The sequence below is a fragment of the Pseudomonas sp. ARP3 genome (genome assembly GCF_001029595.1).
In the GTDB taxonomy this organism is placed as follows: domain Bacteria; phylum Pseudomonadota; class Gammaproteobacteria; order Pseudomonadales; family Pseudomonadaceae; genus Aquipseudomonas; species Aquipseudomonas rhodesiae.
This window is the reverse complement of the sequence record NZ_LEKF01000018.1, coordinates 1-194,655: the sequence shown is the minus strand read 5'-3', so window position 1 is coordinate 194,655 and position 194,655 is coordinate 1. Positions and strand designations below refer to the sequence as shown.

The 194,655-nt window shown below is 60.6% G+C and carries 175 protein-coding genes, 1 tRNA gene and 1 pseudogene; 100 read left to right on the top strand and 77 right to left on the bottom strand.

Features of this window, described 5'->3' with window-relative positions:
- Positions 1-438: 438 nt before the first annotated feature.
- Positions 439-1,638 (bottom strand): tyrosine--tRNA ligase, encoded by a 1,200-nt coding sequence (gene tyrS / locus ABX75_RS20065; protein ID WP_034101026.1) that lies wholly within the window; start codon positions 1,636-1,638, stop codon positions 439-441.
- Between the two features lie 211 nt (positions 1,639-1,849).
- Here tyrS and ABX75_RS20060 point away from each other — a divergent pair, with 211 nt between their 5' ends.
- Both ABX75_RS20060 and ABX75_RS20055 read left to right on the top strand, forming a co-directional pair.
- Entirely contained in the window at positions 1,850-3,268 is a 1,419-nt protein-coding gene (locus ABX75_RS20060; protein ID WP_034101027.1) for a peptidoglycan DD-metalloendopeptidase family protein, read from the top strand.
- 3 nt (positions 3,269-3,271) lie between these two features.
- The gene (locus ABX75_RS20055; RefSeq protein ID WP_047882519.1) at positions 3,272-4,363 is read left to right on the top strand and encodes an anhydro-N-acetylmuramic acid kinase; all 1,092 of its coding nucleotides are present in this window, start codon (positions 3,272-3,274) and stop codon (positions 4,361-4,363) included.
- A gap of 65 nt (positions 4,364-4,428) precedes the next feature.
- Here the strand turns inward: ABX75_RS20055 and erpA are convergent, their stop codons facing one another.
- Together erpA and argC are read right to left on the bottom strand one after the other, a co-directional pair.
- The gene (gene erpA, locus ABX75_RS20050; RefSeq protein ID WP_007906865.1) at positions 4,429-4,779 is read right to left on the bottom strand and encodes an iron-sulfur cluster insertion protein ErpA; all 351 of its coding nucleotides are present in this window, start codon (positions 4,777-4,779) and stop codon (positions 4,429-4,431) included.
- Positions 4,780-4,943: 164 nt separating this feature from the next.
- On the bottom strand, positions 4,944-5,978 hold the full coding sequence (gene argC / locus ABX75_RS20045) for an N-acetyl-gamma-glutamyl-phosphate reductase (protein WP_034115262.1): 1,035 nt from the start codon (positions 5,976-5,978) through the stop codon (positions 4,944-4,946).
- Positions 5,979-6,113: 135 nt separating this feature from the next.
- On the opposite strand from argC, the gene hemJ reads away from it, so the two are divergent.
- The 6 genes from hemJ (at position 6,114) to coq7 (ending at position 10,564) form a co-directional block, all read left to right on the top strand.
- Positions 6,114-6,542: a protoporphyrinogen oxidase HemJ gene (hemJ, locus tag ABX75_RS20040; RefSeq protein WP_034101032.1), complete on the top strand. Its 429-nt coding sequence runs from the start codon at positions 6,114-6,116 to the stop codon at positions 6,540-6,542.
- 24 nt (positions 6,543-6,566) lie between these two features.
- Positions 6,567-7,529, top strand: a complete 963-nt coding sequence (locus tag ABX75_RS20035) for a nitronate monooxygenase family protein (RefSeq protein ID WP_047882518.1) — start codon at positions 6,567-6,569, stop codon at positions 7,527-7,529.
- Positions 7,530-7,600: 71 nt separating this feature from the next.
- Entirely contained in the window at positions 7,601-8,563 is a 963-nt protein-coding gene (locus ABX75_RS20030) for a DUF805 domain-containing protein (protein WP_047882517.1), read from the top strand.
- Positions 8,564-8,625: 62 nt separating this feature from the next.
- Positions 8,626-9,414, top strand: coding sequence for an SDR family oxidoreductase (locus ABX75_RS20025; protein ID WP_047882516.1), 789 nt, complete (start codon positions 8,626-8,628; stop codon positions 9,412-9,414).
- Positions 9,415-9,460: 46 nt separating this feature from the next.
- Entirely contained in the window at positions 9,461-9,799 is a 339-nt protein-coding gene (locus tag ABX75_RS20020; RefSeq protein WP_034101037.1) for a histidine triad nucleotide-binding protein, read from the top strand.
- 117 nt (positions 9,800-9,916) lie between these two features.
- A complete protein-coding gene (gene coq7, locus ABX75_RS20015; protein WP_034115264.1) occupies positions 9,917-10,564 on the top strand; it encodes a 2-polyprenyl-3-methyl-6-methoxy-1,4-benzoquinone monooxygenase in 648 nt (215 codons plus the stop codon).
- A gap of 62 nt (positions 10,565-10,626) precedes the next feature.
- Here the strand turns inward: coq7 and ABX75_RS20010 are convergent, their stop codons facing one another.
- Positions 10,627-11,049, bottom strand: coding sequence for an OsmC family protein (locus tag ABX75_RS20010; RefSeq protein WP_034101039.1), 423 nt, complete (start codon positions 11,047-11,049; stop codon positions 10,627-10,629).
- A gap of 246 nt (positions 11,050-11,295) precedes the next feature.
- On the opposite strand from ABX75_RS20010, the gene crp reads away from it, so the two are divergent.
- Entirely contained in the window at positions 11,296-11,940 is a 645-nt protein-coding gene (gene crp, locus ABX75_RS20005) for a cAMP-activated global transcriptional regulator CRP (protein WP_034101041.1), read from the top strand.
- Here the strand turns inward: crp and ABX75_RS20000 are convergent.
- From ABX75_RS20000 to ABX75_RS19935, 14 genes are all read right to left on the bottom strand, one after another.
- Complete coding sequence (locus ABX75_RS20000; protein WP_047882515.1) at positions 11,937-12,632, bottom strand: lipoate--protein ligase family protein; 696 nt, start codon at positions 12,630-12,632, stop codon at positions 11,937-11,939. The genes crp and ABX75_RS20000 overlap by 4 nt on opposite strands.
- A gap of 144 nt (positions 12,633-12,776) precedes the next feature.
- Positions 12,777-13,613 (bottom strand): indole-3-glycerol phosphate synthase TrpC, encoded by an 837-nt coding sequence (trpC, locus tag ABX75_RS19995; protein WP_034115266.1) that lies wholly within the window; start codon positions 13,611-13,613, stop codon positions 12,777-12,779.
- Positions 13,610-14,659 carry an anthranilate phosphoribosyltransferase gene (gene trpD, locus ABX75_RS19990; RefSeq protein WP_034101045.1) on the bottom strand — a complete coding sequence of 350 codons (1,050 nt, stop codon included), beginning with the start codon at positions 14,657-14,659 and terminating at the stop codon, positions 13,610-13,612. The genes trpC and trpD overlap by 4 nt, the downstream gene beginning before the upstream one ends.
- A gap of 9 nt (positions 14,660-14,668) precedes the next feature.
- Complete coding sequence (locus tag ABX75_RS19985) at positions 14,669-15,262, bottom strand: aminodeoxychorismate/anthranilate synthase component II (RefSeq protein ID WP_034101046.1); 594 nt, start codon at positions 15,260-15,262, stop codon at positions 14,669-14,671.
- Between the two features lie 9 nt (positions 15,263-15,271).
- A complete protein-coding gene (trpE, locus tag ABX75_RS19980) occupies positions 15,272-16,753 on the bottom strand; it encodes an anthranilate synthase component I (protein ID WP_034101048.1) in 1,482 nt (493 codons plus the stop codon).
- A 71-nt stretch (positions 16,754-16,824) separates the two neighbouring features.
- Positions 16,825-17,643, bottom strand: coding sequence for a phosphoglycolate phosphatase (locus tag ABX75_RS19975; RefSeq protein WP_034101049.1), 819 nt, complete (start codon positions 17,641-17,643; stop codon positions 16,825-16,827).
- Positions 17,640-18,314, bottom strand: coding sequence for a ribulose-phosphate 3-epimerase (gene rpe, locus ABX75_RS19970; RefSeq protein ID WP_034101050.1), 675 nt, complete (start codon positions 18,312-18,314; stop codon positions 17,640-17,642). Before rpe ends, ABX75_RS19975 begins: the two co-directional genes overlap by 4 nt.
- Before the next feature lie 84 nt (positions 18,315-18,398).
- Positions 18,399-19,547 (bottom strand): iron-containing alcohol dehydrogenase, encoded by a 1,149-nt coding sequence (locus ABX75_RS19965; RefSeq protein WP_034101051.1) that lies wholly within the window; start codon positions 19,545-19,547, stop codon positions 18,399-18,401.
- Between the two features lie 140 nt (positions 19,548-19,687).
- A complete protein-coding gene (locus ABX75_RS19960) occupies positions 19,688-20,512 on the bottom strand; it encodes an ABC transporter permease (protein ID WP_034115270.1) in 825 nt (274 codons plus the stop codon).
- 12 nt (positions 20,513-20,524) lie between these two features.
- Positions 20,525-21,772 (bottom strand): ABC transporter permease, encoded by a 1,248-nt coding sequence (locus ABX75_RS19955; protein ID WP_034101053.1) that lies wholly within the window; start codon positions 21,770-21,772, stop codon positions 20,525-20,527.
- 94 nt (positions 21,773-21,866) lie between these two features.
- Positions 21,867-22,907: an ABC transporter substrate-binding protein gene (locus ABX75_RS19950; RefSeq protein WP_034101055.1), complete on the bottom strand. Its 1,041-nt coding sequence runs from the start codon at positions 22,905-22,907 to the stop codon at positions 21,867-21,869.
- A gap of 44 nt (positions 22,908-22,951) precedes the next feature.
- Entirely contained in the window at positions 22,952-24,064 is a 1,113-nt protein-coding gene (locus ABX75_RS19945) for an ABC transporter ATP-binding protein (RefSeq protein WP_040267156.1), read from the bottom strand.
- Between the two features lie 225 nt (positions 24,065-24,289).
- A complete protein-coding gene (locus tag ABX75_RS19940) occupies positions 24,290-24,919 on the bottom strand; it encodes a response regulator transcription factor (protein ID WP_034101058.1) in 630 nt (209 codons plus the stop codon).
- An 18-nt stretch (positions 24,920-24,937) separates the two neighbouring features.
- On the bottom strand, positions 24,938-26,932 hold the full coding sequence (locus ABX75_RS19935) for a histidine kinase (RefSeq protein ID WP_047882514.1): 1,995 nt from the start codon (positions 26,930-26,932) through the stop codon (positions 24,938-24,940).
- A gap of 77 nt (positions 26,933-27,009) precedes the next feature.
- On the opposite strand from ABX75_RS19935, the gene ABX75_RS19930 reads away from it, so the two are divergent.
- Positions 27,010-27,984, top strand: a complete 975-nt coding sequence (locus tag ABX75_RS19930) for an alpha/beta hydrolase family protein (protein WP_047882513.1) — start codon at positions 27,010-27,012, stop codon at positions 27,982-27,984.
- A 61-nt stretch (positions 27,985-28,045) separates the two neighbouring features.
- On the opposite strand, the gene ABX75_RS19925 is transcribed toward ABX75_RS19930, so the two are convergent.
- The 3 genes from ABX75_RS19925 to ABX75_RS19915 are packed head-to-tail and all read right to left on the bottom strand — an operon-like array spanning position 28,046 to position 30,511.
- Positions 28,046-28,813: a TerB family tellurite resistance protein gene (locus tag ABX75_RS19925; protein WP_047882512.1), complete on the bottom strand. Its 768-nt coding sequence runs from the start codon at positions 28,811-28,813 to the stop codon at positions 28,046-28,048.
- A 1-nt stretch (position 28,814) separates the two neighbouring features.
- A complete protein-coding gene (murU, locus tag ABX75_RS19920; RefSeq protein WP_034101063.1) occupies positions 28,815-29,489 on the bottom strand; it encodes an N-acetylmuramate alpha-1-phosphate uridylyltransferase MurU in 675 nt (224 codons plus the stop codon).
- Positions 29,486-30,511, bottom strand: a complete 1,026-nt coding sequence (locus tag ABX75_RS19915; protein WP_034101064.1) for an aminoglycoside phosphotransferase family protein — start codon at positions 30,509-30,511, stop codon at positions 29,486-29,488. Before ABX75_RS19915 ends, murU begins: the two co-directional genes overlap by 4 nt.
- Before the next feature lie 130 nt (positions 30,512-30,641).
- Between ABX75_RS19915 and ABX75_RS19910 the strand changes: the two genes are divergently transcribed.
- The 11 genes from ABX75_RS19910 (at position 30,642) to ABX75_RS19860 (ending at position 44,712) form a co-directional block, all read left to right on the top strand.
- The gene (locus tag ABX75_RS19910; protein ID WP_047882511.1) at positions 30,642-33,452 is read left to right on the top strand and encodes an LPS-assembly protein LptD; all 2,811 of its coding nucleotides are present in this window, start codon (positions 30,642-30,644) and stop codon (positions 33,450-33,452) included.
- On the top strand, positions 33,427-34,767 hold the full coding sequence (locus tag ABX75_RS19905) for a peptidylprolyl isomerase (protein ID WP_034115275.1): 1,341 nt from the start codon (positions 33,427-33,429) through the stop codon (positions 34,765-34,767). Before ABX75_RS19910 ends, ABX75_RS19905 begins: the two co-directional genes overlap by 26 nt.
- Entirely contained in the window at positions 34,764-35,753 is a 990-nt protein-coding gene (gene pdxA / locus ABX75_RS19900; protein ID WP_047882509.1) for a 4-hydroxythreonine-4-phosphate dehydrogenase PdxA, read from the top strand. Before ABX75_RS19905 ends, pdxA begins: the two co-directional genes overlap by 4 nt.
- On the top strand, positions 35,750-36,562 hold the full coding sequence (rsmA, locus tag ABX75_RS19895; protein WP_034101068.1) for a 16S rRNA (adenine(1518)-N(6)/adenine(1519)-N(6))-dimethyltransferase RsmA: 813 nt from the start codon (positions 35,750-35,752) through the stop codon (positions 36,560-36,562). The genes pdxA and rsmA overlap by 4 nt, the downstream gene beginning before the upstream one ends.
- A gap of 106 nt (positions 36,563-36,668) precedes the next feature.
- Positions 36,669-37,049: a Co2+/Mg2+ efflux protein ApaG gene (gene apaG, locus ABX75_RS19890; protein WP_034101069.1), complete on the top strand. Its 381-nt coding sequence runs from the start codon at positions 36,669-36,671 to the stop codon at positions 37,047-37,049.
- The gene (locus ABX75_RS19885) at positions 37,049-37,900 is read left to right on the top strand and encodes a symmetrical bis(5'-nucleosyl)-tetraphosphatase (RefSeq protein WP_034101071.1); all 852 of its coding nucleotides are present in this window, start codon (positions 37,049-37,051) and stop codon (positions 37,898-37,900) included. The genes apaG and ABX75_RS19885 overlap by 1 nt, the downstream gene beginning before the upstream one ends.
- A 32-nt stretch (positions 37,901-37,932) precedes the next feature.
- Positions 37,933-38,262: a thiosulfate sulfurtransferase GlpE gene (glpE, locus tag ABX75_RS19880; protein ID WP_034101073.1), complete on the top strand. Its 330-nt coding sequence runs from the start codon at positions 37,933-37,935 to the stop codon at positions 38,260-38,262.
- A gap of 285 nt (positions 38,263-38,547) precedes the next feature.
- Entirely contained in the window at positions 38,548-40,470 is a 1,923-nt protein-coding gene (locus tag ABX75_RS19875; protein ID WP_034101074.1) for a PrkA family serine protein kinase, read from the top strand.
- A 115-nt stretch (positions 40,471-40,585) separates the two neighbouring features.
- Positions 40,586-41,857 (top strand): YeaH/YhbH family protein, encoded by a 1,272-nt coding sequence (locus ABX75_RS19870; RefSeq protein WP_034101075.1) that lies wholly within the window; start codon positions 40,586-40,588, stop codon positions 41,855-41,857.
- Positions 41,854-43,419, top strand: coding sequence for a SpoVR family protein (locus ABX75_RS19865; RefSeq protein WP_034101076.1), 1,566 nt, complete (start codon positions 41,854-41,856; stop codon positions 43,417-43,419). Before ABX75_RS19870 ends, ABX75_RS19865 begins: the two co-directional genes overlap by 4 nt.
- 63 nt (positions 43,420-43,482) lie before the next feature.
- On the top strand, positions 43,483-44,712 hold the full coding sequence (locus ABX75_RS19860; RefSeq protein WP_034115278.1) for a multifunctional CCA addition/repair protein: 1,230 nt from the start codon (positions 43,483-43,485) through the stop codon (positions 44,710-44,712).
- Here ABX75_RS19860 and folK read toward each other — a convergent pair.
- Together folK and folB are read right to left on the bottom strand one after the other, a co-directional pair.
- Positions 44,707-45,225: a 2-amino-4-hydroxy-6-hydroxymethyldihydropteridine diphosphokinase gene (gene folK / locus ABX75_RS19855; RefSeq protein WP_047882508.1), complete on the bottom strand. Its 519-nt coding sequence runs from the start codon at positions 45,223-45,225 to the stop codon at positions 44,707-44,709. The two genes, ABX75_RS19860 and folK, sit on opposite strands and share 6 nt — an antisense overlap.
- Positions 45,216-45,569 carry a dihydroneopterin aldolase gene (gene folB / locus ABX75_RS19850; RefSeq protein ID WP_034101080.1) on the bottom strand — a complete coding sequence of 118 codons (354 nt, stop codon included), beginning with the start codon at positions 45,567-45,569 and terminating at the stop codon, positions 45,216-45,218. The genes folK and folB overlap by 10 nt, the downstream gene beginning before the upstream one ends.
- A 74-nt stretch (positions 45,570-45,643) precedes the next feature.
- Between folB and plsY the strand changes: the two genes are divergently transcribed.
- Positions 45,644-46,213, top strand: coding sequence for a glycerol-3-phosphate 1-O-acyltransferase PlsY (plsY, locus tag ABX75_RS19845; RefSeq protein ID WP_034101082.1), 570 nt, complete (start codon positions 45,644-45,646; stop codon positions 46,211-46,213).
- Positions 46,214-46,232: 19 nt separating this feature from the next.
- Here plsY and tsaD read toward each other — a convergent pair whose 3' ends face one another.
- Positions 46,233-47,258 (bottom strand): tRNA (adenosine(37)-N6)-threonylcarbamoyltransferase complex transferase subunit TsaD, encoded by a 1,026-nt coding sequence (tsaD, locus tag ABX75_RS19840; RefSeq protein ID WP_034115280.1) that lies wholly within the window; start codon positions 47,256-47,258, stop codon positions 46,233-46,235.
- A 202-nt stretch (positions 47,259-47,460) separates the two neighbouring features.
- Between tsaD and rpsU the strand changes: the two genes are divergently transcribed.
- From rpsU to ABX75_RS19815, 5 genes are all read left to right on the top strand, one after another.
- Positions 47,461-47,676 carry a 30S ribosomal protein S21 gene (gene rpsU / locus ABX75_RS28630; RefSeq protein WP_002551877.1) on the top strand — a complete coding sequence of 72 codons (216 nt, stop codon included), beginning with the start codon at positions 47,461-47,463 and terminating at the stop codon, positions 47,674-47,676.
- Between the two features lie 442 nt (positions 47,677-48,118).
- Complete coding sequence (gene dnaG / locus ABX75_RS19830; protein WP_034101086.1) at positions 48,119-50,092, top strand: DNA primase; 1,974 nt, start codon at positions 48,119-48,121, stop codon at positions 50,090-50,092.
- Between the two features lie 67 nt (positions 50,093-50,159).
- Positions 50,160-52,010: an RNA polymerase sigma factor RpoD gene (gene rpoD / locus ABX75_RS19825; protein ID WP_034101087.1), complete on the top strand. Its 1,851-nt coding sequence runs from the start codon at positions 50,160-50,162 to the stop codon at positions 52,008-52,010.
- A gap of 121 nt (positions 52,011-52,131) precedes the next feature.
- Complete coding sequence (locus ABX75_RS19820; RefSeq protein ID WP_047882507.1) at positions 52,132-55,875, top strand: bifunctional diguanylate cyclase/phosphodiesterase; 3,744 nt, start codon at positions 52,132-52,134, stop codon at positions 55,873-55,875.
- 15 nt (positions 55,876-55,890) lie between these two features.
- Positions 55,891-55,967 (top strand) — tRNA-Ile (locus ABX75_RS19815).
- A 102-nt stretch (positions 55,968-56,069) separates the two neighbouring features.
- On the opposite strand, the gene ABX75_RS19810 is transcribed toward ABX75_RS19815, so the two are convergent.
- A complete protein-coding gene (locus tag ABX75_RS19810; protein WP_047882506.1) occupies positions 56,070-56,495 on the bottom strand; it encodes a VOC family protein in 426 nt (141 codons plus the stop codon).
- 243 nt (positions 56,496-56,738) lie between these two features.
- Here ABX75_RS19810 and ABX75_RS19805 point away from each other — a divergent pair, with 243 nt between their 5' ends.
- The 9 genes from ABX75_RS19805 to pqqE all read left to right on the top strand — a co-directional run bounded on the left by ABX75_RS19805 (position 56,739) and on the right by pqqE (position 65,638).
- Positions 56,739-57,185 (top strand): Lrp/AsnC family transcriptional regulator, encoded by a 447-nt coding sequence (locus tag ABX75_RS19805; protein ID WP_034115283.1) that lies wholly within the window; start codon positions 56,739-56,741, stop codon positions 57,183-57,185.
- 167 nt (positions 57,186-57,352) lie between these two features.
- Complete coding sequence (locus ABX75_RS19800; RefSeq protein ID WP_034101758.1) at positions 57,353-59,035, top strand: NAD(P)/FAD-dependent oxidoreductase; 1,683 nt, start codon at positions 57,353-57,355, stop codon at positions 59,033-59,035.
- 11 nt (positions 59,036-59,046) lie between these two features.
- Positions 59,047-59,844: a carbon-nitrogen hydrolase family protein gene (locus ABX75_RS19795; RefSeq protein WP_034101091.1), complete on the top strand. Its 798-nt coding sequence runs from the start codon at positions 59,047-59,049 to the stop codon at positions 59,842-59,844.
- Positions 59,845-59,892: 48 nt separating this feature from the next.
- Positions 59,893-62,247, top strand: a complete 2,355-nt coding sequence (pqqF, locus tag ABX75_RS19790) for a pyrroloquinoline quinone biosynthesis protein PqqF (protein ID WP_047882505.1) — start codon at positions 59,893-59,895, stop codon at positions 62,245-62,247.
- A 174-nt stretch (positions 62,248-62,421) separates the two neighbouring features.
- On the top strand, positions 62,422-62,496 hold the full coding sequence (gene pqqA / locus ABX75_RS19785) for a pyrroloquinoline quinone precursor peptide PqqA (RefSeq protein ID WP_003194766.1): 75 nt from the start codon (positions 62,422-62,424) through the stop codon (positions 62,494-62,496).
- Positions 62,497-62,567: 71 nt separating this feature from the next.
- Positions 62,568-63,479 (top strand): pyrroloquinoline quinone biosynthesis protein PqqB, encoded by a 912-nt coding sequence (gene pqqB, locus ABX75_RS19780; protein ID WP_047882504.1) that lies wholly within the window; start codon positions 62,568-62,570, stop codon positions 63,477-63,479.
- Between the two features lie 11 nt (positions 63,480-63,490).
- Positions 63,491-64,243, top strand: coding sequence for a pyrroloquinoline-quinone synthase PqqC (pqqC, locus tag ABX75_RS19775; RefSeq protein WP_034115287.1), 753 nt, complete (start codon positions 63,491-63,493; stop codon positions 64,241-64,243).
- Positions 64,240-64,515 carry a pyrroloquinoline quinone biosynthesis peptide chaperone PqqD gene (gene pqqD / locus ABX75_RS19770; RefSeq protein ID WP_034101097.1) on the top strand — a complete coding sequence of 92 codons (276 nt, stop codon included), beginning with the start codon at positions 64,240-64,242 and terminating at the stop codon, positions 64,513-64,515. Before pqqC ends, pqqD begins: the two co-directional genes overlap by 4 nt.
- Positions 64,508-65,638, top strand: a complete 1,131-nt coding sequence (gene pqqE, locus ABX75_RS19765) for a pyrroloquinoline quinone biosynthesis protein PqqE (protein WP_047882503.1) — start codon at positions 64,508-64,510, stop codon at positions 65,636-65,638. Before pqqD ends, pqqE begins: the two co-directional genes overlap by 8 nt.
- Positions 65,639-65,642: 4 nt before the next feature.
- Here pqqE and ABX75_RS28625 read toward each other — a convergent pair whose 3' ends face one another.
- The gene (locus ABX75_RS28625; RefSeq protein WP_003228885.1) at positions 65,643-65,801 is read right to left on the bottom strand and encodes a YqaE/Pmp3 family membrane protein; all 159 of its coding nucleotides are present in this window, start codon (positions 65,799-65,801) and stop codon (positions 65,643-65,645) included.
- Between the two features lie 181 nt (positions 65,802-65,982).
- Positions 65,983-67,248: an aspartate aminotransferase family protein gene (locus ABX75_RS19755; RefSeq protein ID WP_034101100.1), complete on the bottom strand. Its 1,266-nt coding sequence runs from the start codon at positions 67,246-67,248 to the stop codon at positions 65,983-65,985.
- A 197-nt stretch (positions 67,249-67,445) separates the two neighbouring features.
- Between ABX75_RS19755 and ABX75_RS19750 the strand changes: the two genes are divergently transcribed.
- Positions 67,446-68,345 carry a LysR family transcriptional regulator gene (locus ABX75_RS19750; protein WP_034101101.1) on the top strand — a complete coding sequence of 300 codons (900 nt, stop codon included), beginning with the start codon at positions 67,446-67,448 and terminating at the stop codon, positions 68,343-68,345.
- A 226-nt stretch (positions 68,346-68,571) separates the two neighbouring features.
- On the opposite strand, the gene ABX75_RS19745 is transcribed toward ABX75_RS19750, so the two are convergent.
- The 4 genes from ABX75_RS19745 to ABX75_RS19730 form a co-directional block, all read right to left on the bottom strand.
- Positions 68,572-70,350 (bottom strand): acyl-CoA dehydrogenase C-terminal domain-containing protein, encoded by a 1,779-nt coding sequence (locus ABX75_RS19745; protein WP_047882502.1) that lies wholly within the window; start codon positions 70,348-70,350, stop codon positions 68,572-68,574.
- Between the two features lie 119 nt (positions 70,351-70,469).
- Positions 70,470-72,242 (bottom strand): acyl-CoA dehydrogenase C-terminal domain-containing protein, encoded by a 1,773-nt coding sequence (locus ABX75_RS19740; protein WP_040267139.1) that lies wholly within the window; start codon positions 72,240-72,242, stop codon positions 70,470-70,472.
- A gap of 90 nt (positions 72,243-72,332) precedes the next feature.
- Positions 72,333-73,622, bottom strand: a complete 1,290-nt coding sequence (locus ABX75_RS19735; protein ID WP_034115292.1) for a diguanylate cyclase — start codon at positions 73,620-73,622, stop codon at positions 72,333-72,335.
- A 204-nt stretch (positions 73,623-73,826) separates the two neighbouring features.
- Positions 73,827-75,632: a phenylacyl-CoA dehydrogenase gene (locus ABX75_RS19730; RefSeq protein ID WP_034101105.1), complete on the bottom strand. Its 1,806-nt coding sequence runs from the start codon at positions 75,630-75,632 to the stop codon at positions 73,827-73,829.
- A 52-nt stretch (positions 75,633-75,684) separates the two neighbouring features.
- Here ABX75_RS19730 and ABX75_RS19725 point away from each other — a divergent pair, with 52 nt between their 5' ends.
- Positions 75,685-75,975: a hypothetical protein gene (locus ABX75_RS19725; RefSeq protein ID WP_047882501.1), complete on the top strand. Its 291-nt coding sequence runs from the start codon at positions 75,685-75,687 to the stop codon at positions 75,973-75,975.
- On the opposite strand, the gene ABX75_RS19720 is transcribed toward ABX75_RS19725, so the two are convergent.
- From ABX75_RS19720 to bioB, 6 genes are all read right to left on the bottom strand, one after another.
- A complete protein-coding gene (locus ABX75_RS19720; protein ID WP_034101107.1) occupies positions 75,972-76,253 on the bottom strand; it encodes a hypothetical protein in 282 nt (93 codons plus the stop codon). The genes ABX75_RS19725 and ABX75_RS19720 overlap by 4 nt on opposite strands.
- Before the next feature lie 106 nt (positions 76,254-76,359).
- Positions 76,360-77,040, bottom strand: a complete 681-nt coding sequence (gene bioD / locus ABX75_RS19715) for a dethiobiotin synthase (protein ID WP_047882500.1) — start codon at positions 77,038-77,040, stop codon at positions 76,360-76,362.
- Positions 77,037-77,849, bottom strand: coding sequence for a malonyl-ACP O-methyltransferase BioC (bioC, locus tag ABX75_RS19710; RefSeq protein ID WP_034115295.1), 813 nt, complete (start codon positions 77,847-77,849; stop codon positions 77,037-77,039). The genes bioD and bioC overlap by 4 nt, the downstream gene beginning before the upstream one ends.
- Positions 77,842-78,573: an alpha/beta fold hydrolase gene (locus ABX75_RS19705; protein WP_034101110.1), complete on the bottom strand. Its 732-nt coding sequence runs from the start codon at positions 78,571-78,573 to the stop codon at positions 77,842-77,844. The genes bioC and ABX75_RS19705 overlap by 8 nt, the downstream gene beginning before the upstream one ends.
- On the bottom strand, positions 78,566-79,732 hold the full coding sequence (bioF, locus tag ABX75_RS19700) for an 8-amino-7-oxononanoate synthase (protein WP_047882499.1): 1,167 nt from the start codon (positions 79,730-79,732) through the stop codon (positions 78,566-78,568). The genes ABX75_RS19705 and bioF overlap by 8 nt, the downstream gene beginning before the upstream one ends.
- A gap of 143 nt (positions 79,733-79,875) precedes the next feature.
- Positions 79,876-80,931 carry a biotin synthase BioB gene (bioB, locus tag ABX75_RS19695; protein WP_034101112.1) on the bottom strand — a complete coding sequence of 352 codons (1,056 nt, stop codon included), beginning with the start codon at positions 80,929-80,931 and terminating at the stop codon, positions 79,876-79,878.
- A 91-nt stretch (positions 80,932-81,022) separates the two neighbouring features.
- Here bioB and ABX75_RS19690 point away from each other — a divergent pair, with 91 nt between their 5' ends.
- The 5 genes from ABX75_RS19690 (at position 81,023) to rarD (ending at position 86,717) form a co-directional block, all read left to right on the top strand.
- Positions 81,023-81,760: a ComF family protein gene (locus ABX75_RS19690; protein WP_034101113.1), complete on the top strand. Its 738-nt coding sequence runs from the start codon at positions 81,023-81,025 to the stop codon at positions 81,758-81,760.
- Positions 81,761-81,818: 58 nt separating this feature from the next.
- Positions 81,819-82,583 (top strand): TOBE domain-containing protein, encoded by a 765-nt coding sequence (locus ABX75_RS19685; RefSeq protein WP_047882498.1) that lies wholly within the window; start codon positions 81,819-81,821, stop codon positions 82,581-82,583.
- 81 nt (positions 82,584-82,664) lie between these two features.
- Positions 82,665-84,563, top strand: a complete 1,899-nt coding sequence (locus ABX75_RS19680; protein WP_047882497.1) for a PhoX family phosphatase — start codon at positions 82,665-82,667, stop codon at positions 84,561-84,563.
- A gap of 167 nt (positions 84,564-84,730) precedes the next feature.
- On the top strand, positions 84,731-85,705 hold the full coding sequence (locus ABX75_RS19675) for a serine/threonine protein kinase (protein WP_034101116.1): 975 nt from the start codon (positions 84,731-84,733) through the stop codon (positions 85,703-85,705).
- Positions 85,706-85,832: 127 nt separating this feature from the next.
- Positions 85,833-86,717 (top strand): EamA family transporter RarD, encoded by an 885-nt coding sequence (rarD, locus tag ABX75_RS19670; RefSeq protein ID WP_034101117.1) that lies wholly within the window; start codon positions 85,833-85,835, stop codon positions 86,715-86,717.
- 221 nt (positions 86,718-86,938) lie between these two features.
- Here rarD and ABX75_RS19665 read toward each other — a convergent pair whose 3' ends face one another.
- Positions 86,939-87,451, bottom strand: coding sequence for a glycine cleavage system protein R (locus ABX75_RS19665; protein ID WP_034101118.1), 513 nt, complete (start codon positions 87,449-87,451; stop codon positions 86,939-86,941).
- A 267-nt stretch (positions 87,452-87,718) separates the two neighbouring features.
- Between ABX75_RS19665 and ABX75_RS19660 the strand changes: the two genes are divergently transcribed.
- Positions 87,719-89,896, top strand: coding sequence for a malate synthase G (locus tag ABX75_RS19660; RefSeq protein WP_034115297.1), 2,178 nt, complete (start codon positions 87,719-87,721; stop codon positions 89,894-89,896).
- Positions 89,897-90,007: 111 nt separating this feature from the next.
- On the opposite strand, the gene ABX75_RS19655 is transcribed toward ABX75_RS19660, so the two are convergent.
- The gene (locus ABX75_RS19655) at positions 90,008-90,454 is read right to left on the bottom strand and encodes a response regulator (RefSeq protein ID WP_047882496.1); all 447 of its coding nucleotides are present in this window, start codon (positions 90,452-90,454) and stop codon (positions 90,008-90,010) included.
- 244 nt (positions 90,455-90,698) lie between these two features.
- On the opposite strand from ABX75_RS19655, the gene ABX75_RS19650 reads away from it, so the two are divergent.
- The 8 genes from ABX75_RS19650 (at position 90,699) to ABX75_RS19615 (ending at position 99,635) form a co-directional block, all read left to right on the top strand.
- Entirely contained in the window at positions 90,699-92,621 is a 1,923-nt protein-coding gene (locus tag ABX75_RS19650; protein WP_177329699.1) for a putative nucleotidyltransferase substrate binding domain-containing protein, read from the top strand.
- Positions 92,618-93,325, top strand: a complete 708-nt coding sequence (locus tag ABX75_RS19645) for a PolC-type DNA polymerase III (RefSeq protein WP_047882494.1) — start codon at positions 92,618-92,620, stop codon at positions 93,323-93,325. Before ABX75_RS19650 ends, ABX75_RS19645 begins: the two co-directional genes overlap by 4 nt.
- Positions 93,326-93,425: 100 nt before the next feature.
- Positions 93,426-93,944: an RNA polymerase sigma factor gene (locus ABX75_RS19640; RefSeq protein ID WP_034101123.1), complete on the top strand. Its 519-nt coding sequence runs from the start codon at positions 93,426-93,428 to the stop codon at positions 93,942-93,944.
- Positions 93,941-94,909, top strand: a complete 969-nt coding sequence (locus ABX75_RS19635) for a FecR domain-containing protein (protein WP_040267120.1) — start codon at positions 93,941-93,943, stop codon at positions 94,907-94,909. Before ABX75_RS19640 ends, ABX75_RS19635 begins: the two co-directional genes overlap by 4 nt.
- Positions 94,910-95,127: 218 nt before the next feature.
- A complete protein-coding gene (locus tag ABX75_RS19630) occupies positions 95,128-97,557 on the top strand; it encodes a TonB-dependent siderophore receptor (protein ID WP_047882493.1) in 2,430 nt (809 codons plus the stop codon).
- Between the two features lie 26 nt (positions 97,558-97,583).
- Positions 97,584-98,687 carry a PepSY domain-containing protein gene (locus ABX75_RS19625; protein ID WP_034115301.1) on the top strand — a complete coding sequence of 368 codons (1,104 nt, stop codon included), beginning with the start codon at positions 97,584-97,586 and terminating at the stop codon, positions 98,685-98,687.
- Positions 98,684-98,866: a hypothetical protein gene (locus ABX75_RS19620; protein ID WP_034101129.1), complete on the top strand. Its 183-nt coding sequence runs from the start codon at positions 98,684-98,686 to the stop codon at positions 98,864-98,866. The genes ABX75_RS19625 and ABX75_RS19620 overlap by 4 nt, the downstream gene beginning before the upstream one ends.
- A gap of 139 nt (positions 98,867-99,005) precedes the next feature.
- Positions 99,006-99,635, top strand: a complete 630-nt coding sequence (locus tag ABX75_RS19615; protein WP_034101130.1) for a glutathione S-transferase N-terminal domain-containing protein — start codon at positions 99,006-99,008, stop codon at positions 99,633-99,635.
- Between the two features lie 186 nt (positions 99,636-99,821).
- Here the strand turns inward: ABX75_RS19615 and creD are convergent, their stop codons facing one another.
- From creD to ABX75_RS19595, 4 genes are read right to left on the bottom strand one after another with little or no spacing between them, the layout of a single operon-like run.
- Entirely contained in the window at positions 99,822-101,195 is a 1,374-nt protein-coding gene (gene creD / locus ABX75_RS19610) for a cell envelope integrity protein CreD (RefSeq protein ID WP_034101132.1), read from the bottom strand.
- Positions 101,196-101,246: 51 nt separating this feature from the next.
- Positions 101,247-102,686: a two-component system sensor histidine kinase CreC gene (gene creC, locus ABX75_RS19605; RefSeq protein WP_034101134.1), complete on the bottom strand. Its 1,440-nt coding sequence runs from the start codon at positions 102,684-102,686 to the stop codon at positions 101,247-101,249.
- Entirely contained in the window at positions 102,686-103,354 is a 669-nt protein-coding gene (gene creB, locus ABX75_RS19600) for a two-component system response regulator CreB (RefSeq protein WP_034101136.1), read from the bottom strand. The genes creC and creB overlap by 1 nt, the downstream gene beginning before the upstream one ends.
- 9 nt (positions 103,355-103,363) lie before the next feature.
- A complete protein-coding gene (locus tag ABX75_RS19595; protein WP_034101138.1) occupies positions 103,364-103,864 on the bottom strand; it encodes an ATP-dependent zinc protease in 501 nt (166 codons plus the stop codon).
- Positions 103,865-104,004: 140 nt separating this feature from the next.
- Here ABX75_RS19595 and ABX75_RS19590 point away from each other — a divergent pair, with 140 nt between their 5' ends.
- Positions 104,005-104,889, top strand: a complete 885-nt coding sequence (locus ABX75_RS19590) for an acyltransferase (protein ID WP_034101141.1) — start codon at positions 104,005-104,007, stop codon at positions 104,887-104,889.
- On the opposite strand, the gene ABX75_RS19585 is transcribed toward ABX75_RS19590, so the two are convergent.
- Positions 104,890-105,462, bottom strand: coding sequence for a DUF2780 domain-containing protein (locus ABX75_RS19585; RefSeq protein WP_034101142.1), 573 nt, complete (start codon positions 105,460-105,462; stop codon positions 104,890-104,892). It abuts the gene before it with no gap.
- A gap of 135 nt (positions 105,463-105,597) precedes the next feature.
- On the opposite strand from ABX75_RS19585, the gene ABX75_RS19580 reads away from it, so the two are divergent.
- Positions 105,598-106,056, top strand: coding sequence for an anti-sigma factor domain-containing protein (locus tag ABX75_RS19580; protein ID WP_034115305.1), 459 nt, complete (start codon positions 105,598-105,600; stop codon positions 106,054-106,056).
- A gap of 133 nt (positions 106,057-106,189) precedes the next feature.
- Here the strand turns inward: ABX75_RS19580 and fdhA are convergent, their stop codons facing one another.
- The 8 genes from fdhA to ABX75_RS19540 form a co-directional block, all read right to left on the bottom strand.
- Positions 106,190-107,389 carry a formaldehyde dehydrogenase, glutathione-independent gene (fdhA, locus tag ABX75_RS19575; protein ID WP_017530750.1) on the bottom strand — a complete coding sequence of 400 codons (1,200 nt, stop codon included), beginning with the start codon at positions 107,387-107,389 and terminating at the stop codon, positions 106,190-106,192.
- Between the two features lie 186 nt (positions 107,390-107,575).
- Positions 107,576-108,433 carry a formyltetrahydrofolate deformylase gene (purU, locus tag ABX75_RS19570; protein ID WP_034101145.1) on the bottom strand — a complete coding sequence of 286 codons (858 nt, stop codon included), beginning with the start codon at positions 108,431-108,433 and terminating at the stop codon, positions 107,576-107,578.
- A gap of 10 nt (positions 108,434-108,443) precedes the next feature.
- On the bottom strand, positions 108,444-109,076 hold the full coding sequence (locus ABX75_RS19565; protein WP_024077781.1) for a sarcosine oxidase subunit gamma: 633 nt from the start codon (positions 109,074-109,076) through the stop codon (positions 108,444-108,446).
- A 123-nt stretch (positions 109,077-109,199) separates the two neighbouring features.
- A complete protein-coding gene (locus tag ABX75_RS19560; RefSeq protein WP_034101146.1) occupies positions 109,200-112,217 on the bottom strand; it encodes a sarcosine oxidase subunit alpha in 3,018 nt (1,005 codons plus the stop codon).
- Positions 112,214-112,516, bottom strand: a complete 303-nt coding sequence (locus ABX75_RS19555; RefSeq protein WP_003194855.1) for a sarcosine oxidase subunit delta — start codon at positions 112,514-112,516, stop codon at positions 112,214-112,216. The genes ABX75_RS19560 and ABX75_RS19555 overlap by 4 nt, the downstream gene beginning before the upstream one ends.
- Positions 112,517-112,531: 15 nt before the next feature.
- Complete coding sequence (locus tag ABX75_RS19550) at positions 112,532-113,782, bottom strand: sarcosine oxidase subunit beta (protein WP_047882492.1); 1,251 nt, start codon at positions 113,780-113,782, stop codon at positions 112,532-112,534.
- Between the two features lie 22 nt (positions 113,783-113,804).
- Positions 113,805-115,058 carry a serine hydroxymethyltransferase gene (gene glyA / locus ABX75_RS19545; protein WP_034101149.1) on the bottom strand — a complete coding sequence of 418 codons (1,254 nt, stop codon included), beginning with the start codon at positions 115,056-115,058 and terminating at the stop codon, positions 113,805-113,807.
- A gap of 153 nt (positions 115,059-115,211) precedes the next feature.
- Positions 115,212-115,940 carry a TraX family protein gene (locus ABX75_RS19540; protein ID WP_034101151.1) on the bottom strand — a complete coding sequence of 243 codons (729 nt, stop codon included), beginning with the start codon at positions 115,938-115,940 and terminating at the stop codon, positions 115,212-115,214.
- 90 nt (positions 115,941-116,030) lie between these two features.
- Here ABX75_RS19540 and ABX75_RS19535 point away from each other — a divergent pair, with 90 nt between their 5' ends.
- On the top strand, positions 116,031-117,071 hold the full coding sequence (locus ABX75_RS19535; protein ID WP_034101152.1) for a low specificity L-threonine aldolase: 1,041 nt from the start codon (positions 116,031-116,033) through the stop codon (positions 117,069-117,071).
- 185 nt (positions 117,072-117,256) lie between these two features.
- Positions 117,257-117,457 (top strand): hypothetical protein, encoded by a 201-nt coding sequence (locus tag ABX75_RS19530; RefSeq protein WP_034101153.1) that lies wholly within the window; start codon positions 117,257-117,259, stop codon positions 117,455-117,457.
- A gap of 83 nt (positions 117,458-117,540) precedes the next feature.
- Here the strand turns inward: ABX75_RS19530 and gbcB are convergent, their stop codons facing one another.
- Complete coding sequence (gene gbcB, locus ABX75_RS19525; RefSeq protein ID WP_034115310.1) at positions 117,541-118,641, bottom strand: glycine-betaine demethylase subunit GbcB; 1,101 nt, start codon at positions 118,639-118,641, stop codon at positions 117,541-117,543.
- Positions 118,642-118,922: 281 nt separating this feature from the next.
- Between gbcB and gbcA the strand changes: the two genes are divergently transcribed.
- The 14 genes from gbcA (at position 118,923) to ABX75_RS19455 (ending at position 132,093) form a co-directional block, all read left to right on the top strand.
- Complete coding sequence (gene gbcA, locus ABX75_RS19520; RefSeq protein ID WP_047882491.1) at positions 118,923-120,218, top strand: glycine-betaine demethylase subunit GbcA; 1,296 nt, start codon at positions 118,923-118,925, stop codon at positions 120,216-120,218.
- A gap of 803 nt (positions 120,219-121,021) precedes the next feature.
- Positions 121,022-121,516: a type II secretion system protein gene (locus ABX75_RS19515; protein ID WP_034101157.1), complete on the top strand. Its 495-nt coding sequence runs from the start codon at positions 121,022-121,024 to the stop codon at positions 121,514-121,516.
- The gene (locus tag ABX75_RS19510; RefSeq protein ID WP_047882490.1) at positions 121,491-121,871 is read left to right on the top strand and encodes a type II secretion system protein; all 381 of its coding nucleotides are present in this window, start codon (positions 121,491-121,493) and stop codon (positions 121,869-121,871) included. Before ABX75_RS19515 ends, ABX75_RS19510 begins: the two co-directional genes overlap by 26 nt.
- Positions 121,858-122,364, top strand: coding sequence for a hypothetical protein (locus ABX75_RS19505; RefSeq protein ID WP_047882489.1), 507 nt, complete (start codon positions 121,858-121,860; stop codon positions 122,362-122,364). Before ABX75_RS19510 ends, ABX75_RS19505 begins: the two co-directional genes overlap by 14 nt.
- Positions 122,365-122,438: 74 nt before the next feature.
- On the top strand, positions 122,439-123,965 hold the full coding sequence (locus ABX75_RS28100) for a lytic polysaccharide monooxygenase (RefSeq protein WP_080758798.1): 1,527 nt from the start codon (positions 122,439-122,441) through the stop codon (positions 123,963-123,965).
- Between the two features lie 179 nt (positions 123,966-124,144).
- A complete protein-coding gene (gene gspG / locus ABX75_RS19495; RefSeq protein WP_047882488.1) occupies positions 124,145-124,576 on the top strand; it encodes a type II secretion system major pseudopilin GspG in 432 nt (143 codons plus the stop codon).
- 6 nt (positions 124,577-124,582) lie between these two features.
- Positions 124,583-125,047, top strand: coding sequence for a transglycosylase SLT domain-containing protein (locus ABX75_RS19490; protein ID WP_034101162.1), 465 nt, complete (start codon positions 124,583-124,585; stop codon positions 125,045-125,047).
- A complete protein-coding gene (locus ABX75_RS19485; RefSeq protein ID WP_047882487.1) occupies positions 125,044-126,228 on the top strand; it encodes a type II secretion system F family protein in 1,185 nt (394 codons plus the stop codon). Before ABX75_RS19490 ends, ABX75_RS19485 begins: the two co-directional genes overlap by 4 nt.
- 4 nt (positions 126,229-126,232) lie before the next feature.
- Positions 126,233-127,870: a GspE/PulE family protein gene (locus ABX75_RS19480; protein ID WP_034115312.1), complete on the top strand. Its 1,638-nt coding sequence runs from the start codon at positions 126,233-126,235 to the stop codon at positions 127,868-127,870.
- The gene (locus tag ABX75_RS19475) at positions 127,851-128,576 is read left to right on the top strand and encodes a hypothetical protein (RefSeq protein WP_236238679.1); all 726 of its coding nucleotides are present in this window, start codon (positions 127,851-127,853) and stop codon (positions 128,574-128,576) included. Before ABX75_RS19480 ends, ABX75_RS19475 begins: the two co-directional genes overlap by 20 nt.
- Positions 128,573-129,127, top strand: a complete 555-nt coding sequence (locus ABX75_RS19470; protein WP_034115314.1) for a hypothetical protein — start codon at positions 128,573-128,575, stop codon at positions 129,125-129,127. The genes ABX75_RS19475 and ABX75_RS19470 overlap by 4 nt, the downstream gene beginning before the upstream one ends.
- Before the next feature lie 6 nt (positions 129,128-129,133).
- The gene (locus ABX75_RS19465) at positions 129,134-129,670 is read left to right on the top strand and encodes a hypothetical protein (protein ID WP_034115315.1); all 537 of its coding nucleotides are present in this window, start codon (positions 129,134-129,136) and stop codon (positions 129,668-129,670) included.
- Positions 129,667-130,158: a hypothetical protein gene (locus ABX75_RS19460; RefSeq protein WP_047882486.1), complete on the top strand. Its 492-nt coding sequence runs from the start codon at positions 129,667-129,669 to the stop codon at positions 130,156-130,158. The genes ABX75_RS19465 and ABX75_RS19460 overlap by 4 nt, the downstream gene beginning before the upstream one ends.
- 18 nt (positions 130,159-130,176) lie before the next feature.
- Positions 130,177-132,093, top strand: a complete 1,917-nt coding sequence (locus ABX75_RS19455; RefSeq protein WP_034101172.1) for a secretin N-terminal domain-containing protein — start codon at positions 130,177-130,179, stop codon at positions 132,091-132,093.
- A gap of 751 nt (positions 132,094-132,844) precedes the next feature.
- Here ABX75_RS19455 and ABX75_RS19450 read toward each other — a convergent pair.
- The 6 genes from ABX75_RS19450 to ABX75_RS19425 form a co-directional block, all read right to left on the bottom strand.
- Positions 132,845-133,615, bottom strand: a complete 771-nt coding sequence (locus ABX75_RS19450; protein ID WP_034139613.1) for an electron transfer flavoprotein subunit beta — start codon at positions 133,613-133,615, stop codon at positions 132,845-132,847.
- Positions 133,616-133,625: 10 nt separating this feature from the next.
- Entirely contained in the window at positions 133,626-134,846 is a 1,221-nt protein-coding gene (locus tag ABX75_RS19445) for an electron transfer flavoprotein subunit alpha/FixB family protein (RefSeq protein WP_034101174.1), read from the bottom strand.
- Positions 134,846-136,789, bottom strand: coding sequence for a dimethylglycine demethylation protein DgcB (gene dgcB / locus ABX75_RS19440; protein ID WP_034115319.1), 1,944 nt, complete (start codon positions 136,787-136,789; stop codon positions 134,846-134,848). Before dgcB ends, ABX75_RS19445 begins: the two co-directional genes overlap by 1 nt.
- A gap of 156 nt (positions 136,790-136,945) precedes the next feature.
- The gene (gene dgcA, locus ABX75_RS19435; protein ID WP_034101177.1) at positions 136,946-139,006 is read right to left on the bottom strand and encodes a dimethylglycine demethylation protein DgcA; all 2,061 of its coding nucleotides are present in this window, start codon (positions 139,004-139,006) and stop codon (positions 136,946-136,948) included.
- Between the two features lie 16 nt (positions 139,007-139,022).
- A complete protein-coding gene (locus ABX75_RS19430) occupies positions 139,023-139,553 on the bottom strand; it encodes a 4-vinyl reductase (protein WP_034101179.1) in 531 nt (176 codons plus the stop codon).
- A gap of 78 nt (positions 139,554-139,631) precedes the next feature.
- The gene (locus ABX75_RS19425; RefSeq protein ID WP_015373138.1) at positions 139,632-140,609 is read right to left on the bottom strand and encodes a dipeptidase; all 978 of its coding nucleotides are present in this window, start codon (positions 140,607-140,609) and stop codon (positions 139,632-139,634) included.
- Positions 140,610-140,828: 219 nt separating this feature from the next.
- Here ABX75_RS19425 and ABX75_RS19420 point away from each other — a divergent pair, with 219 nt between their 5' ends.
- The gene (locus ABX75_RS19420; protein ID WP_034101181.1) at positions 140,829-141,230 is read left to right on the top strand and encodes a lysozyme inhibitor LprI family protein; all 402 of its coding nucleotides are present in this window, start codon (positions 140,829-140,831) and stop codon (positions 141,228-141,230) included.
- Between the two features lie 41 nt (positions 141,231-141,271).
- Entirely contained in the window at positions 141,272-141,688 is a 417-nt protein-coding gene (locus ABX75_RS19415) for a DUF3010 family protein (protein WP_047882485.1), read from the top strand.
- Positions 141,689-141,813: 125 nt separating this feature from the next.
- On the opposite strand, the gene ABX75_RS19410 is transcribed toward ABX75_RS19415, so the two are convergent.
- Entirely contained in the window at positions 141,814-142,992 is a 1,179-nt protein-coding gene (locus ABX75_RS19410; protein ID WP_034101183.1) for an AAA family ATPase, read from the bottom strand.
- A 67-nt stretch (positions 142,993-143,059) separates the two neighbouring features.
- Positions 143,060-144,004, bottom strand: coding sequence for a GlxA family transcriptional regulator (locus ABX75_RS19405; RefSeq protein ID WP_047882484.1), 945 nt, complete (start codon positions 144,002-144,004; stop codon positions 143,060-143,062).
- A 193-nt stretch (positions 144,005-144,197) separates the two neighbouring features.
- On the opposite strand from ABX75_RS19405, the gene ABX75_RS19400 reads away from it, so the two are divergent.
- The 5 genes from ABX75_RS19400 (at position 144,198) to ABX75_RS19380 (ending at position 148,234) form a co-directional block, all read left to right on the top strand.
- Positions 144,198-145,142, top strand: a complete 945-nt coding sequence (locus ABX75_RS19400) for a choline ABC transporter substrate-binding protein (protein ID WP_034101185.1) — start codon at positions 144,198-144,200, stop codon at positions 145,140-145,142.
- 74 nt (positions 145,143-145,216) lie between these two features.
- A complete protein-coding gene (locus tag ABX75_RS19395) occupies positions 145,217-146,104 on the top strand; it encodes a 3-keto-5-aminohexanoate cleavage protein (protein ID WP_047882483.1) in 888 nt (295 codons plus the stop codon).
- 157 nt (positions 146,105-146,261) lie between these two features.
- Positions 146,262-147,227 (top strand): L-carnitine dehydrogenase, encoded by a 966-nt coding sequence (locus ABX75_RS19390; protein ID WP_034101188.1) that lies wholly within the window; start codon positions 146,262-146,264, stop codon positions 147,225-147,227.
- A 13-nt stretch (positions 147,228-147,240) separates the two neighbouring features.
- Complete coding sequence (locus ABX75_RS19385; protein WP_034101189.1) at positions 147,241-147,717, top strand: thioesterase family protein; 477 nt, start codon at positions 147,241-147,243, stop codon at positions 147,715-147,717.
- Positions 147,718-147,970: 253 nt separating this feature from the next.
- The gene (locus tag ABX75_RS19380; protein ID WP_034101191.1) at positions 147,971-148,234 is read left to right on the top strand and encodes a hypothetical protein; all 264 of its coding nucleotides are present in this window, start codon (positions 147,971-147,973) and stop codon (positions 148,232-148,234) included.
- A gap of 95 nt (positions 148,235-148,329) precedes the next feature.
- Here ABX75_RS19380 and ABX75_RS19375 read toward each other — a convergent pair whose 3' ends face one another.
- Positions 148,330-149,433: a GlxA family transcriptional regulator gene (locus ABX75_RS19375; RefSeq protein WP_047882482.1), complete on the bottom strand. Its 1,104-nt coding sequence runs from the start codon at positions 149,431-149,433 to the stop codon at positions 148,330-148,332.
- 774 nt (positions 149,434-150,207) lie between these two features.
- Positions 150,208-151,584: an L-serine ammonia-lyase gene (locus ABX75_RS19370; RefSeq protein WP_034101194.1), complete on the bottom strand. Its 1,377-nt coding sequence runs from the start codon at positions 151,582-151,584 to the stop codon at positions 150,208-150,210.
- 417 nt (positions 151,585-152,001) lie between these two features.
- Here ABX75_RS19370 and ABX75_RS19365 point away from each other — a divergent pair, with 417 nt between their 5' ends.
- The 3 genes from ABX75_RS19365 to choV all read left to right on the top strand — a co-directional run bounded on the left by ABX75_RS19365 (position 152,002) and on the right by choV (position 155,039).
- A complete protein-coding gene (locus ABX75_RS19365) occupies positions 152,002-152,949 on the top strand; it encodes a choline ABC transporter substrate-binding protein (RefSeq protein WP_034101195.1) in 948 nt (315 codons plus the stop codon).
- 69 nt (positions 152,950-153,018) lie between these two features.
- Positions 153,019-153,864 carry a choline ABC transporter permease subunit gene (gene choW / locus ABX75_RS19360; protein WP_016972877.1) on the top strand — a complete coding sequence of 282 codons (846 nt, stop codon included), beginning with the start codon at positions 153,019-153,021 and terminating at the stop codon, positions 153,862-153,864.
- A complete protein-coding gene (gene choV / locus ABX75_RS19355) occupies positions 153,861-155,039 on the top strand; it encodes a choline ABC transporter ATP-binding protein (RefSeq protein ID WP_034101196.1) in 1,179 nt (392 codons plus the stop codon). The genes choW and choV overlap by 4 nt, the downstream gene beginning before the upstream one ends.
- Positions 155,040-155,192: 153 nt before the next feature.
- Here the strand turns inward: choV and ABX75_RS19350 are convergent, their stop codons facing one another.
- Positions 155,193-157,127 carry a BCCT family transporter gene (locus ABX75_RS19350; protein WP_236238682.1) on the bottom strand — a complete coding sequence of 645 codons (1,935 nt, stop codon included), beginning with the start codon at positions 157,125-157,127 and terminating at the stop codon, positions 155,193-155,195.
- 387 nt (positions 157,128-157,514) lie between these two features.
- On the opposite strand from ABX75_RS19350, the gene betI reads away from it, so the two are divergent.
- From betI to yccS, 10 genes are all read left to right on the top strand, one after another.
- Positions 157,515-158,108 (top strand): transcriptional regulator BetI, encoded by a 594-nt coding sequence (gene betI / locus ABX75_RS19345; protein ID WP_034101198.1) that lies wholly within the window; start codon positions 157,515-157,517, stop codon positions 158,106-158,108.
- A gap of 109 nt (positions 158,109-158,217) precedes the next feature.
- On the top strand, positions 158,218-159,690 hold the full coding sequence (gene betB / locus ABX75_RS19340) for a betaine-aldehyde dehydrogenase (protein WP_034115325.1): 1,473 nt from the start codon (positions 158,218-158,220) through the stop codon (positions 159,688-159,690).
- A gap of 139 nt (positions 159,691-159,829) precedes the next feature.
- Complete coding sequence (betA, locus tag ABX75_RS19335) at positions 159,830-161,533, top strand: choline dehydrogenase (protein WP_034101201.1); 1,704 nt, start codon at positions 159,830-159,832, stop codon at positions 161,531-161,533.
- Between the two features lie 165 nt (positions 161,534-161,698).
- Positions 161,699-163,141: a TldD/PmbA family protein gene (locus ABX75_RS19330; protein WP_047882481.1), complete on the top strand. Its 1,443-nt coding sequence runs from the start codon at positions 161,699-161,701 to the stop codon at positions 163,139-163,141.
- Entirely contained in the window at positions 163,141-164,457 is a 1,317-nt protein-coding gene (locus tag ABX75_RS19325) for a TldD/PmbA family protein (RefSeq protein WP_034115327.1), read from the top strand. The genes ABX75_RS19330 and ABX75_RS19325 overlap by 1 nt, the downstream gene beginning before the upstream one ends.
- A gap of 294 nt (positions 164,458-164,751) precedes the next feature.
- Positions 164,752-165,642 (top strand): alpha/beta fold hydrolase, encoded by an 891-nt coding sequence (locus ABX75_RS19320; RefSeq protein WP_034101204.1) that lies wholly within the window; start codon positions 164,752-164,754, stop codon positions 165,640-165,642.
- Positions 165,643-165,678: 36 nt separating this feature from the next.
- Positions 165,679-167,106 (top strand): multidrug transporter subunit MdtD, encoded by a 1,428-nt coding sequence (mdtD, locus tag ABX75_RS19315; RefSeq protein WP_034101205.1) that lies wholly within the window; start codon positions 165,679-165,681, stop codon positions 167,104-167,106.
- Between the two features lie 131 nt (positions 167,107-167,237).
- The gene (gene dbpA, locus ABX75_RS19310; RefSeq protein ID WP_231980942.1) at positions 167,238-168,575 is read left to right on the top strand and encodes an ATP-dependent RNA helicase DbpA; all 1,338 of its coding nucleotides are present in this window, start codon (positions 167,238-167,240) and stop codon (positions 168,573-168,575) included.
- 100 nt (positions 168,576-168,675) lie between these two features.
- On the top strand, positions 168,676-169,854 hold the full coding sequence (locus tag ABX75_RS19305; protein WP_034101207.1) for an NAD(P)/FAD-dependent oxidoreductase: 1,179 nt from the start codon (positions 168,676-168,678) through the stop codon (positions 169,852-169,854).
- Positions 169,855-169,986: 132 nt separating this feature from the next.
- Positions 169,987-172,170: a YccS family putative transporter gene (gene yccS / locus ABX75_RS19300; RefSeq protein ID WP_034101208.1), complete on the top strand. Its 2,184-nt coding sequence runs from the start codon at positions 169,987-169,989 to the stop codon at positions 172,168-172,170.
- A 94-nt stretch (positions 172,171-172,264) separates the two neighbouring features.
- Here the strand turns inward: yccS and ABX75_RS19295 are convergent, their stop codons facing one another.
- Complete coding sequence (locus ABX75_RS19295; RefSeq protein ID WP_034101210.1) at positions 172,265-173,002, bottom strand: ABC transporter substrate-binding protein; 738 nt, start codon at positions 173,000-173,002, stop codon at positions 172,265-172,267.
- A gap of 190 nt (positions 173,003-173,192) precedes the next feature.
- On the opposite strand from ABX75_RS19295, the gene ABX75_RS19290 reads away from it, so the two are divergent.
- Complete coding sequence (locus tag ABX75_RS19290) at positions 173,193-173,645, top strand: GNAT family N-acetyltransferase (protein ID WP_047882520.1); 453 nt, start codon at positions 173,193-173,195, stop codon at positions 173,643-173,645.
- A 76-nt stretch (positions 173,646-173,721) separates the two neighbouring features.
- Here ABX75_RS19290 and ABX75_RS19285 read toward each other — a convergent pair whose 3' ends face one another.
- The 3 genes from ABX75_RS19285 to ABX75_RS19275 are packed head-to-tail and all read right to left on the bottom strand — an operon-like array spanning position 173,722 to position 176,685.
- Positions 173,722-174,018 carry a helix-turn-helix domain-containing protein gene (locus ABX75_RS19285; protein ID WP_034101211.1) on the bottom strand — a complete coding sequence of 99 codons (297 nt, stop codon included), beginning with the start codon at positions 174,016-174,018 and terminating at the stop codon, positions 173,722-173,724.
- A gap of 19 nt (positions 174,019-174,037) precedes the next feature.
- Positions 174,038-174,538 carry a M48 family metallopeptidase gene (locus tag ABX75_RS19280; RefSeq protein ID WP_034115331.1) on the bottom strand — a complete coding sequence of 167 codons (501 nt, stop codon included), beginning with the start codon at positions 174,536-174,538 and terminating at the stop codon, positions 174,038-174,040.
- 41 nt (positions 174,539-174,579) lie between these two features.
- Entirely contained in the window at positions 174,580-176,685 is a 2,106-nt protein-coding gene (locus ABX75_RS19275) for a bifunctional diguanylate cyclase/phosphodiesterase (protein WP_034101213.1), read from the bottom strand.
- A 308-nt stretch (positions 176,686-176,993) separates the two neighbouring features.
- Between ABX75_RS19275 and ABX75_RS19270 the strand changes: the two genes are divergently transcribed.
- Positions 176,994-177,659, top strand: a complete 666-nt coding sequence (locus tag ABX75_RS19270; protein WP_034101214.1) for a polysaccharide lyase family 7 protein — start codon at positions 176,994-176,996, stop codon at positions 177,657-177,659.
- Between the two features lie 60 nt (positions 177,660-177,719).
- Here ABX75_RS19270 and ABX75_RS19265 read toward each other — a convergent pair whose 3' ends face one another.
- Positions 177,720-178,166, bottom strand: a complete 447-nt coding sequence (locus ABX75_RS19265) for a DUF3757 domain-containing protein (protein WP_047882480.1) — start codon at positions 178,164-178,166, stop codon at positions 177,720-177,722.
- An 802-nt stretch (positions 178,167-178,968) separates the two neighbouring features.
- Here ABX75_RS19265 and ABX75_RS28610 point away from each other — a divergent pair.
- Together ABX75_RS28610 and ABX75_RS28605 are read left to right on the top strand one after the other, a co-directional pair.
- A pseudogene (locus ABX75_RS28610) lies at positions 178,969-179,367 on the top strand (carbamoyltransferase C-terminal domain-containing protein); the annotation flags it as partial.
- Positions 179,351-180,568, top strand: a complete 1,218-nt coding sequence (locus ABX75_RS28605) for an MFS transporter (RefSeq protein ID WP_236238680.1) — start codon at positions 179,351-179,353, stop codon at positions 180,566-180,568. The pseudogene ABX75_RS28610 and the gene ABX75_RS28605, both read left to right, overlap by 17 nt.
- A gap of 112 nt (positions 180,569-180,680) precedes the next feature.
- Here the strand turns inward: ABX75_RS28605 and fba are convergent, their stop codons facing one another.
- The 6 genes from fba to tkt form a co-directional block, all read right to left on the bottom strand.
- A complete protein-coding gene (gene fba, locus ABX75_RS19260) occupies positions 180,681-181,745 on the bottom strand; it encodes a class II fructose-bisphosphate aldolase (RefSeq protein ID WP_003177554.1) in 1,065 nt (354 codons plus the stop codon).
- 233 nt (positions 181,746-181,978) lie between these two features.
- Positions 181,979-182,311 carry an MliC family protein gene (locus ABX75_RS19255; protein WP_047882479.1) on the bottom strand — a complete coding sequence of 111 codons (333 nt, stop codon included), beginning with the start codon at positions 182,309-182,311 and terminating at the stop codon, positions 181,979-181,981.
- A 61-nt stretch (positions 182,312-182,372) separates the two neighbouring features.
- A complete protein-coding gene (locus ABX75_RS19250; protein ID WP_047882478.1) occupies positions 182,373-182,600 on the bottom strand; it encodes a lipoprotein in 228 nt (75 codons plus the stop codon).
- A gap of 29 nt (positions 182,601-182,629) precedes the next feature.
- Positions 182,630-183,793: a phosphoglycerate kinase gene (locus ABX75_RS19245; RefSeq protein WP_034101219.1), complete on the bottom strand. Its 1,164-nt coding sequence runs from the start codon at positions 183,791-183,793 to the stop codon at positions 182,630-182,632.
- A 17-nt stretch (positions 183,794-183,810) separates the two neighbouring features.
- Positions 183,811-184,866: an erythrose-4-phosphate dehydrogenase gene (gene epd, locus ABX75_RS19240; RefSeq protein ID WP_040267040.1), complete on the bottom strand. Its 1,056-nt coding sequence runs from the start codon at positions 184,864-184,866 to the stop codon at positions 183,811-183,813.
- 139 nt (positions 184,867-185,005) lie between these two features.
- Positions 185,006-187,003 (bottom strand): transketolase, encoded by a 1,998-nt coding sequence (gene tkt / locus ABX75_RS19235; RefSeq protein WP_034139639.1) that lies wholly within the window; start codon positions 187,001-187,003, stop codon positions 185,006-185,008.
- Positions 187,004-187,260: 257 nt separating this feature from the next.
- Here tkt and ABX75_RS19230 point away from each other — a divergent pair, with 257 nt between their 5' ends.
- The 5 genes from ABX75_RS19230 to ABX75_RS19210 all read left to right on the top strand — a co-directional run bounded on the left by ABX75_RS19230 (position 187,261) and on the right by ABX75_RS19210 (position 192,255).
- Positions 187,261-188,256 carry a metalloregulator ArsR/SmtB family transcription factor gene (locus tag ABX75_RS19230; protein WP_034115337.1) on the top strand — a complete coding sequence of 332 codons (996 nt, stop codon included), beginning with the start codon at positions 187,261-187,263 and terminating at the stop codon, positions 188,254-188,256.
- A 19-nt stretch (positions 188,257-188,275) separates the two neighbouring features.
- Complete coding sequence (gene metK, locus ABX75_RS19225) at positions 188,276-189,466, top strand: methionine adenosyltransferase (protein ID WP_034115338.1); 1,191 nt, start codon at positions 188,276-188,278, stop codon at positions 189,464-189,466.
- Between the two features lie 216 nt (positions 189,467-189,682).
- Positions 189,683-190,033 carry a DUF1090 family protein gene (locus ABX75_RS19220; RefSeq protein WP_034101224.1) on the top strand — a complete coding sequence of 117 codons (351 nt, stop codon included), beginning with the start codon at positions 189,683-189,685 and terminating at the stop codon, positions 190,031-190,033.
- 98 nt (positions 190,034-190,131) lie between these two features.
- Positions 190,132-191,793: an NAD-dependent DNA ligase LigB gene (gene ligB, locus ABX75_RS19215; protein WP_034115339.1), complete on the top strand. Its 1,662-nt coding sequence runs from the start codon at positions 190,132-190,134 to the stop codon at positions 191,791-191,793.
- 66 nt (positions 191,794-191,859) lie between these two features.
- Positions 191,860-192,255, top strand: coding sequence for a DUF1090 domain-containing protein (locus tag ABX75_RS19210; protein WP_034101226.1), 396 nt, complete (start codon positions 191,860-191,862; stop codon positions 192,253-192,255).
- Positions 192,256-192,261: 6 nt separating this feature from the next.
- On the opposite strand, the gene ABX75_RS19205 is transcribed toward ABX75_RS19210, so the two are convergent.
- A complete protein-coding gene (locus tag ABX75_RS19205; protein ID WP_034101227.1) occupies positions 192,262-192,711 on the bottom strand; it encodes a cytochrome c in 450 nt (149 codons plus the stop codon).
- 128 nt (positions 192,712-192,839) lie between these two features.
- On the opposite strand from ABX75_RS19205, the gene ABX75_RS19200 reads away from it, so the two are divergent.
- Positions 192,840-194,036 (top strand): murein transglycosylase A, encoded by a 1,197-nt coding sequence (locus ABX75_RS19200; RefSeq protein WP_047882477.1) that lies wholly within the window; start codon positions 192,840-192,842, stop codon positions 194,034-194,036.
- A 65-nt stretch (positions 194,037-194,101) separates the two neighbouring features.
- On the opposite strand, the gene ABX75_RS19195 is transcribed toward ABX75_RS19200, so the two are convergent.
- The gene (locus ABX75_RS19195) at positions 194,102-194,488 is read right to left on the bottom strand and encodes an MAPEG family protein (RefSeq protein WP_034101230.1); all 387 of its coding nucleotides are present in this window, start codon (positions 194,486-194,488) and stop codon (positions 194,102-194,104) included.
- Between the last annotated feature and the right edge of the window lie 167 nt (positions 194,489-194,655).

Sequence of the window (194,655 nt, the reverse complement as noted above, 5' to 3'; positions counted from 1 at the left end):
CTCCACAAGCACCCACACGAATTGCTTGATTCAGTTGTTAAAGAGCGGTTGGTTAAGATCTTTCGTCTCAACCGAGGCGCGCATTCTACAGCAGCCTCATTTGCTGTCAAGTGATTATTTTCAGAAGTTTTCGAAGATTTCTTCAACAACTTCAACCACTTGCGCCTCCGATCTCTCGTTAGCGGGAGGCGAATTCTACAGCGTTACACGCTGCTGTCAACACCTCTTTTTCTCCGCTTTCGATCGAGAAGATCGAAACGTTAATAGAGCCAAACAACACCACCCTACCAACTCCTTCTGGGCTTCGATGAACTGAAGCGATCCGCTGTCGAATCTTGCGTAACTCTTTGTTTACCAAGGAGTTTTCCGTTTCGACTGCGCCGGAAGTGGGGCGAATTATAGACAGATATAATTCGCCGTCAACACTTAATTTCAGGATTAGTCCGATTTGAGCGTAATACGCGCAAATGCCTTCTTGCCAGCCTGGCAAACATGGGTCGCACCCAGCTGATATATAAAGGAGCGATCCACAACCTCACCATCAACTCGCACACCACCCGACCCCAAAAGATCACGCGCAACCGCCGAGTTCTTCACCAAGCCTGCCTTATTAAGGACAGCCGCGATTGGCATTGCCTCAGTCGCAGTCAGCTCGACCTCCGGCAGGTCGTCAGGCAACTCGCCCTCCTTCATACGATTGCCCGCAGCACGATGAGCACTGGCAGCAGCCTCCTCACCATGAAAGCGCGCAACGATCTCTTCGGCCAGCTTGATTTTCACGTCACGAGGGTTGGCCCCTGCTTCAACCTCAGCACGCAGTGCATTAATCTCATCCATCGAGCGGAAGCTCAACAGTTCGAAGTAGCGCCACATCAACGCATCAGGAATCGACACAAGCTTTCCGTACATCACACCCGGTGCTTCCTGGATGCCCACGTAATTGCCCAAGGACTTGGACATCTTCTTAACACCATCCAATCCCTCCAATAGAGGCATGGTCAGAATGCACTGAGCCTCCTGCCCATAAGCGCGCTGCAGCTCGCGCCCCATCAGGAGATTGAACTTCTGATCCGTACCACCCAGCTCAACGTCCGCGCGCAACGCTACCGAGTCGTACCCCTGAACCAGCGGATAGAGGAACTCGTGGATCGCGATCGGCTGATTGGTGGAGTAGCGCTTGTCGAAATCATCGCGCTCCAGCATGCGTGCCACGGTGTACTGGGAGGTCAGACGGATAAAGTCTGCCGGCCCCATCTGATCCATCCAAGTGGAGTTGAAGGCCACTTCGGTCTTGGCTGGGTCGAGAATCTTGAACACTTGGGTTTTGTAGGTCTCGGCATTGTCGAGAACCTGCTCGCGCGTCAACGGAGGGCGCGTCGCGCTCTTGCCACTGGGATCACCAATCATCCCGGTAAAATCACCTATAAGGAAGATCACCTGGTGCCCCAGCTCTTGGAACTGACGTAGCTTATTAATAAGCACGGTGTGCCCTAGGTGCAGATCAGGCGCCGTCGGATCAAAGCCGGCCTTGATACGCAGGGGCTGGCCGCGCTTGAGCTTTTCAATCAGCTCAGCTTCGACCAACAGTTCTTCCGCACCACGTTTTATCAGCGCTAGCTGCTCTTCAACCGACTTCATAACAGACCCGCAAGGCTCAGATTCAAAAGGGAACCAACCATACAAGATCAGGGACTAATTACAAGTTTTGCCCTGCGAACGGACACCGTTCAGCAAGCCCAGCGTTCGCGAGCTTGCGCCACAGATGATTTGGTTATATTTTATACAGTTATTTCATCTTCATCATGTCATTCATCTTTTCCATTTCATCTTTTCAAAGTCAAAATTACTTATGACCACTGAACCGTCTAAAGCGCCGCCGCTTTACCCGAAGACCCACCTGCTCGCCGCAAGTGGTATCGCCGCTCTTCTCAGCCTGGCACTCCTGGTATTCCCTTCCAGTGACGTGGAAGCCAAACGGACGTCTCTGAGCCTTGACTTGGAGACTCCGGCTGAACAACTGACACAAGATCAAGACGCTTCTGACGTTCAACAAGCCACAAATGCTCCCGTCGAATCACCCTTCGCTCAGATAGAAAGCTCTCCCGAGGACACTCAGCAAGCCGCTCAGAGCCAGCCCACGCCGGCTGCAACCCCTGCGAAAAACCCGCAACACCGCGAAGTGATCGTGTCTAAAGGTGACACGCTGTCTACCTTGTTCGAAAAGGTTGGCCTCCCGGCCGCATCCGTAACCGAAGTGCTTGCCAGCGATAAGCAAGCCAAGCAATTCACCCAGCTCAAACGTGGCCAGAAGCTTGAATTCGAACTGACCCCAGATGGCCAACTGAGCAACCTGCACACCAATCTCAGCGACCTGGAAAGCATTACGCTGACCAAGGGCGCCAAAGGCTATGCCTTCAATCGCATCACCACCAAGCCAGTGATGCGCTCCGCCTATGTTCACGGCGTGATCAACAGCTCGCTTTCGCAATCCGCCGCCCGCGCCGGCTTGTCACACAACATGACCATGGATATGGCCAACGTGTTTGGCTACGACATCGACTTCGCCCAGGACATCCGCCAGGGTGATGAATTCGACGTGATCTACGAGCAGAAAGTCGCCAACGGCAAAGTGGTCGGCACCGGCAACATTCTTTCCGCGCGCTTCACCAATCGCGGCAAAACCTACACCGCTGTGCGCTACACCAACAAACAAGGCAACACCAGCTACTACACCGCTGATGGCAACAGCATGCGCAAGGCCTTCATCCGTACCCCGGTAGACTTCGCGCGCATCAGCTCGCGCTTCTCCATGGGTCGTAAACATCCGATCCTGAACAAGATCCGCGCCCACAAAGGTGTCGACTATGCTGCCCCGCGCGGCACGCCGATCAAGGCTGCCGGCGATGGCAAGGTCTTGCTGGCCGGCCGTCGAGGCGGTTATGGCAACACCGTGATCATCCAGCACGGCAACACTTACCGCACGCTATATGGCCACATGCAAGGGTTCGCCAAAGGCGTGACGACTGGCGGCACCGTGAAGCAAGGCCAGGTGATCGGCTATATCGGCACCACCGGCCTATCCACTGGTCCGCACTTGCATTATGAATTCCAGGTCAACGGCGTTCACGTCGACCCACTGGGCCAGAAGCTGCCGATGGCCGACCCCATCGCCAAGGCCGAGCGCGCACGCTTCATGCAACAGAGCCAACCGCTGATGGCGCGTATGGATCAGGAGCGCTCTACCTTGCTGGCATCGGCGAAGCGCTAAGCGATGCCGCGCTATATTGGAGTGATGTCCGGAACCAGCCTGGATGGCCTGGACATCGCGCTGATCGAACAAGACTCGGCGATCAAGTTGATCGCCACTCACTACATCCCCATGCCAGATACGCTGCGCACTGAATTATTGAGTCTGTGCGCCAGCGGGCCGGACGAAATTGCCCGCTCGGCCATCGCCCAACAACACTGGGTAGCGCTCGCTGCCCAAGGCATTCATGCCTTGCTGGAGCAGCAGGCGCTCAAACCGACGGACATTCGCGCGATCGGCAGCCACGGCCAGACAATTCGCCACGAGCCTTCCCGCGGCTTTACGGTCCAGATCGGCAACCCAGCACTGCTCACTGAATTGACCGGAATCACCGTCGTCAGCGACTTCCGCAGCCGCGATGTGGCAGCGGGTGGCCAAGGCGCGCCGCTGGTACCGGCCTTCCATGAGGCACTGTTTGGCGAGCGCACTGGCAATCGCGCGGTGTTGAATGTGGGCGGGTTCAGCAACCTCAGCCTGATCGAGACCGACAAGCCCGTCGCGGGCTTCGACTGCGGACCAGGCAACGTACTGCTGGATGCGTGGATTCATTGGCAACGGGGCGAACACTTTGACCGTGATGGTCAGTGGGCCGCCAGCGGGAACGTTCAGCAGCAGTTGCTCAGCACACTGCTCAGCGATCCATTCTTCTTGACCAAGGGTCCGAAAAGCACCGGCCGTGAAGTATTCAATCTGGATTGGCTGCAACAACACCTTGCCCGCCTACCGACGTTCGCTCCCCAAGATGTCCAGGCAACCTTGCTGGAATTGACGTCGCTGACCATCGTCGAGTCTCTGCGAGCAGCACAAAGCCACACTGAAACCCTACTGGTCTGTGGCGGTGGCGCCCATAACACCACACTGATGAACCGCCTGGCCGATCTACTGCCCTCCACTCACGTCAGCACAACCGCTCCATACGGCGTTGACCCGGATTGGGTAGAAGCCATGGCATTTGCGTGGCTGGCACACTGCTGCCTGGAAGGTATCCCCGCTAACCGCCCAAGCGTCACCGGCGCGCGCGGGCTGAGAATACTCGGCGCGATCTATCCCGCCTGAACCCCAGACAGCAAAACGCCGCTTGGCCGATCAAAGCCAAGCGGCGTTTTTGTATGCGCTATCGATTAGATCGAGAACGAAGACCCGCAACCACAGGTGGTGGTGGCATTAGGGTTTTTGATCACAAAACGCGAGCCTTCCAGACCTTCCTGATAGTCCACCTCAGCGCCAGCCAGGTACTGGAAGCTCATCGGATCGACGACCAGGCTTACACCCTCGCGCTCAACGATGGTGTCGTCATCGGCCACTTCTTCATCGAAGGTAAAACCATATTGAAACCCTGAACAACCGCCGCCCGTAACGAATACGCGCAGCTTCAAGCGATCATTACCCTCTTCATCGACCAGGCTCTTCACCTTGTGCGCAGCACCGTGGGTGAATTGCAAAGCCGTGGGGGTGAAGGATTCAACGCTCATGCTGATAATCTCCCGGCGTCGCGCCGCCATATGCGTAATGGCGGGCATTATCCGCTTCTCCTAGAAAAGCGGTCAACTATTGTTACGGTATATCAATCTGCTCGGCAGGGCTTAAAAACACAAAAGGCCCGATCAACGGGCCTTTTGCAAAGCAACAGACGTCCTTACGGCAACATGCCCGCATGGGACAAGCCCAGCTTCTCATCTAGGCCAAACAGGATGTTCATGTTCTGTACTGCCTGGCCTGACGCGCCTTTGACCAAGTTATCAATCACCGACAGCACCACGACCAAGTCACCGTCCTGCGGGCGATGCACGGCGATCCGGCACACATTGGCACCACGTACGCTGCGGGTTTCCGGATGGCTGCCGGCTGGCATTACGTCGACGAACGGCTCATTGGCATAGCGTTTTTCAAACAGTGCCTGCAGGTCTACCGAACGATCGGTCACGGTCGCGTAGAGCGTGGAGTGGATACCACGGATCATGGGGGTCAAGTGCGGCACGAAGGTCAGCCCAACGTCCTTACCGGCAGCGCGACGCAGACCCTGACGGATTTCCGGCAAGTGACGATGCCCTTTTACCGCGTAGGCCTTCATGCTTTCCGACGTCTCGGAGTACAAAGACCCCACCGCGGCGCCGCGCCCCGCGCCACTGACACCTGATTTGCAATCAGCGATCAGGCGCGACGCATCCGCTAGGCCGGCTTCGAGCAACGGCAGGAACCCCAACTGAGTTGCGGTTGGATAGCAACCCGGCACGGCGATCAGGCGCGCCTGCTTGATCTGCTCACGATTGACTTCCGGCAGACCGTACACCGCTTCTTCCAACAACTGCGGTGCGCCGTGAGGCTGACCGTACCACTTGGCCCATTCGTCGGCGTCCTGCAGACGGAAGTCCGCCGACAGATCGATGACCTTGGTCCCGGCAGCCAGCAACTCGCCGGCCAGTGCATGGGCGACGCCATGGGGTGTGGCGAAGAAAACCACATCGCAGGCGCCTAAGGTTTGGGTGTCCGGGACGCTGAACGCCAGGCCGTCGTAATGGCCGCGCAGGTTCGGGTACATATCCGCCACAGCCAGGCCCGCCTCGGATCGGGAGGTGATGACCACCACCTCAGCTTGCGGATGCTGAGCCAACAGACGCAGCAATTCGACACCGGTGTAACCCGTGCCGCCGACGATACCGACCTTGACCATAAACCTGCCCTCAACGAACCCACTGGAAAGCCGTCGATAATAGGGGCCGCATCGATCTGCGACAACCGCCAACGTGACGTATGGACGCATCTGCCACTACTATCCTCGCTACCGTGAACCTGGGAATAACTAAAAATGCTCTATCTATGGGTCAAAGCCTTCCACATCGTCAGCATCGTCTGCTGGTTTGCAGCGCTGTTCTACCTGCCACGCCTGTTCGTCTACCACGCTCAAAGCGAGGACACCATCAGCAAGGAACGCTTCAGCATCATGGAGCGCAAGCTGTACCGCGGCATCATGAATCCGGCGATGCTTGCCAGCCTTGTCTTCGGCATCTGGCTGATCGCGCTGAACCCCGGCATCTTCAGCACGGGCGGCTGGATTCACGCCAAGCTGACCCTGGTCGTGCTGCTGATCGGTTACCACCATATGTGCGGCGCTCAGGTAAAACGTTTTGCCCGTGGCGAAAACACCCGCAGCCATGTCTTTTATCGCTGGTTCAATGAAGTTCCAGTTCTGATATTGCTGGCTGTCGTAATTTTGGTGGTGGTCAAACCGTTCTAACGTCAATCAATCGGGGTACATCCAATGTCGCTGCCCGCTCTGCTCGAACAACGTCTGCGCCTACCCGTGGTGGCTGCGCCGATGTTTCTGATTTCCAACCCACAGCTGGTCCTGGCGTGTTGCCGCAACGGGATCGTCGGCAGCTTTCCGGCGCTCAACCAGCGTGAAAGCAGCGGTTTCAAAGCCTGGCTGGAAGAAATCGAAGCGGGTCTGGCGCAGTTGGATAGCCCCGCGCCCTATGCCGTCAACCTGATCGTGCATGGCAGCAACCCACGCCTTGAGGCCGACTTGGCGATCTGCGTCGAGCACAAAGTGCCGATCGTCATCACCAGCCTCGGCGCGGTCAAAGAGGTGGTGGACGCGGTGCACAGCTACGGCGGCCTGGTGTTTCATGACGTCACTACCCGGCGGCACGCCGAAAAAGCCGCCGAAGCCGGCGTGGATGGCCTGATCGCCGTGGCCGCCGGCGCCGGTGGTCATGCCGGGACCTGGAGCCCGTTCGCGCTGATCGCCGAGATCCGTCAATTCTTCGATAAAACCGTACTGCTGGCAGGTTGCCTCAACCATGGGCATGAGATTCTCGCTGCTCAAATCATGGGCGCAGACCTGGCCTATCTGGGCACCCGTTTTATCGGCACCACCGAAAGCCACGCTCCGGATGCGTATAAAGAGATGCTGCTCACATCGCGCGCCGCGGACATCGTGCACACTCCCGCTGTCTCCGGCGTGCCTGCAAGCTTTATGCGCCAGAGCCTGGAAAACGCCGGTTTCGGCTTAAATGCGTTGCAAGGCAAAGGTGAAGTCAACTTTGGCTCCAAGCTCAAACCGTTGAACGACGAAGCCAAGGCCTGGAAGACTGTTTGGTCCGCCGGCCAAGGTGTCGGTGAGATTGATGATTTACCCAGCGTCGATGAACTCGTTGCCCGCCTGAATGCCGAATACCGCGAGGCGCAAACACAGGCGACACAGTTACACTGGCCACGCTGAACAACCCTGCAAGGCCCGCGAATTGGCACGGGCCTGCACTCCCCTAATGTTTGAATGACAAGGATGCCCGCATGAGCGACAACCGTTTCAAGATTGTGTTTGATGGAGCCTTGCTCCCGGGTGTCGAAAGCACCACGGCCAAGCTGAACTTGGCCGAACTGTTCAAAAGTGACGTCGAGGCCATCGAAAAACTCTTCACCGGCCGCACCGTCGCGCTCAAACGCGACCTGTCCCGGCCAGACGCCGAAACCTACCTGACCGCGCTGAAAAACGCCGGGGTCGATGCACGCATCGAAGCCGAGCAGCCGGTGGCCTTCAGTCTCGCCGAAACCCACGAAACGGATTCCGGCTCCACCGATTTCTCCAGCCCCGCCGGATCACCGTACGCGCCGCCACGGGCTGCCGTGGGTGACAACCTGCCGGAATATGCCACCCTCAAAGTGTTCACCATCAATGGGCGCATCGGTCGCCTGCGGTACCTGGCATGGACGCTGGTACTTACCGTCGCAATGCTTGTGGCAGCCGGCATCCTGAGCACCGTGGGTTTTGCCGTGGCGACTGCCTCGCCGACCATCGCCATCATCCTCGGCTCGCTGCTGGGTTTCGCACTGTTCGTGGCGCTGGTCGTCGTGAGCGTGCAGATCGGCGTGCAGCGCTTGCACGACCTGGGCTGGTCCGGCTGGTTGTATTTGCTTAACCTCGTTCCGCTGGTCAACAGCATTTTCCCGTTGCTACTGCTGGTATTGCCGGGTAACACAGGCGCCAACCAGTACGGCGCGCCTCCGCCGCGCAACTCCACCGCGGTCAAAGTCCTGGCTTCGCTGTGGCTGGCGTTTATCCCTTTGATGTTGATCATCGTGGTCGGCCTGGGGATGAACGGCTATCTCGATCAACTCGAAAGCAACGTGGACAGCAGCTACGAAAGCAGCTCCATGACGTACGACGAGGACGCCGACCAGAGCGGTACCGTCGAGGAAGAAGACACGCAAAGTGCTGACGAAGCGGCCGACCCTGTAGACTCTCCAGATCAGTAAAGAAACGCCCCGTGTCGGTGATGCCCCAATCACCGGCACGGGACGTTGCGATGGAGAAACGCATGACCCGTTACGCTCTGATCACCGGTGCCTCCAGTGGCATTGGCCTGGCTTTGGCCGAAGCATTGGCCCGTCGCGGTCGCAGCTTGATTCTGGTGGCCCGCCAGCGTGATCAGTTGGAAAGCATTGCAATCGAATTGACTCAACGCTTTGGCGTAGAGGTGCTGTTTCGCGCCTGTGACCTGGGCGAGCCGCTACGTTTATCCGGGTTTCTGCTGGAGCTTGAAGAAGGCGAGCGGCAGATCGATCTGCTGGTGAACTGCGCCGGCATCGGTACCAGCGGGCCGTTTCTGGCTCAGGACTGGATGACCGAGCAGGATCTGATCGAAGTCAACATCCTCGCCCTGACCCGCATGTGTCATGCCTTGGGGAATGCCATGGCGTTACAGGGCGGCGGGCAGATTCTCAACGTCGCCTCGATTGCGGCTTTTCAGCCAGGCCCGTGGATGAGCAGTTATTACGCCAGCAAGGCGTATGTGCTGCATTTTTCCGAGGGCCTGCGCGAAGAGCTGAAAAGCTGCGGCATCAAGGTCTCGGTGCTGTGCCCGGGGCCGACGCGCACCGCGTTTTTCGGCACGGCAAACATGGACGCCGCCAAGCTCGAACGCAGTGACCAGTTGATGAGCCCGGAGCAAGTGGCGCTCTACACCGTACGCGCGCTGGAAAAGAACAAAGCCATCATTATTCCCGGGCGACGCAACCGCTGGCTGGCATTCAGCCCTCGATTCAGCCCGCGCTGGCTGGCCCGCAAGATCGCCGGCGCAATCAATAAGGCCTATTGCCCCCGCTGAGCGCCTGAGTACACTCAACCTGCCTTTTCATCATGGAGAAACCGCTGTGGATACTCTGTTCACCAAGATCATCAACAGAGAAATACCCGCGAAGATCATCTACGAAGATGATCAAGTCCTCGCTTTCCACGACATCGCCCCGCAGGCACCGGTGCATTTTCTGGTGATTCCGAAAAAGCCTATCCGTACGTTGAACGACCTCACCGAGGCCGATAAAGGTCTGGCCGGCCATATCCTGTTCACTGCCCAGCGCCTGGCCCTGGAGCTGGGTTGCGAAGAAGGTTTCCGCGTGGTCATGAATTGCAATGAGATGGGCGGACAAACCGTTTATCACATCCATATGCACGTCCTGGGTCAGCGCCAGATGAACTGGCCGCCGGGCTGATCGCCCGATAAGCCGGGGTCAGGTCTCAAGGCTGCGACCCCATGCCCTTGACGCAGCGCAAACGCGCCCCTCTCTCTTGCGGTAAACTGGCCGCCGAGATTCTTCCCGGAGGTCAGCATGACTACCCAACGTCACTACTCGCCGATTGACCGTCTGTTGCTGCAAGCCGATACGGCCATGCGCACGCTGCTGCCCTTCAGCGGCCAACCTTACCGCCCATCGCCCGCCCTGCTGCAGCCCGATGTGCAGATGAACGAGGCCGACACCCGTCACGTCGCCGGTTTGATGCGCATCAACCATACCGGCGAAGTGTGTGCCCAGGCGCTGTATCAGGGCCAGGCCCTGACCGCCAAGCTGCCGCAAGTGCGCGCGGCCATGGAGCATGCGGCAGAGGAAGAAATCGACCACCTGGCGTGGTGCGAACAGCGCATCCGTCAATTGGGCAGCCACCCGAGCGTGCTGAACCCGCTGTTCTACGGCTTATCGTTTGGCATTGGCGCCGTGGCGGGCCTGGTCAGCGACAAGGTCAGCCTCGGTTTCGTCGCGGCCACGGAACATCAGGTGTGCAAGCACCTGGACGAGCATCTGGAACAACTGCCCAGTGAAGACGAAAAGTCCCGCGCCATTCTTGAACAGATGCGCGTCGACGAAGAACACCACGCCGAAAGCGCACTGGACGCGGGCGGCTTCCGCTTCCCGGCACCGGTACGCTTCGGCATGAGCCTGCTGGCCAAGGTCATGACCAAAAGCACGTACCGCATCTGACCCAAACGGCAGACGCAAAAAAGGGCGCTTTCAAAGCGCCCTTTTCTTTGGTCGACGGGTTATCAACCCAACTCGACGATTTCGTAATCATGGGTAATGGCCACACCGGCCGCGCCCAACATGATCGACGCCGAGCAGTATTTCTCCGCCGACAATTCGATGGCACGTTTGACCTGAGCCTCTTTCAACCCCCGGCCTTTCACCACGAAGTGCATATGGATCTTGGTGAAGACCTTCGGATCTTCGCTGGCGCGCTCGGCGTCCAGGAAGGCTTCGCAGCTTTCCACGGCCTGACGGGATTTTTTCAGGATGCTGACCACATCGAAATTGCTGCAACCACCTACACCCAGCAGGAGCATTTCCATCGGGCGTACACCCAGGTTACGGCCACCGGCTTCCGGCGGGCCATCCATGACCACCACATGGCCACTGCCCGACTCACCGAGGAACATGGCTTCGCCCGCCCATTGGATGCGTGCCTTCATCGCCCAGACTCCACTGCTTAAAAAGGGCCGCCAGCTTAGCACAGGGGCCGATCACGGCAGCGCATCCCATGAAAGTGAATCGATAACAGGGTTTGCTCGGTAAATTCCCTAATCGAGTCAGAATGTGTCTGTTAAGCTGGCGTCAAATCGATGGCTCATTGCCACACTTTATCCAGCTTGTCTCTGTGCCGATACGCTGCATACAACAACGCCAACCCCTTTGCGACGCCTTTTCGGGATACAACCATGGTTGCCCTTACTCCCATACCCAAGATCAAGAACATCGACAAGTTGCTGATGCACTGCCAACGCCGACGTTATCCGGCCAAGCACAACATCATCTGTGCCGGCGAGCGTTCCGAAACGCTGTTCTTTATCGTCAAGGGTTCCGTCACCATCCTGATCGAGGATGAAGATGGCCGGGAAATGATCATTGCCTACCTCAACACCGGGGACTTTTTCGGCGAACTGGGCCTGTTCGAACAAGCCGGCAAGGAACAGGAACGCAGCGCCTGGGTGCGCGCGAAGGTGGAATGCGACGTGGCGGAGATCAGTTACGCCAAATTCCGCGAACTGGCGCAACACGATCCCGATATTCTTTACGCCCTCAGCGGCCAGATTGCCCAACGCCTGCGCGACACCACGCGCAAGGTCGGCGACTTGGCGTTCTTCGACGTCACCGGGCGCGTGGCCCGTTGCCTGCTGGAGTTGTGCAAGCAGCCGGATGCCATGACCCACCCCGATGGCATGCAGATTAAAGTCACGCGCCAGGAAATCGGGCGCATTGTCGGTTGTTCAAGGGAAATGGTCGGTCGCGTACTCAAGGACTTGGAAGAACGCAACCTGGTGCACGTTAAAGGCAAGACGATGGTGGTGTTCGGCACTCGCTAGACAGGCATAAAGCTGGCCAGCATCTGACGGTACAGCGTATCCAATCGACTAATGGCATCCGGCGCAGGGAACGCCTCATGCAAGGCGATGTGACGGTCGGCACGAACTCGCTGCTCCAGACCACAGGCTTGGTTGAAGCGATTGACCGCCGCGATCAGTTCTTCGCGATCGTTTTCCAGTAACAACGCCCCATGCACCAACCCTACCGGGCGGCCGCCGCTCTGACGCCACCGTTGGGCGGTGCCGACCATTTTGCGGCCATTGAGGTTGACGTTGTAACGACCGTCGCAGAAGGCACCTTCGATTTCCCCGACGGAGGCGTCGCCGCCCAACTCCATCAACAGATCGCAGATCGGCTGGCACAAACGCTGGTAACCGGTCTCGATGCGATTCTGATCGCCTTCGCTACGTGGCGGTGCATAGACCAGCGCAATGTTGACCGTAGCGCTGGACTGCGGCACCGGTTCGCCGCCAGTTTCGCGCAAGAGCACCGGCCAACCGGCATCCGCAGACACGCGACTGGCGACATCGAAAGCAGGCAATCTGCTCAAGCGGCGTGGCATCACCAATGCCTGATCGCTGGGCTGCCAGAACAACAACCCAAACGGCTGCTCACCCGCGCAAACGGCGGCCAATAAGGCTTGCTCCGCAGCAAGACCTGCTTCAACACGCATCGACACTGGCTGGATCAACGAGCACCTACCTATCTGAACAAACACAAACCCAAATGTGAGAGGGGGCTTGCCCCCGATAGCGGGATGTCAGTCAAGGATGCTCCCACTGAATCGCCGCCATCGGGGGCAAGCCCCCTCTCCCCACTTTGATCGCGTTTCAAATCAATCGAGAGTGGAACCGCTGACCGGTACACCGCGCTCCGGGAAGAACAAGCGCTGCAACTCCGCCCCTGGATTCTCAGCGCGCATGAACGCCTCGCCGACCAGGAACGAGTACACATTGCTGATTTCCATCAGTTCCACATCAGCGCGGTTGAGGATGCCGCTTTCGGTCACCACCAAACGGTCGCGCGGAATACGCGGCAGCAGGTCGAGGGTGGTTTCCAGGCTGACGTCAAAGGTATGCAGGTTACGGTTGTTGACCCCCACCAGCGGTGTGTCGAGGGTTTTCAACGCACGTTCCAGCTCATCGCCATCGTGCACTTCCACCAGCACATCCAGGCCGACGCTTTTGGCCACGGCAGCCAGTTCGGCCATCTTCACGTCATCCAGCGCGGAAACGATCAACAGCACACAGTCGGCGCCCAAGGCACGGGCCTCGACGATCTGGTACGGGTCGACCATGAAATCCTTGCGGATCACTGGCAACTTGCATGCGGCACGAGCCTGTTGCAGGAACAGGTCGGCGCCTTGGAAGTAGTCGATATCGGTGAGCACGGACAGGCATGTCGCCCCGCCCTTTTCGTAGCTGACGGCGATCTCGGCAGGCACGAAGTGCTCACGGATCACGCCTTTGCTCGGCGAGGCTTTTTTGATCTCGGCGATCACCGCCGGCTGCTTCTTTTTGGCCTGATCGATCAAAGCCTTGGCGAACCCGCGCGGCGCATCCGCAGCTTTCGCTTGGGTCTCCAGTTCAGCCAGGCTGACACGAGCGCGGCGCTCGGCGACTTCTTCTGCCTTGCGGGCCAGGATCTTTTCCAGAACGGTCGGCACGCTCATCCTTCATTCTCCATCTTGAATACGGCAGTGAATGCTCCCAGCTCTTCGAGCTTCTCGCGAGCCAGACCGGTGTGCAGTGCATCGTGGGCCAATTCGACACCTTCCTTAAGACTATAGGCATGGTCTGCTGCGTAAAGTGCCGCGCCAGCATTCAGAACAATCATCTCCGCAGCCTTTTGGCCGTTTTCGGTCTTACGACGCCCCAAAGCATCACGAATCAGTTCCAACGATGCCGCCGGGCTTTCCACCGCCAGGCCGTGCAGGCTCTGGCTCTTCATGCCCAAGTCTTCAGGCTCGACCCAATATTCGGTGACTTGATCATTCTTGAGCTCGGCGACAAAGGTCGGCGCCGCCAGGCTGAACTCGTCCAGGCCATCCTTGGAATGCACCACCAGCACATGCTTGCTGCCCAAGCGCTGCAGCACTTCGGCCAATGGCCGGCACAACGCTTGGCTGAACACCCCAACAACCTGATGCTTTACACCGGCCGGATTCGTAAGCGGGCCGAGCATATTGAAGAGCGTGCGCAGGCCCAGGTCTTTACGTGGGCCTGCGGCGTGCTTCATCGCACCGTGGTGGGACTGAGCAAACATAAAGCCGATGCCGACATTGTCGATGCAGCGCGCCACTTGTACCGGGGTCAGGTTCAGGTAGATCCCGGCCGCTTCGAGCAAGTCGGCGCTGCCGCTCTTGCCGGACACCGCACGGTTGCCGTGCTTGGCCACAGTGCAACCCGCCGCCGCCACGACAAAAGACGAAGCCGTCGATACGTTGAAAATATTCGCGCCGTCACCACCGGTGCCGACCACATCCACCACGCCGTCGAGGGTCTTGAGTTCGACCTTGTCCGCCAGCTCGCGCATCACCGACACGGCACCGACGATCTCGTCGATGCTCTCGCTCTTCATGCGCATGGCCATCATAAAGGCGCCGATCTGCGCGTCGGTGCATTGACCGGTCATGATCTCGCGCATCACATCGCTCATTTCAGCGGTGCTCAGGTCCAGATGGCCGACGATACGGCTCAGGGCAGTCTTGATATCCATGGAAAGTCCTTAGCGCGTGCCGCCGCTTTGCTTGAGAAAGTTAGCGAACAGCTCGTAGCCCTGCTCGGTGAGGATCGACTCGGGATGGAATTGCACCCCTTCGACATTCAGTGTTTTGTGGCGCAGCCCCATGATCTCGTCGACGGAGCCGTCTTCCAGCTGGGTCCAGGCGGTCAGTTCCAGGCACTCCGGCAAAGTCTCGCGTTTGACTACCAGTGAATGGTAGCGGGTGACCGTCACCGGCAGGTTCAGGCCCTGAAAAACCCCCACATTGTTATGAAACACCGGGCTGGTCTTGCCGTGCATTACCTGGCGCGCGCGCACCACATCACCGCCAAAGGCCTGGCCGATGGACTGGTGCCCCAGGCACACGCCCAGGATCGGCAGCTTGCCGGCGAAATACTTAATCGCTTCGAGGGAAATACCCGCCTCGGTCGGCGTGCAAGGGCCTGGCGAAACCACGATGCGTTCGGGGTTCAGCGCGGCGATTTCAGCCACGGTCAGTTCGTCGTTGCGCACCACCTTGACCTCGGCACCCAGCTCGCCCAGGTACTGCACCACGTTGTAGGTAAAGGAGTCGTAGTTATCAATCATCAGCAACATGGGGAAACCTCAGGAATTGGGGGTCTGTTCGGCCAGCGCCACAGCGCGGAACATTGCGCGGCGCTTGTTCAGGGTTTCTTCCCATTCGAGGGCCGGCACCGAGTCGGCGACGATTCCGCCACCGGCCTGTACATGCAGCTCCCCGTCCTTGATCACTGCGGTGCGGATCGCAATCGCGGTGTCCATGTTGCCGTTCCAGGCGAAATAGCCGACCGCGCCGCCGTACACGCCGCGTTTGACCGGTTCCAACTCGTCGATGATTTCCATCGCACGGATCTTCGGCGCCCCCGATAACGTACCTGCCGGCAGAATCGCCCGCAGTGCGTCCATCGCGGTCAGCCCGGCTTTCAACTCGCCGGTAACGTTGGACACGATGTGCATCACGTTGGAATAGCGCTCGATCACCATCTTCTCGGTGAGTTTGACCGAACCGATTTCCGAGACGCGCCCGGTGTCGTTGCGGCCCAGGTCGATCAGCATCAGGTGCTCGGCGATTTCCTTGTCGTCGCTCAGCAGGTCTTCTTCCAGGGCCAGATCCGCTTCTTCGGTCGCGCCGCGCGGGCGCGTGCCGGCAATCGGGCGCACGGTGATCAGGTTGTCTTCGACGCGCACCAGCACCTCCGGCGAACTGCCCACCACGTGGAAGTCACCGAAGTTGAAGAAGTACATGTACGGCGTCGGGTTGAAGCAGCGCAGCGCACGATACAGGTCAATCGGCGCCGCCTTGAAGTCGATGGACATGCGCTGCGACGGCACCACCTGCATGCAGTCACCGGCGAGGATGTATTCCTTGATGGTATCGACCGCACGCTCGTAGTCATCCTGAGTGAAACTGGAGCGGAACACCGGGTCGGCCGCCGGTGGACGGCTGAGGTCCAGGCCGCGACGCGGAGTGATCGGCTGCCGCAGCTTTTCCAGCAGGGCTTCGAGGCTGGCCAGGCCTTGCTCGAACGCGTCCGCCTGGGCCGGGTCGGCGAGGACAATGGCGTGCATCTTGCCGGCGAGGTTATCGAACACCACCACTGCGTCGGAGACCATCAGCAGAATGTCCGGCACGCCCAAAGGATCGGGGTTTGGGCACTTGCCCAGGCGTTGCTCCACATAGCGCACGCAGTCGTAGCCGAAATACCCCACCAGGCCACCGTTGAAACGCGGCAGGCCGGCGATGGTCGGCACGTTATAGCGCGCCTTGAACGCTTCGACGAAGGCCAACGGGTCTTCTACGTCGTGACTTTCGACCTCGACGCCATCGTGGGTAATGCTGATGTGATGGTCGTAAACCCGCAGCACAGTGCGGCACGGCAGGCCGATGATCGAGTAACGGCCCCATTTCTCGCCGCCCTGCACCGACTCCAACAGATAGGAGTTGGGGGCGTCGGCCAGTTTCAGGTAGATCGACAGCGGCGTATCGAAGTCGGCCAGGGTTTCGCAGGCCAGGGGGATGCGGTTATAGCCGGCAGCGGCCAAACGCAGGAATTCTTCACGGATCATGAGGTGCCTCGTGGTGTGAGGGTCTAACAGTCAGGTAGGCAAACGTGCCGCACAGGTGCGGCCAGGATCAGTCAGGCGCGCCAACGCCAGCGGGCCAGGGCCTTGATGACTTTCATCCAGAGTTTGCGAGTGACCACCACGATGGAATTTCCAGAAGGGGACGGATCGGTGTCGGGCAACGTTATCTCAGCGCCCGCTCCCAAGCAACCGGGGATTAGCAGTCGCAGGTCATCGATCACCAATGTCGGCGATTCTTCGGCAATCGGCCGACCATGGTTATAGCCGTAACTGAGTGCCACACACTGCACGCCGGCCGCCTTGGCCGCCAGCACGTCATTGCGCGAATCGCCGACGAACAATGACTGGGAGGCCGGGATATTGGCCATTTTCATCACGAAAAACAGCGCCGCTGGGTCGGGTTTTTTCTGTGGCAAGGTATCGCCGCCGATGATCCAGCGGAAATAACGACCGATTTTCATCTGGTCCAACAATGGCGCAACAAAGCGCTCCGGCTTGTTGGTGATCAGGGCCATTTCCACGCCCTGTTTGCTCAACCATTTGAGGGTGTCTCGCACGCCGGGGTAGACCACCGTAAGTTCGTGGCTGCCTTCATAGGCTTCGTTGAACAATTCCAGTGCCCGCTCGGCCTCGACCTCATCGACACCTTCGGCATCGATGTGATTGGCCAGGGCGCGGCGCACGAGCATCTGCGCGCCGTTGCCGACCCATTCGCGCACAGCCTCAATGCCCACCGGCTTGCGCCCCAGTTTGAGCAGCATGTGGTCCACCGCCGCTGCCAGGTCGGGCACCGAATCGATCAACGTACCGTCCAGATCGAACATCACCAGCCGTGGCAATTTGCCGGGAAACAACTGCTCAAAGCCGCTCATGGACGCGCCAGCGCCAGTTCAGCGCGCATCTTGGCGATAACTTCCTGATAGTCCGGGGCATTGAAGATCGCCGAGCCGGCCACAAAGGTGTCAGCGCCGGCAGCGGCGATTTCGCGAATGTTATTGACGTTCACCCCACCGTCGATTTCCAGGCGGATATCACGGCCGGAGGCGTCGATCAGTGCACGGGCTTCGCGCAGCTTGTCGAGGGTGCCAGGGATGAACTTCTGCCCGCCGAAGCCTGGGTTGACGCTCATCAGCAACACCATATCGACCTTGTCCATCACGTACTTGAGCACGTCCAGCGGCGTCGCCGGGTTGAACACCAGGCCAGCCTTGCAGCCGCCTTCGCGGATCAGTTGCAAGGTGCGGTCGACGTGCAGCGAGGCTTCCGGGTGGAAGGTGATGTAAGTGGCGCCGGCTTCAACGAAGTCGCCGATGATGCGATCCACCGGGCTGACCATCAGGTGCGCGTCGATAGGCGCGGTGATGCCGTACTTGCGCAGCGCCGCGCAGACCATCGGGCCGATGGTCAGGTTGGGCACATAGTGGTTGTCCATAACATCGAAATGGACGAAGTCGGCGCCGGCGGCCAGTACCTTGTCCACTTCTTCGCCCAGGCGGGCGAAGTCGGCGGAGAGAATCGATGGAGCAATGACGAAGGGCTGCATGACGCACCTTTTCTGAGCTAAATCACGATGGCGCGCATTGTATACCTCATGCTTTGTCCCGCGCACCGTGACCTGGCTCAATGGCTAGTAGGCGGCCCGGTAGATTTTCTCGATGTCAGCCGCGCTGAGCTTGCGCGGGTTGTTGCGCATCAAGCGCTCAATACCTGCCGCCTCCGCAGCCATGGCAGGGATGGCATCTTCGGTTACCCCGAAACTGCGCAGCCCAGAGGGGATCTCCACATCGGCGCACAGGCGCGTCATCGCCTCGACGGCCTGATCGGCGGCAGCGTTGACACTCAAGCCGGCCACATTCACGCCCATGGCCTCGGCGATGTCGCGCATGCGTTCGACACACGCCAATTTATTCCACTGCATCACGTAGGGCAGCAGCAACGAATTACTCACGCCGTGACCGACGTTGTAGCGCCCACCCAGCGGGTACGCCAAGGCATGCACCGCGCCCACGCCGGCGTTACCAAAGGCCATGCCGGCCATCAGGCTGGCGGTGGCCATGTCGTCACGAGCCTTCAGGTCAACCGGATTGGCGTAGGCCTTGGGCAACGCATTGACGATCAGCTTGATCGCGCCAATGGCCAGGGCATCGGTGATCGGCGAGGCATTGAGCGACAAGTAGGATTCGATCGCGTGCACCAGCGCGTCCACGCCACTGGCGGCGGTGACGCTGCGCGGGCAGGTCAGGGTCATTTGCGGGCTGATCAGTGCGACATCCGGCAATAGGTAATCGCTGACGATGCCTTTTTTCAACTGGGCAGCCTTGTCGGAGAGGATCGCCACATTGGTCACCTCCGAGCCGGTGCCGGCGGTGGTGGGAATCGCGATCAGCGGCGGGCCTTTGCGCGGCACTTGGTCAACACCGAACAAATCCTCCAGCGCGCCGTGGTAACCGGCATAAGCGGCCACGCTCTTGGCAATGTCGATGGCGCTGCCACCGCCCACGCCGATCAAACCGTCGTGCCCGCCGTCGCGGTACGCCTGCATGCAGTCTTCGACAATGGCGATTTCCGGGTCGGGTTTTACGCGGTCGAAAATCTCATAGCTGCGCCCGCCCAAATGCTCCAGAGCCAGGGCCACCGTGCCGGACTGAACCAGTGCGGCATCGGTGACAATCAGTGGGTTATCCACATCCAGGCGCGTCAGCTCGGCGGCCAGTTGCTCGATGGCACCGGCGCCGGTCAGCAGTTTGTGGGCGATCTTGAATGAGGAAGTACTCATGTGCGCGGCCTCTTTTTGATGGATGGGCTGGCACAAGAGTAGCTGACTGAAACAGGTTGTCTTTCATTCAGCGGCTGAATGGTCACAGAACCTATGTGGGAGGAGGCGTGTCCCTTCCCACATAGGTTCTGCGCTGGACTTTACACCTGAGCAGTACGCAGTTTTTCACTGCGCCCGCGCAGCCATTCCAGGGTCAGCAGCAACAATACCGAGAACGCAATCAACAACGTCGCCGCCGCGGCAATGGTGGGGCTGAGGTTTTCGCGGATGCCGCTGAACATCTGGCGCGGCAAGGTCGCTTGCTCGGGGCCGGCGAGGAACAGCGTCACCACCACCTCATCGAACGAAGTGGCGAACGCGAACAGCGCTCCGGAAATTACCCCCGGCGCAATCAGCGGCAACGTCACCCGACGGAATGCGGTCAACGGCGACGCCCCCAGGCTGGCCGCCGCCCGCACCAGGTTATGGTTGAAGCCCTGCAAAGTGGCCGACACGGTGATGATCACGAACGGCACACCCAACACCGCATGCACCACGATCAGCGAGAAGAAGCTATTGCCCAGGCCCAGCGGCGCGAAGAACAGGTAGCTGGCCACGCCGATGATCACCACCGGCACGACCATCGGCGAAATCACCAAAGCCATCACCAGCGCCTTACCGGGGAAGTCGCCGCGGGTCAGGCCGATGGCCGCCAAGGTGCCGAAGACCATGGCCAGCACCGTGGCCGCCGGGGCGACGATGATGCTGTTTTTCAGGGCGCGCATCCACTCCGCCGAGGCGAAGAAATCTTGGTACCAGTGCAGAGAGAAGCCTTGCAGCGGGTACACCAGAAAGCTGCCGCTGTTGAACGACAGGGGGATGATCACCAGCACTGGCAGTATCAGAAACAGCAGGATCAGGCCGCAGAGAATCCGCAAGCTGTAAAACCACACCCGTTCCACCGGTGACATATAAGGGCTCAGCATCGCAAGGTCTCCTTAGCTCAGGCGCAGGCGGCTGGCGCCGACCAGCCGGTTGTAGATCAGGTACAGCAATACGGTCGCCAGCAGCAGCAAGCCGCCCAGTGCCGTGGCCATGCCCCAGTTGATGCTGGTGTTGGTGTAGAAGGCCACGAAGTAGCTGACCATCTGGTCGTTCGGGCTGCCCAGCAGCGCCGGGGTGATGTAGTAACCAATCGCCAGAATGAACACCAGCAGGCAACCGGCGCCGACGCCGGCGTAGGTCTGCGGGAAGTACACGCGCCAGAAACTGGTGAACGGGTGGCAGCCCAGGGAAATCGCCGCGCGCATGTAGGTTGGCGAGATACCCTTCATCACGCTGTAGATCGGCAGGATCATGAACGGCAGCAGAATGTGCACCATGGAGATATAGACCCCGGTGCGGTTGAACACCAACTCCAGGGGTTTATCGATCAGGCCCATGCTCAGCAGCGCGCTGTTGATCAGCCCGCCGGATTGCAGCAGCACGATCCACGCCGCCACCCGCACTAGGATCGAGGTCCAGAACGGCAACAGCACCAGGATCATCAATAAGTTACTTTTGCGTGCCGGCAGATTGGCCAGCAGGTACGCCAGCGGGTACGCCAGCAGTAAGCAGATGGCGGTGATCACCAGGCCCATCCAGAACGTACGGGCGAAGATATCCAGGTAGATCGCCTGATCCGGGGTGGCCGGCGCCACTTCGCCGAGGTCATCGATGCGGTGATCCACCGCCGCCAGCAGATAGAACGGCGTAAAGCTGTTGGTGTTGCGCCGGATCGCCTGCCAGTACGCCGGGTCGCCCCAGCGCTCGTCGAGGTTTTCCAACGCCTCTTTATAAGACCCGGGCACTTCGGTAAACGGCAGCGCCCGTGCGGTTTTGGTCAGCAGGCTGCGATAGCCGGCCAGTTCCATGTTCAAGCGTTTGGACAGATCGCCCAGGGTCTGATTTTTGCGCGCTTCGCCCAAATCTTCGCTGAGTGCCTGATACACCGGTTCGCCCGGCAGACCACGCCCATCCCAGGTTTTCACCGCCACCACGGTCCGCGGCAAACCGCCTACCACTTCTGGGTTACCGACGCTTTTGTAGAGCAATGCGACGATTGGCACCAGAAACACCAACAGCAGGAACAGCACCAGCGGCGCAATCAACGCTTGGGCTTTCCAGCGATTGAGCCGCTCGGCACGCGCCAGGCGCTGCTTGAGGGTGGGGCTGTTGACCTCGTTCGAGGGAACGGCGATGGCCATGGCTGACTCCGAATCTTGAAAATGAATGCAATCTTTCACACACAAGAAATCCCTTGTGGGAGGGGCTTGCCCCCTCCCACAGGGTTATGCGGTGTTACTTCGCAGCCCAGGAGTTGAAACGCTGTTCGAGCTGCTCACCGTTATCAGCCCAGAAGCTCACGTCGATCTGCACCTGATTGGCGATGTTCTCCGGGGTGGTCGGCATGTCCTTGAGGATGTCCTTGGCCAGCAGCGGTACGGCTTGGGTGTTGGCCGGGCCGTAGGCAATGTTTTCCGAGTAGGTCTTCTGCTGCTGCGGCGCGACCGAGAAGGCGATGAACTTCTTCGCCGCTTCGGCGCGGTCCTTGGCCAGGCCTTTTGGAATAGCCCAGGCGTCGAAGTCGTAGATACCGCCGTTCCACACCACTTTCAGGTTGCTTTCTTTCTGCACGGCGGCGATACGACCGTTGTAGGCCGAGCTCATCACTACGTCACCAGAGGCCAGGTACTGCGGCGGTTGCGCGCCGGCTTCCCACCACTGGATCGACGGTTTGAGTTCATCGAGCTTTTTGAACGCACGGTCCTGGCCATCTTTGCCGGCCAGCACTTTGTAGACGTCTTTGGGTGCGACGCCGTCGGCCATCAATGCAAATTCCAAGGTGTACTTGGCGCCTTTGCGCAGGCCGCGCTTGCCCGGGAATTTCTTGGTGTCCCAGAAATCCGCCCAGCTGGTTGGCGCGGAGGCCAGTTTGTCAGCGTTGTAGGCCAACACCGTCGACCAAACGAAGAAGCCCACGCCGCACGGCTGGATCGCGCCCTTCACGTAGTTCGCGCTGTCGCCGAACAGTTTCGGGTCCAGGGGCTCGAACATGTCTTCGTCGCAACCGCGGGACAGTTCCGGCGACTCCACTTCCACCAGGTCCCAGGACACGCTCTTGGTGTCGACCATGGCTTTGACCTTGGCCATCTCACCGTTGTACTCACCGGCGACGATCTTGCCGTTGCCCGCGCTTTCCCACGGTGCATAGAAGGCCTTGACCTGTGCCGCCTTGTTCGCGCCGCCAAATGACACGACGGTCAGGTCCGGGCCGGCCATGGCGTGCGTTGCGCCCATCAAGCCAATTGCCAGGGCCGAATACTTCAGGGATCTCAACATTGTTGTTCTCTCCACGTGCAGGGTTGGTGAAGCCATGGGGGCGATCAATTCGCCTCTAGAAGTGGGTCGAGTGCGCGAACGTGCTCGACTTGCCAGCCAATCGGTACCACGTCGCCGACTGCCAGGGCTGGGTCCAGCTCGGCGATCGGTTGTTTCACAAAAAAATCGGTCTTGCCGCAGACTTCCAGGCGCACCCGCACGTGGTCGCCCAGGTAGATAAATTCCGCCACACGCCCCGAGAAGCGGTTGACGCAGCTTTCGCTGGAGCCATTGAGGCTGACGCGCTCCGGGCGCACCGACAACGTCACCGGGCCGCCGACCTGGCCGACGTTCACCGCCAGCGCCTCAACCTTCTCGCCCCGCGCCAGCTCCACTACGCAGCGTTCGCCGCTGCGGCTGTGCAGGCGACCGTTGAGACGGTTGTTTTCGCCAATGAAGTTAGCCACGAAGGTGTTCTTCGGCTCTTCATACAGGGTGCGCGGCGCGGCTATCTGCTGGATCTCGCCCTGGTGGAACACCGCAACGCGGTCGGACATGGTCAAGGCTTCGCCCTGGTCGTGGGTCACATACACCACGGTCACGCCGAGGCGCTGGTGTAGGTGCTTGATCTCCATCTGCATGTGTTCGCGCAGTTGTTTGTCGAGGGCGCCGAGGGGTTCGTCCATCAGCACCAACTGCGGTTCGAACACCAGCGCTCGGGCCAAGGCCACGCGCTGTTGCTGACCGCCGGAGAGCTGCGCCGGGTAGCGCTGGGCGAAGGCGTCGAGCTGGACCATGCTGAGCACGCGTTTGACGCGCTCGCTGATGTCGGTCTTGCTCAAACCGCGCACCGACAACGGGAACGCCAGGTTCTCGGCGACAGTCATGTGCGGGAACAACGCGTAGTTTTGGAACACCATGCCGATATCGCGCTTATGCGGCGGCACGTTGTTGATAGAGCGCCCGGCCAGCTGGATCTCACCGGCGGTCGGGGTTTCGAAGCCGGCGAGCATCATCAGGCTGGTGGTCTTGCCCGACCCTGAGGGCCCGAGCAAGGTGAGGAACTCGCCCTTGCGGATCTCCAGGTTGAGGTCTTTGACGATCAGGTTCTCGCCGTCGTAGCTCTTCTGCACGCCACGAAAGCTGACCAGCACATCATTTGAATCCACCTCGCTCATACCCGCACCTTTTATTTTGGACTGCTGTGGCACAAGCGTAGTCCAGGGGCGAGGCCCCGGAAATCGGGGGCCAGGAGAGAATATCATCAGCCGGTTGGAAGGTTGGGGGTAGGGATCGCCCTACACCGATGGCGGGTACTGGACAGTGCAGCGGCAAGAACCCCGCTGCAAGCGGCAAGAATGGGTGCGGCGCGGTTTTGCGGGGTGTCGCAAATAGATATGCCGCTACAGAAGCTTGTGTTCCATGGCGTACCGCACCAGCTCGGCCAGGGAGGTGATATTAAGCTTCTGCATCAGGCGCGCCTTGTGGGTGCTGATGGTCTTGCTGCTGAGGGCCAGTTGCTGGGCGATGTCATTGACATTGGCGCCCTGCGCCAGGCGTTCGAACACCGAGAACTCGCGCTCCGAAAGCAATGAATGCAGTGGGCGGGCATCGGTGAGGCCGACTTCGAAGACCATCCGGTCGGCCAGGTCCGGGTCGATATAGCGCCCACCGGCCGCTACCTTGCGAATCGCCGTCAGCAGCAACGCCGGATCACTGTCCTTGGTGGCGTAGCCGGCGGCGCCGACCTTCAAGGCCCGCGCGGCCATCTGCGCTTCGTCATGCATCGACAGCACCAGTATCGCCGGCGGGTTGTTCAATGCCCGAATCCGCGCAATCGCTTCCAGGCCATTGACGCCCGGCATGGAGATGTCCAGCAGCACCACCTCACAGGCGACGTGGCGCAACGTCTCCAATAACTGCTCGCCATTGCTCGCCTCTCCCACCACCTGCAGGTCTTTGGCCAGGCCGATCAATTGCTTGATGCCTTCACGGACGATGGTGTGGTCTTCGGCTACCAGTACACGGATCACAAGGCTTTCCTCTTATTGTCAGGCATCCAATGGCACCGTCACGCTCAGGGTGGTGCCCTCCCCCAGCTCGCTGTGCAGGCTCAGTTGCCCGCCCATGATCAACACCCGCTCGCGCATGCCCACCAGGCCGAACGAGGTCGCACGGCCTTGTGCCTGAACGAAGCCGACGCCGTCGTCGCTGATGGTCAGGCGCAGGTCGGTGCCTTCAATCGCCAGGCTAAGTTCCACAGTATGCGCCTGGGCATGGCGCATCACATTGGTCAGCGCCTCTTGCAAGATACGAAACAGGCCGACGGCCTTTGCGTCGCTCAGGGCCGGCAGGTTATCCGGCACCTGCACCAGGCAAGGAATGTGCGTGCGCGCTTCAAAGCGCCGGGCCTGCCACTCGATGGCCGAGGCAATGCCCGCGTCGAGAATCGGCGGGCGCAGCGCGGTGGCCACGTCGCGCACCAATTGGAAAAGCTGGGCGATCAGGCGCTTCATGCTGTTCAGGCGCTCATGCAGGCCGGGGTCCAGCTGCGCGTAGGCCAGCTCGCACATGGAGGTTTCCAGCTTGAGCACGGTGAGCATCTGCCCGAGTTCATCGTGCACTTCACGGGCAATGCGGGCCTTTTCTTCTTCGCGCACGGTTTCCAGGTGGGCCGACAGCTCGCGCAATTGCGCCTCGCTTTGCAGCAAGGCGGCCAGGGTGCGGCGCAGTTCGGTGACGTCGTTGAGGTACACCACCAGGTACTCGGCATCGGCAAAGCGCACAAAACTCAAGGAAACGTTGGCCGGCAGGATGCTGCCATCGGCGCGCAAACAATCGGTGGCGAAATTCTGCGGCCCTTCTTCGCTGGCCCGTGCGCGTTTCCACAGATTGAGCCAGCGATCCATGTCCAGCGTGGGGTCGAGGTCAACCAGCGGCCGCTCGATCAAAGCGCCGGGGCCATAACCGAGCATGTTTTCGGCCGCACGGTTGGCGTAGCGCACATGACTGTCCCAGTTCACCCAGAGAATGCCAACGGTGCTTTGATCGATGGAGAACTGCGTCAACCGCAACGCCTGGGCACCGGCCGCACGGGCGGCGCTTTCTTCGCGGGCGGCAAGCAGGTCGTGTTCCAGTTGGCGTTGGTGGCGACGCTGCCAGAACACCACCGCCAGGCTGGCGAGCAGCAGCAGGCACAGCAACAGGCTCAGGTTCTGCCATAGCCCCGGGGACTGCGTTAGCCGGGGATATTGGGGTTGCAGCCAGCGGTTGTGCAGTTGGTCCAGGTCACGGGCGGGAATGGCACGCAGCGCGCTTTCCATGATGCCGGCCAGTTCCGGCCATTCGCGGCGGGTGGCTACACGCAAGAGTTGCGGTAGGCCGATATCACCCACCACCGCCAGCCCGGCGAATTCCGCTTCGGCGGACAGACGACTCAGTTGCGCTTCATCCACTACGGCATAGCGGGCCTGTTGGCTGACCAGCAATTGCAGGGCCTGGCGCTCCATGGGCACGCCTTGCAGATTGAGATTGGGGTATGTGCTGCTGAGGTAATCGGCCACGGCACTGGGCATGCGCACCGCGACGCGGGATTGATCATTGAGCTTTTCCAGCTCCACGGCAGCGCCGCCCTCACGGATGCCCACCACACGCTGAGGCACGCGCATATAGGGGTCGGTGAACAACCACAGGCGCAGACCGGCCGGGGTTTGCTGCAGGCCGGGAGCCATGTCTACCTCGCCCTCGCGTACGGCCTCTTCCAACTGCTCCTGAGTGGGAAAGTTGCGCCACGTCAGTTCGATATTCAGCGCCTTGGCCAGCCACTGCATCAATTCGACATTGGCCCCCGACAAACGCTGTAGGCGCCGATCGTACTGCGCGTAAGGCGCTTGCAGCACTACGCCGACCCGCAGCTCCGGATGCTCAGTCAGCCATTGGCGCTGCTGCGCAGTGAGTTGCGCCTGCGGTATGCCAGGCGCGGGGGCGGCGTTTCCCATCAAGGCAACGCACAAACAGCCGATAAGCAGCAGACAGCGAAAACCCATGATCCACGTCTCACATCACTGACAAATACTGACCAACCCATTAGGCTGCTGGAATCACTTCTGGCCGGGAATTAACGATGCCCTTTCACCACCGTTCGGCACTGCCAGCATTGTGCCTGTCGCTGCTCTTTACCAGTGCCTTTTCTGTACAGGCCGCTGACGCTCCCGCGCCAGAAGCCGAAAAACCCGTAGCGCGCCAGCCCCTGCCGGAACGCAGCCAGGCTGAAGCCAGCGCCCTGGAACGCACAATCCCACAGCAGGAGCAGCAGCAATTGCAGGCTGGTAGCGATTCCTTCCTGGCCCTGTGGAAACCCGCCAACAGCGCCGAGCCCGAGGGCGTGGTGATTATCGTACCGGGCGCCGGGGAAAATGCTGACTGGCCGCAAGCAATCGGCCCTTTACGCCGCAAATTGCCGGATGCCGACTGGGGCAGCCTGAGCCTGTCGTTGCCGGATGTGAGCGTAGACACCCTGCCGCCGCGCGTTATGGAAGCGCCCAAAGCCACGGTCGACACCAGCAGCAAAGAAGCCAGCACCGCGGATAAACCCATCGAACAAGCCGCCAGCGCCGAAGCCGAGGGCACCGACCCGTCGGTGGTTCCGGGCGCCGACGAGCAGGATAAGACCGATGCCTCGCGCATTTTTGATCGCATCGACGCCGCCGTGGCCTTCGCCCAAACCCAGAGTGCGCGCAGTGTAGTGCTGCTCGGCCATGGCACCGGAGCTTGGTGGGCGGCGCGCTACTTGACCGAGAAGCAACCGTCCCAGGTGCAGAAGTTCGTCATGGTCGACGCCAAGACACCCAATGGCCGTCAGCCGGACGTGCAGCAACTGGCCCCCGGCCTGAAAATGCCGACTGCCGACGTTTTCTATCAAGACAACACGCAGTCCAGCAAAAACGCCATGGCTCGCCTGCAGGCGGCCAAGCGGTTGAAGAATGACGGCTATAAACAGGTGTCGCTCAAGACCCTGCCCGGCAACAGCGCCGCTGAGCATGAACAGCTTTATCGCAGGATCAGAGGCTGGTTGAGCCCCCAAACAACACAAAACTGAAGTGGGAGGGGCAAGCCCCCTCCCACATTTTTGATTGCAGCTATACCTAGAACGGTGGCGACTAGCGAAAATCCCGGCGTTCGCGAATCAACGCATAGGCGTTGTGCAACTCGCGGGTGCGCTCGGTGGCCTCGCGTACCTGCGCTGGGCTGGCGCCGGTGCCGGCGATTTTGTCCGGATGGTGACGGCTGAGCAGGCGACGGTAGGCGCGCTTAATCGTTGACGGGTCCGCGGTGGCCGTCACCCCCAGCAACCGCAGGGCGTCCTGATACGTTGCGCTGCGATTGACCAACGGCTTGCGCTCGGGCGCGTAGTCAGCGGCCAGCGCCTTGAGTTGTTGCGGCGTCCAGCCGAGCCAGCGCCCCCACTGCTCGATCAGGTCGCGCTCGGCGTCATCCGCACGGCCGTCCGCCCAGACCATCCGCCAGCAGGCGCGCAGCACGCCTTCGGCCGCATGGGGCTGAGCCTTGAGCACGCGCAGGTATCTACGCACCCGGTCGGACCCGGATTTGCCCCGATTGAATGCCGCAATCGCACGCCGCTGAGCTGATTCGGTCATGTCCAGGGCGCGCATTTCTTGCCGCGCCTGCTGAATATGCCCATCCACCACGCGGCCATTGCTCTTGGCCAGCCGCCCCAGCAACACAAACAGCAATTCGTCATTGCGTAACGCCGGGCGACCGCCCAGGCGCTCGCGCAACTGCGCCCAACTGCGCAGTTGCAGGCGACGATCCAGCGCCTGCCCCAGCAGTGCCCCCAACAAAGCCCCCGGAATACTGGCAATGGCATAGCCAGCCCCGGCGCCGATCAGCGTCCCTGGCCACAACATGTTACTGCCCCGCTATGAGCAGGGATTCGACTTGCGCCAGGCGCTCCAGCGTACCGACATCAATCCAGCGTCCTGCCATGTGCTCCCCCGTTACCTGACCTTTCGCCATGGCCGCGCGCAACAGCGGCGCCAACTTGAAGGCACCCGCGCTGCAACCTTCAAACAACTTGGGGTCGAGCACGGAAATGCCACTGAAGGTCAGGTTATCGGCACCGGGCGCCGCATCATGAAGCAGACCGTGATCCAGGTAGAAATCACCGCCCGAAGGGTGATGCGCCGGGTTATCCACCATCACCAGATGCGCCAGCCCCTTGAGCGGTTGCTTGAGCTGGGCGAAATCGTAGTCAGTCCAGATATCGCCATTGACCACCAGAAAAGGTTGATCCCCCAGCAATGGCAGTGCCTGGAAAATTCCGCCGCCGGTCTCCAGCGGCTCACCCTCCGGGGAGTAACGGATGCGCAGCCCGAATTGCGCGCCGTCGCCCAGATAGCTTTCGATCTGCTGACCGAGCCAGGCGTGGTTGATCACGATGTCGGTGAAGCCGGCCTTGGCCAGCGCCTCCAGGTGATACTCGATCAGGCGCTTGCCACCGGCCTGCACCAATGGCTTGGGGGTATGCAAAGTGAGCGGACGCATCCGCTCGCCTTTGCCCGCGGCCAGGATCATGGCCTTCATACAACGGCCTCGGCCGGCTGGCGCAGGCTGACCAACAGCTCGGATAGTTCACTCAACTGCGGACGCTCAGCCACTACCGCTTCTATATAAGCGAAGAAGCGCGGCACGTCGGCCAAGTAGCGAGGCTTGCCATCGCGATGGCAGATGCGCGCAAAAATGCCGATGACCTTGAGATGGCGCTGCACGCCCATCAAGTCGCTGGCACGCAGGAATTCATCGAAGTCCGCCTGCACCGGGATGCCAAGTTTCATGGCCTGCGCCCAATAACCACGCTGCCATTCCCGCACACGGGCCTGGGGCCAACTAAGAAAGGCGTCTTTGAACAGACAAGTGATGTCGTAGGTGACCGGACCATAAACCGCATCCTGGAAATCCAGCACGCCCGGGTTCGGCTCGCTGATCATCAAGTTGCGTGGCATATAGTCGCGGTGCACCAGCACTTTGGGCTGCGCCAGGGCGCTGTCGATCAACCGATCGCTGACGCACTGCCAGAGGGCTTGTTGGTGGGTATCCAATTCGATACCCAGGTGTCGGCGCACGTACCACTCGGGAAACAGTTCCAGCTCGCGCCGCAGCAAGGCGACGTCATAACTGGGCAGCGGCGCATCCATCGGCAATTGCTGAAAAGCCAGCAAGGCATCGATGGCCTCGGCGAATAATTGATCGGCGTTGTGCTCGTCGATCACGTCCAGGTAGGTTTTTGTGCCCAGGTCATTGAGCAAAAGAAAGCCTCGCGGCAGATCTTCTGCATAAATTTTCGGAACATTTATCCCAGACCTCGCAAGTAAATGCGCGATATCGACGAAAGGTTTGCAGTTTTCCTGGGGGGGTGGCGCATCCATGACCACGAAAGTTCGGCCACCTCCCTCCCAACGGAAATAGCGCCTGAAACTCGCGTCGCTGCTGGCCGCGGTCAATGTGGCCGGGGGTACGGCACCCCAGCCGTGAGCGTTGAAAAGGATCGGCAACTGCTCATCCAGCCAGACTTCCAGCTGTTGTAAACGTAGATCTTGCTCGGGCATTACAAGGGTCTCCGACGGCGCTAGCCGTCAAGCGGGTCATGCTTTATTATCACGCATCTTTTTCAGACCATCGAGAGGCGTGCGGCCCACACCGCGGGCAGATGGCACGCAGGAAGCCCGGACTAATAAGATGGCATTGAAATCCCCCGCGTTTCGTAGAAAATTTCCGTTGCTGGTAACCGGCAGTCTGCTGGCCATGCAACCTTTCGCCACCTCATTCGTGGTCGCCGCGGAACAGTATGACTGCTCAGTCTCTGCTTCGGGTGCCTGGGATTGCGCGCCGAAAACCGCCGCTGCCCCGCTACCACCGCGCCCGGTGCATGACGGTGCAGCCGTCAGTTCGGCCAACAGCACGGCGCAAGCCGATGCCGGTGGTAGCACTGAGGCCGAGCCCAAGACCGCACTGGTCACCGAAGCCAAGGGCCGCGGCCTGCGCTCGCGCAGCGCCGACTATAGCCACTTGGACTGGGTGCCTCGCGAAAAGTTGACCGCGGCCCAACTGGCCGAAACCGGTCCTTACTGCGCCGGTGCGTACGTCGAACCGACACGTCCTGGCATGAACGACAAGACCAACAAGAGCGACGCGCCGACCTTCATCGGCGCCAAGGCCTCTCGTTACGAGCAGGAATCGCAAGTTGCGACCCTGGCCGGTGATGTCGTCATGCGCCAGGGCAGCATGCAGCTCGAATCCCAGGAAGCCAGCCTGTACCAGGCCGAGAACCGTGGCGAGCTGAACGGCAACGTGCGTCTGCGTGACAACGGTGCGCTGATCGTCGGCGACCACGCCCAGGTTCAGTTGGACACCGGCGCCGCCCAGATCGATAACGCCGAATACGTGATGCACAAGTCGCGCATCCGCGGCAGCGCGCTGTACGCCAAGCGTGCCGAAAACGCGATCATCCGCCTCAAGGACGGTACGTACACCACCTGTGAGCCGGACAGCAACGCCTGGCAGCTCAAAGGCAACAACATCACGTTGAACCCGGCCACCGGTTTCGGTACGGCGACCAACGCGACGTTGCGGGTCAAGAACATCCCGATCCTGTATACGCCTTATATTTATTTCCCAATCGACGATCGTCGTCAGTCCGGCTTCCTGCCGCCGAGCTTCGCCACTGGTGGCGAAACGGGCTTTGCGCTGACCACGCCGTACTACTTCAACCTGGCGCCTAACTACGACGCCACGTTGTACCCGCAATACATGACCAAACGCGGCCTGTTGATGGAAGGCGAGTTCCGCTACCTCACCAAGTCCAGCGAAGGCCAGTTCGGCGGCGCGTACCTGAACGACGACAACGACGAGCGCAGCAAACAGACCGATTACGAAAAAACCCGCTATATGCTCAATTGGCAGCATAAGGGTGGGTTGGATTCGCGGTTGTCGACTCAGGTCGATTACACCCGAATCAGCGATCCTTATTACTTCCAGGATCTGAAAAGCAACCAGATCGGTGTGGAATCCCAGGACGCACTCAACCAACAGGGTTCGGTGACCTACCGCGGCGATTCCTACCAGGCTCGGTTGAATCTTCAGGCTTACCAGCTAGCGACGATTTCCCAGATCACTCCGTATGATCGGTTGCCGCAGATCACCTTTAATGGTCAATTGCCGTATCACCCTGGCGGGTTGAACTTCAGTTATGAGACCGAAGCTGTCCGCTTTGAACGCAGCCTCGAAAACGGCACGTTTACCGATGAAAACGGCCTCGTTTCTGCTCGCTTGGATACATTCGTCACGGGCCTTACTCGTGCCAACGGTACCCGTTTGAACGTAGCACCAGCCGTCGACTATCCGATGAATTGGACTTACGGTTTCATTACGCCGAAGCTGAAGTATGTCTACACCAAGTACGATCTTGACCTAGACAGCACAGGCAAAAACCAGATCATTGCCGCGCAAAATGCGGCAACGGCAACTAATCCTTATGCTGGCGGCAGCTTCAAAAGCTCGCAAGACCGTGCGATTCCAGTCGCGAGTATTGATAGCGGCCTGTATTTCGACCGCAACACCAATTGGTTTGGCAAAGACTATCGTCAGACCCTTGAACCGCGTGCGTTCTACTTGTATGTCCCGAACAAGGACCAGAGCGATATTCCGGTCTTCGACACCAGCGAGTACTCGTTCAGCTACGGCTCGCTGTTCCGCGACAACCGCTTCAGCGGTGCTGACCGGATCGGTGATGAGAACAAGCTGTCTTTGGGCGTCACCAGCCGTTGGATCGAAGAAAACGGTTTCGAGCGTCAGCGCGTCAGCGTCGGCCAGGCTATCTACTTCAAAGATCGCGAGGTCCAACTGCCAGGCATCCTGGCAGCCGACCGTGCCGATGCACAATCCGACGTATCCCCTGTCGCCCTGGAATACGAATTCCGCTTCAACCGCGACTGGCGTGCCACTGCCGATTACAACTGGGACACCGAGGAACACAGCGCTCGCTCCGGCAGCGCAATGTTCCACTACCAGCCGGAAGACAACCCCAACAAGGTGGTCAACCTCGGTTATCGCTATCGTAACGACCAAGTGGTCTACAACCAGCTGACCGGCAAATGGCAGTTCGGTGGGGACTACGGCACCGAAGGTCAACCGAACTTCGTGAAGGATTACTACAAAATCCAACAACACGACTTCTCGATGATGTGGCCGATCATTCCGCAGTGGAACCTGATCACCCGCTGGCAGTATGACTATGCCCGCAACCGCACCCTGGAAGCGTTTGGTGGTTTCGAGTACGACAACTGCTGCTGGAAACTGCGCGTCATCAACCGTTACTGGGTATCCAACGACGAATACACCCAGATCGCCCCCCTTAACGAAAAGGGTGACCACGGGCTCTTCTTCCAGATCGTCCTCAAAGGACTCGGCGGCCTGACCGGCGCCAAGGTAGAGAGCTTCCTCGACAAAGGCATTCAAGGTTATCGTGAACGTGAAGATCAAGCTTTCTGATTGTCTGCGCCCGCTCCTGCTGGGCGCGCTATTCCTTGGGACCGCATCGGCGCATGCCGCGGTCCAGCAGTTGGACAAGGTTGTGGCCATCGTCGATAACGACGTGATCATGCAGAGCCAACTGGACCAGCGGGTCAAGGAAGTTCAGCAAACCATCGCCAAGCGTGGCGGTGGCGTGCCACCTACCAGCGTCCTGGATCAACAGGTACTGGAACGCTTGATCGTCGAGAACCTGCAATTGCAGATCGGCGAACGTTCCGGCATTCGCATCTCGGACGAAGAGTTGAACCAGGCGGTAGGCACAATTGCTCAGCGCAACAACATGAGCATCGACCAGTTCCGCGCCGCCCTGGCGCGTGACGGCCTGTCCTATGAAGATGCCCGTGATCAGATCCGCCGTGAAATGATCATCAGCCGTGTACGTCAGCGCCGTGTGGCCGAGCGGGTTCAGGTGTCCGAGCAGGAAGTGAAGAACTTCCTCGCCTCGGACCTGGGCAAAATGCAGCTTTCCGAAGAACTGCACCTGGCCAATATCCTGATTCCGACACCGGACAGCGCCAACTCCGAACAGCTCAACGCAGCCGCCGCCAAAACCAAAGCGATCTACGATCGCCTCAAGGCCGGTGCCGATTTCGCGCAAATGGCCATCGCCCAGTCCGGCAGTGACAACGCCCTTGAAGGCGGTGATATGGGCTGGCGTAAAGCCGCTCAATTGCCACCGCCGTTCGACCGTGAACTGAGTTCGATGGAGGTCGGTGGCATTACCCAACCAGCACGCACGCCGGGTGGTTTCATCATCCTGAAGCTGCTGGAGCGCCGTGGTGGCCAGACCTCACTGAAAGACGAAGTACATGTTCGTCACATCCTGGTCAAACCGAGCGAAATCCGTAGCGAAGCGCAAACCAAGGAGCTGGCCGAGAAGATCTACGACCGCATCCAGAACGGTGAAGACTTCGCCACCCTGGCCAAGAGCTTCTCGGAAGACCCGGGTTCGGCCCTTAACGGCGGCGACCTGAACTGGATCGACCCGAAAGCACTGGTGCCAGAGTTCCAACAAGTCATGGCCGATACCCCGCAAGGTGTGTTGTCCAAGCCGTTCAAGACTCAATATGGCTGGCATGTGCTGGAAGTCCTCGGCCGTCGCGCCACCGACAACACCAGTCAGGCCCGCGAACAGCAAGCGCTGAACGTACTGCGCAACCGCAAGTACGATGAGGAGCTGCAAACTTGGCTGCGTCAGATCCGTGACGAGGCCTATGTGGAAATCAAGCTGCCAGGCGCCGAGCAAACAGGCACCGACCAGGCAGTTCAGTGAAACCTCAGCGTTTCGCGGTGACACCCGGCGAGCCCGCCGGCATCGGTCCAGACCTGTGCCTGCTGCTCGCCTCGCAACCTCAGCCACACCCCCTGATTGCCATTACCAGCCGCGACCTGCTCCTTGAGCGGGCCGCGCAGCTGGGTGTGGCTGTGGATTTGCTGGACGTGGCACCGGGCAACTGGCCCAACGTGCCGGCACCGGCAGATAGCTTGTATGTGTGGGACACCCCACTGCACGCCAAGGTCGTGGCCGGGCAGCTGGATACGGCCAATGCGGCGTTTGTGTTGCAAACCCTGACTCGCGCCGGGCAAGGCTGCCTCGATGGCGACTTCGCGGGCATGATTACCGCGCCGGTGCACAAGGGCGTGATCAATGAGTCCGGCATCGCGTTTTCCGGTCACACCGAGTTCCTTGCCGAGCTGACCCACACCACACAAGTCGTGATGATGCTTGCCACCCGTGGCTTGCGTGTGGCCCTGGTGACCACGCACCTGCCGCTGCGTGAAGTTGCCGACGCCATTACCTCCGAGCGTTTGGAGCGCGTGACGCGCATCTTGCATGCCGACTTGCGCCAAAAATTCGGCATCGCCCAACCGCGCATCCTGGTCTGCGGGCTTAACCCCCACGCCGGTGAAGGCGGTCACCTGGGGCATGAAGAAATCGACATCATCGAACCCACCCTGGAGCGTCTGCGCCAAGAAGGCATGGACCTGCGCGGCCCACTGCCCGCGGACACTCTGTTTACCCCCAAATATCTGGAGCACTGCGACGCAGTGCTGGCGATGTACCATGACCAAGGGCTGCCGGTGCTGAAATACAAAGGCTTCGGCGCCGCCGTAAACGTGACTCTGGGCCTGCCGATCATCCGCACCTCCGTCGACCATGGCACTGCCCTGGACTTGGCGGGCAGCGGCAAGATCGATACCGGCAGCCTGCACGTGGCCCTGGAAACCGCCTATCAGATGGCCGAGACCCGTATATGACCGAGCATTACCAACACCGGGCGCGCAAGCGCTTCGGGCAGAATTTCCTGCACGACGCAGGCGTGATCGACCGCATCCTGCGCTCCATTCACGCCAAGCCCGAAGACCGCCTGCTGGAAATCGGCCCAGGCCAGGGCGCACTGACCCAAGGCTTGCTGGCCAGTGGCGGACAGTTGGACGTGGTGGAGTTGGACAAGGACCTGATCCCGATCCTCAATCAGCAATTCGCCGGAAAGTCCAACTTCAACCTGCATCAGGGCGATGCGCTGAAGTTCGACTTCAATAGCCTCAACGCCGCGCCTAATAGCCTGCGCGTGGTCGGCAACCTGCCTTACAACATCTCCACACCGCTGATCTTCCACCTGCTGAACAACGCAGGGATCATCCGCGATATGCACTTCATGCTGCAAAAAGAAGTGGTGGAGCGCCTGGCCGCTGGCCCTGGAGGCGGCGATTGGGGTCGACTGTCGATCATGGTTCAGTACCACTGCCGCGTCGAACACCTGTTCAACGTTGGGCCGGGCGCCTTCAACCCGCCGCCGAAAGTTGATTCGGCCATCGTACGCCTGGTCCCCCATGCCGTGCTGCCACACCCGGCCAAGGATCATCGCTTACTGGAGCGCGTGGTACGCGAGGCGTTCAACCAGCGTCGCAAAACCTTGCGCAACACGCTCAAGGCGCTGCTGAGTAACGCGGAAATCGAAGCCGCTGGCGTGGACGGCAGCCTACGTCCCGAACAACTGGACCTGGCCGCATTCGTGCGCCTGGCCGACCAGTTGGCCATCCAGCCTGCGCCAGCCGCAGACTGAAGCCTGCCGTGCATGGGCCAGACGGCATGTCTGGCCTAGTGCCCACCTCTTGGCCTAGACTGATCCGCATCTGCTGTCTTCCGCTTTTGCTTTTAAGGCCTCTTGCATGTCCGATCCTCGCTACCAGATCGACGTCAGCGTCGTCACCCGCTTCCTGGCGGAACAATCGCAACCTGAACAGAACCGCTACGCCTTTGCCTACACCATCACGGTGAAAAACAACGGGCTGGTGCCGGCTAAACTCCTCTCTCGCCACTGGGTGATTACCGACGGTGACGGCCAGGTCGAAGAAGTCCGCGGCGCCGGCGTTGTCGGCCAGCAGCCATTGATCGACAGCGGCGCCAGCCACACTTACAGCAGCGGCACGGTGATGACCTCCAAGGTCGGAACCATGCAGGGCTCCTATCAAATGAAAGCCACCGACGGTCATTTATTCGACGCCATGATCAAACCATTCCGTCTCGCCGTGCCCGGAGCCCTGCACTGATGGCGACGTATGCGGTCGGTGACCTGCAAGGTTGCCTGGAGCCCCTCAAATGCCTGCTGGAACGGGTCGCCTTCGACCCGGCGCAGGATCGCCTGTGGCTGGTGGGTGATTTGGTCAACCGTGGCCCCGAGTCGCTGGAAACCCTGCGCTACCTGTATAACCTGCGACATTCGTTGGTTTGCGTGTTGGGCAATCACGACCTGCACCTGCTGGCAGCGGCGAATAACATCGAACGTCTGAAAAAAGGCGATACGCTGCGGGAAATTCTCGAAGCACCTGACCGCGACGAACTGCTCGACTGGCTGCGTCGGCAAAAGATCATGCATTACGACGAAGGCCGCCGCATGGCGCTGGTGCATGCCGGCATCGCGCCGCAATGGACGCTGAAAAAAGCCCTCAAATGTGCAGCCGAAGTCGAACACGCTCTGGCCGACGATAGCCTGTACACCGCCTACCTCGACGGCATGTACGGCAACGAGCCGGTTAAATGGGATAACGACCTCACCGGCGTCGCTCGCTTGCGGGTCATCACCAACTACTTCACGCGCATGCGTTTCTGCACCGCCGAGGGAAAACTGGACCTCAAAAGCAAGGAAGGCGCGGACACCGCATTGCCCGGCTATAAGCCCTGGTTTGCCCATAAAGAACGCAAAACCCGTGACACCAAGATCATCTTCGGCCACTGGGCGGCCCTGGAAGGCCAGTGCGATGAGCCCGGCGTGTTTGCCCTCGACACCGGTTGCGTGTGGGGCGGCGCCATGACCTTGATGAACATCGACACCGGCGAGCGTCACCGCTGCCAATGCCAACCCCCTCTTCCCGTTACACAGCCGGCCGCCGCCAAGCGCTAGACGCCGCTTGCCGCCCGCCCAAGGAGCCCGCCATGAGCGAATTCAAACGTATCCCTCCCGAACAAGCCCAGGCCCTGCGCGAGCAAGGCGCGGTAGTAGTCGATATCCGTGACCAGCCGACCTACGCCGCTGCGCACATTGCTGGCGCCAAGCACTTGGACAACGTCAACATCGCTGACTTTATCCGCGACGCCGACCTCGACGCACCGGTGATCGTGGCGTGCTACCACGGTAACTCCAGCCAGAGCGCAGCCGCGTATCTGGTCAATCAAGGCTTCTCCGACGTCTATAGCCTGGATGGCGGGTTTGAGCTGTGGCGTGCGACCTTTCCTGCAGACATCGCATCAGTCGATTCGCAATAATTTTTTTCACACCCCGCTACCCCGCGTGACGCTTGGGCTCGCGCCGTTTCTGACGAACGGCGCGGTCAAACTAATTACGTATCGCGCCTTGACCTCTCCGATTCCGAACTATCCTTAAGCGCAGGCCATCCGAATCAGGGGAGAGCCGGTACACCGGCGTGCGGGTCATCGGTAACGTTTCAGGGTGTTCTGGGGGGAAAACAACCATTGGCGATCGTCGATGGTTGCCAGCATCGACTGATTGATCCGGCGTCGGCTCCACGTATCGAGCGAGGTGACGACGTCATGAGTATTTTTAGCCACTTCCAACAACGCTTCGCATCCACACAGCAGGAGGAACTCACGCTTCAAGAGTATCTCGAGCTGTGCAAGCAGGACCGCAGTGCCTACGCATCCGCCGCCGAGCGCCTGCTGTTGGCCATCGGTGAGCCGGAGCTGGTAGACACCTCGAACAATTCGCGTCTGTCGCGAATATTTTCCAACAAGGTGATCCGCCGTTACCCGGCCTTTGAAGACTTCCATGGCATGGAAGAGTGCATCGATCAGATCGTCTCCTACTTCCGCCACGCCGCCCAAGGCCTGGAAGAGAAGAAACAGATCCTCTACCTGCTCGGCCCCGTCGGCGGCGGCAAGTCGTCCCTGGCAGAAAAGCTAAAACAACTGATCGAGAAAGTGCCCTTCTACGCCATCAAGGGTTCGCCGGTGTTCGAATCGCCTCTTGGCTTGTTCAACGCTACGGAAGATGGCGCAATCCTCGAAGAAGACTTCGGCATACCACGGCGCTATCTCAATACCATCATGTCGCCCTGGGCCACCAAACGCCTGGCCGAGTTCGGCGGCGATATCAGCCAGTTCCGCGTGGTGAAGCTTTATCCATCGATCCTCAATCAGATCGGCGTGGCCAAGACTGAACCGGGGGACGAGAACAACCAGGATATTTCCGCATTGGTGGGCAAGGTCGATATCCGCAAACTGGAAGAATTCCCGCAGAACGACGCCGACGCTTACAGCTACTCAGGCGCATTGTGCCGGGCCAACCAGGGCCTGATGGAGTTCGTGGAAATGTTCAAGGCACCGATCAAGGTGCTGCACCCACTGCTTACCGCGACCCAGGAAGGCAACTACAACAGTACCGAAGGCCTGGGCGCCATTCCATTTACAGGCATCCTGCTGGCCCACTCCAACGAATCGGAATGGCACACCTTCCGCAATAACAAGAACAACGAGGCGTTCATCGATCGGATCTACATCGTCAAGGTGCCGTACTGCCTGCGGGTCAGTGATGAGATCAAGATCTACGACAAGCTGCTGTTCAACAGCTCCTTGTCCAAGGCTCATTGCGCGCCCGACACCCTGAAGATGCTGGCCCAGTTCACCGTGCTGTCACGGCTAAAAGAGCCGGAAAACTCCAACATCTACTCAAAAATGCGGGTGTACGACGGCGAAAACCTCAAGGACACCGACCCCAAGGCCAAGTCTATTCAGGAATATCGCGACTCCGCTGGAGTAGACGAGGGCATGAATGGCCTGTCGACCCGCTTCGCGTTCAAGATCCTGTCCAAAGTGTTCAACTTCGATCCCCACGAGATTGCCGCCAACCCGGTACATCTGCTGTATGTGCTGGAACAGCAGATCGAACAGGAGCAGTTCCAGGCCGAAACCCGCGAACGTTACCTGCGATTCCTCAAGGAATACCTGGCACCGCGCTATATCGAGTTTATCGGCAAGGAAATCCAGACTGCGTACTTGGAGTCCTACAGCGAATACGGCCAGAACATCTTCGACCGCTACGTGTTGTATGCGGACTTCTGGATCCAGGATCAGGAGTACCGCGACCCCGAAACCGGCGAAATTCTCAACCGCGTAGCGCTCAACGAGGAATTGGAAAAAATCGAAAAACCGGCCGGCATCAGCAATCCGAAGGATTTCCGCAACGAAATCGTCAATTTCGTACTGCGCGCCCGTGCCAACAACAACGGCAAGAACCCTACCTGGCTCAGCTACGAGAAGCTGCGGGTGGTTATCGAGAAGAAAATGTTCTCCAACACCGAGGATCTGCTGCCGGTCATCAGTTTCAATGCCAAGGCCAGCAAGGAGGATCAGCAAAAACACAACGACTTCGTTACTCGAATGGTCGAGCGTGGCTATACCGACAAACAGGTACGCCTTCTTTCGGAATGGTACCTGCGGGTCCGGAAATCGCAGTGAGAGAAGCAGCTGTAAGCTTCTAGCGACAAGCGGCAAGGGAAAAGCGACAGAGCCCGTCAGTGGGCTCTGCCTTGCGGCTTGAAGCTCACGACTTGAAGCTCCCCGGAGGGGCCCCATGAGCTATGTGATCGACCGACGCCTCAATGGCAAGAACAAGAGCACGGTAAACCGCCAGCGTTTTCTGCGGCGTTACCGTGACCACATTAAAAAGGCGGTTGAAGAAGCCGTCAGCCGCCGTTCCATCACGGACATGGAGCACGGCGAACAAATCAGCATCCCAGGACGTGACATCGACGAACCCGTCCTGCACCACGGCAGAGGCGGCAAACAGACCGTCGTGCATCCTGGCAATAAGGAGTTCACCACGGGTGAGCATATCCAGCGTCCCCCAGGCGGTGGCGGCGGCAAGGGCCCGGGCAAAGCCGGCAACTCCGGTGAGGGCATGGATGAGTTCGTGTTCCAGATCACTCAGGAGGAGTTTCTCGAATTCATGTTCGAGGATTTGGAACTGCCTAACCTGGTAAAACGCAACCTGACCGGCACCGACACCTTCAAGACCGTACGCGCCGGCATCAGCAACGAAGGCAACCCCTCACGGATCAATATCATCCGCACCCTGCGCTCAGCTCACGCGCGGCGGATCGCCTTGTCAGGCAGTAGCCGCGCCAAGCTGAAGCAGGCCAAAGAGGAACTGGCGCGCTTGAAGCGGGATGAGCCGGACAACTTCGGTGATATCCAGGAGATAGAGGCAGAAATCGAAAAACTCAGTGCACGCATTCACCGCGTGCCGTTTCTCGATACGTTCGATTTGAAATACAACTTGCTGGTCAAACAACCCAATCCCAGCTCCAAGGCCGTGATGTTCTGCCTGATGGACGTGTCCGGCTCCATGACCCAGGCCACCAAGGACATCGCCAAACGTTTCTTTATCCTGCTGTACCTGTTTCTCAAGCGGAACTACGACAAGATCGACGTTGTGTTTATCCGCCATCACACCAGCGCGCGGGAAGTCGACGAAGAGGAGTTTTTCTACTCGCGTGAAACCGGCGGCACCATTGTGTCCAGTGCCTTGAAGCTGATGCAGGAGATCATGGCCGAGCGCTACCCGGCCAACGAATGGAATATCTACGCCGCCCAGGCCTCGGACGGTGATAACTGGAACGACGATTCACCGATCTGCCGTGACATTCTGATCAACCAGATCATGCCGTTCGTGCAGTACTACACTTACGTCGAAATTACCCCCCGTGAGCACCAGGCCCTGTGGTTCGAATACGAGCGTATCGGCGAAGCGTTTGCCGACACGTTCGCCCAGCAGCAATTGGTCTCGGCCGGCGATATCTACCCGGTCTTCCGTGAACTCTTCCAGCGCAGGTTAGTGACATGACCGCCAAAAAAGAGACTAAGCGCCAACCCCTCTCCACCGGGTCCGAATGGACCTTTGAACTGATCCAGGCCTATGACCGGGAAATCAGCCGTATTGCGGCGGGTTATGCCCTGGACACTTACCCCAACCAGATCGAGGTGATCACCGCCGAACAAATGATGGACGCCTATGCCTCGGTCGGCATGCCCCTGGGCTACCACCATTGGTCATACGGCAAACACTTCCTCAGCACCGAAAAGTCCTACAGTCGTGGCCAGATGGGCCTGGCGTACGAAATCGTCATCAACTCCGACCCCTGCATCGCTTATCTGATGGAAGAAAACACCATCTGCATGCAGGCGCTGGTCGTGGCCCACGCCTGCTATGGGCATAACAGTTTTTTCAAGGGCAATTACCTGTTCCGCACCTGGACCGATGCCAGTTCAATCATTGATTACCTGGTGTTCGCCAAGCAGTACATCATGCAATGCGAGGAGCGGCACGGCATCGATGCGGTGGAGGATCTGCTCGACTCCTGCCATGCCCTGATGAACTACGGGGTCGACCGCTACAAACGGCCTTATCCGATTTCCGCCGAGGAAGAGCGCCTGCGCCAGAAAGAGCGCGAAGAGCATTTGCAGAAACAGATCAATGATCTATGGCGCACGATTCCAAAACGCGCCGGCAAAAATAACGATAAGGATAATGCGCGCTTCCCCGCCGAACCCCAGGAAAACATCCTGTATTTCCTCGAAAAACACGCGCCGCTGCTGGAGCCCTGGCAAAGAGAAATCGTGCGTATCGTGCGCAAGATCGCCCAGTACTTCTACCCTCAACGCCAGACCCAGGTAATGAACGAGGGCTGGGCAACCTTCTGGCACTACACGCTGATGAACGACCTTTATGATGAAGGCCTGGTTACCGACGGCTTTATGATGGAGTTCCTCACTTCCCACACCAGCGTGGTGTTCCAGCCGGGTTTCGACAGTCCCTATTACAGCGGCATCAACCCCTATGCGCTGGGCTTTGCCATGTACCGCGATATCCGGCGCATGTGCGAAAACCCCACCGAGGAGGACCGTCGTTGGTTCCCGGAAATCGCGGGCAGTGACTGGCTGTCCACGATCAAGTTCGCCATGAGCAGCTTCAAGGATGAGAGTTTTATCCTGCAGTACCTGTCACCCAAGGTGATCCGCGACCTCAAGCTGTTCAGCATTCTGGATGACGATCTCAAGGACGATCTGGTGGTACCGGCCATCCATGACGAACCGGGCTACCGCATCATCCGCGAAACCCTGGCCGCGCAATACAACCTGGGCAATCGCGAACCCAATGTGCAGATCTACAGCATTGATGTACGCGGCGACCGTTCGCTGACGTTGCGTCATCAACAGCACGATCGCAAACCGTTGGGCGACTCCACCGATGAAGTCCTCAAGCACCTGCATCGGCTATGGGGTTTCGACATCCATCTGGAAACCTTACAAGGCGATCAGGTCATGAAAACCCACCATGTCCCGCCGCGCAGCGATCACAATGACAACGACTATGGCCGCCTGGACATGGCCGTCGTGCATCTCTGAAGCAGCAAAGCCTCCATCGGTCAGGCACAGACGGTATCCTGTGCAGCTAATGGAGGCTTTTTCATGAAGATCTACAAAGTTGGCGGCGCAGTGCGCGACCGCTTGCTGGGCATCGACGTCACTGACATTGACCGCGTCGTTGTCGGCGCGACCACCGAAGAGATGCTGGCCAAGGGGTTCAAGCCTGTCGGCGCTGATTTTCCGGTATTTCTGGACCCAAAGAACGGCGACGAATACGCCCTCGCCCGCACCGAACGCAAGAGTGGCCGGGGTTATGGCGGCTTTGTGTTCCATGCAAGCCCAGAAGTTACGCTGGAAGAAGACCTGATTCGCCGCGACCTGACCATCAATGCCATGGCGGAGGACGATGACGGCAACCTGATCGACCCTTACAACGGCCAGCAAGACCTGAAAGCCCGCGTCCTGCGCCATGTTTCCCCGGCGTTCGCCGAAGATCCCCTGCGAGTGCTCCGCGTAGCAAGGTTCGCCGCGCGTTATGCACATCTGGGTTTCAAAGTCGCACCGCAAACCCTCGCGCTAATGCGCCAACTCAGCGAGTCCGGAGAACTGGAAGCTCTGACCCCTGAACGCAGTTGGAAGGAAATCTCCCGCGCATTAATGGAAGATCAGCCTCAGGTGTTTATTCAGGTACTGCGCGACTGCAACGCGCTGAAAACCCTGATGCCTGAAGTCGACGCCCTGTTCGGCGTACCGCAGCCCGAGGCACACCATCCTGAAATCGACACCGGCGTGCATACCCTCAGCGTGCTGGAACAGGCCGCTCTGCATCGGCAACCGTTGACCGTTCGCTGGGCCTGCTTGCTCCACGATCTGGGTAAAGGTCTGACACCTGTGGATAAGTTGCCGCAGCACATTGCCCACGAGCATAGGGGGCTGAAGCTAATCAAGGCGGTCAATGAACGCTTCAAAGTGCCGCGGGACTGCCAGGAGCTGGCGCTGCTGGTCGGCCAATATCACACCCACGGCCATCGCGCCCTGGAGCTGAAAGCCTCAACACTGCTGGAGTTGTTGCAGAGTTTTGACGTGTATCGCCGGCCGCAGCGTTTCGAAGAGTTCGTGGTCGCCTGCGAAATGGACGCCCGTGGTCGCAAAGGCCTTGAGCAACGCAGTTATCCACAGGCGGATTATCTGCGCGGTGCGGCGCAAGCGGCACGTAGCGTTGCGGTGGCGCCGCTGCTGGAGAAAGGTTTCAAGGGCCCTGAACTGGGTGAAGCGCTCAAGCGGGAAAGACTCAAGACACTCAAGGCTTACAAGGAACAGCGCGCTTTATAACAGCGCGCTCGGCGTCAATGGCTGGCCCCGCCATTCAAATGCAACCGGCGCCAGCACCTGATCGATATGCGAATCGCGCCATAAGTGCGCCATCGTCTTGCCCGCTTCGGGGTGTAGGCGATCCGGCGCCATCAATGACAGCGGCCATAACACAAAGGCGTTTTTCAGGATTTCCGCTCGCGGCAGCACCAAACCGTCAAAGTTGCCCACCAGTTCGCCGTACAACAGCACATCGATATCCAGGGGCAACCCTTTGCGATCCGGCGCATAGCGACCGTTATCCGCTTCAATCAACTTCAGTCGGCGATCCAGCTCCTTCAACGGCAGGTCGGTATACGCCGACACCACCAGGTTGAAGAACGGCCCGCTCTTGATACCGACCGGCTGGCTCTCGAACACTGCCGAACAGCGTACATCCACCAGAAAGCCCGCCAGCGCATCCAGCCCCGCGCGCAAGTGGCGTTCGCGCTCGATATTGCTGCCAAGGCCAAGGTAAATCTGAGTTAGCGACATCCGCGCTCGATCTCCACGCCGACACCCTTGGCGGCCGGGACGGCTCCGGGCTTGGTCAATTTGAGGTGCAGCCAGGGAATCTGGAATTCGCCCATCAAGACTTCGGCCAGACGCTCGGCAAAGGTTTCCACCAACTGGAACTGGGATTGCTCGGCGAACGCCTGGATCCGTGCGGATACGCTCGCGTAGTCCAGCGCCAGGGTCAGGTCGTCACCGGCCGCGGCCGGGCGATTGTCCCAGGCGAAGCTCAGGTCCAGACGCAGGCATTGTCGGATGCCGCGCTCCCAGTCGTAGGCCCCGATCACGGTGTCGACTTCCAGGCCTTCGATAAACACTCTGTCCAAGCACTCTTCTCCGCAGCACGACAAGGGCGCGATGCCCCGTTAGAATCAGGGCGTCCTCGCCCGGAATAGTTAGCATGTTTTGGTCACTGGCGATTCTCGCCTACCTGCTCGGCTCGCTGTCCTTCGCCATTTTGCTCAGCCGCCTGACGGGAAATCCCGATCCGCGAATGGGTGGCTCCGGCAATGCCGGCGCTACCAATATGCTGCGTCTGGCCGGCAAAAAACTTGCGGTCCTGACATTACTAGGCGATGTGTGCAAAGGCCTGTTGCCCGTGCTGATCGCCAGCCTTGCCGGCCTGACCCTGCAACAACAGGCCTGGGTGGGCGTATGTGCCGTACTCGGCCATCTGTTTCCCTTGTACTTTCGCTTTCGCGGCGGCAAAGGTGTCGCTACGGCGGCCGGCATGCTGCTGGGGATCTACCCGCCGGCGGCGCTACTGGCCGTACTGGCCTGGCTGCTGACGTTCTACCTGACCCGCACCAGCTCGCTGGCAGCGCTGATCGCCACGCCCCTGACCTTGCCGTTGCTGGCCTGGCAGGAACCGGCGGCGCTATTACCGATGAGCGTGTTGACGCTGCTGATCGTCTGGCGCCATCGCGGCAATTTACGCGACCTGTTTGCTGGGCGCGAACGGCATTTTTAAATACCGGTTCACACCCCCGTTACAAAGGCGACAACTGCTCCATCGGCCAGCGCGCCTGCACGCTGATCGCCAGGCTTTCATGCTGCCCCGCCTGCAAACGCTGGCAACCGGCATAGGCAATCATCGCGCCATTATCGGTGCAGAATTCAGGGCGGGCGTAGAACACATCGCCCTTCATATCGCCGAGCATTTTTTCCAGAGAACTGCGCAACGCCTTGTTGGCGCTGACGCCGCCGGCGATCACCAGACGTTTCATGCCCGCTTGCTTGAGGGCGCGCTTGCACTTGATGGTCAAAGTCTCCACCACGGCCTGCTGGAACGCCAGCGCGATGTCGCAACGGACTTGTTCGCTGTCGTCCCCGGCGCTGATGCTTTGCTGCCAGGTATTGAGCGCGGAGGTTTTCAAGCCGCTGAAGCTGAACATCAGGCCCGGGCGATCGCACATGGGCCGCGGGAACGTGTAGCGACCGGCGACGCCCTTTTCGGCGAGGCGGGCGATTTCCGGTCCACCGGGATAATTGAGGCCCATCATCTTGGCGGTCTTGTCGAAAGCTTCGCCGGCCGCATCATCCAAGGACTCGCCGAGGAGGGTGTATTGGCCGATGCCGTCCACCTGAACCAGCTGCGTATGACCGCCGGATACCAACAAAGCGACGAACGGGAACTGTGGCGGTGCTTTTTCCAGCATCGGGGCCAATAAATGGCCTTCCATATGGTGCACTCCGAGGGCCGGAATGCCCCAGGCGAAAGCCAATGCCTGGGCGCAAGAGGCCCCAACCAGCAGGGCTCCGACCAATCCAGGGCCGGCGGTGTAGGCAATCGCGTCAATCTCGGTCGGCACACAACCGGCCTCGGCCAACACCTGGCGAATCAGCGGCAGCATGCGCTTGACGTGATCACGACTGGCAAGTTCCGGCACCACGCCGCCATAGGCGCGATGCAAGTCGATCTGACTGAACAGTGCGTCGGCCAAAAGCCCGCGTTCACTGTCGTAAAGTGCGACACCGGTTTCGTCGCAGGAGGTTTCAAGTCCCAGTACTAGCATGGGTTTGCGCCTTGTAGAGGCTGAATTCGAAGGCGCGCATAATAGTCGCCGCTCCACTTCCCGACTAGCGGTTTTCGATCAGAGGCTTTGCATTCCGGGCAATGAGGGGTTAACATCCGCAACCCTTAAAAACCGACGACCTCAGCCGTGAATTGTTTGCGACGAGAACGTTGATCCCGGTAATGAAAGAAGGTAGCTCTGGATGCCAGCCGTCAAAGTTAAAGAGAACGAACCCTTCGACGTAGCTCTGCGTCGTTTCAAGCGCTCCTGCGAAAAAGCCGGTGTACTGGCTGAAGTTCGTAGCCGCGAATTTTACGAGAAGCCAACTTCTGAGCGTAAGCGTAAAGCAGCAGCCGCTGTTAAGCGTCACGCCAAGAAAGTTCAGCGCGAACAGCGCCGCGCCGTTCGTCTGTACTAATACACAGACGATCGTAGCAAGCTTCTGCCAAGCCCGGCCCTCAGCCGGGCTAATGGCATTTGCGGATAACGCTTGATGCTTCATCGTCGACGCCGCACATGCGACCGAGACACTGCTTCACACGTCAGGACTGGCTCTTCTGCCAGCGGTGCACGTCTCTTCTGACGAGCCTAACAAGGCTACTGACGAGCACACTTATTTTTATAAACAGGCGATCGACCGTGTCGGCTGTGCCCATCACCGAGCTTCCGAGGCCACCATTGGCCAAGACCGGATGCCTGGGCGACATTTCCAAGCCGAAGACTGATAGACACTAACGTCAGCGAATGTTCGGCAGATACACTTCCTGACAGTCCAAGCAGAGAATTGATGATCAAGCCACCTGACGTGCGCTTGAATACTTCATGGGCCCTCATTTACACGCAGTGATGACGAGAACGCCATGGCCGGGCTAATTCCCCAGAGCTTTATTGACGACCTTCTGAACCGCACCGACATCGTCGATGTTGTCAGCTCGCGCCTGCAAATGAAGAAAGCCGGCAAGAACTACACCGCCTGCTGCCCATTTCACAAAGAAAAGACCCCATCCTTCAGCGTCAGCCCCGACAAGCAGTTCTACTACTGCTTCGGCTGTGGCGCAGGCGGCAATGCCCTCGGCTTTATCATGGACCACGACAACCTGGACTTCCCCCAGGCCGTCGAGGAACTGGCCAAAGCCGCCGGCATGGAAATCCCCCGCGAAGAAAGTGGCCGCCCGCACAAACCGCGACAGCCCACCGATTCGCCGCTGTACCCGCTGCTGACGGCCGCTGCCGACTTTTATCGTCAGGCGCTTAAAAGCCACCCACAGCGTAAAGCGGCCGTTGACTACCTCAAGGGGCGCGGCCTCACCGGTGAAATCGCCCGCGACTTCGGGCTTGGCTTCGCCCCACCGGGGTGGGACAACCTGTACAAACACCTGAGCAGCGACACCCTGCAACAGAAAGCCATGATTGACGCCGGCCTACTGGTGGAAAACGCCGAGACCGGCAAGCGCTATGACCGTTTTCGCGATCGAGTGATGTTCCCGATCCGCGACAGCCGCGGACGGATCATCGCTTTCGGTGGCCGCGTACTCGGCGACGATAAACCCAAGTACCTGAACTCCCCGGAAACGCCGGTCTTCCACAAAGGCCAGGAGTTGTACGGGCTGTTCGAGGCGCGCAAAAACAACCGCAACCTTGACGAAATCATCGTGGTTGAAGGTTACATGGACGTAATCGCCCTCGCCCAACAAGGCCTGCGCAACGCCGTCGCCACCTTGGGTACCGCCACCAGCGAAGAGCACATGAAACGCCTGTTTCGCGTGGTGCCCAGCGTATTGTTCTGCTTCGATGGCGATCAGGCTGGCCGCAATGCGGCTTGGCGCGCACTCGAAGCCACACTGTCGAGCCTGCAAGATGGCCGACGCGCACGCTTCCTGTTCTTGCCCGAAGGCGAAGACCCGGACACCCTGGTGCGTTCCGAAGGCACCGACGCCTTCCGCGCACGCATCAATCAACACGCGCAGCCGCTGGCGGACTATTTCTTCCAACAACTGACTGAAGAAGCCGACCCGCGCTCCCTCGAAGGCAAGGCCCACATGGCCACCCTCGCAGCGCCGCTGATCGACAAAGTGCCCGGCGCTAACCTGCGCACCTTGATGCGCCAGCGCCTTTTGGAAATCACCGGACTCAGCGGCGAAGCCGTGAGCCAACTGGTCCATAACGCACCGCAGGATACCCCGCCCGCCTACGACCCCGGCATGGACTATGACGCCATGCCTGACTATGCCGACTTCCATCCACAGCAGGAGGCATATGCCCCGCAGCAGGAATGGATACCAAAAAAACCCGGCGCCGGCGGCAAGAAGTGGGACAACAAGAAACCCTGGAACAAGAACGGTAAACGCGGTGATCGCGATGAGGCATATGCCCCGCGCACCCCGGTCGCTGTAGAAGCGCCAACGCTGATTGCCCTGCGCACACTAATTCACCACCCGCAATTGGCGGGCAAGGTTGAAAGTGCGGATCATTTTGCCAACGAGAGCAACACTTACGCCCAGGTACTGATCGCACTGATCGAGGCGATGCAGAAAAATCCTAAGCTAAACTCCATTCAGCTGATGGCTCGTTGGCATGGCACCGAACAAGGCCGACTGTTGAAAGCGCTCGCGGAAAAGGAGTGGCTAATTGACGGCGATAACCTTGAACAACAGTTTTTAGACACCATTACTAGGTTATCCGCGGGTCAGCATACGCAGACCCTCGATGAACTTATCAAGAGAGCAAGGCAGCCTGGATTATCGGCTGAAGAGCAAATTCAGATAGCAAAACAGATGCGCGACCTCTTAAAACAGAATGTTTCCGCATCAAACCCGACCTCAGCTGGCGTGTGAGGTCATAGCTCGGGTATAATCCTCGGCTTGTTTTTTGCCCGCCAAGACCTTCAGTGGATAGGGTGTTATGTCCGGAAAAGCGCAACAGCAGTCTCGTATCAAAGAGTTGATCACACTGGGTCGTGAGCAGGGTTACCTGACTTACGCGGAGGTCAACGACCACCTGCCTGAGGATATTTCAGATCCAGAGCAGGTGGAAGACATCATCCGCATGATTAACGACATGGGGATCAACGTATTCGAAACTGCGCCAGATAAGGATTCCCTTATGCTGGCCGACGCCGATACCGACGAAGCCGCCGCTGAAGAAGCTGCCGCCGCGTTGGCTGCGGTGGAGACCGATATCGGTCGCACGACGGACCCTGTGCGCATGTATATGCGTGAAATGGGTACGGTCGAGCTGCTGACACGTGAAGGCGAAATTGAAATCGCCAAACGTATCGAAGAGGGCATCCGTGAAGTGATGGGCGCAATCGCGCACTTCCCAGGCACGGTTGACCACATTCTCTCCGAGTACACCCGTGTGACCACCGAAGGTGGCCGCCTCTCCGACGTCCTGAGCGGTTACATCGACCCGGATGACGGCATTGCGCCGCCTGCCGCCGAAGTGCCACCGCCTGTCGATGCGAAAGCCGCGAAAGCCGACGACGATTCCGATGACGACGATGCTGAAGCCAGCAGCGACGATGAAGAAGAAGTCGAAAGCGGTCCGGACCCGATCATCGCTGCCCAGCGCTTCGGTGCGGTTTCCGATCAAATGGAAATCACCCGCAAGGCCCTGAAAAAGCACGGTCGCGCCAACAAGCAGGCCATTGCCGAGCTGCTGGCACTGGCTGAGCTGTTCATGCCGATCAAGCTGGTACCGAAGCAATTCGAAGGCTTGGTTGAACGCGTTCGCAGCGCTCTTGAGCGCCTGCGTGCACAAGAGCGTGCAATTATGCAGCTCTGTGTTCGTGATGCACGCATGCCGCGTACAGACTTCCTGCGCCAGTTCCCGGGCAACGAAGTGGACGAAAGCTGGACCGACGCACTGGCCAAAGGCAAAGCGAAGTACGCTGAAGCCATCGGTCGCCTGCAACCGGACATCATTCGTTGCCAGCAGAAGCTGAGCGCGCTTGAGGCCGAAACCGGTCTGACGATTGCCGAGATCAAGGACATCAACCGTCGCATGTCGATCGGTGAGGCCAAGGCCCGCCGCGCGAAGAAAGAGATGGTTGAAGCCAACTTGCGTCTGGTGATCTCCATCGCCAAGAAGTACACCAACCGTGGCCTGCAATTCCTCGACCTGATCCAGGAAGGCAACATCGGCTTGATGAAGGCTGTGGACAAGTTCGAATACCGTCGCGGCTACAAGTTCTCGACTTATGCTACCTGGTGGATCCGTCAGGCGATCACTCGCTCGATCGCCGACCAGGCCCGCACCATCCGTATTCCGGTGCACATGATCGAGACCATCAACAAGCTCAACCGTATTTCCCGGCAGATGCTGCAGGAAATGGGTCGCGAACCGACCCCGGAAGAGCTGGGCGAACGCATGGAAATGCCTGAGGATAAAATCCGCAAGGTATTGAAGATCGCTAAAGAGCCGATCTCCATGGAAACCCCGATTGGTGATGACGAAGACTCCCACCTGGGTGACTTCATCGAAGACTCGACCATGCAGTCGCCAATCGATGTCGCCACCGTTGAGAGCCTTAAAGAAGCGACTCGCGATGTACTGTCCGGCCTCACTGCCCGTGAAGCCAAGGTACTGCGCATGCGTTTCGGCATCGACATGAATACCGACCACACCCTTGAGGAAGTCGGTAAGCAGTTTGACGTGACCCGCGAGCGGATCCGTCAAATCGAAGCCAAGGCGTTGCGCAAGTTGCGCCACCCGACGCGAAGCGAGCATCTACGCTCCTTCCTCGACGAGTGATACCAGAACCCCCGGCCCAGGCCGGGGGTTTTGTTTTGCCCAGATAAAAATCCCCGCTTCACCCCTCCTGAGAAATGCCCGTCTACACTCGAAACATTCCCCGTGCCATAACGAGACCGTTATGCCCAGTTTGCCGACCGTGATACTGCTGTCGCTGCTGACCTGGACCGCAACGGCTGGCGCGTTGACTCTCACTGAAGATGAGCGTGGCTGGTTGGCGGACCATCAGGAGCTGCGCTTGGGGGTGGACACTTCGTGGCCTCCCTTCGAATATCGTGACGAGAATGGCCACTACCAGGGCCTGGCTGCGGACTATGTGCGCCTGATTCAGGATCGCCTGGGCATCAAGATTAAACTGATCGAGCCGGCGAGCTGGGGCCAGGTGTTGGAGCAGGCTCGAAACAGTCAACTCGATCTCATACCGGGCGTCATGTCCACACCGGAGCGCCAGAACTTCCTGGCCTTCACTCGACCTTACATCGACTTTCCAATGGTCATCCTTGCTCACGAAGGTGGGACGCGCCCGCGCACGCTCAAGGAGCTCTATGGGTTAAAAATTGCCGTAGTGGAAAACTACGCCCCCCATGAATTACTGCGTACCCATCATCCCGATCTCAATCTGGTCGCCTTGCCCAATGTCAGCTCCACGCTCCAGGCGCTGGCCACCGGAAAGGTGGACGCCGTAGTCAGCGACCTGGCCTCCAGCGTCTGGAGTCTGCGCGAACTCAAACTTGAAGGCTTATATGTCAGTGGTGAAACGCCCTACCGCTACCAACTGGCGATGGGGGTACCACGGAACGACAAGATACTGGTGAGCATCCTCGACAAAGTACTGGCGGACCTCAGCCCTGACGAAACCAGCGCGATCCAGCAACACTGGGTGGGTAATTTCTCGGATAACCGCACTTTCTGGAACGATCTGCTGCTATACGGCCTGCCCGCACTGCCGTTGATGAGCGCCGTATTGATCATCGCGATTCGGATCAATCGCCGGCTCAGTTCGGAGATTTCCCGCCGCGTCGCGCTTGAACAAGAACTGCGCAGTAGCGAATACCACTACCGCAGCCTGGTGGAGAGTTTGTCGGCCATTGCCTGGGAAGCCAGCATCGCTGATTTTACCTACAGCTATGTGTCCCCCCACGCCGAGGAACTGCTGGGCTATCCCCGCGCCCATTGGCTGATTCCAGGGTTCTGGCGCAACATCATCCACCCCGCCGATCTGACCCGCACCGAAGCCTATTGCCACCGTGAAACCCGCGCCAAGCGCGATCACAGCGTTGACTACCGCGTAATCACTGCCGACGGCCGCTGCCTGTGGGTACGCGACATCGTTAGCCTGATCGAACACGGCCATGAGCCCGTCCTGCGCGGCTTGATGATTGATATCAGCGAAGCCAAGCGCACCGAAGAGGCGCTGCAGCTGTCCGAGCAGAAGTTCGCTTCGGTGTTCCAACAATGCCCGGACATATTAGTAATCGCCCGTTTCAGCGATGGTTGCCTGCTAGAGGTCAATAAAGCGTTTGAAGACCAGATCGGCTTAAGCGCTGCTCAAGTACTGGGTAAAACCGCCACTGAATTGAACATTTGGGGCATCGACGACGCAGGGCCCGACTTGCTGCATCGGGTGCAGACCACCAGCATTCGCAATCTGGAAATGTCCTTTCGACGCAGCAACGGCCAAGCCTTCACCGGGCTGATTTCCGCGGAGCCATTCCAGCTCGACATGGTGGAAGCCATCGTCGTGGTGGTGCGCGACATCACCCAGCTCAAGGAAACCCAGCAACAGCTGCAAACCTCCGAGGAGAAATTCGCCAAGGCCTTTCATGCCTCGCCCGATGGCTTGCTGCTCAGCCGCCAGCGCGACGGGCTGCTGATTGAGTTCAACGAAGGTTTCAGTCGCCTCACCGGTTTCACCGCCGCCACGTCCATCGATCAGACCGCCTTGGAGCTGGGCATCTGGGTCGACCTCAATGAACGCAAACACCTGTTGGAACTGATGCGCCGCGACGGGTTTGTGCGCGATTTCATCTGTCATATCCGCCGTGCCGACGGCCTGATACGTCTGTGCGAATTGTCCAGCCGCCCGCTACCCATTGGCGACGAGGACTGCATGCTCACCATTGCCCGGGACATCACTGAACGCCAGCTGATGCAAGAAAAGCTGCAGCAGGCCGCCACTGTGTTCGAGAGCACCGCTGAAGGCGTACTGATTACCGACACTCGGCAGAACATCATCGCCGTCAACCGCGCCTTCAGCGAGATCACCGGCTACAGCGAGGCCGAAGCACTTGGCCAAACACCACGCTTGCTGGCCTCCGGTCTGCATGACAGTGCCTTCTATGCGGCGATGTGGCATCAGTTGACCTCTCACGGCCATTGGCAGGGCGAGATTTCCAACCGGCGCAAGAGCAGCGAGCTGTACCCCAGTTGGTTGACCATCAGCGCCGTGCGTAACCGCGAGAATGTCGTCACTCACTTCGTGGCGGTGTTCGCCGATATCTCCAGCCTCAAACTGGCCCAGGCCCGACTCGACTACCAAGCTCATCATGACCCCCTTACCGGCCTGCCGAATCGCACGCTGTTTGAAAACCGGCTACAAGCCGCGCTCAACGGCCATCAGCAAACCGGCAAACAAGGCGCTGTGCTGTTCCTCGACCTCGACCGCTTCAAGCACATCAATGACAGTCTCGGCCACCCTGTCGGCGACCTGCTGCTTAAAGGCATCGCGCTGCGCCTCAAGGAGCAACTGCGCGACATCGACACCGTCGCGCGTCTGGGCGGCGACGAATTCATCATCCTGTTACCCGGCCTGCAACATGAAGGCGATGCCGAGCACTTGGCCAATAAACTGCTGGCATGCTTCACGCCGCCGTTTCAGGCCGGCGAGCATGAGTTCTTTATCAGCGCCAGCATCGGCACCAGCCTCTATCCCCAGGACGGCACCGACGTCGCCACTCTGGTCAAGAACGCCGATGCCGCGATGTACCGCTCCAAGGCCAAGGGGCGTAATCGTGTCGAATGCTATACCCGCGACCTCACGGTTCAAGCCAAGGAGCGCGTAGCCTTGGAACATGAGCTGCGCCGCGCCATCGAACGCAATGAGTGCAGCCTCTATTACCAACCCAAACTCTGCCTGAAGACCCACGCCCTGATCGGCGCCGAAGCCTTGATCCGCTGGCACCACCCAACCTTTGGCGACGTGCCGCCCGAACACTTCATCCCGCTCGCTGAAGAGAACGGCATGATCCTGCAAATCGGCGACTGGGTGCTGGAACAAGCCTGCCGCCAACTTCACGCCTGGCAAGGCACGTTCGATGATTTCGGCCCGCTGTCGGTCAACCTCGCCGGCGCACAGTTGCGTCATCCCAACCTGCTGCCGCGCATCGAACAACTGCTGCACGACTACCGCCTGGAGCCCGGCTGCCTGCAACTGGAGATCACCGAAAACTTCATCATGAGCCAGGCCGAAGAAGCCCTCGATGTGCTGCACGAACTCAAACGTTTGGGCGTCCAACTGGCGATCGACGACTTCGGCACTGGGTATTCCTCCCTCAGCTACCTCAAACGCTTGCCGCTGGACTTCCTTAAGATCGACCAATCCTTCGTCCGCGGCCTGCCCGATGACCCCCACGACGTTGCCATCGTGCGCGCCATCATCGCCCTGGGCCACAGCATGCAATTCACCATCATTGCCGAAGGCGTGGAAAACCCCGCACAACAAGCCTTCCTTGCCGACGAAGGCTGCGAACAGATGCAAGGCTACATCGTCAGCCTGCCTTTGCCGCCGGAGCTTTTTGCCGCCACGTTCCTTCGTATGACAGTTGAGGACTTTTCGGATAGCACAGCGAGGAAACCATCGCTATAATCCGCGACCTGTTAAGGGCCTATAGCTCAGTTGGTCAGAGCAGAGGACTCATAATCCTTTGGTCCACGGTTCAAGTCCGTGTGGGCCCACCAACTCCAAAGCCGCGCATTGCGCGGCTTTCGCGTATCTGGCGTTTGATAAATAGCAGCCAATAATCTCAAAAAGCCTGACACCGTCCACAAAACGTCCATAGCTCACTTGGCAAACAACTGCCCAATATCTTTGAACGCCTTGAATTCCAGTGCATTCCCGCACGGATCAAACAGGAACAACGTGGCCTGCTCCCCCACCTGCCCCTTGAAGCGAATATGCGGTTCCAGCACGAACTTCGTCTGCCTGGCTTGCAGGCGCTCGGCCAGGGCATGCCAGTCTTCCCACCCCAACACCACACCAAAATGCGGCACGGGCACGTTGTGGCCATCGACTGCGTTAGTGTGCGCCGCTTGCTGGGACGCGGTCTGCGGGTGTTCGTGGATCACCAGTTGATGGCCGAAGAAGTTGAAGTCGACCCAGTGTTCGCTGGAACGCCCTTCCTCCAGGCCGAAGACCTCACGGTAGAAGTACCGCGCGGCCGCCAGATCGAATACAGGAATTGCCAGGTGAAAAGGAGCGAGTGCCATCAGGTCAACCCTCTTTTGGATTTTTGAATGCCTGGGAGTTTAGCCTTGCTCCCGCCGATGAAAAGACGATAGTTTTCGCGCCGAGCTCAAATAATTTCGATGATTTAAGGGGCCGAAGCTGCGCGAGTCGCAGCCCTCGTCTCGGTCTCTCGCCATGGCACCTTTGCGGCCACCAGGCTACTTGCTGGCCGGCGCAAGCCTGTAACATGCCCGCCCATCGCCGCCTTCACTGGAGTTCTGCCCTTGTCTGTCCTGGATGAAATCGATCGCCAACTGATCGCCGCGCTGCAGATCAATGCCCGCGAAAGCGTGGCCATGCTGGCCCGCCAACTGGGCATCGCGCGCACCACGGTCACCTCGCGCCTGGCGCGCCTGGAGAAAACCCAAGTGATCACCGGTTATGGCGTGCGCCTGGGCCAGCGCGTGGTGGATGGCGGCCTGCAGGCCTATGTTGGCATCACCGTACAGCCGCGCTCCGGTAAAGAAGTACTGCGCAGGCTCAGCGCCATGGCTCAGGTGCAACAGCTGTGCGCGGTGAGCGGCGAGTTCGATTATGTGGCGTGGTTGCGCACCGATTCGCCGGAACAGTTGGACCAACTGCTGGACCAGATCGGCAGCGTCGACGGTGTGGAGAAAACCACCACGTCGATCATCCTCAGTAACAAATTGGATCGCGGCCAGCCAATTTGACTAATCATCTCGTCATATTGACTAAAATCAATCCAATCCGACGACACATTGCGTCTTATTAACGATCACAACCGTCCCTAAACTGGCTGCCATCTTTTCCTATACTCAGCGGGTCGCGTCCCGCCAAGCCGTCAGTAAGGTCAGCCATGAGCATTCCGTCCAGCACCATCAGCAAGACCAATCGCCACCCTGCCGACGGCAAAAAACCCATCACCATCTTTGGCCCGGACTTTCCGTTTGCATTCGATGACTGGATTGAACATCCGGCCGGCCTGGGCAGCATTCCCGCCGAACACCATGGCGCCGAGGTGGCGATCGTCGGCGCCGGCATCGCCGGGCTGGTTGCGGCTTACGAGCTGATGAAGCTGGGCCTCAAACCGGTGGTGTATGAAGCCTCGAAAATGGGCGGCCGCTTGCGTTCCCAGGCGTTTGAAGGGGCCGAAGGCATCATTGCCGAACTCGGCGGCATGCGCTTCCCGGTGTCGTCCACCGCGTTCTACCACTATGTAGACAAACTGGGTCTGGACACCAAACCGTTCCCCAACCCACTGACACCCGCCTCCGGCAGTACCGTGATCGACCTTGAAGGTCAGACCCACTACGCACAAAAATTGTCGGATCTGCCGGCCCTGTTCCAGGAAGTGGCTGACGCCTGGGCCGATGCGCTGGAGGCCGGTTCGCAGTTCGGCGATATCCAGCAGGCCATCCGCGACCGCGACGTACCGCGCCTCAAGGCCCTGTGGAACAAGCTGGTGCCGTTGTGGGACGACCGCACGTTTTATGATTTTGTCGCCACTTCCAAAGCCTTCGCCAAACTGTCGTTTCACCACCGCGAAGTGTTCGGCCAGGTCGGTTTCGGCACCGGAGGCTGGGACTCGGACTTCCCCAACTCGATGTTGGAGATATTCCGCGTGGTGATGACCAACTGCGACGACCACCAGCACCTGGTGGTCGGCGGCGTGGCCCAGGTGCCCATGGGCATCTGGCGCCATGTGCCGGAACGTTGCGCCCACTGGCCGGCCGGCACCAGCCTCAGCACACTGCACCGTGGCGCGCCACGGGCTGGGGTCAAGCGTATCGCCCACGCCGCCAATGGCCGCTTTGCCGTCACCGACACCTACGGCGACACCCGCGAATACGCTGCCGTGCTGACCACCTGCCAGAGCTGGCTGCTGACCACCCAGATCGAGTGCGATGAAACCCTGTTCTCGCAAAAGATGTGGATGGCACTGGACCGCACTCGCTACATGCAGTCCTCGAAAACCTTCGTGATGGTCGACCGCCCGTTCTGGAAGGACAAAGATCCGGAAACCGGCCGTGACCTGATGAGCATGACCCTCACCGACCGTCTGACCCGGGGCACTTACCTGTTCGACAATGGCGACGACAAGCCTGGGGTGATCTGCCTGTCCTACTCGTGGATGAGCGATGCGCTGAAGATGCTGCCGCAGCCCATCGATAAACGGGTGAAACTGGCCCTGGACGCGTTGAGCAAGATCTACCCGAAAGTCGACATCAAGGCGCGCATCATCGGCGACCCGATCACCGTGTCCTGGGAGGCCGACCCGCATTTCCTCGGTGCCTTCAAAGGCGCGCTGCCTGGGCACTATCGTTATAACCAGCGCATGTATGCGCATTTTATGCAAAAGGACATGCCTGCCGAACAACGCGGGATCTTCATCGCCGGGGACGACGTGTCCTGGACACCCGCGTGGGTGGAAGGCGCGGTACAAACCTCACTGAATGCCGTATGGGGCATCATGAATCACTTTGGCGGTCGCACTCACCCCGAAAACCCGGGGCCAGGTGATGTGTTCGACGAGATCGGACCAATCGCCCTCGCCGATTAAGGAGCCAGGCCATGCGTGTCGCGATCTACCAATGCCCACCGCTGCCGCTGGATGTGGCCGCGAACCTCAAACGCTTGCACACCGTGGCGCACGAGGCGTCCGGCAGCGCCGATGTGCTGGTGCTGCCGGAGATGTTTCTGACCGGCTATAACATCGGGGCCAAAGCCGCCGGGGCGCTGGCCGAAGCGCCGGACGGGGACTCGGCGCAAGCGATTGCCAAGCTGGCGCAAAACGCCGGCCTGGCCATCCTGTATGGCTACCCGGAACGGGCCAATGACGGGCAGATCTACAACGCCGTGCAACTGATCGACGCCAACGGTCAGCGCCTGTGCAATTACCGCAAGACTCATTTGTTCGGCGATCTGGACCACTCGATGTTCAGTGCCGGGGACGATGATTTCCCGCTGGTGGAACTCAACGGCTGGAGGCTCGGGATGCTGATCTGTTACGACTTGGAGTTCCCGGAAAACACCCGGCGCCTGGCCCTGGCCGGCGCCGAACTGATTCTGGTGCCCACCGCGAATATGGTGCCGTTCGATTTCGTCGCCGACGTAACCGTGCGAGCGCGGGCCTTCGAGAACCAGTGCTACGTGGCTTACGCCAACTACTGCGGGAACGAAGAGGACATTCACTATTGCGGGCAGAGCAGCCTGGCAGCACCGAATGGCGAGCGCATCGCCCTCGCAGGTCTGGATGAGGCCTTGATTGTCGGCACCCTGGATCACCAGGCAATCCTCAACGCGCGCATGGCCAATGACTATTTGCAGGACCGTCGCCCCGAGCTGTACGGCACGCTGCACAAGCCCTGATCCCGCAGGTTTGCTAGCATGAGCGCTTCCCACGCTTTGGAAGTGCCCATGCCCGCCCCGGCCTACCCTCACCCTGCCACCCTGACTCTGGCCAACGGCCTGCGTGTCACCCTGCACGCTGCACCCCATTTAAAGCGCTGCGCCGCTGTGGTGCGGGTGGCCGCCGGTAGCCATGATGCGCCCTTGGCGTGGCCGGGGTTGGCGCACTTTCTGGAACACCTGTTGTTCCTGGGGACTGAGCGCTTTCCGACAGGCGAAGGGCTGATGACCTACGTGCAGCAGCATGGCGGACAGGTCAACGCCAGCACCCGTGAACGCACCACCGAATTTTTCTTCGAACTGCCGGTGTCGAACGTTGCACAAGGGCTGGAGCGGTTGGCGGATATGCTGGCGCGCCCACGCCTGGCACTGGACGATCAGCTACGGGAGCGCGAAGTGCTGCAAGCGGAGTTCGTGGCCTGGTCCCAAGACGCCAAGGCCCAGCAGCAAGTGGCCTTGCTCGAAGGTGTGGCGAACGGTCATCCGCTGCGCGACTTCCATGCCGGCAACCGGGACAGCCTGCCGTTGGAAACCGAGGCCTTTCAGCAAGGCTTGAGGACATTTCACGCGCAGTTCTATCAGAGCGGGCAGATGACACTGAGCCTGGCCGGTCCCCAACCGCTGGATCAACTCCAAGCCCTGGCGCACCGCTTCGGCGAAATCATCGTCCCCGGTTCCGGACAATCACAGGTGGCACCACCAGCCCTGATGCAAAGCCAGCCCCAGGGTTATCGCCATGTCGCCGGACAGCATCTGCACCACGTCATCGCCTGCAACGCACCACGCGAAGCCCTGGAGTTCCTGTGCACCTGGCTCAACAACCCAGCGCCCGGCGGCCTATTGGCCGAACTGCAAGCCCAAGGCCTGGCCACCGCGTTGCACGCCAGCGTGCTCTATCACTTCGCCGGGCAGGCGCTGTTGGACATCGACGTTACGCTCAGCCAGCCAGGCGAGCCGGCAGCTCAGGTTGAAGCGTTGCTGCACGACTGGCTGGGCTTTTTCGCACACAGTGATTGGACGTCACTGCGCGAAGAGTTCGCCCGATTGACCGCGCGCCAGCGGCAGGTCCAGGGCGCATTGGCCCTGGCCCGCAACGACCGCGAAGCCCTGTCGGATCAGGACATCACCGCGCTGCGCACGCTGCTGGATTCACTGCACCTGCCATGCGCTCGGCACTTATGGCAACTGCCCCCCCACAACCCCTTCCTGCGCCCACCGGTCAAAGACCAACGCGCCGGCTTGATTCGTGGCCAGACCAGCGCCCATCGCGGCTTGCGCACCTTTGCCCAGGACCGCTCGCGGGGCCGTAGGGATGCAGCCGCGCTGACCTTCAGCCAGGCCCTACCCATAGACAGCCAGGAAGGTGCGCTGTACTTGAACTGGCGATTTGACTCGCGCGCGCCGTCCGGGCTGGAAGGTGCGCTGCATGCTTTGAGCGAAAACGCTCGCCAAGCGGGGCTTGAGTTGACCGTTGAAACGATCGGCCATGATTGGCGGGTCAGTCTGGTCGGGCTTCACGCGCTCATGCCGACGGTACTTGAAGCGTTAGCGCAAAATCTGACGCAAGCACAGGAAACACCCGACACCACGCCGCCGCTGCTCGCCATTCGTACGCTGCTTAAAGCGCTGCCCGCCTGCTGCGCAGAGACCACGGCCGCAGATGCACATGACACCGTGTCCTGGAACACCGCGCGTTGGCATGGGCTGGGAGTAGGTTTGCCGCCGGCGTGCGAGGCGCTGATAAAGACAGCGGCCGCGCGACTGCCGGGGCAACCGACGAGCATTGAACGCCACACCCGAGACCTCAAAGGCCAACGCGTATGGCATGAGGTCAACACTGACGCCAGCGAAGCAGCCCTGCTGCTGTTCTGTCCGACACCCAGCCCTTCCCTGGCGGATGAAGCCGCGTGGCGCCTGCTCGCTCATCGGGTCCAGGGGCCGTTTTACCAACGCCTGCGGGTGGAACAGCAGATCGGCTACGCCGTGTTCAGTGGTATCCGACAGATCAGCGGGCAGACCGGCCTGTTGTTTGGCGTGCAATCGCCCCATCTGTCGCTGGATGAAATTGTGCAGCAGCTGCACAGTTTCCTGGAGCAGCTGCCTGAGCTGATCGAAGACGACACCGACTTGGGCAACGCGGCCCTGGCGCAGCAGTTCGCTGTCGATACCCTCCCCACCGCACAGGCGTCGCAACTGATTTGGCACTCGCACCTGGCGGGCCATCCGTCGGATTATCTCGCGCTGCTTCAACGACATATCCGTGACTGCACGCACGCAGACCTGCAGCGCGCCGCTCAGCAGCTGAACCACGCCGCTGGTGGCTGGCACTGCGTGGCCAACGGCCCACACACAGCGAACGCTTGACCTCTCAATAACTGATCATTGCCGCCCCTGTAACAGCCTTTTTCCACCAAGACAGCGCTAACTTGAAAAGAATTAAGTAACATTCCCACGCACGCATCTGAACATCTCCGACAGGAGGTGGACTATATGTATTACTTGGTAGTAAACGTCCCATCCCTTCGTAGGAGTAAGAATATGACCTGGTCCAAACCTGCTTACACTGATCTGCGCATCGGTTTCGAAGTCACCATGTACTTCGCCAGCCGTTAATCCGCTGGGTATTACAACGCCTCGGTTCGCCCGGGGCGTTTTTGTTTTGAGCTTTGCTTGATGGAGCGACCATGTTTGTCCAGATCCTAGGTTCCGCCGCCGGCGGCGGTTTCCCGCAGTGGAACTGCAATTGCGTGAACTGCGCAGGCTTTCGTGACGGCAGCCTGCGGGCCCAAGCGCGCACCCAGTCGTCCATCGCGATTTCCGATGACGGCGTCAATTGGGTGCTGTGCAATGCCTCGCCGGATATTCGTGCGCAACTGCAAGGCTTCGCGCCCATGCAACCGGGCCGCGCCCTGCGTGACACCGGCATCAGCGCGATCATCCTGATGGACAGCCAGATCGACCACACCACCGGCCTGCTGAGCCTGCGCGAGGGCTGCCCGCATCAAGTGTGGTGCACCGACATGGTCCACGAGGACCTGAGCAGCGGCTTCCCGTTGTTCACCATGCTGACCCATTGGAACGGCGGCCTGGCCTGGAACCGTATCGAGCTGGATGCAAGCTTCACCATCCCGGCTTGCCCCAACCTGCGTTTCACTCCGCTGCCGTTGCGCAGCGCGGCGCCGCCCTACTCGCCGCACCGATTCGACCCACACCCGGGCGACAATATCGGTCTGATCGTCGAAGACCTGCGCACCGGCGGCAAACTCTTCTATGCCCCGGGCCTGGGCAAAGTCGACGCGCCATTGCTCGACATCATGGCAAGCAGCGATTGCCTGCTGGTGGACGGCACGATGTGGGACGACGATGAAATGCAGCGCCGTGGCGTCGGCACCCGTACCGGCCGCGAGATGGGCCACCTGGCACAGAGCGGCCCCGGCGGCATGCTGGAAGTGCTTGAGCAGTTGCCACAGCAGCGCAAGGTGCTTATCCACATCAACAACACCAACCCAATCCTCGACGAAGATTCCCCCGAGCGGGCCGAGCTGGCGCGGCGCAATGTGGAAGTGGCTTACGACGGCATGAGCATTGAATTGTAGGAGCAAGCGAAATGACTGATACACCGCTGACGCGCGACGCATTCGAACAGGCCCTGCGGGCCAAGGGCGCCTTCTATCATATTCATCACCCCTACCATGTGGCGATGTACGAAGGCCGCGCCACCCGCGAGCAGATCCAAGGCTGGGTTGCCAACCGCTTCTACTACCAGGTGAACATTCCGCTGAAGGACGCCGCAATCCTGGCCAACTGCCCGGACCGTGAAATCCGTCGCGAGTGGATCCAGCGCCTGCTCGACCACGACGGCGCGCCCGGCGAAGACGGCGGCATCGAAGCCTGGCTGCGCCTGGGCCAGGCCGTGGGTCTGGACCCCGACCAACTGCGTTCCCAGGAACTGGTACTGCCCGGCGTGCGCTTTGCGGTGGACGCTTACGTCAATTTCGCCCGCCGCGCCAGCTGGCAGGAAGCGGCCAGCAGCTCGCTGACCGAACTGTTCGCGCCGCAGATCCACCAGTCGCGCCTCGACAGCTGGCCACAGCATTACCCATGGATAGACCCGGCCGGCTACGAATACTTCCGTACCCGTCTGGGCCAGGCTCGCCGCGATGTGGAACACGGTCTGGCGATTACGCTGCAGCACTACACCACCCGTGAGGGCCAGGAGCGCATGCTGGAAATTCTCCAGTTCAAACTGGACATTCTGTGGAGCATGCTGGACGCCATGAGCATGGCCTATGAACTGAACCGCCCGCCGTATCATAGCGTGACCGACCAGCGGGTGTGGCATAAAGGGATCACCCTATGAGCTTTGATCGCAGCAAGACACCCACCTGGCGTCCGGGTTATCGATTCCAATACGAGCCGGCGCAAAAGGGTCACGTGCTGCTCTATCCCGAGGGCATGATCAAGCTCAACGACAGCGCGGCGTTGATCGGGGGGTTGATCGACGGAGAGCGCGACGTCGCGGCGATCATCGCCGAGCTGGATAAACAGTTCCCCGGCGTGCCAGAGCTGGGTGACGACATCGAGCAATTCATGGAGGTCGCCCGTGCAGAGCACTGGATTACCCTTGCCTGAGAAACCGCCGATTGGTCTGCCGCTTTGGCTGTTGGCTGAGCTGACCTATCGTTGCCCGCTGCAATGTCCGTACTGCTCCAACCCCCTGGACTTCGCCGAGCAGGGCAAGGAGCTGAGCACTGAGCAATGGTTCAAGGTGTTTCGCGAAGCCCGCGAGATGGGCGCCGCGCAACTGGGATTTTCCGGGGGCGAACCGCTGGTGCGCCAAGACCTTGCGGAGCTGATCGGCGAAGCGCGCAGGCTGGGGTTCTATACCAACCTGATCACCTCCGGCATCGGCCTGACCGAGCAGAAGATCAGCGACTTCAAGAACGCCGGTCTGGATCATATCCAGATCAGCTTCCAGGCCAGCGACGAACAGGTGAACAACCTGCTGGCCGGCTCGAAAAAAGCATTTGCGCAAAAGCTGGAAATGGCCCGCGCGGTAAAGGCGCATGGCTATCCGATGGTGCTGAACTTCGTCACCCATCGGCACAACATCGACAAGATCGACCGCATTATCGAGCTGTGCATCGCCTTGGAAGCGGATTTCGTCGAACTCGCCACCTGCCAGTTCTATGGCTGGGCGCAGCTCAATCGTGTGGGTCTGTTGCCGACTCAGGAGCAACTGGTACGCGCCGAGCGCATTACCAATGAATACCGCGCCAAGCTCGAAGCCGAAGGCCATCCGTGCAAATTGATCTTCGTAACGCCGGACTACTATGAGGAGCGCCCGAAAGCCTGCATGAACGGCTGGGGCAGTATCTTTCTGACGGTGACGCCGGACGGCACTGCGCTGCCTTGTCACGGCGCCCGACAAATGCCGGTGCAATTTCCCAATGTGCGCGACCATAGCATGCAGCACATCTGGTACGACTCTTTCGGTTTCAATCGCTTTCGCGGCTACGACTGGATGCCCGAGCCGTGTCGTTCATGCGATGAGAAGGAAAAAGACTTCGGTGGCTGCCGCTGCCAGGCGTTCATGCTCACGGGCGATGCCAGCAATGCCGATCCGGTGTGCAGCAAGTCCGAGCATCACGGCATCATCCTCGACGCACGGGAAGAAGCCGAACACGCCACCCAGACCATCGAGCAACTGGCCTTCCGCAACGAGCGCAACTCACGGCTCATCGCGAAAGGCTGAAGCCTCAACGCTTGGCGATGATATACACCGCATGGACGATGCCTGGGATGTAACCGCACAGGGTCAGCAGAATATTCAGCCAGAACGCGCCGCCGAAACCTACCTGCAGGAACACACCCAATGGCGGCAACAGAATGGCGATGATGATACGAATGAAATCCATGGGTCAGCTCCAATCAATCGGCTCGTGCGAGCCGTGTAGCTAATCGACCTTGGGTGTTCGTGAGGGTTCAGTGGATCTGGCACGAAGCCATGCGTTAACGATCAGGCAAAAAAAACACCCCCAGCCAAAAGAATCAGGCTGGGGGCGTTGCGTATACCGCGAGACGGTTCAGGAATTGGGGTTAAACGGCAATGCCTTTGCGGCACTGCAATTGCGCGGTGCGCACGCGGGAGAAGGCGCGGGCCAGGCGCAGGAGCATTTCGTCGATGTTGCCTTTGCTCACGGTCAGCGCGGGGGTGAAGCGCAGGCAGTCGGGCTGTGGCGCGGTGAGGATCAGTCCTTCATGTAATGCCGCGTTGACCACTGCATCCGCGGAGTCTTCCGACAACGTCAGCCCCCATAGCAGGCCGTGGCCGCGCACGGCGCCATGGTTATAGCGGTAAGCCAGGCGAGCCAGGCCTTCGCTCAGATAGAGGCCGGTCTCACGCACCTGCTCAAGAAAACCGTGTTCCAGCACGCTGTTGAGAACGGCGACACCGGCCGCCGCCATCAGCGCATTGCCATGATGGGTGCCTTCCAGCTCGCCGACATCGAAGCAGCACGCGTTGCCACGCGCCAGCAGCGCCGCCAATGGCACGCCGCCGCCTAGGCCCTTGCCCAGGGTGATGATGTCGGCGCGCACGCCATAGTGCTGCTCGGCCAGTAGTGTTCCGCAACGGCCGATGCCGGTTTGCACTTCGTCGAGGATCAGCAAAATCCCCAACTCCCGGCACAGCCGTTCGACGCCCTTGAGGTAGTGCTCGCTGGCGGGCACCACGCCGGCGCCCTGGATCGGCTCAAGCATGATCGCCACCGTCTGAGCGTCCACCGCCGCGTGCAATGCCGGCAAGTCGTTGAATGGCACATGACTGAAGCCTGGCAATTGCGGCTCAAAGCGGTTTTCCTGGGCGCCCGACGAGGCGGCGAGTGCCGCGAAGCTGCGGCCATGTCGAGCGTTGCTCGCACTGATAATGCGATAGGCCCCGCCGCGGTGCAGTTGGCCCCACTTACGCGCCAGTTTGATGGCCGCTTCACACGCCTCCGCGCCGCTGTTAAGCAGGTAGGCCTGGTCGCTGCCCGTGCGATGGCACAAGCGTTCGACCAAGTTGAGTTGCGCACGGTTGTGCAGGGCCATGCCGGGATTGATCAATGCCTGGGTCTGGTCGGCCAGGGCGTTGATCAACACCTGCGGGCTGTGACCAAGGCTGTTGGCAGCATTGCCCTGACTGAAATCCAGATAGGCGCGGTCGTCGCTGTCCCACAACCAAGAGCCCTGGCCGCGTACGAACACTTGCGGGGGCTTAGCGACGGTGGGCATCAGCGCATCACTGGACGGTTCATCGGGCGTCGAATCCAGTACCAAGTCATCCAGGCTAGGCGCGGGCCGGCGTAAGGTAAACAGATTCACACTTCACCCCCGACAGCAAGCGGACATTGTCCACTCACGACTTGGATATTTTTTGAGTTGCCTATGTAAACGCTATTAAAAAGAACGCTGCTCATTGCACGATCCGGCCCTGTAAGCCCTGCGAATAGGCGCTAGACTAGGCGCCTCGGCGGCCTTCGGCCATTTCGTTTTTCCAGCTTTTTCGATAAGCAAACCTTATGGATTTTAAGCAACTGCGTTATTTCGTCGCGGTGTATGAAGAAGGCCATGTGGGGCGGGCCGCAGAACGTCTCTCGATCTCCCAGCCGGCGCTGTCGCAGCAGATCCGCCATCTGGAACAGCACTTGGACGTCAGCCTATTCGAACGCAGCAGCAAACGCCTGCTGCCGACGCTGGCGGCGCACACGCTGTATAACCATGCACTGCCGCTGATTGATGGCATGCAACACGCCGTCGAAGCGTTGCGCAACTTCAAAGGCCAGGCATTGCGCACGTTGGCCATCGGCGTGCTGCAGACCGTGCATACCAGCCTGGTGCCACAGATGCTCGAACGGGTGCGCAAGGCCCAACCGCATCTGGTGGTGCAGATCTACGAATTGACCGGGCTGGAGATTGAACGGCGACTGCTCAACGGCTCGCTGGACATCGGCATCAGCTACCTGCCGCCGCGTCAGCCGGGGTTGCAAGGCGTGTTGCTGTACGAAGATGAGCTGAAGGTGGTGATCCCTGAGGATCATCCTTTGCGGGAATTCAAGAAAGTGTCGCTGAAACAGGCGGCTGAGTTGCCGATGTTGCTGCTGGGGGAAGAGTTTCAGATCCGACAAATCTGGCAAGGCCAACTTGCTAACCTCGGGCGGCGCCCGCAGGTACAGGCCGAACTCAATACCATGGTGGGGATTCTCGACAGCTTGCCGCACACCCGGTTGGCCACCGTGCTGCCGGGACGCTCCCAGGACGAACACAACAGTCAGTCACTGCTGTGGAAACCATTGAGCGAACCACGGGTGCCCTTGAAAGTCGGCCTGGTGTGTCGCGATGTGCAGCGCCAACAGGCAACGATGGCCTTGTTGCGCACCTTGCTCGAAGACGTGATGAATGCCCCGCAGACGCCCGCCTGACTTTTTCGCGGGCAAAAGAAAACCCCGCCGAAGCGGGGCTTTGCAGACTGTTTCCCTGACATCCATTTCACTCCGCCGTCCTGGCAGAATCCTACGTGTCCGTGTTGTTGCTTTGCGCTTCCTGCGCGACGTCCATGTGAAGTAGATTATCGATGGATCCAATGTGGCGATAGAGGACGATTAGCAGCACGTCATGTAAGAGATTGCTTACACGCCCTCCAAGCCTTTAGAACTGGGCTTCATCCAGCAAAAATAGCGATTCGCTACCGGCTTTTACCGACGCACACAACGAGTGGATACGCGGCAGCAGGCGCGCAAAGTAGAAGCGTGCAGTGCCCAGTTTGCTGGCGTAGAAGTCGTCCTCGGTTTCCTTGCCCCATGCGGCCTTGGCCATGCGTGCCCACATATAGGCATAGGCCATGTAACCAAACGCATGCAAATACTCCACCGACGCCGCGCCGATTTCGTTCGGGTTGGTTTTGGCGCGATCAAGCACCCAGGCCGTCAGCTCATCCAGGTTATCCACCGCCGTATTCAGCGGACGGATGAACTCGCCCAGCTCAGCCCCGGCTGTCGCGGTGAACTGGCGAACCTCGTCGGCGAACAAACGATAGAACGCGCCGCCGCTGCCAACGATCTTGCGCCCCATCAAGTCCAGGGCCTGGATGCCATTGGTGCCTTCGTAGATTTGGGTGATGCGCACATCGCGCACCAATTGTTCCTGGCCCCATTCGCGAATGTAGCCATGGCCGCCAAACACTTGCTGACCCAGCACGGTGGTTTCCAGGCCCAAGTCGCTGAGGAACGCCTTGGCCACCGGCGTGAGCAAGGCCACCAGGTTGTCGGCGCGCTCGCGGGCGAGGGCATCGTCGCTGAACTTGGCGATATCCAATTGGGTGGCTACGTAGGTAGAGAACGCACGGCCACCTTCGTTCGACGCTTTCATGGTCAGCAGCATGCGACGCACGTCGGGATGGACGATGATCGGGTCGGCCACTTTGTCCTTGGCCTGGGCGCCGGTCGGCGCACGGCTTTGCAAGCGGTCACGCGCGTACTCGATGGCGTTCTGGTAGGAACGCTCACCGGACGCCAACCCCTGAATGCCTACGCCCAGACGCTCGTAGTTCATCATGGTGAACATCGCCGCCAGACCACGGTTAGGCTCGCCCACCAAATAACCCACGGCTTCGTCGAAGTTCATCACGCAGGTAGCGGACGCCTGGATGCCCATCTTGTGTTCGATGGAGCCGCAGCTCACTGGGTTACGCGCGCCCAGGCTGCCATCGGCATTGACCATAAACTTAGGCACCAGGAACAGCGAGATGCCCTTGGGACCGGCCGGCGCATCGGGCAACTTGGCCAACACCAGGTGGATGATGTTTTCGGTCAGGTCGTGCTCGCCGCCGGTGATAAAGATTTTGGTCCCGCTGACCTTGTAGGAACCGTCCGCCTGCGGCTCGGCCTTGGTGCGGATAATCCCCAGGTCGGTACCGGCATGGGCTTCGGTGAGGCACATGGAACCGGCCCACTCGCCGGAATACATCTTCGGCAGGTAGGTGGCTTTCAAGTCTTCGTTGGCGTGGGTCGCGATCGACACGCAGGCGCCGGAGGTCAGCATTGGGTACAGGCCGAACGCCAGGCTCGACGAGTTGATCATCTCTTCAACCTGGGCCGACACCGCCTTGGGCATGCCCATGCCGCCAAACGCGGGGTCGCCACCCACGCCCACCCAGCCGCCTTCGGCGTAGGTTTTATAGGCCTGTGGGAATCCATCCGGCGTCGATACCACCGTGTCCGCCCAGCGGCAACCTTGCTCATCGCCGCCGCGGCTGAGCGGGGCGATGCATTTGGCGGTGACTTTGCCGGCTTCTTCGAGGATCGCCTCAACGGTTTCGGCATCTACGCTGTCTGCCAACGCCGGCAACTGAGCCCAGGTGTTGGCGACGTCGAACACTTCGTTGAGGACGAAGCGCATATCCCGCAGCGGCGCTTTGTAATCAGCCATGGCAAACCTCGTTAGAACGTAAAAAGTGATTCGGTAGGATCGGTTTTACAGGCCCCGAGTGTAACCGAACAACTTTTGAGACACATAGGGTCTGCTTGTGACTGACAAGTATTTTTAAGTCACCCCAGCATAAATGCCTCCGCAGGCAGACTCATCAGGCACTCACTGCCCGCCTCCACCGCCGCGCGATGGGTGATGGTGCGCGGCAACAGGCGTTTGAAGTAGAACTCGCAGGTGGCCAGCTTGGCCTTGGCGAACTCGCCGTCGCTGTGGGACTGCGCGGCAATGGCCATGCGTAGCCACAAGTAGGCGAGGATGATGTACCCGCTGTACATCAAGTAATCCACAGCCGCCGCCCCCACTTCGTCCGGGTTCTTCATCGCGGCCATGCCCACCTTGGTGGTTAACTCGCCCCATTCCTGGTTCAACTGATTGAGCTGCGCCACATACCCCTTGAGCTGCGGGTGCTCGGCATTCGCAGCGCAGAACTTATGCACGATCTTGGTAAACCCACGCAACAACTTACCTTGGCTGCCCAGCACCTTACGGCCCAGCAGGTCGAGGGCCTGGATGCCGTTGGTGCCTTCGTAGATCGGCGCGATTCGCGCATCCCGCGCCAGTTGCTCCATGCCCCATTCGCGGATGTAGCCGTGGCCGCCGAAGATCTGCATGCCGAGGTTGGTCACCTCCAGGCCGGTATCGGTCATGAAGGCTTTGCAGATCGGTGTGAGGAAGGCCAACAGGTCTTCGGCCTCCTGGCGCTGGGCGGCGTCGTCGCCCAGGTGGGCGGTGTCCAGCAGTTGCGCGGTGAAATAGGCCAGCGCCCGATTACCTTCGTTGAAGGCCTTCATGGTCAACAGCATGCGTCGCACGTCGGCGTGCACGATGATCGGGTCGGCAGGCTTGTCCGGGGCCTTGGGGCCGGTCAGAGAACGCATTTGCAGGCGGTCATTGGCGTACTTGATCGCGCCCTGGAAACTCGCCTCGCCATTGCACAGCCCCTGCATGCCGGTGCCCAGGCGCGCGTGGTTCATCATGGTGAACATGCAGTTGAGGCCTTTATTGGCCTCGCCGATCAGAAAGCCTTTGGCGCCGTCGAAGTTCAGCACGCACGTAGCCGAGGCCTTGATGCCCATCTTGTGTTCGATGGAGCCGCAGTGCACCGCATTACGCTCGCCGGAATCGGCGTGGAACTTGGGCACGATAAACAACGAAATACCTTTGGTACCCGCCGGTGCGTCCGGCAGTTTGGCCAGCACCAGGTGGATGATATTGGCGCTCAGATCGTGCTCGCCGGCCGAAATGAAAATCTTGCTACCGGTGACGGCGTAGCTGCCGTCCGCCTGGGGCACGGCGCGGGTCTTGATCAGGCCCAGGTCGGTGCCGCAGTGGGCTTCGGTCAGGCACATGGTGCCGGTCCATTCGCCGGCGGTGAGTTTGCTCAGGTAGGTGTCTTTCTGTTCGGCGGTGCCATGGGCGTGGATCGCCGACATGGCGCCGTGAGTCAAGCCGGGGTACATGCCCCACGACGTATTGCTGGAGCCGATCATCTCGCTGAGCACCAGGCCCAGTGATTGCGGCAAGCCTTGACCGCCGTAGGCCGGGTCGGCCGCGACGCCGTGCCAGCCACCTTCCACGTACTGGGCGAACGCTTCTTTGAAGCCCTTGGGTGTGGTCACAACACCATTGTCGAAATGGCAGCCCTCTTCATCACCGCTACGGTTGAGCGGCGAGAGCACGTTCTCGCAGAATTTCGCACCTTCTTCGAGGATGGCACTGACCATGTCCGGGCTGGCGTCCGTCGCGCCCAATGCCGCGTAGTGACCGTGGAAATCAAACACGTTGTCGATCAAAAAGCGCATGTCGCGCAGGGGAGCTTTGTACTCAGGCATGGCGATGTCTCCAGCGGCAGATCGCTCCAACCTACCGCCGGCCTGCACGCCGTTCAATCACTGTAGGGCCGCTGAATACACCGCCATTACTCAACCGGCAGCGCTCTGCATGCGTACCGCGCCACGGCGGTTCTGGCCGGCCGCGATTACGCAGTTACGTCCCGCGCCCTTGGCCGCGTACAGCGCCTGGTCGGCGGATTTGAGCACTTCTTCCGGCGTGCGTTGCTCCACCTGGCGCTCGGCCACACCGATGCTGACCGTCACTGAGACACTCGACGCCCCGCTACCCGCCCGACGTTGACGGCCCTGTTGGTCATCCTGAGGACGGTCCGCGTTGCGCAGCTTGATATCGTAGTTGGCGACGATCTCGCGGATCTCCTCCAAGTGCGGCAGGCACTCATCCAGGGTCTTGCCGGCGAATACCACGGCAAACTCTTCCCCGCCGTAACGGTACGCGCGCCCGCCGCCGTTGACCTTGGACAGCTTGCTCGCCACCAGGCGCAACACCTGATCGCCCACATCATGGCCGTGGGTGTCGTTGAAGCGCTTGAAGTGATCGACGTCGGTCATCGCCAGCACATAGTTGCGCCCCAGGCGCTGCATGCGCTCGTTGAGGGCCCGCCGCCCGGGCAGGCCGGTCAACTCGTCACGGAATGCCATTTGATATGCCTCATGGGCCACGCCGGCGGCGATCATCAACATGACCTGGCTGCACATGATGTTCAGGGTGAACGGCAGGATGAACGTTTGCGGCAGCATCCAGAACAACCCCATCACGCCCACCAATTGCGCCGCATGCAGCGGACGCGGCTGGTACCAGTACTGCGCGGCAAGGGTGACGAAACCAATCAGAAACATCGGGTATGACAGTTGAATCAGGCTCATCCAGCTGCCATGCAGCGCCGGCCAGCGAATTTCCGCCAGCCAGTTCAGCAGCGCCTGGGGATAACTTTGCTCCAAGGCCAGCGCGACACTGCCGACGGCCAGCAGCACGGCGCAGCGTGCGACAAAGTCGCGGAACAGATGGGTTTTTTCCTGCCACAGCGCATAAATGCTGAACAGCAACGGCAACAACAGGCAGCACAGATGAAACACCACCGCCGCGTCTTCGCGCACGCGGCCGTTATCGCGGTAGTAATCGGTCTGGGTATCGAGCAGGAAGTAAGCGACGTACACCGTGATCATCAGAAACAGTTCGCGCTGACGGCGGTACACCGCGCAATACGAGCCGCCGAGCAACAGCACCAGGGTAGGCAACACGTTGAACAGCGACGTGAAGAAGACGTTGAGGTCCTTGACGTACGCAGCCGAGAGCCCGGCCAGTAAAAGCAGCAACGAAGGAAGGAAATGGCTGAAACGTACAGCGGACACGCGTGACAAGGGTAAAGCTCCGACCCGCAAAAAGTAATGGCACTTTGCCGTAGCGCAAACAGTTAAGCACACCTTGCGCGGGATGCGTCACATTGCCATCACTGTAACGGCAGCCAGGCTCAATCCCTGAGCGCTGAGCTGCGTTTTTTAACCGTCGAAAAAAAACCGCCGCAGCCTTTGGGCTGCGGCGGTTTCCAAGAAACCCGGTAAGGCTTAGTAAGCCAGGCCGAAGTTTTCTTCTTTCATGTCCATCAGGTTGCTGGCGCCCGACAGCATGGTCGCCACGTGGGTACGAGTACGCGGCAGGATGCGCTGGAAGTAGAAGCGCGCGGTCTGCAACTTGGCGGTATAGAACGCCTCGTCGGTAGTCCCGGCGGCCAGCTTTTCAGCGGCAACCCGTGCCATATCGGCCCAGAAGTAAGCCAGGCAGGCGTAGCCGGAGTACATCAGGTAGTCCACCGACGCGGCCCCGACTTCTTCACGGTCTTTCATCGCCGCCATGCCGACCTTCATGGTCAGTTCGCCCCACTCTTTGTTCAATGCCGCCAGCGGTGCGACAAACTCGCTGACCGCTTCGTTGCCTTCGTTGGCCTGGCAGAACTTGTGCACGATCTTGGTAAAGCCCTTGAGCGCTTCGCCTTGAGTCATCAGCACTTTACGGCCCAGCAGGTCCAGGGCCTGGATGCCGGTGGTACCTTCGTACAGCATCGAAATGCGGCTGTCGCGAACGTTCTGCTCCATGCCCCACTCGGCGATGAAGCCATGGCCGCCGTAGATCTGCACACCGTGGTTGGCGGATTCAAAACCGACTTCGGTCATGAACGCCTTGGCGATCGGGGTCATAAAGGCCAGCAGGCCATCGGCCTGTTTCTTGGCTTCGTCGTCGGTGCCGTACTTGACGATGTCCACTTGCTTGGCGGTGAAGTACACCATCGCACGGTTGCCTTCGGCGAAGGCTTTCATGGTCAGCAGCATGCGACGCACGTCAGGGTGCACGATGATCGGGTCGGCGGCCTTGTCCGGCGCTTTCGGGCCCGTCAGGGAACGCATTTGCAGGCGATCGCGAGCGTATTTCAGGCCGCCCTGGAAGCCGATCTCGGCGTGGGCCAGGCCTTGCAGCGCGGTGCCCAGGCGAGCGGTGTTCATAAAGGTGAACATGCAGTTCAGGCCTTTGTTCGCCGGGCCGATCAGGAAACCGGTGGCCGCGTCGAAGTTCATCACGCAAGTGGCGTTACCGTGGATGCCCATCTTGTGTTCCAGGGAACCACAGCTCACCGCGTTGCGCTGGCCGATGGTGCCATCGGCATTCGGCAGGAACTTGGGCACGATAAACAGCGAGATGCCTTTGGTGCCGGCCGGCGCGTCCGGCAGGCGGGCCAGCACGATGTGCACGATGTTATCGGCCATGTCGTGTTCACCGGCCGAGATGAAGATCTTGGTGCCGGAGACTTTGTAGGAGCCGTCGGCCTGTGGCTCGGCCTTGGTGCGCAGCATGCCCAGGTCGGTGCCGCAGTGCGGCTCGGTCAGGCACATGGTGCCGGTCCATTCGCCCGACACCAGCTTGGTCAGGTACGCCTCTTGTTGCTCGGGCGTGCCGTGCTCGGAAATGGTGTTCATGGCGCCATGCGACAGGCCTGGGTACATGCCCCACGACCAGTTGGCTTCGCCGACCATCTCGCTGACTGCCAGGCCCAGGGATTCCGGCAGGCCTTGGCCGCCGTGCTCCACGTCGTGGGCCAGGCTTGGCCAGCCGCCTTCGACGAACTGTTTGTAGGCTTCTTTGAAACCGGTTGGGGTTTTAACGCCCGACTCACTCCAGGTGCACCCTTCCAGGTCGCCCACGCGGTTCAGCGGTGCCAGTACTTGCTCACAAAACTTGGCGCCTTCTTCAAGGATGGCGTCGACCATGTCCGGGGTAGCGTCCTGGCAAGCCGGCAGGCTCTGATAGTGCGCTTCATAGCCAAGCAGTTCGTCACGAACGAAGCGAATATCACGCAAGGGGGCCTTGTAGTCAGGCATAGCGATAAACCTCTGCTGATGTATCTGGAATGAACAACCGCGTGGATGAACTGTGGCGGTCAAACAGGTGTTTGAAACATACGTTTACGACCTGGGGATGTCAAGCACCGCTCGGATGCCGTTTGTCATGACGGGCATCAATGCCACGCACGGCAATGCCTGCGGCGCGACGCCACAGGGAGTGAGTGTAGGAAATCATTACGCAAGACTCGCGGTGAGCGAACTGGTGCGCGTCGAACTGAGGGCAGCCACGATTGTGACCGCCCCACTAGATCGGGAGGGATTAGGTATTCAGATGTCGAGCTGCTACGCAGGCCCGCTCAACAGAAAAAGTGCGGGCTAAGCGTAGGTGTCGATCAACGTACCGAGCATTTCATCCGAAGCCTTGGCGACTTTGACACCCAGCTCCACCTGAAACTTACCCTCGGCCATTTCGACCATATTGCTCGCCGAGTTGGACGGCTGGGCCCGGTCGTTGGCGCGCAGCCGGTCAACCTGTGCATCCGAAGGCTGAGTCGTTGCGGCGCTGGCGATTTTACCGGCGGCCTGGTCGACGCGGTTCTGCCCCGTCTGAATGGTGCTCAGGCCCGAATAAAACGCACTGCTTCCTGAGATTTCCATGGCGTTAACCTGCCTTTAGAGAATCGTGAGCCCCGATTGAACCAGAGATCGTGGCAAAACACCCGTCAATAACACTAATGGCACAATGCCTTGCTGATAGCCAAAATCAGTCAAGCAGGTCCAATTGCAGGTAGTCGGCTACTGCCTCAGCCGTGGGCTGCTTGAGCTTGGGCACGCGCCCCAGGCATGGCGCGGGCAAGCGTTCGGCGAGGGTGGCAAGGTTTTCTTCCAGACGGGAGGTCTTGGGGTCGATGATATTGGCCACCCATCCCGCCAGCGGCAAACCGTCCCGCGCAATGGCTTCGGCGGTCAGCAAGGCATGGCTGATACAGCCCAGGCGCACGCCGACCACCAGGATCACCGGCAGCTTGAGCGCAATGGCCAGATCAGAAAGGTTGGCCTGGTCGGTCAATGGCACGCGCCAGCCGCCAGCCCCTTCGATCAAGGTGAAATCGGCCTGCCGCGCCAAAACCTGTTGCATGGGTTTGAGCAGCGATTGCACCGTCAGCGCAACGCCCGCCTCCCGCGCGGCCAGATGCGGAGCGATGGCCGGTTCGAACGCCAGTGGGTTGACCTCGGCGTAACTCAGCGGCACCGAGCACTCGGCCAATAGCGCCAACGCATCGGCATTGCGCAGACCCTTGCTCGTCACGCTACACCCGGACGCCACCGGCTTGCCCGCCGCCGTGCTCTTGCCGGCCTGCCGGGCCGCGTGTAGCAGGCCGGCGGCGACGGTGGTCTTGCCGACATCGGTATCGGTGCCGGTAATGAAATAAGCGGCGCTCATAGAGGCTTCTCCAGTACGGCATACACCACTTGGTAAGTCGCCGGCAGGCCCTGGGCCTGACGGAACTGCTCATACGCCTGGATCAGTGCAGCAACGCGCGCGCGGCCCGTCAAGCCGCCAGGCCGACCGGGGTTCAGATTGTGCGCACCGAGCGCCTTGAGTTCATGGGTCAGGCTGCGCACGTCCGGGTAGTGCAGCACGTGAGGCTGGCGTTCCAGGCACCGCACACGCAAACCGCTGGCGTCGCACAGTTGCCGATACGCGTCGAAGGTGCGGAATCGATTGACGTGCACCAGACCATCGGCGGCGCGCCAGCTTTCGCGCAGTTCCTCCAAGGTCCCCACGCACAGACTGGCGAACGCCAGCACCCCGCCCGGCTGCAACACGCGGTGGGCCTCGCTGAGCACCGCATCGAAATGAGCACACCATTGCACCGCCAGGCTGGAAAAAATCAGCCCGCAGCTTTCATTCTTCAGCGGCAGCCGTTCAGCATCTCCGGCGATGAAATGCGCCGCGCCGCCCAATGGCCGCGCGTGATTGAGCATACCTTCTGCGATATCCAACGCCACGCCGTGGCTGTCGGGCAACCGCTCACCCAACGCTCGACTGAAATAACCGGTGCCGCAGCCCATATCCAGCCAGCGCGCTGGTGCGATACCGGCCGGCAAACGCGCCAGTAATTCGCCGCCCACCGCCCGTTGCAACTCGGCAACGCTGTCGTAGCTGGCCGCCGCGCGAGAGAAAGACGCCGCTACCTGGCGTTTGTCCGGCAAAGCGCCGGGCAGCGGGGGAAGGGATAAATCAGTCATCTACGCACTCATGCAAAAAAGCCTGGATGGCCGCCGCAACACCGTGGGGGTCTTCCAGAAGAAAAGCGTGGCCGGCCTGTTCAATCAGGCCGATTTCGACATCGGGCAGCAGGGCCAGCAGTTCGCTGGCGGCTTCGGCGGGCACCAACTCGTCCAGGCCGCCAAACAGGTGCAATTGCGGCCCGCGATAGGCCAGCAACGCATCGCGGGTGTCCAATTGCGCGAGCACTTCAAGGCCGGTCATCAATACGGTGGAAGGCGTAATCGGCGCACCACTGACCAACAAGCGCGCCAGACCGCGCGGGTCGTCGGCGCCCTTGGCACACAACAGGCCGAAGCGTTTGAGGGTGACCTGGGAGTCGGCGTGGCAACCGGCGAGGAAGGCATCGAACGTTTCGGCGGGCATCGCGCTGGGCCAGTGGTCATGGGCGACAAAACAAGGGTTGCTCGCCAGCGTCAGGAGCCCGCAGCAACGCGTGCCGCGCCGGGCGGCCAGCTCAGCGGCGAGCATTCCACCGAGGGACCAACCGCCCAGCCAGGCGTTGTCCGGCAGCGTGGCGTCGAGTTCGTCGAGCCACTCATTCAGGTCGCTGGAGTCCAGCGCAGGCAGCGGTTCGATATGCACCTGCAAGTGCTCATCCAAGCCACGCAAGGCAGCGGCCAACGGCTCCAGCGGTGAAACGCCTAGGCCCCAGCCCGGCAGCAAGATCAATCGATCACGCATGCTCGGGCTCCCGCAAACACGCTTCCAACGCCTCTAGCAATTGCTGCACCTGCGCCGCAGTGTGGGCGGCGGTTAGCGTCACACGCAAACGCGCGCTGCCGGCGGGCACGGTGGGCGGGCGGATCGCGGTGACCATCAGGCCGCGCTCGCGCAGCATCCGGGACAAGCGCATCGCCTTGGCGCTGTCGCCGATCAGGATCGGCTGGATCGGCGTAAAGCTGGGCATCAAGTCCAAACCTAGCTGCTCGGCCCCCGCACGGAATTGACGGATCAGCGCGTCAAGGTACTCGCGGCGCCAGTGTTCGGTGCGCAGCAGCTCCAGGCTTTTCAACGTGGCGCAGGCCAGCGCGGGCGGTTGGCTGGTGGTGTAGATGTACGGCCGGGCGAACTGGATCAGGCTCTCGATCAGGTCATCACTGCCCGCCACAAACGCACCGGCGGTGCCGAACGCTTTGCCCAGGGTGCCGACCAGTACCGGCACATCGTCCTGGCTCAGGCCGAAATGCTCGACAATCCCGCCGCCGTTGGCGCCCAGTGGGCCGAAGCCGTGGGCGTCATCCACCATCAGCCAGGCGCCTTTGGCTTTGGCGGCGCGGGCCAGTGCGGGCAGGTCCGCGAGATCGCCGTCCATGCTGAACACCCCGTCGGTCACTACCAGGGTGTTGCCGGTGGCTTTTTCCAGGCGCGTGGCCAGGCTGGAGGCGTCGTTATGCAGGTAACGATTGAACCGCGCCCCGGACAACAGCCCCGCATCCAGCAACGACGCATGGTTGAGGCGGTCTTCAAGCACGGTATCGCCCTGCCCCACCAGCGCCGTAACCGCGCCGAGGTTGGCCATGTAGCCGGTGGTAAACAGCAGTGCCCGTGGGCGACCGGTCAGGTCGGCCAGGGCCTCTTCCAGTTCATGGTGCGGCGTGGCATGGCCGACCACCAAGTGCGAAGCGCCACCGCCTACGCCCCAGCGTGCTGCACCAGCGCGCCAGGCTTCGATCACCTGCGGGTGATTGGCCAGGCCCAGGTAATCGTTGTTACAGAACGCAAGCAAGGGTTGGCCGTCGACCACCACCTGCGGGCCCTGAGGGCTGTCGAGCAGAGGCCGTCGGCGATAAAGGTGTTGGGCACGGCGGGCAGCGAGGCGCGCGGCGAGATCGAAAGACATGCTGGCCTCGGTTTGGCAGGTTTAACTCGGTCAAAATGTGAGAGGGCGCTTGCTCCCGATGAGGGTGTGCCAGCCAGTGCATGTAATGACTGACCCACCGCTATCGGGGGCAAGCCCCCTTCCACATTTGGATCGCACTTCAATTAAACGACGGCGTTGTAGAACTGCTCGCTGCTTTTCTGCTCCACCAATGCCTGTTCGATCGCCGCCTGATGCACCTCGTCGGCGTGCTCTTCGCGAGCCTCCGGCTGGATGCCCAGGCGCGCGAACAGTTGCATGTCCTTGTCGGCCTGCGGGTTGGCGGTGGTCAGCAGTTTGTCGCCGTAGAAGATCGAGTTGGCGCCGGCAAAAAACGCCAGGGCCTGCATCTGCTCGTTCATGGCTTCGCGGCCGGCCGACAAGCGCACATGGGATGTAGGCATCAGGATGCGCGCCACCGCCAGCATGCGAATAAAGTCGAACGGGTCGATGTCATCGGCGTTTTCCAGCGGCGTACCGGCCACCTTCACCAGCATGTTGATCGGCACCGACTCGGGATGCTCCGGCAGGTTGGCCAGTTGGATCAGCAGGTTGGCGCGGTCGTCGAGGGACTCGCCCATGCCGAGGATGCCGCCGGAACAGATCTTCATCCCCGACTCGCGCACGTAGGCCAGGGTCTGCAGACGCTCGCTGTAGGTGCGGGTGGTGATGATCGAGCCGTAGAACTCTGGCGAGGTGTCGAGGTTGTGGTTGTAATAGTCGAGGCCCGCCTCGGCCAAAGCGGCGGTCTGGTCCTGATCGAGACGACCGAGGGTCATGCAGGTCTCCAGGCCCATGGCCTTGACGCCTTTGACCATCTGCAGCACGTAGGGCATGTCTTTGGCCGACGGGTGCTTCCACGCGGCGCCCATGCAGAACCGGGTCGAGCCGATGGCCTTGGCGCGCGCGGCCTCTTCGAGGACCTTCTGCACTTCCATCAGCTTTTCTTTTTCCAGGCCGGTGTTGTAGTGGCCCGACTGCGGACAATATTTGCAATCTTCCGGGCAGGCGCCGGTTTTGATCGACAGCAGGGTCGACACTTGCACGCGGTTGGCGTCGAAATGCGCGCGGTGCACGGTCTGCGCCTGGAACAACAGGTCATTGAAGGGCTGCACGAATAGCGCTTTGACTTCGGCTAACGACCAGTCGTGACGCAAGTGGGCAGTGGTGCTGGCGCTCATGGGCGGTTCCTTGATTATGCTTTGGCAAACGCTGTGGGCAGGCAATACCCACAGGCACGACACGGATGCTCGGCATATTTAAGGAAGATTCATGCACTGTCAACTTGGATACAAACACCAGGTTTACAACTGGTTAAAAAACGAACACAGCTGTTTAATCTGCGATGAAACCACCGAATCAGCGCTTTGTGTGTGCAACGTCTGCGAAACCGAATTGCCGTGGCTGCTGGACCAGTGCGATGTCTGCGCCCTGCCCTTGCCGATGGAAGGGCTGACCTGCGGTCAATGCCAGAAAAAGCCGCCTGCGTTTAAACAGGTGATCGCGCCCTGGTCCTACAGCTTTCCGGTCGACAGCCTGATCAGCCGCTTCAAGCACCAGGCACGCTGGCCGTTGGGGCACATGCTCGCACGACTGCTCGCGCAGCATGTGCAGCACCGCTTCGACAACACTGACCTGGCGCGCCCCGACTGCCTGCTGCCGGTGCCCCTGGCCCGCAAGCGCCTGCGCGAACGGGGCTACAACCAGGCATTGATGCTTGCGCGCTGGCTCAGCCAAGACCTGGGCATCGCCCACGATGAACAGCTGTTGCTACGCCCCCATGAAACCCTTGCGCAACAGGCCCTCGACGCCAAAACCCGCCAGCGCAATCTGCGCGGCGCCTTCGCCCTTTGCGCCAATGCCCAGGTGCAGGGCCGCCATTTTGCCCTGGTGGACGACGTGCTCACCACCGGCGCGACGGCCCATAGCCTGAGCCGCCTGTTGATCAGTGCCGGCGCCCGCCAGGTCGATGTGTATTGCCTGGCCCGCACGCCCAAGCCCGGCGGCTGACTTGACGGCGCTCGGTCTTGCCCGCAACGTTCGGTCGATCCCACTCAAGCGTATTGCCATGCCTTTGCCGACGCCCCTCAGCCAGCACATCATCCGCCGCCCCCAACGCATCGCGTTGCTGGCCCATATTGCCGAACAAGGCTCGATCACCCGCGCCGCCAAAAGCGCCGGCCTGAGCTACAAGGCCGCGTGGGACGCCATCGATGAACTGAACAACCTCGCGCAAAAGCCCTTGGTTGAACGCAATGTCGGCGGCAAAGGCGGTGGCGGCGCCAAGCTGACCATGGAGGGCGAGCGGGTGTTGCGCCTATATCAGCGCCTGCAAGCGCTACAGGCCCAAGTGCTGGCCTCGGACGAAGCCGCCAGTGACTTCAACCTGCTCGGCCGCCTGATGCTGCGCACCAGCGCGCGCAACCAGTTGCATGGCCGCGTGGACGCCATTGAGGCCCAGGGGCGCAATGACCTGATCCACCTGCGTCTGGCCGGCGGTGTGACAGTGAAAGCGCAAATCACCCACGAAAGCACGCAACGGCTGGAACTGGAACCGGGCGTGGAAACCGTCGCCTTGATCAAGGCCGGCTGGCTGGAACTGCTTGCGGTCGATCAACCCGCAACACCTGGAAACAATTGCCTGAGTGGCTTGATCGACACCGTTCTCGACGCCGACGACGGCCCCAGCGAAGTGCGCATCAGCCTGCCCAATGGCCTGGTGCTCTGCGCTTTAGCGCAGACCAACGCACTTGCCGCATTGGGCGCGACGGTCGGCCAACCGATCCAGGTGCAATTCGCGCCGAGCCAGGTGTTGCTGGGGACGCCGGTGTAAGCGGCAGCTTTCTTCAAACTGCAACAATTTCGTCACGGCGGCTGCTTAAGGTGTTGGCAAAAAGCACTCAAGGAGCCCGAGATGAGCCTGTTAGAAGAGAACCAAGCCACCGACCTCGAACAGATGGTCGGCCTGACCCGCCGCCGCTTTATCGGGGCCGGCGCCCTGTGCGGCGCCGCGATGTTCCTGGGCGGCAACCTGCTCAGCCGCAGCGCGCTGGCGGTCAATGCTGCCAACGCCAGCCCACTGCTGGGGTTCGACAGCATCGCCGCCGCCACCAGCGACACCATCAGCCTGCCGCCAGGCTACAGCGCCTCGGTGCTGATCAGTTGGGGCCAGCCGCTGCACAAGAATGCGCCGGCCTTCGACCCGTCCGGCAATGGCACAGCGGAGGCGCAGGAGCAGCAGTTCGGCGACCACAACGACGGCATGAGCCTGTTCCCGTTCCCCGGCGACAACAACCGCGCGCTGATGGCGATCAATAACGAATACACCAACTATCGCTACCTCTACGCCCACGGCGGCGCGCCGCAATCGGCCGAAGAGGTGCGCAAGGCCCAGGCCAGCGAAGGCGTGTCGGTGATCGAAATTCGGCGCAAGGGCGACACCTGGCAGTTCGTTCAGGACTCACGCTACAACCGCCGCATCCACGGCAACACGCCGATCCGCCTGAGCGGCCCCGCCGCCGGCCATGACTGGTTGAAGACCAGCGCCGACAAGTCCGGCAAGAAAGCCCTCGGCACCTTCCAGAACTGCGCCAACGGCATGACCCCCTGGGGTACCTACCTGACCTGTGAAGAAAACTTCACCGATTGCTTCGGTAGCAGCAACCCGCAGCAAGCCTTCGACGCCGGGCAGAAGCGCTACGGCGTGGTGGCGGCCAGCAAGGACATCAACTGGCACCTGCACGACCCGCGCTTCGACATGGCCAAGAACCCCAACGAACTCAATCGCCATGGGTGGGTGGTGGAAATCGACCCCTTCGACCCGCAATCCACCCCGGCCAAACGCACCGCCCTCGGCCGCTTCAAGCACGAGAACGCGGCGCTGGCGCAGACCCGCGACGGTCGTGCTGTGGTGTACATGGGCGACGACGAGCGCGGTGAATTCATCTACAAGTTCATCAGCCGCGACAAGATCAATCACAAGAACCCCAAGGCCAACAAGGACTTGCTCGACCACGGCACGCTGTACGTGGCGATCTTCGACGCGGGCGACGGCAACGCCGATCATCCTCGCGGCAAGGGCCAGTGGGTCGAGTTGACCCACGGCAAAAACGGCATCGACGCCAGCAGCGGTTTTGCCAGCCAGGCCGAAGTGCTGATCCACGCGCGCCTGGCCGCCAGCGTGGTCAAAGCTACGCGTATGGACCGTCCGGAATGGATCGTGGTCAGCCCCACCGACGGCCAGGTCTATTGCACCCTGACCAACAACGCCAAACGCGGTGAGGACGGCCAGCCGGTGGGCGGGCCTAACCCGCGCGAGAAAAACGTCTACGGCCAGATCCTGCGCTGGAAGGCCAATGCCGACGACCACGGCGCCGACGACTTCAGTTGGGACCTGTTCGTGGTGGCCGGTAACCCAGCGGTACACGCCGGCGCACCCAAGGGCGGCTCGTCGAATATCAACCCGCAGAACATGTTCAACAGCCCCGACGGCCTGGGCTTCGATAAAGCTGGACGTCTGTGGATTCTCACCGACGGCGACTACAGCAACAGCGGCGACTTCGCCGGCATGGGCAACAACCAGATGCTCTGTGCCGATCCAAACACTGGGGAAATTCGTCGTTTCATGGTGGGGCCGGTGGCGTGTGAAGTGACCGGCATCAGCTTCGCGCCGGACCAGAAAACCCTGTTCGTGGGCATTCAGCATCCGGGCGAAACCGGTGGCTCGACCTGGCCGGAGCACTTGCCCAACGGTAAGCCGCGTTCGTCGGTGCTGGCCATTCGGCGCGATGACGGCGGCATCGTCGGCGCCTGACACGGCCTTATCGGGGGCAAGCCCCCTCCCACATTTTGACAGGTGACTGCCTTCAAAGATGGGAGGGGCGTGCGCCCGATGACAATGGCACAGTCGCCCCCTATCTCCAGCCGCGTGCGTTACCATACCCGGCCGGACGCGGCGCCCTGCTGCGCGCAGGAGTTCGCATGGCCCACCCGTTTGAAACACTCACCCCCGATCTGGTGCTCGACGCCGTCGAAAGCATCGGTTTCCTCAGCGACGCCCGCGTGCTGGCACTCAACAGCTACGAAAACCGCGTCTATCAAGTGGGCATCGAAGACTCCGAGCCACTGATCGCCAAGTTCTACCGGCCCCAGCGCTGGACCAACGAAGCGATTCTTGAAGAACACCGTTTCACCTTTGAATTGGCCGAGTGCGACGTGCCGGTGGTGGCGCCGCTGATCCATAACGGCGAGAGCCTGTTCGAACACGCGGGGTTCCGCTTTACCTTGTTCCCCCGTCGTGGCGGCCGTGCGCCGGAGCCGGGCAATCTGGATCAACTCTATCGGCTGGGGCAGTTGCTGGGGCGTTTGCATGCCGTGGGCTCCACGCGACCGTTCGAACACCGCGAAGCGCTGGGAGTGAAGAACTTCGGGCACGATTCGCTGACCACGCTGCTTGAGGGCAACTTCATTCCCAAGAGCCTGTTGCCGGCCTACGAGTCAGTAGCGCGCGACCTGCTCAAACGGGTGGAAGAGGTATACAAGGCCACCCCGCACAAGAACATCCGCATGCACGGCGATTGCCACCCCGGCAACATGATGTGCCGCGACGAGATGTTCCACATCGTCGACCTGGACGATTGCCGCATGGGCCCAGCGGTGCAGGACCTATGGATGATGCTCGCTGGCGATCGTCAGGAATGCCTGGGGCAACTGTCGGAATTGATGGACGGCTATCAGGAATTCCACGACTTCGACCCGCGCGAACTGGCTCTGATCGAACCCCTGCGCGCCTTGCGCCTGATGCACTACAGCGCCTGGCTGGCACGGCGCTGGGACGACCCGGCGTTCCCCCACAGTTTTCCGTGGTTCGGCACCGAGCGGTATTGGGGCGATCAGGTCCTGGCCCTGCGTGAGCAACTCTCGGCCCTCAACGAAGAGCCGCTGAAACTCTTCTGAGTGCTTTTAATGTGGGAGAGGGCCTGCCCCCTCCCACACAAAGCAAACCTCATGACCAAGCCAGTCCCATTGGTTGACAAATATCCTTACAATCGCGCTTTGTTAGCTGCCTAAGCAAGGATTTCGCATGCACGCCGCCAACCCCCGCAAAGGGTACATTCTGGGCCTGAGCGCCTATGTCATCTGGGGCCTGTTCCCGCTCTACTTCAAAGCCATCGCCAGCGTGCCTGCCGCCGAGATCATCGTGCACCGGGTGCTGTGGTCGGCGCTGTTCGGGGGCTTGCTGCTGATGGTGTGGAAGCACCCCGGCTGGTTCCGCGAGCTGCGCGACAACCCCAAGCGCCTGGCGATTCTGGCACTGAGCGGTTCGCTGATTGCGGCCAATTGGCTGACCTATGTGTGGTCGGTCAACAGCGGGCGCATGCTCGAAGCGAGCTTGGGTTACTACATCAACCCGCTGGTGAACGTGCTGCTGGGTATGCTGTTGCTGGGCGAACGTCTGCGCCGCTTACAGTGGGTCGCCGTGATATTGGCCGCCGTGGGCGTGGCGCAACAGGTGTGGCAGGTGGGCAGCTTGCCGTGGGTCTCGTTGGCGCTGGCGTTGACCTTCGGTTTCTACGGGCTGATCCGCAAACAGGCGCCGGTCAAAGCATTGCCGGGGCTGGTGGTGGAAACCTGGATGCTGGTGCCAATCGCGGTGGCGTGGCTGCTGTTCAACCCCAGCGCACATAGCGCGCAACTGGCATTCTGGAGCACGTCCGAAGCCTGGTGGCTGGTGGCCGCAGGCCCGGTGACGCTGATCCCGCTGGTGTGTTTCAACGCCGCCGCGCGGCATTTGCCTTACACCGCATTGGGCTTTTTGCAGTACGTGGCACCCACATTGGTGTTGCTGGAAGCGGTGCTGCTGTTCGGCGAACACTTGGCGCCGAGCACGCTGCTGGCGTTCGCTTTTATCTGGGCCGGCCTGGTGGTGTACAGCGTGGATGCCTGGCTGAGCGTGCGCAAACGCTGATCAAATAACGTACAAAACTCTGCAAGCCACAGCCTGTGTGGCTTGCAGCCATTCACCCCAAGGTTATCCACAACCTGGTCCCCGCCATTTGTGCACAAGCCATTGAAACTGCTCGTTTTTTGCTCAGCTGAGCAAGAGCCACGGCGGGCGTGGCCTGGCGAGGGGTCTCTACAGGTTATCCACAGGCCCATGCAAGATTTCCATGGATAACCCTGTGGCGATTACTCCTCGTGATGCAGCTCGACCATCAGGTCGTCGGCCAAGGTTTCCAGGGAGGCTTGCAACGTCTCAAGGGGCAAGCTCGAAGGCACCTGCAACAACGCTTCGGCGTTGAATAACAGGTCTCCGCTCATCGGTGCTGGAGTTACGCCGGTACTCAGGCTTTCCAGGTTGACCCCCTGGCGGCTCAACAACGCCGTGATCTCACGCACGATCCCTGCGCGATCATTGCCCACCAACGTCATCACGATGGGTTTGGACGCCGGCGCTGGCGCGGTGCTGCCCTCGCCCACCAGCACGCGGATGCCGTGTGTGGATAAGTCCTCCAACGCCCCCACCAACGCCTGACGATTGTCTGCCGGCACACTTACCCGCAGGATCCCGGCGAACTGCCCGGCCATATGGGCCATGCGGCTGTCCAGCCAGTTGCCGCCCTGGGCGGCGATGGTCTGCGCGATACGTTCAACCAGGCCGGGTTTGTCGGCGGCGATAATTGTGAGTACAAGATGGTCCATGGCGAAGCCCTCTGGAAGTCAGCCTACAAGGTGGACCCAGGGTGCCGCGAAAACAAATCGTGTACCATTTTTATATTTATCTGGAACAATCCTGTAACTTTTTGAGAACATACCGTTCTCCGCTGTGACCGTACGACCAAAGTGGGTCGCTAAACGACGTATTTAGTCTAATTTTCACAACCGCAAGTCATCATGTAGTATGCCCAACCGAGCACTACATAATGAAAATCCGAAACAGCGCATAAGCTCCGCAGAGTGAGGCAAGCAATGACTGAACACGTTCAAGTCGGTGGCCTGCAGGTCGCCAAAGTCCTGTTCGACTTCGTGAACAACGAAGCCATTCCCGGCACCGGCATCACTGCCGATCAGTTCTGGGCCGGTGCCGATAAGGTCATCCACGACCTGGCGCCGAAGAACAAAGCCCTACTCGCCAAACGCGATGATTTCCAAGCACGGATCGATACCTGGCACCAGACCCATGCCGGCCAGGCCCACGACCCGGTGGCCTACAAAGCCTTCCTGCAAGACATCGGATACCTGCTGCCAGAAGCCGCAGACTTCCAAGCCTCGACCCAAAACGTCGATGACGAAATCGCGCGCATGGCCGGCCCACAGTTGGTGGTGCCGGTAATGAATGCCCGCTTCGCCCTCAACGCATCCAACGCCCGTTGGGGTTCGCTGTACGACGCGCTGTACGGCACCGACGCCATCAGCGAAGCCGACGGCGCCGAGAAGGGCAAAGGCTACAACAAGGTGCGCGGCGACAAGGTCATCGCCTTCGCCCGCGCCTTCCTCGACGAAGCCGCGCCGCTCAGCGCCGGCAGCCATGTCGAGTCCACCGGCTACAAGATTGTCGACGGCAAGCTGATCGTCAGCCTTAAAGGTGGCAGCAACAGCGGCCTGCGCGACGACAGCCAATTGATCGGCTTCCAGGGCGACAGCGCCCAACCGATTGCGATCCTGCTCAAGCACAACGGCCTGCACTTCGAAATTCAGATCGACGCCAGCACCCCGGTCGGCCAGACCGATGCCGCCGGTGTCAAAGACGTGCTGATGGAAGCCGCGCTGACCACCATCATGGACTGCGAAGACTCCGTCGCTGCCGTGGATGCCGACGACAAAGTGGTGATCTACCGCAACTGGCTCGGCCTGATGAAGGGCGACCTGGCCGAAGAAGTGGCCAAGGGCGGCAAGACCTTCACCCGCACCATGAACCCCGATCGCGTTTACACCGGCGTGAATGGCCAGGACGTGACCCTGCACGGTCGTTCGCTGCTGTTCGTGCGTAATGTTGGCCACTTGATGACCATCGACGCGATCCTGGATAAAGACGGCAACGAAGTACCGGAAGGTATTCTCGACGGCCTGATCACCAGCCTGGCGGCAATCCACAGCCTCAACGGCAATACAAGCCGCAAGAACAGCCGCACCGGTTCGGTGTACATCGTTAAACCGAAAATGCACGGTCCGGAAGAAGCGGCATTCACCAACGAGCTGTTCGGCCGCGTCGAAGACGTGCTGAACCTGCCGCGCAATACCCTCAAAGTCGGGATCATGGACGAGGAGCGCCGCACCACGGTCAACCTCAAAGCCTGCATCAAGGCCGCCAGTGAGCGCGTGGTGTTTATCAACACCGGTTTCCTCGACCGCACTGGCGACGAAATCCACACCTCCATGGAAGCCGGCGCGATGGTGCGCAAGGCGGCGATGAAGTCGGAAAAGTGGATTGCAGCGTATGAAAACTGGAACGTCGATATCGGCTTGAGCACCGGCCTGCAAGGTCGTGCGCAGATCGGTAAAGGCATGTGGGCGATGCCCGACCTGATGGCGGCGATGTTGGAACAGAAAATCGCTCACCCGCTGGCCGGCGCCAACACCGCGTGGGTACCTTCGCCAACGGCCGCCGCGTTGCACGCACTGCACTACCACAAGGTCGACGTGTTCGCGCGTCAGGCCGAACTGGCCAAGCGCGAACGCGCCTCGGTGGACGATATCCTGACCATTCCCCTGGCCAGCAATACCGACTGGTCCGAAGAGGAAATCCGCAACGAGCTGGACAACAACGCCCAGGGCATCCTCGGCTATGTAGTGCGCTGGATCGACCAGGGCGTCGGCTGCTCGAAGGTGCCGGACATCAACGACGTCGGCCTGATGGAAGACCGCGCGACCCTGCGCATCTCCAGCCAGCACATCGCCAACTGGCTGCGCCACGGCATCGTTAATCAAGCGCAAGTGATGGAAAGCCTCAAGCGCATGGCGCCGGTGGTGGACCGTCAAAATGCCGGGGATGCGTTGTATCGCCCGCTGGCACCGGACTTCGACAGCAACATCGCCTTCCAGGCGGCGGTGGAACTGGTGATTGAAGGGACCAAACAGCCTAACGGGTATACCGAGCCGGTGTTGCATCGCCGGCGTCGGGAATTCAAGGCTAAGAACGGCCTGTAAATAGAAAAGCCCTGATCGAGAGATCAGGGCTTTTTGTTTGAGGCTTGGGCTGACCGCAATGGCGCCATCGGAAGCAAGCGCCCTCCCAGCGTGGGCGGATGTAAGGAGGAATCAGGAAGCCATCCCCAACTCCCGCTTCACCAACCTCGCCAGTTTCACGCTATCAATCGGCTTGAGCAAAAAATCCACCACGCTCAAATGCATCGCATCAATGACATCCGGCGCTTCGGCGTCCCCGGACATGATGATGATCGGCAGCGCCGCGCGTGTGGATTCGCGCACTTGCTTGATCAGTTCCAGCCCGTTGCTGGGTTGCATGCGCAGGTCGGTAATCAACAAGCCGATGGAACTGCTGGAGTTCAATAAATCCCACGCCCGCTCACCACTGTCGGCGGTCATGCAGCGAATACCGTCCAGGCCCAGGATTTCCGCCAGCAACTCGCGCGCGTCCTTGTCGTCGTCGACAATCAACACGCGTTGTGGCGGCAGATCGGGCTCCAGCATCACGGCGCTGAGCGCCTCGCGCTCGGCATCACTCAAAATATCGTGGTCGGACATACGGTTCTCAGCGGTTCTAATCAATCTCCCAGCACTCGTCAGACATCTGCGGAAGGGCGAACAATGTGCACTTCGTCGGAAAGTTTGCCTAGTGGGCGTTCTACGGGGTTCGGACGATAAACATGTAGGGTTTTTCCCTAGCTCAGCGTCTTTTACACCGACCTAGACTTACGTCCAATGGGCACCCGCCGCGCAGGAGTCGACCATGCAGCTCGATAACGACAAAAAAACTGCGGTCACTGTTATGAGTAAAGCTGATGCCTTCGCCCAGGCGGGGAAAACTGCCGTGCTGCAAAATATCCAAGGCACGCTGCAGTTTCTACAACGCTTCCCGCCCTTCAACCAGATGGAAAACGCGCACCTGGCGTTTCTGGTGGAACAATGCCAATTACGTTTTTATGCCCCCGGTGACAGCATCCTCAAACCGTCGGGCGGGCCGGTCGAGCATTTCTACATCGTCAAACAAGGCCGCGTGATCGGCGAACGACCGGACACCACCGAGACCACCTTCGAAATCACCACCGGCGAATGCTTCCCCCTGGCCGCGCTACTGGGCGAACGCGCCACGCGCACCGAGCACAAGGCCGCCGAAGACACGTTCTGCCTGCAACTGAACAAACCGGCCTTTATCAAGTTGTTCGCCCTTTCCAGCCCGTTCCGCGACTTCGCCCTGCGCGGCGTCAGCAGCCTCTTGGATCAGGTCAACCAGCAGGTGCAGCAAAAGGCCGTGGAAACCCTCGGCACCCAATACTCCCTCAACACGCGCCTGGGTGAATTGGCCATGCGCCATCCGGTCACCTGCAGCCCGCATACGCCCTTGCGCGAAGCAGTCACGCTGATGCACGAGCAGCAAGTGGGCAGCATTGTCATCGTCGACGACAACAAGGCGCCCCTGGGGATTTTTACCCTGCGCGACTTACGCCATGTGGTGGCCGGCGGCGTCAGCGATTTCAGCCAGGCCATCGACGTGCACATGACCCAGGCACCGTTCTTTTTGACGCCGGACCACAGCGCCTTCGACGCCGCCATCGCCATGACCGAGCGGCATATCGCCCATGTGTGCCTGGTCAAGGACCAGCGCCTGTGCGGCGTGGTGTCCGAGCGCGATCTGTTTTCCCTGCAACGGGTGGACCTGGTGCACCTGGCCCGGACCATTCGCAACGCCCCGCGCATCGACAACCTGGTGGCGATTCGCGGCGAGATCGGTCAGTTGGTCGAGCGCATGCTGGCCCACGGCGCGTCGTCCACCCAGATCACCCACATCATCACCCTGCTCAACGATCACACTGTGTGCCGGGTGATCGAGCTGAGCCTCGCCGAAAAAGGTGACCCTGGCGTGCCATTCAGTTGGCTGTGCTTCGGTAGCGAAGGCCGTCGCGAGCAGACGCTGTACACCGATCAGGACAACGGCATTCTGTTCGAGGCCAAGGACGCCGCCGAGGCCGCCGCGATCCGCGGCCGTCTATTGCCCCTGGCCCAACACATCAACCAGAGCCTGGCGTTGTGCGGTTTCAGCCTGTGCAAAGGCAATATCATGGCCGGCAACCCGGAGCTGTGCCTGTCGCGGGCCGAATGGGCGCGGCGTTTTGCGGCGTTCATCCGCGAGGCGACGCCGGAGAACCTGTTGGGTTCGAGTATTTATTTTGACTTGCGCGTGGTGTGGGGCGACGAGCAAGGCTGCGAGGTATTGCGCCAGGGCATTCTCGATCAGGTCGCGGATAACCGTCTGTTCCAACGCATGCTGGCCGAGAATGCGCTGCGCCAGCGCCCCCCGGTTGGGCGTTTCCGTGACTTTGTGCTAACCCGCAAAGGTGGCGAAAAAGCCACCTTGGATCTCAAGGTGCAGGGTCTCACGCCTTTTGTCGACGGCGCGCGCCTGCTGGCCCTGGCCAATGGCATTCACACTAACAACACCCTGGAGCGCCTGCGCCAACTGGTGGTCAAGGAGGTTATCGAACCGCTGGACGGCGCGGCGTATGAGGAGGCCTATCACTTTATCCAGCAGACCCGCATGCAGCAGCACCAACTGCAAAGTCGCGAAAACCAGCCGTATTCCAACCGCGTCGATCCCGACAGCCTCAACCACCTGGACCGGCGCATCCTGCGCGAATCCCTGCGCCAGGCCCAGCGCCTGCAAAGCAGCCTGACCCTGCGGTATCAACTGTGAGCCTGTTCGCCTGGCTGCGCGCGGCCAAACCCCAGCTGGATGCAACCCAACAACGGCGCTTGGCGCAACTGCCCAAACCCGCGCCGCTGAGTGAAGACGCCTTGCGCAGTCAACGCTGGGTGGTGGTGGACCTGGAAACCAGCGGCCTGAACCTCAACCGCGACCAGGTGCTGTCCATCGGCGCGGTGGTGATCGAGGATGGCGCGGTGGACTTCTCCCAGTTGTTCGAGCGCACCCTGCAACGCCCCGAAACCAAACTCAGCCCCAGTGTGCTGATCCACGGCCTGGGGCCCAGCGCCATTGCCGCCGGCAGCGATCCGGTGGAAGCCTTGTTGGACTTTATGGAGTACGTCGGCGACAGCCCACTGCTCGCGTTCCACGCGCCGTTCGATCAACACATGCTGAGCCGCGCGCTCAAGGACAGCCTGGGTTATCGCCTGACCCACCCGTTTCTGGATGTGGCCGACATCGCCCCCCTGCTGTGCCCCGAAGCACCTCTTCGCGAGGCAGGGCTGGACGATTGGGTCAAACACTTTCACCTGGAAGTCGGCGAACGCCATCACGCCAGCGCCGACGCCTTGGCCACGGCGGAGCTGATGCTGATTTTGTTCAGCCGCGCGCGCCAGCAGTCAATCGATACACCGCACGCGCTGCACACGCGGTTGAGCCAATGGAAACGCCGGCAACAGGCGCCATCGTTTTAATCTCATCTCCCGACAGACGCCAATTGCGCCTACCCCACGCCCCTGACACAATCGCGAATAATTCTCGTTAGTTTAAACCTCTTGTTTATTCGGTGATGCCTTGTCGTCGGTCCAGAACCCACACAGTGAGCGGGTTGGTGCGTTGTATCGCGACCATCGCGGCTGGCTGCTGGCCTGGCTGCGGCGCAACGTGGCGTGCCCGAGCCGGGCCGAAGACCTGAGCCAGGACACGTTCATGCGCCTGTTGGGGCGCGACACGTTGCCGGAACCGCGCGAGCCAAGGGCATTTCTGGTGGCCATCGCCAAGGGCCTGTTGTTCGACTATTTCCGGCGCGCGGCACTGGAGCAGGCTTACCTGGCCGAATTGATGCTGATCCCGGAAAGCGAACACCCCTCCCCCGAAGCCCAGCAACTGATCCTCGAAGACCTCAAAGCCATCGACCGATTGCTCGGCACGTTGTCGAGCAAGGCCCGCGCGGCGTTTCTCTACAGTCGTCTCGACGGCCTGGGCCACGCGCAGATCGCCCAACGCCTCGGCGTATCGGTGCCCCGCGTGCGCCAGTACCTGGCCCAGGGCATTCGCCAGTGCTATATCGCACTGTATGGCGAGCCGACATGAGTGCAGTCGGCGCCAAACCGGTCTCGGCCCGCGTGCTGGATGCGGCGATTGCCTGGCAGTTGTCCCTGGATTCTGGCGACGGCAGTGCGGTCGAGCGTGAAGAGTTCAGCAAATGGCTGGCCAGCGATGAGGAACACGCCCGCGCCTGGCGCCAGTTGGGCATGCTCGACCAACGTTTCAGCATCGCCTCGGGCCCGGCGCGCGCCGCGTTGTTGCAGTCGCGTCAGGCCATCCGTCAACGGGTACGCAAGCTCGGCAGCGGCCTGGCGAGCATTGCGCTTATCTGCGGCCTGGGGTTATTTGCAGGCGAACGCTATGTGCCGATCCACTATTGGCTGGCCGACCAACGCACCGCCACCGGCGAGCAGCGCACGCTGAAACTGGCGGACGGTACCCAGATCAACCTCAACACCCACAGCGCCATCGACGTGCGCTTCGATGAAAAGCGCCGGCTGATCGTGCTGCAGGACGGTGAAATCCTCGTCGAAACCGGCCATAACGATGCGCGCCCGTTCTACGTGCAGACCCGCGACGGCCGCCTGCGGGCGCTAGGTACGCGGTTTATCGTCAAGCGCGAAGACGACGCCACGCGCCTGAGCGTGCTGCAGTCCGCCGTTGCGGCGCAGCCGGAGGCGCTGCCTCAGGAACAGGTGTTCAAAGCAGGCCAGCAAGTGCTGATGCGCAGCGACGGCCTCGGCCCGTCCCTGGCCGTCACCCCCGCCACGGATGCCTGGACGCGCGGCATGCTGGTGGTGGACAACGCGCGCCTGGGCGACGTGGTCGAGGAATTGAGTCGCTACCGCCCTGGCTATCTAGGCGTGGATAAAAACGTGGCCGACTTGCGCATCACCGGCAGCTTCCCGCTGCACGACACCACGCTGGCGCTCAATGCGCTGCTGCCGACGTTGCCGGTGCAAATCACGCAGCACACGCCGTGGTGGGTGACGGTGGGTGCCAAGCGTTAGGCATCAGTGAGGCCTGGGTTGAGGCTATCGGGGGCAAGCCCCCTCCCACATTGACCTGAACAATATCCGATCAACTGTGGGAGGGGGCTTGCCCCCGATAGGCCTGCAAACACACCGAAAAATCCCCGGCAAAAAATATTTTCATCCAGCCCTATCACTTTTCGAATCTCGCTCGGCACATAGGCAATTGCGAATTACTTCCATTCAGGAGCCGCCCTATGTCCCGCACACTAGACACCCTGCTGCGCCCCAGTCTGTTGGCCGTGGCCATTGCCCTCGGCACACCGCTGATCACGCCTCAGCTATTGGCGGCCGAACAGGCCTCCAGCGTGCGTGCCTACAACTTGCCGGCGGCGCCTCTGGCCAGCACGCTCAACCAGATCGCTAGCCAGGCCGGCCTGGCGCTGACCCTCGATCCGGCCCTGGCCGCCGGTAAAACCTCCGCTCCTGTAAACGGCCAGTTCGATGCCCAGAGCGCGCTGCGCCAAGCACTGCGCGGCACGGGGTTGCAGCTGGAACAGAGCAGCGCCGGAACCTTCACCTTGGTGGCGATTCCGGACGGCGTAGTGGCGTTGCCGGAAACCAACATCACCGGGCAAGGCAGTTATGAAAGCGCATGGGGCCCGGCCCAAGGCTACCTGGCGACACGCACCGCCGCCGGCACCAAGACCGACACCGCCCTGGTGGAAGCGCCGCGCTCGATCTCCGTCGCCACCCGCCAGCAGATGCAGGATCGCAGCGTTCATACCCTCGACGACGCGGTGAAATACATGCCCGGCATCGTGTCCGCCAGCTACGGCAGCGACACGCGCTACGACTGGATGCGCGTACGCGGCTTTGAGCCGACGCAGTTTCTCGACGGCCTGCCACTGCCGCGTGGCGTGTATGCCAACCCGAAAGCCGAGACCTGGAACCTCGATCGCCTGGCCCTGCTGCGCGGACCGGCCTCGTCGGTGTATGGGCAGACTCCACCAGGGGGCCTGCTGGACATGGTCAGCAGCCGTCCCAGCGAGCAGGCCAGCCATGCGGTGCAAGTGCAGTACGGCAGCGACAATCACCGCCAGATCAACTTCGCCAGCACCGGCAAGATCGACGACGACGGCCAGTTTCTCTATGGCCTGAGCGGCGTGGTGCGCGACTCCGGCACCCAGGTCGATCACATCGACAACAAGCGTTACAACATCGCCCCCAGCCTGACCTGGAACATCGACCCCGACACCCGGCTGACCTTGCTGTCACAGTTCACCCGCGACGATACCGGCACCACCAGCCAGTTCCTGCCGATCCAGGGCACCAAGATCAAATCGCCGCTGGGGGAGGTGTCCCACCACAAGAACCTCGGCGATCCGGACTATGAGTTCTACGACCGCACCTACTACGCGCTGGGCTATGCCTTCGAGCATCGCCTCAACGATACCTGGCAATTCAAGCAGAACCTGCGTTACACCAAGTCCGAGCTGTCGTTCCAGCAACTGACCGTGGGCTCCTACGCCTACTCGCCGGCCGACGCGGCGGGCAATATCAGCCGGTCCACCACCAATGTGGACGAGAACATCGGCCAGTTCGCCGTGGACAACAACTTCCAGGCCGACTTTGCCACGGGGGACATCACCCACACCCTGCTGCTGGGCCTGGATCATCAGCGTACCGACACGTCCTATCTGTCGATCTTCGGTCTGGCCTCGGGCACCAATATTTTCAACCCGAGCTACGGGGGCCCGACCGTCCGTCCTGCGCGCTCCACAGCGTTCTATGACTACAACCAGAAAACCGTGCAAACCGGGCTCTACGTCCAGGACCAGATGGCGTTGGACAACTGGCGCCTGACCTTGGGCGGCCGTGAAGACTGGGTGCACCAGGGCACCACCTACTTCAACAAAAACGACGCGACCAACACTGACCGCAGCAAGAACTTCAGCGGCAACGCGGCCTTGAGCTACGTGTTCGACTCCGGTTTCGTGCCGTACTTGTCCTACGCCGAGTCGTTCCAGCCGGCGAGCAACGCCAGCGTCGATCCTGTGAAGTCGTACAAACCCACCGAAGGCAAGCAATGGGAACTGGGGGTCAAATACCAGCCGCCCGGCTCCAACACCCTGCTGAGCGCGGCGGTCTATGACCTGACCCAAAAGAACGTGCTGGTGACCAGCTTCCAGGCCGGCGGCGTTTCCGTCACCGACCAGACCGGCGAAGTGAAGGTCAAGGGCCTGGAATTGGAAGCGGTGTCTGACGTAACCGATAACCTCAAGGTGATCGCCGCCTACACCCTGGCCAAATCCGAGGTGCAAAAAGGCCAATACAAAGGCAACCGCCTGCAACTGATGCCCAACCAGCAAGCGTCGCTGTGGACCGACTACACCTGGCACACCGGCGTGCTCGATGGCTTCGGCATCGGCTTTGGCGCGCGTTACACCGGCAACACCTACGGCGACCAGGCCAACACCTGGCTGGGCAAGGCCAACGCCTACACCGTGTTCGATGGCGCGGTGCATTACGACCTCGGTCGCCTGGACAACAGCCTCAAAGGCGCGTCGCTGAAGGTGAACGCCACCAACCTGTTCAACAAGGACTACCTGTCCACCTGCGATGGCAACTACTGCTACTTCGGCGACCAACGCAGCGTCGTCGCCAGCGCCACGTACCAATGGTGATCGGCGCAGAGGCTGCAGGCTGAAACATGAAAAGCACAACCATCCGCCGCTGGTCCTTCGTCCACACCTGGACCAGCCTGATCTGCACGGTGTTCCTGCTGCTGCTCGCCCTCACCGGCCTGCCGCTGGTGTTTCACCACGAGATCGACCATCTGCTGGGCAACGAACCCCAGCTCCAGCCGATGCCGGCCGATACGCCGCGATTGAACCTGGAACAACTGGTGAACAAGGCCCTGGCCCATCGCCCCGGAGAGGCCCTCCAATACCTGGCCTGGGATGAAGACGACCCGAACGGTGTGATCGCGATCATGGCCGCCACCGCCGGCACGGAGCCGAACGCGTCCCACACCTTCATGCTCGATGCGCGCAACGGCGACGCGCTGGAGATGCCCTCGGCCAATGGCGGTTTCACCTTGTTTTTGCTGCGCCTGCATGTGGATATGTTCGCCGGTCTGCCGGGCAAGCTGCTGCTGGCGTTTATGGGTGTGCTGTTTGTGTTGGCGATCATTTCCGGCACGGTGCTGTACCTGCCGTTCATGCGCCGTCTGAAATTCGCCAGCGTGCGCCGGGACAAAACCACCCGCCTGCGCTGGCTCGACCTGCACAACCTGATCGGCGTGGTTACGCTGACCTGGGCCCTGGTGGTGGGCGTGACCGGCGTGATCAGCGCCTGCGCCGACCTGCTCATCGCCGCCTGGCGCCAGGACAGCCTTACGGCCCTGATCGAACCGTACAAGGATGCGCCGCCGCTGACCTTACGCGCCCCGGCCAGCGAGTTGCTGAGCATCGCCGCACGCGCCGCACCCGGTATGCAGCCGGACTTTATCGCCTTCCCCGGCACGCGGTTCTCCAGCGAGCACCACTATGCGGTGTTTATGAAGGGCAGCACGCACCTGACTTCGCACCTGCTCACCCCGGTGCTGATCGACGCCAGCACCCTGCAGGTCACGGCGATTGCCGAACGGCCGTGGTACATGGACGCCATGGGCATGTCCCAGCCGCTGCACTTTGGCGACTATGGCGGCATGCCGATGAAGATCCTGTGGGCGCTGCTGGATGGGCTGACCATCGTCGTGCTGATCAGCGGGATTTACCTGTGGATCGCCAAGCGCAGGGCGGGCAAGGCATGAGGCCGCGCCAGTCGAGTTTCTGGAAGGTGTTCGGCATTCCGTTGGGAATCGGCCTGCTCAGCGCCGCCGGGCTGTTTGCGGCGTTATTGGGAGATGGTGGGTGGGATGCGTTGAGTTGGGTGGGGTTGGGTATACCAGCGGCCATTGGTAGTTGGGGGTTGTTCAAGGGGCGTGGCTGAGGGCCTCATCGGGGGCAAGCCCCCTCCCACACTTTGAATGTGTTCACAAATCAAAAATGGGGCTTGCCCCCGATGAAGCCCCCTCGCCAGCCACCGCGCGACCCTCTAGGCTAGCCACAGTCAATCCAGAGGAATGCCCATGTCCACGCCCAGCATGACCTTGTTCCACAACCCTGCATCGCCGTTCGTACGCAAAGTCCGCGTGCTGCTGCTCGAAACCGGCCAGCAGGACCGCGTGGCCCTGCACGCCTGCATGCCGACCCCGGTCAACCCCGATGCGCAGTTGGTCGACGGCAACCCGGTGGGCAAGATCCCGGCGTTGCGTCTGGCTGACGGCTCGGTGCTGCACGACAGCCGGGTGATCCTCGATTACTTCGACCACCAGCACGTCGGCAACCCGCTGATCCCCCGCGACGGCTCGGCACGCTGGCGCCGCCTCACATTGGCCTCGATGGCCGACGGCATCATGGATGCCGCCGTGCTGGTGCGCTACGAAACCGCCCTGCGCCCGGTGGAGAAGCACTGGGATCAGTGGCTCGACGAGCAGCGCAACAAAATCCGCCGCACCCTCGCCGAGCTGGAACAGAATGCCATCGCCGAACTGGCAAGCCACTTCGACGTTGCCGCGATCAGCGTGGCCTGTGCCCTGGGTTATCTGGATTTTCGCCATCCGGATATGCAATGGCGCGTGGACAACCCACAGCTTGCCGCCTGGTACGCCGACGTCAGCCAGCGGCCTTCGATGCAGCAGACCCAGCCACCGGCCTGACCTGCACACCGACCCAATGTGGGAGCGGGCTTGCCCGCGACTGCGGTATGTCATCCAGCACATCGGTTTCTGCCCCCCCGCTATCGCGGGCAAGCCCACTGCCACAGTGGGCAGTGGTGGCAGCAAGGAATGTGGCGATCCTTGTGGCTAACTGCGCCCCTACTTGTCGATCCTCGCGCAAGCCGATCATTGCACTGCCTCCAGATCAAACTGCAGCGGCTCGCTCGCCTTGCGCTTGCCCACCCCGTACCAGTCCAATTTGCGCGTGAGCACCATCACCGTGCCCAGCAGGCCGAACAACAACAGCGAACCCATCAGCAGCGCGTAATCCTCCGCACTCAACAACCCGTACAACAAGCCATACAACGCCGCGAGCCCCGCTGAGAACCCCAGGCCGTGCGCGACGCTGCGCAGCACATGGCACACATAGAAACCGATCAACACCACGCACGCACTCGCCGAGATCAGATACGCCAGGGCAAACCCCAGGTGCTCGGACAGCGACAACAACAGCAGATAAAAGAACGCCAGTGCCACGCCCACCAGGGCGTATTGAATCGGGTGCACCGCCAGGCTCTTGAGCACTTCGAACAGAAAGAAACCGGCAAAGGTCAGGGCAATAAACAGCAGCGCGTATTTGATCGCGCGATCGCTCTTGAGGTACTGGTCCACCGGGTCGATGAAGTTCACGCCGAAGCTGCGGTTGTTGAAGTCGTCACAGCCTTCGCGGTCCAGGCAGGTTTGCAGGGCCTGTTCGAGGTTGGTGGAGAAGAATGAGGTCTGCCAGTTGGCGGTGAAGCCTTTGTCGGTGATGTCACGCTGGGCCGGCAGGAAGTTGCCGATAAAGCTGGGGTGCGGCCAGTTGGACGCCAGCGATACCTGACTGGTCTTGCCCACCGGCACCACTTGCAGTTGTTCGGTGCCTTGCAGGCGCAGGTCGAAGGCGAAGTCCACCACCGCCGGTTTTTTACTGTCCTGCTCCGGCAGCGTGACATGGACGCCCTCCCCCAGCCAATCCACTTGGGTGCCCGGCGAGAACTCCAGGCGTTGGCTGCCCAGCTCCAGCTTCAGGGCGTTTTCGATGCCACGGATATCGCTGATGCCCACCGCCAGAAACGCCGGTTCGAAGCGGTAGTCCGCAAAATTTTCGTTGATGCCCAACTGCGCGGGGAGCTCGAAGCGCCCACTGATGCGGCTATCGGCATGGAATAGCCGTGCCTGGTAAATCCCCCGTGCGCGCAGCTCGGTCTGCACCTGGCCGTCGAGTTCAAAACGGTCCGGCAGGAAATACAGGCGCCCGCGTTCCTCACGGGTTTCCTCGTAGCGCTTGTTGAGTTTTTCGTTGAGTTTCCATTCACGCACGGTCTTGCGATATGGCACCACCATGACCGGGCCGGTCAGGCGCTGGGCGAAGCTGGAACTGCGGGCGATGTCCATCACGACACCGTCGCGCAGTTGCTGGCGGTCACTGATGATGCCGTTGATCATCAACAACGGAATCAGTAACAGCAGGATCAGTAGCGCAATGGCGCCAAGTTTGAAAAGCAGGCTGCGGTTCATGGGGCTCTCCCTGTTTTGATGGGCAGAGCGTGAGCCGCGCGCGTGGGGGTTTTATGTGGGTACTGTGGAGACTGTGTGGAGATGCAGCACCACCTGCACTCCACCCGGCACATTACCGATCTGCAACGCACCGCCGTGCAGCTTCATCACTTCTTCAACGAAGTTCAAACCCAGGCCCGTGCTCTTGCGCCCACTGGCCGGACGCGGCAATGAATAGAACCGCTCACTCAAACGCGGCAAGGCATAGTCGGGAATCGGCGCGGCCTGGTTGAACAGGCTCACCTGCACATCGTTGTGCTGGCGGCTCGCACTGAAGCGCAACGTGCCACCCGGCGGGGTGAAATCCAACGCGTTATCCAGCAAGTTGCCCAGCGCCTGACGCAACAGGAACGGCTCGCCAAACACGTTCACATCCGCCGCAATCGCTTGCTCGACGTGTAACCCAGCGCCTTCGATGCGCGCACATTGGGCATTGAGCACATCGCTCACCAGGGCCGCCAGCGGGATGCTCACCTGCTCTTCCAGGCCCTGGCGTTGTTCGACCTGCGCCAGGTTCAACAGGCGTTCGATCAACTGCTGCAAGCGCGCGCTTTCGCTGTCGATATTGCCGACAAAACGCTGCTGTTGTTCGCGAGTCATGTCGCCCTGCAACAGCTCCGCAGCGCCGCGAATGGCCGCCAGCGGGCTTTTCAGTTCGTGGGTCAGGGTGTGTACGTAATGTTCGACGTAGGCTTTGCCTTCCAGCTGTGTGCGCATGTGCTCCACAGCAGTGGATAGTTGCTTGAGTTCGCCGCCCCGGTAGTGCGGCAGCTCGGCGCGGCGGCCCTCGCTGACGGCTTCGGCATAGGCGGTCAGACGGCGCAGGGCGGCGCTCACCCACCACGACAACAGCGCGCCGAGCAGCAACCCGAGGATGACCAGCCCGGCGCCGTACCAAAGCAGGCGCCGCTCGGTACGGTCGACATAGGGCTGCAACGAGCTGTTGGGCTTGGCCACGGTGACCACGCCGATGATCTGGCCGTTATCGCGGATCGGCGCGCCCACGTGCATCACCGACGAGGTGGCGTCCTCCGGGTTACTGCGGGTGGAACGCGCGCCGTATTCGCCGCGCAGGGTCAGGTAAACGTCGTTCCACTTCGAATAGTCCTGGCCCACCGCCACGCCGCTGGAGTCGAGCAACACGGTGCCGTTGGCGTCGGTGACGTAAATTCGATGGTTAACCTGGTTTTTCGGTAGCCCCCAGATGGTCGCGCCCGGCTGACGATTGCCGTAAGCCTTGAGCAGCGCGGGCCAGTGGCTCTGGCCGAGGGTGCCGTTTTTGACGTCATCGCGCAGGATCTCGGCCAGCAGGTTGGCGGTGTCCACCAGGGTTTCTTCGGTGGACTGGCGCACGCCGGGGCGGATTTCCTTCATCACGGTGCTGAGCACGAAATAGCCGGTCAGGCCGATAAACAGCGCGTACACCAGGAACATCCGCAGCCCCAGGCGCATCAGCTGTGGCTCGGGCTGTAGCTGTAGCCGAGGCCGCGGTGGGTCTGGATCGGTTCGGCTTGGGCGGCAATGCCGCGCAATTTGCTGCGCAGGCTTTTGATATGGCTGTCGATGTTGCGCTCGTAGCCGGCATCGGCAGGCACGCCCACGGCGTCGAGCAACTGTTCGCGGCTGAACACCCGCTCCGGTTGTTCCAACAGGCTTTGCAGCAGACGAAACTCATGGCGCGTCAGGCTCAAGGGCTGGCCGCGATAGGCGATCTGCATGCGCTCCAGATCCACCTGAAACAGCGCCGGCGCCACACCGGGGCCGACGCGTTTGAGGATCGCCTTGACCCGCGCCGCCACTTCCCTTGGGCTGAACGGCTTGACCACGTAATCGTCGGCGCCGATCTCCAGCCCCACGACCCGGTCGATCTCACCGTCGCGGGCACTGAGGAACATCACCGGCACTTCGCTGAAGCGGCGCAATTGCTTGCAGGTTTCAAAACCACTGATGTCCGGCAGGCCGATGTCGAGGATGATCAGGTCGGCCGGGGTCTTGCGCTGATGCTCCAGCGCCGCCTGGCCCAGGCTCAGCCAAGTGGTGCCGAAGCCCTCGCCTTGCAGGGCGAATATCAGCGTGTCGGCAATCGCCGCTTCGTCTTCGACAATCAGGATGTGGGGCATGGCAGTCCGTCAGCAGTCCGGTTTGTCGGCAGTGTACCGACGGGCCGGGTTCACCGCAGCGCCGAATTCACGCAGGGCCTTGGCACCGATCAGCAACGGGTAATTGAAGCTGCTGCGGTCGGTGAGGTTGACCTCGACGGTACGCTTGACGTTGCCCAGGCACATCTCCAGATCGATCACTGGGCGCTTGGCCACGCTGGCTTCATCTTTTTCGTCGTCTTCGTCGGCGCGGCTCTTGATCTTGCTGATGCGCGAGACTTTGTGTTCGAAGACCTTATCGGACGCGTCCTTGCCGCCCAGGCGGAAACGTACCCAGTCGTCGCCATCGCGGGTGAAGGTTTCGATGTCGCGGGCCGACAGCGAGGCAGTCAGCGCGCCGGTGTCCATCTTGGCCTTGAAGGTTTCGCCGATCTCCGGCAACTGGATGTATTCGTAGCGACCGTAGAGGGTCGGTTCGGCGGCCATGACCGGCAGGGCAACCAGGGCGAGGGAGGCAAGGAGCAGTTTCACGAAGTGATTCCTCGGAAAAGAAGTAGGCGGATTCTAGACCGCATAAGCGCTACTTAGTTAGATCACCCGGCGTTTTGTGATTTGGCCTCTAGACTCAAGCTGCTTATCATGGCCCGCCCACACAATTCCAAGAGTTGCTTATGCGCCGCCTGCTCACCGGCTGTTTGGTTACATTGCTGCTGTTACTCAATACGCTGGTCCTGATCGGACCGCTGATGGTGTTCGCCCTGCTCAAGCTGGTGGCGCCTGGCCGCTCTCGGGACTACATGTCCTGGGCGGTGATGTGGATCGCCGAGACCTGGGCCGAGATCGACAAACTGATCTTCGCCCTGTGCATTCCGACCCAGTGGGATATCCGCGGCGGCGATGAGCTGCGCCGCGACACGTCGTACCTGGTCATCAGCAACCATCAATCGTGGGTGGATATTCCCGCGCTGATCCAGGCCCTCAACCGGCGCACGCCGTTCTTCAAGTTCTTCCTGAAAAAAGAGCTGATCTGGGTGCCCTTCCTCGGCCTGGCCTGGTGGGCGCTGGATTACCCGTTCATGAAGCGCTACACCAAAGCCTTCCTGGCCAAACACCCGGAATTGGCGGGCCAGGATTTAAAGATCACCAAACAGGCGTGCGAGCTGTTCAAGCGCCAGCCGGTGACAGTGGTCAATTACCTGGAAGGCACGCGCTTCAGCCAGGCCAAACATGCGCAGCAGGCTTCACCGTTCAAGCGGCTGCTCAAGCCCAAGGCGGGCGGTGTGGCGTTTGTGCTGGCGGCAATGGGCGAACAGCTGGATGCGATTCTCGACGTGACCGTGGTGTACCCGTCGCAGAAGATCCCGGGGTTCTGGGACTTGATCAGCGGCGCGGTGCCGAAGGTGATCATCGATATCCAGACCCGCGAGCTGGACCCGGCGTTGTGGCAGGGGGATTACGAGAACGATCCGGCCTTTCGCCAGACCGTCCAGAGCTGGGTGAACCAGCTCTGGGAGGAAAAAGACGCGCGCATCGAGCACCTGCGCGCGCAGGGATAATCAGCTGCCGGTGCCCCAGGCTTGAGCCAGCTTGCCCAGCACCGAACTGTTGGCGCCCTGGCTGCCCAGAAATTGCAGAATCACCGGGGCAAACTGGCCGACCATGCCACTGTCCATGCCCAAGGCGCTGAAGGCGGTGTTGAGGTCGTTGGTGTTTTTTACATTGCCGAGCAGGCCGTCCAGGCCGCTGGTCTTGCTGCCGCCGGTCTGGCCAAGCATGCCGCTCAAGGCTCCAAGGCTGCCGAGGGCATTGTTGCCCGACAACTGGTCAAGCCCTGGCACGCTCTGGCCCAACTGCGAATAATCTTTGCCGCTCAACTGATTGCGCGCCAGGCCGAGCATGGCGCCGGTGCCGCCGATGGCTTGCTCCGGGGTAACGTTCAACTGCGAGGTCAGGGTGCTCAGCAGGTCGGCCGTCTGGGACGACGGTGCGGCAGCAGCGGCTTTGTTGTTACCACCCTGCATACCCGCAATGGCATTGGCCGCGTCGCCCAGGCTGAAGCCTGCGGCCAGTGCGGGCCCGGCGGCCAGCGTCATCAGGCAGGACAGGGCGAAACCGCGTGAAATCTTCATGGATACAACCTCAGGATGTAGGGGCGAAAGCAGGGTTTTGACTGGGTAACCGGTCGGTTGTTCCGAGCCAGGGAGGAACCGATCCGGCCTAAACGAGTCCATGAACTGACTACAAAATTTGTCAGGAAGAGACTTATGACTGCGATCCAACCCCAAGTGATTGAGCACAAGCCTCCATTCTGGAGCCGCCCTCGCCTGTTCCTCGGTGCCTGTGTCGTGGTGGTTGCCGGTATCGGCGGCGCGATCTACACCCAGGACAGCGTCAAATCCGCCGCCACCCTGGTGACCACCACCCAGCAGCCGGCCGCGCAGATCATGGCGCACAAAGACTACCTGGAAGTGCAACCCATCGCCGCTGCCGCCGCAGAGCCGGACAAGAGCCTGGAATTGTGGGCGATTCCCAAAGACGGCACGCCGATCTCCCTGGGCCTGTTGCCGGAGGACGGCAAAGGCATTATCGGCCTGAACCCACGCCAGCAAGCGTCCATCAGCAAACCGGTGGAGTTGATGGTGAGTTCGGAAACCAAAGGCGGCTCGGTGAGCAAACAGCCGACCGGGCCCACTGTCTATCAGGGCGCACTGGCCAACCGCTGATATCCCAATACCACAACCCAATGTGGGAAGGGGCTCGCCCCCGATGGCGTCGATTCAGTCACCTATTTACTGACTGAATCAATACCACCGGGGGCAAGCCCCCTCCCACATTTGGCCCTTCGTGTGCCTGGGTTTACGCCGCGCTGAACAACTTGTGCGGATCAATCACAAACTTCTTCGGCACGCCCGCATCGAACTCGCCGTAGCCCCGTGGTGCGTCGTCCAGGCTGATCACCTGCACGCCGACGATCTCGGCGATGTTGATGCGGTCCCACATGATCGCCTGCATCAGCTGGCGGTTGTACTTCATCACCGGGGTCTGGCCGGTGTGGAAGCTGTGGGATTTGGCCCAACCCAGGCCGAAACGGATGCTCAGGCTGCCCATTTTCGCGGCGGCGTCGACGGCACCCGGATCTTCGGTGACGTACAGTCCTGGGATACCGATCTTGCCCGCTACGCGCACTACACCCATCAACGAGTTGAGTACGGTGGCCGGGGCCTCTGCCTTGACGCCATCGTGGCCATGGCCGCGCGCTTCAAAGCCCACGCAGTCGACCGCGCAGTCCACTTCCGGCTCGCCCAGCAACGCGGCGATCTGTTCGTGCAGCGGCGTATCGGTGGACAGGTCTACTACTTCAAAACCCTGGGCCTTGGCGTGGGCCAGGCGGATGGAGTTGACGTCACCGACGATCACCACTGCCGCACCCAGCAGACGCGCCGACGCAGCAGCGGCCAGGCCGACCGGGCCGGCCCCAGCGATGTACACGGTGCTGCCTGGGCCAACGCCCGCCGTCACCGCGCCGTGGTAGCCCGTCGGCAGAATGTCGGAGAGGCAGGTCAGGTCGCGGATTTTCTCCATGGCCTTGTCGCGGTCCGGCAGTTTGAGCAGGTTGAAGTCGGCATACGGCACCAGCACGTACTCGGCCTGGCCGCCGGTCCAGTCGCCCATGTCGACGTAGCCATAGGCACCACCGGCACGGGCCGGGTTGACGGTCAGGCACACGCCGGTGTGTTGCTCTTTGCAGGAACGGCAGCGCCCGCAAGCCACGTTGAAGGGGACGGAAACCAAGTCGCCGATTTTCAGGTTTTCGACGTCGCTGCCCTTCTCGATCACTTCACCGGTGATTTCGTGACCGAGCACCAGGCCGGTCTGGGCAGTGGTACGGCCGCGCACCATGTGTTGGTCGGAGCCGCAGATATTGGTGGAGACCACGCGCAGGATGACGCCGTGCTCGATCTTCCTGCCACGGGGGTCCTGCATTTTGGGATAGTCGATTTTCTGTACTTCGACCTTGCCGTTGCCGAGATACACGACACCACGATTACCAGACATGCTTTCACCTCGCTGTTGTTTTTATGGAACTGCGTTGCCGTCAAATGGGCAGCGCGTTAAGTGCTCGGGTACAGATGCTGTTGCTTGTGTTGTTTGTCAGGGCCTCATCGGGGGCAAGCCCCCTCCCACATTTTGATTTGTGCACGCATTCAACTGTGGGAGGGGGCTTGCCCCCGATAGCGGCAGTCATAGCACCACTGTCCTATTGGCATTCAAGAACACCCGCCGCTCAATGTGATACCCAACCGCCCGGGCCAATGTCAGCCCTTCGATATCGCGCCCCTTGGCAATCAAATCCTCGGGATAGTGGCTGTGATCCACCACCTCCACGCCCTGGGCGATGATCGGGCCTTCGTCCAGGTCGTTGTTGATGTAATGCGCAGTGGCGCCCACCAGTTTCACGCCCTTGTTGTACGCCTGGTGATACGGCTTGGCGCCCTTGAACCCCGGCAGCAATGAGTGGTGAATGTTGATGGCCTTGCCATCGAGCTTGCGGCACAGCTCCGGCGACAGCACTTGCATATAGCGCGCAAGAATCACCAGTTCGGCACCGGTGTCTTCCACCACTTGCCACACCTGACGCTCCTGGGACGGTTTGTCGTTGGGGTCGAGGGGGAAATGGTAGTAGGGAATCTGATGCCAGTCGGCCAATGGCTTGAGATCGGGGTGGTTTGATACCACCGCCACCACGTCCATCGACAATTGGCCGATACGCTGGCGGTACAGCAGATCGTTCAGGCAGTGATCGGCCTTGGACACCATGATCACCACTTTTGGCCGGTAGTTCGGTGCCGTCAGCTCGAAGATCATGCCAAACGCCTCGCCCCGCGCAGCCAGCCCATCGCGAAAGGCTTGCTCGTCGAACCCGTCAGGCTGGCGGAATTCCACGCGAATGAAAAACCGGCCCGAGAGGCGGTCATCGAACGAATGGTGCTCGGTGACGTAGCAGCCCTGCTCGAACAGGTAGCGGGTGACCGCGTCCACCGTGCCGAGCACGCTGGGGCAGTCGGCGGTCAAAATCCATGTATCGGGTGCGCGGCTCATGGGTTATTCCTCAGGCTTGGACACTCAGGCCGAATTCCGCCGAGGCATCCTGCAACCACAGCCACCAGTAATCCGAGAAGCTGCGACGGATCACCAGCTCCCAGGTGTCTTCGGCGGTATGGCGGATCACCAGTTGCGACTTGGCGAACACCGTGCCTACCGCTTTGCCCACTGGGAAATTATTGGGGTGCACGTCGTAGCTGGTGGATTTCATCAGCACATCGCGCACGTTCGGGCCGCTGAGTTCGAGGATCTGCTGGCCGCCGCTGACGTTGACCACCTGAATATGCAGGTCGCCCAGCGCGGCACGCAGGTTCTGCTCTGCGGCGAATTCCTCACCGCTCGGCACCACCAACAGCCACTCATCCGGGCCGAGCCATTGCAGGCTGGTTTCGCCTTTGACGATAACTTGCAGGGCGCCGGGCAATTCGATGCCCAGGGCCTTGTGCACACCGGCGGCGAACGCGGCATCGTGACCATCGCCACGAATGGTCAGGTGGCCGAGCAGTTTCTTTTCGCGCACGGTCACACCGGCGTTCTTGCGGCCCTTACCGACCAGGCTGGCGAGGTCGGCATGGTGCAGCGACGACTCGGCCTTGGCGCCGGTAGTGGGGCGTTGTTGGTACACATTGGCTGCTGTCATAAAGCACCTGTTCTGAATTCTGTTGTGTGGCTACTGGCGTCATCGGGAGTAAGCCCCCTCCCACATTTGGAATGCATTCCCCTGTGGGAGGGGGCTTGCTCCCGATGGCCGCGACTCGGTCTATCAAATGTTCTGGCGATCCCCTTTCGGGTCGAAGAACACCGAAGACACAATCTCAGCCTCGATCACGCTGCCATCGGCCTGGGGCGAGAACACCCGTTCGCCGATGCGCTTCAAGCCGCCTTTCACCACGCCCATGGCAAACGAATAGCCCAGGGAGTTGTGCGCGTAGCTGGAGGTGACGTGACCAACCATCTTCATCGGGATCGACTGCTTCGGATCGAGCACCAGTTGCGCGCCCTCCGGCAGCCACACCTTAGGATCAATCGGCTTGAGGCCCACCAGTTGCTTGCGCTCTTCGCGCACGCAGTCTTCACGGTTCATGCCGCGCCAGCCGATCCACGAGAACGGTTTGGTACGACCGACGCACCAGCCCATGTTGAGGTCGTCCGGGGTCATCGAGCCGTCGGTATCCTGGCCGACGATGATGAAGCCCTTCTCGGCCCGCAGTACGTGCATGGTTTCGGTGCCGTACGGAGTCAGGTTGTACTTCTTGCCGGCGGCGACAATCTGTTCCAGCACGCCCATGGCGTAGTCGGCCTGCACGTTGACTTCGTACGACAGCTCACCGGTAAACGAAATGCGGAACACCCGCGCCGGCACACCGCCCACCAAACCTTCTTTCCAGGTCATGAACGGGAAACCGTCCTTGTCCAGGTCGATGTCGGTGACTTCCGCCAGCAGCTTGCGGCTGTTGGGGCCGGACAGGGTCATGGTCGCCCAGTGGTCGGTGACCGAGGTGAAGTACACCTTGAGGTCCGGCCATTCGGTTTGCTGATAGATTTCCAGCCACTGCAGCACGCGGGCGGCGCCGCCGGTGGTGGTGGTCATCAGGAAGTGGTTGTCGGCCAGGCACGCGGTCACACCGTCGTCGAAGACCATGCCGTCTTCCTTACACATCAGGCCGTAGCGCGCCTTGCCCACGTCGAGCTTGGTCCAGGCGTTGGTGTAGATGCGGTTGAGGAACTCACGGGCGTCCGGGCCCTGGATGTCGATCTTGCCGAGGGTGGACGCATCCAACAGGCCGACGCTGTCGCGCACGGCCAGGCATTCGCGTTTCACCGCGGCGTGCAGGTCTTCACCGTTGCGCGGGAAGTACCAAGGACGTTTCCACTGGCCGACGTCTTCGAACTCGGCGCCATTCTTGACGTGCCACGCGTGCAGCGCGGTGTAGCGCACGGGTTCGAAGATATGCCCACAGTGCCGGCCCGCTACGGCGCCGAACGTGACCGGCGTGTAGTTGGGACGGAACATGGTGGTGCCCATCTGCGGGATGGTCACGTTCAGCGAGCGCGCAGCGATAGCCAGGCCGTTAACGTTGCCCAACTTGCCCTGGTCGGTGCCGAAGCCCAGCGCGGTGTAGCGCTTGACGTGCTCGACCGACTCGAAGCCTTCGCGGGTGGCCAGTTCGATGGCGGCAGCGGTAACGTCGTTCTGCAGGTCGACGAATTGCTTCGGCGCCCGTGCGGTCGCTTTGTCGTGCGGCACCTGGTAGATCGCCAGGGTGGGTTCTTCCAGACGGCTCAGGGCCTTTGGCAGAGTGCCTTCAACCGGCGCGAAACCGGCTTCGCTGGCGGCGCGCACGCCTCCTTCAAAACCATCGGCCAGGGAATCGCCGAGGCCGTAGACGCCGTTGATACCACCGACGCACACGCGTTTCTGCGGCGCCTCGCCGGGGACGAAACCAAGAATGTCTTCACGCCAGATCGGCTTGCCGCCCAGGTGCGAAGCCAGGTGAACCACCGGGCTGTAGCCGCCGGAGCTGGCTACCAGGTCGCAGTCCAGCCACTCGCCGGGGCTGGTGACTTTATGGGCCTTGACGTCAATCGCGGCGACACGCGCAGCGGTCACGCGCTTGGTGCCACGGGCTTCGACCACGGCGCTGCCGGTGAGGATGCGGATACCTTTGGCGCGGGCTTCTTCCACCAGTGCACCGCGTGGGTTGTGGCGCACATCGGCGACGGCTACCACGGCCAGGCCGGCGTCGAACCAGTCCAAGGCCACGCGGTAGGCGTGATCGTTGTTGGTCGACAGCACCAATTTTTTACCCGGTGCCACGCCGTAACGGCGCACATATGTGGAGACCGCACCGGCCAGCATGTTGCCCGGCACGTCGTTGTTGCCGTACACCAACGGACGCTCGCAGGCGCCGGTGGCCAACACCACGCGTTTGGCACGCACACGGTGAATGCGCTGGCGCACCACGCCGATCGGCGCACGGTCGCCGAGGTGATCGGTGAGGCGCTCGTGAATGGTCAGGAAGTTATGGTCGTGGTAGCCGTTGACCGTGGCGCGGGGCAGCAGCACCACGTCCGGCAGGCTTTTCAATTCGGCGATCACACTGGCGACCCACTCGCTGGCGGGCTTGCCGTCCAGGCTTTCGCGGGAGTCGAGCAACGAACCACCGAACTCTTCCTGCTCATCGGCGAGGATCACGCGGGCGCCGCTACGCGCAGCCGCCAGCGCCGCCGCCAGCCCGGCAGGGCCTGCGCCCACCACCAGCACGTCACAGTGACGGTTGAAGTTGTCGTAGGTGTCCGGATCGTTCTCGGTCGGCGAGCGGCCCAGGCCGGCGGCCTTGCGGATGTACTTCTCGTAGGTCATCCAGAACGATTGCGGGTACATGAAGGTTTTGTAGTAGAAACCCGGCGGCATCAGCTTGCCGCCGACCTTGCCGAGAATGCCCATCATGTCGTTGTTGACGCTCGGCCAGCCGTTGGTGCTGGTGGCGACCAAACCTTGATACAGCGCCTGTTGTGTGGCGCGTACGTTAGGAATCTGGGTGGCTTCGGTGGCGCCGATCTGCAGCACTGCGTTCGGCTCTTCGGCACCGGCGGCAAAGATGCCGCGAGGGCGCGAGTACTTGAAGCTGCGGCCAATGATATCGACGCCGTTGGCCAGCAACGCGGCGGCCAGGGTGTCGCCTTCAAAGCCCTTGTAGGTCTGGCCGTTGAAGCTGAAGGTCAGGACCTTGTTACGGTCGATCCGGCCACCGTTGGACAGGCGATTGATCTGGCTCATACCTTCTCTCCAGAAGCCTTGGCGGTGAATTGCGGCTTCTCGCCAATCTTGTAGGTTTCAAGAATTTCGTAGGTCACGGTGTCGCGGGTCGCGTTGAAATACTGGCGGCACCCGGCGGCGTGAATCCACAACTCGTGGTGCAGGCCACGGGGGTTGTCGCGGAAGAACATGTAGTCGCCCCACTGCTCGTCGGTGCAGGCGTTCGGGTCCAGCGGGCGCGGGATGTGCGCTTGGCCGGACGCGTGGAATTCCTCTTCGGAGCGCAGTTCGCCACAGTGAGGACAGAAGATATGCAACATAGGGAATTTCTCCTGTTAGTGGGCGACGGCGGCAGCGCCGTGTTCGTCGATCAACGCACCGTTGTGGAAACGGTCGATGGAAAAAGGTGCCGCCAATGGGTGCATTTCACCCTTGGCGAGGCTGGCGGCAAACACGTTGCCTGAGCCCGGCGTGGCCTTGAAGCCACCGGTGCCCCAACCGCAGTTGAAGAACATGTTCGGCACCGGGGTCTTGGAGATGATCGGGCACGCATCCGGGGTGGTGTCGACGATGCCGCCCCACTGGCGGTTCATGCGTACGCGCGACAGCACTGGGAACATCTCGACGATGGCCTGGATGGTGTGCTCGATCACCGGGTACGAACCGCGCTGGCCGTAGCCGTTGTAACCGTCGATACCGGCACCGATCACCAAGTCGCCCTTGTCGGACTGGCTGATGTAACCGTGTACGGCGTTGGACATGATCACGCTGTCGATAATTGGCTTGATCGGCTCCGACACCAGCGCTTGCAGCGGGTGGGATTCGACTGGCAGGCGGAAACCGGCGAGCGAAGCCATGTGGCCGGAGTTACCGGCAGTGACCACACCAACGCGCTTGGCGCCGATAAAGCCCTTGTTGGTTTCCACACCGATGCACACGCCATTTTCCTTGCGGAAGCCGATCACTTCGGTTTGCTGGATCAAGTCCACACCGAGGGCGTCGGCGGCGCGGGCGAAGCCCCAGGCCACGGCATCGTGACGGGCCACGCCGCCACGCCGTTGCACGGTGGCGCCGAGCACTGGGTAGCGGGTGTTTTTCGAGCAGTCCAGGTACGGAATCTCGTCGGCTACTTGCTTGGCATTCAGCAGTTCGCCATCCACGCCATTGAGGCGGTTGGCGCTGACGCGACGCTCGGAGTCACGGATGTCCTGCAGGGTGTGGCACAGGTTGTAGACGCCACGCTGGGAGAACATCACGTTGTAGTTCAGGTCCTGGGACAGACCTTCCCACAGTTTCATCGCGTGTTCGTACAGGTGCGCCGACTCGTCCCACAGGTAGTTGGAACGCACGATGGTGGTGTTGCGCGCGGTGTTACCGCCGCCCAGCCAGCCTTTCTCGACCACGGCCACGTTGGTGATGCCATGCTCCTTGGCCAAGTAGTAAGCGGTCGCCAGACCATGCCCGCCGCCGCCGACGATGACCACGTCGTACACCTTTTTAGGGGTCGGCGTGCGCCACATCTTCTGCCAGTTTTCGTGATGGCTGAGTGAGTGCTTGAAGAGGCCGAAGCCCGAGTAGCGTTGCATAGTCATTACTCCAATACCGCGCTCAGCGATAAACCGGGAAATCAGCGCACAGGGCAGACACGTGCTTGGCCACGTTAGCCTCGACATCGGCGTCGCCGAGGTTGTCGAGGATGTCGCAGATCCAGCCAGCCAACTCGATGCACTGCGGCACTTTGAAACCACGCGTGGTCACCGCCGGGGTGCCAATGCGCAGGCCCGAGGTCACGAACGGCGACTGCGGGTCATTCGGCACGGCGTTCTTGTTGACGGTGATATGGGCGCGACCGAGGGCGGCATCCGCCTCTTTGCCGGTCAGGCCCTGACGGATCAGGCTGACCAGGAACAGGTGGTTATCGGTGCCGCCGGACACTACATCGTAGCCGCGTTTGATAAACACGCTGGCCATGGCCTGGGCGTTATCGATCACCTGTTGCTGGTAAGCCTTGAAACCCGGCTCCAGCGCTTCCTTGAAGCACACCGCCTTGCCGGCGATCACATGCATCAGCGGGCCGCCCTGGGCGCCAGGGAACACGGCGGCGTTGAGCTTCTTCTCGATCTCTTCGTTGGCCTTGGCCAGGATCAAGCCGCCACGCGGACCGCGCAGGGTTTTGTGAGTCGTGGTGGTGACCACATCGGCGTAAGGCAGCGGGTTCGGGTACAGACCGGCGGCAACCAGGCCGGCGACGTGGGCCATATCGACGAACAGCAGCGCGCCCACCTTGTCGGCGATCTGACGGAAACGGGGGAAATCCAGAGTCTTGGAGTAGGCGGAGAAACCGGCCACCACCATCTTCGGCTTGTGCTCCACCGCCAGGCGCTCGACTTCGTCGTAGTCGATCAGGCCGGTGTCGGTGTTGATGCCGTATTGCACCGCGTTGTACAGCTTGCCCGAGGACGACACTTTAGCGCCGTGGGTCAGGTGACCGCCGTGGGCCAGGCTCATGCCGAGGATGGTGTCGCCGGCATTGATCAGCGCCAGGTACACCGCGCTGTTGGCGGACGAACCGGAGTGCGGCTGCACGTTGGCGTAATCGGCGCCGAACAGTTGCTTGGCGCGCTCGATGGCCAGGGCCTCGACTTTATCCACATGCTCGCAGCCACCGTAGTAGCGCTTGCCTGGGTAGCCTTCGGCGTATTTGTTGGTGAGGCCGCTGCCTTGGGCTTCCATCACCCGCTTGCTGGTGTAGTTCTCTGACGCGATCAGCTCGATATGATCTTCCTGGCGCTGCTCCTCGGCATTCATCGCCGCCAGCAGTGCGTCGTCATATCCCTGAATCTGGTCTTGTTTGCTGAACATCGCGTCTCTCCCAGCCTTTCGTATTGTTAAGGCCCTCGCAGGGCCCTTTGATGCGATGGTAGGGCTGGCGTAGACAGGTCAAATGCCTGCGCACGCCACGCAAAGGTGCGTTTACGACATTACCGAATCAACACCAAATAAATGTGGGAGGGGTTAAGCAATGATGTGGCGCAGGAGTAACAGCAGGAGGAAGTGCATGGGATACAGGGCGTAGGCCCAGCGGCGCATTGCTGGCGGCGAGGTGCTGTGGGCATGTCGCAATAAGACCAACCCCGCCCATGGCGCAATCAGGCACGCGACCAGCCCCAACAGCGCCACCGGCGTGCCGCTATTGAGCAGGATCTGCCATTGATTGGCGGCCACGCAGACCAACCCTGGCAACACACTGAAATACCAAGGCCGGCGAAATACCAGCAACATCGCCAGGGGCAGCAATACACCCAACAATCCGAACATTAAGTGCGCTGAAAATACCGCCGCTATCGTGACCGCGATTAACGCCAATCCTCGATCAATAAACGTCTTCTGCTGCCATCCTCGGGCAACCAGCAGGCCCAGCGCGAGGGTCGGCAACACGTTCAACGTATCGGCATCCTCGATAAACAAGCGATACGGTACTTCGCTGATTACGCTGAACAGCAGCAACCAGCCCAGGTAGCGCCATTGACCCGTTACCGGGGCGTTGCGAACCCGGTGCAGGTTCGCCGCAATCGCCAGGCAAAACCACGGGAACGCCAGCCGCCCCGGCACGTACAGGCCGTCCAGGCTCAAACCGACATAACGCAGGTGATCCAGCACCATACTGAGCAGCGCCAGCCACTTGAGCAGGTCCAGAGCGCCGTCTCGGACGGGTCCGACAGGCAAGGTGTGAGCGCTGTGCATAATTCCCCAGTGACTTTGCATTTACAGTGCGTGCGCACGCCCAACAATCTTGGTTACAGTGCGCACCAATATCGACCACAGGAACGGGCCATGACCGACAAGAGCCAACAATTCGCCAGTGACAACTATTCGGGCATCTGCCCGGAAGCCTGGGCCGCCATGGAACAAGCCAACCACGGCCATCAGCGCGCCTACGGCGACGATGAATGGACCCACCGCGCCGCCGACGGTTTCCGCAACCTGTTCGAAACCGACTGCGAAGTGTTTTTCGCCTTCAACGGCACCGCGGCCAACTCCCTGGCGCTGTCGTCTCTGTGCCAGAGCTACCATAGCGTGATTTGCTCGGAAACCGCCCACGTCGAAACCGACGAATGCGGCGCGCCGGAGTTTTTCTCCAACGGCTCCAAGCTGCTCATCGCCCGCACCGAAAACGGCAAACTGACCCCAGAGTCGATCCGCGAGATCGCCCTCAAGCGCCAGGACATCCACTACCCCAAACCCCGCGTAGTCACCCTGACCCAAGCCACCGAAGTCGGTAGCGTGTACACCCCCGAGGAAATCCGCGCCATCAGCGCCACCTGCAAAGAGCTGGGCCTGAACCTGCACATGGACGGCGCGCGCTTCTCCAACGCCTGTGCGTTCCTTGGCTGCTCGCCGGCCGACCTGACCTGGAAAGCCGGGGTGGACGTGCTGTGCTTTGGCGGCACCAAAAACGGCATGGCCGTGGGCGAGGCGATCCTGTTCTTCAACCACAAGCTGGCCGAAGACTTCGACTATCGCTGCAAACAGGCCGGCCAACTGGCCTCGAAGATGCGCTTCCTCTCCGCACCTTGGGTAGGCCTGCTGGAAAACGACGCCTGGCTCAAGCACGCCCGCCACGCCAACCACTGCGCGCAGTTGCTGAGCAGCCTGGTGGCGGATATTCCCGGCGTGGAGCTGATGTTCCCGGTGCAGGCCAACGGCGTGTTCCTGCAACTGTCGGAACCGGCCATCGCCGCGCTGACAGCCAAGGGCTGGCGCTTCTACACCTTCATCGGCAAAGGTGGGGCGCGCTTCATGTGCGCGTGGGATACCGAAGAAGAACGCGTAAGGGAACTGGCCGCGGATATCCGCGAAGTGATGAACGCCTGAGACGGGCGAATAGTGGCGCTGTGCCGAGACTGTTATTTGTTATTTCCGACAGCAACGCAGCGAGCTTTCATTGACTAGCCTCTTGGAACCCGCAAGGAAATCGCCGCTGCAGCGGCTGCCCTCGCGGGTACTACCACCCGCCGAACAATCGGCTGGAAACGGAAATCCAGAAGAGGTTTTTAATCATGGAATATCAAAGCACCGGCAATACCCTAAAAAGCGACGGCACTGTCACCACCACCGTTATCGACTGGGACGAGTTCAGAAAAACCGCCCAAATCGGCGACACTATCCGCGAGCCGTCGAGGACGCTGCGGATCTATGACAAAGTCTATGAATTGACAGCTTCAGGCCAGCACTTCGTCGTACACATCTACGCTCAATAACCGTTAACCTTCGCGCATTCCCACGCACTGCGTGGGGATGCCGGGGCTGCGAGCTGGCTGGCCAGGCACGTTCATTCGAGCGATCAGTACTCGATACGCACATCGCCCTTCGGCACACTGCAGCACGACAGGATGTAGCCTTCGGCTTCATCATCCTCGGTGATCCCACCGTTGTGCTCCATCTCCACTTCCCCACCCAGCTTCAGCACCTTGCACGTGCCGCAGATGCCCATGCCGCAGGCTTTGGGGATCATCAGGCCAAGCTTGGCGGCGGCGGCGTGTACGGTTTCGCCTGGCGCCACGCGGATGCTCTTGCCCGAGGTAATGAACTCCACCTGGTGCAGGTCCGCCAGGTCGACTTCCGGCGCGTCGGCGGCTTGTTCGGCTTGCTCCACCGCATCGGCGCGAGCTTCGGGCGGCGTGGCGCCGAAGGATTCCTCGTGGTAGCGCGTCATGTCGAAACCGGCGGCTTCCAGCAGGCGCTTCACGGCGGTCATGTAGGGCGTTGGGCCGCAGCAGAACACTTCGCGCTCCAGGAAGTCGGGCACCATCAGTTCGAGCATCTTGTGGTTCAGGTAACCGCGGTAACCGGCCCAGGGTTCGCCCAGGCCGTGCTTTTCGCAGATCAGGTGCAGGCTGAAGTTATCGATCCGCGACGCCATGTGCTCCAGCTCGCGGTGGTAGATGATGTCTTTAGGCGAGCGGGCACTGTGGACAAAGGTCATGTCGACATTGGCATTGGTGTCGTAGAACCAGCGCGCCATCGACATCACTGGCGTAATCCCCACGCCGCCGCTGAGGTACAGCACTTTCGGACTGGGGAAGTCGATGGCGTTGAACAGCCCCACCGGTCCGTGCACCGCCAGCTCCTGGCCTTCATGCAAAGTGTCGTGCAACCAGTTGGACACCTTGCCGCCAGGCACGCGCTTGATGGTCACCGAGAAGCTGTAGGGCACCGATGGCGAGCTGGAAATGGTGTAGGAGCGCATGATCGGCTGCCCGTCGATTTCCAGCTCCAGAGTCACGAATTGCCCTGGTTTGAAAAAGAACAGGATCGGCTGGTCGGCCATAAAGCAAAAGGTGCGCACATCCCAGGTTTCCTGGATGACTTTGACGCAACGGACGATGTGCCGACCATTGGCCCAGGTCTGGGTGGTTACCGGATTCAGGAAATTATTGGACATGTTGTTCTCCACCGCCGAGGTCGGCCTTATGGTGGCGATTCTGCGTAACGCGAGAACCGCCCACTTACCTATCTGCGACATTCACATACTTATCGCGACCAGCCCCCATACCACGGGGCTTGCGCGTCGGGATCAGAGTGGGCCATGTCGCTCATGGATAAGGTTCGCCGCATCAGCAGCCCCACACTCGCTCCCAACAACGACGCTTTCTTTACGCCTTGCTGCACACCTGATCAGCCACTATTCGCCGGCCACACAGAATGGCCATGAGGACCTACACGATGGACGTCACCGCAACCTTAAGCTTGGGCGATCCGCTGGAACCCGCACGCAAGGCCACCGCGCAAATGCTGCAGGAGCGCGAGCGCACCTTTTCGCTGCCGCAGCCGTTCTACTGCGATGAGCGTTTGTTCGATATCGACATGCAGGAGATCTTCCAGAAAGAGTGGTTGATCGCCGGCATGACCTGCGAGATTCCGACCAAGGGCAACTACCTCACCCTGCAAGTGGGCAAGAACCCGATCATCGTGATCCGTGGCGCCGAGGGCGTGGTACATGCGTTCCACAACGTGTGCCGTCACCGTGGCTCGCGCCTGTGCACCAGCGACAAGGGCAAGGTGGCCAAACTGGTCTGCCATTATCACCAGTGGACCTACGAACTGGACGGCCGCCTGCTGTTCGCCGGCACCGAGATGGGCGCCGACTTCGACATGAATCAATACGGCCTCAAGCCGGTCAACGTGAAGACCGCCGGCGGCTATATCTTCATCAGCCTGGCCGAAAACCCGCCGGCCATCGATGACTTCCTGTCGACCCTGAACCACTACATGGAACCCTACGACATGGAGAACACCAAGGTGGCGGTGCAAACCACCTTGATGGAAAAGGCCAACTGGAAACTGGTGCTGGAGAACAACCGCGAGTGCTACCACTGCGGCGGTTCGCACCCGGAGCTGCTCAAAACCCTGCTGGAATGGGACGACGTCACCGACCCACGCGCCGACCAGGCATTCAAGGACCACGTCGCCGCCTCGGCCGCTGCCTGGGACGCCGAGAAGATCCCGTACGCCCACGCCAGCTTCGGCCTGCGTAACCGCATCGTGCGGATGCCGCTGCTCAAGGGCACCGTGTCGATGACCCTCGATGGCAAACAAGGTTGCGCCAAGCTGATGGGCCGCATCAAGAACCCGGACCTGGGCTCGATGCGCATCCTGCACCTGCCACACTCGTGGAACCACTGCATGGGCGACCACATCATTGTGTTCACGGTGTGGCCGATCAGCGCGCAGGAAACCATGGTCACTACCAAGTGGCTGGTACACAAGGATGCGGTCGAAGGCGTGGACTATGACGTGGAGCGCATACGCCAGGTCTGGGACGCCACCAACGACCAGGACCGTCGCCTGGCAGAAGAAAACCAGCGCGGCATCAACTCCACGGCCTATCAACCGGGCCCGTACTCCAAGACTTATGAGTTCGGCGTGGTGAATTTCGTGGACTGGTACAGCGAGCGCATGCTGAGCAACCTGGGCGCGGCACCGGCGCCTTACCTCAAAGGCGTTGCGGCACACGAATAAACGCTCCTAATCGTTGGAAATGTGGGAAGGGGCCCGGCCCCCTCCCACAATCGAACCTCGCACTGCTTACTATTTGATCAGATCTCTCCCAGCCCCCTACCCGCCTGCCTTCCAGCCTTTGCCCAACAACTTATCCACAGAGCCACCCACAGCAATTGTGGGCAACTGCGCCAATTACCCAGAAATAAGTGAAGAAAATCCGTGACTTATTCAAGTTACGGGTTTGGGTGTGCATTTGATCATTTTTCGATCAATACGCTACAAGCCAATAAAATCGTGGCTTGCAGCACTACGTGAACACCTTATCCACAGAAGCGCCAACAGACTTTGGGGGCAACTTGCACGGCACTGTGGAAAACCGCGGCAACCCTGCATAAATCCAGGCTTTAGCACTATTTCAACGCTTCAATCAGCGAATTGATCACTTTTTAATCATTTCGATCAAAGCCTTTATCTTTAAGGCTTGTAGCCGATAGCAAACATCTTATCCACAGAAGCGCCAACAGATTTTGGGGGCAAGTACAAATACCCCACCACGCTTATCCACACGCAAAACGCTTAAAAAACCGGGGCTTAGCCTGGTTGTTTTTCATACAGCAGGCTGCAGCCCTTAATTTACCTGAGCTACAGGCACCCACGAACACCTTATCCACAGCCAGACACACAGCGATTGTGGGTAACGTCCTAGGTGGTATTCGTCTGTACAAAAAACACTCCGCATCTACACTCACCTTTGCAGTTAATTTCACCAGCCTGGGTTAGTGCGGAAGTCCTTGGCGGGATAAACGGGAGGACCAACAGTGATGTGGCAGGGCATACCCAGCCATCACTGCGCCAAAGGTTTTACGCTGATTGAATTACTACTGACGCTGGCCTTGCTGGCCACGCTGGCGACAGTGGCTTATCCGCTGACAGCATTGATGGGCAAACGCGACCGAGAACTCGACTTGCAACGTTCGTTGCGAGAGATACGCCGCGCTATTGATTCCTACAAAGAAGCCAGCGACGACGGGCGCATCGAAAAGAGCGTCACTGCCAGTGGTTACCCGCCCTCATTGCAGACATTGGTCGATGGCGTCACCGACCAGACCAACTTGCAAGGTCAAAAACTCTATTTTCTGCGACGCATTCCTCGCGATCCTCTCTGCGAATGTCCCGAACTGGCAGCGGAAAAAACCTGGCAATTGCGCAGTTACAAGAGCAGCGCCGATAACCCACAAGAGGGAGAAGATGTATTTGACGTTTCATCCCGCAGCACTCGGGAGAGTTTGAATGGAACGTTGTACAGCCAGTGGTGAGCGCGGTTTTACCCTGATCGAATTGCTGGTGGTGATGGCCATCATCGCCACACTCATGACGCTGGTCACCCCCCAGTATTTTCGCCAGCACGCCAAGGCCCAGGAAACCGTGCTGCGCCACAACCTCTCCACCATTCGCCAGGCGCTGGATCAATACCGCGAAGACCACGGCGAGAACCCCGACTCCTTGCAAGCCCTGGTGGACCGCCGCTACCTGCGCGAAATCCCTCTGGACCCGCTGACCGGCAAGCGCGAGACCTGGCAACTGCAACCCTCCGACGAACAAGGCCTGGGCGACGTACGCAGCGGCGCACCGGGCACCGCTAACGATGGGACGGCCTATGCAGACTGGTAAGCAGCGCCAGCACGGCTCGGTGTTCATGGGCATGCTGGTGACGGTGGCCGTCGTGGCCGTGATGTTAATGGAGACGGGCACGCTGTGGTCCAGCGTGTTGCAGCGCGAACGCGAACTGGAACTGCTGGCGCGCGGCAACGAAATTCGCCGGGCCATCGGCCTGTACTACAAGGCCGGCAATGCCTTTCCCAAGTCCCTCGAAGACCTGGTGCTTGACCGGCGCCAACCGACCGTCAAGCGCTACCTGCGCCGGGTCTACGCCGACCCGCTGACCGGCACCACCGAGTGGGGCGTCGTGCCAGGGCCGGGCGACACCATCATGGGCGTGTTCAGCCAGGCCAAGGGCACGCCGTTCAAGCAAGGCAACTTTGCGGTCATCAATCAAAGTTTTACAGGGCAAGGCAGTTATCAAGGGTGGGTGTTTCTGTATGGCTCTGTACAGAGTAACCCTGCAACCCGCGTCACTCCTCTGGGAGATCAGCTGACTCGATGATTTCAACGATATGAACACACTGATCGTTCCAGCAGTTCGGAACTTGTTTATCTGGATTGAAGGTGGACTAGAGCATGAATAAGTACATGAAGAGTTTTATCAAATGGACAGTGCCTGCTTTGTGTTTGGTACCGACCTTGAGTTGGGCACATGGTGCTCTGGATATCCCGGCATCACGTGCGGTGAATTGCCAGGCTACCGGAGGCTACTGGCAATCAGAGGATGGGTCCTCCATTGTGGATAAAGGTTGCCGAGAATCAGCCACGCTATTTGGTACCCCTGCCCAAAAAGTATTCGCCGCGCAACAATGGCATGAGGTTTCACACATCCCAGGGATTAATAATCCATCGATGGATCAGATTAAAGCCATTATCAAAGACGGCCAGATCTGTGCTGCAAATGACCCCAGAAAAGCCAGCCTGGATTACCCAACGCCCTACTGGACCAAGACTGACGTGACGTCCGGACAGCCGCTGACCCTCCGACTTATTGGCACCGCCCCCCACGTACCCAGCAAGTTCTATACATTTGCCAGCAAACCAGGCTTCAATTCGGCCACGGACAAATTGAAGTGGAGCGATCTGGTGCAGTTGGGCCAGGAAGAGATATTTGAAGTTGCGAAAACAAACTGGCAAACGCCACCCAGACTACCCGGTGCATCGGGCTACTTCGAAACAGTAAGAACTATCCCGAATGGGCTTTCGGGCAATGGGTTGATTGTCGGCATCTGGGTACGGGACGACCCGAATGGAGAGTTTTTCATTTCGTGCTCGGACGTGAACTTCACAGGTGGAGGTGTGCCTGAGAAACTTCACAATATCGGCACGTTTATCAATGGCGACATGAGTACGCTCAAACCTGGCGACTCCGTGCACTATCGGATTTTTGGTAACGATGGGGCAAAAAAAGAACTGGTCGATATCATTCATAAAATCAGCGCAGCAAATCTGCCGCCTGTTCAATGGGGCAAAGAAATAGCCGACCAAGTCAATCCCTCCATCGCCAAAATCGGCGAGCTAGAGGGCTCGATCGTTACTTACAACGTGCAAAACCCTTTAAGCAACTCGACTTATGCCACTCAACAAGGTTACAGCCAGGCGATGTCGATCATTGCAGGTGAAGGCCCAGGCCCTGTTAATCCGGCGCCACCTATAGCACGGATCACAGGTCCCACTGCATTGAAGTCGGGCGAGACCTTCACATTCAGTGGCACTACGTCAACGGGGAGCAATGGCCCGTTGTTGTATCAATGGGCCGTCCCCGGGATGACGGGCGCACAGAATGGCGCGACCATCAGCGGCAAGGCCTACCAAGTCCCAGAAGTAACCACGTTTGAAGCACGATTGATCGTTCGGGACCAGCAAAACGGTAAAACCGATCCGGCGAAGCTCTCCTTTACCGTAGAACCTGCAAGCGGAGACACGGATTACCCTCAGTGGAAACCGAATGGCGGCTATAACAGCGGCTCACAAGTATCCAATTATGGAGTGAAGTACCGGTGCAAACAGGGATCGGCAGGCGCATGGTGCGGGCAGAATGAAAATGAACCCGGCAAACCCGGTTCCACTTTCTGGCAGCGCGCATGGGATGTTGTTCCTTGAGCCACTGGCATATGCACTGACTTGATAACAGCAAGTGCCAAACGTTATAGGGCGCCTTACGGCGCCTTATATCGCGCAACGCTACAATTGGAAGCAGTACTGGTTATAACGCAGTCCTACCGGCGGTGCCCGCTTCCCCAGCGGGCCGGAAGAGTTGATCACAACCGCCGAGTATCGCCATGCGCACACGCATACTTATCACCCCCTTCCAACGCGCCTTTACGCTGCTGGAACTGCTGGTCGTCCTGCTGATCATCGCCCTGCTCGCCGGCTATGTCGGACCCAAGATGTTCGACCGCCTGGAGCTGGCCAAGGTGCAAACCGCCCAAGGCCAGATGAAGTCCATCGCCGATGCGTTGAACCAGTACCGCCTGGACAACGGCAACTACCCCGACGAAACCCTCGGCCTGAATGCGCTGACCACGCGGCCCGCCAATGCGGGCAATTGGCAGGGGCCTTACTTGAAGACGTTGCCGCCTGACCCCTGGGGCAACCCATATCTCTACAAAAACCCGGGCACCCCGCCCAACGACGCCGAGATCATCTCCCTGGGCCGCGACGGCAAGGCCGGCGGCGTCAACACCTACGCCGACATTGTCTACGGGCTGTAACGGCTCATGTGCGCGCTGCGGATTGTTCTGACGCTTCTGTGCCTTACGGGCACCGCCCAGGCCAATTGCTGGCAACTGGCGGCCAGTCGTTATCACGTTGATCCGCTCCTGCTGTACGCCATCGCCAGGGTCGAGTCCGGCCTCAACCCCCGTGCGCGCAATATCAATGCCGACGGCAGCCAGGACATCGGCCTGATGCAGATCAACAGCCGCCACTTACCGGCATTGGCGCGGTTCGGCATCACCGAACAGCACCTGATCACTCAGCCTTGCACCAGCGTGATGGTCGGCGCGTGGATCCTGGCCGGTTTTATCCGCGAAAACGGCTACGGCTGGCAGGCCGTAGGCGCCTACAACGCCGGGCCCAAGCCGGACCGCGAGGCGCGCCGTACGCGTTACGCCCTGGCGGTGTGGCGTTACTACGGCGAGTTGCTGCAACAGCGCCGGAAACTGGCGAGGCAAACGCCATGATCGAAATAGACGCCCGCATCATCCGCGACGGTCATTTGCAGTCCCTGCACCTGCAAGCCGTTGACCTGGCCCAGGCGCGCCAGCAATTGCAGGCCGACGGCGCCCAGGTCATCTCGCTCAAAGCCCGTCGCCAACTCAAACTGCCGAGCCGGCGCTCCAAGTTCGCCCTCGGCTTGTTCATCCAGGAATTGGTGGTGCTGCTGGACGCCGGCCTGGTGCTGGTAGAAGCGGTGGAAACCCTGCGCGACAAAGCACCGCCGGGGATAAATCGGCAGGTCATGAGCGAGCTACTGGCCTCGATGTATGAGGGTAACTCGCTGTCCAGGGCAATGCAGCTCAAGCCGCAGACGTTTCCTTCATTGCTGATCGCCACCGTGGCGTCCTCCGAACACAGCGGCCAATTGGCCATAGCCCTGCGCCGCTACCATCACTTTGAAGCGCATTTGGAAACCGTGAAAAAACGCGTCAGCGGTGCCCTGATGTACCCCCTGGTAGTGCTTAGCGTGGGTGCGTTGATCCTGTTGTTTTTGCTGTTCTTCGTGATCCCGCGTTTCGCCTCGGTGTTCGACGCCGTCGCCGACTTACCCGCCACCGCGCGCTTCATGGTGTGGTGGGGCGCGCTGGTAGACGCACGCGGCATGGAGTTGCTGATCGGCCTGGCGCTGGCGGTAGGTGCGCTGGTGCTGCTGTTTCGCAGCGCCGGGTTCAAGTGTCGCGTGGCCGAGCTGTTCTGGAAGATTCCGAGCCTGGGCGCCCAGCGCACGCTGTTCATCCTGGCGCGCTTCTACCGCACGGCGGGCATGTTGCTGATGGGCGGGATGCCGGTGGTTACGGCGGTAGAGCTCTCCGGTGCCTTGCTGCCGGTGGAACGCCAAGCGGCCCTGCGCCAGGCCATGACCGATATCCAGGCAGGTCAGCCATTGTCCACCTCCCTGGCCCGCCACCAACTGACCACCGCCGTCGCCGAACGCCTGTTGCGGGTAGGCGAGCAAAGCGGCGAATTGGCAGCGATGTGCGAGCGCATCGCGCAGTTTCACGATGAAGCCTTGGAGCGCGCCATCGAGCTGTTCAGCAAGGTCTTCGAGCCCTTGTTGATGCTGGTGGTGGGCGGGCTGATCGGCCTGATTGTGTTCATGTTGTACATGCCGATTTTTGAACTGGCAGGCTCCATCCAAGGGTGACGCAATGAGCGAGAACACGCACAAGTGGCAGGCCTTGGCGAGCCAACGGGGCATCACATTGGCGGCATACCTGACCGAATTGCTGACCACCGCCCCTGACCAACTGCACACAGTCGCCGAGCCGTTGGGGCTGCTCCCCATCGGGCCTGAGCAGCTGGGCGAAGACTGGCGTTTCGACCTGTTGCCCCTGCCCCAGGCACTGCTGCATAACGTGCTGCCCCTGGATCACCTGGGCCAACCCTGCCTGGTGCTGGGCGACCCCTTTACCCTGGCCAGCCGACACTGGTTGCAGTCTTCCAGTACCCTGCGCCAACTGCCTCTGGCCATGAGCCTGCCCGGTGCGGTCAACGCCCAGTTGACCAAAGCCGAAGCCAGCCAGCGGGTGATGCAACCCTTCGGCGAAGACGACCCTGACGCACCGATCGGCCAGGCCGCCCAGGAAATCTCCTTGAGCAGCATCGCCCGCGACGACAATCTGGTGGTGCGCCTGGTCAACTCCATGCTGTTCGATGCGCTACAAAGCCGCGCCAGTGACATCCATGTGGAAACCACTCCCGGCGGCCTGGTGATCAAGTACCGCATCGACGGCGTGTTGCAGCAGATGGGCCAGGCCAGCGGCATGGACATGGCCGAGCAGGCGCTGTCGCGGATCAAGGTGTTGTCGGAGCTGGATATCGGTGAGCGACGCGTGCCCCAGGACGGGCGTTTCAAGATGAAGATCCAGGGGCGCGAAGTGGATTTTCGCGTGTCGATCATGCCCAGCATCCACGGCGAAGACGCGGTGCTGCGCATCCTCGACAAATCCCAGCGCGGCGAATCCCTGAGCCTGGAGGCCCTGGGCCTGGCCGCCGACACCATCGCCCGCATCCGCGCCCTGGCCAGCGAGCCCTACGGCATGCTGCTGGTCACCGGCCCCACCGGCAGCGGCAAATCCACAACCCTGTATGCCGCGTTGTCGGAGACCAACACCGGCGAGAAAAAAATCATCACCATCGAGGACCCGGTGGAATACGAACTGCCCGGCGTGCTGCAAATTCCGGTCAACGACAAGAAGGGCCTGACCTTTGCCCGTGGCCTGCGCTCGATCCTGCGCCACGACCCGGACACGATCCTGGTGGGCGAAATCCGCGATGGCGAAACCGCGGGCATCGCAGTGCAGGCGGCGCTGACCGGGCACTTGGTGATGTCGTCGGTACACGCCAATAGCGCATTCAGCGTACTCGAACGTTTCACCTATATGGATGTGGACCCGGCGAGTTTCGTCGAAGCCCTCAACGGCGTGGTCGCCCAACGCCTGGTGCGGCGCATCTGCGCAGATTGCGCGGTGGAGGCCGAACCCGACCCGGACATTGCCCGCCTCGCCCAGTTGCCCGAGGCCCAGTTGAAACAAGGTCACTACCGCGTGGGCAAGGGCTGCGACGCTTGCCGCCACACGGGTTATCGCGGCCGGCTGGCCCTGGCGGAGGTTCTGAGCATGAACGACACCATCAAGGAGGGTCTGCTGGCGCGCAGCTCAGCGTCCATTCTGCGGGAGCTGGCCCGTGGAGCCGGCCATGTGTTTATTCGCGACATTGCCCTGGCCCACGCCGCCCAGGGCGACACCACGCTCAAGGAGATCCACCGTGTCATTTCCCTTTATTGAGCACGTGGTGTGGCTGCATCGCGACGCTGCCGAGTGGGCCGCACGCGCGCGCTGGCGTGGCGCACCTGTCTGGCACGCGCAATGCCAAGGTACGCCGCTGGCCGCCTGCGCCGAACTGTTGGAGCAGGCGCCGCGCGGACGCGTGAAGTTCCTTGACCGGGCCACGGTGCTGCTGGGTTATCCCCATGTGCATTACCTGCTACTGCCGTGGCAACCCGAGGTGTACAGCGCCCAGGACTGGCAAGGTTTCGCCGAGGGGATGTTCAGCCAGCAGGCCAATATCGATGCCGAGCACTGGCAAGTGCAGGTCGCCGATAGCCCGTTCGGTCAACCGCGCCTGGCGGTCGCCACACCACGAGAATTACTGCTGGACCTGCGCGAACTGTTCAAGCTCAACCGCTTGCCGCTGGTGACCTGCACCCCCGTGCTGACGGCGGTCGCCCAACAGTACTGGCGGCACCTGCCTGACGATTGCGTGGTGGCCGTGCCCGAGGCCGGCAGCCTCAGTTGCCTGTATCGACACTTGGGCATCATCGATCAGGTATGCGTGATCCCCACCCAACCCGGCAGCACCTTGAGCGACAACTTGTTTACCGCCGACCTGCTGGTCGAGCGGCATGCCCCGGCCACGCTCGTGGTCAGCAACGCGCCGGCGGAGCATCGCTTGGGGCCCGTGCACCCGTGGCTGGAGGAGGCGCCATCATGAAAGCCAGGCTCGCCGGTGTCTGGCAACAGTTGCGCGCGCCCAGCGCACCGCGTGTCGATTTCCAGCGCCCCGCCCCCACCCACCGCGCCCTGGTGGCCGCGCTGTGGTTGATGACGAGCCTGTTACTGGTGAGCACTTGGCATCACTGGCAACGCATGGTGCACCAGCAGCAACAGACCGATGTGCTGGAGCAGCAATTTATCCAACTGACCCGCCGTCAGGAGCAGTTGATTCAGGCGGCCATCCGCTTGTCGCCCCAGCAAAGACAACAACTGGCGAGCTTCGCCCAGCAAAAGGCCACACCGTTTGCCTTGATGGATGGCGTGGCCCAGGCCTGGTCCAAGGAGATCGCCCTGACCCGCGTAGAGGTCAACACCCAAGCTCAAGTGCTGCACCTGGATCTGGAGGTGAAACAACTGGGCGATGCCTTTCGCTTCGTGGACCGGCTCCAGGCCCAGCCTGGGGTGCAAGTGAACCTGCAACAAAGCGCACTGAAGAGCAACGACCCGCAGCATCCAGTGCAGGTCAAACTCACCGTTGGCGCAGGGTAGCCGGCCATGGACACCCTCGTTCGCCACCTGCCGCGCCTGCGCTGGCACCTGATGCAGTGGCGCCAGCGCCTGGGCTTCTGGGGCCTGTTGGCCGTGGGCGTAATGGCGGCGGTGCTGTTGATCGAAGTCGTGCTGATTCAACCGGCCAGCAGCGCCGACAGCCAGCGACGCCAGGCGCTGCAAGCGGGTATCGACGAGCAGCCCCAAGACGTTCAAGTGACGGAACCGGCAGTAGTGGAAGCCCTGCCCACGGCACAAGACTTTGCCCCGCGCCTGGAAAAACTGCTGGGCCTGCTGAGCCAACGCGGTTTCATCATTGAGCAAACCACTCTGGCCTACTCCACGCCGGGGGAGACCGGGCTGCAACGTCTGGATGCGCAGATCCCCCTCTCCGGCCCTTACTTCCTGCTGCGCGAGGCCTTGACCGACATCGCCAAAGAGCCAGCGGTACGCATCGAAAACCTCACCCTGGAGCGCAAGGAAATCACCAGCGGCCTGCTCACCATCGACCTCAAAATCAGCGTGCTGGGGGTGGTGGAATGAAACTTCCGTTGTACCTGCGCATCCTGCTGGTGCTGACGTTGATCGGTTGCGGCTGGCTGTTCTGGCAAGACCAGCCCGAGCCCCTCGACAGCGCATCGGCCCCCGTTACCACCAAGCCAGCGCCGAGCGAGCCGGCCGCGCCCACACCCACCGCCGAACCCGCGGAGACGATCGTCGACCTGTTTCCCATACAGACCTGGACCCCGCCGCCGCCGCCCCCACCAGTGGACAACGCACCGCGCAGGCCGCCAGCGCTGCCCTTCAAGGTCAGCGCGCAATGGCGCTACGAGAACCAGGCGAAAATCGTCGTGCTCAGCGGCAACGGCGCCCAATACACCTTATGCAACCGCTGCTCGGTGCCGGGGCGCATCGTGCCCGGCAAGATGCTGGACGCCCATTACCGCTTGGACAAACTCACTGACAACGCCGTGGTGCTGACCTACATGCCGTTGAAGCATGTCAGCACCCTGCGCCTGGACAAGCACTGACCCGGGAGGGGCACGATCATGCGGCTTAGATGGATTCCCTTGGGCCTGGCGCTGTGCGCAGTGAGTGCGTGTGAAACCCAGCGGGCGATCAAGCAAAGCGATGAGTTGCGCCAACAGGGCGATATCGTGCGTTCGGTCGAGGTGCTGCAAGCCGAGGCCAAGGAAGACCCCGACGATATACAGCTGCGCACCGCGCAGTTCAGCAAGCTGGAGTTGCTGGTGGCCCAGTACAGCCGTGAAGCCAACGCCGCCATGGTGCGTGGCGATGACACCGCCGCTATCCGCGCCCTGGAGACCATCCTCAAGTACGACCCCAGCAACCTGGGCGCACGCCAGCAAATCCAGAGCATCCAGGCGATGAAACAACTGCGCCCGCAACTGGCGCGGGCCTATGAGATGAAACGCTCCAACCCGGTGGAAGCGCTTAACCTGGTGCGCCAGATCATCGCGCAAAAGCCCAACTACCGAGAGGCCCTGGACCTGCGCAACGCCTTGACCCGCGAACTGGTGAGTGCCGACCACCTCAGCGCCGACCTCTCCGAGGCCATGCGCAAACCTTTGAGCCTGGAGTTCAGTTCCCAGAGCCTGACCACGATTTTCGAGACCATCGCACGGTTATCGGGGGTCAATTTCGTCATCGACAAAGACGTCAACCCCAGCGCGTCGGCCAGCATGACCGCCAGCCGCACCACCGCCGAAGACGCGCTGAACCTGTTGCTGACCACCCAGAGCCTGGACAAGAAAATCCTCAACAACAACACCGTGCTGATTTACCCAAAGCGCCCGGACAAAGAACGTGAATACCGCGAGCTGGCGGTGCGCACCTTCTACCTCAGCCATGGCGATGCCAAGGTCGTGGCCGCTGAGATCAAGCAAGTGCTCAAGCCCAAGGAAGTGCTGGTGGACGAGCGCCTCAACGCCGTGCTGGTGCGCGATGGTCTGGACACCCTGAGTGCCGTGGAAAAACTGGTGGAGGCCATCGATATCGCGCAGTCGGAAGTGACCATCGATATCCAGGTGCTGGAAGTCAGCCTCAGCGACGAACTGAACCTGGGTATCCAGTACCCCGGCAGCATCGGCGTGTCCGTTGGCAACCTGAGCAACGTGCCGGCCGGGCTGGCGGGCATCCCGATCAGCGCCCTGCGCGGCATCAACGGCGACAATATTCTGCTGGATGCCAACAGCACCGAGGCGCGGATCAATATGCTGCAACGCAGCGGCAATACGGTGACCCTGGCCAACCCCCGGGTGCGCGTGCGCAACCGTGAAGAAGCGCAGGTGAACATCGGCGATAAAATCCCGGTGGTGACCACTACCACGGCCAACCAGATCACCACCTCGTCGGTGTCTTACCAGGATGTGGGGTTGCAGATCACCGTCAAGCCGATCATCAGCCTGAGCGATGAAGTGAACCTGGAACTGAACGTGGAGATGAGCCATATCACCAAGCGCATCCCCAGCTCGGACAACGTACCGGCCACCTTTGAACTGGGCTCGCGCGCCACCAAAACCCTGCTCACCGCCCGTAACAATGAGACCCAGGTGGTTTCAGGCCTGATCCGTACCGCCGACGTCGACGAGGGTTCTGGCCTGCCCTGGTTGAGCAAAATCCCGTGGATCGGCAAAAAACTGTTCGGCACCAATGTGAATACCCAGCAGAAAACCGAAATCATCCTGCTGCTGACGCCCCGGATCGAACGCAACCTGGACTTGCCGATTTCCCAGATCAGCACCTTTCACAGCGGCACCGAAGCGCGCAGTTCGACGCAGGGCATGATCCTGCGCGACACCACGGAAAAGATGATCCTCAAACCCACCGGAGGCGACCCGACGCCCGCGCTGCCGCCACCGATGCAGCAACCGGACGCCAACTGGCAGCCCTTGCCGCCGCCGTTACCGGATCTGGTGCCGAAGCCCGAGCCAGCCGCCCCTTAATCTCAGACCTTGAAGAAGATCAAACTGTGGGCCGGAGCTTGCCCCCGATAGCGGTGGTTCAGTTAAAAATACTCAGGCTGACACACGGCAATCGGGGGCAAGCCCCCTCCCACATTGATCACCTTGAGCCGCTTGGGCCGGGGTTACCGGATCTGGCGCCGAAGCCTGAGCCAGCCGCTCCTTAAACTCAGAACTTGAAGAAAATCAAACTGTGGGAGGGGGCTTGCCCCCGATAGCGGTGGTTCAGTTAAAAATACTGAGCCTGACACACGGCAATCGGGGGCAAGCCCCCTCCCACATTGATCACCTTGAGCCGCTTGGGCCGGGGTTACCGGATCTGGCGCCGAATCCCGAGCCAGCCGCCCCTTAATCTCAGAACTTGAAGAAAATCAAATTGTGGTAGGGGGCTCCCCCTCCCACATTGATCACCTTGAGCCGCTTGGGCCGGGTTACCGGATCTGGCGCCGAAGCCTGAGCCAGCCGCCCCTTAAACTCAGAACTTGAAGAAGATCAAATTGTGGTAGGCGGCTTGCCCCCTCCCACATTGATCACCTTGAGCCGCTTGGGCCGGGTTACCGGATCTGGTGCCGAAGCCCGAGCCAGCCGCCCTTTAATCTCAGACCTTGAAGAAGATCAAACTGTGGGAGGGGGCTTGCCCCCGATAGCGGTGGTTCAGTTAAAAATACTCAGGCTGACACACGGCAATCGGGGGCAAGCCCCCCTTCCACATTGGTTTTGCAGTACGGGTGGGTCAGCGTACGACGCCTTCCTCGATCAGCAACTTGAGGATGGCTTGGGCGCCTTCTTCAGCGCTGACGCCTTTGAGTACCTGCCCACCGCCGCCACTGGCCTTGGCCGTGGCCGCTTTCATGCGGTCGGCGCCGCTCTTGGCCTTGATCACCTTGAGCCGCTTGGGTCGGGGCTTGGCCGGTTGCAGGGTGGCACCCATCAACAGCGCATCGTCTTCGACCTCGACCTCATGGGCCGCCAGTTCCCCGCGCTGGCCCGGGCCATAGGCGCTCTGTCGTGGTTTGGGCGCGGCATTGTCCACCGTGGCCAGAAACGGCAGGCGCACCTTCAAGCGCCGCCGCTGGCCCCGTGGCAAAGCTTGCAGCACATGGGCCACGCCGCCGTCGATGGACTCCACCTGTGCCAGCCCCACAATCAGCGGCCAACCCAATTGCTCGGCGAGCAAAAACGGCAGCATTCCCGAGCCTTCGCCGGTTTCCGCCTGGCTGCCGGTAAGCACCACCTGGGCTCCGGCATCACGCAGGTACTCGCTGAGTACCGGCAGTGCGTCGGCGGTGGCCGGTTGCTCCAGCACATGCAGTTGCGGCAAACCCATGCCCAGATAGCTGCGCAGGGTCGGCTCGGCGATGTTGCCGGCATGCAGCACCTGCAACTTATCCCCAGCCAGCTGCAAACCCAGCTCGACCGCGCGGGCGTCCTGCTCGGCGCGGCGCGGGCGACCGGAAGTCGGGTGGGCGCCGATGGACACCAGGCTGATTACATTCGTGCTCATGCTCATATCCTCAAGCCGCGTCGCGCTTGGCGCCGTTGCGGTAGGCCTCGACCGCATCGATCAAGGCGTGCAGTATCGCGGCGCTTTCGCCGATCACCGACAGGTCGGCCCGCTTGATCATGTCGCAACCCGGGTCGAGGTTGATCGCCACCACCTTGTCGCAGGCACCGATGCCTTGCAGGTGTTGGATCGCCCCGGAAATCCCCACGGCCACATATACCCGCGCGGTGACCCAGGTGCCGCTGGCGCCGACCTGGCGATCACGCGCCATAAAGCCATCGTCCACCGCCACCCGCGAGGCGCCTTCGGTGGCGCCCAGTGCGGCGGCTGTCTGGTGAAACAGGGCCCAGTCCTTCACGCCGTTGCCGCCGGAGAAAATAAATTCCGCTTCGGCCATGGGAATGGCCGCCGGGTCCACCGCCACCGCGCCGAGATCCTCGATACGCGGCAAGCTGCGCGCCAGGGTTGTGGATAACTCCACGGGCAACACTTCATGGCGGGTTTCGCTGACCGGGTCGGCACATTCGGCGGCGGCCAGAATCAGGCGTGGCAGCGGCCGCGCCAAATCCTCTTGGCCCGCACCGGCGCGGCCGGTGCAGGTGTTGTCTTTGATCTGCCACACCCGCGTGGCCGGGCGCTCCTTGAGGCTGGCGGCAAAACGCCGGCCCAGCTCGCCGCCACCGCTGCGGCTGTCAGGCAGCAGCCAGTGGCGTGGATTGAATTGGTTATCCACAGCCCGCAGACCTTGCACCCGTTGTTCCGGCGAATAGCCGTCGAACTCGGCGCCGTCGAGCACCAGCAGGCGATCAACGCCGGCCGTGGCAAACGCACTTTCCTTGTGTTCGCCAAACACCACCGCCAACACCGCGCCGTCGTCGCCGGCCAGCTGCCGAGCCAGGCCAAGCAGGTCGCGGTCATGGCTACTCAGGCGGCCACCGACCATGTCCGGCACCACGTTGATGTAGAACGCCGGCGCAGCGACTTGATGCAGCGGCAATTGCACTTCGGCGGCTGCGGTACGTTTACTGGCGCCACCTTGCTGGGCGCCGCTGCGGTCAATGCGTTTGATGCCGTTGGGGCCGATAAAACCGATGCCATGCACGTTCTTGCGGATGACGCCATTGGGCCCCATCCAGCTGTGCTGCACCGGCTGCATCGCCGCATGCAGCGGGTGCAGGCGGTTACGGGCGATCCATTCGGCCCGTGGGTCGCGGCGGATTATGTCGCTCATCAGTGCACCTCCGCAGGTTCACGCTTGGTCGGTGACTTGGCCGGTTGAGCCTCCTCAAGCAAGGCGTCGGCCACCAGTTCGGCGATGTCCTTGATCAATGGGCGCGGTTCGACCACCCCTTCGAGCATCGCGGTGCATTGCGGGCAGCCAACGGCCACCAGCTCGGCGCCGGTTTCGCGGATGTCTTCCATGCGCATATCCGGGATCCGTTGCTTGCCGGGAATGTCAGTGATCGGCGCACCGCCACCGCCGCCGCAGCACCGTGAGCGGAAACCGGACCGCTGCATCTCCTTGACCTCGATACCCAACGCCCGCAGCACTTGGCGCGGCGCTTCGTACTCACCGTTGTAACGGCCCAGGTAGCACGGGTCGTGGTAGGTCACGCTGTCGCCTTTGTGCTGGCCCAGGTTCAGCGCGCCTTCGCCGATCAGCTCGGCCATGAAGGTGCTGTGGTGTTGCACGCGGTAGTTGCCGTTGAAGGCGCCGTACTCGTTTTTCAGCACATGGAAGCTGTGGGGGTCACAGGTGACGATTCGTTTGAAACTGTACTTGGCCAGGGTCTGGATATTGCGCGAGGCCAGCAGTTGGAAGGTCGCTTCATCGCCCAGGCGCCGCGCCACGTCGCCGCTGTCGCGTTCTTCGAGGCCCAGCACGGCGAAGTCGACCTTGGCCGCTTTCAGCACTTTGACGAACGCACGCAGGGTACGTTGGTTGCGCATGTCGAAAGCGCCGTCGCCGACCCAGAACAGCACGTCGGTGCTGCCTTTTTCGCTGAGCAATGGCAGGTTCAGGTCCGCCGCCCAGTTCAGGCGACCACCCGGAGCGAAGCCGCCGGGGTTGTCAGTGGCGATCAGGTTTTCCAGGACTTCGGCGCCTTTGTTCGGCGTCGCGCCTTTTTCCAGGGTGAGGTGGCGGCGCATGTCGACGATGGCATCCACATGCTCGATCATCATCGGGCACTCTTCCACGCAGGCGCGGCAGGTGGTGCAGGACCACAGGGTCTCGGCGTCCACCAGGCCGTTGACGATCGGCTGATGCGGATTGCCGCCGTGCTCGCCAATGGCTTTGCCCGGATATGGGCTGCCGGCGAACTTGGCATCGGTGCCGCCCGCCAGGCCGACCACCATGTCCTGGATCAGCTTTTTCGGGTTCAGCGGCTGGCCGGCGGCGAACGCCGGGCACGCGGCCTCACACTTGCCGCACTGCACGCAGGCGTCGAAACCGAGCAGTTGGTTCCAGGTGAAATCCTTGGGCTTTTCCACGCCCAGGGGCGCGGCTTTATCGCTCAGGTCCAACGGTTTCAACCCGGTGGAACGGCCGCCGCCGAAGCGCTCGGCGCGGCGGTGCCAGGCCAGGTGCAGGGCACCGGCGAAGGCGTGTTTCATCGGGCCGCCCCAGGTCATGCCGAAGAACATCTCGCTCACGCCCCACAGCACGCCCACGCTGAGCAGCGCAGCCAGCAGCCAACCGCCAAAGTCCGCGGGCAGGATGCCCGCCACCGGCAGGGTCACCAGGAAGAAACTCACCGAGAACGCCATCAGGCTTTTCGGCAAGCGCATCCACGGGCCTTTGGACAGGCGCGACGGCGGGTTGCGCCGACGCAGGTACACGAAGGTGGCGCCGACAAACATCAGCACCGACGCCAGCAGCAAGGCGTAGCCGAGGATCCGGTTCTGCAGGCCGAAGCCGTGCACCAGGATCGCCAGCAGCGCCGACAGCACAAAGCCCAGCGCCGTGGCGACGTGGGTGTTGGCGATGTATTTGTCGCGGGCGACCACATGGTGCAGGTCGACCATGTAGCGCTTGGGCATGGCCAGCAGGCCGCCCAGCAGGTCGACCTTGGACGCGCGGCCACGGCGCCACATGTTTACCCGGCGCAGGGCGCCGAGGACGGCGAGGCCGAGGGCGGCAAACAAGAGAATAGGCAGCAAGGTGTTCAACATGGTGAAGCTCCCACAGACCGCACAGGTCTACTGTGAAACTGGCCCGAATGTGGGAGGGGGCTTGCTCCCGATGGCGGACTGTCAGTTGGTACAGTTGTCGCTGAACCACCGCTATCGGGGGCAAGCCCCCTCCCACATTTGACCGCGTTCACCTCATCAAAAGTCTTTGCACAAGCGCAGGGCGTCGTAGATGGCAGCGTGGGTATTACGCTGGGCCACACAGTCACCGATGCGGAACAGCAAGTAGCCCTCGCCCGCTTCGCTCAGGCACGGTTGCGGTTTGATCGCGAACAAGGCTTCCACGTCGATCTGGCCTTTGTTGCGCGAACCTTCCTTGAGCCCGTAGTAAATGGCTTCGTCCGGACGCACGCCGTTCTCGACCACCACCTGATCGACCACACGCTCCTCTTTGGCGCCGGTGTATTCGTTCTCCAGCACCGCCACCAGCTTGTCGCCCTCGCGGTAGACCTTTTCCAGCATCATGTCGCCGGTCATGATCACTTCCTTGGGGTACATGCTGCGGTAGTAAGTCGGGAACGACGTACCGCCGATGGCCACGCCAGGCTTGATGTCGTCGGTGACGATTTCCACCTGGCTGCCTTTGTCCGCGAGGAAATCCGCCACCGACATACCGGTGAATTCGCAGATGGTGTCGTACACCAGCACGTTCTTACCCGGCGCGACTTTGCCGTCGAGCACATCCCAACTGCTGACCACCAAGCCTTCGGCGGCGCCCCAATGTTCGTTCTGCTCGATGTACGGATGACCGCCGACGGCCAGCACTACCACGTCTGGACGCAGGTCCAGGATGGTGTCGGCATCGGCGGCCACGCCCAGGCGCAGGTCGACTTTCAGGCGCGCCAACTCCAGTTGGTACCAGCGGGTGATACCGGCGATCTGATCGCGCTGCGGGGCTTTGGAAGCCGTGGTGATCTGCCCACCGATAAACTCTTTTTTCTCCAACAGGGTTACGTCGTGGCCACGTTCGGCGGCTACGCGCGCCGCTTCCATCCCGGCCGGGCCGGCACCGACCACCACCACCTTGCGTTTCGGCCCGGTGGATTTCTCGATGATGTGCGGCACGCCCATGTATTCACGGGAGGTCGCGGCGTTCTGGATGCACAGCACATCCAGGCCCTGGTACTGGCGGTCGATGCAGTAGTTGGCGCCGACGCACTGCTTGATCTGGTCGATCTGGCCCATCTTGATCTTGGCGATCAGGTGCGGATCGGCGATGTGCGCACGTGTCATGCCGACCATGTCCACATAGCCGCCTTCGAGGATGCGCGTGGCCTGGTTGGGGTCCTTGATGTTCTGCGCGTGCAGCACCGGCACCTTGACCACTTCCTTGATCCCGGCGGCCAAATGCAAAAACGGCTCCGGCGGGTAGCTCATGTTGGGGATCACGTTGGCCAGGGTGTTGTGGGTGTCGCAACCCGAACCCACCACGCCGATGAAATCCAGCATGCCAGTGTCGTCGTAATACTTGGCGATCTGCTTCATGTCTTCGTGGGACAAACCGTCCGGGTGGAACTCGTCGCCACACAGGCGCATGCCCACACAGAAGTCGTCACCCACTTCGGCGCGCACGGCTTTCAACACTTCCAGGCCGAACTTCATGCGGCCTTCGAAGCTGCCGCCCCATTCGTCGGTACGTTTGTTGACCCGTGGGCTCCAGAACTGGTCGATCATGTGCTGGTGCACGGCGGACAGTTCCACACCGTCCAGGCCACCGGCCTTGGCGCGGCGCGCGGCCTGGGCGTAGTTGCCGATCACGCGCCAGATTTCTTCCGGCTCGATGGTCTTGCACGTTGCACGGTGCACCGGCTCGCGCACACCGGACGGCGACATCAGGGTCGGCCAGTTAAAGCCGTCCCAACGCGAGCGACGGCCCATGTGGGTAATTTGGATCATGATCTTGGCGCCATGCTTGTGCATGGCGTCGGCCAGGTTCTGGAAGTGCGGGATGATGCGGTCGGTGGACAGGTTCACCGAACTCCACCATTCCTGGGGACTATCGATGGCCACCACCGAGGAGCCGCCGCAGATCGCCAGGCCGATGCCGCCCTTGGCTTTCTCTTCGTAGTACTTCACATAGCGGTCGGTGGTCATACCGCCGTCGGTGGCGTACACCTCGGCGTGGGCGGTGCTGAGCACGCGGTTGCGGATGGTCAGTTTGCCGATCTGGATCGGCGCGAACATTGCTTCGAAAGCCATGGCAGGGTTCCTCGACTTACAACGGCTTGACGATGAACAGGCCGTCGTCGTGGCCTTCTTCGGAGCCGCCGTAGACTTGCTCGGCGACGGTGCGCAGGCTGCTGCCGCGCGCTTGCAGAATCTGATCCATGGCCCCGGCGAACCAGCCGGTGAACATGTAATCGACCTTGCGCCCGACCTTGCCGTACACGTAGACGAACGCCGAGTGTTCCAGCTTGACGCTGGCGGTGCCCTTGTCGAGGTCGATGTCTTGGATCTTGAACAGGCCCCAGCCGCGTTGCGACAGGCGCTTCATGTAGTGCTCGAACACCGCGACGCCTTCCAGGCCATGGCATTCGGCTTCTTTTTCGCACCAATGCCAGGCGGATTTGTAGCCGGCTTTGTAGAGGATCTCGGCATAGGCTTCGGCGCCCAGCACTTCTTCGATGCCCATGTGGTTGTTGACGAAGAAATGGCGCGGCACATACAGCATCGGCAAGGCGTCGGAGGTCCAGACACCGGTTTCGCTGTCGACTTCGATAGGCAATTGCGGGGCGATCTTGGCCATGGAAACTTAACTCCAGAAAATTCGTGTTGATGCCCGTCGCGCGGAGGGCGACGGGTTAAGGATGAGGAGAGCGGCGGCTTATTCGCCCCACACGTCTTTAAGGACGTTGACCCAGTTTTCGCCCATGATCTTGCGCACCACGCGCTCGCTGTGGCCGCGCTTGAGCAGGGTCTCGGTGAGGTTGGGGAACTCGCCCACGGTGCGGATGCCCAGCGGGTTAATGATCTTGCCGAAGCTGGTCAGGCGGCGGGCGTAGCCTTTGTCGTGGGTCAGCATTTCAAAGAAATCCTGGCCATGGCCCTGGGTGAAATCGGTGCCGATGCCGATGGCGTCTTCGCCGACGATGTTCATGGTGTATTCGATGGCTTCGGCGTAGTCGTCGATGGTCGAGTCGATGCCCTTGGCCAGGAACGGCGCGAACATGGTCACGCCGACGAAACCGCCATGGTCGGCGATGAACTTCAATTCTTCATCGGACTTGTTGCGCGGGTGCTCTTTCAGGCCAGACGGCAGGCAGTGGGAGTAGCACACCGGCTTTTTCGATTCGAGGATGACTTCTTCGCTGGTCTTGGAGCCGACGTGGGACAGGTCGCACATGATGCCGACGCGGTTCATCTCGCCGACGATCTCACGGCCGAAGCCCGACAGGCCGCCATCGCGCTCGTAGCACCCGGTGCCCACCAGGTTCTGGGTGTTGTAGCACATCTGCACCACGCCCACGCCGAGCTGCTTGAAGATCTCCACGTAGCCGAGCTGGTCTTCGAACGCATGGGCGTTCTGAAAGCCAAAGATGATGCCGGTCTTGCCTTGTTCTTTGGCTTTGCGGATATCGGCGGTGGTTTTTACCGGGATCACCAGGTCGCTGTTCTCGCGGATCAGGGTCTGGCTGGCCACGATGTTATTGATCGTGGCTTGGAAGCCTTCCCACACCGACACGGTGCAGTTGGCGGCAGTGAGGCCACCTTTGCGCATGTCCTCGAACAGGTCGCGGTTCCACTTGGCAATAATCAGCCCGTCGATAACGATGCTGTCGGCGTGCAATTCGGCTGGGCTCATCAGGCGTCCCCTTATTGGCGATTCATGCGCCGAATCGTCTGCCGGCGCTTTGGGGCCAGCATATGCCCAGGGGCTGAACGGACCCGGTGCAAAAACGACAGGGGAATTGCCGAAAGCGTCAATCCGCGACAAAGGCTATGCAGACGCGTCAGACGGGTGGCTGTTCTTTGTCTTACGCTTGAGCCAGAATTCGGCCATCCACTGATATGAGACGGCGCAATGAAATCGATTTTCCTGGCTTTGGCACTCATCGCAACCGGCGTCCACGCAGCCGAAGACACCGACAGCACGCCCTGCGACGGTATCGAGAACGACAAACAAACCCTGGAATGCGCCACCTATAACAAGACCACCGCCGAGCAATTGCTCAAGGACAACTACCAAAGCCTGCTCGAACGCATGGGTTCGACCTACGGCAGCAACAAGACCCAACTGGCCGACATTACCGCTCGTCTGAAGGACGCCCAGCAGAAGTGGGAAAAACTGCGGGATGCCGACTGCGCCGTGGACACTTTCCCCGCCAAGCCCGGCACCAAGGACTACGCGATTGCGCAGAACGACTGCCTGGCGCGGATGAGTGATGAACGGTCGGAGTTTTTGGAGTCGATCGGGCAGGAATAAGCGACAATCGCCACCACTTTTTAATCTGACCAAGGCCATTCATGACCCTCTGCGGCATCGAAATCAAAGGCAGCGAAGCCATCATCGCAGTCGCTTCCATCGACAACCAGGCGCTGACCCATGTCGCCCTGGCCACCAAAAAAATCGCTCTGGAAGATGACGACGAGGCGGCGAATGTCAAAGCCTTCGCCGCGCAGGTGAAGGCGTTTGTGCAGGACAATGCCATCACCCGCATCGCCATCAAGAAACGCAGCAAAAAAGGTGAATTCGCCGGTGGGCCGACGACGTTCAAGATCGAGGGAGTGTTTCAGTTGCTCGACGGTGTGGAGGTGACGCTGCTGTCGCCCCAGACCATCAATGCGCAGAACAAGAAACACAACTTTGAACTGCCGGCGACGCTGAACAAGTATCAGCATGAGGCGTTCAAGGCGGCGTGCTCGGCACTGCTGAAGAAATAAGCCCCGCCGAAAAATCCAATGTGGGAGGGGGCTTGCCCCCGATAGCGGTGGGTCAGCCAAAGCGGTATCAACTGACAGTCCGTCATCGGGGGCAAGCCCCCTCCCACATTGGATGTGTGCTGTTTTTAGTGGGGGGTATGGCGCTTGTACAGCAGCCAATCCCCGAACGACTTGTCCTCCAGGGCATACCCGCCCCGACCCGATTTCCACACCAGTTCCTTGTCGCGCAGGGCATCGATGCAGGCCTGGATGGTCTGGGTGCCCGGCACTACGTCACTGCCCATGTCCTCCAACGCCTTGCTGACTGCGGTGAGGGTGCTGTCGGTAAACGGCGCGAAAGGTTCGTTGTTCAGCGAGCGTTCCACCATCACCTGCAAGACGGCGCGTTGCGGGATGGTCAGGGCGTTCCAGGCGCTTTCGAATTCGGTCCACACACCTGCGCGCAGCAGTTCGGCGCGACTGTGCAGCAACTGGCCCAAGTTGCTGGCCTCACCCAACTCCAGCGCTACTTCACCGATGATCGTACGCAGCATCTCGGGTCGGCGGCCGACCAACTCGAAGGCTTCATCGATATCGGCCGGGTTGAATTGGTTGGTCGGGGCCAGGTTCGCGTTGAGGTGTGCGGTGTAGGCCTGGGTGAAGGCTTTGCCCAGCAGTGGAAACGGCGTGATGCTGGAGCCAAAAAACGGCTGGCTTTTCCCCAACACCAGATAGGCCAGCTTGTCGCGGTTGGAACCGGTAAAGACTAAATGCAGGCCGCTGCCCTCCTCGTCACGCCCTTGGTTGAGCTGATCCCGGGCGGCCTTGAGCGCGAACATGGCGTTGATCCCTGAATCGCTGGTCAAGGCATGCTGGGCTTCATCGATCACCAGCACGACGGGTTTTTCCGCCGCGTGGTGGAGCAACTCCAATGCCTGGGTCAAAGTCGCGCCCACCGGCAATTGCGGCTTGCTGAAGTCCCAGGACAGGGTCCGCAGAAAACTCAACCTTTCGATGCCAAGGTTCTTGGCCAGCTTGCGAATGCCCTTTTCGTAGGGCGCAAGCGCGGCGGCAATGGCGCTGGCGATCAACTCCGCGGGATCTTTTTCTTTGTCGGCCCACAGATCCACATACACGGTGAGCCAACCGCGCAGTTGGCACTCTGGGATCAGGTCTTCGCGCAAGAACGTACTTTTACCAGTGCGACGTGGCGCGGCGAGGAACAGGCCAGAGGTGAAATCCTGAAGGCCGGCGCCAACCAGGCCATCGGCAATGCTGCTGGCCAGCGCGGGACGGCGGAACACAAAACCGCTGAGCTTGGACATGGCTTATACCAAATTATTGAAACGGCTATAAATTATAGCCGTGAGTATAATCAACTATAATTGCCCGTCAAACCGGCTCCCGTCGCCGATCCTCCCTGGGGCATTTGGCAAACCGCGCGCGGTAACTACGCGTGAAATACGACGGCGATTCGAACCCGCAGGCAATGCTCACTTCCAGCACGCTCAAACCGCTTTGGCGCAGGAGTTTCCGGGCTTTTTCCAGGCGCAGGCCCAGGTAGAAATTGCTCGGTGTGTCGTTCAGATGCAGGCGGAACAGGCGCTCCAACTGGCGCCGGGTGACTTTGATCGCCTCAGCCAAGGCGAGGGTGCTCAGGGGCGGTTCGGTGTGCTGTTCCATCTCGCCGATCACTTGCACCAGTTTCTGATTGTTGATGCCGTAGCGCGTGGCGATCTGCATGCGCTGGTGGTCTTTGCGTGGGCGAATGCGGCCGAGCACGAACTGTTCGGACACCTGAATCGCCAGGTCGGCGCCGTGGGCCTGGGCGATCAGGTCGAGCATCAGGTCGATGGAGGCGGTGCCACCGGCGCAGGTGATGCGGCGGCGGTCGATTTCGAACAGTTCCTGGGTCACCGCCAGGTGCGGATAGGACTCCTTGAAGGCGTCGATGGCTTCCCAGTGCAGGGTCACGCGATGGCCGTCGAGCAGACCGGCTTGGGCCAACACACAAGCGCCGGTGTCGATACCGCCCAGCGTCACGCCATCGTGATCGAGACGGCGCAGCCACTGTTCCAGTGCGGGTGTGGCGAACTGCAGAGGCTCGAAACCGGCGACCACCAGCAGGGTGGTGCCCTTTTTCAGCGGTTCCAACGCGGCGTCGGCGTTGACTGACATGCCGTTGCTCGCCAGTACCGCACCGCCGTCGGCGCTCAGTACATGCCAGCGGTACAGCTCGCCGCGAAAACGGTTGGCCACCCGTAGCGGCTCAAGGGCCGAGATAAAGCCCATCGCCGAGAAACCCGGCATCAGCAAAAAGTAGACATCCTGGGACATGGTGGCGCTCTCATCGGACGGCCAGCGTGGCACTGTGATACTCCCGTTCAGAGGTGGATTCAAGGGGTCAGGTCGCTGCAGTGCAAGAGTCGGTCGCCGCCGTGCGTTTTGTCGCCCTACAAGCTGCGTAACGTGGCGTCACGGTGCACAAAGACACCGGCAACCACAACAACAACCTGCCGAGGGCTCCACCATGAACCGACTGATCCGCCGCTGCGTGTTCGCACTCAGCGCCAGCGCCATCTTGAGCACCAGCGTTCTCGCGGCCGATGCCGCCTCTTGCAAGAACGTGCGCATGGGCGTGGTGAACTGGACCGATGTGATCGCCACCAGCGCCATGACCCAAGTGCTGCTCGATGGCCTCGGCTACACCACCAAGCAAACTAGCGCTTCCCAGCAAATCATCTTCGCCGGCATCCGCGACCAGCGCCTGGACCTGTTCCTCGGCTACTGGAACCCGTTGATGACCCAGACCATTACCCCGTTCGTTGACGCCAAGCAGGTCAAAGTCCTCGACAAGCCCAGCCTGGAAGACGCCCGTGCCACCCTCGCGGTGCCGAGCTACCTGGCCGAGAAAGGCCTGAAAACCTTTGCCGACATCGCCAAGTTCGAGAAGGAACTGGGCGGAAAGATCTACGGCATCGAACCCGGCTCCGGCGCCAACACCCAGATCAAGGCGATGATCGCCAAGAACCAGTTCGGCCTCGGCAAGTTCCAGTTGGTGGAGTCCAGCGAGGCCGGCATGCTCGCCGCCGTCGACCGCGCGGTGCGCCGCAAAGAAGCCGTGGTGTTCTTCGGCTGGGCGCCGCATCCGATGAACGTCAACATTGCCATGACCTACCTCACCGGCAGTGACGACGCCCTGGGCCCGAACGAAGGCATGGCCACGGTATGGACAGTGACGTCGCCAAACTACGCCGAACAGTGCCCCAACGTGCACAAACTGCTGACCAACCTGACCTTCACCGCTGCCGATGAGAGCCGCATGATGCAGCCGTTGCTTGACCACAAAGACGCCCTGGAATCGGCCCGGCAGTGGCTCAAGGACCACCCGCAGGACCAGGCGCGCTGGCTGGAAGGTGTGACCACCTTCGACGGCAAACCGGCGGCGGCCAACCTGCAACTCACCAGCAAATAAGCTTTTTCGAACCACCGTTTCGCGGTCATTACCGACCGCGAACGGCATCACCACGCCTGTAAGGAACCTGCCCCATGAACCACGACGTCATCATCACCTGCGCACTCACCGGTGCTGGCGACACGACCGCCAAGAGCCCACACGTGCCGGTCACCCCCAAACAGATCGCGGCCGCCGCCGTAGAAGCCGCCAAGGCCGGCGCTACCGTCGTGCACTGCCATGTGCGCGACCCCGACACCGGCAAATTCAGCCGCGACGTGGCCCTGTACCGCGAAGTGATGGAGCGCATCCGCGAGGCTGACATCGACATCATCGTCAACCTTACCGCCGGCATGGGCGGCGACCTGGAGATCGGCAGCGGCGAAAACCCGATGGAATTCGGCCCCAATACCGACCTGGTCGGGCCGCTGACGCGCCTGGCCCATGTCGAAGAGTTATTGCCGGAAATCTGCACCCTGGACTGCGGCACCCTCAACTTCGGCGATGGCGACACCATTTACGTGTCCACCCCGGCACAACTGCGTGCCGGCGCCAAACGTATCCAGGAACTGGGCGTAAAGGCCGAGCTGGAAATTTTCGACACCGGCCACCTGTGGTTCGCCAAGCAGATGATCAAAGAAGGCCTGCTTGACGACCCGCTGTTCCAACTGTGCCTGGGCATCCCTTGGGGCGCGCCGGCCGACACCACCACCATGAAGGCCATGGTCGACAACCTGCCGGCCAATGCAGTGTGGGCCGGCTTCGGCATCGGCCGCATGCAAATGCCGATGGCCGCCCAAGCGGTGCTGCTGGGCGGCAACGTGCGAGTCGGTTTGGAAGACAACCTGTGGCTGGACAAAGGCGTGCTCGCCACCAATGGCCAACTGGTCGACCGCGCCAGCGAAATCCTCAGCCGCCTGGGTGCGCGGGTCATGACCCCGGCGGAGGGTCGCATCAAGATGGGCCTCACCAAGCGCGGCTAGCCCCCGCCAAAACCTCATCAAATATGTGGGAGAGGGCTTGCCACCGATAGCGGTGGATCAGTACCGAAGATATCGCTGACTCAGCGTCATCGGCGGCAAGTCGAATCGTCGCACCTCCCCTTCCACAAGGGATCACTGAACTCTTTAGGACGTCGCCATGCGCTTTATCACTGAAATCAAAACCTTCGCCGCCCTCGGCAGCGGCGTTATCGGCAGCGGCTGGGTGGCCCGTGCCCTGGCCCATGGGCTGGATGTGGTGGCCTGGGACCCAGCGCCCGGCGCCGAAGCCGCGTTGCGCAAACGCGTGGCCAATGCCTGGGGAGCCCTGGAAAAAAATGGCCTGGCTCCCGGCGCGTCCCAGGACCGCTTGCGCTTTGTGACCACCATCGAAGACTGCGTAAAAGACGCTGATTTTATCCAGGAAAGCGCCCCGGAACGCCTGGAGCTGAAACTGCAACTGCATAGCCAGATCAGTGCGGCGGCCAAGCCCGATGCGCTGATTGGTTCGAGCACCTCAGGGCTGTTGCCGAGTGAGTTCTACGAGAGCTCGACCCACCCGGAACGCTGCGTGGTCGGCCACCCGTTCAACCCGGTCTACCTGCTGCCGCTGGTGGAAGTGGTCGGCGGCAAGCACACCGCGCCTGAAGCGGTGCAGGCGGCGATCACAGTGTATGAATCCCTCGGCATGCGCCCCTTGCATGTGCGCAAGGAAGTCCCCGGTTTTATCGCCGACCGCTTGCTGGAAGCCTTATGGCGCGAGGCGCTGCACCTGGTGAACGACGGCGTGGCAACCACTGGCGAAATCGACGACGCAATTCGTTTTGGCGCTGGTTTGCGCTGGTCGTTCATGGGCACTTTCCTCACCTACACCCTGGCCGGCGGCGATGCTGGCATGCGCCACTTCATGGCCCAGTTCGGCCCGGCGTTGCAGTTGCCGTGGACCTACCTGCCGGCGCCGGAGCTGACGGATAAGTTGATCGACGACGTGGTCGATGGCACCAGCGCTCAACTGGGCACCCACAGCATTTCGGCGCTGGAGCGCTATCGTGATGATTGCCTGCTGGCGGTGCTCGAAGCGGTGAAAACCACCAAAGCCAAGCACGGCATGACCTTCGCCGAATAATGGAATGCAGACAATGCCCGCACTGACCACCTACACCACACAGATCCAGCCCGATTGGGTGGACTACAACGGCCACCTGCGCGACGCGTTCTACCTGCTGATCTTCAGCTACGCCACCGACGCGTTGATGGACACCCTCGGCCTGGACAGTGAAAACCGCGCAGCCAGCGGCCATTCGCTGTTCACTTTGGAGTTGCACCTGAACTACCTGCATGAAGTGAAACTCGGCGCCGAGGTACAAGTGCAGACCCAACTGATCGCCCATGACGCCAAGCGCCTGCACCTGTATCACAGCCTGCATCGGGTTGGGGATGAGCAGGCACTGGCCGGCAACGAACAGATGCTGCTGCACGTCGACCTGGCCGGGCCGCACGCGGCGCCGTTTACCCAGGCGACGCTGGAGAAAATCGCGGCGATCCGCACCGAGCAAGCCGACCTGCCGCCCCCGGCGCTGCTGGGACGCGTGATCGGTTTACCACCGAAGAAATAGCGCAAAAAAAGCCCCGATCCAGCCGTGACAGGATCGGGGCAGAGGAGGCCTTGTGAGAGCGATGCATTTCGAGGGTGACCAAACCTTCAAGCTGCTTGCTGAGGCCAGTGTGCCGATTAGTGCAGCCGGCAAGTGGCCCGAAAACGACCTGTTCATAGCCATCTAAGCCATCCGGGCCACACGCCCTTGCCGATGGCGCCGGGGGCTACCAGAATCCAGGCAGATCCCCGCTCCCCTAACCAGGATAAACGTCATGATGCACGCGGATTTGATTGACCAGGATGACCTGCTGAGCCAGTTGCGCTCGCTGGGTTTCGAAGTATCCAGCGGCGCCAGCGCCGAGCAGGCGTGTGAGTGCGCGGTACGCGGTTTGAGCGAAGCACGGGCCAAGGCGCTCAAGGGCATGGTCGAGCGGATGTACGGCGGCAGCGCGACGATTTTGCCGGCGGTGCGTCAAGCTATCGACAAGCAGTTGTTGCCGGCGTTGATGCAGTTCAAGCAGAACTCCGGGGCCTGACAGATGGCTATCGGGGGCAAGCCCCCTCCCACCTTTGACTGTGTTCACAAATCAAAATGTGGGAGGGGGCATGCCCCCGATACAGACGCCTCGGTCTAGAGCCTAACACTGGCAAACGTCGACTCACTGCGCGCCTGGCTCAATGCCGACATCGGCCCCGACAACGGTGACAACACCAGCGCCTGCGGAATCGGCATCATCGCCACCTGCTGGGTGGTGTTGGAGCCGACGCGCTCATCCCGTGGCGGGATGCCGAAGTATTCGCGGTAGCACTTGGAGAAGTGCGGCGTGGAAACGAACCCGCACACCGAGGCTACTTCGATGATCGACATCGGTGTTTGCTTGAGCAACTGCCGCGCACGGATCAGACGCAACTTGAGGTAGTAACGCGACGGCGAACAGTGCAGGTACTTCTGGAACAGCCGCTCCAGTTGACGCCGGGATACGGCGACGTAGACCGCCAGTTCGTCCAGGTCGATGGGTTCTTCCAGGTTGGCTTCCATCAGCGCGACGATTTCCTGCAGCTTCGGCTGGTTGGTGCCGAGCATGTGCTTGAGCGGAACGCGCTGGTGGTCTTGTTCGTTGCGGATGCGTTCGTACACGAACATCTCGGAGATCGCCGCCGACAGTTCACGGCCGTGATCGCGGCTGATCAGGTGCAGCATCATGTCCAACGGCGCGGTGCCGCCGGAACTGGTGAAGCGGTTGCGGTCGAGGGTAAACAGGCGCGTGCTCATGGACACGCGGGGGAAGGCTTCCTGCATCGACGCCAGGCATTCCCAGTGTACGCTGCAATCGAAACCGTCCAGCAGGCCGGCACACGCCAGCGCCCAACTGCCGGTGCACACCGCGCCGAGGCGACGGGACTGGCGCGCTTGGCTTTGCAGCCATGAAACATGTTCACGGGTAACGGTGCGCTGGATGCCCACGCCGCCGCACACGATCACGGTGTCCAGGGCCGGGGCTTTGTGCATGGCGGCGTCGGGGGTGATTTGCAGGCCGTCGCTGGCCCAGACCTGATTGCCGTCGACGCTCAGTGTGGTCCAGCGGTACAGCTCACGGCCGGACAGCTGGTTGGCCATGCGCAGCGGTTCCACTGCGGACGCCAGGGAAATCAGCGTGAAATTGTCCAGCAGCAAAAAGCCGATGGATTGAGGCGCACGGTTCTGGGGTTGGGCCCCTGAGTTGAACGACGTCATCGCGGTATCTCCTCACACAAAGCGGGTGATGGCCTCAGGCGAGGCTCTTGTTATTGCACTCTTCGTCCTGACACGGCGAGAGGCTTTGAATTGATAGAGCAATTGCCGTGCCTAAATTTGAATGGCTATTCAATAACTCCTGAAAACGACCTGCTGACGCGTCTATATAGCCCTTGCGTGGAGTACGGAATATGCCCGGAAAAGGACGTAGGAGCCGCTACCCTCAAGGGGGGTGAGCAGTTCGGTAGCACTTGTGGGAAGGCGCTTTCAGCGCGCAAGAAAAGTCTGTCACCACACGCACAAGGAGTCGGTAGTCGCAGGGGAAATCGTTCGTGAGCTACTTATCTGTTTGCGACGCGCTAAAAGGTGGCGCGCTGGGATGCTGGTGTTCACTTTATGAGCAGTTTTGTTTGAACTGCCGCTATCGGGGGCAAGCCCCCTCCCACATTTAAATTGGTGAACACAGTCACAGGCTGTGAAGGAACTTGCCCTCCTCCCACATTCCAGTTTGTGAACATAGGCAAGGGTGGGCAGGAGCTTGCCCTCTCCCACATTCTGATTTGTGAACACAGTCAAGAGTGGGAAGGAACTTGCCCCCTCCCACATTCTGATTTGTAAACACAGTCAAGGGTGGGCAGGAGCTTGCCCTCTCCCACATTCTGATTTGTAAACACAGTCAAGGGTGGGTAGGAGCTTGCCCACTCTCCCACATTCTGATTTGTGAACACGGTCAAGAGTGGGAGGGGGCTTGCCCCCGATGCAGGCGGCTGGGTCTTAACACTCGACCGCGCTTACCGCCAACCCACCCCGCGACGTTTCTTTGTACTTGTCATGCATATCCGCACCGGTATCGCGCATGGTGCGGATCACCCGGTCCAGGGAAATAAAGTGCTGGCCGTCGCCGCGCAGGGCCATTTGCGCCGCGTTGATCGCCTTGACCGCTGCAATCGCGTTGCGCTCGATGCACGGCACCTGCACCAACCCGCCCACTGGGTCGCAGGTCAGGCCGAGGTTGTGTTCCAGGCCGATTTCGGCGGCGTTGCACAATTGCTCTGGCGTGGCGCCGAGGATTTCCGCCAGGCCGGCCGCCGCCATTGCGCAGGCAGAACCCACCTCGCCCTGACAGCCCACTTCGGCACCGGAGATGGAGGCGTTCTTCTTGCACAGAATCCCCACCGCCGCCGCACCGAGCAGGTAGTCGACCACGTTGGCTTCGGTGACCTCTTCGCTGAACTTCATAAAGTAGTGCAGCACCGCCGGGATGATCCCTGCCGCACCGTTGGTGGGGGCAGTGACCATGCGCCCACCGGCGGCGTTTTCTTCATTGACGGCCAGGGCAAACAGGTTGACCCATTCCATGGCGCTCAAGGTTGAGCCGATCACATTGGGCTTATTCAATTCCTGCAGGCTACGGTGCAACTTGGCGGCGCGGCGGCGTACGTTGAGGCCGCCGGGCAAGATGCCTTCATGTTTGAGGCCCTGCTCCACGCAATCTTGCATGGCGTGCCAAAGCTTCATCAGGCCGCTGCGGATTTCTTCTTCGGAACGCCACACCTTTTCATTAGCCATCATCAACTCAGCGACGCGCAACTGGTGAGTGTTGCACAGCTGCAACAGCTCAACGGCGCTGGAAAAATCGTAAGGCAACTCAGTGCGGTCCATGTCCGCCACACCGCTTTGCGCCTGAGCTTCATCCACCACAAAACCGCCGCCTACCGAGTAGTAAGTGTCGCGGTGCAACTCACCGTCATCGCCGTACGCCACCAGGGTCATGGCGTTGGGGTGGAACGGCAGGTTTTCGTCCAGCAGGCGCATGTCCCGGGCCCATACGAAGGGCACCGGCAAGCGCCCGTCGAGCAGCAGGGTGTCGGTTTCGCGCAGGGTGCTGATGCGACCGGCGATCTGCGAGGGGTCGATCGCGTCGGGCCATTCGCCCATCAAGCCCATGATGGTGGCCGTGTCGCTGCCATGGCCGATGCCGGTGGCCGACAACGAACCGTACAGCTGAACTTCAACACGCCGCACCCGTTCCAACCACTCACGTTCACGCAGTGCTTGAACGAACAACGCTGCGGCGCGCATGGGGCCGACGGTGTGCGAACTCGAAGGCCCGATGCCGATCTTGAACAGGTCGAAAACGCTGATAGCCATTGACGTGAAACTCCTCGATAAGCACGGGCCGGGCTTGAACGAGGTGCTACGCTCAGATCGCCCAGATGGCGGCATCATCAAGGTTTTATTCGCTGCCACGGCGTCTCACACCGACGTAACCATGCTCACCAGCGTCGCTTGCGCGTGATCGCCTGTTTTGGCCGTTTTTAACGGTGCAGACGGGCAAAAACAGCAGTTTTGCCCTGGGAAAAACCTGTAAACGACGTCACCAACACTGGATACGACCCTGCCTGTACTGGATACGACGCCCCCTGTAGGCGTCAGATTTTCACTGGTACATGATCAGTTCCGACTCGTTTGCAAGGCACCGTGCCAGAGCTGTCATCGCACGCTCCAACCGCAACACTGAATAAAGCGCGGCAGATGCCGTCAGAAAAAACACAGGAGTCTAGCCCCATGAAAGCTTCACCCTCGTTGTTGTTGGCCGCCATGCTGAGTCTGCCAGTCCTGGCGCACGCGGCAGAACCGGAACAGTGCAAGACCGTCAACTTCTCCGATGTCGGCTGGACCGACATCACCGTCACCACCGCGACCACCAGCGAAATCCTCAAGGCCCTGGGCTACAAGACCAAAACCACGATGATTTCGGTACCCGTGACCTACAAGTCCCTGGCCGACGGCAAGAACATGGACGTGTTCCTCGGCAACTGGATGCCGACCATGGAAAACGACATCAAGCCATACCGTGATGCCGGCACCGTGGAAACCGTGCGCGCCAACCTGGAAAACGCCAAGTACACCCTGGCGGTGCCCGAGGCGCTGTACAACAAGGGCCTGAAAGACTTCGCCGATATCGCCAAATTCAAGGAAGAGCTGGGTGGCAAGATCTACGGGATCGAACCGGGTAACGACGGCAACCGCACCATCCAGACCCTGATCGACAAAAACGCGTTCGGCCTGAAAGACGCAGGCTTCAAAGTGGTCGAGTCCAGCGAAGCCGGCATGCTGTCCCAAGTGGACCGTGCCGCCAAGCGCGACCAGGCCATCGTGTTCCTCGGCTGGGAACCGCACCCGATGAACACCCGCTTCAAGATGAAGTACCTGACCGGCGGTGACGATTCGTTCGGCCCCAACTACGGCCAAGCCACCATCTACACCAACGTGCGCAAGGGTTACACCCAGGAATGCAGCAACGTGGGCCAGTTGCTGAAAAACCTGGTGTTCACCCTGAACATGGAAAGCACGCTGATGGGCAATGTCCTGGACGACAAGATGAAGCCCGACGCCGCCGCCAAAGCCTGGCTGCAGAAAAACCCGCAAGTGCTCGACACCTGGCTCGCCGGCGTTACCACCGTCGACGGCAAACCCGGCCTTGAGGCCGTCAAAGCCTACCTCGCCAAATAACACCCGCTGACCCCGGGGCGGTGCGCTGCCCCGGGATGTTTTCCCCTTCGCATGTGGACATTCACTACCATGCTGACTGAACAGAAAATCCCACTAGGCCAGTACATCGCTGCCTTCGTCGAATGGTTGACCCAACACGGCGCCAACTACTTCGACGCAATCGCATCGACACTGGAAACGATGATCCACGGCGTGACGTTTGCGCTGACCTGGTTCAATCCGCTGGCATTGATCGGTCTGATTGCGCTGCTGGCTCACTTTATTCAACGTAAATGGGGCCTGACGGTTTTTGTCATCGCCTCCTTCCTGCTGATCCTCAACCTGGGGTACTGGCAGGAAACCATGGAAACCCTCGCGCAGGTGCTGTTCGCCACCCTGGTCTGCGTGGTCATCGGTGTGCCGTTGGGCATTGTTGCCGCGCACAAACCGTTGTTCTACACCATGATGCGGCCGGTGCTCGATCTGATGCAGACCGTACCGACCTTCGTCTACCTCATCCCTACCCTGACCCTCTTCGGGCTGGGTGTGGTGCCTGGGCTGATTTCCACGGTGGTGTTCGCGATTGCCGCGCCGATCCGTCTGACTTACCTGGGCATCCGTGATGTACCGCAAGAGTTGATGGACGCCGGCAAAGCCTTCGGCTGCTCGCGCCGTCAATTGCTCTCGCGCATTGAACTGCCACACGCCATGCCGAGCATTGCCGCCGGCATTACCCAATGCATCATGCTGTCGTTGTCGATGGTGGTGATCGCGGCCCTGGTGGGTGCCGACGGCCTCGGTAAGCCGGTGGTCAACGCACTCAACACCGCCGACATCGCCCTGGGCTTTGAAGCGGGCCTGGCGATCGTATTGCTGGCCATCATGCTCGACCGCATCTGCAAACAACCCGATGCCAAAGTAGGGGGTGATGCATGAGCATTATCCGATTCGACAAAGTCGACGTGATCTTCTCCAAAGACCCACGCGAAGCGCTCAAGCTGCTGGACCAGGGCATGAGCCGTAACGAGATTCTGAAAAAGACCGGGCAGATTGTCGGCGTTGAAAAGGCCAGCCTGGATATCGAAAAAGGCGAGATCTGCGTGCTGATGGGCCTGTCGGGCTCCGGCAAATCCAGCCTGCTGCGCTGCATCAACGGCCTCAATACCGTTAGCCGCGGGCAGCTGTTCGTGGAGCATGAAGGTCGGCAGATCGACATTGCTTCCTGCACCGACGCAGAGCTGAAAATGATGCGTACCAAACGCATCGCCATGGTGTTTCAGAAGTTCGCCCTGATGCCCTGGCTGACAGTGCGCGAGAACATCAGCTTCGGCCTGGAAATGCAGGGCCGTCCGGAAAAAGAGCGGCGCAAGCTGGTGGACGAAAAGCTCGAACTGGTGGGCCTGGCCCAGTGGCGTAACAAGAAGCCCGACGAGTTGTCCGGCGGCATGCAGCAACGCGTCGGCCTGGCCCGCGCCCTGGCGATGGACGCCGACATCCTGCTGATGGACGAACCTTTCTCCGCCCTCGACCCGCTGATCCGCCAAGGCCTGCAGGACGAGCTGCTGGAACTGCAACGCAAGCTGAGCAAGACCATCGTATTCGTCAGCCATGACCTGGACGAGGCGCTCAAACTGGGCAGCCGTATTGCGATCATGAAGGACGGCAAGATCATCCAGTACAGCGTGCCGGAAGAGATCGTGCTGAACCCGGCGGACGACTATGTGCGCACCTTCGTCGCTCACACCAACCCGCTGAACGTGCTGTGCGGCCGCAGCCTGATGCGCACCCTGGACAACTGCAAGCGCGTCAACGGTTCGGTGTGCCTGGACCCGAGCGGCGACTCGTGGCTGGACCTGGCCGAAGGCAACACTATCCAGGGCGCCCGCCAGAACGGTGCGGTGATGAACCTGCAGAACTGGGCACCGGGGCAACCGGTGGAAGGTCTGGGCCGCGTACCGACCCTGGTGGATTCGAATATCGGCATGCGTGATGCGCTGCAGATTCGTTATCAGACGGGTAACAAGCTGGTGTTGCATGACAACAACCAGGTGGTGGGGATCCTCGGTGATAGTGAGCTCTACCATGCCCTGCTGGGCAAAAACCTGGGCTAGCACACACTGCAAAACAACGGTGGGAGGGGGCTTGCCCCCGATAGCGGTGGATCAGTAACAGATGGACTGACTGACACACTGCAATCGGGGGCAAGCCCCCTCCCACATTTTTTGCCCCAGTGGGGTCAGTGACACCACCGGGCTTTCAACGCATCAGCTATAGACACGGCCAAGGAGCTGCCGATGGCTTTCAAACTGATCGAGCACATCCCGGGTGATTTGCTCCGGGGTGAAGCCCATCAGGTCGTATTCCTGAGGCCCGTTGTGCAGGTAGACCTCGGCACGGTAATAGCGCGTGCGCTCTTCTTCGGGCACATCGTTGGGCGCCGACGAGTAAGCATCCAGGCTCACTTCATAAACGAACGGATTGCCCTCTTCCATCTCGATGCGCACACCGATGCAGCGCTTGGACTTGCCCAACAGTGTCTGCACTTGCAAACCTTGTTCACGCAACGCAGTCGCCGCTTCTTCCAACGCCGGCGTGACGTGCTTGTCCATAAAGCGCTGCACCGTGGCCTGGCTCGGTTGCAAATCCAGTGCGGTCAAACGCTCGCTGAAGCCACGACGCCCGCGTTCGGCCAGTTGCGCCTGCTCCTGTTCGATCGCCACGTCCTGACGCATGGCCTTGTGCAAGCCGAACATAAAGAAAATCAACACCACCGAGAACGGCAGCCCCGCCAGCACCACCATGGTTTGCATGGCTTCGAAGTTACCGGCGAACAGCAGGCCGATGGTCACCAGGGTGATCACCGCCGACCAGAAGATCCGCAGCCAGTGCGGCGCATCTTCATCCACATTGCCGCCTTTGCACGACAGGTTGGCCATCATCACCGCGCCGGAATCCGCCGGGGTCAGGAACAGCACAAAGCCGACGAAGATCGACACACCAATCACGACTTTCGACGCTGGGTAATGCTCCAGCAATTGGTAGATCGCCATGGACGGCTGTTCCAACGCCGTCTTGCCCAACTCCACCGCGCCATGGTTCAGCACCAGGTCCAGGGCCGAGTTGCCGAAGATCGACAGCCACGCCAGGGTAAAGCCCAGCGGAATCAGCAGCACGCCCGCCACCAATTCACGCACCGTACGGCCACGGGAAATCCGCGCGATGAACATGCCTACGAATGGCGCCCAGGAAATCCACCAGGCCCAGTAGAACAGAGTCCACAGGCCCATCCAGCGTTCGGTCTTGGCACCGTCGCCTTCGTAGACGTACAGGTCGAAGGTTTTCAACACCAGGCCGTTCATGTAATCGCCGATGTTCTGCACGAAGCCGTTGAGCAGGTGCAGGGTCGGGCCGAACAACAACACAAAGATCAGCAAACCGCTGAACAGCACGATGTTGAGGTTGGACAAACGACGGATACCGTTCTCCACCCCCGACACGGCGGCGATGGTCGCCACGGTGCTCATCACGATGATCACGATCAGCAGGTTGGTGTTGCTGTGCTGCATGCCGAACAGGTTTTCCAGGCCGGACGACACCTGCATCGCGCCGATCCCCAGGTTGGTCACCAGGCCCAGCAGGGTCACGAACATGCCGAAACCGTCCACCGCATGGCCGGCCGCGCCCTTCACCCAGCGCTCGCCCACCAGCGGGTACAACGCCGAGCGCAAGGCCAGCGGCTGGTTATGCCGGTAGGCGAAGTACGCCACGGCCAGACCGACGAGGGCGTAGATCGCCCAGCCGTGCAGGCCCCAGTGCAGAAAGGTCAGTTGCAGCGCCTGGCGCGCGGCCAGGTTGCTGCCGGCCACGCCTTCGGGCGGGTTGAAGTAATGGTCCAGCGGCTCCGAGGCGCCGAAGTACAGCAGCGAAATGCCGATCCCCGAGGAGAACAACATGCCGGCCCAGGCGCCGTAGCTGAAGTCCGGGGTGTCGTCCTTGCTGCCCAGTTTCAATTTGCCGTAGGACGAAAACGCCAGCCCCACCACAAACACCAGGTAAGCAGCGATGACTACCATGTAGTACCAGCCAAAGCTTTTGGACAGCCACGCCTGGGCGACCCCAAGCATGCGCCCGGCCTCCTGCGGGGCGGCGATCAGGACAGCGGTCAACAACAGAATCAGCGCGGTGGAGGTGTAAAACACCCAACCGTTGACCCGGACCTTTTCCGGCGGGGTCTTTATAAGAGAGGCAGAACTCATGGCGCAGATGCTCCGGGCAGTGCGAGAGAGAAACACAAGGCAACGGTTATCCCGGGACATCGATTTTTCGGCAGTCGACGGACGGGTGTTATAAAGACACCCCGAAAATCCCCGCCCCCGCGAAAGCGGCGGCAGGCCCTTGAGCGGGCCCTTCCAGGGATGTTCCAGGTGTCAGATGTCGCTGTCAGAACGGGCTGAAAACCTGCCAGCAGCGACGATTTGTCGCAGAGCTTATTCTTTGTTGATTGAACGTTCAATCAAAACAAAATAGACTGGCCTTCAAGCCGATGGACGTGATCGCCCGCCGGCAGGCCTAAGGAGACGTGCTACATGCCCAAGGTCGGTATGCAACCCATACGCCGCCAACAGTTGATCGAAGCCACGTTGACGGCCATCGATCAAGTGGGGATGGCAGACGCCAGCATTGCGCTGATCGCCCGTCTGGCCGGTGTATCGAACGGCATCATCAGTCACTACTTTCAGGACAAGAACGGCCTGATCGCCGCAACGATGCGGTACTTGATGAATGTGCTGATCGAGAACGTCTACGAGCGCAGGCTTGCGCTGAAGGATGACAGCCCACGGGCACACATTCAGGTGATCATCGGAGGCAACTTCGACGCCAGCCAGGTCAATGGCCCGGCAATGAAAACCTGGCTGGCCTTCTGGGCCGCCAGCATGCATCACCCGTCTTTGCACAGGTTGCAGCGGATCAACGATCAACGTCTGTATTCCAACCTGTGCTGCCAGTTCCGCCGAGCGCTGCCGCTGCCCGAAGCCCGCAGCGCGGCTCGCGGCCTGGCGGCGTTGATCGACGGTTTGTGGTTGCGCGGCGCTCTGTCGGGAGACGCTTTCGACACGGAGCAGGCGCAACGCATCGCTTACGAATACATGGATTTCCAATTGGCCAAGCAGGTGAGTTAGAGCCCTTATAAATGCTCAACCCCTGAACGTCCGCCGCGCAGTGATGCCACACCCTCATGGCCCACTGTCGGCGGGTAACGCCAACCACTTATGCACTTGCGAGGACTTTATGGCCCGTTTCGACCTGCAAAAACTCTACATTGACGGCGGCTACAGCGACGCTGGCAGCGATGCCACTTTCGAAGCCATCAACCCGGCTAACGGTGAAGTTCTCGCCCAAGTGCAACGTGCAACGAAAGAAGACGTTGAACGTGCCGTGGTCAGCGCTGAAAAAGGCCAGAAAATCTGGGCCGCCATGACTGCCATGGAGCGTTCGCGCATCCTGCGCCGTGCCGTCGACATCCTGCGCGAGCGCAACGATGAGCTGGCCGCCCTGGAAACCCTGGACACCGGTAAAGCCTTCTCCGAAACCAAGTACGTCGACATCGTTACCGGCGCCGACGTGCTGGAATACTACGCAGGCCTGGTGCCGGCCATCGAAGGCGAGCAGATCCCGCTGCGCGACACTTCATTCGTCTACACCCGCCGCGAACCGCTGGGCGTAGTCGCCGGTATCGGTGCGTGGAACTACCCGATCCAGATCGCCCTGTGGAAATCCGCCCCGGCCCTGGCCGCCGGCAACGCGATGATCTTCAAGCCGAGCGAAGTCACCTCGCTGACCACCCTGAAACTGGCCGAAATCTACACCGAAGCCGGTGTTCCCGCCGGTGTGTTCAACGTCCTGACCGGCAGTGGCCGCGAAGTCGGCACCTGGTTGACCGAGCACCCGCGCATCGAAAAAGTCTCGTTCACCGGCGGCACCGACACCGGCAAGAAAGTCATGGCCAGCGCGTCGAGCTCCTCGCTCAAAGACGTCACCATGGAACTGGGCGGCAAGTCCCCGCTGATCATCTTCGACGACGCCGACCTGGATCGCGCCGCCGACACCGCCATGATGGCCAACTTCTACAGCTCTGGTCAGGTCTGCACCAACGGCACGCGCGTGTTCGTGCCCAAGCACCTGCAAGCGGCGTTCGAAGCCAAGATCGTCGAGCGCGTGGCGCGCATCCGCATCGGCAACCCGGAAGACGAGAACACCAACTTCGGCCCGCTGGTCAGCTTCGCCCATATGGAAAGCGTGTTGGGCTACATCGCCAAGGGCAAAGAGCAAGGCGCACGCCTGCTGTGCGGCGGCGATCGCCTGACCGATGGCGACTTCGCCAAAGGCGCATTCGTGGCACCGACCGTGTTCACCGACTGCACCGACGACATGACCATCGTGCGTGAAGAAATCTTCGGCCCAGTGATGAGCATCCTCACCTACGAGACCGAAGAAGAAGTGATCCGCCGCGCCAACGACACCGACTTCGGCCTGGCCGCGGGCCTGGTGACCAAGGACCTGAACCGCGCCCACCGCGTGATTCATCAACTGGAAGCGGGCATCTGCTGGATCAACGCCTGGGGCGAGTCCGACGCGAAGATGCCGGTGGGCGGCTACAAGCAATCGGGTGTGGGCCGTGAGAACGGCATCAGCTCGCTGAACAACTTCACCCGCATCAAATCGGTACAGGTTGAGCTGGGCGATTACGCCTCGGTGTTCTAACACCCGAGCCTTGCGTTGCCTTTGAGGCCGCCATCGGAGGCAAGCCCCCTCCCACTTTTGGAATGCATTCCCCTGTGGGAGGGGGTTTGCCCCCGATGAGGCCCGACCTGCTGACCACACTTCAAAGAGGGTGCATTCAATGTCCCAAGAATACGACTACATCATTGTGGGTGCCGGCTCCGCCGGTAACACCCTGGCGACCCGCCTGACCGAAGACGAAGGCGTCACCGTCCTGCTGCTGGAAGCCGGCGGCCCCGACTATCGTCTGGATTTCCGTACCCAGATGCCAGCCGCCCTGGCGTTCCCGCTGCAAGGCCGTCGCTACAACTGGGCCTACGAGACCGATCCAGAGCCGCACATGGACGGCCGCCGCATGGAATGCGGTCGCGGCAAGGGCCTGGGTGGTTCGTCGCTGATCAACGGCATGTGCTACATCCGTGGCAACGCCATGGACTACGACAACTGGGCGAAGCTGCCGGGTCTGGAAAACTGGACCTACCTCGATTGCCTGCCGTACTTCCGCAAGGCCGAAACCCGCGACATCGGCCCCAACGACTACCACGGTGGCGACGGTCCGGTCAGCGTAACCACGCCCAAGGCCGGCAATAACCCGCTGTTCCACGCCATGGTCGAAGCCGGCGTGCAGGCCGGTTACCCGCGCACCGAAGACCTCAACGGCTATCAGCAGGAAGGTTTCGGCCCGATGGACCGCACCGTCACGCCGAACGGCCGGCGCGCCAGCACCGCGCGCGGTTACCTGGACACCGCCAAGAAGCGCTCCACGCTGACCATCGTCACCCACGCGCTGACCGACAAAGTCTTGTTCGAAGGCAAGCGCGCCGTGGGCGTGCGTTACCTGATCGGCGCCGCCGAAGAACGCGTTGAAGCCCGCGCGCGCAAAGAAGTGCTGGTGTGCAGTGGCGCAATCGCTTCGCCGCAACTGCTGCAACGCTCCGGTGTTGGCCCGGCCAAATTGCTGGAAAGCCTGGATATCCCGGTGGTCCACGACCTGCCCGGCGTCGGTGAAAACCTGCAGGACCACCTTGAGCTGTACCTGCAATACGCCTGCACTCAGCCAGTGTCGCTGTACCCGTCGCTGCTCTGGTACAACCAGCCGGCCATCGGTGCCGAGTGGCTGTTCAACGGCACCGGCATCGGCGCCAGCAACCAGTTCGAAGCGGGCGGTTTTATCCGTACCCGTGAAGAGTTCGAATGGCCGAACATCCAGTATCACTTCCTGCCGGTGGCGATTAACTACAACGGCAGCAACGGTGTGAAAGAGCACGGTTTCCAGGCGCACATGGGTTCCATGCGTTCGCCGAGCCGTGGCCGTGTGCAGCTGAAATCGAAGAACCCACGGGACTACCCGAGCATCCTCTTCAACTACATGGCCACCGAACAGGACTGGCAGGAATTCCGCGACGGCATCCGCCTGACCCGGGAAATCATGCAACAGCCGGCGCTGGACCCTTTCCGTGGCCGCGAAATCAGCCCGGGCATCGACGTGCAAACCGACGAGCAGCTCGACAAGTTCATCCGCGAACACGCCGAGACCGCGTTCCACCCGTCCTGCTCGTGCAAGATGGGCACCGACGAGATGGCGGTGGTGGACGGCGAAGGCCGCGTGCATGGCATGCAGGGTCTGCGAGTGGTGGATGCGTCGATTATGCCGATCATTACCACCGGCAACCTGAATGCGCCGACGATCATGATCGCCGAGAAAATCGCCGACAAGATCCGTGGCCGCCAGCCGCTGCCACGCAGCACCGCCGACTACTACGTAGCGGGCGACGCGCCGGTACGTGGTAAGCCGTTGCGTGAAGTGGGGCCGACTGCGCAGTAACTGATACACCGCGGTGCCTTCATCGGGGGCAAGCCCCCTCCCACATTTTGACCTTGTGTGGGAGGGGGCTTGCCCCCGATAGCGCCCGACCCGCCAATGCAAAACGCCTCCTTGATAAGCTACTCTGTTGCCTGCCCGCACCGAGCCGCCCACAAGGAAGGCCCCATGTTCGACCACCACGCCACACTCAAAAAACATTTCAGTGCCCTGCGCACCACCGCCGACTTCTTCTCCCTGCGCTACGTACGCGAGTCCGGCCAATACCTGTCGGTGCGCAAGAATGTCGCCGAACCGCCGCACCTGAACCATGACGAGGGCGTCATGCTCACCGTGCGTCTCAACGGTGTGGAGGCTTACGCCGCGACCCATGATATTTCCCTGGCCGGCATGCAAGCCGCCCTCGAACGCGCCGAACAGCAGGCGCTGCGGATCAAGCCCCATGCGCTGCTCGACCTGCGCGATCAGCAGGTGTCCAGCGACGTGGCCGACTATCTGTCGCCCGAACTCAACCAGCCCTTTCCTGCCTTGAGCGACTGCTATCAATTGCTGGGCGACGAGTCTGCCGCCGTGCCGAAAGACGAGCGCCTGGTCAGCTGGGACGTCAGCCTTTGCCTGACCCAGGTCGAGCAAATCTACCTCAACAGCGCTGGCGCCGAGTTGCGTCAGGCCCAACGTTTTGTGTTCCCCGGCGTGAGTGTCACCGCCTACGACAGCACCGACAGCCAGACCCGCACCCTGGGCGGTACCAACTTCGGCCAGCAAGGCGGCTATGAAGTGATCCGCCGCTTCGGCCTGGTAGGCGCCGCACCACGGGTGGCCGACGAAGCCCTGCAACTGTTGCTGGCGCCCAACACGCCCCAGGGTCCGCGCGACCTGCTGCTGATGCCCGACCAGATGATCCTGCAGATCCACGAATCCATCGGCCATCCGCTGGAGCTGGACCGCATCCTCGGCGATGAACGCAATTACGCCGGCACCAGTTTCGTCAAGGCCAGCGACTTCGGCCACCTGCATTACGGCTCCCGCCTGCTCAACGTAACGTTCGACCCGAACATCCCCGAACAGCTCGCCAGCTACAGCCATGACGACGATGGCAGCGCCGCCAGCAAGCAGTTCCTGATCCGCGAAGGCTTGCTGCTCAAGCCGTTGGGCGGTGCGTTGTCGCAATTTCGCGCCGGCATGGACGGTGTGGCCAACAGCCGGGCCAGCAGTTGGAACCGCCCGCCGATCGACCGCATGGCCAACCTGAATATCGAGGCCGGCGACCAGAGCCTGGCGCAAATGATCGGCGGTATCGAAAGCGGCATCCTGATGTCGACCAACCGCTCGTGGTCTATTGATGACGCGCGCAACAAGTTCCAGTTCGGCTGCGAATGGGGCCAGTTGATCGAAAACGGCGAACTCAAAGGCGTGGTGAAGAACCCCAACTACCGCGCGATTTCCGCGCAGTTCTGGCGCAACCTCAGCGCGGTGGGCGACGCCAGTACCTTCCAGGTGCTGGGCACGCCCAACTGCGGTAAGGGCGAGCCCAACCAGGTGATCCGTGTCGGCCATGCCTCGCCGGCCTGCGTGTTCAGCAACGTCGACGTTTTCGGAGGAGATGCCTGATGAATGATTTCAAGGCATTGGTGCAGTGGCTCACCCAAGCCATCACCGACAAGGAACAGTTTCACCTGGGCTATGCCGCCGAAGCGTCGGAGTTCGTGCGTTTCAACCACGCCAAAGTGCGCCAGGCCGGGCAGGTGCAGCAGGCCAGCGTGAACCTCAAGTTGATCAGTGACGGGCGTCACGCCGACCTGAGCATCACCCTGGCCGGCGATTCGGAACTGGATCGCCAGCGTTTGGCCGAAGGCCTGCAGCAGTTGCGCGAAACCTTGCCGCTGCTGCCACCGGATCCCTACCTGTTGCTCAACCACGATGCCTGGCACAGCCACAACGAACAGGCCCAACCCTTGCCGGAACTGGCCCAGGTGTTGGCCGAAGTCAGCCAGGCCGCAGACGCGCTGGACCTGGTGGGCTTCTATGCCGCCGGCCCAATCAGCCGTGGCTTTGCCAGTTCCGACGGCGCATTCGGCTGGCACCAGGCCAATAGCTTCAATTTCGATTTCAGCCTGTTCCATGCCAATGGCGAAGCGGTCAAAGCCAGCTACGCCGGGCACACCTGGGACAGCGCCGAGTTCGCACGGCGCTTGCAGCAGGCTCGCGACCAGCTCGACTTCCTCGGCCGGCCGCTGCACACCCTGGCACCGGGTCAATACCGCGCTTACCTGGCACCGGCAGCGCTTGAAGAAATCATCGGCATCATCACCTGGGGCGGTTTTTCCGCCCAGGCCATCGCCAGCAAAGGCAGTTCGCTGCAACGTCTGTATGCCGGCGAGCAACACCTCAATAAGCAGGTGACGGTGCAGGAACGGATCAGCGGCTCCCTGAGCCAGGCGTTCTCCAGCGAAGGCTACCCGCGCAGCGATGTAACGCTGATCGACGCCGGCCAGGCGAGCGGTCAACTGGTCAATTCGCGCAGCGCCGCCGAATACGGCCTGAGCGCCAATGGCGCCAGTGGCGACGAATCCCCCAGCGCCCTGCAAATGGCGGCCGGCGACCTGGCCCAAGCCGACATCCTCAAGCAGCTGGGCACAGGGCTGTATATCAGCAACCTGTGGTACCTGAACTACTCCGACCTGCCGGCCGCGCGCCTGACCGGCATGACGCGCTTCGCCACGTTCTGGGTGGAGGACGGCGAGATCAAGGCGCCGGTCAGCACCATGCGTTTTGATGACAGTGTGTACAGCTTGCTCGGTTCGCAGCTGGAAGCACTGACCGCCGAGCGGGAGTTACTGCTGTCACCCAGTACCTACGGTCAGCGCAACACAGCCTCCAATCTGTTACCGGGGGCGCTGATAAAACGCCTGACCCTGACGTTGTAAATACTCTCCCTGTGGGAAGGAGCTTGCTCCCGATAGCGGTGTTCAACCAAGTGCTCATTGACTGACACATCGCTATCGGGGGCAAGCACCCTCGCACATTGTCTTGTGCTGGTTTCAGACAGCTCGGCTTTACCCGTTCCTACGGTCATTTCTCTTGCGCACCGTGCGCGCGGGCAGCCTGTTGTCGCCTGCAAAAAACCTCGTTATAAGGGTTAGTGGCATCCCGCCACCCTACCCGCGTGCCCGCACGCAAAGCATGACCTTGTCCGGGGAAGGACAAGCTGGAGCGTTGACATGAACCATGGAAGTTTTGTCATTGAACGGCTGTACAAGCACTACAACGTCCACGTAGAGCGACTGGGAAACGATCCACACAAGAACACCGTCCTGCTGGTCAATGGGGCGCTCTCCACCACGCGGTCTTTCGCGCGTACCAGCAAATGCCTGGCCGAACACTTCAATGTGCTGCTGTTCGACCTGCCGTTCTCCGGCTATTCACGCGAACACAACGGCGACCTTGACCTGGTCACCAAGGACGACGAGGTGCAGATCCTGCGGGCGCTGGTGGAGCGTTTCGAGGTCAACCATCTGGTGTCGGCTTCCTGGGGCGGCATTTCCACCCTGCTCACCCTGGCGCACAACCCACCCTCCATCAAAAGCTCGGTGGTGATGGCCCTGGCACCCAACCTCAACCAAGCCATGCTCGACTACGTGGACCGCGTGCGCGTGCTGATCGAGGCCGATGACAAATCCGCCGTCGGCCATTTGCTCAACGAAACCGTAGGCAAATACCTGTCGCCGCGCCTCAAGCGCAATAACCACCGGCACCTGTCGAACATGGCCACCACCGAATACCGGCAAGCGCGCTTTCATATCCACCAGGTGCTGGCATTGGGCGACGGCAATTACCTGCCGGCGCTGCGGCAAATCGAAACGCCGGTGCATTTCCTCAACGGCGCGCTGGACGAATACACCCCCGCCGCCGACGCTCAATTGTTCAAGCAATACGTGGGGCGCAGCAGTTTTGCGGTGGCGCAACACACCGGTCACCTGTTGGATCTGGAATCCCGCGAGGCCGCCCTGGCGGTGCATCGCGCGCTGTTGGATTTCCTAGTGGGCGAGCACGCGGTGTTGTCGGATTTAGACCAACCGCCAGTGGGAAAAGGCGCGATGGATGGCGCATAATCGCCGACACATAGCCGGCTAACAAAAAGGTCCCCCATGCCCGATCGCGCCCCTCTCGATGCCAAGACCGCCCGCTGGCTCCCCTGGGTGGTGGCGATTGCCTTCTTTATGCAGTCGCTCGATGGGACGATTCTCAACACCGCTCTGCCGGCCATGGCCAGGGACCTGGCGGAAAACCCGTTGCGCATGCAGGGGGTGGTGATCGCCTACATGCTTACGGTCGCCTTGCTGATCCCAGCATCGGGCTGGATCGCCGACCGTTTCGGCACCAAGAAGATCTTCTTTGGCGCAATCATGCTGTTCAGCATCGGCTCGCTGCTGTGCGCGCTGTCCAGCAGCCTGACCATGCTGGTGGGGGCTCGGGTCGTGCAGGGTCTGGGCGGCGCGCTGATGCTGCCGGTGGGACGCCTGGTGGTATTGCGCGCCTACCCGCGCTCCGAGCTGGTGCGGATCATGGGCTTCATCACCATCCCTGGCCTGCTCGGCCCGCTGCTTGGCCCGACCATGGGCGGCTGGATGGTGCAATACCTGACCTGGCACTGGATCTTTCTGATCAACCTGCCGGTGGGCATGATCGGGTGCTACGCCGTGTGGAAGTTCATCCCGGACCTGCGCGGCAGTGAACGCACGCGCTTTGACGGAATGGGCTTTGTGCTGTTCGGCGCGGCGATGGTGCTGATCACCATCGCCATGGAGGGCCTGGGCGAACTGCACCTGCCGCACCTGCGGGTGATGTTGCTGCTGTTCGGCGGGCTGGCGTGCCTGGCGGCGTACTGGCTGCGCGCCGGGCATATCGATAACCCGCTGTTTTCGCCGGTGCTGTTCAAGACCCGCACCTTTGCCGTGGGCATCCTGGGTAACCTGTTCGCCCGCCTGGGCAGCGGCGCGTTGCCGTTTCTGGTGCCGCTGCTGTTGCAGGTGGCGCTGGGGTATTCGCCGTCGGAGGCGGGCATGAGCATGCTGCCGTTGGCGGCGGCGGCGATGTTCGCCAAGTCCGTGGCGCGGCCGCTGATCGAACGCCTGGGCTACCGCGTGGTGCTGACCGGCAACACCCTGGCGCTGGGCATCATGCTGGCGAGCATGGGCCTGGTCAGCGAGCAGACGCCCTACCCGCTGCTGCTGGGCATGCTGGCGGTGCTGGGGGCGATCAACTCCCTGCAATTTACCGCGATGAACACCGTGACCTTGATCGACCTCGACGACGCCCAGGCCAGCAGCGGCAACAGCCTGCTGTCGGTGGTGGCGCAATTGTCCCTGAGCCTCGGCGTGGCCTGCGCCGGCGCATTGCTGGGCGGGTTCACCGCCGAAGCCGGCAATGACGGGGTCAATACCGTGCTCGGCGCGTTCCAGTTGACCTTCCTCACCGTGGGCGTCATGGCGATGTTGGCGGCGGCGATTTTCCTGCAACTGTCGCCAAAAGACGGCAAACGGCTGGGCAGCCGCGAGCACGACATCGAGCACTGACGGGCGGCTCGTCTAGAACTTGCGGGGAAAATCCCACGAGACTGGTACACTGCGCGACATTTTGTTTTTGCAGAGCCCGCCCCGTGACCACCATCGCCACCGCTTTTAATACCTTGCCGCTGTCCGCCGCCATGCTGGCTAACCTCGACTCGCTGGGTTACGTCGAGATGACGCAGATCCAGGCACAAAGCTTGCCGGTGATCCTCAAGGGGCTGGACCTGATTGCCCAGGCCAAGACCGGCAGCGGCAAGACCGCCGCCTTCGGCATCGGCCTGCTGAACCCGATCAACCCGCGCTACTTCGGTTGCCAGGCCCTGGTGATGTGCCCGACCCGCGAGCTGGCCGACCAGGTGGCCAAGGAAATCCGCCGCCTGGCCCGCGCCGAAGACAACATCAAGGTGCTGACCCTGTGCGGCGGTGTGTCCCTCGGCCCGCAGATCGCTTCGCTGGAACATGGCGCCCACGTGATCGTCGGCACCCCGGGCCGTATCCAGCAACACCTGCGCAAGGGTTCGCTGGTGCTGGACGGCTTGAACACGCTGATCCTCGATGAAGCCGACCGCATGCTCGACATGGGTTTCTATGACGCCATCGAAGACATCATCAGCAAGACCCCGCCACGCCGTCAGACCCTGCTGTTCTCGGCCACCTACCCGGTGAGCATCAAGCAGTTGGCCTCCAAGTTCATGCGCGCGCCACAGCAGGTGAAGGCCGAAGCGTTCCATTCCGACGAGCAGATCGAGCAGCGTTTCTATGAGATCTCCCCGGAAGAACGCATGGACGCGGTGACCAAGGTGCTGGCGCATTTCCGTCCGGCCTCGTGCGTGGCGTTCTGCTTTACCAAGCAGCAAGTGCAGGAAACCGTCGACCACCTGACGGCCAAGGGCATCTCCGCCGTCGGCCTGCACGGCGACCTGGAACAGCGCGACCGCGATCAGGTACTGGCGATGTTCGCCAACCGCAGCACCTCGGTGCTGGTGGCCACCGACGTGGCCGCCCGTGGCCTGGACATCGACTCGCTGGACATGGTGATCAACGTCGAACTGGCCCGCGACTCGGAAATCCACATCCACCGCGTCGGCCGCACCGGCCGCGCCGGTGAGACCGGCATCGCCATCAGCCTGGTGGCGCCGTCCGAGGCCCACCGTGCCCAGGCCATCGAGCAGCTGCAAAAGTCGCCGCTGAACTGGGACCAACTGGACAACCTCAAGCCGCAAAGCGGCGGTCCGTTGTTGCCGCAGATGAGCACCCTGTGCATTGCCGCTGGCCGTAAAGACAAAGTGCGCCCAGGTGACATCCTCGGTGCATTGACCGGCGAAGCCGGCATCCCCGGCGCCCAGGTTGGCAAGATCGCGATCTTCGACTTCCAGGCGTTCGTGGCCGTGGAACGGGGCATCGCTAAGCAAGCACTGCAGCGCTTGAACGACGGCAAGATCAAGGGCCGCTCGTTGCGCGTGCGCATCCTGTAACCCGATCTGCGACCTATATGAAGATCCAATGTGGGAAGGGTTTTGCCCCCTCCCACAGTTTTGATTGCATTCAGACCCGTATTTTTATGAGGACATTGCTGTGCGCTCGACCGAAGTTGTGATCATTGGCGCCGGCGCCGCAGGCTTGATGTGCGCACTGACCGCCGCTGGTCGTGGGCGCAAGGTGATGTTGATCGACCATGCAAACAAAGCCGGCAAAAAGATCCTGATGTCCGGCGGTGGCCGCTGCAACTTCACCAATATGTACACCGAGCCGGCCAACTTCCTGTCCCACAACGCGCACTTCTGCAAGTCGGCCTTGGCCCGTTACACCCAATGGGACTTCATCGGGCTGGTGGCCAAGCACGGCGTGCCGTACCACGAGAAGAAACTCGGCCAACTGTTCTGTGATAACAAATCCAGCGACATCCTCGGCATGTTGCTCGATGAGTGCATCCAGACCGGTGTAAGCCTGCACCTGGACACCTCCATCCAGGAAATCGCTAAGCTCGACAGCGGCTATCAGCTGCAAACCACCCTCGGTGAGCTGCGCTGTGAATCCCTGGTGATCGCCACCGGCGGCCTGTCGATCCCGACCCTGGGTGCCACAGGTTTTGGCTATCAGGTGGCTAAGCAGTTCGGCCATGAACTGCTGCCAACCCGCGCAGGATTGGTTCCTTTCACCATCACCGATCAGCTCAAGGCGCTGTGCACCGAGTTGTCCGGCACCTCCGTGGATTGCGTGGCCAGCTGCAACGGCCAGAGTTTTCGCGAGAATCTGCTGTTTACCCATCGCGGCCTGAGCGGGCCGGCGATCCTGCAGATTTCCTCGTACTGGGAGCCGGGCGACACGGTCGAAATCAACCTGCTGCCCGAGCACGACGCCCACACCTGGCTGCAACAGCAACAGGTCGAGCGACCGAACAGCGAGTTGAAGACCCTGCTCGGTGAGATCTTCACCAAAAAGATGGCCAACCTGCTGGCAGACACTTGGTTCGCGTCCAAGCCGATGAAGCAATACACCCATGCCGAAGTCGCCGACATCGCGCAGAAGTTGTCGAGCTGGCAGTTCGTGCCCGCCGGCACCGAGGGCTATCGCACCGCCGAAGTGACGCTGGGCGGCGTGGACACGCGGGAAGTCTCGTCCAAGACCATGGAATCACTGAAAAGCCCAGGACTGTACTTTATTGGGGAAGTGCTGGACGTGACCGGCCACTTGGGCGGGTTTAACTTCCAATGGGCCTGGGCATCGGGCTACGCCGCCGCGCAATACGTCTGACGAAGCCCCCTCCCACGTTCCGATTTGCAGTGTGCCTGTGAAATAATTTGCGGTGAGATGTGATCACCACGCTTGCCGTGGCGTCCTTACTGCCTCAATTTAGCGGCATCGTCCCGGAAGACTCCAGCCTTCATGTCATCGACCTCGTTCAAGCAGTCCATGCGGCGCCTATGGGCGCTGGATAAATTCAGCTACAGCGTTCGGGTGTTCATCGCCCTCACCGGCAGCATGGCGCTGTGCTGGTATCAGGATGAAATGACCCTGCTGATCCCGCTGTTCCTGGGGATTATCGCCAGCGCTCTGGCCGAGACCGATGACAGCTGGCAAGGCCGCCTCAATGCCCTTGCGGTGACGCTGGTGTGTTTCAGCATCGCCGCGCTGTCGGTGGAACTGTTGTTCCCCTACCCCTGGCTGTTTGCGATTGCCCTGGCGCTGGCGAGTTTCTGCCTGACCATGCTCGGCGCCCTTGGCGAGCGCTACGGTGCGATTGCCTCGGCGACGCTGATTCTGTCGGTCTACACCATGATCGGTGTGGATCAGCGCGGAGGGGCGGTGTCGGACTTCTGGCACGAACCCCTGCTGTTGGTGGCCGGCGCTGCCTGGTATGGCGCGTTGTCAGTGTTGTGGCAGGTGCTGTTTTCCAACCAGCCGGTGCAACAGAGCCTGGCGCGTTTGTTTCGCGAGTTGGGGCGTTACCTCAAGCTCAAGTCGTCGCTGTTTGAACCGATCCGCCAACTGGATGTAGAAGCCCGTCGTCTGGAACTGGCTCAGCAGAACGGTCGCGTAGTCGCAGCGCTGAATGCGGCGAAGGAAATCATCCTGCACCGCGTGGGTAACGGTCGCCCGGGTTCGAAGGTCAGCCGCTACCTGAAGCTGTACTTTCTGGCCCAGGACATCCACGAACGCGCCAGTTCTTCGCACTATCCCTACAACGCCCTGGCCGAGGCGTTTTTCCACAGCGACGTGCTGTTCCGCTGCCAGCGCCTGTTGCGCCAGCAAGGCAAGGCCTGCCAGGCCCTCGCTGAGTCGATCCAGTTGCGCCAGCCGTTTGTCTACGACGACAGTTTTGCCGAAGCCCTCGGTGACCTGAACGCCTCCCTGGAACACCTGCGCATCCAGAGCAACCCGGCCTGGCGCGGCTTGCTGCGCTCGTTGCGCGCTCTGGCGGCCAACCTGTCGACCCTCGACCGCCTGCTCGGCGACGCCAGCAACCCCGACGCCCTGGCCGACGCCACCGACAGCAATCTGCTCGATCGCGCGCCGCGTAACCTCAAGGAAATGTGGACACGGCTGCGCACGCAGCTGACGCCGACGTCATTGCTGTTCCGCCATGCGTTGCGCCTGTCGTTGGCGCTGACCATCGGCTACGGCACCTTGCATGCGATTCACGCATCCCAGGGTTATTGGATCATCCTCACGACGCTGTTCGTGTGCCAACCCAACTACGGCGCCACCCGGCGCAAACTGGGCCAACGGATCGTCGGCACCGCCATTGGCCTGACCGTGGCCTGGGCGCTGTTCGATCTGTTCCCCAGCCCGCTGGTGCAATCGATGTTCGCCATCGCTGCCGGCCTGGTGTTCTTTATCAATCGCACCACCCGCTACACCCTGGCCACGGCGGCGATCACGCTGATGGTGCTGTTCTGCTTCAACCAAGTGGGCGATGGCTACGGGCTGTTCCTGCCTCGGCTGTTCGATACGTTGATCGGCAGCCTGATCGCGGGGCTGGCGGTGTTCCTGTTTCTGCCGGACTGGCAGGGCCGGCGCCTGAACAAAGTGCTGGCCAACACTTTGACCTGCAACAGTATCTACCTGCGGCAAATCATGCAGCAGTACGCCGCCGGCAAGAGCGACGACCTGGCCTATCGCCTGGCCAGGCGCAATGCGCACAACGCCGATGCGGCGCTGTCCACCACCTTGGCCAACATGCTGATGGAGCCGGGGCACTTTCGCAAAGAAGCCGACGTGGGCTTTCGCTTCCTGGTGCTATCACACACTTTGCTCAGCTATTTGTCGGGGTTGGGCGCACACCGCGACACCGCACTGCCGGCCGACGTGCGCGAACACCTGATCAACGGCGCCGGCCATAGCCTGGCGGCCAGCATTGACGAAATCGCCACGGGGCTGGCCAACAAACAACCGATTGCGATCCAGAGCGATGCCGAAGAAGCCCTGGCCGCCGAGCTGGAGCAGATGCCGGATGAGATCGACGAGGGGCAGCGCTTGGTGCAAACGCAGCTGGCGCTGATCTGCCGACAGCTGGGGCCGTTGCGCACACTGGCGGCGCATTTGATCAAGGACACCGAAGCGGTTTAGGTCGCTATCGGGGGGCAAGCCCCCTCCACCCCTGATCGGATTCACACGGTCCACCTGTGGAAAAGGCTTGCCCCCGATAAGGCCCGCACAGGCACTACATACCATGGGCCTTCATCAACCGCGCATAACTGCCATCCACCTTCATACTGGCAATCTCCCGGTCAAAGCTCGCCACAATCTGCGCATGCTGAGGATTTTTCAGGCTAACCAGGATGTGCAGGCTGTTTTCGCTCAGCGGTTTGGGCAGAAACTCTATGGCGTTGCGCACCCGGGGCGATTCGCGGGACAGGTAATAGCGCGCCACATACTCATCCTCCACCGTCAGCCGCACCCGCTGCGCCGCCAGCATGCGTACGGCCATGGCGAAGTTATGCACCGGCACTTTCTGCAGTTGGGTGTCCCCGTCGAAGGCCGCCGAATAGGCATAACCGCGCACCACGGCAATCGGGTAGTCGTGCAGTTGTTCCAGGGTCTGATAGTCGATAGGGTCGTCGCGGCGCTTGATAAAACGCACGCGGTTGAGCAGGTATTCGTTGGAGAATTCGCCCAGTTGCGTGCGGGCGTCGTCGTACCAGGCGTTGATCAGCACGTCATAGCGCCCATCGCCCACGCCCATCAACGCCCGGGCCCAGGGCACTTGTTCAAAGTCACTGGCATAACCTGCGCGCGCTAGGGCCGTGGTGACAATGTCAGTGGCCAGCCCACCATTGATCAAAGTCGCATCGGTAAACGGTGGCCAGGCATCCGCGACCAGGCGCAGACGCTGTGCAAACGCCGGCTGAGCCAGCAACAACACTCCAATTAAAGCAAAGGCACGAGAAAATCGCGGCATGCTCAAAATCCTTGGCGAGCTTAGCTCAGGCCATACCTGAGGTGTTAACAGTAGCCCAGATTACACAAAGAAACGGGGCAACAGGGCACTCAGTGATGGCTAATTGATTTCATTCACCACAATAGACCATTTAGACAGAGCTGCCCGTCGCGCTTACTATCAAGAACAGACATTTATGCGAGAACACACCATGACAGTTGATTGGGTCTGCAAACACCACAATGACCTGGGCAAAGATCAGCTCTACGCCATCCTGCGGTTACGCAACGAAGTCTTCGTAGTGGAGCAGAAATGCATCTATCAGGACGTCGACGGGCAGGACTTGATCGGCGACACCCATCACCTGATGGGCTGGCAGAATGACGAGCTGGTGGCCTACCTTCGGCTGCTGGACCCCGATACCCAAGGCGGTGACGTGGCGGTCGGCCGAGTGATTATTGCCCCAGCGGCACGGGGCACCGGGTTGGCGCACCGGATGATGGAAGAGACTCTCAAGCAGATTGACGATATCTGGCCTGATACGCCGATATTTCTCTCAGCCCAAGCGCATTTGCAGGGCTATTACGGCCGTTATGGCTTCGTGGTAGCGGGAGAGGAATACCTGGAGGACGACATTCCTCATATCGGCATGCGGCGCGCCTGAGAAAGCCATCCAGAGCACTGCGGCCAACTGTGGGAAGGGGCTTGCCCCCGATGATGCCAGGGAATCAACCAAGAACTCAGGGATAACCCAGCACGCGCTTGATCGAGGTCAGATTGGCTTCGATCCAGCGCCGATCGATCGCGCCCCAGTCGCGAATTCGATAACACCCGGCATGGTTGCGGGCGCCGTCTTCTTGTTCGAACTCACACACGATATCCAGGTCGGCCAGCGCGGCAATGGTGTCCTGGGCCGTGCGCCGAGGCATGCCGGTCATCTCCGTCAGCGCCGGTACGTTGCTGGCCTGGCCGCTGTCGATCAGGTAGGCCACATAGAGGCGGCGGTAGAAGCTGCTTTTGGTTTTGCTCACATCCATGGTCATTGGCCTTGTGCGGTCAGGGTTTGCCCAGCAGGTCGCGATACGTGAGGTATACCCGCAGGTCGAATTCCACCTGATGGTATTCCGGCATCATGTATTGGCAGAGTTTGTAGAACGCCTTGTTGTGGTCCGATTCCTTGAAGTGCGCCAGCTCATGCACCACGATCATGCGCAGAAATTCCGGCGCGGCCTCTTTGAACAAGGCGGCGATGCGGATCTCTTTCTTGGCTTTGAGGTTGCCGCCCTGCACCCTGGAAATGGTCGTGTGCAGGCCCAGGGCTCGGTGCGTCAGGTCCAGGCGGTTATCGAACAGCACTTTGTCGATAGCCGGCGCGTTGCGCAGGTGTTCCTGCTTCAAAGCCAGCGCGTAGGCGTACAAGGCCTTGTCGCTCTGCACCCCATGGCGCTCGGGATAACGCTGCTCCAGATAGGCGCCCAATTGGTCCTTGGCGATCATCTGGCGCACTTGCTCCTGAAGAGTGACAGGGTAGGCCTGGAGGTATTTCAGCGTAGTCATGGCGTGCGCGGCGGGATTCGAAGGGCGTCAGTGTAACCAATTCAACTCACGCGGGTGCGGGACCAGTCGACCATTTCCTCGGCCATCAACGGCAATGCCGCCCATGCCCCTTGAACGAACGGACAGCCGTGTGCCCTGAGCCAGTGGGCCTGCTCTTGGGTTTCCACGCCCTCGGCCACCACCAGCACTTCAAAATGCGCACACAACTCAATGATGCTGCGGGCCATGGCCGCATCGCGCGCCGAGCCCGGCAGGCGCGCCACTAATTTCGGATCGAGCTTGAGGGTGTCGAACTCCAGATCGCGCAGATGGGCCAGGGAACACTGCCCGGAACCAAAGTCATCTAAGGCGATACGCACACCAATGCGACGCAACAACTTGAGTTGCTTGATGGCCTCCTCGCGGTTACTCATCAGGCAATCCTCGCCGATTTCCACCTCCAACTGACGCCCGTTCAAACCGTAGCACTCCAGCATCTGCTGCAGCTGGTTGGCCAGGTTGGGCATATTGAACTGGCTGCTGCTCAGGCTCATGCTCAGCACCAGCTCTTCATCGAAAGTGCTGTGCCAGGCATGACGCTGGGCGGCGACCTGCTGGTAAATCCACGCGCTCAATTGGCTGATCAGCCGCGCTTCCTCCAGCAACGGCAGGAACAACCCCGGCGGCACGTCACCCACACTGGGATGCTGCCAGCGCAACAACGCTTCCACGCCGCGCAGGCGCCCATCCTCCAACGACACTTGCGGCTGGTAGACGAGGGTGAACTCTTTATTTTCGATTGCCGTGCGCACGCTGTCTTCGAGCATCAAGCGTGAGCGGGCACGCCCGTTCATTTCCTGGTCGAAATAGCGATATTGCTGACGCCCTGCGCGTTTGGCTTCGTACATAGCGATATCGGCCGCCCGCAGCAGACCATTCAAATCCGCGCCGCAGTCTGGAAACGTGGCGATGCCGATACTCACGCCGAGCATCACATCCAAACCGTCAACTTGCTGACAGACAGACACCCGTTCGATCAGTTTTTCCGAAATTTTTGCCGCCTGCTCCGGAAACTCCAGCTCCACCAACGCGGTAAATTCATCGCCGCCCATGCGTCCGATGATGTCGTAGGAACGCAGGCAACCTTGCAGTTGTTCCGAGACCCAGCGCAGCACCCGATCCCCTGCATCATGGCCCAGGGAATCGTTGACCCTCTTGAATCCATCGAGGTCCAGATACAGCAGCACCAGCGACTGCTCCCCCCGCTCGCCACGCAACAGGCTGTTTTCCACGGCTTGATAGAACCCACGGCGATTGAGCAAACCGGTGAGTGGGTCGGTGACCGCTTGAAACTCCAGTTGCTGATGCAGGTGGCGCACCTCGGACATGTCCAGCACCGTCACCACCATCGCCTTCTGCTCGGACGGCAGCGGCGCGCAGGATAACGCCACAGGCACCTGCTGACCGCGACCGGTGCGCAGCAGGGCGTCATGCAGGCGCCAGGTCTGGCCCGTTTGGTAACCGGCATACATCTGCGAATCCTGCCAACTAGGCAAATGAGGCTTTTGCAGAAAACTCAGAAACGGCTGGCCCTGCAGCTCATTGTGCGTGGCGTTGAGCAAGCGCGAGATCGCCGGGTTGGCGTACTGAATCACGCCCTCCTCGCTGACCACCAGGATGCCTTCGGCAGCGTTGTCGAGCACCGAGGCATTGAAGGCGCGGGCCGACTCCAGGTCGTGGCTCAAGCGCTGCAAAGCCCGGCGATTGCGCTGGTGCTCCAACAACGCCTGGACCTTGGGTTTGAGAATATGTGGGTCGAAAGGCTTGAACAGGTAATCGATGGCGCCGCTGGCATAGCCTTCCAAGACGGAAGCAGGCGATTGCGCATTGGCACTCAGAAAAATGATCGGGGTCATGCGCGTACGTTGACTGCCGCGCATCAGGCGGGCGACTTCAAAACCGTCCATGCCCGGCATCATCACGTCCAGCAATACCAAATCGACGTCATGCTGCAGCAGCAACTCCAAGGCTTCCACGCCGGACGCAGCGGTCACCACGTGCCAATCCTCACGTTGCAGAAGGGCGCGCATGCTGATCAGGTTTTCGGGGTAGTCGTCGACCACCAGAAGAACCGAACTGCCATCGCCGTGGTGTGGAGCGCATTCCATGCTACGTCTCATCCTTAGATTGCCGCTCCGGTCACTTCTGAGATAAAACCCGGATAAACACTGAGGCTTCACTCTAGCTCTGGTTCTGAAAAATCAGAAGGGAAGTGGATGCCATCATTGCGCCAAAGTTCGGGCAGCCGACTAACGGTCAACCTCTACAGCCCCCGATTCATGGGAAACATGGCATTTTGACATTCCGTTGACGCCAATAAACTGCCATCGATTGTTTAACAATTGGACGGCCACCGCCTATAAAGAACGTTTAAGGCCCCGTGCCAGAGCTTTCACCCCCGTAAAAGGCCAATGCCATGATCGACCTCTCTACTTGGAACCTGAGCATTCCGGTCGGCTCGCCCCCCGCGACCATCGAAACCCCGAAACTGCTCAGCGGCTTCAACGACCAATATTTCCAGGCCGAAGGCAGCAATGTGCAATTCTGGACACCCGTCACCGGTACCCGCACCGAAAACGCCATCTACCCCCGCAGCGAACTGCGCGAAACCTACGCCGATGGCCGCCTGCGCAACTGGACCTACCCCGACGCCGACAACTTCCTACGCGCCACCCTCACCGTCAACCAGGTGCCTTCCACTGGCAAAATCGTGATTGGCCAAATCCACGCGTATGAGAGCCAGAAACCGCTGATCAAACTTGAGTATCAATTCAAGGAAAAAACCCAGACCGGCAACATCGTCGCCAAAGTGCGCATGCGTCCGGACGAAGAGGAGAGCCGCGTGATCACCGTGGCCTCCAACGTACCGCTGGAAAAGAGCTTCACCTACGTGATCAACCTCAACAAAGCCGGACTGCTGAGCGTCTATGCCGCCGATGGCGAATGGAACGAACGCATCGGCGCCGCCTGGGGCGCCAAGCCGCTGTACTTCAAGGCCGGCGCTTATGTGCAGGACAACAGCGGGGATAGCAAAGAAGGAGCGAAGGTGACGTTCGACAAGTTGGATATTGATCACGAGTAAAGGATTCTGTGGGAGCCGGCTTTGCTCGGCCCCCACATTTGCGAGGGGCTTTTCACCTGCTTATTGCACAGGCAATTTAATCGGAGCAGGTCCTTTTGAATTCATTACGTTAAAGGCGCATTTAGAAACACTGCTCTGGATACATTCGTTGTTCTCATTCCAATTAGAGCCCTGTGCCACGGGAGACGAAACGAATCTCTGGGCCATTCTCAAATAGTCGTCACTTCCTGCTCCGACGTAATTACAAGCCACATAGTAATAAGCGTGGCTGGTCTCACTATCTGTACCTTGTTTGATGGCTGCACTTTGGAACTTAAATGCGGCTGTAATAGAACTGTCTTCCATGTATTGCTCACCCTTCCAAACACCGCTCTGATCCGCAAATTGGCGACTGACAGCCTTGATGGTCGAGACCTCAGGGCAATTCAACTCCACTCCGTATACCTGCCCTATAAGCATAAAAGCACCGATTGCTGCACCCATTTTCAAGCACTTTGAAAGTGTCATGACCGCGTACTCCTTTACTGAATTGATAGCCCAATAATTAGGACAAACCGCAATCGATGACACTGTAAACTTTGACAGTCTTATAGATGAATTCCAAATAACCACAAACCCATAGATAACCGAATAATAGGTCAGCACACCGCCCCCATTAATGAGCCTGATAGGGGCTCGGTTTTTTATGCCTATTGCTTGGGATTTAAGCGCGATCTGGATTCTGCTAAGTGCTGCACAGCGTACCCTAAAAAATCGGCTGAATCCCTGAGGATTTATTACCCCAGTACAAACGCGTTATAACACGTGATACACACCCCATATTACGTTCATGGCCGCTAGGGCGCCCCCCAATACTGATCAATATTAACGTAGATATTCCCTGCGTCGTACTCGGTTTCTCCGATCAAACTCTCGAAATTAAGCCGCAAAGAAAAATATTTGAATCACAACGACAATCAGATCTTTCGCACATATGCAACCAAATATTACATAGCTGTGTTTTACTTAATATTTTCAAAAATCAGCGGTAGCGCGAAATGTAGGAAATATCTATCAGAATAACCCGACAAGCTCATACAAAAAATAAACAAGGGCTTAGCTAAAAATAATACAGCAGAAAAAATACACATTGACAATCAAAATAAACCTTCATACGGTTTGAGTGCATCGCCAATCTGCGAATGCAATAACACTGAGGAACTATATATGAATCGTGTAATTATAGAACCTACGCTCATCAATCAGTCAAACGATGCATACCAGACCCTCACTTCTCAATTAAGACAGAGAAAATCTCGTTAGATTAAACAAAATCAAGAAACGCGAAGGGTTTCGCCCTATAGCACCGATATGTTTAGAAGAATGTATGGCTGAATACTTCTATCCCCCTGACCCCTCACCCTTCATGCTGGAATTTCGCAAAGTTATCTCAGCTAGCATACCGGCGGTGACACACGTCGATAACTCAGCGCGTCCGCAATCAGTCAATAAATTACAGAATATTCGTATGCACCAATTACTCAGCACCTATCATGCCGTATCAGGAGTCGGCGTACTTTGCAACACCTCTTTAAATTTCAACGGATGCGGCTTTATAAATAGACTAAGCGACTTGTATCGATTCGCCAGTGAAAATGAACTGGATGGCTTCGTATTTGAAGATAAGCTTTTTCTGCATCCAGACCGTCATAATGAAAACGTCAAGTAAACTTATTTGCGTGCAAGCGCTATCCAGTTTCTCACTGTGGCTCGATATTTTTTTAATCTTCACGGTTCCCGTTTATCTATGGCATGCCTCTCCTTCTTCGATAGCGTTCCTGGCTTTTTGCCTGGGTGCGCCTATGTTGTTTCTAGGTCCGATTATAGGATCGCTGATAGATCGATATGATGTAAGGAAAACACTAGTATCCGGCGCTTCAATCCGCATACTGTCTACTTTAGGGCTGGCAGTGTCTCCAGACCTTAAAAGCTTTTTACTTTTCGTCATATTCAAAGGCATGTCAACCTTATTTTACCTTCCGTCAATAACCATTCTTGTTCGGCAATTGATACATGCTGATGAGCACAAATCTTTTTTCAGTCACGTCAGTTTATTTGATCAATCGTCAAAAATTCTTGCACCGTTACTTGCAGGCGTGTTAACGGCAGTATTGTCGCCTAAAGATTTATTCTTTTTCTCAGCTACCGCAGTTTTATTAACCTGTCCACTCCTGAGGTCTATTTGCCTATCACTCCGAACGCAAATGAAGGCAAGCTCCATCAAAGCCTTACCACTTTATCTCGATATAATAAGAGGACTATCTATATTCAACGCCTTACCTTTTCAACTACGCATAGGCTTTTTGTACTCCCTGCTTACATCGCTGGCTTTAGGTATTTATGACCCACATTTGGCGTCTTTTCTGGCCTATGAAGGTTTACATCCAGTCAATTTTTCAATAATCGTATCAGCGACGGCCGGAGGTGCAATAAGTGCCGCATTGATGATGAAATTTAAATTGAGAAACTTCGATGAAATTCTTCTTCGGTCAGGCGCATTACTTATTTTCTCTACAGCATTAACCCTGACCGCAATTTTAGTATTTTTCCAAACACCGGGGAGAGCCTACTTCTATCCAATGGTTTGGTTTTTGAATGGCTTCGGCTATGAGACACTCATAATATCTTCAAATATAATTCTTCAGCAATTATGTCCTACAGAAAATATTGGAAGAATATCCCTATCATTTAGAAGCATTCAAATACTTTGCGTGATAACGGGCCCCTCTTTAGGAACAATGCTAATAATCGCGGGTGGTCGCCCAGCACCTTTTATTGTGGCAGCAGGCATGGCATTTCTAACTGCGTCGGCGTCCGTTATGGTCTATTTATACTTGCAAAAAAAACAAGCGCACACACCTGTCAGCTAGTGCAGAATCAAAAAGTTCATTCCGTGAATCTCCTGTCTTGCGAACCCACCTAGCCAAATCTCAACAAGAAAAAGCCCGCATCGCTGCGGGCTTCTTTTTAAACGCCTGAGGCTTAGTTCACCTTAGCGTTCAACTCACCTTTCAAGTAACGCTGGTACATGGCTTCCAACGAGATCGGCTTGATCTTCGACGCATTGCCCGCAGTACCAAATGCTTCGTAACGAGCGATACACACATCACGCATCGCGGTGACGGTGGCGCCGAAGAATTTGCGCGGGTCGAATTCGCTCGGGTTGGTGGCCATCAGGCGACGCATTGCGCCGGTGGAGGCCAGGCGCAGGTCGGTGTCGATGTTGACTTTGCGCACGCCGTACTTGATGCCTTCGACGATTTCTTCAACCGGTACGCCGTAGGTTTCTTTGATGTCGCCGCCGTACTGGTTGATGATCGCCAGCCACTCCTGCGGTACCGAGGAAGAACCGTGCATCACCAGATGGGTGTTAGGGATGCGCTTGTGGATTTCCTTGATACGGTCGATGGCCAGTACGTCGCCGGTCGGCGGCTTGGTGAACTTGTAGGCGCCGTGGCTGGTGCCGATGGCGATGGCCAGGGCGTCGACCTGAGTCTTTTTCACGAAGTCAGCGGCTTCTTCCGGGTCGGTCAGCATTTGGCTGTGATCCAGCACGCCTTCGGCGCCGATGCCGTCTTCTTCACCAGCCATGCCGGTTTCCAGGGAACCCAGGCAGCCCAGCTCGCCTTCCACCGAAACACCGCAAGCGTGGGCCATGGCCACGGTTTGCTGGGTAACGCGGACGTTGTATTCGTAGTCGGTTGGGGTCTTGCCGTCTTCGCCGAGGGAGCCGTCCATCATGACCGAGCTGAAGCCCAGTTGGATGGAGCGCTGGCACACGTCAGGGCTGGTGCCGTGGTCCTGGTGCATGCACACCGGGATGTGCGGGAATTCTTCGATCGCGGCCAGGATCAGGTGACGCAGGAACGGCGCGCCGGCGTATTTGCGGGCACCGGCCGAAGCCTGGACGATCACTGGGGAGTCGGTCTTGTCAGCGGCTTCCATGATGGCGCGCATCTGCTCAAGGTTGTTGACGTTAAAGGCTGGGACGCCATAGCCGAACTCGGCTGCGTGGTCCAGCATTTGACGCATGCTGATAAGTGCCATTGTGTTGTCTCTCCCGGTCGAGGGTCGTTAATCGTGCAAGCCTGCCGTAGCGGCGGCTGCTATTCAAGTTATTGCAGGCCAGGTGTTATGGGCCTGGCCTGCTGAATCGTTATTGCAAGTGTGGGAGGGGGCTTGCCCCCGATGACAGCCTGTCAGTGATGAATTTGTTGACTGATCCACCGCTATCGGTGGCAAGCCCCCTCCCACATTTTGATTTCATCAAATTTGAAATCTTATTGGGCCTTGCAGCCACGCCCGATCAAATCGTCGGTGGCGACCCAGTAAACCAGGCCTTCCTCACCTTTGGTGTGAAACGCCAGTTGGTCGTTGCTGTACAGCACGCCCGAGGCGGCAACCTCCTGTTTAAGGCGGTAGACCTGGTCGGAACCGCCGAGGCGCACATCCACCTCGCTGCGGGCCGCATTGGCAAAGCGCCAGTTGACCTCGGCCTTGCTGTCGCAGGTCCAGGTGGTCCACTTATCGGCAGGGTCTGCCTTATTGAACATGTTGATGCTGCTGCAACCGGCCAACAGAGCCAGTACCGCCAGGGCGAAAACGCCTTTCATTGCCAATCCTCGAACGGCGGCCCAAAGGCCGCCACTGCTGTCGGTTAGTTGATCAGACCCGTCAAGGGCAACCCTGTTCCTGACCGTTGGGCGCGGAGTCGTATTTCTCCAGCCGTTCATTGCCGATGCGCTTGTTGATCACCGGCATGGTTTCGGCCTGCCAGTCAGCCTGGTAGCAGCTCTGTTTCTGCTGCGCCACAGGCTGTTCGGGCGTCGACGCCGCAGTGGGCGCGCTGCCGCAGCCGGCCAGCAGGCCCGCCGCGAATACCAGCGCCAATGACTTGATCATAGGAATGCTCCTTTTCCGGATCACGAGCCTTAACCCTTGGCTCGGGTTTCCAGCACTTCAACGGCCGGCAGCACTTTGCCTTCGACGAATTCGAGGAATGCGCCACCACCGGTAGAAATGTAGGAGATTTGGTCAGCCACGCCATATTTATCGATGGCCGCCAGGGTGTCGCCGCCACCGGCAATGGAGAATGCCGAGCTGTCGGCGATGGCCTTGGCCAGCACCTTGGTGCCGTTGCCGAACTGGTCGAACTCGAACACGCCGACCGGACCGTTCCACAGAATGGTCTTGGAAGCCTTCAACAACTCAGCGAAGTTAGCCGCGGTTTGCGGGCCGATATCCAGAATCATGTCATCGGCGGCTACGTCAGCGATCAGCTTGACGGTAGCTTCGGCGCTTTCGGCGAATTCCTTGGCCACGACCACATCCACCGGCAACGGCACGCTGACTTTGGCGGCGATGGCGCGGGCGGTGTCGAGCAGATCCGGCTCGTACAGGGACTTGCCCACCGGGTGGCCAGCTGCGGCCAGGAAAGTGTTGGCAATGCCGCCGCCGACGATCAACTGATTGCAGATCTGGCTGAGGCTGTTAAGTACGTCCAACTTGGTGGACACCTTGGAGCCCGCCACGATGGCGGCCATCGGCTGTGCCGGCGCTCCCAGGGCCTTGCCCAGGGCTTCCAGCTCAGCGGCCAACAGAGGGCCGGCAGCCGCAACCTTGGCGAACTTGGCCACGCCGTGGGTCGAACCTTCGGCACGGTGAGCGGTGCCGAAGGCGTCCATGACGAACACATCGCACAGCGCAGCATATTGCTGGGCCAGTTCGTCGCTGTTCTTTTTCTCGCCTTTGTTGAAGCGCACGTTTTCGAACAGCACGATATCGCCGGCCTTCACGTCAACGCCGCCCAGGTAGTCAGCCACCAGCGGCACTTCACGGCCCAGGGCCTTGCTCAGGTAATCGGCTACCGGCTTGAGGCTGTTTTCGGCGGAGAACTCACCTTCGGTCGGACGACCCAGGTGGGAGCAGACCATCACGGCCGCGCCTTTTTCCAGGGCCAGCTTGATGGTCGGCAGCGAGGCCAGGATTCGCGCATCGCTGGTGACAACACCGTCCTTGACTGGGACGTTGAGGTCTTCGCGAATCAGTACGCGCTTACCTTGCAGATCGAGGTCGGTCATCTTCAACACGGTCATGGGTCGCAGTTCCTGAATTACTGTTGAGGTTGTTTAGAGGCGATGTGCAGATAATGTTCCGCAACATCCAGCATTCGGTTGGCAAAACCCCATTCGTTATCGAACCAGGCCAGGATGTTCACCAGCCTGGGGCCGGAAACGCGGGTCTGGCTGGCATCGACAATCGCCGAATGCGGGTCATGGTTGAAATCGCAACTGGCGTGGGGCAACTCGGTGTAGGCCAGTAAACCTTTGAGCGGACCGCCGGTGGCGGCCTCGCGCAGGATCCGGTTGACCTCCACGGCATCGGTGTCGCTGACGGTTTGCATGGTGATATCCAGGCAGGACACGTTCACCGTCGGCACACGTACGGCTTTGGCCTGGATTCGCCCGGCAAGTTCCGGCAGCAAGCGTTCGATGCCGCGCGCCAGGCCGGTAGACACCGGAATCACTGACTGGAACGCCGACCGCGTGCGGCGCAGGTCTTCGTGGTGGTAAGCGTCGATCACCGGCTGGTCGTTCATGGCCGAGTGGATCGTGGTGATCGACACATAATCCAGGCCGATCGCCTGATCCAGCAGGCGCAACAACGGCACGCTGCAGTTGGTGGTACAGGACGCATTGGACACCAACCGCTCATCGCCAGTCAGGCAATCCTGGTTGATGCCATAGACGATGGTGGCGTCGACATCCGCCTCGCTGGCCATCGGCTGGGAAAACAGCACACGCGGCGCGCCGGCGTCGAGAAACCGCTGGCCATCGGCGCGGGTGTTATAGGCACCGGAACATTCCAACACCAGGTCGACGTCCAGCGCCGCCCAGTCGATGCCCTCGGGGGTGGCACTGCGCAGGACTTTCACGCAGTTGCCATTGATATGCAGACAATCGCCGTCGACCCGCACTTCGCCGGGGAATCGGCCATGGGTGGAGTCAAAGCGTGTCAGGTATTCGATGCTGGCCATGTCGGCCAAATCGTTGATGGCAACAATCTCGAACCCGGCTGCCGCCCCTCGCTCGAACAGAGCACGCAAGACGCAACGACCAATGCGGCCGTAGCCGTTGAGTGCAACTTTGTAGGGACGCGTTTGGGGCATGGGGCTCTCGATCAATAGTTCGCTCAGTGTTGAATGTTCCGACGCCATCGCGGGCAAGCCCGCTCCCACCTTCAGATCGCGATCCAATGTAGGAGCGGGCTTGCCCGCGATAGCGCCAGTACAGACAACGCAGACTGACTTAGTCTTCCAGCAGCTCTTCAGCCTGACCCAGGATGTTTTCCAGGGTGAAGCCAAACTCTTCGAACAAGGCTGGCGCCGGCGCCGACTCACCGTAGGTGGTCATGCCGATCACGCGGCCTTCCAGGCCCACGTACTTGTACCAGTAGTCGGCGTGTGCCGCCTCGATGGCGATACGCGCGCTGACCTGCAACGGCAGCACCGATTGCTTGTAGCCGGCGTCTTGTGCTTCGAACACGCTGGTGCACGGCATGGATACAACGCGCACGTTGCGGCCCTGCTCGGTCAGCTTGTCGTAGGCCTGAACCGCCAGGCCCACTTCGGAACCGGTGGAGATCAGGATCAGCTCCGGCTCGCCCACGCAGTCCTTGAGCACGTAACCGCCACGGCTGATGTCGGCGATCTGCGCGTCGGTGCGCGCCTGATGCTGCAGGTTCTGACGGGAGAAGATCAGCGCCGTAGGGCCGTCCTTGCGCTCGATGGCGTGCTTCCAGGCCACGGCGGATTCCACCGCGTCGGCTGGGCGCCAGCAATCCAGGTTCGGCGTGGTACGCAGGCTGGTCAGTTGTTCGACCGGCTGGTGCGTCGGGCCGTCTTCGCCCAGACCGATGGAGTCGTGGGTGTATACATGGATCACGCGCTTCTTCATCAGCGCGGCCATGCGCACGGCGTTGCGGGCGTATTCCATGAACATCAGGAAGGTTGCGCCGTAAGGCACCAGACCACCGTGCAAGGACACGCCGTTCATGATGGCGCTCATGCCGAACTCGCGCACGCCGTAGTACATGTAGTTGCCGCTGGCATCTTCGGCCGTGACACCTTTGCAGCCTTTCCACAGGGTCAGGTTGGAGCCGGCCAGGTCGGCCGAGCCGCCGAGGAACTCAGGCAGCAGCGGGCCAAAGGCGTTCAGGGTGTTCTGGCTGGCTTTACGGCTGGCGATGGTCTCGCCCTTGGCCGCAACTTCGGCGATGTAGGCCGAGGCTTTCTCCGAGAAATCGGCAGGCAGATCACCGGCCAGGCGGCGGACCAGCTCGTTGGCCAGTTCCGGGAATTCGGCGGAGTAGGCAGCGAAACGCTGGTCCCACTCGGCTTCGGTGGCCAGGCCTTTTTCCTTGGCATCCCATTCGGCGTAGATGTCAGCCGGGATTTCGAACGGGCCGTGGTTCCACTTCAGCGCTTCGCGGGTCAGGGCGATTTCCGCGTCACCCAATGGAGCGCCGTGGCAGTCTTCCTTGCCTTGCTTGTTCGGCGAGCCGAAACCGATGGTGGTCTTGCAGCAGATCAGGGTCGGCTGCGCGCTCTTGCGGGCGGTGTCGATCGCGGTTTTGATCTCTTCCGGATCGTGACCGTCGACGTTGCGGATCACCTGCCAGTTGTAGGCTTCGAAACGCTTCGGGGTGTCATCGGTGAACCAGCCTTCGACTTCGCCGTCGATGGAGATGCCGTTGTCATCGTAGAAGGCGATCAGCTTGCCCAGGCCCAGGGTGCCGGCCAGGGATGCGACTTCGTGGGAAATGCCTTCCATCATGCAGCCATCACCCAGGAACACATAGGTGTGGTGATCGACGATGTCGTGTCCAGGGCGGTTGAACTGCGCGCCCAGCACTTTTTCAGCCAGGGCGAAACCCACGGCGTTGGCCAGGCCTTGGCCCAGCGGCCCGGTGGTGGTCTCGACGCCTGGGGTGTAGCCGAATTCCGGGTGGCCCGGCGTGCGGCTGTGCAGCTGGCGGAAGCTCTTGAGGTCGTCGATGGTGACGTCGTAGCCGGTCAGGTGCAGCAGCGAATAGATCAGCATCGAGCCATGGCCGTTGGACAGCACGAAGCGGTCACGGTCGGCGAACGATGGGTTACTCGGGTTGTGTTTCAGGTAGTCACGCCAAAGCACTTCGGCGATATCCGCCATGCCCATCGGGGCACCGGGATGGCCGCTGTTGGCTTTTTGCACGGCATCCATGCTGAGGGCACGAATGGCGTTGGCACGCTCACGACGGCTGGGCATCGCTGTTCTCCTGCGGATATAGAAAGAAACGGAAAAAAGGACCGGCATTTTCCCTCAGCCACCGCCTGCGGGCAATGACAGATAGTCACTTGAGGCGGTTTTTCCTGTGGTTTGCGCGGCAATCGTCTGCGGAAACCTTTCACGTGTTCGTCTAAAGGTTATAGCGACTGCTTATAACCGCCACTTATCGATCAATATCAAAACTTTTTGATATTGACCTTGCGAGCGCCCTGCCCCACCACTAGACTGCTGGCCTTATGAACCTATCTGTGCCCTCCCTGCGTCCCGACGATGGTGAAGAGCTGGCCGCTTTGTGCAAAGCCGCCGGCGACCCCTTGCGCCTGAATGTTTTACGGGCCCTGACCAACGATTCTTTCGGGGTGCTGGAGCTGGCGCAGATTTTCGCCATCGGCCAATCGGGCATGAGCCATCACTTAAAGGTGCTGTCCCAAGCCGAATTGGTCGCCACCCGCCGCGAAGGCAATGCGATTTTTTACCGCCGCGCCCTGCCCCACACCGAACTGCTCGGCGGCAAACTGCACGCCGCCCTACTGGAGGAAGTGGACAACCTGAGCCTGCCGAACGATGTCCAGGCACGTATCGGCCAGGTCCACGGGCAACGTGCCGCGGCCAGTCAGGACTTTTTCGCACGGGTCGCCGAGAAGTTTCGCGCCCAGCAGGATTTGATCGCCGGTTTACCGCAGTACCGCGACAGCGTACTGGCGTTGTTGGACAAGCTGAGCTTCAGTGAAGAGGCCACGGCGCTGGAAGTCGGCCCCGGCGACGGCGGTTTTCTGCCGGAGCTGGCACGCCGCTTTCAGCAAGTCACGGCGCTGGACAACAGCCCGGCGATGCTGGAGCTGGCGCGCCAGCTCTGCGAGCGAGAAGCCTTGGGCAACGTCAACCTGCAGTTGGCCGACGCCTTGAAAGACAGCAGCCTGCGGGCCGACTGCGTGGTGCTGAACATGGTCTTGCACCATTTCGCCGCCCCCGCCGACGCCCTCAAGCAAATGGCCGGATTACTGCACCCCGGCGGCAGCCTGCTGGTGACGGATTTATGCAGCCACAACCAGAGTTGGGCCAGGGAGGCCTGCGGTGATCTCTGGTTGGGTTTTGAACAGGACGATCTGGCCCGTTGGGCCACCGCTGCGGGACTCGTTCCCGGGGAAAGCCTCTATGTAGGTTTACGTAATGGTTTCCAGATCCAGGTCCGCCACTTTCAGCGACCGGCTGGCGACACTCACCATCGGTAAATATCAGGAAAACATCGAGATGAGCGAATACTCCCTTTTCACCTCCGAGTCCGTGTCTGAAGGGCATCCGGACAAAATCGCCGACCAGATTTCTGATGCGGTGCTGGACGCCATCATCGCTGAAGACAAGTTCGCCCGCGTGGCGTGCGAGACCCTGGTGAAAACCGGTGTAGCGATCATCGCCGGCGAAGTGACCACCTCCGCCTGGGTCGACCTGGAGCAACTGGTCCGCGACGTGATCACCGACATCGGCTACAACAGCTCCGACGTCGGCTTCGACGGCGCCACCTGCGGCGTGATGAACATCATTGGCAAGCAGTCGCCCGACATCAACCAGGGTGTCGACCGCGCCAAACCGGAAGACCAGGGCGCAGGCGACCAGGGCCTGATGTTCGGCTACGCCAGCAACGAAACCGACGTGCTGATGCCGGCCCCGATCACCTTCTCCCACCAGTTGGTCAAGCGCCAGGCCGAAGCCCGTAAATCCGGCCTGCTGCCGTGGCTGCGTCCGGACGCCAAGTCCCAGGTAACCTGCCGTTACGAAGGCGGCAAAGTCGTCGGCATCGACGCGGTGGTGCTGTCGACTCAGCACAACCCGGACGTGTCCTACGCCGACCTGCGCGAAGGCGTGATGGAACTGATCGTCAAGCATGTACTGCCGGCAGAACTGCTGAGCAAGGACACCCAGTTCCACATCAATCCGACTGGCCAGTTCATCATCGGCGGCCCAGTGGGCGACTGCGGCCTGACCGGTCGCAAGATCATCGTCGACAGCTACGGCGGCATGGCCCGCCACGGCGGTGGTGCGTTCTCCGGCAAAGACCCGTCCAAGGTGGACCGTTCGGCCGCCTACGCCGGTCGTTACGTGGCCAAGAATATCGTGGCCGCCGGCCTCGCCGAACGTTGCGAAATTCAGGTTTCCTACGCTATCGGCGTGGCTCAGCCTACGTCGATCTCGCTGAACACCTTCGGCACCGGCAAGATCAGCGATGACAAGATCGTCAAACTGGTGCGTGAAGTCTTCGACCTGCGCCCCTACGCAATCACCACCATGCTCGACCTGCTGCACCCGATGTACCAGGAGACCGCAGCCTACGGCCACTTCGGTCGTACGCCTGAGCAGAAGACTGTCGGCGACGACACCTTCACCACCTTCACCTGGGAAAAAACCGACCGCGCCAACGACCTGCGTACCGCCGCCGGCCTGTAACAGTCGCGCTACTCAAACAGCCCTGCCCGGTCCACCCGGCAGGGCTTTTTATTGCCCGATGAATCGGGCGGGCGTTCACATTTTTTGGCTCCCAACCTTGCAGGCAAAATAATGGCTCTCTAGAATCCGCGCCCTCTCGGGCACCCACCCTATTTGGATATTGCCTTGCGCCAGTCCGGGATTACCCGGCGCGGCAATCGAACATTGAGGTTTTTCATGCGCATCTCCACGCTCGCCCCCGCCGCCCTTCTGCTCAGCTTGTTCGCCTTGCCGGCCCACACCGCCGATCTGAGCGCACTGAGCAGCGTCCTGGGCGCACATACAGGTGGCGGCAATGCCGGCGACTGCCAGAAGCAAGCCAACGACCTGCAGGCCAAGATCGATGCGGCCAACGCCCAGAACGACGTGTTGAAAGTGCGTGCGTTTGAAGCCGCGCTGGAACAGGTCAACAAAGGTTGCAACAAATTGGCTGAGTCCCAGGCCAAGGCCGACGCCAAGCAGCAAAACCAGGCGGCCAAAGCGGATAAGAACGACGCGGTGAAAGCGCTGGGCGGTCTGTTCAAGTAAACAGAAACACCCGGTAAAAAGCCCCGCACTGTCGGGGCTTTTTTGTGGGCAAACGGATCATTTAGGCTGGGCGCCCCTTCCGAGCAAGGATGCTCACGATGCGTTTTTTGATTGCTCTTTTACTCAGCGCGTTAACCTTTGGGGCCTTGGCCGAGAGCTGCCCTGACGAAGCCCGTCATCAGGTCGATGCCCTGGCCGAACAGGTACGCGTGTGGGACGACCGTTACCACCGCCTCGGCCAATCTCCCGTCAGCGACGAGCTCTACGATCAAGCCCGCCAACGTCTGGCTCATTGGCGCCAATGCTTTCCTTCCCCCACTGCTCCACCTGACCGGCCGCTGGCCAGTTCACGAGGCACCTTGCGCCACCCGGTCGCCCACACCGGCCTGGAAAAACTCTTGGACGAACAAGCAGTCGTGGCCTGGCTGGCGACGCGGCAGGACGTGTGGGTTCAACCCAAGGTAGATGGCGTCGCGGTGACCCTGGTTTATCGCAAAGGTCGGCTGGCGCAGGTGATCAGCCGTGGCGATGGAGTGCTTGGCCAGGACTGGTCGGCGTCTGCGCGCAAGATTCCCGGAATTGTCCAACAGTTGCCAGACCCCATCGACCTGGTGTTGCAAGGCGAACTCTATTGGCGACTGGACGCCCATGTGCAATCGCTACAGGGCGGGCTCAATGCTCGCAGCAAAGTGGCCGGGCTGATGAACCGCCGCCAGTTGAGCGACGCCGACGCCGCAGGTATTGGCCTGTTCGTCTGGGCCTGGCCCGATACCCCTTCTGGGTTCAGCGAGCGTCTGGCGACCCTGGCGCGCTGGGGCTTCACGGACAGCCAGCGCTACAGTCACCCCGTTCAAAGCCTGGACGAAGCCGCGCACTGGCGCACCTATTGGTACAACCATGCGCTGCCCTTTGCCAGTGATGGGGTCGTGTTGCACCAGGCGTCGCGCGCACCCGCCGAACGCTGGCAGGTCAGCACGCCATACTGGGCCGTAGCCTGGAAATATCCGGCCACCAAGGCGCTGGCCCTGGTGCGCCAGGTGCGGTTCAAGATCGGTCGCACCGGGCGGATCACTCCCCTCCTGGAGCTGGAACCGGTGCGGCTGGACGACCGGCAGATCAAACGGGTCAGCGCTGGCTCCTTGAAGCGCTGGCAAACCTTGGATATTCGCCCCGGCGACCAAGTGTCCATCACCCTCGCGGGCCAGATCATTCCACGGTTGGACCAGGTCATCCTGCGCAACCCCAACCGAGTCGCCTTGGCCGTCCCCGATCCAAAGGACTTTCACGCTTTGAGTTGCTGGCAACTGGACCCCGGCTGCGAAGAGCAATTGCTCGCGCGCCTGACCTGGCTTAGCGGCAACCAGGGCCTGGCGCTACCTCATATGGGCCGCGAGACCTGGAACGTATTGATCCAGGCCGGTCTAATCGCAGGCTTTCTCGATTGGTTAACCCTGGATGCGGCGCAGCTTGCTAACATTGAGGGCTTTGGTGAGCAAAGCCGCACGCGGGTGCTCGACAGCCTCCACCGCGCTCGACAACGGCCCTTTGCGCAATGGCTCAAAGCCTTGGGCGTCCCGCCTGTGGCACGCAACAACCTCAAGGGTGACTGGCACACGCTGGTCGCCCGCGACACCCAAGCCTGGATGGCCGAAGATGGCATCGGGCCGGGTCGAGCGGCGCAATTGAGCGCTTTTTTTCACGACCCGCAGGTGCGGGTCTTGGCGGAAACACTACATGCGGCCGGGATAGACGGGTTCTGAACCGGCCAGACACCGCTTTAACAGTCGGCAGAATTCACCCTGCCATTTGCGATCCAGGAGTTCCCTATGAAATGTTTAGCCCCGCTTGCCTTATCGATTGTCGCAAGCCTGATGACCACTCCGTTGCTGGCGGCCGATGATGCAGAACCCCTCACCGGCTGCGCCGCCAAGCGCCAGGCCATCAGCACCCAAATCGAGCAAGCCAAGGCCCACGGCAACAGCGAACAGCAAGCCGGCCTGGAAAAAGCCCTGAGCGAAGTCACCGCCCATTGCAACGACGCCACCCTGAAAAAAGAGCGGGAGAACAAGGTGCTCGACGCCAAGCATGAAGTCAGCCGTCGTCAGGCCGACCTCGACAAGGCCATGAAAAAGGGTGACCCAGATAAGATCAACAAGCGCAAAGACAAGCTGGCCGAGTCACGCAAAGAGTTGCAGAACGCAGTGGAAGAACTCGACCAGTAACACCGATCAATGGTCCCGGAACTGTTTATGGCAGGCACTGCAGGCATCTTCGACTTTCTGCACCGCAGGCCCGAGGTTATTGGCCTTGTAAGGCTGAACCTGGCTGGCGATCACCAATTCACCGGTGGCCGCTTCCAGGTCGCGCGCCAGTTGCTGGAACTGCGCCTGCTTTTGCCACACGTCGTCTTTGGCGCTGGTGTGATCTTCTTCACGCACGCTCGGAAAGTGCTGCCACGGCTCGTGGGCCAACGTATCGAGTTTGGCCGCGCCTTCGGCGAACTTCGCGCCGTCGAACGGAATACGCCCACGCAACATGCCGCCCAGGTCTTCGCTGGTCTTGAGCATCTGTTTGAAGATCGCCTTGCGCTGACCCAGAGGCGAATTCGGATCCACTCCGCCGCAGGCGGACAAAGTCAGGCAGGCCAGCAATACAACGGTCAGTCTTTTAAAAGTCATGATGGCTTCAAGGTCACGGAAACGGCGGCCAGTATCCTCGCCCCGTCCGCAAAGACCAATAGCCCTATTAATAATAAGGGTTGCCCAGCGCCGCTTCGGCGTGGGTGATCGCTTCAGGAATTGCTTGGATGACTATCACATTGAAACCCTGGAGCCGCCGTCTGGCGTGGGCTCTACCCCTCATCGCGCTGCTGGCCGGCTGCGACGCTGGCAAGGACACAGGCAAAGAAGTCGGCAAAGATGAAACCGTCAAACCTCACGCCGTCGCCACCTACGTGAATACTCCGTGGGAAGCCTTGCCGGTGGTGTCCGACAACGACTTAATGGCCGGTTTCGAAGCCTGGCGTAGCGCCTGCCAACGCCTCAAGGCCGACCCGGTCTGGGGCGCGACCTGCGCCGCAGCGGCTACGGTCCCGGCCGATGCGCCAGCAGTGCGCGGTTTTCTCAAGGAGCACCTGGACGTTTTCGGCCTGCGCTCGGCGGACAACACTCCCAACGGCTTGATCACCGGCTATTACGAGCCGGTCTACCCCGGCAGCCTGACCAAGACCGCCACTGCTCACGTGCCGGTCTACGGGGTGCCGGATGATCTGATCATCGTCAATCTGGAGAGCATTTACCCCGAACTCAAAGGCAAGCGCCTGCGTGGTCGCCTGGAAGGCCGCGTGCTCAAACCGTATGACGATGCCAGTGTGATCAACGGCCAGGGCTCCAGCGCCAAGCCGATCGCCTGGCTCACCGACCCGATGGACCTGCAATTCCTGCAGATCCAGGGTTCGGGGCGCATCCAACTCAAAGGCGGGCGCCAATTGCGCGTGGGTTACGGCGACCAGAACGGCTACCCCTACCGCCCTATCGGCCGCTGGCTGGTGGAACAGGGTGAACTGAAGAAGGAAGAGGTCAGCATGGGTGCCATCAGCGCCTGGGCCAAGGCTCACCCGCAACGCATTCCGGAACTGTTGGCAAGCAACCCCAGCTATGTGTTCTTCAGCGCCCGCCCCGACAGCAACGAAGGCCCACGGGGCTCGCTGAATGTGCCGCTGACCGCCGGCTACAGCGTGGCGGTGGATCGTAAGGTGATTCCGTTGGGCAGCCTGTTGTGGCTGTCGACCACCAAGCCAGACGGTTCGCCGATTGCCCGCCCGGTCGCCGCCCAGGATACCGGTGGCGCCATCACTGGCGAAGTGCGTGCGGACCTGTTTTGGGGCACTGGCGATGCGGCGGGTGAGTTAGCGGGGAATATGAAACAGCAGGGCCAGATCTGGATGCTATGGCCCAAGGGCGCAACGTTGCCGCAAGTGCCGGACGCGCCCACCGGCACCTGACCAAAGCTGAAAGCCCAATGAGGGAGGGAACACACCTCTCCCACATTGGGCAGCGGCGCCGCGCCTCAGATCGAGACGAAGAAGAAACTCGCGATCAACGCCATCCCCACCGCCCACACCAGCGAACGCAGGATCGCCCAGTCCGCCAGGTAGCAAATGATGTACAGCAGACGGCTGGTGATAAACAGCACCGCCAGCACGTTGATGGTCACCAATTCGGCCGTACCCGCCAGATGGGCGATAATCACCGCCGCCGCGAATGCCGGGGTGACCTCAAAACCGTTGAGCTGCGCGCTGTGGGCACGCTTGGCCACACCGTCCAGGCCCTCCAGAAAAGCCCGCGGGTCGTGGTTGTGGCGCAACCCGAATTTGCCCCCACTGAACTTGGCCACCCCCGTGCACAAGTACGGCAGAAAAATGGCGATCAATACACACCAGAAAGCGACTGTCATGACTTATTCCTTTTGTCGTTTTATGCAGCGATTAGAGTTCTAGCACTACATACGCAAAACCGCACGTATCCGCTATGAGCCGCGCGACACCGAAAGGTTCTACCGCACTTTCGCCCAAGACCTTGCAACCTCACACCGCCACTGCGCCCCCCCCCCATTCCCCCCAG

What these genes read in the sequence shown, in the direction of transcription:
- ABX75_RS19205 (WP_034101227.1), bottom strand. Translation starts at nt 192,711, where the DNA reads ATGACTTTTAAAAGACTGACCGTTGTATTGCTGGCCTGCCTGACTTTG.
- ABX75_RS19505 (WP_047882489.1), top strand. Translation starts at nt 121,858, where the DNA reads ATGCAGACTGGTAAGCAGCGCCAGCACGGCTCGGTGTTCATGGGCATG.
- ABX75_RS19490 (WP_034101162.1), top strand. Translation starts at nt 124,583, where the DNA reads ATGTGCGCGCTGCGGATTGTTCTGACGCTTCTGTGCCTTACGGGCACC.
- ABX75_RS19465 (WP_034115315.1), top strand. Translation starts at nt 129,134, where the DNA reads ATGGACACCCTCGTTCGCCACCTGCCGCGCCTGCGCTGGCACCTGATG.
- ABX75_RS19955 (WP_034101053.1), bottom strand. Translation starts at nt 21,772, where the DNA reads ATGGCCATCGCCGTTCCCTCGAACGAGGTCAACAGCCCCACCCTCAAG.
- ABX75_RS19480 (WP_034115312.1), top strand. Translation starts at nt 126,233, where the DNA reads ATGAGCGAGAACACGCACAAGTGGCAGGCCTTGGCGAGCCAACGGGGC.
- ABX75_RS19795 (WP_034101091.1), top strand. Translation starts at nt 59,047, where the DNA reads ATGCGTGTCGCGATCTACCAATGCCCACCGCTGCCGCTGGATGTGGCC.
- ABX75_RS19485 (WP_047882487.1), top strand. Translation starts at nt 125,044, where the DNA reads ATGATCGAAATAGACGCCCGCATCATCCGCGACGGTCATTTGCAGTCC.
- ligB (WP_034115339.1), top strand. Translation starts at nt 190,132, where the DNA reads ATGCGTTTTTTGATTGCTCTTTTACTCAGCGCGTTAACCTTTGGGGCC.
- ABX75_RS20035 (WP_047882518.1), top strand. Translation starts at nt 6,567, where the DNA reads ATGTCGCTGCCCGCTCTGCTCGAACAACGTCTGCGCCTACCCGTGGTG.
- ABX75_RS19270 (WP_034101214.1), top strand. Translation starts at nt 176,994, where the DNA reads ATGATCGACCTCTCTACTTGGAACCTGAGCATTCCGGTCGGCTCGCCC.
- ABX75_RS19325 (WP_034115327.1), top strand. Translation starts at nt 163,141, where the DNA reads ATGAATGATTTCAAGGCATTGGTGCAGTGGCTCACCCAAGCCATCACC.
- ABX75_RS19665 (WP_034101118.1), bottom strand. Translation starts at nt 87,451, where the DNA reads ATGGACCATCTTGTACTCACAATTATCGCCGCCGACAAACCCGGCCTG.
- rarD (WP_034101117.1), top strand. Translation starts at nt 85,833, where the DNA reads ATGCACGCCGCCAACCCCCGCAAAGGGTACATTCTGGGCCTGAGCGCC.
- ABX75_RS19455 (WP_034101172.1), top strand. Translation starts at nt 130,177, where the DNA reads ATGCGGCTTAGATGGATTCCCTTGGGCCTGGCGCTGTGCGCAGTGAGT.
- ABX75_RS19395 (WP_047882483.1), top strand. Translation starts at nt 145,217, where the DNA reads ATGAACCACGACGTCATCATCACCTGCGCACTCACCGGTGCTGGCGAC.
- ABX75_RS20010 (WP_034101039.1), bottom strand. Translation starts at nt 11,049, where the DNA reads ATGAAGGCACGCATCCAATGGGCGGGCGAAGCCATGTTCCTCGGTGAG.
- ABX75_RS19860 (WP_034115278.1), top strand. Translation starts at nt 43,483, where the DNA reads ATGAAGATCTACAAAGTTGGCGGCGCAGTGCGCGACCGCTTGCTGGGC.
- ABX75_RS19555 (WP_003194855.1), bottom strand. Translation starts at nt 112,516, where the DNA reads ATGTTGCATATCTTCTGTCCTCACTGTGGCGAACTGCGCTCCGAAGAG.
- ABX75_RS19915 (WP_034101064.1), bottom strand. Translation starts at nt 30,511, where the DNA reads ATGCCCGAGCAAGATCTACGTTTACAACAGCTGGAAGTCTGGCTGGAT.
- dgcB (WP_034115319.1), bottom strand. Translation starts at nt 136,789, where the DNA reads ATGTTGAACACCTTGCTGCCTATTCTCTTGTTTGCCGCCCTCGGCCTC.
- pqqC (WP_034115287.1), top strand. Translation starts at nt 63,491, where the DNA reads ATGACTGATACACCGCTGACGCGCGACGCATTCGAACAGGCCCTGCGG.
- ABX75_RS19875 (WP_034101074.1), top strand. Translation starts at nt 38,548, where the DNA reads ATGAGTATTTTTAGCCACTTCCAACAACGCTTCGCATCCACACAGCAG.
- coq7 (WP_034115264.1), top strand. Translation starts at nt 9,917, where the DNA reads ATGACTACCCAACGTCACTACTCGCCGATTGACCGTCTGTTGCTGCAA.
- gbcA (WP_047882491.1), top strand. Translation starts at nt 118,923, where the DNA reads ATGGACGTCACCGCAACCTTAAGCTTGGGCGATCCGCTGGAACCCGCA.
- ABX75_RS28605 (WP_236238680.1), top strand. Translation starts at nt 179,351, where the DNA reads ATGAAAACGTCAAGTAAACTTATTTGCGTGCAAGCGCTATCCAGTTTC.
- crp (WP_034101041.1), top strand. Translation starts at nt 11,296, where the DNA reads ATGGTTGCCCTTACTCCCATACCCAAGATCAAGAACATCGACAAGTTG.
- ABX75_RS19935 (WP_047882514.1), bottom strand. Translation starts at nt 26,932, where the DNA reads ATGGGTTTTCGCTGTCTGCTGCTTATCGGCTGTTTGTGCGTTGCCTTG.
- ABX75_RS19590 (WP_034101141.1), top strand. Translation starts at nt 104,005, where the DNA reads ATGCGCCGCCTGCTCACCGGCTGTTTGGTTACATTGCTGCTGTTACTC.
- betA (WP_034101201.1), top strand. Translation starts at nt 159,830, where the DNA reads ATGTCCCAAGAATACGACTACATCATTGTGGGTGCCGGCTCCGCCGGT.
- epd (WP_040267040.1), bottom strand. Translation starts at nt 184,866, where the DNA reads ATGCCCCAAACGCGTCCCTACAAAGTTGCACTCAACGGCTACGGCCGC.
- creD (WP_034101132.1), bottom strand. Translation starts at nt 101,195, where the DNA reads ATGAACCGCAGCCTGCTTTTCAAACTTGGCGCCATTGCGCTACTGATC.
- glyA (WP_034101149.1), bottom strand. Translation starts at nt 115,058, where the DNA reads ATGTTCAGCAAACAAGACCAGATTCAGGGATATGACGACGCACTGCTG.
- ABX75_RS19425 (WP_015373138.1), bottom strand. Translation starts at nt 140,609, where the DNA reads ATGAGCCCAGCCGAATTGCACGCCGACAGCATCGTTATCGACGGGCTG.
- ABX75_RS28625 (WP_003228885.1), bottom strand. Translation starts at nt 65,801, where the DNA reads ATGGATTTCATTCGTATCATCATCGCCATTCTGTTGCCGCCATTGGGT.
- ABX75_RS19430 (WP_034101179.1), bottom strand. Translation starts at nt 139,553, where the DNA reads ATGGCCAAGATCGCCCCGCAATTGCCTATCGAAGTCGACAGCGAAACC.
- pqqD (WP_034101097.1), top strand. Translation starts at nt 64,240, where the DNA reads ATGAGCTTTGATCGCAGCAAGACACCCACCTGGCGTCCGGGTTATCGA.
- glpE (WP_034101073.1), top strand. Translation starts at nt 37,933, where the DNA reads ATGAGCGAATTCAAACGTATCCCTCCCGAACAAGCCCAGGCCCTGCGC.
- ABX75_RS19560 (WP_034101146.1), bottom strand. Translation starts at nt 112,217, where the DNA reads ATGAGCCAGATCAATCGCCTGTCCAACGGTGGCCGGATCGACCGTAAC.
- mdtD (WP_034101205.1), top strand. Translation starts at nt 165,679, where the DNA reads ATGCCCGATCGCGCCCCTCTCGATGCCAAGACCGCCCGCTGGCTCCCC.
- ABX75_RS19250 (WP_047882478.1), bottom strand. Translation starts at nt 182,600, where the DNA reads ATGATCAAGTCATTGGCGCTGGTATTCGCGGCGGGCCTGCTGGCCGGC.
- ABX75_RS20060 (WP_034101027.1), top strand. Translation starts at nt 1,850, where the DNA reads ATGACCACTGAACCGTCTAAAGCGCCGCCGCTTTACCCGAAGACCCAC.
- ABX75_RS19630 (WP_047882493.1), top strand. Translation starts at nt 95,128, where the DNA reads ATGTCCCGCACACTAGACACCCTGCTGCGCCCCAGTCTGTTGGCCGTG.
- ABX75_RS19655 (WP_047882496.1), bottom strand. Translation starts at nt 90,454, where the DNA reads ATGTCCGACCACGATATTTTGAGTGATGCCGAGCGCGAGGCGCTCAGC.
- ABX75_RS19230 (WP_034115337.1), top strand. Translation starts at nt 187,261, where the DNA reads ATGAACCTATCTGTGCCCTCCCTGCGTCCCGACGATGGTGAAGAGCTG.
- ABX75_RS19675 (WP_034101116.1), top strand. Translation starts at nt 84,731, where the DNA reads ATGGCCCACCCGTTTGAAACACTCACCCCCGATCTGGTGCTCGACGCC.
- ABX75_RS19540 (WP_034101151.1), bottom strand. Translation starts at nt 115,940, where the DNA reads ATGCACAGCGCTCACACCTTGCCTGTCGGACCCGTCCGAGACGGCGCT.
- ABX75_RS19255 (WP_047882479.1), bottom strand. Translation starts at nt 182,311, where the DNA reads ATGAAAGGCGTTTTCGCCCTGGCGGTACTGGCTCTGTTGGCCGGTTGC.
- ABX75_RS19220 (WP_034101224.1), top strand. Translation starts at nt 189,683, where the DNA reads ATGCGCATCTCCACGCTCGCCCCCGCCGCCCTTCTGCTCAGCTTGTTC.
- ABX75_RS19210 (WP_034101226.1), top strand. Translation starts at nt 191,860, where the DNA reads ATGAAATGTTTAGCCCCGCTTGCCTTATCGATTGTCGCAAGCCTGATG.
- ABX75_RS19285 (WP_034101211.1), bottom strand. Translation starts at nt 174,018, where the DNA reads ATGGATGTGAGCAAAACCAAAAGCAGCTTCTACCGCCGCCTCTATGTG.
- ABX75_RS19585 (WP_034101142.1), bottom strand. Translation starts at nt 105,462, where the DNA reads ATGAAGATTTCACGCGGTTTCGCCCTGTCCTGCCTGATGACGCTGGCC.
- ABX75_RS19460 (WP_047882486.1), top strand. Translation starts at nt 129,667, where the DNA reads ATGAAACTTCCGTTGTACCTGCGCATCCTGCTGGTGCTGACGTTGATC.
- ABX75_RS19965 (WP_034101051.1), bottom strand. Translation starts at nt 19,547, where the DNA reads ATGAGTACTTCCTCATTCAAGATCGCCCACAAACTGCTGACCGGCGCC.
- ABX75_RS20025 (WP_047882516.1), top strand. Translation starts at nt 8,626, where the DNA reads ATGACCCGTTACGCTCTGATCACCGGTGCCTCCAGTGGCATTGGCCTG.
- ABX75_RS19510 (WP_047882490.1), top strand. Translation starts at nt 121,491, where the DNA reads ATGGAACGTTGTACAGCCAGTGGTGAGCGCGGTTTTACCCTGATCGAA.
- ABX75_RS19975 (WP_034101049.1), bottom strand. Translation starts at nt 17,643, where the DNA reads ATGAGCGGCTTTGAGCAGTTGTTTCCCGGCAAATTGCCACGGCTGGTG.
- ABX75_RS19930 (WP_047882513.1), top strand. Translation starts at nt 27,010, where the DNA reads ATGCCCTTTCACCACCGTTCGGCACTGCCAGCATTGTGCCTGTCGCTG.
- betI (WP_034101198.1), top strand. Translation starts at nt 157,515, where the DNA reads ATGCCCAAGGTCGGTATGCAACCCATACGCCGCCAACAGTTGATCGAA.
- ABX75_RS19415 (WP_047882485.1), top strand. Translation starts at nt 141,272, where the DNA reads ATGACCCTCTGCGGCATCGAAATCAAAGGCAGCGAAGCCATCATCGCA.
- rpsU (WP_002551877.1), top strand. Translation starts at nt 47,461, where the DNA reads ATGCCAGCCGTCAAAGTTAAAGAGAACGAACCCTTCGACGTAGCTCTG.
- ABX75_RS19565 (WP_024077781.1), bottom strand. Translation starts at nt 109,076, where the DNA reads ATGACAGCAGCCAATGTGTACCAACAACGCCCCACTACCGGCGCCAAG.
- ABX75_RS19320 (WP_034101204.1), top strand. Translation starts at nt 164,752, where the DNA reads ATGAACCATGGAAGTTTTGTCATTGAACGGCTGTACAAGCACTACAAC.
- dnaG (WP_034101086.1), top strand. Translation starts at nt 48,119, where the DNA reads ATGGCCGGGCTAATTCCCCAGAGCTTTATTGACGACCTTCTGAACCGC.
- bioD (WP_047882500.1), bottom strand. Translation starts at nt 77,040, where the DNA reads ATGAGCGCCGCTTATTTCATTACCGGCACCGATACCGATGTCGGCAAG.
- ABX75_RS19200 (WP_047882477.1), top strand. Translation starts at nt 192,840, where the DNA reads ATGACTATCACATTGAAACCCTGGAGCCGCCGTCTGGCGTGGGCTCTA.
- bioB (WP_034101112.1), bottom strand. Translation starts at nt 80,931, where the DNA reads ATGAGCGCCAGCACCACTGCCCACTTGCGTCACGACTGGTCGTTAGCC.
- ABX75_RS19615 (WP_034101130.1), top strand. Translation starts at nt 99,006, where the DNA reads ATGTCCACGCCCAGCATGACCTTGTTCCACAACCCTGCATCGCCGTTC.
- ABX75_RS19745 (WP_047882502.1), bottom strand. Translation starts at nt 70,350, where the DNA reads ATGGCTGATTACAAAGCGCCGCTGCGGGATATGCGCTTCGTCCTCAAC.
- plsY (WP_034101082.1), top strand. Translation starts at nt 45,644, where the DNA reads ATGTTTTGGTCACTGGCGATTCTCGCCTACCTGCTCGGCTCGCTGTCC.
- creC (WP_034101134.1), bottom strand. Translation starts at nt 102,686, where the DNA reads ATGCGCCTGGGGCTGCGGATGTTCCTGGTGTACGCGCTGTTTATCGGC.
- ABX75_RS19245 (WP_034101219.1), bottom strand. Translation starts at nt 183,793, where the DNA reads ATGACCGTGTTGAAGATGACCGACCTCGATCTGCAAGGTAAGCGCGTA.
- ABX75_RS19810 (WP_047882506.1), bottom strand. Translation starts at nt 56,495, where the DNA reads ATGGCACTCGCTCCTTTTCACCTGGCAATTCCTGTATTCGATCTGGCG.
- ABX75_RS20030 (WP_047882517.1), top strand. Translation starts at nt 7,601, where the DNA reads ATGAGCGACAACCGTTTCAAGATTGTGTTTGATGGAGCCTTGCTCCCG.
- trpE (WP_034101048.1), bottom strand. Translation starts at nt 16,753, where the DNA reads ATGATCCGTGAAGAATTCCTGCGTTTGGCCGCTGCCGGCTATAACCGC.
- bioC (WP_034115295.1), bottom strand. Translation starts at nt 77,849, where the DNA reads ATGACTGATTTATCCCTTCCCCCGCTGCCCGGCGCTTTGCCGGACAAA.
- ABX75_RS19550 (WP_047882492.1), bottom strand. Translation starts at nt 113,782, where the DNA reads ATGCAACGCTACTCGGGCTTCGGCCTCTTCAAGCACTCACTCAGCCAT.
- rpoD (WP_034101087.1), top strand. Translation starts at nt 50,160, where the DNA reads ATGTCCGGAAAAGCGCAACAGCAGTCTCGTATCAAAGAGTTGATCACA.
- metK (WP_034115338.1), top strand. Translation starts at nt 188,276, where the DNA reads ATGAGCGAATACTCCCTTTTCACCTCCGAGTCCGTGTCTGAAGGGCAT.
- yccS (WP_034101208.1), top strand. Translation starts at nt 169,987, where the DNA reads ATGTCATCGACCTCGTTCAAGCAGTCCATGCGGCGCCTATGGGCGCTG.
- ABX75_RS19385 (WP_034101189.1), top strand. Translation starts at nt 147,241, where the DNA reads ATGCCCGCACTGACCACCTACACCACACAGATCCAGCCCGATTGGGTG.
- ABX75_RS19730 (WP_034101105.1), bottom strand. Translation starts at nt 75,632, where the DNA reads ATGCCTGACTACAAGGCCCCCTTGCGTGATATTCGCTTCGTTCGTGAC.
- ABX75_RS19265 (WP_047882480.1), bottom strand. Translation starts at nt 178,166, where the DNA reads ATGACACTTTCAAAGTGCTTGAAAATGGGTGCAGCAATCGGTGCTTTT.
- ABX75_RS19925 (WP_047882512.1), bottom strand. Translation starts at nt 28,813, where the DNA reads ATGTTGTGGCCAGGGACGCTGATCGGCGCCGGGGCTGGCTATGCCATT.
- ABX75_RS19650 (WP_177329699.1), top strand. Translation starts at nt 90,699, where the DNA reads ATGAGTAAAGCTGATGCCTTCGCCCAGGCGGGGAAAACTGCCGTGCTG.
- ABX75_RS19690 (WP_034101113.1), top strand. Translation starts at nt 81,023, where the DNA reads ATGCACTGTCAACTTGGATACAAACACCAGGTTTACAACTGGTTAAAA.
- ABX75_RS19910 (WP_047882511.1), top strand. Translation starts at nt 30,642, where the DNA reads ATGGCATTGAAATCCCCCGCGTTTCGTAGAAAATTTCCGTTGCTGGTA.
- ABX75_RS19330 (WP_047882481.1), top strand. Translation starts at nt 161,699, where the DNA reads ATGTTCGACCACCACGCCACACTCAAAAAACATTTCAGTGCCCTGCGC.
- ABX75_RS19530 (WP_034101153.1), top strand. Translation starts at nt 117,257, where the DNA reads ATGGAATATCAAAGCACCGGCAATACCCTAAAAAGCGACGGCACTGTC.
- ABX75_RS19865 (WP_034101076.1), top strand. Translation starts at nt 41,854, where the DNA reads ATGACCGCCAAAAAAGAGACTAAGCGCCAACCCCTCTCCACCGGGTCC.
- ABX75_RS19450 (WP_034139613.1), bottom strand. Translation starts at nt 133,615, where the DNA reads ATGAGCACGAATGTAATCAGCCTGGTGTCCATCGGCGCCCACCCGACT.
- rpe (WP_034101050.1), bottom strand. Translation starts at nt 18,314, where the DNA reads ATGCAGCCCTTCGTCATTGCTCCATCGATTCTCTCCGCCGACTTCGCC.
- ABX75_RS19680 (WP_047882497.1), top strand. Translation starts at nt 82,665, where the DNA reads ATGAGCCTGTTAGAAGAGAACCAAGCCACCGACCTCGAACAGATGGTC.
- ABX75_RS19720 (WP_034101107.1), bottom strand. Translation starts at nt 76,253, where the DNA reads ATGGAAATCTCAGGAAGCAGTGCGTTTTATTCGGGCCTGAGCACCATT.
- ABX75_RS19885 (WP_034101071.1), top strand. Translation starts at nt 37,049, where the DNA reads ATGGCGACGTATGCGGTCGGTGACCTGCAAGGTTGCCTGGAGCCCCTC.
- ABX75_RS19275 (WP_034101213.1), bottom strand. Translation starts at nt 176,685, where the DNA reads ATGGAATGCGCTCCACACCACGGCGATGGCAGTTCGGTTCTTCTGGTG.
- folK (WP_047882508.1), bottom strand. Translation starts at nt 45,225, where the DNA reads ATGTCGCTAACTCAGATTTACCTTGGCCTTGGCAGCAATATCGAGCGC.
- ABX75_RS19685 (WP_047882498.1), top strand. Translation starts at nt 81,819, where the DNA reads ATGCCTTTGCCGACGCCCCTCAGCCAGCACATCATCCGCCGCCCCCAA.
- ABX75_RS19945 (WP_040267156.1), bottom strand. Translation starts at nt 24,064, where the DNA reads ATGAGCGAGGTGGATTCAAATGATGTGCTGGTCAGCTTTCGTGGCGTG.
- ABX75_RS19620 (WP_034101129.1), top strand. Translation starts at nt 98,684, where the DNA reads ATGAGGCCGCGCCAGTCGAGTTTCTGGAAGGTGTTCGGCATTCCGTTG.
- gbcB (WP_034115310.1), bottom strand. Translation starts at nt 118,641, where the DNA reads ATGTCCAATAATTTCCTGAATCCGGTAACCACCCAGACCTGGGCCAAT.
- murU (WP_034101063.1), bottom strand. Translation starts at nt 29,489, where the DNA reads ATGAAGGCCATGATCCTGGCCGCGGGCAAAGGCGAGCGGATGCGTCCG.
- ABX75_RS19280 (WP_034115331.1), bottom strand. Translation starts at nt 174,538, where the DNA reads ATGACTACGCTGAAATACCTCCAGGCCTACCCTGTCACTCTTCAGGAG.
- choW (WP_016972877.1), top strand. Translation starts at nt 153,019, where the DNA reads ATGCTGACTGAACAGAAAATCCCACTAGGCCAGTACATCGCTGCCTTC.
- ABX75_RS19405 (WP_047882484.1), bottom strand. Translation starts at nt 144,004, where the DNA reads ATGTCCCAGGATGTCTACTTTTTGCTGATGCCGGGTTTCTCGGCGATG.
- ABX75_RS19580 (WP_034115305.1), top strand. Translation starts at nt 105,598, where the DNA reads ATGACTGCGATCCAACCCCAAGTGATTGAGCACAAGCCTCCATTCTGG.
- fdhA (WP_017530750.1), bottom strand. Translation starts at nt 107,389, where the DNA reads ATGTCTGGTAATCGTGGTGTCGTGTATCTCGGCAACGGCAAGGTCGAA.
- gspG (WP_047882488.1), top strand. Translation starts at nt 124,145, where the DNA reads ATGCGCACACGCATACTTATCACCCCCTTCCAACGCGCCTTTACGCTG.
- ABX75_RS19625 (WP_034115301.1), top strand. Translation starts at nt 97,584, where the DNA reads ATGAAAAGCACAACCATCCGCCGCTGGTCCTTCGTCCACACCTGGACC.
- ABX75_RS19420 (WP_034101181.1), top strand. Translation starts at nt 140,829, where the DNA reads ATGAAATCGATTTTCCTGGCTTTGGCACTCATCGCAACCGGCGTCCAC.
- ABX75_RS28100 (WP_080758798.1), top strand. Translation starts at nt 122,439, where the DNA reads ATGAATAAGTACATGAAGAGTTTTATCAAATGGACAGTGCCTGCTTTG.
- ABX75_RS20055 (WP_047882519.1), top strand. Translation starts at nt 3,272, where the DNA reads ATGCCGCGCTATATTGGAGTGATGTCCGGAACCAGCCTGGATGGCCTG.
- tkt (WP_034139639.1), bottom strand. Translation starts at nt 187,003, where the DNA reads ATGCCCAGCCGTCGTGAGCGTGCCAACGCCATTCGTGCCCTCAGCATG.
- ABX75_RS19390 (WP_034101188.1), top strand. Translation starts at nt 146,262, where the DNA reads ATGCGCTTTATCACTGAAATCAAAACCTTCGCCGCCCTCGGCAGCGGC.
- ABX75_RS19985 (WP_034101046.1), bottom strand. Translation starts at nt 15,262, where the DNA reads ATGTTGCTGATGATTGATAACTACGACTCCTTTACCTACAACGTGGTG.
- ABX75_RS19820 (WP_047882507.1), top strand. Translation starts at nt 52,132, where the DNA reads ATGCCCAGTTTGCCGACCGTGATACTGCTGTCGCTGCTGACCTGGACC.
- ABX75_RS19410 (WP_034101183.1), bottom strand. Translation starts at nt 142,992, where the DNA reads ATGTCCAAGCTCAGCGGTTTTGTGTTCCGCCGTCCCGCGCTGGCCAGC.
- ABX75_RS19705 (WP_034101110.1), bottom strand. Translation starts at nt 78,573, where the DNA reads ATGCGTGATCGATTGATCTTGCTGCCGGGCTGGGGCCTAGGCGTTTCA.
- ABX75_RS19365 (WP_034101195.1), top strand. Translation starts at nt 152,002, where the DNA reads ATGAAAGCTTCACCCTCGTTGTTGTTGGCCGCCATGCTGAGTCTGCCA.
- dbpA (WP_231980942.1), top strand. Translation starts at nt 167,238, where the DNA reads ATGCTGGCTAACCTCGACTCGCTGGGTTACGTCGAGATGACGCAGATC.
- argC (WP_034115262.1), bottom strand. Translation starts at nt 5,978, where the DNA reads ATGGTCAAGGTCGGTATCGTCGGCGGCACGGGTTACACCGGTGTCGAA.
- tyrS (WP_034101026.1), bottom strand. Translation starts at nt 1,638, where the DNA reads ATGAAGTCGGTTGAAGAGCAGCTAGCGCTGATAAAACGTGGTGCGGAA.
- trpC (WP_034115266.1), bottom strand. Translation starts at nt 13,613, where the DNA reads ATGAGCGTGCCGACCGTTCTGGAAAAGATCCTGGCCCGCAAGGCAGAA.
- ABX75_RS19535 (WP_034101152.1), top strand. Translation starts at nt 116,031, where the DNA reads ATGACCGACAAGAGCCAACAATTCGCCAGTGACAACTATTCGGGCATC.
- erpA (WP_007906865.1), bottom strand. Translation starts at nt 4,779, where the DNA reads ATGAGCGTTGAATCCTTCACCCCCACGGCTTTGCAATTCACCCACGGT.
- ABX75_RS19870 (WP_034101075.1), top strand. Translation starts at nt 40,586, where the DNA reads ATGAGCTATGTGATCGACCGACGCCTCAATGGCAAGAACAAGAGCACG.
- choV (WP_034101196.1), top strand. Translation starts at nt 153,861, where the DNA reads ATGAGCATTATCCGATTCGACAAAGTCGACGTGATCTTCTCCAAAGAC.
- ABX75_RS19445 (WP_034101174.1), bottom strand. Translation starts at nt 134,846, where the DNA reads ATGAGCGACATAATCCGCCGCGACCCACGGGCCGAATGGATCGCCCGT.
- ABX75_RS19195 (WP_034101230.1), bottom strand. Translation starts at nt 194,488, where the DNA reads ATGACAGTCGCTTTCTGGTGTGTATTGATCGCCATTTTTCTGCCGTAC.
- creB (WP_034101136.1), bottom strand. Translation starts at nt 103,354, where the DNA reads ATGCCCCACATCCTGATTGTCGAAGACGAAGCGGCGATTGCCGACACG.
- ABX75_RS19740 (WP_040267139.1), bottom strand. Translation starts at nt 72,242, where the DNA reads ATGCCTGAGTACAAAGCTCCCCTGCGCGACATGCGCTTTTTGATCGAC.
- trpD (WP_034101045.1), bottom strand. Translation starts at nt 14,659, where the DNA reads ATGGATATCAAGACTGCCCTGAGCCGTATCGTCGGCCATCTGGACCTG.
- ABX75_RS19515 (WP_034101157.1), top strand. Translation starts at nt 121,022, where the DNA reads ATGTGGCAGGGCATACCCAGCCATCACTGCGCCAAAGGTTTTACGCTG.
- bioF (WP_047882499.1), bottom strand. Translation starts at nt 79,732, where the DNA reads ATGTCTTTCGATCTCGCCGCGCGCCTCGCTGCCCGCCGTGCCCAACAC.
- ABX75_RS19375 (WP_047882482.1), bottom strand. Translation starts at nt 149,433, where the DNA reads ATGACGTCGTTCAACTCAGGGGCCCAACCCCAGAACCGTGCGCCTCAA.
- rsmA (WP_034101068.1), top strand. Translation starts at nt 35,750, where the DNA reads ATGACCGAGCATTACCAACACCGGGCGCGCAAGCGCTTCGGGCAGAAT.
- ABX75_RS19400 (WP_034101185.1), top strand. Translation starts at nt 144,198, where the DNA reads ATGAACCGACTGATCCGCCGCTGCGTGTTCGCACTCAGCGCCAGCGCC.
- ABX75_RS19370 (WP_034101194.1), bottom strand. Translation starts at nt 151,584, where the DNA reads ATGGCTATCAGCGTTTTCGACCTGTTCAAGATCGGCATCGGGCCTTCG.
- ABX75_RS19295 (WP_034101210.1), bottom strand. Translation starts at nt 173,002, where the DNA reads ATGCCGCGATTTTCTCGTGCCTTTGCTTTAATTGGAGTGTTGTTGCTG.
- ABX75_RS19635 (WP_040267120.1), top strand. Translation starts at nt 93,941, where the DNA reads ATGAGTGCAGTCGGCGCCAAACCGGTCTCGGCCCGCGTGCTGGATGCG.
- fba (WP_003177554.1), bottom strand. Translation starts at nt 181,745, where the DNA reads ATGGCACTTATCAGCATGCGTCAAATGCTGGACCACGCAGCCGAGTTC.
- ABX75_RS19750 (WP_034101101.1), top strand. Translation starts at nt 67,446, where the DNA reads ATGGATTTTAAGCAACTGCGTTATTTCGTCGCGGTGTATGAAGAAGGC.
- ABX75_RS19960 (WP_034115270.1), bottom strand. Translation starts at nt 20,512, where the DNA reads ATGCTGAGCCCTTATATGTCACCGGTGGAACGGGTGTGGTTTTACAGC.
- dgcA (WP_034101177.1), bottom strand. Translation starts at nt 139,006, where the DNA reads ATGGCTTTCGAAGCAATGTTCGCGCCGATCCAGATCGGCAAACTGACC.
- pqqF (WP_047882505.1), top strand. Translation starts at nt 59,893, where the DNA reads ATGCCCGCCCCGGCCTACCCTCACCCTGCCACCCTGACTCTGGCCAAC.
- pqqB (WP_047882504.1), top strand. Translation starts at nt 62,568, where the DNA reads ATGTTTGTCCAGATCCTAGGTTCCGCCGCCGGCGGCGGTTTCCCGCAG.
- ABX75_RS19950 (WP_034101055.1), bottom strand. Translation starts at nt 22,907, where the DNA reads ATGTTGAGATCCCTGAAGTATTCGGCCCTGGCAATTGGCTTGATGGGC.
- apaG (WP_034101069.1), top strand. Translation starts at nt 36,669, where the DNA reads ATGTCCGATCCTCGCTACCAGATCGACGTCAGCGTCGTCACCCGCTTC.
- ABX75_RS19290 (WP_047882520.1), top strand. Translation starts at nt 173,193, where the DNA reads ATGACAGTTGATTGGGTCTGCAAACACCACAATGACCTGGGCAAAGAT.
- ABX75_RS19380 (WP_034101191.1), top strand. Translation starts at nt 147,971, where the DNA reads ATGATGCACGCGGATTTGATTGACCAGGATGACCTGCTGAGCCAGTTG.
- ABX75_RS19470 (WP_034115314.1), top strand. Translation starts at nt 128,573, where the DNA reads ATGAAAGCCAGGCTCGCCGGTGTCTGGCAACAGTTGCGCGCGCCCAGC.
- hemJ (WP_034101032.1), top strand. Translation starts at nt 6,114, where the DNA reads ATGCTCTATCTATGGGTCAAAGCCTTCCACATCGTCAGCATCGTCTGC.
- betB (WP_034115325.1), top strand. Translation starts at nt 158,218, where the DNA reads ATGGCCCGTTTCGACCTGCAAAAACTCTACATTGACGGCGGCTACAGC.
- tsaD (WP_034115280.1), bottom strand. Translation starts at nt 47,258, where the DNA reads ATGCTAGTACTGGGACTTGAAACCTCCTGCGACGAAACCGGTGTCGCA.
- ABX75_RS19660 (WP_034115297.1), top strand. Translation starts at nt 87,719, where the DNA reads ATGACTGAACACGTTCAAGTCGGTGGCCTGCAGGTCGCCAAAGTCCTG.
- purU (WP_034101145.1), bottom strand. Translation starts at nt 108,433, where the DNA reads ATGAGCCGCGCACCCGATACATGGATTTTGACCGCCGACTGCCCCAGC.